The sequence below is a fragment of the Lacrimispora sp. YZC11 genome, from assembly GCF_057543815.1.
This window is the reverse complement of record NZ_BAAJYQ010000005.1, coordinates 57,672-288,357: the sequence shown is the minus strand read 5'-3', so window position 1 is coordinate 288,357 and position 230,686 is coordinate 57,672. Positions and strand designations below refer to the sequence as shown.

Genomic DNA, 230,686 nt, shown 5'->3' with positions numbered 1-230,686 from the left:
GAAGGTACTAATTGATTTCTGCTTGGAGGGATGGGAAAATATGAGTAAAAAACTTAGTGAACGGTGTTGCCGGAATTACGTTACCGGCTTCAGAGTCAAAACAGCTCTTTTCGTATCAGTTCTTATCGTATATATCATAGCCAGATGGCTTTGATTTAAGAACGTCAAATAACCCGGAATTTCCTAATGCAGGAGGGGAGCTTCTTCATTAAGATATTTTTTTGCCAATGGAATGAGGCTTCCCCCTGCCAAATTTCCCGCAGAAATAACCAGGATATACAGGAATGCTTTTGCATTCCAGGCATTTCCCATGGTAAAATAAAACATATCTGCTATGCTGTGTTCGTATCCGGAAAGGATGAATACCATGACCGGTAAGACCAAGGATAAATATCTTCCAATACCGTCTTTTATGGTTTGATATCCTATAACGGCGATGCACATCATAATACCGCACATAACAGCCATGATAAAAGTGCTGAACAGGGTATCTGACAGCTTCATATTCACAAGTTCACTTGTATGATCCACTAGCCTGACCAGTTTGGTATGTTTAAATACAATTCCGGCTCCAACCGTTCCTGCAAAATTCCCTATGTATACAATAAGTATTGTTAATAAATAAGAAGGTTTTTCATTAACAATATAACATACCTTTCCTGTATACAGATTAAAACCGAAAGTATATATGGTAAATAATCCGATTGAAAATAAAAAAGAACCGGCTATATGATTTTCAAGAGTTAAATAAATTACTCCGCCTATACTGATGGCAATCCCGGCTATGATTGCGTTTGCAAATGTTTTCATCGATGAATGCTCCCTTTTCTTTTTTTCTAAAGCGTTTGTCTTGGCTGCAAAAAGGCTTTCTGCATGGCCACGTCATATTATAGCATAAGAAAGTGGGTTTACAAGAACAATCTCATTATTGACATAAATTATCAGTCATGATGACCGGGGGATCAGCGGGTAAGAAGAAAAGACATAAAAGAAGGCCAGCGCCTTCTGGCGCTGACCAATATATTCCGGCCTTCAATAAGTGACCGCGATTAAATACTTTCTATACATTAAAGCGGAACAGGACAACATCCCCATCCTTCACCACGTATTCCTTGCCTTCCAGGCGAACCAGGCCTTTTTCCTTGGCCGCGCTGTAGGTTTTACAATCCAGAAGATCCTGGTAATTCACAACCTCTGCGCGGATAAAGCCCCGCTCAAAATCAGTGTGGATCTTACCGGCAGCCTGGGGCGCTTTGGTTCCTTCCTTGATGGTCCAAGCCCTTGTCTCGGTCGGGCCGGCAGTTAAGTAGCTGATGAGCCCCAGTAAATGATAGCTGGCTGCGATCAGTTTTTCCAGACCGGATTCTGTAAGTCCCAGATCCTCTAAGAACATCTTTTTCTCGTCTTCTTCCAGTTCTGCGATTTCCTGTTCGATCTGCGCGCAGATCACAAATACTTCACTGTTGTTTTCTTCTGCGAATTTGCGGACCTTTCCCACATAATCATTGGAAGCACCGTCATCAGCTAAGTCGTCCTCACAGACATTGGCAGCGAAGATCACTGGTTTATAGGTGAGAAGATTGAGGCCGGTAATAAATTCTCTTTCATCTTCATCCTCAATTTCTATGCTCCTTGCCAGATTTCCATCCTCTAAGTGAGCTTTGATCCTTTTTAAAACCCCCAGCTCCTTTGCAAGAGACTTATCATTCATAGCGCCCTTGGTTGATTTGGAGATGCGGCGGTCCAGGATTTCCAAATCGGAAAAGATCAGTTCCAAATCTATGGTTTCAATATCACGCAGTGGATCTACACTTCCATCCACATGGATTACATTGGTATCCTCAAAGCAGCGGACAACGTGTACGATGGCATCAACTTCACGGATGTTGGAAAGAAACTGGTTGCCCAGGCCTTCCCCTTTGGAAGCTCCTTTTACAAGTCCTGCAATATCGACAAATTCGATCACGGCAGGGGTGATTTTTGCGGAATTATAAAGAGCGGCCAGTTGGCCTAAGCGCGCATCCGGAACGGGAACAACTCCGACATTGGGATCAATGGTACAAAATGGATAGTTCGCAGATTCCGCACCGGCCTTTGTAAGAGAATTGAACAGGGTGCTTTTACCTACGTTTGGTAATCCGACAATACCTAATTTCATAGCAATTACCTTCCTAATATTGTTTATATTCATGGTTGATTTTTATCTGCAACTAATATAGAATATCATATTATCCGCAAAATTAAAAGAGAAAAACGCAAGAATCAAAGCTTTGTCGAATTATAGTTGAATATGTCGGGCGAATATGTTTGATTTTTGTGTTTTCACGGGGTAAAATAAAGAAAACATCGAAAGGAGAAGACGAATGGCAAATACGGCAGATATTAGTTTTGTTCATTTGGGTATAACAATCGACCATTTACAAAACAGTATCTCAATATTTGGATTCCGCATTGCATTTTACGGGATTATCATAGGGGTTGGAATATTAGCAGGTCTCTGGGTTGCGACAAGGGATGCAAAACGCAGGGGGCAGGACCCGGATATTTATCTGGATTTTGTTCTGTATGCAATCATAATATCTATTATGGGAGCCCGAATCTATTATGTTTTATTTGATTGGGACAATTATAAAGATGATCTGCTTCAAATTTTAAATCTCAGGGCAGGAGGACTGGCCATCTATGGAGGTGTCATAGGGGCTGTCATAACTCTAACTGTTTACGCCAGGGTGAAGAAACTTTCCTTCTTTTCCTTGGCTGACACTGGATGCCTAGGATTGATAACCGGGCAGATTATAGGAAGATGGGGAAACTTCTTTAATTGCGAGGCGTTTGGCGGATATACCGACAGCCTGTTTGCTATGAGAATCAGAAGAGCGCTGGTTAATGAGAATATGATATCAAGAGAGCTTTTGAACCATTTGATCGTAAGAGACGGAGTGGAGTATATACAGGTGCATCCTACCTTCTTATATGAGTCAGTCTGGAATCTCTGCGTACTGGCATTTATGCTTTGGTACAGAAAACGCAAGAGATTTGATGGGGAGATGCTTTTTATTTACCTGCTTGGCTATGGTTTGGGACGAGTGTGGATTGAAGGACTGCGCACGGACCAGCTAATATTCTTTAGTACTGGCATTCCGGTGTCTCAGGCACTTTCATTAATTCTGGTAGTGATATCTACTCTTGTGCTCTTCTGCAAACACAGACAGATACGAAAAAAGAGCAAAGGAGAAGTAATGATATGATGATGTCAAAAGAAGAGTTAATACAAGATATTGAAGAAGCAAGGGAAAGATTAAATAAAAGTATTGAGCATGATGATGAAGATATTATTTATCACAGAAGTGTAGAACTGGATAAATTAATTGAACAATATATCGCCGCAGGCTACTGATACCGTAAGCCTGTGATGCGTTTTATGCAAGTTTAAGATAAACACGGAAGGAGAAGGAGCTCTTTCCGTGTTTTTTGTTGCGTGTTAACCGGCAGACTCCTTTTTTCGCCAAATTTCCCTGGATATTTTGCGGATGCGCAAGGAACAGGGCAAAAAGCATAACTCCAGGCACGATTGCAGCAAAAGCAATTTGACACAATTCACAGAGGGATGTAATATTTATCTAGGAATTGTCGAAAACTGTTACAAAGACAGTAACATGTGCCCGGAGGTGGGAAAATGAAGCATTTGTCGTTCCGAATGAAATTGACTCTGGTGTTTATTATAACGGCCATGATCGAAGGGGCTATTATAGGGAGTCTCTCCTTTTCCCATAGCAAGGACATTGTGGTGAAGAATAAAAAGCAGGAAATGTCAGACACCATTAACCGCATTGATATCAATATTAATGTTAAGGTCCGCTATATCATGGAGATCCTTGACAATGCGGTGGCCAGCCAGCTTGTGCGCGATGCCTGCACTCCCGGCTGGGATGATGGGGATAAGGGAGTTAGCCGTACTTATCTTGATGATTACTGCAGAAGCCTCATCAAATCGGTTGGGGAACAGATGGATATTTCCATCATCAATGCCTCTCAGGTGATGTATACAACAGCCAATATCAATGGGTTCGACACTGAGTATATTTCGGGAGAAATATTTAAAAGCTATGATGATGCCGTGGGCAGCAGGAACAATAAGGCTGTCTGGACGGGTATTATGCCAAAGCTTTTTTCAGATCCAAGAGAAGAGCATCAGGCGGTTACCGTGGTCAGGGCCATTCGGGACAGGGATGAAGAGAAGAATCTGGGTATCATGGTGATTGAGCTGGATCCGGACATGTTCAGCAATCTGCTTTTAGGGAATCAGGGGCTGTTTCAGTACCAGTACCTGTTTATTTTAGACCAGAAGGGACAGGTGATCTGCAGCAATCCAAAGATAAACAATGGGTGGCAGGAAGAAATTAATGACCGGTTTGAGCGGGGGATCCGGCGCTCCACGCTAGAGTGGAACGGTAAGAGGTATTATGTCTGCGGGCAATATAACGGTATCACAGGCTGGAGGTCCTATTCGGCCATACCCTTTGAAGGATTGTTTCCCCAGGCAGGGGATTTAAACAAAGCCATTTGGCTGGTGGGAGTGGTAAGCACCCTTGGCATTGCCGGGGTCATCGTTCTTCTGGTTTATACCATGGCAAGGCCGATCAAGCGTCTGTCAAAGGCAATGGGACAGGTGCAGAAGGGAGATTTTGCCGTTCGGGTTCCCAATAAGAGAAAGGATGAAATCGGGGAACTGACAGAATCCTTCAATTATATGCTGGAAGAGATCAATACCCTGATCAGGCAAGTCTATCAGGAGAAAATCGCCCAGAAGAATGCGGAGGTCCAGGCGCTTCAGGCACAGATCAATCCCCACTTTCTCTATAATACCCTGGACTCCATCAACTGGATGCTCATTGACAGGGGAGAATATGATATCAGCGACATCATCCTTTCCCTGGCAGGCCTTATGCGCTACAGCATAGAAGACGAAAATGCCTTTGTGCCCCTTGAAAAAGAAATCGGATATGTGCAGTGTTATTTAAAAATTCAAAAAAACCGTCTGGAAGAACGTCTGGAATATGACTTGGAAACAGAGGAGAACTTAGCGGATGAACAGGTTCCAAAACTTATCCTGCAGCCCATTGTGGAAAATGCCATCACCCATGGAATTGAGTCTAGAAACCGGAAAGGGATGATCCGCATCCTCATAAAAGATCTTGGAGATGAAATGCTTATTACGGTTGAAGACAATGGAATCGGCATGACTCTTAAGCAGCTTAACCACCTAAGGGATGAAGTGCCTGATATAGAGAGGGAAGGGCATACCGGAATCGGGGTCAGGAACGTAAACCGGCGTATCCGGCTCCATTATGGGGAAGCCTATGGTATTTCCATAGAAAGTACCTATGGAAAAGGAACCATTGTAAGCCTGCGCATACCCAAAGGCCATGGAACTCTGACGGAATCAGGAGGAAAGAAAGGAGAAAGCGTAAGACATGAAGCTGATCATCGTGGATGACGAACCTAAAATCAGAAAAGGGCTTTTTAAACTGCTGGATGCCCAGGAAGGCTTTCAGGTAACAGGGGTATTTGAAGACGTCCGGTCGGCTCTCAAGGCCCTGTATGAATTGGAAGCCGACGTGATCATTACGGATATAAAAATGCCGGAAGTATCAGGCCTTGAGCTGATCCGACAGATCCGGGAAAAAAATTTAAGCATCCGCATCATCATTTTAAGCGGGTACAGCAATTTTTCCTATGCCCAGAAAGCCATAGAGCTGGGAGTGACCAGATATTTGTTAAAACCCACGGATCCGAGAGAGCTTCTTGCCGTGCTAAGAGAAGTTGAACGGGAGCTTTTTCCTGTAACTACGGAAAAGGAAGAAAAACAGGGCCAGCGGTTGGAAGTGGAAAATGAGGTTGGAAATTTATTGGTTTTAAAAGCGATCCAGTATATTGAGGTCCACTATGGAGGCAGAATTACGTTAAAGGATATGGCCGGAGAGCTGCATCTGTCCCCCAATTACTTATGTGAGCTTTTTAAGCGTCATACAGGTAAAAACCTCATGGAATACGTTACAGAATACCGGATGCAAAAGGCAAAGTCATATTTAAACCATGTAGAATATAAAGTGGCGGAAGTGGCGGAGATGGTAGGTTACAAAGAGCCGAAATATTTTAGCAGTGCCTTTAAAAAAGCATATGGGATTACGCCCCTGGAGTATAGAAACAGGCGGCAGAGCCATTTGATATAGTTTAAAAAAAGACGGGAAAATGACCAAAAAGTTTCTCCTGTCTTTATTTTATTTGGTCAAAATAACAAATAACATAATATTTTGGTATAAATAGTAATCTTATAGAATTGCGATGACTGTCAGAAAATGATAATCTATTACTACAAACAACACGTAAACGTCTGTGAATCGTGTCGATAACTGCGGAAGTGTCAGATATTGATGCGGATGGACGCAAAAAAAGGAGGAACATAGTATGAAGAAAAGATTTGGCGCATTGCTCATGGCAGCAGTAACGGCAGCAGCACTCGTACTCAGTGGCTGCAGTGCTGGCGGAAAAACAGAGGGTGCAGCTGAAACAAAGGCTCAGGCAGGAGGGAAAAGTGGGATGGATTATAAAATTGTCCTCATCCTTCCCGGTCCCATCAATGACCAGAGCTGGAACGCCACAAACTATGCAGGTCTTACAGCCTGTAACGAAAAGCTGGGTACCAAAATGGAATACGTAGAGAACGTGCAGGCATCTGATTATGAGTCAACCTTCCGTGAATATGCGGAACGAGGCTATGACCTCATAATGGCGGCTGGTTCCCAGTTTGACGAAGCGGTGGCAGCAGTAGCCCCAAATTATAAGAATACTACTTTTTGCGCGGTAAACGGCTCCAAATGTGATGGGGACAATGTGGCTCCCATTTTCCCCAAAGAATATGAAGCAAGCTATATTGCTTCCATTCTTGCAGGAAATGTGACAAAGAACGGAAACTTCGCAACCATCGGAGGCTTCCCCAATGAGCCGATGGAGCATTTAATGGATGTGTATGAAAAGAATTCTGTTAAGATCGCTGAAAGCCGCGGCATTACCGGCGCAAAGGCTACAAGAGCTTATGCCAACAGCTGGAACGACGTAGCCCTTGGCAAACAGATGGCAGAGCAGATGATCGACAACGGAGCAGACACCATGTTTGTATACGCCAACGAAGTAGGTCTTGGCAGCATTGAAGCAGCCAAGGCAAAAGGCGCTAAATTTATTGGCTTTTCCAGTGACCAGACCACCATTGATCCTAATACTGTCATAGCTTCTGTAAATTTCGATTTTAAGAATTTCTATATCTGGGCTCTGGGCCTTTATATGGATGGCAAGCTTTCCGGAAATATGGTTCATGAAGCAGGTATTAATGAAGATATCTTTGTACCGGTATATACCGATAATATTTCTCAGGAAGTAAAGGATGCGGTAGACCAGGGAATTAAGGATTTTAAGGATGGCAAGGTAGATTTACAGGCCATGTTTGAGAAGTAAGATATAACCGGAGGGCTGACGCAGGAGAAAAACAGGATTGTTTGAACTGCGGAGCCCTCATCGTTTGAAGAGGAGGAGGAGCTTCGTGAATACACCATTTTTTGAATTAAAGAATGTATCAAAATACTTTGCCAGAGTCGTGGCAAACAAGGACATTTCTTTTTCTGTAAATAGGGGAGAGGTGTTGGCACTATTGGGAGAAAACGGGGCAGGAAAAAGCTCGGTTATGAAGATCCTCTATGGCCTTTACAAGGCAGATGAGGGGCAGATCCTGATGGATGGAAAGGAACAGAGGATCACCTCCCCGAAGGATGCCATGGCTTTGGGAATTTCCATGATCCAGCAGCATTTTTCTCTGGTGTCCGCCCATACGGTTACGGAAAATATTATTTTAGGCAATGTAAACGGAGTCATTGATTACGAAAAATGCAAAAAGGAAGTAGAGGAGCTTTCTGCCCAGTACGGGTTTCAAATTCCTGTGGATGCAAAGGTGGAGGAGCTTGCAGTTGGAGTGCAGCAGAAGGTGGAAATCCTTAAGGCCCTCTATTTAAAGACAAGCCTTCTGATCATGGATGAGCCTACGGCTGTGTTGACACCCCAGGAGGCGGAAACGCTGATGGAGTTTGTAAAAGAGTATACGTCCAGGGGAAATTCTGTCATTTTCATCACCCATAAGATGAAGGAAGTCATGGAGGTGGCCGACAGGATCATCGTTATGCGAAACGGAAGGCTTACGGGAGACTTATCTGCAAAGGATACCAATGAGGTGGAGCTGACAAGGCTGATGATGGGGAAAGAAATGGTGCCCCCAAAGCGGGAACAGACGGAAGAGCAAAAAGAAAAAAAGGTCTGTCTGGAGCTGTCTTCCGTCACCGTGCAGCGCAAAGGAGAAACCCCTCTTTTAAGTGATTTGTCATTTCAGATCATGGAAGGTGAGGTCTTTGGAGTGGCAGGAGTGAGCGGAAACGGGCAGGAGGAGCTGTGCGAAGTGGTTTGCGGCGCCTTACCTGTGACCTCGGGAAAGGTGCTTTTAAATGGTACGGATATTACATCAACTTCCATCAGGGAGCGCATTGATCTGGGAATCGGATACGTTCCGGTAGACCGTTACCGGGATGCCATGGTGGGAGAGATGACCCTGGCTGAAAATATGATGCTAAAAACAAGCTTTGATAAGAAATGGATTTCACACGGCTTTTTAAATAAGAAGAAACTTCAAAATGACACACAAAAAGCCATAAGTGAATTTGATATCAAGGCGCCTGGACCGGATGCCCAGATCAAGGGGTTATCCGGAGGAAACCAGCAGAAGGTTATTCTTGCCAGGGAAGTGGGGAACGCAGGAAAGGTGCTGATCATGGACCAGCCCACCAGGGGACTGGATCTGGGAGCCATCAATAACATCCATAACAACATCCTGGCGGAGCGGAAGAATGGAAAGGGGATTCTGCTGGTATCCACGGAATTGTCGGAGATTTTCCAGCTTTGCGACAGGATTGCCGTGATCTACAAGGGCTCCTTTATGGGAATCTATGACCATGGCCAGCTTAACACAGAACGGATCGGTCTATTAATGGCCGGCTACAAAGAGGAGAAGGAGGCGTAAAGCATGAATACAAAAATCAGGGACTTGATTGTGACAAATGCTGCTGCCATCATTGCCGGCCTGCTCTTAAGCGGCCTCATGCTTTTGCTGCTGCATATCAACCCGGTCGAAGTATTTGTATATTCCATCAATACCATGTTTACGGATAAATATACCATGGGGGAAGTGTTTTTAAAGGCAACGCCCCTTATATTTACGGCACTGGCCTTTGCTTTTACGTTTAAGGCAAATTTATTTAATATCGGCGCACAGGGACAGTTTTATATGGGCTCCATTGCTGCTATTACCCTGTCCCTGCAGCTTGACGGAAAGGTTCCCACAGCGGTACTTCTGATTCTTGTGTGCCTGACAGCGGCACTGGCAGGAGGTCTTATGGGCGCTTTGATTGGATTTTTAAAGGCACGCTATAAAGCCAATGAATTCCTTGTCAGCATGATGTCCACTTACGTTGCTTTGGCAGTCATGAATTATCTGCTTCGCACATTTTTAAAAGAATCCAAGGGGGAGTATCCCCAGACAGACGCCATAACAAGGTCGGCATGGCTTCCTGTTATTGTAAAGGGGACCAGGCTGCATATCGGATTTGTGCTGGCGGTTCTGGCCGCCGTGGGCATCTGGGTGCTGCTCTATAAAACGCCTCTGGGATACAGGATCCGGGCAGTGGGAAGCAACGCTTCCGCAGCCAGGATGTCAGGAATTGATTCAAACAAGATTTTTGTGACCGCATTTTTTATCAGCGGCGCCCTGGCGGGAGCTGCCGGGTTTACGGAAGTAAACGGTGTTCAGCATATGCTGATCCAGGATTTTAACAGCGGGGTCGGCTCCGCCGGTCTGGGAATCGCAATACTTGCCAATGCCAATCCCATTGGAATCATTTTCGCCTCCATTTTGTTCGGCGCCCTGGGAGTTATGGGAAATTTAATGGGGCGCATGCCGGGAGTTAATGTTCCTGCGAGCATTGTTGATCTGATGCAGGGATTTGTCATGCTGTTCGTTATCATATCCTATTTCTTCCGGCATTATCTGGAAAACAGGAGAGAGAAGCGCAGACTGCAGAAAGGAGCGTGAAACAGGTTATGATCGTAAGCTTATTAAAACGTGCACTGATGATGAGTACGCCCCTGCTGTTTGGCTCCATTGCGGAAGTCATAGCGGAGCGTTCGGGCATGATGGTTACCGCCATCGAAGGGATATTCCTTATGGGAGCCTGGGGCGGATTTGTGGGAACCTATTTGACCGGCAGTGCATTCATCGGAATTCTTGCTGCCATGCTTTCAGGACTTGTTGCGGCAGCCGTGTATGGCGTGGTATGTATTTATTTAAAGCAGCACCAGGTTGTAACAGGTACGGCAATTAATGTGCTGGCAGCCGGAATCTGTACCTATCTACAGAGGGTATTGTTCGGTGTCCCCACCGCACCCCTTAAAATCAGCCCTCTGCCAGAGATCGCCATTCCCCTTCTCAGCAAAATTCCTGTTATGGGTCCGGTGTTTTTCCAACAGAATATATTGACCTATGTGGTATATTTACTCATTCCTGCAGCCTATTTTCTGTTGTTTAAGACTTCCTTCGGCTTAACCATCCGTTCTACCGGGGAAAATCCGGAGGCAGTGGATGTGGCCGGTATCAATGTAAATGCGGTCCGGTTCTTTACGGTCCTTTTGGCCGGAGTGATGGGAGGCATTGCAGGAGCATTTTACTCTGTAGGGTACTTGGGAATGTTTACCACAAATATCATTGGAGGGCGGGGCTGGATTGCATTTGCCATATGCTTTTTGGGCAATTGGAATCCCAAAGGAGCCGTTGCAGGAACCGTGGTATTCGGACTTACGGAGGCTATCGCCATTTATATGCAGTCGGTGGGAGGAGGAAGCTACTTCCCCAATGAATTATTCATTGCCCTGCCTTATCTGCTGACCATTATATTGACTGTTTCCAGAAGAAACTTTAATGTACCAGCGAAGCTGGGAGTCGCATACAGCAAAGAAAATTAATAGTAAAAAAACAGGCATCCCCTGATCAGTGTGTTCACGCGCACTGCCTCAGAGGATGCCTTTTTTCCATTATATGGTAATCTTCAAAAAACAGCCGCCCATAGCTTAATGAAAGCCAAATCAAATTGAAAATTCTTCGAAATTGTTCTTGCTATTTCACGGTAAATGTACTAGAATTAAACCATAAGTGGAGGAAAGTGGTGTAAAGTGGTAGAAAATGGTGGGATAGTGGTCCAGACTCTACCGCTGTACAAGCAGGTGATTGGTATGTTCATGGGTGAATACAATCATACAGTCGATGCAAAGGGACGTCTCATTGTCCCGTCGAAGTTCAGAGAGCAGCTTGGAGAAGAATTCGTTGTGACGAAGGGTCTGGATGGCTGTTTATTTGTGTATGATAATGATGAGTGGACTGCCCTGGAAAATAAGTTAAAAAGCCTGCCGCTGACCAACACCAATGCCAGAAAGTTTTCCAGATTCTTTCTGGCCGGAGCCAGCTCCTGCGAAGTGGACAAGCAGGGAAGGATCCTGCTTCCGGCAGTCTTAAGGGAACATGCGGGAATTGAAAAGGACGCGGTTCTTGTAGGAGTGGGAAGCCGGATTGAAATCTGGAGCAAGGATGCATGGATAGCAGCCAATACCTATGAAGATATGGAAGAAATTGCGGAAGCTATGGAAGGACTTGGTATATGATGTTTGAACACAAGTCAGTGCTGCTTTATGAGACCATTGACAGCCTGAATGTAAAACCAGACGGAATCTATGTAGATGGAACGCTGGGAGGAGGCGGACACGCTTTGGAAGTGTGTAAGCACCTGGGAACTTACGGAAGATTAATCGGAATTGATCAGGATGAAGCTGCCATTAAGGCAGCTACAGAACGACTGAAGGCTTATGAAGATAAGGTAACGGTTGTAAGAAGCAATTACGAAAATATACAGACAGTATTAAAGGATTTAGGAATCGAAAGAGTGGACGGAATTTACTTAGACCTGGGGGTATCCTCTTACCAGCTTGACATGCCGGAAAGAGGATTTACCTACAGGGAAGATGATGCGCCTTTGGACATGCGTATGGATCAGAGGAACGAACAGACGGCAGCCGATATCATCAATACCTACAGTGAATTTGACTTATACCGGATCATAAGAGATTATGGAGAAGATAAGTTTGCGAAGAATATTGCAAAGCACATTGTAAGGGAAAGACAAATAAAGCCTATTGAGACAACAGGAGAGCTGACGGAAATCATTAAAGGAGCGATCCCGGCAAAGGTAAGAGCTGTGGGGGGCCATCCTTCCAAACGGACATTCCAGGCCATACGGATCGAATTGAATAAGGAACTGGAAGTTTTAATGAAGTCCCTTGATACCATGATCGATCTGTTAAATCCGGGAGGACGGCTGTCCATTATCACGTTTCATTCCCTGGAAGACAGGATCGTGAAAACAAGATTTAAGACCAATGAGAATCCCTGCACTTGTCCTCCGAATTTTCCGGTCTGTGTCTGCGGAAAAAAGAGCAAGGGCAAAGTGATTACAAGAAAACCTATTGTACCATCGGATGAAGAGATTGAAGAAAACAAACGTTCAAAGAGTTCAAAGCTTCGGGTTTTTGAACGAATTTAAAAAGGGAGGAAGAGAGAGTGGCTGCAAGAAAGAATATGCGTCCTTATGGGAGCCCCACTTACGTACAGGGTAATGCTGTCCGTAAAGCCATGCCGGTTGAAATGCCGGTTCGTACACCAGAAGAAAAACGTCGTCCATCAGTAAACCATCAAGTCAGAAGAAACCGTGAAAAAGCCTTGCAGATGGATTTGCCTTATGTGATCATGCTGACCATTGCTGCAGTCTGCACCCTCTGCCTGTGCGTGAATTATCTGCATTTGCAGTCCTCTATTACTGCCAATATTCATGGCGTTGAGCTTTTAGAAGCAAAACTGGAACATTTGAAAACTGAAAATAATGCATTGGAAATGAACATTAATACTTCCGTCGATTTGGATCATGTGTATAAAGTGGCTACTGAGGAACTTGGTATGGTCTATGCGAATAAGGACCAGATCCTTCACTATGATAAGACGGAAAGTGAGTATGTAAGACAGAATGAGGATATCCCGAAGCACTAACAAAAACAGGAATAAAAAGAGTAAGGTGTTTCCCCGTTATATGCAGGAAAAGCTGGCGATTACTGTTCTGGTAATTACGCTGGCTTTGTTTGCATTAGTTATGACGCTGTATAATCTGATGACAAATAAAAAGGAAGATTATAACCAGATCGTGCTGTCCCAGCAGGAATACGACAGCCGCACCATTCCTTTTAAGCGCGGGGACATCATGGACCGTAACGGAACCTATCTGGCTACCAGTGAAAAGGTGTACAACTTAATCCTGGATCCCAAACAGATCATGTCGGATCAGGATTCCTATTTAGAACCGACCGTAACAGCTCTGACGGATTGCTTTGGCTATGACCGGACGGAAATCATGAATCTGATGCAGGAAAAGAAAGATAAGCAATATGTCCGCTATGCAAAGCAGCTTACCTATGACGATAAACAGAAATATGAAAAATACAAAGCAGATCAAGCGGATGCGCTGAAAAAAAGCGGGAAGTCCATTAAGGGAATCTGGTTTGAGGATGAGTTCAAAAGAGTGTATCCCTATAATGCCATGGGCTGCAACGTCATTGGCTTTGCCAATGGAGACGGCATGGATGGGACAGGAGGGATCGAGCAGTTTTATAATACGACCCTTATGGGAACCAACGGAAGGGAATACGGCTACTTAAATGACGATTCCAATTTGGAAAGAGTCATAAAACCAGCTTCCAATGGCAACACCGTGGTTTCCACCATAGATGTTAACATACAGAAAATCGTTGAAAAATATATTAATGAGTGGGAACAGAATACAGGAAGCAAACGGGTAGGCGTAATCGTTATGGATCCCAATAACGGCGAGGTCCTGGCCATGGCAAATGACAAGGCATTTGATTTAAACAATCCAAGAACCTTAAGGCCGGAGTACACTGATGATGCGCTGCGCCAGCTTGGGATCAAGGAAGCCATGGACGATTATAAGAGAAAGAATAAGGATGCCCAGCCTTTAACAGAAACAAACGTTTCAGAGCACTATACCAGCGAAGAGATCATGTCCCTGGGAACCCAGGTGGCATGGAACCAGACCTGGCGAAATTTCTGCATCAGCGATGGATTTGAGCCGGGGTCAACAGAAAAGATTTTCACAGTATCCGCCGCCATGGAAGAAGGTGCGATTACCGGAAGGGAAACCTTTGAGTGCAACAAGTTTCTTGAGGTGGGAGGGCATAAGATCAACTGTGTCAGCAGATATGGACATGGCCTTATTACCGTAGAGGAAGGTCTGATGAAATCCTGCAACGTGGTTATGATGCGGATCGCTCAGCAGATGGGAAAAGAGAAATTCTACAAGTATCAGCAGATTTTCGGCTTCGGATCCAAGACCGGGATCGATCTGCCAGGAGAAGCCGATAACAAGACCCTTGTCTATACCCAGAACACGGCAGGACCTACGGATCTTGCGACTAACTCTTTTGGACAAAACTTCAGCACCACCATGATTCAGATGGCTGCCGCCTATAGCTCGGTGATCAACGGAGGCTCCTATTTTGAACCGCATGTAGTGAAGCAGATCCTTAACGAGCAGGGTTCTGTCATTAAAAAGGTTGAACCTGTCCTTGTCAGGGAAACGGTATCGGAATCAACCACCAAATTCATTAATGAAGCGTTGTTTAAGACCGTTAATGCAGTGGGCGGAACGGGAGGAGCAGCTAAGGTGGTGGGATATAAAGTTGCAGGTAAAACCGGCACTGCGGAGAAGATCCCCCGTGATAAGACCAATTACGTGGTATCCTTCTGCGGCTATGCTCCGGCGGACAATCCTCAGGTTTTAGTTTATGTTGTAGTTGATGAGCCCCATGTGGAGGATCAGCCTCACAGTACCTATGCCAGCCAGATTTTCCAGAAGATTATGACTGAGATTCTTCCTTATATAAATGTATTTCCGGATACAGATGCTGAGACCTCTCCGTTACCGGGAGATGGGGCGCTTCCTGAGCAGGAAGGCATAACCAGCGAAACAGAAAGCTCCTCCCAGGGAGAAGCTGGGTCAGAAGAATCAGGTGCAGAAGAAACCACAGGGCAGGCCCCTACCATGGAAGATGGAAATCCGATTCCGGATGAATATTTAAACCCTTCTGAAGAATACGTCAACAGGGAAGAAGGGGATGACGGTTCCAATCTCCCGGCCGCACTTCCGACCGAAGAGACCACAGCCCAATAAGGAACTTTTTTCAAAGAACTCATAAAAAGTCCTGAAATTCATATACTGTAGAAATAATGGTGATGGAGCAGTGCATGAGTTCAAATAAGACACATCACAGAGAAAAAATAGCCATCCTGTTTTTCCTGTTATTTATTGCCATGACAGGGCTTATGGGGCGGCTTATTTTTCTAATGATCTTTCGTTCTGAACATTACAGTGCCATGGCATTGGACCTTCATGAACGGGAAAGGACCATAAAAGCCGCCAGGGGAAATATCGTTGATGCCAATGGAACCGTCATTGCCACCAACCGGACGGTGTGCACCATATCGGTCATACATAACCAGATCAGAAAAGCAGATGAGGTTGTGGCAGTCCTTTCCAAGGAGCTGGGTCTTAAAGAGGATGAAGTTCGGAAAAAGGTAGAAAAGTACAGTTCAAGGGAAATTATTAAGACCAATGTAGACAAGGCTATGGGAGATATGATCCGGTCCTATCATTTGGAAGGCGTAAAGGTGGATGAGGATTATAAGCGTTATTATCCCTATGATACACTTGCCTCCACGGTTCTTGGTTTTACGGGAGGGGATAATCAGGGAATCATCGGCCTGGAGGTAAAATACGAACAATATTTAAAGGGACTAAACGGAAAAATACTGACCATGTCCGATGCAGCCGGAATCGAAATTGAAAATGCGGCGGAAGACAGGATTGAGCCTGTGGCAGGGCAGGATTTGTATATCAGTCTGGACGTCAATATCCAGCGGTATTGCGAGCAGGCCGCTTATCAGGTTATGGAGAAAAAAGGCGCGAAAAGAGTGTCAATTATTGTCATGAATCCTCAAAATGGGGAGATTATGGCAATGGTAAATGCGCCTGAATTTAATTTGAATGATCCGTTTACACTAAGTGTAGACGCCGGAGTTCCGGCATCTGACAAAGAAAAGCAGGATATGCTAAACAAGATGTGGAGAAATCCCTGTATTAACGACACCTATGAACCTGGCTCCACCTTTAAGATCGTTACTGCGGCCGCAGGACTGGAATCCGGAGTGGTGAAACTTGAAGATCATTTTTCATGTCCGGGCTTCCGGGTCGTAGAGGACCGTAAAATCAGGTGTCACAAAGTGGGAGGCCATGGCTCGGAAACCTTTCTCCAGGGCATGATGAATTCCTGCAACCCTGTTTTGATTGACGTAGGGCAGCGCCTTGGCGTGGATAATTACTATAAATATTTTGAGCAGTTTGGCTTAAAGGGAAAAACCGGGATCGACCTCCCAGGCGAAGCGTCCACCATCATGCATAAAAAAAATGATATGGGGCTTGTGGAGCTGGCAACAGTTTCTTTTGGCCAGTCCTTCCAGATTACCCCCATGCAGCTGATCACAACTGCTTCTGCCATAATTAATGGCGGAAACCGCGTTACACCCCATTTTGGAGTGAAGTCCGTGAGCACCGATGGAGCTTCGGTCAATACCTTTACCTATCCGGTAAAAGAAGGGATCTTATCTCCCGAAACCAGCGAAACCATGCGCTACATCCTGGAACAGGTCGTGGCAGAGGGGAGCGGAAAAAAGGGGCAAGTCGACGGCTATCGGGTGGGAGGAAAAACAGCGACCTCCGAAAAGCTTCCAAGAAGTTTAAAAAAGTACATTTCATCCTTTATAGGCTTTGCACCGGCGGATAATCCTCAGGTAATTGCCCTCATTACCATAGATGAACCTCAGGGGATTTATTACGGCGGAACCATCGCAGCACCGGTGATTGCCGACATTTTTAAGAATATTCTTCCATACCTGGGAATAGAGCCAGCCGAGGAAAAAACTGCTTCTGCGTTTCGAATCTATGGTTGATTATTCAGGCAAAAAGACGTATACTACTTACTGTGTACTTTTGAAATACAAATACATAAAATATTGAGGTGTGACATGATTAACGAAACGATTCTGGCAATCATCATAGCATTTGCAATCAGCGCCATGCTGTGTCCCATTGTAATACCATTTCTTCACAGGTTAAAATTTGGCCAGGAGGTCCGCAAGGAAGGACCTGAAAGCCATTTGAAAAAGCAGGGTACTCCCACCATGGGAGGACTTATCATATTGACCAGCATCATCATTACGTCGCTGTTCTATGTGAGGGAATATCCCAAGATCATTCCTGTGCTTTTTGTAACAGTCGGATTTGGTATCGTTGGGTTCCTTGATGATTACATTAAGATCGTGATGAAGCGGTCAGAGGGGCTTACGCCTGTTCAAAAGATGGCAGGGCAGTTAATCATTACAGGTATCTTTGCCTATTATCTGCTTCATTCAAAGGATGTGGGAACGGGTATGCTGATTCCATTTACCGGAGGCTTTGGAAAAGGGCTGTATTTAAATTTGGGAATATTCTTTGTACCGGCGGTATTTTTTCTTGTAATAGGGACCGATAATGGTGTGAATTTTACCGATGGCCTTGATGGACTTTGCACCAGCGTGACCATTTTGGTGGCGACCTTCCTGACGGTGGTTTCTATCGGAGAAAATACCGGCATCAGTCCCATTACCGGTGCGGTTGTGGGAAGCCTCTTGGGATTTCTGTTGTTTAACGTATATCCTGCCAAAGTATTCATGGGGGACACCGGTTCCCTTGGGCTTGGTGGATTCGTTGCTTCCAGCGCCTTTATGATGCAGATACCTATTTTCCTTGCCATTATCGGTTTTATTTATATGATGGAAGTATTATCCGTCATCATTCAGGTGACATACTTTAAGAGAACAGGCGGAAAGAGGATTTTTAAGATGGCCCCAATCCACCACCACTTTGAGCTTAGCGGCTGGTCGGAAACACGGGTAGTAGCTGTGTTTGCAATCGTGACTGCGGTTCTTTGCATGCTTGCATACCTTGGATTATAGGAGAGAAACCATATGAATCAGAAAATATTAGTTGCCGGCAGCGGAAAAAGCGGCATTGCTGCTTCCAGGCTGATTCTTAAAACAGGCGATGAAGTAATTCTTTATGACAGCAATGCTACCCTAAAAGAGGATGAGCTGCTTCATCAGTTTGACGAAGGAAGGATTTCAGTTTTATTGGGGGAGCTTAAAAAAGAGGATCTTGCAGGTGTAAGCTTATGTGTCATAAGCCCCGGTATTTCCTTAGATGCACCCTTTGTGGCTGTCCTTAAGGAGGCGGATATCCCGGTCTGGAGTGAGATCCAGCTGGCTTACCACCATGCCAGGGGAAAGCTGGCGGCAATCACGGGAACCAATGGTAAGACAACCACTACAGCCCTTACAGGGGAAATCATGAAGGCATTCTATGACCAGGTATTTGTGGTGGGCAACATTGGAGTACCGTATACGGAGGAAGCACAAAAGACTACAAAGGATTCGGTAACGGTAGCAGAGGTCAGCAGTTTCCAGTTGGAGACGATCACGGACTTCCGGCCGGATGTGAGCGCGATCCTGAACATAACGCCGGACCACTTAGACCGTCATAAAACCATGGAATCCTACATAGAAGTAAAAGAACGTATCACATCAAACCAGAGTCCCCAGGATTTTTGTATCTTAAATTATGACGATCCTGTTTTGCGAGAGTTTGGAAAAACCATCAGACCCAAGGCAATCTATTTTAGCAGCCGCCAGTTTTTAGAAGAGGGCTACTGTATGGATGGGGACAGGATCATCCGGAACCATGAAGGCGAGAGGACAGAGATCGCAGACATTCATGAGATACAGCTTTTAGGCCGCCATAATCATGAGAACATCATGGCTGCCGCTGCCATATCCGCTGAAATGGGAGTGCCCATGGAGATCATCAGCCAGGGGATCCGGGAATTCAAGGCAGTGGAACATCGCATTGAATTTGTTGCGGAAAAGGCGGGAGTGAAATACTACAATGATTCTAAGGGAACCAATCCCGATGCGGCGATCCAGGCGATAAAAGCCATGCCAGGGCCTACTCTGCTCATTGCAGGGGGCTACGATAAGAACTCTCAGTATGACGAGTGGATTGAATCCTTTGACGGTAAGGTGAAATACATGGTGCTTCTGGGGCAGACCAGGGAAAAGATCGCTGAGTGTGCGGCCAGACATGGTTTTACCAATGTGATGTATGCGGAGGATATGCAGGAGGCGGTTAAAGTCTGCGCTTCTTATGCCAACAGAGGAGATCATGTGCTCCTTTCTCCGGCCTGCGCCAGCTGGGGGATGTTCAAGTGCTATGAAGAGCGGGGAGAAATCTTTAAGGATTGTGTCCGGAACTTGTAGAAGCAATGAGCCATGCAGAAATATTTGCAAAATTTATGCGTGTGAGCTCGCTCACTAAGCATAAATTTCGCAAATATTTCTATAGGGCGAATGCCCGTCATGAATAATTTGGCGGTGCTTTCCCGCAAAATTATGAATGTCGTGGCGGTGCTTTCCCGCCAAATTATGAATGTCATGGCGGTGTTTTCCCGCCAAATTATGATGTCATGGCGGCTGGTATGAATGAAATAGCAGTTGGCGAGGAGGAATGATATGGCAGAAAAAAGGCCAGTGAGGAAAAAGAATAAACCGCGCCGTTTTTATGATTACAGTCTTTTATTTACTGTAATATTTCTGTCTGTTTTCGGTTTGGTCATGATTTACAGCGCCAGCTCTTACGCAGCCCAGCTTAAATTCAATGACGCCGCTTATTTCATGATGAGGCAGGCCAAGATAGCCCTGGCAGGCTTTGTTATCATGATCGTGATATCCAAACTGGATTACCATTGGTACGCCAGGTTTGCCGTATTTGCTTATGCCCTTTCTTACGTTCTTATGATTACCGTATCCCTGGTTGGACGTAAGGTAAACGGAAAGAGAAGGTGGCTGGGAGTGGGAAGCCTTTCTTTCCAGCCTACGGAATTTGTAAAAATTGCTCTTATTGTCATGTTGGCGGTTTTAATCGTCCAGATGGGAAGGAATATTAACACGAGAAATGGCGTAATTCTGGTTATTGTGACGACTCTTCCCATAGCGGGAATTGTAGCGGCAAATAACCTAAGCTCCGGAATCATCATCGTGGGAATCGCATTTGTCATGCTGTTTGTGGCATGCAAAAAGAAATGGCCGTTTTTTGCCTGTGGTTTTGCAGGTGTGGGATTGCTGGCGTTTGCCGGGCCAATGGCTGCTATTCTGGAAAAGCTTAATATCCTTCATGATTACCAGCTGGGCCGTATCCTGGTATGGCTGGAGCCGGAGGCTTATCCCTCCACCGGAGGCTATCAGGTGCTTCAGGGCCTTTATGCCATAGGCTCCGGCGGCCTGGTAGGCAGAGGCCTGGGAGAGAGTATACAGAAGATGGGATTTGTGCCGGAAGCGCAGAACGACATGATTTTTTCCATTATCTGTGAGGAACTTGGGCTTTTTGGGGCGGTTTCCGTGATTTTGATATTCCTTTTCATGATTTACCGGTTCATGCTCATTGCGGACAATGCACCGGATCTGTTTGGAGCTTTGCTGGTTGTAGGTGTCATGGGACATATTGCTATTCAGGTTATCTTAAATATTGCGGTTGTAACCAATACCATACCAAATACCGGTATTACTCTTCCTTTTATCAGTTATGGAGGTACCTCAGTTCTTTTTCTAATGATGGAGATGGGCATAGTTTTAAGTGTGTCGAACCAGATAAAGCTGGAAAAATAATGGGATGTGAAAACATTCTCTCACTTTTAACATAGGATAGTATATAAGAAGCCATGGGAGGTACCGGATTGTCAGTCATACAGGTCCAGGGGTTACGATCCTTAAAAGGTGAGATAAAAATTCAGGGTTCCAAAAATGCTGTTCTGCCCATGATGGCAGCAGCGGTTCTCCATAAAGGTACAACAGTGATTCATAATGTCCCCAGGATACAGGATGTGTTCTGTATGCTGGGGATACTTGAGCATATTGGTTGTATATGCAGCTTTGACGGCCATTCTTTGACAATTGACGCGAGGGATTTGACACAGGCGGAAATACCGGAGGAGTATATAAAAAGCATGCGTTCATCTATCATGCTCTCTGGTCCGTTGCTTGGAAGGACCGGCAATGCGGTCACCAGCTTTCCTGGTGGTTGTTCCATAGGAGAGCGCCCCATTGACTTACACTTGTCTGCCTTTCGGAAACTTGGTGCTGACATTGAGGAGAAGGGTGATAAGCTTTTGGCGTCCGCAAATCGGTTGATGGGCGCCGATATTTATTTTCCCTTTCCCAGCGTGGGAGCTACGGAAAATGCCTTAATGGCAGCTGTGTTCGCCCATGGAGTAACCGTTATCCATGGAGCGGCAAAGGAGCCGGAGATCATTACTCTATGTGAATTTTTAAACAATATGGGAGCCAAAATACATGGAACCGGTACTTCCAGGCTGGCGGTCACAGGCGTTAGGCAGCTTTGTGATTCGGAATTTACTGTGGCAGGAGACCGGATTGTTGCAGGAACTTATTTAATGGCGGTCATGGCAGCCGAGGGAAATATTGTAATACAGGGAATCCAGCCCGAACATTTAATGGCTGCTTTTTCTCTTACCGAAAAAATGGGTGCGGAGCTGAAGAGGTATAATAGCAGCGTGGAGGTATCCATGAGGGGGCGTCCCGACTGCGTGGATGTTATGACAGAACCCTATCCGGGATTTCCCACGGACCTCCAATCCCAGTTAATGGCAGTCATGTCATCGGCAAAAGGTACCGGCAGGATAAAAGAAACAATCTTTGAGGGCCGGTTTGGGACTGTAAAAGAGTTGCATAAGCTGGGAGCAGATATTATAATAGAAGGAAAGCGGGCCGACATACATGGGCTTTATCCTCTAAGGGGAAACCGGGTTACGGCTACGGACTTGCGTGGAGGCGCGGCCCTTGTGGTTGCGGGGCTTGCATGTGAAGGTGTGACTGAGATTCATGAGTGCCATCATATTGAACGGGGATATGAAGACATTTGCCGTGACTTAAGCAGCCTAGGTGCAGCGATCAGAGGGATGGAATGAAAGATTTAAAAAAAAGCAGAAGAAAAATTAAATTTGGAATCGCAGCCGCTGTGATCTTTCTGGGAACTGTCATTTTTTTGTCGCTGCAGATCAGGAATATTACGGTGTCCGGTAATAAAAAATATACATCGGAGCAGATCACTGATATTTTATTCAAGGACGGCTGGGACCGGAATGCGGTTTTTTGTCTCTATAAGGATCGATTTAAGAAGCATGAACAGATCCCCTTTGTGGAAGACTACAAAATCGTATTCCTGAGCCCGGTAAGAGTTGAAGTGATCGTCTATGAGAAATCCGTGGTAGGCTATGTTTCCTATATGGGCAGCTATATGTATTTTGACAAGGACGGAATCATTGTAGAGAGCTCAAGCGGAAAGCTTGACGGAGTTCCGTGGGTTACGGGGCTGCAGTTCGGTCATATAGCCCTGCACCAGCCCCTGCCGGTAGAAAAGGGAAAGATTTTCAATGAAATCCTGAATCTGACCCAGCTTTTATCAACGAAAGAAATTCCTGTTGACCAGATCCGGTATGATTCCCGTGGGGATGCCACTCTTGTCATGGGAGATATCCGGGTTTTCCTTGGAAGCAATGACCAGATGAATGGAAAGATCTCTGAATTGAATGACCAGCTTCCTGTTTTGAAAGGATTATCGGGAACCCTTTATCTGGATACTTATGATGAGGCGGAAACGGTCACATCCTATCGTTTTGTGAAAGATTAATGAATTTACATATTTTGCTTGTAATTTTGTTTAAAAAGTGGTTGATATTTTTGCTGAAATCAAATATTATATTAATTAGGTTTATATAGTAAGCTGTTTATGGTTAAAGGAGGATATAATCTTGTTGGAGATTAAGATAAATGAGGCGGACAATGCCGCAAGAATTCTGGTAATCGGAGTAGGCGGTGCCGGAAATAATGCGGTCAACCGCATGATTGATGAGAATATAGCTGGTGTAGAATTTCTAGGAATCAACACGGACAAGCAGGCTCTGCAGTTTTGTAAGGCTCCTACAGCCATGCAGATTGGAGAAAAGCTGACCAAGGGTCTTGGTGCAGGTGCCAAGCCTGAGGTCGGTGAAAAAGCGGCAGAGGAGAATGCTGACGATCTGGCGCAGACCATGAAGGGTGCGGATATGGTATTCGTTACCTGCGGAATGGGAGGCGGTACAGGTACCGGAGCTGCTCCTGTTGTGGCTAAGATCGCAAAAGATATGGGAATACTCACTGTAGGTGTTGTAACAAAGCCTTTCCGCTTTGAAGCAAGAACCCGTATGAGCAATGCCGTTGCAGGTATTGAGCGCTTAAAAGAAAGTGTAGATACATTAATCGTAATCCCTAATGACCGTCTTCTGGAAATTGTGGACAGACGTACTACCATGCCGGATGCCTTAAAGAAGGCAGATGAAGTCCTTCAGCAGGCCGTACAGGGCATTACTGATCTGATTAATGTACCTGGACTTATTAACCTGGACTTTGCCGATGTTCAGACAGTTATGACGGATAAGGGCATCGCCCACATCGGTATCGGCAGGGCAAAGGGTGATGAGAAAGCATTGGAGGCTGTGAAGCAGGCGGTATCCAGTCCGTTGCTTGAGACTACCATTGAGGGTGCTACTCACGTTATCATTAACATTTCCGGTGATATCAGTCTTGTTGAGGCCAATGAAGCGGCCAGCTACGTTCAGGAGATGGCAGGAGATGAAGCTAATATCATCTTTGGTGCAATGTATGATGAGAATGCACATGACGAAGCCAGTATTACCGTAATCGCTACCGGACTGGACATGCAGTCTGAGACTCCGGTATCAAAGGTTATGACAAATTTTTCCAATCCTAACTATAAACAGCCTAAATCGGCACCTCAGACCCAGACCGTGAATCAGGAGGCAGCCGCCACTTCAGCAACCCCTGGATATAACCAGAATTTTAATCCTAATTATGGGAATGCAAACTATTCCAATCCAGCTTACAATAACCAGAATTATCCAAATAATAATAGCAGCTATAATAACCAGAATTATGGAAACCAGAACTACGGAGCAGGGAACTATACGAAGCCAAATTATGCAGGGCAGAATAATGCAGGGCAAAATAATGGTCAGGGTGCTTCCCAGGGAGGCGGACAGCCTTATCGTCCGACCGTGAATAAAGAAGTTCAGATCAACATTCCTGACTTTTTAAGAAATAAAAGATAAAATTTATCAGGTTACATAATCAGGCAGGTTCCGATGAACCTGCCTATTTTGGAAACACCTGCGGGTATACCTTTATGCCCAAAGAGCGTGGGCAGGAAAGAGGAAAGGAGTGGCAGAATGTCAGAGAAAGAACTGGATTGGGAGATATCAGAGGATTATTATAACAGCAAGGATAATGAAAGAAAATTGTCTCTGGAAGATTTTATTACAGAATCAGAGAGTCAGGCAGCCGGCCTTGAACCTTCCGGTCAATCAGATGAATTGTTAAAAAAGACAATTGAAGATGTTCATCAGGTACTGGCACTTGCTCAGGAAGGAAAGAACATCACTGAAATTGCTTTCATTACCGGTCTTCAGGAGAAATATGTATATGATATACAGGTTTGTGCCCAGGGATTCAGAGAGGATGACGAGATTGCAGTAGCTCATCTGGTGCTGGGATAAAAGGAGGAATTTGGGATGTTGAAAAAGATTTGTCCGGTTTGTGATCTTCCGGTGAATGAGGCGAATTACTGTCCGAGGTGCAGGAGGGTGGTCCGCAAGCCTCTTTTGTGGAATACAGAATATTATTTGAATGAGAAACGCCCGTCTTATGAAAACAGCCGTGATATTCCCAATCCGGCTGGGCCGGGAAACCAGCAGAAAAGGAATGTACAGGGAAATCAGCAAAAAGGGAATGCGCATGGTCCGGCAAGGCAGAATAGTGTGCCTCAGAGGCCGGTAACCCCAAGGCATCAGGAAGTGAGAAAACCCGTTACGCCTGCTGCCGGCCATAATCCTTCCACGCCTTCCCAGCCGGGCCAGGCTAAAAAGGGAAGAAACCCCCTCGCACCCCTGGCAGGATTCATTACACTGATGGTAGTCTTAAATGGTGTACCAAAGGTCATTGGAACCGTAGGCCGGTTCGTGGAGGAAAACAGCAATAACAGTAATTATGAGACAGCAGTCCCATATGATGATTCCGGTTTCACTGAGCTTGAAGAAGAGGAAGTGAAGGCTTCCGGAGAGTCTTGTACCGGCTATATCCATTTTCCGGTTGACGGAAGGCAGGTTGCGGCCTCCATGGAACAGTTTTTTAACGAAACAAACTATGGCTATGTGGTAGAAGAGGGAGCTGTTTATTCTGACAACTATATGTTTGAAGAAGAGGACGGCCCCATATCCTATTATGAGACTGTGGAAAGTTTCTCTTTTGAGGATGAGGAAACCAGCCAGCTGGATCCAGGCGATGAAAGTTACGTATACCAGTATGTGGATGTCAATTATGATACTGCTACCGGAGAACTTCATGATTATATCTCTTCCCTGAAAGACCGGGAAAGTTCCCTGACTTTTTTAGAAGAGTTTTTAAGGCTTGTGGAAACTGGGGCAGGAATTCCTCAGGAGGAAAGCAGCATTCCGGTCATTATGGAGCAGGCCGCGACAGGGGAATGGCAGGAAGACGGAGCGTTCATTACGGAAGGTATTTTTGATATCAGCCTTTATCTTACCAATGATGGGGTAAGGATTTACGTTTCTTACAGCAACCCTCAGGTAATGGAAAGCCAGGAAACGTAAACAGAAAAGGTTGCTAGGCACAGTTTTCTGTGGTAAAGTGTTAAATAATTAATAAAGAGATACCCTACGGGCATCCCTTTACACCCGATAAAGCGGGGTGGGCTCTGCAAGGCGTAGGCTATAATAATGTAACGAAAGATAGGAGACAGACCGCATGAAAATAAAAGATATATTGAGCCAGGGAAAGCCAACCCTATCCTTTGAAGTGTTTCCTCCCAAAACAGAGGATAAATACGAGTCAGTGGAACAGGCTGCGGCTGAGATTGCAAAGCTGAAACCGGCTTTCATGAGCGTCACTTACGGGGCAGGCGGGGGAACCAGCCAATATACCGTTGATATCGCTTCTACCCTGCATCACCAGCATCATGTGACGGCTCTGGCCCATCTGACCTGTGTATCCTCTACCAAAGAAAAGGTGCACCAGGTTCTTGGGGAACTGAAAGCGGCTGGAATTGAAAATGTGCTGGCTCTCCGGGGAGATATGCCTACCGATGCTCCTGCTAAAAGAGAATACCATTATGCTTCTGAGCTGATCAGGGAGATAAAGGAAGCAGGGGATTTCTGCATTGGCGCAGCCTGCTATCCGGAAGGCCATGTGGAATCCGCCAGCAAGACCATTGATATGGATTACTTAAAACAAAAGGTGGAAGCAGGATGTGATTTCGTTACCACCCAGATGTTTTTTGACAATAACATTTTATACAATTACCTGTACCGCATCCGGGAAAAAGGTGTTACGGTTCCGGTCGTTGCAGGAATCATGCCCGTCACCAACGTAAGGCAGATCATCCGAAGCTGCCAACTGTCAGGCACTTATCTGCCTTCCCGTTTCAAGGCTATTGTTGACAGATTCGGAGACAATCCGGCAGCTATGAAGCAGGCGGGAATCGCCTATGCTACAGAGCAGATCATTGACCTTATTGCCAACGGAGTGAATGCCATCCATGTTTATTCCATGAATAAGCCGGATGTGGCGTTAAAAATCAAGGAGAACCTTTCTGAGATATTATGATTCCTTTTAACCAGGGTCCGGCTCCTTTTAAAAGGAACGGACCCATTTAAAATTAAAAAACGGAGGGTCAGCAATGGAAATCAGCCGAAGGGAGATCCTGCGGTATCTGGGATACGGGAAAAATGAAGGCGATGAAGCCGTGAACGCCCTGATTGAGGAATGCATCAGGGAGCTTACGGCTGCGGCATCTCCAAAAAGCATAAGCCGGGTATATCCCCTGGAGCTGCTTTCTGATGACTGGATCGATTTTACCGTATTTAAGACAAAAAGCCAGAATTTAAGCCGGAATTTACAGGATTGTGAACAGGTGATCTTATTTGCCGCCACTTTAGGCGCTGGGGTGGATGTGCTTTTGCATAAGTATACAAAACTGCAGATGAGCAAGGCGGTCACTATGCAGGCGGCAGCCACCGCCATGATTGAGGAATATTGTGATGAAGAAAACCGGAAGCTGAAGGAGGAATATGAGGATAGGAAGCTGTACTTAAGGCCCAGATTCAGCCCGGGTTACGGAGATTTTCCCTTAGAGTGCCAGAAGGATATTACAGCAGTTTTGGAAACGCCCAAAAGGATCGGTATCATGCTGACGGACAGTCTTCTCATGGCTCCTTCCAAGTCCGTTACCGCAGTGATGGGAGTCAGCGGAAAGCCTTACCGCTGTGAGATAAAGGGATGTGAATCCTGTGGAAAAACGGACTGTGCATACCGGAGGGATTAAAAGATACGAACGCAGATGGAGGAATATATGGCAGGGATTTTAGAAGAGATAAAGAAGAGGATGGTATTTTTCGACGGTGGAACAGGTAGCCTTTTGCAGGCCAGCGGCCTTGAGCCGGGAGAACTGCCGGAGACATGGAATGTGAAGCACCCGGATATCATTTCAAAGCTTCACCGTGATTATCTGGAAGCAGGTGCGGACATCATAAAGACCAATACCTTTGGAGCCAATGGGCTGAAATTCCACAAAGGTGCGGAATTTGATTTAGAAGAGGTAGTGACCGCAGCGTTAAAGAACGCCAGGAAAGCGGTGGAGACAGCCTCTTATCCGGCCGGTAAGGAAATGGGGTATATTGCCCTTGATTTAGGCCCTACAGGTAAGCTTTTAAAGCCTCTGGGAGATTTAGACTTTGAGGATGCCTATAAGATGTTTTCCCAGGTAGTTAAAATCGGGGAACGGGAGGGAGCGGACCTGGTGCTCATTGAGACCATGAGCGACAGTTATGAGGCCAAGGCGGCTGTGCTTGCTGCAAAGGAAAACTGCAGCCTTCCTGTGTTTGTAACCATGATTTTTGATGATAAAGGAAAGCTTTTGACCGGAGGGAACGTAGAATCCACGGTGGCTCTTTTAGAGGGCTTGGGGGTTGATGCCCTGGGCATCAACTGCGGCCTGGGTCCGGTGCAGATGAAGGGCATATTAACGGACATCATGAAGGTGGTTTCCATACCTGTTATCGTGAATCCTAATGCAGGACTTCCAAGAAGCGAAGGCGGGAAAACGGTATATGATATCGATGCGGGAGAATTTGCGGCTGCCATGAAGGAAATTGCAGAGGAGGGGGCCTGTGTGATCGGCGGGTGCTGCGGAACCACGCCGGAACACATTGAGAAAACAGTGGCTCTTTGCAAGGATTTTCCTGTGAGGCTGCCGGATAAGAAAAACCGGACCGTGATATCTTCCTATGCACAGGCGGTTGTGATTGACAACGACCCGGTCATCATCGGGGAGAGGATCAATCCAACGGGAAAATCCAAATTTAAACAGGCGCTCCGGGATCATAATCTGGAATATATTCTCCGGGAGGGAGTGGCCCAGCAGGACAATGGAGCACACGTCCTGGATGTGAATGTGGGACTTCCGGAAATTGATGAGCCTTCCATGATGGTGGAGGTGATAGTGGAGCTTCAGAGCATCATCGACCTGCCCCTTCAGATCGACACCTCCAATATAGAGGCAATGGAACGGGCAATGAGGGTTTATAACGGGAAGCCTCTGATTAATTCCGTAAATGGGAAAATGGAAGTGATGGAGGCCATCTTTCCTCTGGTAAAACGGTACGGAGGAGTTGTAGTCGCCCTGGCCCTTGATGAAGACGGCATTCCGGAAACCGCAGAAGGCAGGATCACTGTTGCAAAGAAAATCTATGAAAAGGCCGCAGAATATGGAATTGAGAAAAAAGACATCATTATAGATGCTCTCTGCATGACTGTCAGCTCTGACAGCCAGGGAGCGCTGACCACCCTTGAAACCTTAAGGAGGGTCCGGGATGAGCTGGGAGGCAGAACCATACTGGGCGTTTCCAACATTTCCTTCGGGCTTCCCCAGAGGGAAATCATCAATGCTGCTTTTTTTACAATGGCCCTTCAAAATGGCTTAAGCGCAGCCATCATAAATCCCAATTCAGAAGCCATGATGCGTTCCTTTTACAGCTATCGGACCCTTGCGGATCTGGACCCTCAGTGCAGCGGTTATATCTCGGTTTACAGCGGCCAGGTAGCCACTCTCGGTGAGACGGTGAGGCAGGGAAGCTCTTCTTTGGCAGGCGGTATTTCCGGAGGGGAGATGACCCTGGCGGAAAGCATTGCAAAAGGTCTTAAGGACCGGGCATATGGGGCAGTGACAGAGCTCTTAAGGGAGCAGGAGCCATTGGCTATTATAAACGGAGAGATGATCCCGGCCCTGGACCGGGTGGGAAAGGGCTTTGAAAATGGAACGGTGTTCCTTCCCCAGCTTCTTATGAGTGCGGAGGCAGCTAAGGCAGCCTTTGAGGTTATAAAGGAGAAAATGGCCGAAAGCGGCGTGGCACAGGAGAAAAAAGGAAAGATCATCCTGGCTACGGTCAAGGGAGATATTCATGATATCGGAAAGAATATTGTTAAGGTCCTCCTGGAAAACTACAGCTATGATGTCATTGACTTAGGAAAGGATGTTCCTCCGGAACGAATCGTGGAAACTGCGGTAAGGGATGACGTGAAGCTGGTAGGCTTAAGCGCTCTAATGACCACCACGGTACCAAGCATGGAGGAGACCATCAGGCAGCTTAGGGATATTGATCCTTCTATAAAGGTAATGGTAGGGGGCGCGGTACTTACGGAAGGATATGCAAAGACCATTGGCGCAGACCAGTACTGCCGGGATGCCATGGCTTCCGTAAACTATGCGGAGGGAATTTTTCAGACAAAATAAACCGCCCGATTGACAAATACAGAATGAATGGTATAATATCCACGAAAGCAATGAGTAGTGCGAAACAGGACAACGGAAAATTTTCGTCGTGCTCGCACGTAAGAAAATTCTCCGTTGTCCTGTTTCATAGGGCGAATGCCCGTGAGCGAGCGAATCCGTAGTGCAGCGCCCGCTGCACTACGGATTCGCTCGCTGCACTACGGATTCGCCCGCTGCACTGGGGATTCGCCCGCTGCACAACGGATTCGCCCGCTGCACAACGGATTCGCCCGCTGCACAACGGATTCGCCCACTGCACTGGGGATTCGCCCGCTGCACTGGGGATCCGCCCGCTGCACAACGGATTCGCCCACTGCACTACTGATTTACGATACAAAACATCTGGAGGTACAAACATGGGAAAGATTATTTTAACAGGGGACCGGCCCACCGGAAAGCTCCATATCGGCCATTACGTTGGTTCATTAAAGCGCAGGGTGGAGCTGCAGAATTCCGGTGAATTTGACGAGATTTTTATTATGATTGCGGATGCCCAGGCACTTACGGACAATGCCGACAATCCAGAAAAGGTTCGTCAGAACATTATTGAGGTTGCGCTGGATTACCTTTCCTGCGGGCTGGACCCGAAGAAATGTACCCTTTTCATACAGTCACAGATTCCGGAGCTTACGGAGCTGTCCTTTTACTATATGAATCTGGTAACCGTATCCAGGCTGCAGCGGAATCCTACGGTGAAATCAGAGATTGCCATGAGGAACTTTGAAACCAGCATTCCGGTAGGCTTCTTTACCTATCCGATCAGCCAGGCGGCTGACATTACGGCGTTCCAGGCCACCACAGTGCCCGTAGGAGAAGACCAGGAGCCAATGATTGAGCAGACAAGGGAAATTGTGCGTAAGTTTAATTCCGTGTACGGAGAGGCTTTGGTAGAGCCGGAAATCCTGCTTCCTGTTAATAAGGCCTGCTTACGGCTTCCTGGAACCGACGGAAAGGCCAAGATGAGCAAGTCCCTTGGAAACTGCATTTATTTATGCGATCCGGAAGAGGAAGTAAAGAAAAAGGTCATGAGCATGTATACAGATCCTAACCACATCCAGGTTTCCGACCCGGGAGAAGTGGAAGGAAATACAGTATTCACATACTTAGATGCCTTCTGCAAGGCCGAAGATTTTGAAAAGTATCTGCCTGATTATAAGAATCTTGACGAGCTTAAGGACCATTACAAGCGGGGCGGTTTAGGCGATGTGAAGGTGAAACGGTTCTTAAACAGCATCCTTCAGGCAGAGTTAGAGCCTATCCGCAGAAGAAGAAAAGAATACGAGGCCAACATTCCTTACGTATACCAGATATTAAAAGAGGGGAGCGATAAGGCTGAAGCAGCGGCGGCTCGTACTTTAAAGGGCGTGAAGGAAGCCATGAAGATCAATTATTTTGATGATCTGGAGTTCATTGAAGAGCAGGCAAGGAAGTATAAGGGTCAGGAATAGAGGCGTATATGAAGATTGTTTCCATTACCGAGATTTTGGAATGCAATGAATTTATAAAGGGCAAAGGCCTGGAATTTAAAATTCATTTAAGGGATGCTTGCGGGAAGCAGTCCTGCTGGATCGAATCATTCCATGATAAAAACAGCAGCGGACAATGGGAGGAGCTTTATAAGGCTCTGGAGGAGTTTTTTGACAGGCTCCGGTTCCGGCTGGAATACGGAGAGGATAAAACAGACTTCTGGCTGCTGTAATATGGTCGGCAGAAATGCCGGAGAAGTGCAAAGAAATCTTTTTTGCATTTCTCCGGTATTTTTTTGCGTTCCGGCCAACCTCTGTTAAATAAGTGAGATTAATGAAACATTTCATATATATTAATCACTCTAATATATAGAATTAATATAAATAATAAATAAAACATTAAAATTCTATTAATTTTTCTTGAAGAAATGATAAAAAAAGATTATAATAAAATGGTAATTAAGAAGCGCAGGCCTCTTAAAATAAAATGAAAAAGGAGTTTTACCATGGAGCAGTTCTTTAAACTCAAGGAAAACGGAACGAATGTCACAACTGAGGTAATAGCCGGAATCACCACATTTTTTGCCATGGCGTACATAATTATAGTAAATCCTAATACGTTAAGCCAGGCAGGCATGGAGTGGGGAGCAGTATTTTTAGCAACCATCATTTCTGCGATTATAGGTACCTTAGTTATGGGCCTTGTGGCCAATGTACCATATGCTCAGGCACCTGGTATGGGATTAAACGCATTTTTTGTTTACACGGTTTGTTTTGGACTGAAATTTACATGGCAGCAGGCTTTGTCAATGGTTTTTATCTGTGGACTCCTTAATATTTTAATCACTGTAACCAAGATACGTAAGTATATTATTAAAGCTATCCCTGTAAGTCTGCAAAATGCGATCGGCGGGGGTATTGGTATCTTTATTGCATACATAGGTCTTTTGAATGCAGGTGCAATCAATTTTGCGGCTGGCGTTCCCGCAATGTCTGTTATCACAACAAAAGCTCTTGTCTTATTTATTATAGGTCTTGTATTAATCGTTGTATTGACCGTGATGAACGTAAAGGGCGGTATTTTAATTGGCATTGTCTTAACAACTTTGATCGGCATTCCATTAGGCATTACAAAAACAGGTGATACCGTTAATTTCGCAGAGGCATTGTCAGTGCTTCCAACAACCTTTTGCGTAATTTTTACGGCAGACGGACTTCCCGCCTTATTTAACGATATGACGAAGCTCCCTCTTGTACTGATTACCATTTTCTCTTTCAGCTTATCCGATACATTTGATACAATCGGAACTTTCATTGGAACAGGCCGCAGAAGCGGAATCTTTAGTGCGGAAGACGAAGCCTCCTTAGAGTCAGGCAAAGGGTTCTCTTCCAAGATGGATAAGGCGTTATTTGCAGATGCGACAGCGACTTCCATTGGAGCAATTTTTGGTACCTCAAACACTACTACCTATGTGGAAAGTGCAGCAGGTATCGGAGCCGGCGGGCGCACCGGTCTTACTTCCGTAGTTGTAGCTGTTTGCTTTGCCTTAAGTGCATTCTTAGCCTCTTTTATCAGTGCAATTCCATCTGTGGCAACAGCTCCGGCCCTTGTTATTGTTGGGTGTATGATGATTTCTTCGTTCAAGGAGATTGATTGGACTCAGTTGGAAGAATCAATTCCTGCTTTCTTTGCAGGTGTGTTTATGGCACTTTGCTACAGCATTTCTTATGGTATTGCAACGGCGTTTATTTTCTACTGCATCGTAAAGATCTGCAAAAAGAAAGCAAATGAGCTGAATCCTATTATTATAGTGGCAACAATTCTGTTTATTATAAACTTTATGTTACAGGCGTTTCTGTAATTAATATAAAAACTGTGGTAAGAGAATTGAGAATAGTTGGATGATACCGCAGATATTTCAGGCTTTTGTCCCTCCGTAAGGCAGGGGCAGAAGCTTTTTTTCTTTTGATGGAAAAGTCAGTAATAATTATCAATGTCTGTATTGAAATTTCTGGTAAAATGTGCTATGATCATTCTATGAATTAGGAGTAACTAACTCATAATAATTATGGAAATAAGCCATATTAATGAAGTATGGCTGCCAAAGCGATCCATTCCTGGGATTTGGAATGAGGATCCAGCTTACAGAACGGCATCAGAAAAGTTTTTATATGATGATCAACGATGAGAACATGGAAATTGGAAAGAGCTTCCTTAAGGGCTCCTTTCCAGTGTGAAAACCATTTAAAGGAAAAGGAGAAAAACCATGAATTATCTTGAGATTGAAAAAGTAATAGGAAGAGAAATTATTGATTCCAGAGGAAATCCTACCGTAGAGGCTGAGGTACATCTGGCAGACGGAACCATAGCCAGGGGAGCGGCACCCAGCGGTGCGTCTACCGGCGAATTTGAGGCTCTGGAGCTTCGGGATGGGGACAAGGCCCGCTATGGCGGAAAAGGTGTCTTAAATGCGGTTCATAACATCAACACAGTGATCCATTACGCCATCACGGGAATGGATGCTTCCGACATTTACGCCATTGACCAGGCAATGATTTCCGCAGACGGGACAACAGATAAGTCCAGATTGGGAGCCAATGCTATATTGGCAGTGTCCATCGCCTGCGCCAGAGCAGCGGCTATGAGTATGGGAATCCCCCTTTACCGCTTCTTAGGCGGAATTACAGGCAACCGTCTCCCGGTTCCAATGATGAATATTTTAAACGGCGGAGCTCACGCTGCCAATACAGTAGATGTACAGGAATTTATGATCATGCCGGCAGGAGCCTCCAGTTTTAAAGAGGGACTCCGGTGGTGTACAGAAGTATTTCATTGCCTGGCGTCCATATTAAAGGCAAAGGGCCTGGCTACCGCTGTGGGAGATGAGGGCGGCTTTGCTCCGGATGTGGACAGCGACGAAGCTGCCATTGAACTGATTCTTGAGGCAATCAGAAAAGCAGGCTATGAACCAGGGCGTGATTTTGTTCTGGCCATGGACGCAGCTTCCAGTGAGTGGAAGGGAGCGAACAAGGGAGAGTATATCCTTCCTAAGTGCGGCAAGCATTTTACTTCTGAGGAACTCATTGAGCACTGGAAAAAGCTTTGTGAAAAATATCCCATTTATTCCATTGAGGATGCCCTTGATGAGGAAGACTGGGAAGGCTGGGAAAAGCTTACGAAAGAGCTGGGCAGCAAGATCCAGTTGGTTGGAGATGACCTGTTTGTTACCAATACGGAGCGCTTAAAGAGAGGAATCGTAAACGGATGCGCCAATTCCATCCTGATTAAGCTCAACCAGATCGGTTCCGTATCAGAAACTCTTGAGGCGATTAAGATGGCTCACAGCGCAGGTTACACGGCAATTGCTTCCCACCGTTCCGGTGAAACGGAAGATACCACCATCGCAGACCTGGCAGTCGCTCTTAATACGTGTCAGATTAAGACAGGAGCACCAAGCAGAAGCGAACGTGTGGCAAAATATAACCAGCTGCTTCGGATTGAAGAAGAACTGGGAGGAAGTGCGGTTTATCCGGGAATGGATGCATTCCATATCCGGCGGTCATAAGGAATGGGGAAAGCCCTGCATGTCTGTCATTAAGACCTGCAGGGCCTTTTTTATCTGTTGAAGCAGTCATACGCCGGCGGAGAGTCTGCCTTACAGACTCTTTGTTACATATTGGAAAAGGAATTGATGAAAGAGACAAAAGATGATATGCTATAAGCCATAAGAAATCTGGTATCCGCGAAGCCGGAAAACGGAGTAATTGATTGTATATACAGAAAAAGATAGAAGAAAAATCGGGAATATACAAGGCCTTCTTTCAATACAATGAACAATAGCGTAATGGCGCCGAAGGCATTTTCCGGCGGAGAAATAAACGTATTTGAAAGAGAGATGAAAAAAGTTGGCAGAAGTAAAGCGGATCAGGTGCGGGAGTGTGAACAGTTATCTGATTGAGGAACATGGAAGAGCCATTCTTGTGGATACAGGAAGGAACGGATCTGAAGAAAAAATACTGGCCCAGTGCCGGAAAACAAAAGTGGAACTGATCCTGCTCACCCATGGTCATGCGGATCATGTGCAAAATACGGCCTATTTAAAAAAGGAATTGGGAGTACCGGTAGCCCTTCATAAGGAGGATTTAAACCTTATAAAGGACAAATTTAAGGAATCTCTCCGTTTTCAGGGGATGCTGGGAATGGCGGTTGCGGAGGTTTCGGCGAAAAGCTTTGAAACGGACCGGATACCAGAGTTTACCCCGGAAATTTTTGTAAATGAAGGAGACTGGCTGAAGGATTATGGAATCAACGCCAGGATCATGGGGCTGCCGGGTCATACCAGGGGATCCATAGGAATTGATCTTGATGAAAAGGCTGTCATAGTAGGAGATGCGCTGATGAACATGTTTTATCCCGGGCTGTCCCTGGTGTATTGGGACAGGGCGGAGATGTTAAAAAGTGCGGATAAGATTAGCGCTCTTGGCGCAAGAAAGGTATATTTCGGTCATGGATGTCCGGTGGAAAACCGGGCGTGGAACAGGACAGGGATTTAGACAAAGGTTTAAGACGGTATGGTACGGATTTATCTGGAAAGGTATGAAGCAACCCAAGGAAAGAAAAAACGGGAGCAGGAGCACGGGCTTGGAAAAGAGCTTCTTCGTATTGGATTGAAGGATTTATATGGAATCGGTTCTGAATTACAGGATCAGCCGGTCATTTTAAAAGGGGAGCATGGCAAACCATATTTAAAGGACTTTCCTCACATCCACTATAACATCAGCCATACGGATGGCATGGTGGCCTGCGCAATTGGAGACAGGCAGCTGGGAATCGATGTGGAGAGGATACGGCCCTTCCGGCAAAATATCATTAAAAAGGTTTTTTCTGATGCCGAAAGACACCGCATGGAGGAAATACCGGAGTCAGAGCGTTCCCAGTATTTCTTTCGCATATGGACATTAAAGGAAAGCTACTTAAAAGCGACAGGCTTAGGTATCACAGTCCCCCTGACTACCATTTCTTTTGAATGGAAGGAGGAGGCTTCTTTTGCATGTTCTGTCCCAGGTGCATCGTACCATCAGACCATGCTGGAGGGGGGGTATGTTCTTTCCATATGCACTCTGGGAGATGAGGAAATTAATTTTGGGCAGAACCTTGTTTTTTCTGCCAGAGCCGAAAGCCTTTTGAACGGGTTTTGCTTTCAGAAACCATAAGACCGGCCAGGGTCAGCGCGATTCCACAGGCAGACTGGAAACTTATGCGTTCGTTTAACAGGAGCATGGATGAGATCACAGTGATTACCGGGACTGCATAGATGTATACGCTGGTCTTTACAGAGCCCAGCTCCTTTACGGCAAAATTCCAGGTGGCAAAGCATAGGGCGGAAGCGCCCAGACCCAAAAACAGAATATTTAATAAGTTCTTTGTGTCAGCAAGGCGGTAAAAGCCTAGACGGAAGGGGAGAATTGCCAGTGCAGGAACCATGAACAAAAGGCCATAGAAGAAAATGCGCCTTGTTGTTTCAACGGTCCCATGGCCGTATTCTCCTATTTTTTTTGTGATTACAGAATAAGCGGCCCAGGTAACAGCGGCAGCAAGTGCAAGAAAATCTCCCTTGGGGTTTATACTCATACCAGCCGAGCTCTGAAAGCTGATCAGGCTGATTCCTATGATGGCAGTCAAAAATCCGGCCAGAAAACGAGGACCGGGTTTTTCCCCTTTTAGAAACAGCCAGTCAAACAGGGCTGTAAAAAATGGGGCTACGGCTATGATCACGCTGACGTTGGCAGCAAGGGTTATGGTAAGTGCAAAATTCTCCATAAGAAAATATAAGGTAACACCGCATATTCCAGCGGCTGCGAAAAGGCATTCCTGTTTTTTGCTTTTCGTACGCAAAAGGCGGGGACAAGCCAGCCATAAGGCGGCATAGCCGATGAGAAAGCGGAAAAACAAGATTTCAAGAGGAGTAAAAGCCTCAAGAAGAACTTTGGTGGAGATAAAAGTGGTTCCCCATACGAATATGGAGAATCCGGCGGCCAGGTGTCCGTATAAATTGTTCTGCTTATTCATGATTGTCTTCTCCTGTAAGTAATTTTATTAGATTTTAACACAGATCATAAAAAATGTCTTGCAGAATACCCCTGATATTGAAAAAATGGAACTTTGCTGAAAAGAAGGCTTATGAAATCATAAAAAACGGGCAAAAATCTCATAAGGAATAAAAAAGCAGATTGGAGGAAAAGCCATGAAAACCATGACAGACAACTTTTTAATTACCTTTCTTCAGAGATTTGACGAGCACCCGTTTGATGTAAAGCTCCGCGGAGAGACCTATCATATCGGGGAGGGGAATCCGGCGTTTATCGTGAACTTAAAAAAGGATATTGAGGGTAAGGATTTGCTGACCAGCACTTCGCTGGCACTGGGAGAAGCCTATATGAAAGGAACCCTGGATGTGGAAGGGGATCTGTATCATGCATTGAATCATTTCCTGGGTCAGATGGGGAAATTTTCAATGGATCAGGGAAAGCTTAGAAAACTGATTTTTTCATCCCAGTCCAAAAAGAATCAGGAGAAGGAGGTCACTTCCCATTATGATATCGGCAATGATTTCTACCGCCTTTGGCTTGACGATACCTTAAGCTATTCCTGCGGATATTTTAAGACGGAAAGTGATACCTTACACGATGCCCAGTGCAATAAGGTAGAGAGGATTTTAAAGAAGCTGTACTTAAAAAAGGATATGACCCTTTTGGATATCGGCTGCGGCTGGGGATTTTTACTGATTGAGGCTGCCAAGGAATATGGGGTACAGGGAGTTGGAATTACGTTAAGCAAAGAGCAGAAAAAGAAATTTGAAGAACGGATCAAGGAGGAAGGCTTAACGGGCAGGGTGTCGGTGGAATTAATGGATTACCGGGATTTAGAAAGCTGCGGAAAAACCTTTGACCGGGTGGTCAGCGTTGGCATGCTGGAACACGTGGGAAGGGATAATTACGAGCTGTTTGTAAAAAATGCGGAGGCGGTGCTAAATCCCGGCGGATTGCTGCTTCTTCACTACATCAGTGCTCTGAAGGAATATCCCGGTGATCCATGGATGAAGAAATATATTTTTCCGGGAGGCACCATACCAAGCCTTCGGGAAATGATCAATATTTTAAGCGAACACCGGTTTTACACCCTGGACGTGGAAAGTCTTCGCCGTCATTATTGCAGGACATTGCTCTTATGGGGGCAGAATTTTAATGACCACCGTCAGGAGATCGAGGAGAAAATGGGAACAGAGTTTGCCAGAATGTGGGACTTATATTTAAGCTCCTGTGCCGCCACGTTCAATAACGGGGTCATTGATCTCCATCAGATTCTTGTATCCAAGGGGATAAACAATCACTTACCCATGACAAGGTGGTATGAATAACTTAGAAAAGCCGTGGCTGTCCATGTGTGCCAGCCGCGGCTTTTCTGTCGTTTTCCGCCCAGCGGATCACCTGCATTTCCTGCCTTTTGCTGAGGATAAATGGTTGCCGGATTTGGGAAAGCATGTTATGATTCCATAGGATAAAACTGACAGGAAGTGGAAAGGGATCTTTGTGGAATAACATGAACAGAAGAAAAAAGAACTGGCTCCTGGTCCTGATTTATACAATCATGATTCTCCTTTGCTTTGGCATTGTCATGGTTGTGGATCATCTGGATACCACCGACCGTGACGGGAAGGAAACGTCCGGCAGTCCTTATGAGGAAAGCTCAGACGGCCCGGAGCAGGAGCAAAGCACAGATGATAAAGAACATATAACCCCTGAGACAGAAACAGGCGGCCGGATGACGGAACCGGAACGTAAGAAAGAGATCAGGAAAAGACAGCCGGATAAGCCTGCTGCGGGAGATGAAACAGAGGAAGAGACCGAGGAGTATAAGCCTCCGGTGATCGTAGTCGCTTCTGATGTCCATTATTATTCTCCGGAGCTTACGGATTACGGGGAAGCCTTTGAGAAGATGGAAAAGCGTGACGATGGAAAGCTGGTCCATTATATTCCGCAGCTCATGGACGCATTTACGGCTGAAATGGAAGAACTTAAGCCCTCTGCCGTGATCTTAAGCGGGGATCTGACTCTTAATGGGGAAAAGGCAGGCCATGAAGCATTGGCGCAAAAACTTGAAATACTGGAAGAAAAGGGAGTAAAGGTGCTTGTCATACCCGGCAACCATGATATTAACAATTATTTTTCAGCCTCCTATTTCGGCAAGGAGAAAAAAGGGGCAGATATCGTGGACCCTAATGGGTTTTATGATATATACCGCCGGTTTGGGTACGACCAGGCGAGGAGCCGGGATGAAGATTCTTTAAGCTATGTATATGAGCTGGATGAGAAAAACTGGCTTCTGATGCTTGATTCTGCCCAGTATGAACCCCTTAACAAGGTTGGGGGAAGGATCAAAGAAGAAACCCTTGCGTGGATGAAAGAGCAGCTTGAAGAGGCAAGGGAGCTGGGGATAACCGTGATTCCGGTGGCTCACCATAACCTGCTTAAGGAAAGCATTCTCTATCCAACCGACTGCACTCTGGAAAACAGCCAGAATGTTATCTCGCTTTTGGAATCTTACCGGATACCTCTTTACATAAGCGGCCATCTGCACTTACAGAGGACGAAAAAGCATAAGCCGGAGCCGGGAGAGAGTGGGGAGGCGTACCATATCAGTGAAGTGGTTGCTGACTCCTTTGCCATTTCCCCCTGCAGGTACGGCATACTTAAATGGACCGAGGATGAAAGGCTGGTTTATACCACCAAAGAAACGGATGTGGAACGCTGGGCAAAAGGAGCGGGGATTTCCGATAAAAATCTTCTTCAATTCAAGGAATACGGGACAAAATTTCTTATAGAGGTGGTCAGCAGCCAGGTTTCGGAAAGAATTAAGAACCTGCCGGATGAGCAGGTGGAAAAGATGGCGGAGTTGTATGGAGATATTAACAGGGCATACTGTGAAGGGATCCCCGTTGATGCAAAGGAGATACGGTCAGAGGAAGCATTCCGTCTATGGGAGAGGAATCTGCCTGACAGCAGGATGTTTGATGAAATCGGCATAATCCTTAAGGATACGGGAAACGACCACAATACCTGGGAGTGTGAGCTTCAGAAAAAGGAGTAAAACAGAAGGGAAAAGCAGGGAGCGCCTCTTTACAATATATTTCATGTCGTGATATAATTATGAAATAAAATTACACAAAATTCGAGGTAGATTGTTTATGCAGGAAAATATTAGCGTATCCGGTGTTCTCTGCTCATCCTATGATTCGTTTTTTGAAGCGGAAAAAAAGATTGCGGATTATATCCTGGCAAATAAAAGTGAAATAATCGATATGACGGTAGCGGAGCTGGCCCTTGCCAGCGGAACAAGTGATGCCACCGTGTCCAGATTCTGCAGGAGGTGCGGATTTAACGGCTTTCATCACTTAAAGATCAATCTGGCAAAGGAGGTGGCAGAGGAAAGGGGTAATTCCATTGAAGTTTCCAATGACATCAGCAGGGACAGCATTGCCCAGTCCCTGCAGAATATATTGGCAAATAAGGTGGTGGAACTGACCCAGACCATATCCATGATGGATCCAAAAGAGCTGGAACGGATCCTGTCTGTGATCGAACATGCCAGAACCGTGCAGCTGGTGGCCGTGGGAAATACCATACCCGTCGCTTTGGATGGCTCCTTTAAGTTCAACCAGCTGGGGATTCCTGCCGTATCCGGCACCATCTGGGAAACGCAGATGGCTTTTACCTGTAACCTTAAGGAAGAGGATGCTATTATCATCATATCCAATTCCGGCTTTTCCAAGCGGCTGATGACTCTGGTGGCGGTTGCAAAGGAAAACCATACGCAGACCATTGCCATTACAAATAATCCGTCATCCCCCCTTGGCCAGGCCTGTGATTACCATATTACCACGGCTACCAGGGAAAAGCTCCTTCTGGGAGAGTTCTGCTTTTCCAGAGTATCGGCAACCACAGTAATTGAAATATTATATCTGTTTTTATCAGTCAGCAAAGAAGGCTCCCATGACCGCATCAGGCGTCATGAAATCGCTATTTCCGATGATAAAAAATAAATCAGTACCGCCGGTTTTGAAGTGCACCTCCAAACATTAAATTTTATACAATGTTTGGAGGTGCACTTCAAAACCGGCGGTTTGTTTTACCTTCAGGGCCTTCTTCCACGCAATCTTCTCGTAATCCCCTTATAGCCATAAAGTGTGTTTCAATTGTAAAATTCAAGAAAAGATGAAACTGAAAACTTATTAATGAATTCATCCAAGCCGATATAATTCAGTAAAGCCGATGGATCGGGCAATTTAATAATTGCCCGGGAATAACTGTTAAAAGGGGAGATTAAGATGAACGAAGAAAAAATACTATGGAAAAACAGACTTTCAGTAAAGATTCCAATTACCATGGCAAGTATAATTTTGATTGTCATTGTCGCAATGTGTTCCTGTTTAAGTCTGTTAACGGGTGCCACCGTAACTAAAATGACGGAAAAAGAGTTAAATTATATTTCAGATGATAATGCAAAAGAAGTGCAGTCGTATTTGAATAGCATGCTCGTATTTTCCCAGGCACTATCTTTGGAAGTGCAGAGATATCAAACACTTAAAGCGGATGAAGCTAACAAAATGCTGGTAAAATCTTTGCAGGGGGTATTAAGCAATAATAAGATATTTTCGGCATATTACGCATTTGAACCAAACAAATTTATGCCGGATACACCCAAAGGACTTTCTTATTATGCCTTCCGTGATGGCTCCGGAACTGGGCTCGATGTTCTAAATGATTTTGATACATATGGAAATGCAGATTATTATTTACCTGCAAAAACAAATTTATCTACTCATGTAACAGAACCATATGAGTATCAGCTTTCCACTGGAGAAAAAATTTGGCTGATTACATTGAGCAGCCCTATTGTAAATGAAAATGGCGAATTTTTAGGAGTCGCAAATTGCGATATAGATATGTCCAGTATTGCAGGATTAGATTACGCAGACGGAGGATATAAGACTTCCTATAGCTATATTGTTACAGGCAATGGTACTTGTTTGGCTCATACAGTAGACAAAGGAATCGTTGGCAGCGTGCCGCAGTCTGTTTCAGGTTATGACTCGATTCAGAAGGCGGTAGCAAGTGGAACGTCGGTAACTGATACAATTAAGAATTCTTACTCTAATGGAAAATCTGCACTGGTCATTCATAAAGCATTAAAATTAGATGGGACCGATGTTAACTGGTCAAGTGCCTTTGTGGTGAATGAAAGCGAGGCTATGAGTTCAGTAACAAAGATAACATTCGCATTAGCGGGCATTGGTATGATTGGTTTAATTGTACTGATATTGGTCAGTATTATGGCACTAAAGAAAGGCCTTGCTCCAGTGGACTCAGTCATGAAGCTGGCAGACAAGATGAGAAACGGTGATCTTTCTCACAGCAATGGGGATACAATTTATAAAAGTGATGAATTAGGATTGCTGGCTAAAATTTTTTCGGAAACCTCAGAAGTATTGGGCGGCTATATCAATGAAATTTCAAAGGTGCTTGAAAATGTTGCATCAGGCAATCTGGATATTTCAATTGAAAAAGACTTTATAGGAGATTTTAATAAAATAAAAATTGATTTAAGCCGTATCTTAGATTCCTTAAATGATACCTTCAGCGAAATGAGAGTGGCGGCTGAACAGGTGGCAACCGGTGCCGGACAGTTTTCAGACGGATCCCAGTCATTGAGTCAGGGGTCAATTGAACAGGCAAGTTCGGTAGAAGAACTTTCTGCAAAAATTATGGAAATCACCAATCAGGTTAAGGAAAGTGCAATGTATGCGAAAAATGCGAATGATAAGGCTGTGACTGTTGGAACAGAATTGGAAAACAGTAATAAACAGATGAATGAACTTCTTAAGGCCATGGATGACATTACTGTGACTTCAAGCCAGATTGGAAATATTATTAAGACGATTGAAGATATTGCATTCCAGACTAATATACTGGCTCTTAATGCGGCGGTCGAAGCAGCCAGAGCCGGAGAAGCAGGAAAAGGATTTGCAGTTGTTGCTGATGAAGTTAGAAATCTTGCGTCAAAGAGTGCGGAAGCAGCTAAGAATACTACCGGTTTAATTGAAAGTTCTCTTCGTTCCGTACAGGAAGGTGCTAAATATGCAGAGATCTCAGCGGCTTCACTTGGAAATGTTGTGGCAGGCGCCAAAGAAATCATATCTGATATAGCTGAAATTTCAGAAAAAACAAAAGTGCAGTCTTCCTCTTTAGAAGAAGTTACAACCGGTCTTGATCAGATTTCAAATGTTGTCCAGACCAATGCTGCAATCGCAGAGGAAAGCGCTGCGACAAGCCAGGAATTATCGGCACAGGCACAGCTGCTTAAAGAACAGATTGCAAGATTTACATTAAAGAAAAAGTATTTTTAATAAAAATATCCCATAGAGAGTATATGGACAGCAGGTTTGCACAAGATTAGGATGATTGTGTAAATCTGCTTTTTATATAGGGAATTGGGTGTGAGTACTTTGAACTCTTTCGGGGAATACTAAAAGGTCAATTAGCATAAAAAGCTGGTTCATTTTTTCGGGATATTATAGATAAATTGTGCATATTCCTGAAAAATTCCGAGAAATAATATTTCTCGAAGAAACGTGTTGACGAAATAAATAAATCGTATTATATTATAGGAGAGGGAAGAAATAAAATTTTATATATAAAAGGAGAGGTGACATATGATTTACACCGTAACATTTAATCCGGCATTGGATTATGTCATAAGGGTAGATCACTTCACACTGGGAGCAGTCAATAGAACGGAGCAGGAAAGCATCTATTACGGGGGAAAAGGACTGAATGTATCTGCGGTTTTATCGGCTTTGGGGTATGAAAATACCGCTCTGGGCTTTGTGGCAGGATTTACTGGAGAGGAAATTGAACAGGGAGTCAAAGACCTGGGGTTTCAGGCGGATTTTATCCACGTTGAAAAGGGTCTGTCCAGAATCAATGTGAAGCTTAAATCCCAGGAAGAAACAGAGATCAACGGCATGGGTCCGGAGATTACCGCAGAAGACGTTAAGCAGCTTCTTGAAAAGCTGGACCGTTTAACGGCCGGGGATGTACTGGTCTTATCCGGCAGCATTCCAAAATCCATTGACGATGACATCTATGAGCGGATCATGGAGTCTTTAGACGGAAGGGGAGTCCGCATCGTGGTGGATGCAACAAAGGATCTGCTTATTAATGTACTTCCTTATCATCCGTTCCTCATTAAGCCCAATAATCACGAGCTGGGAGAGATGTTTGGCGTAACGCTTCACAGCCCGGAGGAGATTACTTACTATGGAAAGCGCCTTCAGGAAAAAGGCGCCGGTAATGTGCTGATTTCCATGGCAGGAGACGGAGCGATCCTGATTACGGAAGAAGGAGAAGTGTTCCGCATGGGAGTGCCAAAGGGAATAGTGAAGAATTCTGTGGGAGCAGGAGATTCCATGGTTGCAGGATTTATTGCAGGCTACCTGGAAAATGGAAGCTATAAGCATGCCCTGCGCCTGGGAAGCGCAGCGGGAAGCGCCAGTGCCTTCTCAGATGGGCTTGCAGGCAAGGAAGATATCATGAGACTGTATGAAGAATTATCAAAGGAGGGGTTTTGATGAGAATTACAGAACTGCTGAAAAAGGAAAGCATTGAACTGGGAGTAAAGGTTTCCGGCAAGGAAGAGGCCATTGACAGGCTGATCGGCTTAATGGATGCCGGAGGAAGGCTTAAGGATAAGGCCGGATACAAGGAAGGGATTCTGGCAAGGGAAGCCCTGGGCAGCACGGCAGTGGGGGAAGGAATCGCCATTCCACATGCAAAGGTGGCAGCAGTAAAGGAGCCGGGTCTTTCCGCCATGGTAGTGCCGGAGGGCGTGGATTATGAAGCGTTTGACGGTTCACTTGCCCATTTGTTCTTTATGATCGCAGCGCCGGAAGGAGAAGCGGATGTTCACTTGGAGGCATTATCCAGGCTTTCCACTCTTCTCATGGATCCGGATTTTAAGAGTGATTTAATAAAGTCCCAATCAAAGGAAGAATTTTTACGGCTCATCGACGATAAGGAATCAGAACGGTATCAGAAGAAAGAAGAAAAAACCGGACCTGCGGCAAAGGCCCGCAGCGGATATCAGGTTTTGGCAGTGACTGCATGTCCCACCGGAATAGCCCACACCTTTATGGCAGCAGAGAACTTAGAGCAGCAAGGGAAGAAGCTTGGGATTTCGCTTAAGGCGGAAACCAACGGAGCAGAAGGCGTCGGCAATGCCCTGACTAAGGATGAGATCACTGCAGCGGACGGAATCATCATAGCAGCGGATAAGAATGTGGATATGGCCCGTTTTGACGGAAAGCGGGTGGTCATGGCCACTGTAACGGAAGGCATCCAAAAGGGAGAAGAGCTGATCAAAAAAGCGGTTAGCCCGGAGACTCCTGTTTACCATCATTCAGAGTCTGCTTCTTCATCAGAGGACAGGGACCAGGAAAATGTCGGCCGTTCCACCTATAAGCATTTGATGAATGGTGTTTCCCACATGCTTCCTTTCGTTATCGGCGGAGGAATTTTGATCGCACTGGCGTTCCTGTTTGACGATTATTCCATTGATCCTTCTAACTTTGGTAAGAACACCCCTCTGGCCGCTTACTTAAAAACCATCGGGGAACAGGCCTTTGGCATGATGCTTCCGGTTTTGGCTGGATACATTGCCATGAGCATTGCAGACCGTCCTGGTCTGGCAGTGGGATTTGTCGGCGGGCTCATTGCTAAAATGGGCGCCACTTTTGCAAACCCGGCGGGAGGAAGTGTGAACTCAGGCTTCCTTGGGGCTTTGTTAGCCGGTTTTATCGGCGGTTACATTGTGCTCATGCTTAAAAGGGCATTCGGCAAGCTTCCAAAGTCCCTGGAAGGAATCAAGCCTGTTCTTTTGTATCCTTTGATCGGTATTTTCCTTGTAGCCGTGGCAACTACCTTTATCAATCCTTTTGTAGGTGCTATTAACGACGGAATCACGGGCATGTTAAACAGTATGGGCGGTACCAGCAAGATCATCCTGGGTGCTGTCGTTGGCGGCATGATGTCCGTGGATATGGGTGGTCCTGTGAACAAGGCTGCTTACGTGTTTGGTACGGCTCAGCTGGCGGAAGGTAATTTTGATATTATGGCGGCGGTTATGGCAGGCGGTATGGTACCACCCATAGCAGTTGCGCTCTGCACCACATTTTTCAAAAAGAAATTTACGGATAAAGAGCGTCAGTCAGGCCTGGTCAACTATATTATGGGATTGTCCTTTATTTCTGAGGGAGCTATCCCCTTTGCAGCCGCTGACCCAATCCGTGTAATTCCTTCCTGTATCTTAGGTTCTGCAGTAGCAGGCGGTCTTTCCATGGCTCTTGGCTGTACCCTTCGGGCGCCCCATGGAGGTATCTTTGTCCTTCCTACCATTGGAAATCCTTTCGGATACCTGATAGCCGTTATCATTGGTTCTGCGGCAGGCTGCCTTATATTAGCGGCGTTAAAGAAGAATCTGGAAACAGAATAAGGTGTTTATGGCGCCCCGGCAATCCGGCTGGGGCGCTTTGCTGCATCCGGGAAATAGGGAAATGGGTGGATTTTTTAAAGGTTATGTTCTATAATCGAAAGAAGCAGGACTGAATCGTCAAAGTCCCTTTTATTGCTTATGACGGGAGAAAAGGATTTTAGCAGTGAAAAAGCAGGAAGGAGAAAACTATGTATAAATGCTGTATATTTGATCTGGACGGGACCATTATCAATACCATTCATTCCCTGGCTTACAGCATCAGCCTGACCATGGAGCATTTTGGATATGGGCCGGTCGATGAAGCGCATACGAAGAAGTTTGTAGGCGATGGATTTAAAAAGCTGGTTGAACGTGCTCTTATTTATTCGGGAGATGATAAGCTGACCCATTATGAGGAAGCCCTTGCATTTTATGAGGATACGTTTGAGAAAAACTGCCTGTACAAGGTGGAACCATACAAAGGGATGCCAGAGCTTTTAAATTTCCTTAAAGATAAGGGAATCAAGATCGGGGTACTTACAAACAAAGGCCATGAACGGGCCGTTGAATGCGTGGATGCCGTTTATGGCAAAGGATTCTTTGATTTGGTTACCGGGGAAGGCAATGGGGTCAAATGTAAGCCCGATCCATCAGGAGCCTTTATGACTGCAGAGTACTTTCAGGCAAAGCCTTCGGAATGTCTTTATTTTGGAGATACCAATACTGATATGAGTACAGGCATCAATGCCGGAATGGATACGGCAGCCGTAACCTGGGGATTTCGTGACCGGGCGGAGCTGGAAGCATTTCATCCCATGTACATCATCGATCAACCCGATGAGATCAAACATATTTTTGTATAAAATTTTAAAAAAAAGGGAAATTAAGGAGAGATACGTAAAAGTGTCTCTTCTTTTTATTTGGCAATGTGGGAGGAACTATGACTAATCACTTAAAATGGGGATTGATTATGATCGCGGCTGTCTGGGCCGCGTTAATAGGGACTATGCTGGGATATGCCTGGAACATCATGCATATGCCCCAGGGGGCTCCAAGGGTACAGATACCTCAGATGAATAATACGAATATAAGCATTGAGACCCAGGAAAAGATGGAGGGCTACTGGACGGTAGCTGTGTTTGGCGTGGATTCCAGGGAAGGGACTCTGGGAAAGGGGACCAGGTCGGATATGCAGATGATCCTTAATGTAAATCTTGGAACAGGCGAAATCCGTCTTGTTTCTGTTTACCGGGATACCTATTTAAGGATCGATGATAAGGAGCGTTATGATAAGATCAATGAGGCATATTTTAAAGGAGGCCATAAACAGGCCATTGAAGCCTTAAGGGAGAATCTGGATTTGAGCATTGACGATTATGCATCATTTAGCTGGAAGGCTGTTGCTGATGCTATCAATCTTCTGGGAGGGATCGATGTGGATATCAGCCATGAAGAATTCCGGGTGATTAACGGCTTTATCACGGAAACGGTGGAATCGACAGGCGTAGGCTCCCATCATTTAAAACAGGAAGGCCCCAACCATTTAGATGGGGTCCAGGCCGTTGCCTATGCAAGGCTCAGGAAAATGGATACGGATTTTAAGCGGACCGAGCGGCAGAGAGAGGTGGTTGACCTAGCGCTTATAAAGGCCAGGGAAGCGGATGCGGCAACTTTGAGCAAGGTGGTTGCCGCCGTGCTTCCCCAGATATCCACCAGCATCGGTATGAAGGATATGATTCCCCTGATGAAAAATATAAAAAGGTTTCACCTGACTGACACGGAAGGATTCCCGTCAAAGCTTAAGGATGTCATGATCGGAAAAAGAGACTGTGTTGTCCCTGTGACCCTGGAGTCAAACGTAAAAAGGCTTCACCAGTTTCTATTTGATGAAGAAAACTATGAGCCTTCCGATACGGTAAAAGAGATCAGCAGACAGATCGAGCTCCGGATAAAAAATAAGGGTTGAAAATGTGCTGGGCCTGTAAAGGGCAGGAGGAAGTTTCTCTTCTTATGTCTTTTACAGGCCTTTTCCTGTTCAAATGAAAAACTGACCTTTTCCTTCTGTTTAAAATGTGCTATACTATGCAAATGGAATCAGATAGGAGATAAAAAATGAATAAAAATAGATTAAAAAAACTCCTGTTTTTATGCCTGACCATTCCTTTTGCGGCCGTGGCCTTATGGGGCTGCAGCAGAAATGACAGGCCCTCATATACGGAAGGATCTAAGCTCAAGGTTGTGACGACCCTGTTTCCATATTATGACTTTACAAGACAGGTGGCCGGTGACAAGGTAGAACTGACCATGGTGGTTCCGGCAGGAATGGACAGCCACTCCTTTGAGCCAACTCCCGCAGATGTGCAGGTCATCCGGGAGGCAGACGTTTTAATATGCAATGGCGGAGCCTTAGAACACTGGCTTTCCCAGGTTCTCAATGCGGTTGATTCCGGTTCTATGACTGTTGTTACGGGAATGGACTATGTGAATGCGGTACAGGAAGAACTGGTGGAAGGGATGGAAGAGGAAGAGCACCAGCACCTAGAAGACGGTGATGACCATGTCGGGGATATAGAATACGATGAGCATATCTGGACTTCCCCTGTGAATGCCATGACTCTGGTAGAGGCGATCCGGGATACCCTTACGGAAAAGGACCCGGAAAACCGGAGCTATTATGAAGAGAGGGCTAAGGCATACTTAGATAAGCTTAAAAAACTAGACGGGGAGTTCCGCAAGGCAGCAGAGAATAAAAAGCGGGATATGATCGTTGTGGGAGATAAATTTCCTTTCCGTTATCTGGCGGACGAATATGGCCTGTCTTACAGGGCAGCGTTTTCCGGCTGCAGCACGGATACAGAACCAAGCGCCAGAACCATTGCTTATCTCATAGACAAGATGCGCCTGGAACAGATTCCGGTAATCTATTACCTGGAGCTTTCCAGCCACCGGGTGTCTGAGATCATAGCAGAGGAGACAGGGGCGCAACCCCTTTTGCTTCATTCCTGCCACAATGTTTCAAGGCGGGAGTTTGACAGCGGTGTTACTTATCTTGATCTTATGGAACAGAATGTGATTAATTTAACAAGAGGATTGGATGAATGAGCCCATTAATACAATGCAGTCATGTGGATTTTGGATATGAGAACCAGGATGCTGTGGTAGATGTGACGATGGCTGTTAATCCAGGGGAGTATGTCTGTATCGTGGGAGAGAACGGTTCTGGAAAGAGTACTTTGATGAAGGGACTTTTAGGGCTGTTAAAGCCCACAGGCGGCGTCATATCCATGTCTGATGAATTGAAAAAGAGCGGGATCGGCTATCTGCCCCAGCAGACTGCGGCTCAAAAGGATTTTCCGGCAACGGTCCGTGAGGTGGTCTTATCCGGCTGTTTAAGCCGCAGAGGAAACTGGCCCTTTTATTCCGGAAAGGAAAAAAGGCTTGCAGTTAAAAATATGGAGCGGTTAGGAATTATGGGCATTGCCGGAAGATGCTACCGTGAATTATCAGGAGGCCAGCAGCAGAGAACCCTGATTGCAAGAGCTCTTTGCGCCACGGATAAGCTTCTGATTATGGATGAGCCCATAACAGGTCTGGATCCCTCGGCCATTGCGGAATTCTATGAGATCATCCGCAGATTGAACCGTGAGGAAGGGGTTGCCATTCTGATGGTATCTCATGATGTCGCCAATGTTGTAAAAGAGGCGGATAAGATCCTTCATTTGAAACGGGAGGTCCTGTTCTACGGGACGACAAAGGAGTATTTAAAAAGTAATGCAGGATTTATTTATACAGGAGGTGCGTAAAAATGGGAATGATAAGTGAAATGCTGTCCTATCCGTTTCTGGTCAGGGCCTTGGCAGGAGGAATCCTGGTTTCTTTATGTGCTTCTCTTTTAGGCGTCAGCCTGGTGTTAAAACGGTATTCCATGATTGGTGATGGACTGTCTCATGTCTCTTTTGGAGCCTTGTCCTTTGCAGTGGCTTTTGGCTGGTCTCCGCTAAAGATATCTGTTCCGGTGGTGGTGATTGCTGCATTTTTCCTGCTGCGCATCAGGTCGAACGGAAAGATGAAAAGTGATGCAGCCATTGCCATGATATCTGCCGTTGCACTGGCAGCTGGCATTATCGTTACCTCTATGACTACCGGAATGACTACGGATGTAAGCAGCTATATGTTTGGAAGCATACTGGCTATGAGTAAAGAGGATGTCCGTTTAAGCGTAATCCTGTCCTTTTTTGTACTGGGGCTGTTTTTGATTTGCTATAACAAAATTTTTGCGGTGACCTTTGACGAGAGCTTTGCAAGGGCAACGGGAGTAAAGGTGTCCTGGTACAATGTTTTGATTGCGGTCCTGACCGCCGTCACCATCGTTCTGGGTATGAGGATGATGGGAGCCATGCTGATCTCCAGCCTCATAATCTTCCCATCCCTTACCTCGATGCGGGTGTTTAAAAGCTTCCGGGGAGTTGTGATATCTTCCGGGATTTTATCAGTCGTGTGTTTTGTGATCGGCATGATGGCATCATACCGTTATTCTACCCCGGCAGGAGCCAGCGTGGTAATGGTGAATCTGGCGGCATTTCTGGTTTTCTCAGCTGCAGACTGTGGAGCTAGAATGATCCGGGCCGATAAAAAAGCGGGACATAGGACCGCAGGAAAAGAGGAATTACAGTGAGATGAACGTGGAAGAAAAAAGATTAAAGCGTGCCAGACGGCACGTGAGCCAGACACAGTTTATTGCTTATGGATTTTTTTGTCTGATCTTAACAGGAGCCTTGCTTTTGATGCTTCCGATTTCCAGCAGGGATGGACAGTCTGAAGATTTTTTAAGCTGCCTGTTTACTGCTACCAGCGCTTCCTGTGTGACGGGCCTGATTGTCAGGGATACCTGGACCCAGTGGTCTTTGTTTGGACAGATGGTGATTATAACAATGATACAGATCGGGGGCCTTGGGTTTGTTACCGTTGGCGTATTTATCTCTATCGTGCTCAGGCGGAAGATCGGCTTAAAAGAGAGAGGGCTTTTGCAGGAAAGCGTTAATACGTTACAGATCGGCGGAGTTGTAAGGCTGGCGAAAGGGATTATAAAAGGAACCTTTCTCATTGAAGGAACAGGAGCCATTCTTCTGGCCATACGTTTTATTCCTAAATACGGGTTCTGGAGGGGATCGTTTTACGGCATTTTCCACGCCATATCAGCCTTCTGCAATGCAGGATTTGACTTAATGGGAAATCAGAAGCCTTTTAATTCCTTAGTCTCCTATTACGATGACTGGCTGGTGAATCTTGTCATTATGTCTCTGATCATTATAGGCGGCATCGGTTTTATCGTGTGGGAAGATATATATAGGAATAAGCTTCACTTTAAAAAATATATGCTGCATACCAAAATGGTTTTGGTGAGTACCACAGTTCTGGTTTTTGGAGGGGGATTCCTTTTCTATCTGCTGGAACGGAACAATCTTTTGGTGGGGATGAATGCAAGCGGACAGATTTTAACCTCCATGTTCAGTTCTGTAACTGCCAGAACAGCCGGTTTTAATACCACTGATACGGCATCATTGACCGACGGGAGTAAGCTCCTTACCATAATCCTCATGTTCATCGGAGGAAGCCCCGGATCAACAGCGGGAGGAATTAAGACGACAACAATCTTTGTCCTTCTTATGTGCGTACATTCCAATATTAAACAGACCTACGGGGTCAATATTTTTGGAAGGCGTCTGGAAGAGACTGTCATCAAGCGCGCAGGCGCTATTTTGACCATCAACTTGTTTTTGGCTCTTTCTGCTTCCCTGGCTATTATGGCAATTCAGCCGCTGGGATTTTCGGACATACTGTTTGAAACGGCATCAGCCATCGGAACGGTAGGAATGACCACAGGTATCACAAGGGATCTTTATTCTGTATCAAAGGTGATCATTATTATCCTCATGTACAGCGGAAGGATCGGAAGCTTGTCCTTTGCCCTGGCATTTGCTCAAAGTCAGCGCAAGGCTCATGTGGAACAAGTAGCAGAGACCATCAATGTGGGTTAAAGGAAAGGGATAAAATCATGAAATCAGTATTAATTATTGGACTTGGCCGGTTTGGCCATCATCTGTGTCTTAATATGGCGAGGCTTGGAAATGATGTTATGATCGTGGACCAGAAGGAAGAGTGTCTGGAAGACTTACTTTCATATGTTACCAGTGCAAAGATTGGTGACTGCACCAATGAAACGGTATTAAAAAGCTTGGGAATCGCTAATTTCGATCTGTGTTTTGTGTGTATCGGAACGAATTTCCAGAGTAGTCTTGAGATCACCAGTCTGGTCAAGGAGCTGGGAGGCAGAAGAGTGATCAGTAAGGCAAACCGTGATATACATGCCAAATTCCTGCTGAGAAACGGAGCGGATGAAGTCATTTATCCGGATCGGGATATTGCAGAAAAACTGGCTGTCCGCTACAGCACGGATCATGTGTTTGACTATATTGAGCTGACCCCGGAATATTCTATCTATGAGATCCCACCTCTTCCGGAATGGGTGCATAAATCCATAAGGGAAGCGGATATCAGAAACCGGTATCATATCAGCGTCCTGGGAATTAAGCGGGAAGGCAGGGCTCAGCTCATGCCGCCGGCAGATTATGTGATTCAGGCTCAGGAGCATTTGATGGTGATTGGCAAAAGAGAGCATATTGAGCATATACTAAAGGAACTAAAGTAGGGAAGCAATAGGAGGTTTGGTATGCCTGTATGGTTAGCTTCTAATGGTTCGACGGTTTTAGTAGCCCTTGTAATTTTGATGCTGGTGTGTATTTCAGTCAGACAGTTTATAAAAAACAAGGGAAAAGGCGGCTGCGGACATTGCGGCGGGTGCTGCAGCCATTGCAGCGGAGGCTGCGGCCAATGTGTCTTTAGAGATGCTGATGAGGAAAAGAAGGAATTATAAAGAGGAAAAGGCGGAAGGAGGATGCCCATTTGTTTTATGGCATCCTACTCCCGCCTTTTCTATTATTTTAAATCCAGCTTTAAGTCTCCGAATTTGATCCAGCCGATTTTTCTAAGTATTTCACCGAACAGCAGTGTGAGAAGGGCAGGCAGGAGGAAGCAGACCATCAGGATTCCAAGCCACATGAAGGATCCGCCTTTCATTGCAGTGTAGACACCGATGGGGCCTACCAGCCCGCAGGTGCCCATGCCGGAGCCTGCAGGTATGTTTTTCAGCTGGAATACCATGGTTGCGATTGGGCCCGTTATCATGGAAGCCAAGGTAGGGGCGATCCAGATCTTTGGATTTTTCACAATGTTTCCCATTTGCAGCATACTGGTGCCAAGGCCCTGGGCCATAAGTCCGCCTATTCCATTTTCCCGGAAGGAAAGGACGGCAAAGCCGATCATCTGCGCGCAGCAGCCGGCTGTGGCAGCACCTCCTGCCAGGCCGTCTAAGGATAAGGCGATACAGATGGCAGCGCTGCTGATGGGCAGGGTGAGGGCGATGCCGATTAAGGCAGATACCAGGATTCCCATAAACAATGGCTGCAATTCGGTAGCTGTTTTCACAAGGACGCCAAACCAGTCCATGAAGCCTGCTACGCCCGGTCCTATGGACTGTGCAATGAGGACTCCGGAAATGATGGTCACTCCAGGAGTGACCAGAATGTCCAGCCGTGTTTCCTTTGAAACGATCTTTCCAAGTTCTGTGGCAACCACCGTTGCAGCGAGAGCTCCCACGGGTCCTCCAAGAGCATTGCCGGCGATGCCCACGGTTGCTGCGGAAAAAAGGACCAGGGCAGGGGCGTGAAGGGCATAGGCAATGGCAACGCCCAGGGCTGCTCCGGTGGCACTTTTTGCGTAGTCCGCGATCACATTGAAAATAGTGAGACTGAATTGCTGGCCCAGAGTACCGAATATGGTTCCGATCAAAAGAGACGCAAAAAGGCCAAATGCCATAGCACCCAATGCATCAATGAGATAGGTCTGGACAGTAATTGTGACGTTTTTCCTCTTCAGGAACTCTTTTACGCCGCATTTTTCCATATTAAAAATCTCCTTTAAATAGTTTGGTGCACACATTTGACCTTTGTCAAAGCAGTTGACATGTATTCTACCATAAAATTACCGGATTGCAAGTTTTTATGCAGAAAATTGTAAAAATTGATAATTTTTAAACAATATCCGCAGGAAAAACCCATGGGCCGCAGCTTGACTTTGCTTAAGGTTTGTGACACAATAAATAAATGTAATTTCATGTAAAACTCTGGAAAGAAAAGAGGTACCTATTGATATGACGAAAATTGATATTATTTCCGGTTTCCTTGGAGCCGGAAAAACAACTTTTATTAAGAAACTGCTGCAGGAAGCCATTGCCGGAGAGCAGGTTGTCCTGATTGAAAATGAGTTTGGTGAGATCGGTATTGACGGAGGTTTTTTAAAGGATGCGGGAATTGAGATCCGGGAAATGAATTCCGGCTGTATCTGCTGCTCCCTGGTAGGTGATTTCGGTAAATCCCTTGAAGAAGTTCTGACAAAATACCATCCGGACCGTGTGATTATTGAACCGTCAGGCGTGGGTAAATTGTCCGATGTCATGAAAGCGGTTGTTGATGTGGCTTCTGAGATGGAGGTGACCTTAAACAGTGCGGTTACCATCGTGGATGCGCAAAAGTGCAGGATGTACAGAAAGAATTTTGGAGAGTTTTTCAATAACCAGATCGAGAATGCGGGAACAGTTGTATTAAGCCGTACCGATATCGCTCCTTCCGACAAGGTGGATCAGGCAGTCCAGATTATCCGGGAACTGAATCCAAAGGCGTCTGTTGTGACGACTCCATGTGAAGAATTGAGCGGAAAACAGCTTCTGGAGATTATAGAAAAACCGGATACCATGGCAGAGGATTTGATGAAAGAAGTGAGAGAACGACGCCATCATGAGGAGGGCGGCGGCCATGACCACCATCACGATCATGAGGAAGCATGCGGCTGCGGCGGCCACCATCATGACCATGGGGAAGGGGAGTGCGGCTGCGGCGGCCACCATCATCATGACCATGAGGAAGAGGAATGCGGCTGCGGCGGCCACCATCATGACCATGAGGAAGAGGAATGCGGCTGCGGCGGCCACCATCATGACCATGAGAAAGAGGAGTGCGGCTGCGGCGGCCATCACCATGACCATGGAGAAGAGGAGTGTGGCGGCGGCCATGACCACCATCATGATCATCACCATGATCACGGCGAGGAATGCGGTTGCGGACACGACCATAGCCATCATGCGGATGAAGTATTCAGCAGCTGGGGACTTGAGAATGTAGCCCCTATGAGCAAAGAGGAGCTGGACAAGATCCTTGAAGAGCTGGCTTATGGAGATAGTTTTGGAGATGTACTTCGTGCCAAAGGCATGATTCCAGGTGAGGAAAAGGGCACATGGCTTTACTTTGATCTGGTTCCTGAGCAATACGAGATCAGGAACGGAGCGCCGGAATATACCGGCAAGGTTTGTGTGATCGGAGCGAATTTAAAGGAAGAGGAACTTAAGAAATCCTTTGGAAGATAAGCAGAATGGAGGGAGCCCCTTTCAGGGATACCTATACCCTGAGAAAAAGGGCAGGAAAGAGGAAATCATGAGCAACACGGATACAATGGAAGACGACTTTATGCCGGTATTCCTTATAAATGGATTTTTGGAGGCTGGAAAGACCCAGTTCCTTCAATTCACCATGGAGCAGGATTATTTTCAGTCTGACGAAAAAACGCTGCTGATTGTTTGTGAAGACGGTGAAACCGAATATGACCAGTCGCTGTTAAAGCGAACCAGGACAGCAGGAGTATTTATAGAAAGCATAGAGGAGCTGAATCCGGACAGGCTTCTGGAGCTGGAACTGCTTTATAATCCGGAACGGGTTTTGATCGAGTGGAATGGAATGTGGAACCAGGACGACTTAAAGCTTCCCGCCGATTGGAGAATCTATCAGCAGATCACTCTGGTCGATATGTCCACCTTTGATTTGTATGCTGCCAATATGAAGCCTTTGCTGTATTCCATGGTCCGTAATTCAGAAATGGTCATTTGCAACCGCTGCGACGGAATAGAAGACTTATCCGGTTACCGGCGGACCCTTAAGGCTATGTGCACCAAGGGAGAGATCGTATTTGAAGATTCCGATGGAGAGGTCAATGAGATCCCGGAGGAAGATTTACCCTATGATATGAGTGCCGACGTGGTGAGCATTTCACCGGAAGCCTATGGGATCTGGTATATTGATTGTATGGAAAGACGGGACCGTTATGAAGGAAAGACCGTGGAGTTTACGGCTATGGTTTTGAAAACTCCTGATTTTCCGAAAAATTATTTTGTACCAGGACGCATGGCAATGACCTGCTGCGAGGATGATATGACCTTTTTGGGCTTTGTCACCAAGGCCAGAGAAGCCAAGGAGCTGGAAACAAAGCAGTGGGTCCGTGTCAGAGCCAAGATCGTATACGAGTTCTGGAAGGATTATGAAGGAGAAGGCCCTGTCTTGTATGCGGAGTCTGTGGTTCCGGCTCAGCCAATTAAGGGATATGTGCAGTTTTAGAGAAAAAAAGATTGTTTTCAAAGATATGATTTTGGGCTGACAGAAAGCCGCCCTGCTGACAGAAAATCAGCAGGGCGGCTTTATTGAGCTATGAAGATTATTTTGCTCATTTTGTTCGTATGGCACAAGGAGGCCTCTATACAAACAAACACCACCTGATTCCATATTTATCAATTAAATCTGTCATCAGAGAACTAAATTCGCATGGTGCAAGCGGCATAAGAATTTTAGCATCTGCTTTCAATATTTCATAGGCTCTCCTCACTGCATCCTCATTTCCTTCTCCGTAATGCAGACAAAACTGCATGACATTTCCTGTAATTGTCTCCCCGCTTCTGATGGCATATTCTGAATTTCGTTCTGCAACCGCTAAGATTTCCCCTTGAATATCGAGCTCAGCATGATAAAATGTTCCGTCATTGTTAGGATAACTGCTTATAAGCGTAGCGTCGAAAGCTTTTTGATAAAGTGCTACGGCTTTATCACTTCTTGTAACGTATGCTTGCATCATCGACCTTTTCATAATAAACCTCCTGAATATTATTCGTGTTGTGCACCTTCTCAGGCTATTGTCAACTGCAACAAATTTATCCATCTCCCGCAAAGCTCAACCATACAAGAGACCACTTTCTTTTCCCAGTATAACAAAATCCGGCTGCTTTTACTATTCCTTTCGTTTTTTTTTTGGACAACTAATTTTAGGCAAGAGAAAAGCCGCAGGCTTTAAAAGTCTGCGGCTTTTCTAAAAGATCCCAGTCCTCCTGATTGACGGAGGTGCTGTCTGTATATTTTTTGTTTTTAACAGATTACATGGGAGGTACCGGTGTCGGTCTTGCCGGATCAAAAACATCAGGAACATTAAATAGATCCGTTAAGCTGTTGGGATAATAAAACATCCGGTATCCGTCAAGGTTTCTGCGGGCCTGGCGGAAGTAGTCGGCGCCCATCTGCATCCAGGTCGGCTTGCTGGCATCTACGTTACAGAAATAACGGAAGCCAAGAGATTTTAAATATGTAAAACGTTCATTATCATCGGTATAAGGAGTCCAGCTTCCGATATCACTTCCAAAGGGGAAGAGAATAATATCTGTGGGTCCGATCAGGGATTCAACATTGCGTTCCCATTTGTCACTGTCCGCCTTAAAATGGCCCATGGATATCGTTCCCATATTCCGATGACCCCAGCTGTGGGAGGACAGCTCCCAGCCATGATCCTTTAGGGCCTGGGCTACCTTTGCAGCCTGTTCCCGGTCTGCTTCATAATTGGGATTGGTGCTCTTATAGGATTCATCTGTCCGGTATCCCAGGATCCCGTTATAACCGGTAAAGGCCAGGATTCCCCGGGCTCCTTTGTAGGAAAAGCCGGGATGGGTTTTTATGAAGTTTTCAAGAATCGGCACCAGATCATAGTCGCCAACAGAAACGCTGCCGTCAGCCATTGTCATCTCGCAGGTAGGATATCCATCCTCTCCGATGACCATACGGGTAGCAAAGCCGTCGCCCTGCATATATTCGTAATAGCACACATCATCCTGTGACAGGACAAAGGCTTTCTTTCCTGGAGGAAGCATGATATCACCGTAAACAAATTTTGGATTGCCGTTCTCATCCTTCGTCTCATAAGCCAGGTCATGGATCTTCACAAGAACATATCCCTTGTCATACATGGACTGCATGATTTTAAGAAATTCTGATTTGGTGGTCATCATCTGGTTGTAACCCGCCTGCTTGGAATCCCCGTCAAAGGCTTTTGAAGTGTCTATGATAAGGGAATGGAAAAAAACATGGGTGGCATCCTGGGGATTGAACCGAACAAGGGCCTCCTTGGCGGTATTATAACCTGCAATGGCAGAGGTCACTTCTTCCCTTGTGCTGAGATCGGGATCAGACTGGAGAAGGCTGATCGCCCCGTCGTAATCGTATTCCAAAGAAAGGGCTTCTGCCTGGGAAAGAAAGGACTTTAATTTCTCCTCAAGGGCTTGTTCGCTTGTTGTGGTCTCTTCGGGAGAAGGAGTCAGTGTTCCATCTCCGGAAGGCTGTTCTGCGACTGAAGTATCTGCGGGCAATGCCTTGTATTTTAACCTTTTGTTAATCGTAATTCCGCATAGTGTTAATACGGCAACGATTAAAATTCCAAGAAGAACGATTAGGATAACCTGCAATGTGTTGTTCCGGCCTCCGCCAGAATTTCGTCCACGAAAATCATGTCTGTTCATAGCTCAACCTCTTAATTCTGTAGTATTGGGGCAGTATTTATTGATAGATTTTAAACATACCCGGTACAAGTATAGCATACTTTGTCAGAAGATGAAACGAAAAGATGGTAATTATTTTTGGAAAAAATGGCATATGTATGGGAAGAAGTCCCATACAATGATACAAAGGAATTTTAGGGGATCGTGTATCATATGAAGAGAGTTACGGCATTTATTTTAAGCTGTCTTCTGCTGTTTTTCTGTTTATGCTTTCCGGCGGCAGGGCAAGAGCCGGATGTGGCGGTAGCCTCGGACATGATTATCCAGGCAGAAGAGGCGAAAAAGGTGAATGCGGAGGGCGGACCGGCTTTGCAGTCCCCCAGCGCCGTTCTGATGGAAGCGTCAACCGGACAGATTATCTATGAAAAGAACGCGGATGAAAAAAGAAGCCCGGCGAGTATTACGAAAATTATGACTTTGATACTTATTTTTGATGCGCTGGATTCTGGCAAAATCAAGCTGACGGATGAGGTTGTGACCAGTGCTCACGCAAAGTCTATGGGAGGTTCACAGGTTTTCCTGGAAGAAGGAGAAGTGCAGACGGTGGAAACCCTGATCAAGTGTATCGTTATCGCTTCAGGGAATGATGCCTCCGTAGCCATGGCGGAATACATAGCAGGAACAGAAGACGAATTTGTTAAGATGATGAATGAGCGGGCGGCAGGACTTGGGATGACAAACACTCATTTTGAAGATTGCTGCGGACTTACCGAGTCCGTCACCCATGTGACTACGGCCAGGGATATTGCGATTATGTCAAGAGAATTGATTACCAAATATCCTCAGATTCATAACTATTCCACCATATGGATGGAGAATATCACCCATGTGACAAAACAGGGAACAAAAGAATTCGGCCTTTCCAATACCAATAAGCTTTTAAAGATGGCCACGAATTTTACCGTGACCGGTTTAAAGACCGGCTCCACATCAGTGGCTAAATATTGTCTTTCCGCAACAGCGGAAAAGGAGGGGGTCCGCCTCATTGCCTCAATTATGGCAGCCCCGGATTACAAGGTCAGGTTTGCCGATGCCCAGACTCTTTTGAACTATGGATATGCCAACTGCAAGCTGTATGAGGATAAGGAAATGCTTCCTCTGCCCGATATGGTAGTGGATAATGGAGTAACGGATCAGGTTCCGTTGCAATATGGGGGATCCTTTTCTTATTTAAGCCTTAAGGGAGAAGATTTCTCCACCATTGAAAAGAAGCTGGAGCTGGAACCTTCCATCTCTGCACCGGTAGAAGAGGGACAGAAGGCTGGAAACCTTATTTACACCCTTGGAGGGCAAAAGATAGGAGAAGTTCCCATATTAACTGCCGAGGCAGTCAGGGAAGCCAAATTTACCGATTATTTTAAGCGCCTTTGGAGGGCCTTTAACCTGTAATATGTTCATGGGATAGACACTTCCCTGTAAGAGGTACACAAAAATGAATCTGTGTATCTCTTACAGGGTATCTTTTCGTTTGCTCTAAGAAAAAGAGACGATATACCTTGACGTTTTTCCTTCTTTCTGCAAAGATATTGACGGAAGGTCAATGAAAGGATAAGATAAGTTAGTGCATGGGAAAAAACGAATCAGGGGAGGAAAACAGGTGGGAGATCGATTGCTTGCCCTTTGGTATCAGATGTCTTTGAAGCGGAAGCTGTACGTGATCATCGGAAGTGTGGGGATCATTATGGCGGCTTCCATCTTCATCAATCTGAAAGTGGCATATATTTTTATAAACGATGTGAGCATTATCATGGATGACAACCTGGCCTGTTACAAGTTCCAGGAGTCCATGGAGAATGAGAGCGGATTGTTTGCCCAGCTGCTGGCAAACAATACTTCGGAAAACAAGGCGGCATACCGGCAGGCCTGCCAGGAGACCAGAGAATATTTAAACAGCCTGCCCTATGATTATGCTAAAATCGGGGAAGAACGTTATGGGATCACCTGGAACATCAAAAACAGCTATGATACCTATGAAAAGCAGCGGGAAAAAGTAGTGGAAATGAATCAGAATGACCCCAGCTATATCAGGGAGCTGTACAAAACATATAATATGCAGAAATATCTGGACCTCTATGGAGCGCGTCTGACCAAGGTGGTTTTAATGGGAGGGAATGATTATTACGAGATCCAGATCCCTGTGCTTAAGCGTATGCCTTACATTCTGGTCGCCATCAGCATCCTCGCTTTTTTTGTGCTTATGATCCTTTTGCGTTTTATTACGGGCAGCATTGTAAAAACAGTGGTGCAGCTGGCTACGGTCTCAGGTAAGATTGAGAAGAACGATTTTTCATCCCCAGACGTCCATTGGGATGGAAGGGATGAGATCGGACAGCTGGTAAGCGCATTCAACAAGATGAAGCATGCCACCCGGGACTACATCACTGCGACGGAGGAGAAACGGCTGATGGAAGAAAAGCTGTACCGGCAGGAACTGGAGAGGGCAGAGCTTGAGAAGCGGTTTTCCATGGCCCAGCTTCAGCTGATCAAAAGTCAGTTAAATCCCCATTTTCTCTTTAATACACTGAATATGATCACCAGGATGGCACAGATGGAGGAAGCACCGGTGACGGAGGAAATGCTTGTGGCAATCAGCAGCCTTCTTCGTTACAGCCTCCGAACGTCCAATGCCTTTGAGCCTCTTGAGCAGGAGCTTAAGGTAGTAAAGGATTATATATACATCCAGAAGATGCGTTTTGGAGAACGGATTCAATGGGAAATCATCTGCAGCAAGGACTTATACAAGGAAGAGGTGCCTGTCTTCATGCTGCAGCCATTGGTGGAAAATGCGGTAATTCACGGGATACAGGAAAAGGAAAATGGAGGAAGCATCAACATACGGATCGAGAAAAAAGGTGAGCTTTTATGGATATCCGTAGCGGATACGGGAAAGGGCATGGACCCGGAAACCCTGACAGCTATCAGGAAAGCCATTGAAACAAAGGGGACAGGCCTTGGAATCGGGCTGGGAAATATATATAGAAGGATTTCTTATTACTACGAATATGGGAAGGTAACCATTGACAGCGGAGAAAACAGCGGCACAGTGGTACAGATAGAATTTGGTCGGAGAAGGGAAATAATGGATCATGTATCGGTTAATGATAGTGGAAGATGAAATGATAGAGCGAATTGTGCTCAAAAAGATGCTTCTGAAGAAATTTGGAGAGGAATGTCAGATCTTTGAGGCTCAGAACGGAAAAGAGGCAGTGGAGATTTTTAAAAGGGAAGATATCCAGGTGGTGATCCTGGATATTGGTATGCCGGGAATGAACGGAATCCAGGCTGCGGAAATCATGAGGAAGGAAAATAAGGATTGCTGCCTTATTTTCCTGACGGCCTACGACCGCTTTGACTATGCGAAAAAGGCGATTTCCATCAGAGCTATGGAATATCTGCTGAAGCCTTATTCCCAGAAAGAGGTCTTGAACGTGGTTGAGGAGGCTCTGCGGATTGCCGGTGAACAGGAGGATCAGCAGGGGGAAATCAAACCGCATAAGGAAAGAGAAGAGGCAGATGCCCATCCGGTTTTGGATGAGGAGTCTGATTTTAGCGGCAGCCGTTTGTCTGTGATGACATCCATGGTGGAGGAATATATCCGGTCCAATTATATGAATGATATTTCCATGAGCGAAACAGCCAGGGCCGTGGGATATTCAGAGCCTTATTTTTGCAGGATGTTCAAGCTGCAGTTCGGGCAAAGCTTTACCTCTTATCTGGCGGAATACAGAGTGGAGGAAGCGAAAAAGCTGCTGGCACAGCCTAATGTGAACGTAAAGGAGGTAGGAGTCAGAGTGGGCTACATGGATTCCAATTATTTTACAAAGGTTTTCAAACGGCAGGAAGGGGTAAATCCTTCGGAGTACAGAATGTCCAGTCTGAAAGACCTCCAAAGTTAATCTGATTGTTAAAATGCCTGTCATGATGAGATGACAGGTATTTTTTTATGTACATTTGGCTGAAAAGATAAAATTCTACTACGGATGATAAAAAGTTACGATAGAATCTGTCGAGGCGTGTCGGTATAATGAATTCAAACACAGAGAGTGTATATAAAGCAGAGAGGAGGAAGGGGCATGAAACAGGAATTGTTTCGAATGGAAGGGATAAGTAAAAGCTTCCCCGGAGTCAAGGCTCTCGATAAAGTAAGTCTGTCAGTGAATAAGGGGGAGGTCCTGGGGCTTGTCGGTGAAAACGGAGCCGGTAAATCCACCCTGATGAAGATTTTATCCGGTGTTCACCGGGCAGATGAAGGTGAAATATTCATTGAAGGAAATAAGGTGGACATTGATTCCGTTGCAAAGGCCCATGAGCTTGGTGTGTGTATCATCATGCAGGAGTTAAATATGTGCGGTCATCTCAGTGTGGCAGACAATATATTCATCGGCAGGGCTCATAAAAAAGGAATTTTCATCGATGACGGCAAGATGCATGAGGAAGCGCAGAAGATCCTTGATGATCTGGGTATTGAACTAAATACCTATGCCCATGTGGGAAGCTTAAGCATTGCTCAGCAGCAGATGGTAGAAATTGCAAAAGCGATCAGCTTTAATTCGAAAATACTGGTTCTTGATGAGCCGACAGCAACCCTTACTGAAAAGGAGATCGAGCAGCTGTTTGGGATCATCCGCCGCTTAAAAGAAAAGGGAGTGGGTATGGTTTATATTTCCCACCGAATGGCGGAACTTAATCAGATCTGTGAACGGGTTACGATTATCAGGGATGGCCAGTACATAGGCACCAGGAATTTAAATGAGATCACCATGGATGAACTGGTAAATATGATCGTAGGACGTTCTTTGGAGGATAAATATCCTAAATACAAGCGTAACATCGGAGAAATAGTTCTTGAGGCCAGAAATGTCCGCAGAGGCACGAAAGTAAATGCGGATTATTTTTGTGTGAGAAAAGGAGAAATCCTTGGAATATCAGGACTGGTAGGAGCTGGAAGAACAGAGCTTATGCGCTGCATCTTCGGTGCGGATCAGGCGGATTCCATGGAGCTTACGCTGGAAGGCAAACCAATCAAGGTCAACTCTGTGATCCAGGCCATTAAGCATGGGATCGGATATGCTACGGAGGACCGGAAGCGTGATGGTCTGGCTCTTGGCCTTGATATTAAATATAATACGAACATGGCCCATCTTCCAAACATTACCCATTATGGATTTATCAATGATAAGGAAGGGCTTAAGAATGCGGAAAAATATGTAGAGCTTCTGCGTACGAAAACCCCAAGCGTGCATCAGCTTTGCGGAAATCTTTCCGGAGGCAATCAGCAAAAGGTAGTTTTAGCCAAATGGCTGTGTAATGATGTAAAGGTGCTGATCGTTGACGAACCAACCAGGGGAATCGATGTAGGAGCCAAGTACGAGGTGTATGAGCTGTTTAACAAGTTAAGCGCCCAGGGAGTGTCCATTATCATGATTTCTTCTGAACTGCCGGAGATCCTTGGCATGAGCGACCGGATTCTGGTCATTCACCAGGGTGAAATCAACGGAGAATTAGATGCAAAGACCGCTACTCAGGAAGATATCCTGTATCTTGCGGCAGGTTATAACAAACTAGAAGGAAAACCGGCGCCCGTGTTATCAGGCAGCGGTAATAGAAAGGGAGAGTAAGGATGGGAAACTTAAAAGCAATGGTGCAGGAAAAGAAAGGCGGTTCGTTCAACAAGCTAAATGCAGCCACACGGCGGGCAATCTACTCACTGTGCATCCTGGTCGGACTGTTTGTGCTGTTTTCGATTCTTCAGCCTGCTAAATTTTTAGCCCCGGCCAATTTACAGAATCTTCTGCAGCAGATCGTTACCTATACCATCATCGGCTGCGGCCTGACCTTCTGTCTGGTCTGCGGAGGAAACGATTTATCTGCCGGCGCTTCCATGGCACTGTCAGGCATTATTATGGTATCACTTCTGATGCAGGGACTGCCTCTTGTGGTATGTATCGCACTTTGCCTGGTCATGGGTATCATGACAGGTATTATGAATGGATTTTTTATTGAAATTCTGGGCGTTGTGCCATTTGTTGCAACTCTGGCAACCCAGTGGGTATACCGAGGCATGGCAAACGTGCTTGTAAACGGTGCACCTCTGTATACAACGAACATTCCTTCTAAGGAGATTCAGAAACAGTTTTACGTTCTGGGCGGCGGAAGGATCGGAGGGGATGGACTTCCCTACAGCGTTATCATTACTTTGGTTTATGCTATAGTTTTAGGAATTGTTCTTGCAAAAATGCGGATCGGACGCCAGATTTATGCCTGTGGTTCCAACTTAGAGGCTGCAAAGCTTTCCGGAATTAATGCAGTAAAGACACGTATGTTTGCATATTGTATTTCCGGTTTATCCGCAGCAATCTGCGGAATCCTGGTTGCTTCCCGTCTTTCCAGTGCCCAGCCTACGGCAGGAAACGGTTATGAGATGGAAGCGATTGCAGCGTCTGTATTGGGAGGCATCTCCATCCTGGGTGGAGAAGGAACGATTCTTAATACGGTAATCGGAGCCTTGATGATGGGAGTAATCCGGAACGGACTGAACTTAAACGGTGTCAATTCGTTCTGGCAGCAGATGATCGTAGGTATTATCCTGTTGATCGCAGTGGCATCTCAGACAGCGAAGAAGAGCGGAGACTTAGGGGCAATCAAGCGGTTTTTTGGCTTGAAAAAATAAAACAATCAATTCAGGAGGAAAGAAGAATGAGAAAAGTAACGGCAGTTTTGTTGGCAGCGGCTATGGCAGTTGCCGGTCTGACCGGCTGTGGAAGCCAGTCAAGCAATGCTACTACCGCAGCAGAATCCAGCCAGGGGGCGGCTACTGAAAAGGCGGAAGAATCAAAAGATTCCGCTAAGGGTGAAACAACAAAGGGAGAGAAAACCATTTACGTAATTGTAAAGGTTCTTGGAAACCAGTATTGGAGCGTGCTTCAGGCCGGTGCAGAACAGGCCGGTAAGGAACTGGGCTGCAACGTAGTAGTAGTAGGAACTGCTCTGGAATCAGATATAGAAGGCCAGCTCACTCTGCTGCAGAATGCAGTATCCGCACAGGCAGATGGAATCGTTATCGCTCCTTTAGACAGCGTATCCCTTGACGCGCCTATTACAGAAGCGTATAATTCAGGTATCCCGGTAGTTCTGGTAGATACAGTGATCAAGAGCGAAAACTACAGCGCAGCTCTTCTGACCAACAATGTGGAAGCAGGAAAGGTTGCTGCTGAGGAACTGATCCGCAGAATGAAAGATCAGGGAGTTTCTGAAACAGAAGATGCCCAGATCGCCATTCAGGTTGGTTCCACCGGTTCTCAGACAATCAATGACCGTGTTAAAGGCTTTGACGAGTACTGGAAGGATAATGCTCCTGAGAAATGGCAGGTATTAAACAACGATATTAAGGTAAACGATGGAGATATCAGCAAGGCAGTAGGCTTCTGCCAGGACTTTATCACCACATATCCTAACTTAAAAGCAGTGTTTGGTCCTAACAACGGTTCTACCGTAGGCTTTGTAACCGGCCTTACAGAATCCGGACGTACTGACATCACCATGGTTGGATTTGATTTCTCTGCTGAAATTGAAACCATGATCCGCAGCGGCGAATACGATGTTTCTTCTGTAGTACAGCGCCAGTATTATATGGGATATGACGGCGTAAAAACAGCTCTTGAGATGTCCGATGGAAACCAGGTAAGAGAAAAAACTGTGGATACAGGCGTAATCCTGGTAAATACTGATAATGTGGATGACCCTGAGGTTCAGAGCATTATTAATCCATAACCAGTAGGCAAAAACCCGCAGCAAGCTAAAGGGTATTTGACTCTTGCATCTGGCCCACTGCTTACAGAAATCATATAAAATATTAAACGCTTCCTCTGTGCCCAGGGGAGGCGTTTTGGGGGTAAAAGGAATGGACAAACGGATTGCAAGAAGGGCGGCTTTGGTCTTTTTCGTGGCAGCTGCAGCTTACTTTTTTTTCATTCTCCTGAAATTGGGGAATCCTTTGGGTACTCTTTTTTTTAGGGGACGGAAAGAAGCGCCGGAATATGTGTTTTCCTACGCGGATAACCAGCCGGAAGATTATCCCACGGTACAGGGAGCAAGAAAATTTGCAGAGCTGGTGCAGGAAAAGACATCCGGAAGGATCCGGATCAATGTGTTTGCTGGCGGTGAAATGGGAAGTGAAAATGAAGTGGTGGAACAGCTTCAATACGGCGGGATCGATTTTGCCCGGTCTTCGGTTATGATGCTTACCGAAATAAAACCCAAGTTTAATGTACTGCAGCTCCCTTATCTGTACCGGGATGAAAAGCATATGTGGAAGGTGTTGGACGGAGTGATCGGAGAAGAATTTAAGGAGGAGCTGGAAGGAAGCGGTCTTGTGGCCCTTTCCTGGTATGATGCAGGCGCCAGGCATTTTTACAATTCCACCGGTCCCATCAAATGTGTGGAGGATATGAAAAAAATGCGCATCCGCGTTGCCAACTCCGACATGATGTCGGCTATGGTGGAGGCTCTGGGAGCCAGGGCGGTGCCAATGGCTTATTCCGAAGTATATGCGGCTCTGGAGACCAGCACCATCGATGGAGCGGAAAACAACTGGCCTTCCTATGAAACCATGAGGCATTATGAGGTGGCGAAATACATCACACTGGATGCCCACAGCAGGATTCCTGAGATGCAGCTTGCCTCCCAGGCCACATGGGAAAAATTGAGCGAGGCGGACAGGGAGGTCATCACTGCCTGCGCAGAAGAGTCCGCCAGGTATGAAAGACGGCTGTGGGAGATTCGTGAGCAGAATGACAGGGAGCGGCTGACAAAGGCCGGCTGTGTTATCACGGAACTAAGTTCGTCGGAACAGGTGCGCTTCCGGGCGGCCGTCATGTCGGTATACCAGATGTACTGCAGCGAATATATTGATGTGGTGAACCGGATTGCCCAGATACGGTGACGGATTGTTTTATTTACAGGATAGAGTGATCATAACGGATGGTTTCAAGCTGAGTTGCTTGATAGCATCCGTTTTTTTGTTTTTTCAGGGGGAGGTTAAAATTTTTTTGATAGGTGTTGACAAGTAATATTATATGGCATATAATATTATTATACGACGTATAATATAGAGAATAAAACAATATTATATATCAGTTCAATAGAAGAAAGGAAGGTGGGCAATCGTGGAACCAAAACGTTTGTACCGGTCTGTAAAGAACAGAGTCCTCTGCGGTGTATGCGGCGGCATTGGAGAATATTTTCAGGTGGATCCTGTTATGATAAGGCTGATATGGGTTCTTCTGATGTTTCTACAGTCGTGGCGCCATTTGTTCCGTTCGTTCATGGGATTTTCCCTGGTGGGAGGAAGCCTGGTTCTCTACATCATCGCTGCGGTCATCATACCCCAGGCGCCAAAGGATGAAACAAGATAGCGTTTCTTAAAGTATCAAGAATACACCCTTCGGGTATACCAGTAAGCCCGGAGAACATAGGCAATAATAAGAATAGGAGTGGGCACATGGTATTTAACACAGGAGCGGCATTATTGGACGCCATTGTCCTTGCGATAGTGTCAAAGGATCAGGAGGGTACCTATGGTTATAAGATCACTCAGGACGTGAGAAATGTCATTGAGATTTCTGAATCGACCCTTTATCCGGTACTCCGAAGATTGCAGAAGGAAGAGTGTCTGGAGGTTTATGATTTGGCATTTGACGGAAGAAACCGAAGATATTATAAGATTACGGAAAAAGGAAGGGTTCAATTGAATCTCTATAAAGGTGAGTGGGAAGGCTACTCCCAGAAGATATCCCGGATTTTTGAGGAGGCACATATATGAGCAGGGATGAGTTTATGAGAGAGCTGGAGTATCTGCTTTCGGATATTCCAGATAATGAAAAGGCGGATGCCATCGAATATTACAGGGACTATATGGAAGAAGCGGGGCCGGAAAATGAAGAAAAGGTAATAAGAGAGTTTGAAAGCCCTGAGCGGATAGCAGCCATTATCCGTTCCGACATATCCGGGAATTTGAAGGATGGAGGAGAATTCACGGAGACCGGCTATCGGGATGAACGGTTTAAAGATCCAAATTACCAGATGGCGCATCGGTATGATCTTCCGGAGGTATCCGATGACGGCCGATACGGTCACGAAGGACAGGAGAAAAAGCATAACAGGCGAAGAAGAGGCATGGATGGTAACCGTACCGTAAAAACTGTTTTATGGATCATATTAATCATTGCAGCTTCGCCTATCCTTATGGGAATCGGAGGAGGTCTTGTTGGCTTGTTAGGAGGAATTTTAGGCTGCCTTTTGGCAGCAGTTGTTGGAGTCGGGGCGCTGACCTTTGCTCTTTTAGCGGCCGGGGTTGGTTTGATTTTGGGCAGTGTCGTCTCCATGGTGATTCATCCCTTAAGCGGAGCCCTGCTTTTAGGGCTGGGAGTCCTGTTCCTTGGCTTAGGAATGATCGCTCTGGCCCTCTGCGGTTCTTTTTATGGGAGCTTTCTTCCATTTCTTTTCAGAAGCTGTGTGAATGCCCTTAGCAGGTTATTACATGGAAGGAGAGGCCGTTTATGAAAAGGTTTATAAAGATTTGTTTGATTGCCGGAAGTGTCTGCGTCCTGATCGGCGGGGGGATTTCAGCCGTAGCCGCTGTGTTGGGAGGAAATTTATGGGATATCGTACCTCAAAGAGCCCTTGAGTGGAGAAGGGAAATTTCAGGCGTCACCCTGGATGGTTTCTGGGATGAGGTAGATTTTGTAAATTTAGATCTTAGCATTCCAGAGGTTTTTAATAAAGGAGAAAAAGGGCAGGAAATATTTTCTTCTGCGAAAGTTAAAAAAATGGATATAGTAATACGTACAGGAAACGTGGTTTTTGAGGAAGATCCCCAGGGAAGTGAGGTTAAAATTTTCTGCAACAGGGACCAATCCTGTTATACTCTGTACGCAGAAGATGATGATTTAGAGCTTCAGGAATATGATGGCTGGAAAAGAAAGGATGGCCCGGAGCTGCTTTTTACGGTCCAGGTGCCAAAGAATTACCGATTTTCCGAAGTTGACTTACAATCAGTACATTCAAACCTTTTTTCAGGAAGTGAGGATTTCGGACCGGCTATGACATCCCAGGCTCTTTCTGCGGATGAACTGACAATTGAAACAAAGGCCGGCGTCATAAAGATCAATGGCGGCAGCGTAGGAAATCTTCAGGTGAAAAGCAGTGCAGGCGCTGTGGAATTTTTAGGAAGAACTACCGGAGACATTGAGGCAATATGCCAGGCCGGCACCATAAGGCTTGAACTTGCCGGGAAAAAGGAAGATTACAATTACGATATCCAGTGCAAGATGGGAGCTGTCAAGGTTGGAGACGAAGGCACTGCGGCCCTACAGGGAAAGAAGCAGACGGATAACGGGGCTGGAAAAGATATGGATCTGGATTGTAGGACAGGAGCGATCCAGGTAGATTTTATGAATGAATTATAATGTAACTCCGTCTAACCGATTATCGGAAAGACTTTTGTTTCCGATAATATAATTATAGTATTTACAGGTCAAATAGCAGAAAGGAGATAAACAAATGGAAGACAATCAGAAAAAACTATACCGTTCCGATACAGACAAAATGCTTTGCGGGGTATGCGGCGGAATTGCGGAGTACTTTAACGTGGATTCTACCCTCATCCGGCTTTTGTGGGCAGTGCTGGCCTGCACAGGCACGGGGATTGTGGCCTATTTTATTGCGGCCATTATCATCCCCAGAAGATAAAAGGGTTTTTAAAAGCAGGAAACAAAAAAGCAGGCTGCTGCGGACCAGAGTTCAGCAGCAGCCTGCTTTTTTTAATACTGGAAGAAATTTACGTTTAATTCTCCTGGTAGGGGGCATACTCTCTTTAGATTTAAGAAAAGGAGATTTGAAAATATGTCAAAGGGAAAGAAAAACGAACCATTTGATCCTCGTAATATGAAGCCGGAGGAAATACTTAAATTTGAAATTGCAACAGAGCTTGGCCTTGGTGATAAGGTAATAGAGAGCGGCTGGCGCAGTCTGAGTGCAAAGGAAAGCGGACGTATCGGAGGCCTGATTACAAAAAGAAAAAGAGAAATGAAAAATGAAGCTCTGTTAAAGGGTGAAGAAGTATAGAAAATACCCTGCGGGTATCCCTTGATGTCCGTAAAGCATGGGCAGAAGAAGAAAACTTAGGAATTTTCTTGCACCGTAAGGGAATATATTTTATAATGGACCTCAAAGAGGAAATATCCTGCGGGTATCCCTTTACGTCCGGTAAAGCGGGACAGGCTCTGCACAGAAAGCATTGGCGGGAAAGAGGAGATACGTTTCGGATATTCCGTGATGCCTGGAAAGAATGGGCAGGAAAGATGCAGGACGATGGAAAAACAGGAATTAAGAAGCGGATTCACAACAGGAACCTGTGCCGCTGTTGCTGCCAAGGCAGCAGCGGTCATGCTGTTAACCGGGTGTGAATTACAACATATGACACTTATGACGCCAAAAGGAAGGTCGGCTGATCTTCCTCTTTTTCATGTTATCCTGAGACAGGAAAAGGCGGTATGTGCAGTTAAAAAGGATGCAGGAGATGACCCTGATGTAACACATCAGGCCATGGTGTTTGCCAGTGTTCAATATTCTGATGAAAAGAAAGAAAGGCAGGCCGCAGGAATCTACCGCAGAGACGGAGAGGAGGGGAAAGACCCTCTTTTTCTCACTGCTGGAGAAGGGATCGGCTGGGTGACAAAACCTGGATTATCCTGTCCTGTGGGCATGCCGGCCATTAATCCAGTTCCCCGTGACATGATCTTTTGCGGAGTGGAGGAAGCCAGAAAGGAAGCGGGCTTTGATGGTTCCTTAACAATTACCATCTGGATGCCGGAAGGAAAAAAACTGGCGGAGAAAACTTTTAATTCCAGGCTGGGAATTGAAGGCGGGCTTTCTATACTGGGAACAACAGGAATCGTTAAACCCATGAGTGAAGAGGCGCTGATTGCCACCATACGTCTGGAATTACATATGAAGGCGGTGTCAGGAAAGAAACAGGTGATTCTTGTTCCGGGAAATTATGGTGAAGCTTTTATACAGGAAACACTTGGCCTTGACTTAAAGGATGGCGTGATCTGCAGCAATTTTATCGGAGAAGCTTTACAATCGGCGGGTGAGGAGGGGTTTCACCAGATCCTGTTTGCAGGGCATATCGGGAAGCTGATTAAGACTGCAGGAGGTGTACCCAATACCCATTCCAAATATGGGGACCGCCGCATGGAAATATTGTGGGACTGCACTGCTCCTTTCTCAGAGGACGGGGACGGATTAAAAGATAAGATTCTGACAGCCAATACCATGGAGGAGGCCGCGGGAATCCTTAAAAGCTTAGGGATTTTAGAGCCTGTTATGGAAGAGGTGGTGGACAGGATCCAGGGATATATGACTCTCTGGTCAGGAGGGAGAAAGGTGGAAGTGGTGACATTTTCCACGATGTACGGTATACTGGGAATGAGCCGGGGAGCAATGGAGCTTATCGGCTTGTTTTCCGGTACAGAGTCCGGACGGAAAGAACAGGAGGAATAAACAATGGCTGGAATCATGTACGGGATCGGTGTAGGGCCGGGAGATCCGGAGCTTATGACATTAAAAGCGGTAAAAAGGATCAGGGAATTAAATGTCATTGCCATTCCCCATAAAAATAAAGAACAGTGTACGGCATATCAGATAGCAAGACAGGCAGTGCCGGAAATAGAAGAAAAAGAATGCCTTCATCTGCATATGCCCATGACAAAAGATGAAAATGTGCTTAAGGAAAGCCATGATCAGGCGGCCAGAACGGTAATGGAGTATTTAAACAGGGGAGAGGATGTGGGATTTATCACCCTGGGGGATGTGAGCATTTATTCCACCTTCACCTATCTTATGGAACGGCTTTGGAAGGAAGGCTATGAAACCCGCTTAGAAAGCGGAATTCCATCCTTTTGCGCCGTGGCGGCAAAGCTTGGAGTCCCTCTTGCATCAGGAGCAGAGGAGCTTCATATCATACCGGCCTCTTACCAGGTAAGAGATGCCTTAAAGCTGCCTGGAGTAAAAGTGCTTATGAAGGCTGGCAGGCAGATGGAAGCGGTGAAAAGAGAACTGAAAAACTGTGGAGCCAGCGCCGTAATGGTGGAAAACTGTGGGATGCCGGATGAACGGATCTATCGTTCCCTGGAAGAGATTCCAGAAGATGCCGGCTATTATTCTTTGGTGATTGTGAGGTAAGTATGGTACATATTGTAGGAGCAGGTCCGGGAGCGCCGGACTTAATTACAGTGAGAGGCAAGGAACTGCTTGAAAGGGCGGATGTGATCATTTACGCTGGCTCTTTGGTAAACCCAGCCCTTTTGGAATACAGAAAAGCCCAGTGTCAGGTTTATGACAGTGCTAAAATGACCCTTGAGGAAGTAATTGCGGTTATGGCGGAGGCAGAACGGGAAGGAAAGATGACGGTAAGGCTCCATACCGGCGATCCCTGTATTTATGGCGCAATCAGAGAGCAGATGGATGAACTGGAGGAAAGAGGGATCCCTTATGATGTATGTCCGGGAGTCAGCTCTTTTTGTGGTGCAGCCTCCTCCCTTAAGATGGAATATACCCTTCCTAAAGTGACCCAAAGCGTGATCATTACCCGCATGGCAGGCAGGACACCGGTGCCGGAGCGGGAATCCATCGCTTCCTTTGCGGCACATGGAGCTACTATGGTAATCTTTTTAAGCACCGGTATGCTGGATCAGCTGTCAGAGGAACTGATAAAGGGCGGTTATCTTCCGGATACACCTGCCGCTATCGTCTATAAGGCCACCTGGGAGGACGAGAAGACCATAAGCTGTACGGTGGAAAGCTTAAATGCAAGTGCCAGACGGGAGAATATAAAGAAGACAGCCCTGATTCTTGTGGGCAATGCGGTAGCCCAGAACGGCTACGAACGTTCCAAGCTTTATGACCCGGTTTTTACTACGGAATACAGGAAGGGAACGGGGGACGATTGATGAAGCTTTCGATCATCTGCTTTACGGAAGCAGGAGCCAGGCTCAGCGTAAAGTTAGTTAAAGAATTAATAAAAGCAGGACAGCCTTGTGAAGCCTATGGTCGGTCAGGGCTTCTTAAGTCCTGCCCTGACGGGGATCTCATGATCCCTGTTTCTGCATGCCTTTCAGAATGGACCAGGGAGCAGTTTTTACAGAAAGATGGAATCGTGTTTATTGGAGCGGCTGGCATTGCAGTCCGGGCAATTGCACCCTTTTTAAAGAGTAAGGCAGAAGACCCGGCCGTGGTGGTCATGGATGATATGGGCAGATTTTCCATTTCCCTTTTATCCGGTCACTTGGGAGGAGCCAATGAACTGGCAGAACGGCTGGCAGGAATGGCGGGTGGTCAGGCAGTTATTACCACTGCCACGGACATTCATGGAAGATTTGCAGTAGACTTATTTGCCAAGGAGCAGGGACTGGTCATTACAGAATTAAAAAAGGTAAAAATGATTTCCTCCGCCATACTTAAGGGTGAAAATGTAGGATTTCACTGCGATTTTCCGGTTTCAGGAAAGCTTCCTTCCGGACTTATCCCAGGGGAGGCCTGTGGTGTAAATCTTTGGATCACCATAAAGGAAAGCGGGAAAGAAGAACCCCTTAAGGAATCCTTAAAGCTGGTTCCTAGGCTTCTGGTTTTGGGAATCGGATGCAGAAAAGGGGTTCCTGCCAAAACCATAGAAAAGGTTCTTGACCGGTTTTTCAAGGAATGGAACTTATCTCAGGAAGCACTGACTGCGTGTGCCAGCATTGATTTAAAGAAGGAAGAAGAGGGCATCTGCCGGTTCGCTGCTTCTAAAGGAGTCCCGTTTTACACTTATCCGGCGGTCGTGCTTGAAGAAACAGAAGGGGAATTTACTTCCTCCTCCTTTGTCAAGCAGGTCACCGGAGTTGATAATGTATGCGAACGGGCGGCCCTTGCCTGCGTAAAGCAATTAGGCGGCGGTAAACTGCTGGTAAAAAAACAGGCGGCAGACGGGGTGACGGCAGCTGTGGCTGTCCTGGATTGGAAGGTGCAATTAGATCCGTTTAATTCTTTAGGAGGTAACTTATGACAAAGTCAGGAAAACTTTACGTGGTAGGAATTGGGCCAGGTTCCTATGAGGATATGACCATAAGAGCCATTAAGGCCCTGGAAGCGAGTGAGGTCATAGTAGGGTATACTGTATACATAGATTTGATCAAGGAGCATTTTCCGGATAAGGAGATGCTTGCCACGCCGATGCGCAGGGAACAGGAGCGTTGCTTGCTTGCCATTGAGGAAGCAAAAAAGGGAAAAACCGCAGCCATGGTATGCAGCGGAGATTCAGGTGTTTATGGCATGAGCGGGTTGATCCTTGAGATTGCCCGGTCAGAAGAAGACCTTGAGATTGAGATCATACCCGGAGTGACTGCGGCCTTAAGCGGAGGTGCGGTTTTAGGCGCTCCTCTGGGCCATGATTTTGCGGTTATCAGCTTAAGCGATCTGCTAACTCCCATGGAATTAATTGAAGACAGGCTTAGGGCTTCCGCCCAGGCAGACATGGTCATCTGTCTTTATAATCCTTCCAGTAAAAAGAGGGCCGGTTATTTGAAGCGAGCCTGTGAGATCGTAATGGAATACAAAAAACCGGAAACAATCTGCGGCCTTGTAAAAAATATTGGCAGGAAAGAGGAAGAAATGGCGGTCATGACTCTGGAAGTACTAAGAGATACCCAGACAGATATGTTTACCACCGTTTATATAGGAAATTCCATGACAAAATTGATCAACGGCAGGATGGTAACACCACGAGGATATAAAAATGTGTAGAGTTCTAATATTTGGAGGCACCACGGAGGGCCGGATCCTGGCGGAATACTGCCATGAAAAGAAAATAAACGCATGGGTCAGTGTGGCTACCGGATATGGAAGGTCAGTACTTTTGGAAAGTCAGTATCTCCACATTCATGAGAAACCCATGGCTGCCCATGAGATGGAAGGTTTTATCGAACAAAACGGCATCACTCTTGTACTTGATGCCACTCACCCCTATGCCACGCTGGCAAGTGAGAACATACGCTCCGCCTGCAAACGGACAGGAACTTCCTGCAAAAGGATTGTAAGAGAGTCTTCCGAAAATTTAAAGCTGGGAGATCAGGGGGAAGGAAAGGTACTGTGGGTCAGTGACTTAGAAGAAGCGGTCCTTGCCTTAGATAAAATACCTGGAAATATTCTTGTCACAACAGGAAGCAAGGAGCTTTCTGCCTTTACCAAACTTGACTCCTGGGAAGAACGGGTTTTTGCCAGGGTCCTTCCTGGCCTGTCTGTAATCTCTGCCTGTGAGCAGCTGGGGCTTAAGGGGAAACATTTGATTGCCATGCAAGGCCCTTTTACCGCCGAGATGAACCGGGCCATGATAAGACAGTATGACATTAGCTGTCTGGTGACAAAAGAAGCAGGACATGCGGGAGGCTTTCCGGAAAAGATGGAGGCAGCAGCGGAATGCGGGATAACGGCAGTTGTCATCGGGCGTCCTGGCAAGGAAGAAGGAATGACTGTCAGGGAGGCCAAGAAGCTATTATCCGATTATAAAGAGGAGAAGGCCCAGTTTCAGGCAATGCCGGAGCTTCAGATCCGGACTGGGAAGAGAAAGGTATCCCTGATAGGAACCGGCATGGGCGGAGAGGATCAGATGACCGTTAAGGCATGGAAGGAATTGCAGCAATGCGATGTGATCTTCGGTGCAGAGCGGATGCTCTCCGGCATTTCTCCTGCAATTTCCCGAGCCGTTAAAATGCCCTTTTATACAAGTAAGGACATTCTGCCCTATCTTCAGGAGCATGAGGAGTATACCAGGATCGGAATCCTGTATTCCGGTGACACAGGCTTTTACAGCGGGACCAAAAAGATGGCGGAGGCATTGGCCCAGGAACCATATTGCCAAAGATATGACACGGTGGTTCTGCCGGGAATCTCATCGGTTTCTTATTTGTGCTCCCGGCTGAAAACGGACTGGGAGGATGTACGGCTTGTGAGCCTTCATGGCCGGACCTGCGACATGATAAAAGAATTAACCCTTTATCCCAGGGTATTTGTCTTGTTGGACGGAATCAATACGGTGAAAAGTCTGTGCCGGCTTCTTAAGGAACAGGGATTTCACGAAGTCAGGCTGTCCGTAGGAGAACGGCTTTCCTATCCGGATGAACGGATAACCGTTGGAACGCCGGAGGAGCTTAAAGAGCAGGATTTTGATATGCTGTCGGCTGTATTAATAGAGAGATAAGGTATAAAAGAATAACTGGATATGCAGGCATATCCGCATGATTCATTAGGAGGCAAATTATGAGAGATGAACTGTTTATCCGGGGAGATGTGCCCATGACAAAAAGTGAGGTCAGGGCTGTTTCCATATCAAAGCTGGAACTGGAACCGGATTCCGTCCTGTATGATATAGGGGCTGGAACCGGCTCCGTATCCATAGAAGCGTCCAGGTATCTCACAGAAGGCCGGGTTTATGCAATTGAAAAGAAGGCGGAAGCCATAGATCTTATAAAGGCCAATAAGGAAAGATTTGGAGCAGGCGGCCTGGAAATCATTGAAGGAACCGCACCTGAGGCATTAGAAGCTCTTGAAGCCCCTACTCATGTATTCATCGGAGGAACTTCCGGCACCATGGATCACGTACTATCCCTGGTTTTAAAGAAGAATCCAGGGACCAGGATTGTAATCAATGCAATTGCTTTAGAGTCCCTTTCAGAAATCCTTTCCTGGCTGAAAAGGCATTCTGTCACAGCTGAAATCGTGCAGGTTTTAATATCCAAAGGAAGGGAAGCAGGGGACTATCATCTGATGATGGGACAGAATCCGGTTTATGTGGTTTCCTTTGGTGGGGAAGGGAGGAACGACATTGGATAATTCTTATCCCAGACTGATGCTTGCGGCCCCTAAAAGCGGCAGCGGAAAGACCATGATGACCTGTGGGCTGTTAAATGCGTTTCTTTTAAGGAAGCTGTCCTGCCGGTCTTTTAAATGCGGTCCGGATTACATTGATCCCATGTTTCATAAATATGTGCTTGGCATTGACGGTGGAAATCTGGATACATATTTCCTTGATAAAGAGCAGGTCAGGGTACAGTTCTTGGATCAGGCAAGGGGAGCAGGGATTTCCGTCATTGAAGGCGTTATGGGGTATTACGACGGGGTGGGAGGAGACACCACCCAGGCCAGCTCCTATGATGTGGCCTGCGCCCTTGATGTGCCGGTGGTCCTGGTTTTAGATTGCAAAGGAGCCAGTCTGTCCCTGGCCGCGGTGGTGAAAGGCTTCCTGGAATATAAGGAAAACAGCCACATAAAGGGCGTGATTTTAAACCGGACATCATCTGTCATGGCAGAACGGCTGAAACCGGCTATGGAAGAGCTGGGAGTGCATGTTTACGGATATTTACCGGAATGTGAGGAAGGGGCTTTGGACAGCCGCCACTTAGGGCTGGTTCTGCCTGGAGAACAAGAAGGTCTGAAAGATCAGCTGAATCAGCTGGCTATGAAGCTGGAAACCACGATAGACATCAATGGACTGATAAAGCTGGCCCAGGATGCAAAGCCTCTGCCGTCTCTTCAAGGTGGATTAAAAAACCAGGTTTCCAAGGCAACGCAAGGAGAAGAAGTGCTGATAGGACTTGCCTTAGATGAGGCTTTCTGCTTTTATTATCAGGAGAACTTAAGGCTTCTTAAGGAGATGGGGGCAAAGCTCATACCCTTTAGCCCGATCCACGATAAAAGGCTGCCTTTAAGGATTTGCGGCCTTTTGCTTGGCGGCGGATATCCGGAGCTTTATTGTCGGGAACTTTCGGAGAATGAATCTATGCTCCGGGAAATAAGGCAGGCATCAGAACGCGGCCTTCCCATACTGGCTGAGTGCGGGGGATTCCTGTATCTCCATGAACAGCTGGAAACAAAGGACCAAATAACATATCCCATGGCCGGTATTATCAAAGGAAAGGCATTCCCTACAGAACGGTTGTTAAGGTTTGGTTATATGGAAGCCTTTCCCAATGCGGATACACTATTTTTGAAAAAGGGTGAGTCCATCCGGGGGCATGAATTCCATTATTGGGACAGCACAAATAACGGATCCTGTATGGAAGCTAAGAAACCAGGCGGGAAAAAAAGCTGGGACTGTGTTCATGGGGAAGGAAATCTCCTGGCTGGCTTTCCCCATTTTTATTATCCTTCCAACCCTGCACTGCCAAAGCGTTTTGTTGAGGCCTGCAAAGGATTAAGGGAAGGGGAAAAATAAGCGATGGAAAAATCTTTGACTAGGAAAGGTTTCAAACAATGAATGATGAATTAAGTACATATCTTTCACAGATCCGGCCTCCCAGCGCTTCCTCCATGGAAATGGCACGTAAACGGTGGTCGCAGGTGGCAAAGCCGCTTAACAGTTTAGGCGTTCTGGAAGATGACATTATAAAGATTGCAGGGATAAGAGAAACGTCAAAGGTGGATATGGAGAAACGGGCCCTGGTCATCCTTTGCGCAGACAATGGGATCGTGGAGGAAGGAGTTACCCAGACCGGCAAGGAAGTGACCGCCCTTGTGGCTGAGAACATGACAAATGGAAACAGCAGTGTCTGCATCATGGCAGACCGGGCAGGAGTGGATGTATTTCCTGTAGATATAGGAGTTGCCAGGGATTTGATTCCCGGCTCCCGTCACCCTCTCCTTAGCAGGAAAATCGCTTACGGAACAAAGAATTTCCGGAATGAGCCTGCCATGACACGGGAAGAGACAATCCGGTCCATAGAAACCGGCATCAAACTGGTGGGGGAACTGGCGGAAAAAGGCTATCAGCTCATCGCAACCGGAGAAATGGGCATCGGAAATACCACTACCAGCAGTGCGGTCGCTTCCATGCTTCTTAAAAAAGCACCGGAAGTGCTGACCGGAAGAGGGGCAGGATTAAATGACGAGGGCTTAAAAAGGAAGCTTGAAGTGATAAAAGAGGCTGTGGAACAATATAGCCCGGCATGTCAGGATGTGGCGGATGTTCTCGCCTGCGTGGGAGGATTTGATCTGGCAGGGCTTACCGGCGTGTTTTTAGGCGGTGCTGTTTACCGGATCCCGGTACTGGTGGATGGATTTATTTCCGCTGTTGCTGCCCTTTCGGCTGACCATATTTATCCTGGCTGCCGGAACTTTATGCTGGCTTCCCATGTTTCAGCGGAGCCTGCAGGCAGGCTGCTTCTTGATGCGTTGGGGCTTAAACCCCTTATACAGGCAGGTATGTGCCTGGGAGAGGGGACCGGAGCAGTGGCAGCAATCCCCCTTCTTCTAATGGCGGCAGACGTTTATGGGTCAATGAGTTCCTTTGAAGACATTCAGATCGAGGCCTACAAGCCCATGGGAGGCGTATAATGGTCACTTTGGTGATAGGCGGAAGCGGAAGCGGAAAGTCAGAATATGCGGAAAGTCTGGTCATGAGCCTGGGACAGGGGAGGCGGATTTACATTGCCACCATGAAACCATGGGATGAGGAATGCAGACGCAGAATTGAACGTCACAGGCAGATGAGGGCTAAAAAACAGTTTGAAACCATAGAATGTTACCGCGATTTAAAGGAACTTATGCTGGATATAGGCGGACAGCCGCCGGTGATTCTATTAGAATGCATGTCAAATCTGGTATCCAATGAGCTTTTTGGCCTGGGAGAAGAGGGAGAAGCCCCATGCTTAGAGGGAGCCTTGGCGGAAGCGGAGATTTTGGAAGGAATCGGGAAGCTAAAGGCGGAAGCCGAACATATTGTCATCGTGACAAATGAGGTTTTCTCCGATGGAGACAGCTACAGCATGGAGACTATTGCTTACCGCAAGGTTCTTGGGGAGATCAACCAGAAAATAGCAGAAATTTCCGATGAGGTGATTGAGGTAGTTGCCGGAATTCCCATTGTGATGAAAAAGAAAAGGAATCTTCAAGAAGCAAGGTAAGAAGTAAGGTAAAAAGAGACGGAAATGAAAGGACCTGGATCGTGTGGCAGAATAATTTTAAAGTTGAATTTTAAATTGTTGGAGGATGCGTATGAACATAAGGCAGGCTGAAATGAAAGATTTAGAAATAGTTAAAAGTATAACGATCCGCACAATTCAAACGATATATCCTCGTTATTATCCTTTGGGAGCGGTCGGCTTTTTTCTGTCTCATCATAACGAGAATCATATAATGGCTGACATTGAATCCCGGAGAGTATATGTGCTTGAGAACGAAGAAGATGTGTTTGGAACTGTAACGATAAAGGATTTTGAAATATGCCGGTTGTTCGTACTGCCTTTTTATCACGGTAAAGGATATGGCAGGCTGTTGATGGAATTTTCCGAACAATTAATAGCTGGCCAATTTAATAAAATCCAGCTGGATTCCTCTCTTCCGGCAAAAGAGATATACCTTAAGCGTGGTTACAAAGAGATCGCATCACACCATATAATTACTGAAAATGGAGATTATCTTTGCTATGATGTAATGGAGAAAAAGATACTTAAATTATCTCCGAAAGAGGCCATTTGACTGGCATATCAGAATTGGGAAGTCCCTCAACTGGCTATTCTATGGAACAAAATCGTTATGCGATGGCTTACCGAAGCTGCAGCATAGCGGTTTTTTTAACGATAAAGACCGGCGAAAAGGCTGATCCGGCAGGTAAACGGAAAAGAAGCTTGAGAAAATAATGCAGTTTGTTATATAATATGGCGGGATGGAGGTATGAGATGTATAAACTGCTGGTGGTGGAAGATGAAAAGTCGATTGCATATGGTATTGCAAACAGCATTGAATGGGAAAAATGGGGATTTGTTATCAGCGGCGTCTGTGGCAATGGAATAGAAGCGCTGGAACAAATAGAAAAGGACAAGCCCCATGTGGTGCTTTCCGATATCCGGATGCCGGAAATGGATGGGGTGGAGCTGATGCAGCATTTAAACCAGCATTACCCGGAAATCAAGATCATTATCTTAAGCGGATATAATGATTTTGAATATTTGCAGATGTCCATTAAAAACCGGGTCATGGAGTACTTACTGAAGCCCACGGACCTTGATGAATTTGAAGTGACCTTCCGAAAAATAAAAGAACGTCTTGACGAGGAAGGAAAAAAGGAATTAGAAGAAAAAGAATTAAAGTCAACCTATGAAGAGAGCAGGAGTTTAAAGCTGAGAAGGAAATACAACGCTTTGATCAAAGGATATGGCTATCATGAAGAAGAGATGGAGGAAGAATTCTTCCGCCAGGGGGAAAACTGGTACGGTGTGATACTGATCCATCTCGATGTGCAAAATACAGAAGATAAGAACGCCTTTTATCGGGATCAGATGAAGGTGGAGAAGATATTAAACGAATGGGTTTCAAAAGAAGGGATTGCCGGAACCTATATCTGGAACTTCGAGGAGAAGATAACCGGGATCTTAAGCGCCGGAGAAGAGCCCAGGGAAGAAGAACTGCATTCCTATGTCAGGGAAATGGCAGAAGTGGTCTTACCGGAGAGCGGCATTCCCATATATGCCGGTATCAGTAACTTCTATACGGATTTCCAGATGCTCCCCCAGTGCTATGAACAGGCAAAATGCTGCGCCAGCCAGAAGATCTACAGCGATGGAAAGAACCTGGTCATGTCCTATAAGGAGATACAGGAAGCAGATTTTGATTACTATGCGGTTTCCTTTGATACAGGCCAGATTTTAAAGGAAATCATGGAGCAGGAGGAAAATAAGGCAGAGGACATTTTGAATGGGATTTTTTCTGAATTTAAGGGAAAAGTGATTCTGGATTATGATTACATTAACCGCTTAAGCCTTGAGCTGCTGTTTAATCTGTCCCGGGCACTATTGCGCTATGGCGTCCGGCTGGAAAAAGTGATGAAAAAGCTGGACTGTACCTATACCGGTATTTATCCCTTAAAAAGCCTCCAGGAGAAAAAAGAATTTTTGTCCCGGATCCTTCGGGAAGTTTCCAGGGAAATGGCGGGCATGAAGGGAGAATGGAAGAGCCAGAGCAGCCTTGCCCAGAAGATCAGGGATATTGTGGATGAAGAGTATGATTCCAACCAGATCTCTCTGGAATACGTGGGAGCAAAGGTGCATAAGAATTCTGCCTATATCTCAAAAATATTTAAAAATGAATTTGGATGTAATTTCAGCGATTACATTATTACAAAGAGACTGGAAAAGAGCAAGACGCTTCTTGCGGATCCTGCAAGGAAGATTTACGAAATTTCCGAGGAAATGGGCTGGGCCGACGTATCCAATTACATTAAGCTGTTTAAAAAAAAGTATGGGATAAGTCCGAAAGAGTACCGGAATATTATCCAGCCGGAGGGAGGAAATCCAGGAAAAAACAATGAAAACGAATAAGGGAAAGGGGAAGGCAAAGAAAAAAAATATCGGATTAAAGCGCAGGATGCTGTATGGCATTCTCCAGGTTCTGATTCCGGTTATTGTGATCATAACCATACTGTTCTGGCATACGCGGAAGGTTATGAGACAGGAGTACATGCGCACGACCCAAAGCCGGATCACGGATATTGCCAATAAGATTGATGCAAAGCTTCAGGATATTTACAGCGTTTCCGACAATTTTGCGGCCAATGACAAGCTGAATAAATACATTGAAAAAGAATATTCCCCTCAGGAACAGATGTATAAAAAGCTTGATATTGTAAGGATTTACAGCAACATTTTCGGAGCCTATGATATGTTAAACCAGCGGGTGAGGATCAGTGCCATGTATACCTACAAAGGAGAATTATTTAATTTTTTAGATCCCAATAATGATACAGAAAAGGTGATTGAGAAACTGTTGGCCATGAACATTGAGGATCCTGACCTCCTGATGAAATTCCGCTGGTATCCTCTTCAGGACAACTTCCTTCTCAGTGACCTGCCAGGGGAGGTTCGGGCCAGAAAGGCCGTGATGGGCATCCGCAGGATCTATTCCTGGGAAAAGGGAAGATATGAATATGTACAGCTGTTTGCCTTAAAAGAGCGGGATATCTATGATCAATATGCAGAGCTGGCAGAATCCATTCCAGGTGATATCTATGTGATCACAGAAGATGGCAAACTGATTTCCTCCAGCAATGAAAAGGCTGTTGAGTCAGGAGAGATTTCAGAAAAGCTGAAAGGTGAGATTCTGGAACAGACGGGAGATTTAAAAGAAGGATGGGAAGCTTTCGGAAATCAAATGATCCAGGTAAAGGCTTCCGACGTAAATGACTGGAAGATCGTTATGGTAGTTCCCATAAAATTGGTCACAAGGGAAGTGGATGTGCTTTACTACAGGATATTCCTGGTCATGGTGGCATGCGTGGGCTTTTGTGCCATGATGATATTATACTTATACAAAAGCTTCATGGATCCCATTGGAAAGCTTAACGCCTCCATGAAAGAGGTATACGGAGGAAATCTAAACGCCTATGCTGAGGTGAAGCAGAAAAATGAAGTGGGAGATATGATCCGCTATTACAATTCCATGCTGGAACGGATCAATACCCATATCATCGATGAACTGCAGTCTGACCGGAAGAAAAAGGAGCTGGAGCTGGAAGTGCTCATGAGCCAGATCAATCCTCATTTTCTTTATAATACCCTGGAGAATATCGTATGGATGTCCAATGAGGCCGGGAGGCCGGACATTGGGCGGACCGCTGCTTCTCTTGGACGGATGTACCGCTTGTCCATCAGCGGCGGGCAGGTGATCGTCCCAATGGAGCATGAGATTGAGCATCTTATGGCTTATGTAAAGATTCAGAAAAACCGTTATAAAGATGAGTTCGAATTTGACCTCCGGACGGACATGCGGCAGATCCATGAACTGTTTTCCTTAAAAATAATTTTGCAGCCGGTGGTGGAAAACTCCTTCTTATACGGTATGGCAGGTTTAAAGCATCCCATGATGATCCGCCTTACGGTCAAGGAAAAAGGCCAATGGGTCGTGATAAAAGTTATGGATAATGGCCGCGGCATGGACAAGGAAAAATTAAGGGAAATAAGGGATCAGATCCTATTTGGAAAAGCAGGAAAGGATGAGGAAGAGCAGAACCGGCGCAGCAGCGGCATCGGCCTTCACAGCGTAGAATCCAGGATCAAGCTGTACTTTGGAGTGGACCGTGCGGTTTCCATCTACAGCAAAAAGGATGCAGGAACCTTAACCGTCATACGGATCCCCAGGATTACCGCGGAGGATATTGATGAGCATGACAATTTAAAGGAAAAGATAAATAAAACAGAATAAAAATCGAAAATAACCAACAAATACAAAAATCGGCCTATGTTTATTGGGAAAAAATCCGTTAGAATATAAGTAAGAGAAAGGTTATATTCCCATAAGCCTTTCTCCCTAAAATAAAAAGCGGGAGGCAGGCCCATGAGCAAGGAAGAAACACCAGTATCCAAAACAAAAGAAAAGACATCCATAGCACAAAAAAAAGAAAACAGGTATGGGTGGCTGTTCATTTCGCCCTACCTGATTTTTTTCACTGTTTTCACCGGCATTCCTTTTGTCATTGCAATTGTGATGTCGTTTTTAAACATGAAATATATTACAAGGTTAGACAATCTTAAATTTGTAGGGTTTCAAAACTTTATAAAAGTATTCACCAACAAGGAGATCATGAATTCCCTGTTAAGAACCTTTCAATATTCCCTGGTATATGTGCCTCTGATCATGATCATTGGATTTGTGCTGGCATTTATGCTGAATAACGGGGTCTTTATGAAAAAAACGATCCGTTCCCTTGTATTTATGCCTTATGTATCCAACATGGTGGCAGTGGCCGTAATTTTTAAGGTGCTGCTTGGAAATAACAGTCCTGTGATTATTGCTTTACGAAATATGGGATTTGATCCGCCGCTGCTTTTACTGAACTTAAAGCTGGCTCTTCCTACAGTGGCTATGATTTCGGTATGGAAGGGCGTTGGCCTTAACATGGTGGTTTATCTTGGAGCGCTGCAGGAGGTGCCATCTGAGCTGCTGGAAGCAGCGCAGATTGACGGGGCAACAAAATGGCAGCGGATCCGCAATATCATCATACCTATGATTTCTCCCACCACCTTTTTCCTCGTAATCAGCTCCATTATCGGTTCCTTTCAGAACTTTACCTGTATACAGGCTCTTACTGAGGGCGGACCGGGACAGGCGACTACCGTTATGTCCGTAAATATTGTCCGTACTGCTTTTACAAAATATGAAACAAGTCTTGCAAGTGCAATGGCTTTCGTCATGTTTGCGCTGGTCATGATCGTAACGCTTATCCAGTGGCGCGGACAGAAAAAATGGGTTAATTATTAAGGGAGGAATCATCAATGACAAGCAAAAAGAAAAGTTTAAAGATAGCACTTACAATTTTCATCCTGTTGATTGGGTTGGCTTCTAATTTTCCATTCCTGTTCATGATCTCCTCTTCCTTTAAGGTCAGCGGAGAGGTCATGAAATTTCCATGGCATTTGATTCCGGAAAACCCCACCCTGATGAACTTTCAGGCATTATTAACAAACGGCATATATAACTTTCAGAAATGGTATTTTAATACGGTGGTCATGACGGCCCTTACCATAGTAATTAAAATATTTTTTGTAAGCTTTACGGCATATGGATTTGCAAGGATTAAATTTAAGGGAAAAGACGCAATATTTCTCATACTACTGTCGGCCATGATGATACCCAGCGATATTATGATCTTACCGAGATACATGATCTTTAAAAATTTACACATCCTGGATACCATGTGGTCATTAATCCTGCCAAGCTGCGTTGACGTGTATTTTGTATTCCTGCTGCGCCAGTCCTTTGTTTCAATTCCGGACTCCCTAAGTGAAGCGGCCAAAATTGATGGATGCGGTCATTTGCGCATTTATTGGCAAATCATTTTCCCATTGGCAAAACCGGCCATTGCGACCATGGCACTATTTTCCTTTACATGGTCCTGGAACGACTATATGGGACCGTATCTGTACATATCAACGATGGATAAGCAGATGCTGTCCGTTGGAGTGAAGCTTTTTTCCTCCGGACTGATCCAGGATTATGGAAGTCAGATGGCTGCGGCAACGGCTGTGCTGCTGCCCATTCTGGTGGCTTTCTTATTCTGCCAGAAGTTTTTCATCGAAGGCGTTGCTTCCTCCGGTGTGAAGGGATAACAAATGAAATTTAAGGCAGGTTAAAAAGCCTTTGGAATTAATAAAGATGAGATAGAAAGGGGATTTAAGATGGAAAAAAAACTTACCGGAAGAGTCACTGTTCCCACGGATGTGGATATGATACAGGAGACCAAGGAGATTGCAGGGCGATGGGGAGCCGATGCGCTTCGGGATTGTGACGGGACGAATATGCCGGCTGAGCTTAAGAAAATGCCTGTCAAGATCTACTCTACTTATTATACCACCAGAAAGGACAATGAATGGGCAAATGCAAACCCTGACGAGGTCCAGCAGGTATATTTGATGACGGAGTTTTACACGGCAATGGAAGGGGGAGAGCTTCGCATTCCATTGATGAAACATCTGTATAAGGATCAGCTAAAGCCCAATACCCTTCACGGCATCAAACGCTGGTGGGAGGTAGTGGACCGCACAACAGGAGACCCCTTAGCTGTTAATGCCTGGGAATATGATGAGAACACCCAGGAGGTCATCATTTTAAGGCCCGAGAGGTATCACGACTATACGGTAAGTTTCCTGGCTTTCATCATCTGGGATCCGGTTCATATGTATAATTTTATTACCAATGACTGGCAGGATGTGGAGCATCAGATCACCTTTGACGTGCGTCAGCCAAAGACCCAGAGCCATGTGATCGATAAATTAAACCGCTGGATGGAGGAAAATCCGGATAGCAATGTGGTGCGTTTTACAACGTTTTTCCATCAGTTCACCCTTGTATTCAATGAATATGCAAAAGAAAAATTTGTTGACTGGTTTGGGTACAGCGCCAGTGTCAGCCCTTATATTTTAGAGCAGTTTGAAAAAGAGGCAGGTTACCCCTTCCGTCCGGAATATATCATTGACCAGGGGTATCATAACAACACCAACCGGGTGCCTTCCAAGGAGTTCCGTGATTTCCAGGAGTTCCAGCAGAGAGAAGTAGCGGAGCTCATGAAGGTTCTTGTGGATATCTGCCACGGTCACGGCAAGGAAGCCATGATGTTTTTAGGGGATCACTGGATCGGAACAGAACCATTTGGAGCGTATTTTAAAAATGTAGGACTGGATGCGGTAGTGGGAAGTGTAGGTAACGGCACCACCCTTCGCCTGATTTCCGATATTCCGGGAGTTAAATATACAGAAGGCCGCTTTTTGCCTTATTTCTTCCCGGATGTATTCTGTGAAGGCGGCGATCCGATCAAGGAAGCAAAGGTAAACTGGGTAACTGCAAGACGGGCCATCTTAAGAAAGCCGGTGGACCGGATTGGCTATGGCGGATACTTAAAGCTGGCATTGGAATTCCCGGATTTTATCCAATACATTGAGGAGGTTTGTGATGAATTCCGTCTTCTTTACGAAAATGTGGGAGGCCAAAGCCCGTACAGCCACTTTAAAGTGGGAGTGCTGAACTCCTGGGGAAAGATCCGTTCCTGGGGAACCCATATGGTAGCCCATGCCATTGATTATAAACAGACCTATTCCTATGCCGGAGTGCTGGAGGCCTTAAGCGGAATGCCTTTTGACGTGGAATTCATCAGCTTTGAGGATGTGATCGCAGATCCGGATGTATTAAAGAAATACAAGGTGGTCATTAATGTTGGCGATGCTTATACAGCTCCCAGCGGCGGGGCCTACTGGACCAATCCCAAGGTCAGCAGTGCCGTAAAGGCCTTTGTAGCCCAGGGAGGTGGTTTGATTGGAGTGGGAGAGCCATCTGCCTGTGAATACCAGGGCAGGTATTTTAGTCTGGCAAACGTACTTGGCGTAAACAAAGAAGTAGGCTTTTCTATGTCAACAGATAAATACAACTGGGAAGAGCACAGCCATTTTATTATAGAGGAATCCTCCGGGACCATTGATTTCGGGGAAGGGATGAAGAACATCTATGCTCTTTCCGAAGCGGAGATCTTAAAAAAGGACGGGGAAAATGTCCAGATGGCGGTCAACCGGTTCGGAGACGGAAGAAGCGTATATATCAGCGGAATCCCCTATTCCTTTGAAAATTCCAGAATGCTTTACCGGGCAATTTTCTGGGCCGCAGGCATGGAGCAGGAAATGAAGAAATGGTATAGCAGCAACTATCATGTGGAAGTCAATTATTATCCGGCTACCGGCAAATATTGTATTGTAAACAACACTTATGAGCCCCAGGAAACCGTGATTTATGACGGAAAAGGCAAAGAATATTCTATGCAGTTAAAGGCAAATGATATTTTGTGGTTTTCATTTTTGTAAACGAATGAATAAATCAGAAAGGGCCCGTTATCATTATGCAGACAAAGGAAACACTTAAAACCTATGAGGCAATCACGAGAGAGGAAGCACGTAATGCGCTAAATCATACGGTTGCCCGGATTAGAAATAATATTTCAAAATTTTATGATAGTTTCCCGGCGGCAAGCAGCGTCAACCAGATATATTCTGCTGCAGAAAACAATGATTGGACCAATGGATTCTGGACCGGACAGCTGTGGCTGGCATATGAACAGACAAGGGAGGCGGCTTTTAAAGAAGCCGCCCTTTGTCAAGTGCCAAGCTTCCGGGAACGTCTGATCAAAAGAATTGTAGTAGATCATCATGATATGGGATTCTTATATACGCCCTCTTGTGTGGCAGCTTATAAACTTACCGGTGACAAGCTGGCAAGAGAAACCGCATTGATGGCAGCAGATAACCTGATGGGGCGGTTTCAGGATAAGGGAGAATTTTTTCAGGCATGGGGAAAGCTGGGGGATCCGAAAGAATACCGGTTAATTATTGATTGTCTTTTAAATATGCCGTTGTTGTTCTGGGCGTCAGAGGAAACGAAGGATTCAAAATACCGTGAATCCGCACTTCGCCATATTCGAACCAGCATGAAATATGTGGTCCGTGAAGATTCTTCTACATACCATACCTATTATTTTGATCCGGAAACAGGAAATCCGTTACGCGGAGTAACGGCACAAGGATACCGGGATGGTTCCATATGGGCGAGAGGCCAGGCGTGGGGAATATATGGTTCGGCAATCGCTTATAAATATTGTCCCGACCCAATGTATATGGAAAGCTTTCGGAAGATTACCGCATGTTTTCTGGAGCATTTACCTGATGACCTGGTACCTTATTGGGATTTTGACTTTACAGATGGCAGTACGGAACCAAGAGATTCTTCTTCCGGGGCAATCGCAGCCTGCGGGATGCTTGAAATGGCAAAATATTTAGAACCGGATGAAGCAAAAGATATGCAGCAGCTTGCAAAACGTTTAATAAAGGCATTGACACAGCATTGCTTATACCGTTCCGGAGAAGACACCAATGGTATATTACTTCATTCCACTTATGCAAAAAGTTCTCCTTACAATACGGTAAAGGATAGCGGTGTTAATGAATTTACGTTATGGGGGGATTATTTTTATATAGAAGCACTTGTACGGCTGACAGAACAGTGGGAAGTCTACTGGTAGGAAAGAGAGTAAAAATGAAACAATTAGATGAAAGACTTATAAAAATTGTTCCGTCAGACAGACAAATCATGCTGCAGAAAACAGAGTTTTATGCATTCTTTCATTTTACGGTGAATACTTTTACCGGAACGGAATGGGGATATGGCACAGAACCGGAAGCGGTTTTTAATCCTGGCCAAATGGATGCAAATCAATGGGTACAAGCTGTTAAGGCAGCAGGGATGAAAGGAGCAATCCTTACCTGTAAGCACCATGACGGATTTTGCTTATGGCCCAGTAAATACACCAATCATTCTGTGAAGTATAGTCCTTATCTGAATGGAAAAGGAGATATTGTAAAAGAAGTAGCGGAAGCCTGTAAAAAAGCCGGTCTTAAATTTGGTATTTATCTTTCTCCATGGGACCGGAATCAGGAAACCTATGGACAAGGAAAATCATATGATGATTATTTCGTGGCACAGCTTACGGAACTTCTTACCGGATATGGAGATATTTTCAGTGTATGGTTTGACGGTGCATGCGGAGAAGGTCCCAATGGTAATAAACAGGTCTATGACTGGCAGCGTTATTATGATACCGTAAGAAAACATATGCCGGACGCCTGCATTTCCGTAAGCGGACCGGATGTCCGCTGGTGCGGCAATGAGGCAGGTGATACCCGGCACAGTGAATGGAGTGTTGTGCCGGCAGATTTATCGGTAGCAGAGCGGGTGGCAGCTTTAAGCCAGCATGGGGATGATCCGTCTTTCCGGCAAAGGGTAATAAGCAGTATGGAAGAGGATTTAGGAAGCAGGGAACGTTTAATACACGAACAACACTTAATCTGGTATCCGGCAGAAGTGGATGTATCCATAAGGCCGGGCTGGTTTTATCATCCGGAAGAGGATGATAAAGTCCGGTCTCTGGAAAACCTAATGGATATTTACGAAAAATCCGTAGGGGGAAATACAACACTGCTGTTAAATATTCCTCCTATGCCAAACGGACTGCTTCATGAGGAAGATGTAAAAAGGCTGCAGGAGCTGGGCAGGGAGATACAAAAAAGATACGGGAATAACCTGGCAGAAGGAACCGAAATTCAGGTCAAAGAAGAAAATGAATGGAATGCAGTAAATAATGTACAAACGGATGACTATGAAACTTACTATCAGGGAAAAGGTCCTAAGGTAGAATTTAAAATTTCCTGGAATACTCCCCAAAAGATTTCAGCAGTTATATTAAAAGAAAATATATTAAATAGCCAGAGAATTGAGGCTTTTGAAATTCTGTCTATGAAGAATGGAAACCTTATAAGCTTATATAAGGGAACTACCGTAGGTTATAAAAAAATTGCCCGCTTTCCGCAGATAGAATCGGATATACTGATTATACAAATATTAGATTCAAGGATCGGGCCTACTCTTTCGTTCATTGGTATATATGGATAAAAAAATCAGTTTTATTTCAAAAAAACCGATAGAATGATAAAAATAACATATAAAGCTAAAATACAACCTATGTAAATCAGATAATATGTTAGTTATAATGGGATTATAAAAAAAGGAGGGTAACAGATATGAAATTAAAAAGTGCATTAAGACGAGGCGCTGCCTTAAGCTTAGCTGCAACGATGGTTTTAAGTACTGCCGGATGCGGAAAATCCGATAATACAAAAGGCAGTACGGATGGTAAAGCAACAGCAGAAACTACTCAAAAGCCGGACAGTGATAAGCCCTTTGACGGTGTAACAGTAAAATGGGCACTGACAGATAATGCTGCAACCAATACGGAAACAAAAGAAATGATCGCATTAATCAAAGAAAAAACAGGGATTAATGTAGAATTTTTCATTACTCCTACATCAAAAGCAGGAGAAATGGACAAGGTACTTGTGAGCTTGATGGCAGGAGAAGAAATGGATATTATAGGCAGAACTCCGCTTCAATTGGAAGAATTCTACAAGGCTGCTGTTTTAGAGCCAATTGATGAGCTTGCTAAAGCAGATAATTATGATATTGACACTTTGTATGGTGGCCAGACTGTAAAATTTGAAGATCAGACATATGCAATTCCAGCAGAAAAAGATATTTGGCTGACCTATTATAACAAAAAGATTTTTGATGAAGCAAACGTTCCATATCCTACCGCAGAAGGCTGGACCTGGGAAAAATATGTAGAGACTGCCCAAAAGTTAAACAATCCTGATAAAAATGTCTGGGGTTCCTTTATGAGCGATGACGTTGCATGTAACTATATGCAGGCAACACAGAAAGGGGTATCCCCTTACAAGGCAGACGGAACCGCTAATTTTGACGATCCGGCATATGCTGATGCCATGAAGTGGTTCTTTAGCCTGGGTAATGAGTTAAAGATCCAGCCTAACTGTCTGGATCTGGCTTCCGGTACATATCCATATAACTCCTTTATGGTAAATGGAAACATCGGTATGTACGTATACGGCGGCTGGGTAGCAAGTGCCTTATCTGATAAGGTAAAATACCCAAGAGATTGGGATCTGGGAATCCTTCCAATGCCTTATCCGGAAGGCTCCGAGCCATCTTCTTTAACGATTACAAGCTGCTATGCGATCCCCAAAACATCCAAGAACAAAGAAGCGGCTTTTGAAGCGATCAAAACCATTTGTGAAAACAAGTATACCTTAGGTTACGGACGTGTTCCTGCCAAGATCTTAACAGAAGACGAAGCAAAAGCATATATCGAAAGCAGCCTGCTTCCTAAATTTAAGGATGACAACTTAACAGCAGAAGACTTTATGGCAGGCTGGTTTGACAACAGCAGAGCATACTTAAGTGAAAAGATCATGGGTATTGCTGATACGACCATCGGACAGATTTATACTGAGGAAGGCCAGTTATACGGCCAGGGACAAAAACCACTGGAAGATACCATGAAGTCGATTCAGGACAGAGCAAATGAAGCGATAAAAGAAGCACAGAAATAATAAGAAGGCGCTGCCATGGCATTTGGCAGCGCTTTCTTACCAATGTTGAAAGAACCGGCAGGAAAGGGAAGAGTAATGGATGAACGGATTTATCTCCTCCCCAGGGAGGGGAATTTTTATAAAGCGAATATGCACTGCCATACAACGGTTTCCGATGGAAAGCTGACGCCTGAACAGGTGAAAGAGGAGTATGAAAAAAGAGGTTATCAGATCGTAGCCTATACGGATCACGGGAAATATTGCCCTCATCCGGAATTGACCACAAAGAACTTTCTGGCTCTGGCAGGCTTTGGGGCGGAGCTAAGGAGAAATCCCATGGACAGGGAGCAGTCCGGAGGAGCGTTTCACTTTAATTTCTATGACAGCAACCCGGATGAGATGCGGGAAGAGAAGGCAGGAGCCAGTGGGAAGGAAATCAGGAATTATGACCGTTCCGGAATCAATGCTTACATAAAGAAGATGAAGCAGCTTGGCTTTCTGGCATGTGACTGCCACCCATACCGGTCTATGCAGAATTATGAGGAGTATACAGGGCTTGAAGGACTTTTTGCCATGGAAGTCTATCATTACCACAGCGATCTGGAAGGGCTTAATGGATACAATCCCCAGGCCTATGATGAGATGCTGCGCTGCCGGAAGGAAATCCATTGCCTGGCGTCAGACGGCAACCAGAATGAATCTCCCATGGGGCATCCGTTCTGTGATTCTTTTGGAGGTTTTATAAGGATCAAAGCAAAGGAGCTTACCTATCCGGCGGTGATGAAGGCATTAAAAAAGGGTGATTTCTACAGCTCCATGGGTCCTGAGATACATGCGCTCTATATTGAAGGCAAGGACCTGGTTGTAAAGACCAGTCCGGTAGAGAAGATTTACATGAAAATGGAAGGCAAGAACTGCCGCATGAAAGTAGCACCTAAAGGAGAATCCTTGGAGGAGGCAAGATTTCCTTTAACGGGAAGAGAAGGCTACATCCGTGTGGCCTGCCGCAGTGAAAACGGGCTGTATGCAAATTCCAACGCATATTTTATGAAGGATCTGCCTTTAAAATTTATTACAGATCAGGAGACATAAGGTTGATTCTTTAGGAGGCAAAATTTGGACAGAACGATACAACAAAAAAAGATAGGATCAGAAAAAATGCAGTCCATGCTGTTCTGGTTATGCTGGGCAGCCTATTTTTCTACATATCTTGGGAGGCTGAATTATTCCGCCTGCTTAACGGAAATTATCAGGGTGGAAGGATATGAGAAGGGAGCGGCAGGTTTTATAGGAACCGCATTCTTTTTTTCCTATGGCCTTGGGCAGCTTTTCAGCGGAATACTGGGTGATAAGAAAAAACCTTATAAGATGATCTTTGTAGGAGTACTTGGTTCGGGAATCTGCAATGGGGTAATGGGACTATCGGGATCCGTATGGCAGATGGCGGTGGTATGGTGCGTCAATGGCCTGTTTCAGTCCTTGATCTGGTCGCCGATCATTAAATTATTTTCCAACTGGATTCCCACATGCAGCCAGAAAAAATTCTGCGTCAACATCAACAGCAGTGTTCCCATCGGCACTTTTGCAGCCTATGGACTGACTGCGCTCATTGTATGGAAATTCCATTGGAGAACGGTCTTTTTCTTTTCTTCCCTGTGCCTGGCAGTCATCAGCCTGGTCTGGTTCCTGGGCAGCCGTAAAATAAGAAAAGATGTGGAAGAAAACGGAATTTTAGAAGACCAGGTCCTTGTTTCACGGGATAAAAAACAGGCAGACGCTTCTATGTTTGAATTAGTTCTGGTTTCCGGAATGATTTTCTTTTGCTTTGGACTGATGTTTCAGGGAGTTTTAAAGGATGGGGTGACCACCTGGATTCCCACCTATATCCGCGAAGAATTTCATATGGAATCCGTAATTTCCATTATCAGCACCACTGTCATACCGGTGTTAAACTTAAGTGGAGTTTATCTGGCTTCCATTGCAAACAGGAAGATTTTCAAAAGTGAGACTGCCACATCTGCTTCATTTTTTGTTTTATGCGCGGCAGCGCTTATTTTGTTGCGGCTTTATAATGGAGGATCCGTAATAACTGTGCTGATCTTATTTGGCCTGGCAACCACGGCGATGATGGCTGTGAATACCATGCTGGTCAGCATGGTGCCCATATATTTTGCTCCTTACGGAAAATCCTCCACCGCTTCCGGGATTTTGAATTCCTCCGCTTATGCGGGAGGAGCGGTCTCTGCCTATGGAATCGGGGTGTTGTCTGAAAGAGCAGGCTGGGATGCCACCATTTTGATCTGGATTGTCATTGCCCTTATGGGAGCAGTGGTATGTACGGCCGGAAAAGCCCGGTGGAAGCGGTTTCTGCAAAACGGTATTTAAGGGATGGGAGGAAAGCAGGTTGAAAGACAGAATTTATTTATTGCCGGAGGCCGGAAGGTTTTATAAAGCGAACCTTCACAGCCATACGGTCGTATCAGATGGAAGAATGACGCCGGAAGAAGCCAAGGAAAATTATAAAAAGCATGGGTATCAGATTATGGCGTTTACGGATCACAGGATCTATCGGAACCATGAAGAATTAAACGATGAGCAATTCCTGGCGCTTGCTGCCGTAGAGGTGGATATCAATGAGGTAAGCCCGGACAGACTGCGCCCGGAAGACAAGACGTACCATATTAATTTGTACGATACTGCTCCTGGATATGAGCGGGCCAGAAAGGAACAGGGAATCTGTCCGGAATGTAAGTATGGGGATTTTGATTCTATTAACGGATATCTGGAAGAGATGAGGAAGCTGGGATTTCTTTCCTGCTATAACCATCCTTACTGGTCCCTGCAGAACTATGACGATTACAAAGGCCTAAACGGGCTTTTTGCCATGGAAATCTATAATCACGGCTGCGAGCATGACGGACTGTACGGTTATAATCCCCAGGCTTATGATGAAATGCTTCGATTAGGCAAACAGCTGTGGTGCCTGGCAACGGATGATAATCACAACAGTTATCCTTTTGATAATCCCCTATGCGATTCTTTCGGGGGCTTTACCATGATAAAAGCAGAAAGCCTAATCTATGACGCAGTTATAAATGGTCTGGTAAAAGGCCATTTCTACAGCTCCATGGGACCTGAGATAAAGGAGCTTTATATGGAGGGCAGAGAGCTGGTAGTAAAGACCGGGCCGGTTCAGGCCATCTGCGGGATCACGGACAGCACCAGATCCTGCCGCAGAGCAGCTGTACAGGGCGAACCCATTACGGAAGCAAGATTTCTCCTTGAAGGGAACGAGACCTATATCCGGGTGGAATGCAAGGATGAGAAGGGGCTTTTTGCTAACAGCAATGCCTATTTTCTTTCCCGGCTGGAGTGAATCCGGGTACCACATAGACAGCCAGGAGATCATGCGCCCATTGCAATAATAAAAAGTTCTTTTCTGATACTTATCGGAAAGGAACTTTTTTTATCTGAGTTACAGACTATATGTTGAAAAATTTATCAGTCTTTATGTATATGTACTATTAAACAGTTTAGATCGTGAACAGGCTTCATGGCGGTTGTAATAACCGTTCATGGAGCCTTCTTTGTACGCTCAGTGTGCACACGTTTTAACAGTAGAAGATCCCCTTCCGTCCGACCGTGAGAGAGATACAATAGAAGCCAAGGATAACAATCATGAAGTGGAATTTGATGAAGAGAACAAGCAAAACTCTGACTTAATACAGCAAAGATATGCATAGATGTCAAAAAGATTAAAATATATGCTTAGCTAACTATTGATTTTTTCGTTAGTCCGTGTTATATTATTAACAAATGAAAGTTATATCCAATACTCATTAAAAAAGGAGATGGTATTATGTTGACTACTTTTAAAGCAACAGCTAAAGCACTGCCTGAAGGGTTACAGGTTGAAACAAATTCAAGAGGTTTTAAAATCCTTTTTGACGAACCCGAAGAACTGGGCGGCACAGATACTGCTATGAACCCTGTGGAGGCCCTATTATGTGCACTGGGCGCATGCCAGTCCATCGTAGTGAAAGCATTTGCAGCAGCTCACGATATTACTTTTGAGGAATTCCATGTTGAGTTGGAAGGGGATCTTGATCCAGACGGATTTATGGGACTGGCAGATGTAAGAAATGGTTTTCAGGAGATTCGTTTTGTCATGCATTTTAAAACAAACGAACCAAAAGAAAAAATAGAAGAGTTTGCAAAGTTTATCGAGAATACCTGCCCTGTAGGTGATTGTTTATCTAACGGTGTAAAATTAGTTTTATCCGGTGTGGCAATTGATTAAATAGTATTAAAAGCAAAAAGAGCCTATATTATAAAATTGGCTCTTTTTCTATAGAAAAGGAGAAAATTTATGCTTATTAAAATGTCAATAATTCCTGGTGGAAAAACGGGCAAGGTAGGTAAAATAAATGTAAAAACAGGCGATAAGGTCGCTGCCGGCGATATCCTTGTGCAAATAGAAACGGCGAAAGGTAACCGCCAGATTAAAGCCATATCAGAAGGAACAATTAGTAAAATACTATGTGAAGAGGGCATGGACATTGCATCGAATGCTGATATGTTTGAAATCGCCGAGGATGCTGAAGTCAAAGAGGCCGCAATAACAAATTGTGATAGTGCTTCACAGGGAACCGCTAAGGAAACCACTGCCGATTTACTTATAATAGGTGCTGGTCCCGGCGGATATGTAGCCGCTATTTATGCAGCTAAAAGTGGCTTAAAAGTAACTCTGGTTGAGCAATCAGCATTAGGAGGCACCTGTCTTAATGTCGGATGCATTCCTACAAAAGCACTTGTTAAATCTGCAGAAGTTTGCCACACGGTAATGAATGCGTCAGTCTTTGGGATTGAATCAGACAGCCCGGTTACAGTAAATATGAAGCAAGTAATTGACCGTAAGGATAAGATCAAAGACAGACTCGTTTCCGGAATTGATTTTCTTATGAAAAAAAATGAAATCAATGTAATCTCCGGTCAAGCATCATTTATGGATAAAAATACAGTAACAATAAAAGGCGAAGAAAATTATATCATAAAGGCAAAAAATATTATCGTTGCAACAGGCTCGAAAATTTCTAATATTGCCATTCCGGGCATGGAACTTCCATTTGTGCTGAACAGTACAAAAGCGTTGTCTGATCACAAGCTTCCAAAATCCATAACCATTATTGGCGGTGGTGTAATCGGAATGGAATTTGCATTTATCTATAGAAATTTCGGCGTTGATGTCCATGTAATTGAATTTATGGATCGATTACTGACCATGGTAGACAGTGATATCTCAAAAGAGATACAGGATATGGCAGAAGAAAATAACATTCACATTCACATCGGTTCAAAGGTTAAGAAAATTCAAAGCTCCGTAGATGGTATGGCAGTTATTACCTATGAAAACAATACAGGGGAGCACTTAGTGGTAAGTGAAAAGGTATTGGTGGCTATTGGCAGGGAGCCGAATCTGGATGGATTATCCATTGAAAAAAGCGGTGTCTTGTTAAACAGCAACGGGAAAGGAATTCAAGCAGATCATTCCATGCGTACAAATGTTGACAATATTTATGCAATAGGAGATGTAACAAATATCATTCAACTGGCCCATGTAGCTTCCCATCAGGGGATTGTTGCCATAGAAAATATATTAGGAATGCATAAAGAAATGGATTATTCAGCAGTCCCTAATGTAATATTTACTTCACCGGAAATCGCAAGTGTCGGTATCGGTGAAGACGAAGCGAAAAGCAAAGACATTGATATTGATGTTAGTAAATTTTCCTTTGCCGGAAACGGAAAAGCTTTGACGATGAATGAGGCGAGAGGCTTTATAAAACTGATTAAAGACAAAAATACAGGAAAAATAATAGGCGGGTCAATAATAGGTGCCGATGCATCTTCTTTAATCAGCTCATTAACCTTAGCAATTGCCAATGGATTTACGGAAAAAGAAATCTCTGAAACCATATTCCCGCACCCTACTACCAGTGAAACGATTCATGAAGCCGCACTGGATTTTGGAATTGGAGCCTTACATCAATAATGAAAAAAATAGTAATATCCGAAGAATTTGATCCCTGTTTTAATATAGCTGCTGAACATCAGCTGTTTTTAACTTCCCAGGAAGATCTGCATCTGTTTCTATGGCAGAACGATTCATCTGTCATTATAGGAAGAAACCAGAACCTATACGCAGAATGCGATTTAGAGTACCTAAAGGAACATAACATGAAAGCAGTCCGCAGGTTTTCCGGGGGCGGGGCAGTGTATCATGACAAAGGTAATGTTAATTTTACCTTTATTACAAAAGAGGCATCAGCCAGTCATGACCACTTTATCAAGCTCATACAATCTGCAATGCAGCAGCTTGGGATCGACTGTGAATTTAGCGGTAGAAATGATTTATTATTTAATAACAGAAAATTTTCCGGTCACGCTTATTATACGGACGGTGATAATTACATGTATCATGGTACGGTACTGGTCAATGTAAATTTTGAACAGTTGGAAAATGCCCTTACCCCGTCAAAAATAAAATTAAAGTCCAAAGGGGTCGAATCTGTTAGGAGCAGAGTCATAAATCTATCAGAAATAAACAGTGAAATCACTGCTCAGTCAGTTATTCAAGCTTTTATTGAAACCTTTGAATGCAAAAATATTGAATACATTAATAAAATTAATTTTCAGCCGCCATTAGAGAAACTCCTCTCATCTGACAATTGGATGTTTGCCCAATCACCTAAATTTGATGTCGAATTGGAACGTAAATACTCATTTGGAAATATGTCTGTGTATATCTCTATAGCTGATGACCTGATTCAAAATGTAAAAATAAACACGGATAGTTTGAAGCTTTATGATTTTAAAGCCTGTGAAAAGGAACTGTATAAAACCCGCTTTAACGAACAGGCGGTATGGGATTATATCGAGCGGTACCTCTCGAATCATCTGGAATTTTCATAATATCAGGAAAAGACCTTGAAAAATATTGTACACCAGATGGTTTTATGTTAATATATGAAATAAAAAAATCAGATGGTGAGTACTATGTTTAATTTAGATGATTGCATCGCCTTTATCACTTGTAAAGGGGCAAAGGATTTAGCAGATTCCTTGGAAAAGAGACTGAATAATTTTAATATAACAAGAAGCCAATGGATTGCATTGTATTATATCAAAAATAATAATATGATTACACAAAAGAAGTTGGCCGATAAAATGTCTTTAAAAGAACCTAGTGTTGTCAGGCTGATAGATAAAATGGAAATGTATGGCTGGGTTAATCGCATCAGCAGCAACGATGACAAAAGAATGAAGTTTTTAATATTAACCAATAGCGGCAAAGAAATTGAAACAGCTATGCTGGATGTTGCAGAAAAATTTAAATCTGATGTGCTTAACGGCATATCTCTTGAAGACCTCGATGTATTTAAATCTACGCTTAACAAAATGCTTATAAATATTGAGGATGACAGCAAATAGCAAATCTTCAGGTGCTTCCTGGCGCCATCAGGAAAAAATTATAGGGGTAGAGCAGGCTGCCGGCAAAGTTGGTGGTCTTGACTTTACCTCATAATAATACGTACAATTTAGTTTCAAAGTCTTTCCACCATCAATGGTGGACTCTGCCATTCCTGGAATACTATTTAAATGAATGGTTTCCCGAATGGACTTATAGATTTCTCTCTGAACTTTTGTGACATTCCCATGAAAAGCAATAGGCAAAATAAAATATACATTAAAACGAAATTGAAAAAAATTCTCACTTATGTTATGATACAAACATAGCAGCATCCTGACACTAAAAACACAGTTTGAAGTAGAAGGTTCGGCATATGAGAAGTCTTTATTTTGCCGCGCCTTAATGGTGCGGCTTTTTTGCTTTTATAAAGCATTTATTGCCTGAATAAAAGAACGGAGGAAGAAGCATGGAAACGAGAATCGCCGTAATCGGCATCGTTGTGGAAGAGGAAGAATCTGTGGAACTGCTGAATGAGATCCTTCATGAATACAGGAAGTATATCATCGGCCGCATGGGCATCCCCTATCCGAAAAAGCAGTTAAGCATCATAAGCATTGCTGTGGATGCGCCTCAGAGCATCATTTCCGCACTGACCGGAAAGATCGGAAAATTAAAGGGAGTCAGCTCCAAGACGGCCTATCAGGGTGTGAAAGTTTAAGAAAGAAAAGATAAGAAAAGAAACAGTTTTTTCCAGGGCAATACCTGTGAAATTAATAAACCACTGACGGAAAAGCAAATGCTGACCCTAAAGAAAGGAAGAATTACTATGTATGATCCAAAATCGCTGAAAGCAGAAGAATTCATTTCCAACGAAGAAATTCTTGAAACTCTTGATTATGCGGAGAAAAACAAAGCCAATGTAGAACTGGTCGACCAGATCATTGCAAAGGCAAGGCTGGCAAAAGGCCTGACCCACCGGGAGGCATCTGTTCTCCTTGCCTGTGACATTCCGGAAAAGATACTGGAAATCTATGATCTGGCGGAACAGATCAAAAAGGATTTCTACGGAAGCCGCATCGTCATGTTTGCCCCTCTTTATCTTTCTAATTACTGCGTAAATGGCTGCACCTACTGTCCATACCACTTAAAAAACAAGCACATTGCCAGGAAAAAGCTGACCATGGAGGAAGTGGAAAAGGAAGTCATCGCCCTTCAGGATATGGGACATAAACGGCTTGCCATTGAAGCAGGTGAGGATCCTGTGAACAATCCCATCGAATACATCCTGGATTGCGTCAAAACCATCTATTCCATCAAACACAAAAACGGCGCTATCCGCCGGGTCAATATAAACATTGCGGCAACTACGGTAGAGAATTACCGGAAGCTGAAAGAGGCAGAGATCGGAACCTATATTCTCTTTCAGGAAACCTACCACAAGGAAAGCTATGAAAAACTTCATCCAACAGGCCCCAAGCACGACTATTCCTACCATACTGAGGCCATGGACCGGGCCATGGAGGGCGGGATTGATGACGTAGGACTGGGTGTTCTTTTTGGTCTGGAGCTGTACCAGTATGAATTCGCAGGCCTTCTGATGCATGCGGAGCATCTGGAGGCAGTCCATGGTGTAGGACCTCATACCATCAGTGTTCCCCGTATCAAGAAAGCCGATGACATTGATCCCGATGCCTTTGACAATGGGATTGATGACGAAATATTTGCAAAGCTTTGTGCATTGATCCGGATTTCGGTTCCTTATACCGGAATGATCGTTTCCACCAGGGAAAGCCAGAAGGTAAGAGAACAGGTGATCCGTCTGGGAGTATCCCAGATCAGCGGCGGTTCCAGAACAAGCGTGGGCGGCTACCAGGAGGAAATCCGTCCCACGGATACGGAACAGTTTGACGTATCGGACCAGCGTTCCTTAGATGAGGTGGTCCATTGGCTCATGGATATGGGCTATATTCCTTCCTTCTGCACGGCATGCTACCGGGAAGGGCGTACAGGAGACCGTTTTATGAGTCTTTGCAAAAGCGGTCAGATCCAGAACTGCTGTCAGCCCAATGCCCTGATGACATTAAAAGAATATTTGATGGATTACGCTTCCGAAGATACGAAAAAAGTTGGTGAGGCCCTGATCGCAGCGGAGTTAAACCATATTCCAAAGGAAAAGGTGCGTCTGATTTGTGAAGACCATTTGCAGAAAATAGAAAAAGGAATCAGGGACTTCCGTTTCTGATCCCGCGGGCAGCCGCCAAGGTTAAGCTTGCTTGACTTTGGCTCACTGCCAACGCGGAAATTAACGGTAGGGAGAGGAGACAGGCATGGGACTTAATGAAACACCATCCTCTGAGCGGGTGCACATTGGCTTTTTTGGCCGCCGCAATGCAGGAAAATCAAGCGTTGTCAATGCAGTGACAGGGCAGGAACTGTCCGTTGTATCGGAAATAAAAGGAACTACCACGGATCCTGTTTACAAATCCATGGAGCTTCTCCCCATGGGACCGGTGGTCATCATTGATACGCCGGGCTTTGACGATGAGGGCGCTCTGGGAGAGATGCGGGTAAGGAAGACAAAGCAGATCTTAAACCGGGCTGATTGTGCGGTCTTAGTTGTGGATGGGGCCGTTGGAAAGACAAAAACCGATGAAGAATTGATCCTTCTGTTTAAGGAAAAGAAGATCCCCTATGTGGTTGCTTATAATAAATGTGATTTAACCGGAGCCCAGACCCATGACGACGGACTTTCAGTGAGCGCGTCGGAAGGTCTGTTCATTCACGAATTAAAGGAACGGATCGGCAGTCTTGTAAACACCGGGGATACAAAAATGAGGATCGTGGGAGATTTACTGAATCCATATGACCTGGTGGTTCTGGTGATCCCTATTGATAAGGCGGCGCCAAAAGGCCGCCTCATCCTGCCCCAGCAGCAGGTGATCCGGGATATTCTGGAGGCCGGTGCCATATCTGTGGCAGTGCGTGAAACGGAATTAAAAGAAACCCTGGCAAGGCTGGGAACCAGACCTGCCCTGGTCATTACGGACAGTCAGGTCTTTGAACAGGTAAGTAAGGATACGCCGGAAGAGATCCTTCTCACCTCTTTTTCCATCTTGCTGGCCAGGTATAAGGGCTTTTTAGAGGATGCCGTGAAGGGGGTGGCAGCCATCGGGGATTTAAGAGATGGAGATAAGATCCTGATCTCTGAGGGTTGTACCCATCACAGGCAGTGCGACGACATTGGGACCGTAAAGCTTCCCCGCTGGCTTCGGCAGTATACTGGGAAAGAGCTCTTGATAGAGACTTCCTCCGGACGGGAATTTCCGGAAGACTTGTCATCCTATCAGCTGATCATTCACTGCGGCGGCTGTATGCTGAATGAAAGGGAGATGGAATACCGCGGAAGGTGTGCGTCGGATGCAGGGGTGCCTTTTACCAATTATGGAATTGCGATTGCTTATATGAAGGGGATTTTAAAAAGGAGCATAAAACCGCTTCCGCATTTGGAAGAACTGCTGCCTTAAAAGTGCCTGGACTTATTGACTTATGGAAATATTTATGATATGGTAAAGGCAATCAGATATGGGGGAGTAGTCAGCATGCGCGGGCTAATGCTTATCAGCATGCAGTTAAATCAACATCCTGAACAGTAATGTTCTGGTTTAATTTGAAAAGACAAGACCTGTGTCCTAATTTAGGGCCAGAGCTTGTCTTTTCGTTGAATATGACGGCTTCTCGATACAAAAGCGTACTAGTACGAAGGGAGATAAAATATGAACTTTTTATTGTCAGGCCTTACCTCTGTCACCGTTTCCCAGTTAATCATGTATCTCGTCGGTTTTTTGTTGATTTATCTTGCTGTCAAAAAGGGGTACGAGCCGTCGCTCCTTCTTCCCATGGGATTTGGGGCCATACTGGTCAACTTACCCATGTCCGGCGTGATCGATCAGACGCTTCCCGGTATCGGAAATACCCATGGTATTATCCAGTGGCTGTTTGAATCAGGGATCGAAGCCTCGGAAGCGCTGCCTCTTCTCCTGTTTATCGGGATCGGAGCCATGATTGATTTTGGGCCTCTGTTATCCAATCCCATTATGATGCTGTTTGGTGCAGCAGCCCAGTTTGGTATTTTCTTAACGATTACCGTGGCTATTTTGCTTGGGTTTAACCTTTCTGACGCGGCCTCCATTGGTATTATCGGTGCTGCTGACGGCCCGACCTCTATCCTGGTATCCCAGATACTCAAATCAAATTACATTGGGCCAATTGCAGTAGCGGCTTATTCCTACATGGCCCTGGTTCCTCTGGTCCAGCCATTTGCCATTAAGCTGGTTACCACCAAAAAGGAGCGCCTGATCCGGATGCCTTATAATCCGATGACGGTATCCAGGAGGATGCGGATCCTGTTTCCAATTGTAGTGTCCATGATTGCCGGATTTGTGGCTCCTCAGTCTGTTTCTTTGGTGGGTTTTCTGATGTTTGGAAATCTGCTCAGAGAATGCGGCGTGCTGGGCAGCTTGTCAGATGCAGCACAGAATATACTCGCTAATTTGATCACCCTGCTTTTGGGAATTACCGTCTCATTCAGCATGAGGGCGGAAGCGTTCGTTACCTGGCAGACCCTGATTATTCTGGGACTTGGCTTGGTTGCTTTTGTGTTTGATACCATAGGAGGAGTGCTGTTTGCCAAGTTCATCAACTTATTTAGAAAGAATAAGATCAATCCTATGATCGGCGCAGCCGGTATTTCCGCTTTCCCCATGTCAGCCCGAGTAGTACAGAAGATGTCCATCAAGGAAGACCCCACCAATCATCTGTTGATGCATGCCATTGGGGCCAATGTTTCCGGGCAGATTGCCTCTGTTTTGGCAGGCGGAATTATCTTAAACCTTTTAACCACATTGTTATGACCAGCAGCCATAAAAGGAATCTCTGCTGCCTGAAAGAAAGGAGCCAGCTATGCTTGAAAAATTTCTCCTGTCACTGGATATTATGTGGAAGGGAATGTTTAGTATATTTGTAGTTATCATCATTATCACATTGCTCATCATGGGATTTCGGTGGTTTGAAAAAACCATTTTGGATAAAAAGGAAGAGTAAAGTTATTTATGAAATGCCATAAAAGGGTTAAAATCACAGAGTATTGACAAACAGCCAAAACTGTATTATGATAACTCTGGTTTTATAAATTACCTTTTCTTTGCCACCGGGTAAAGAATTTAAAGGTGTTCTGAAATATTCCGTTAGGTCGTGGAAGGAATATTTTAAGAACACCTTTTTTATGTTTAAAGGAGGATAAGGGATGGAACAATCTGTATTAAAAAACTACGCCAGATATGTGAGCCTTAATATTCTGGGAATGATAGGGCTCTCCTGCTATATACTGGCAGATACCTTTTTTGTATCAAGGGCACTGGGCGCTGCAGGCCTGGCGGCACTGAATTTTTCAATTGGGATTTACAGCCTGATTCATGGTACCGGATTGATGATCGGTATAGGAGGTGCTACCCGCTACGGCATTTTAAAATCCCAGAATGAGGGAAAGCGGATAAATGCCGTTTTTACCGTCAGTCTAAAGCTGGGTATTTTGGCAGGAGTGCTGTTTGCAATCACAGGGGTCCTGGGCACCGGGCCTCTGGCTGTATTATTGGGAGCGGATGCAGCTACATTGCCTCTGACTGAGGCATATTTAAGCACCATACTTTACTTTGCGCCTTTTTTTATCCTGAACAATATCATGCTGGCATTTGTGAGAAATGATAATAATCCTAAGCTGTCGATGATTGCAATGCTGACAGGAAGTCTATCCAATATAATTTTGGACTATATATTTATGTTTCCGCTGGGAATGGGGATGTTTGGTGCAGCCTTTGCCACCGGTCTGGCACCCGTCATCAGTCTTGTAGTTTTATCTGCCCACTTTATACGGGGGGAAAGCGGTCTCCGGTGGTTACGAAGCAGAATTCAGTGGAAGGCTACCCATGATATCCTTGGCCTTGGCCTGGCCGCATTTATTACGGAGGTGTCGTCGGCTATCGTTTTGATCACCTTTAATCTGGTCATCCTGCAACTGGAGGGAAATTTGGGTGTCGCATCTTACGGGATTGTAGCCAATATAGCACTGGTAGGAATCTCGGTTTTCACTGGAATTGCACAGGGAATACAGCCGCTGGTCAGCAAGGCTTATGGCTCAGGGAATGGTATTATTATAAAAAAACTGCTTCAATATGCGGTCATCACCTCCCTGGCAATAGCGTCAGCAATTTATTCCCTGGTATTTTTCTGTTCGGATCAAATGATCAATGCATTCAACAGTGAGCAGAATGCCGCAATTGCACTTCTTGCCAGGGAAGGGCTTAGGATCTATTTTGCCGGTTTTTTCTTTGCGGGAATCAATATTATTGTATGCATGTATTTAAGTGCAGCCGAGCGTGGGCTGAATGCCTTTATTGTTTCGGTGGCGCGGGGCTGTGTTGTTCTTGTTCCCATGGTGCTCATGCTGAGCCGGATCTGGGGAATGACGGGGGTATGGCTGGCATTTGTTATGACAGAAGGATTGGTGAGTATTCTTGGAATGATATTATTATTTTGGAAAAAAGGCACAGATGTTTATAAGGATACTTTATAATCACCGGGACTCTTGCCGGTTACTTCCTTGAAGGCACGGATAAAATGTGCGGAATCATTATAACCCACCGCCTGGGCTATCTCGTAGATTTTCATATTGCTGTCCGCAATGAGGCGAATGGATTTTTCTATGCGGTAATTGCGCAGATAATCACGGTAAGTGAGGCCGGCCTTGCTTTTAAAAAAGGAAGAAAAATAGCTTTTATTCATATAAACATGAGCTGCCACGTCTTCTAAGCTGATGCATTCATTGTAGTTTCTTTCGATGTAGGATTTTGCCTTTTCAATGATGCAGTCCTCCTTATTCTGCAGGGAATGCAATACAATTTCAACCAGATGATTCAGGGAACAGTATAATTCTTTCTCGAGAATCGAGAGAGAAGGAGCATTCTCGATTTGGCTGAACAGATCGTGTTCACTGAATTTAAGCCCGCTGACCGGCTCAATATATTTGGGATTCTGCCGGATCAATGCATAGATTGAGTTATTCAGTGTTTTTTTTGTCTCTTTTACCGGCGGCTTCCGATGATTAGTGACAGCAAAGAAAAGACGGAGATAATGCAGGGTATTCTTCATGTCATAAACCGCCAGGGAATTCATTGCCTGATGGATAAATTCGGAGATATCCTCAGCAGTACAGCCTTCATAAGCAGGGGTATAGGGGAGGTCGTAATAGCCGAATTCAAACCAGGTGAGGCAATCCTTAAACCCATCGGAGCACTGGTGGAAGGTGACGTATTGTTTACTGAACTTAAACTTATAACCCTGGACAGCCATATATTCCCCAAAGGAATGGAGGCTGTCCAGGCAGCGGGGGATATCCGTATCAGGAAACAGCATAAATACAAAGCAGGAGGCCATTTCCCCTGTTACGATCTTGCGGTATTGGATATGGGACCGGTTCAGGCAGTGATAAAGGTCCTCACGCAGACCTTCCTGAAGCTGAAAAAGCTTTCCGGAATAAACCGCATCCAGCTTAATGCAGCCGACGATACAGGAAGAGCCGGGGGTCAGGGAATACTTTTCTTCAAATGCAAGCATATGCTCGGTCTTTTGCATGGGATTTTGCAAATAGGACTCCAGTAATTGCTGCATGTTAAGGGGATAGTTTCGTCCTGCAGAACTGCTCTGCTCTGACATGACCTGGGCAAGCAAGCGGTATAAGAGCTGATACAGCACCGGAAAATCAACAGGCTTTAAAAGATAATCGGCTGCACCCAGACGAAGAACATCCCTTACCAGATTAAAGTCGTCATAGCTGCTTAAGACAACACTCTTGCAGGTGATATGATGCTGTTTGATAAAATCCAGCAATTCAATCCCGTTCATAACCGGCATCTTAATATCGGTAATCAGGATATCGATGGTATTGCATCTTAAGATATCAGCCGCGATGGCCCCATTCCTGCAGCTAAGTACGTTTAACTTGTTTTCAAATTCCTTTTCTACCGCATGGGCAAGCCCCTCCAGAATATCAGGATCATCATCTACGATTAAAATATAATTGCTTGTCATATGCGCCTCCTATCACTTTCTGCTCAAACGATTTACTCTTCTGTGACCGGAATTTTAATGGTTACAGTTGTTCCCTGGTGAAGCCAGCTGTCAATGAATAAATCATACTCTCTTCCGTAATAGAGTTGAATTCTTTTCTTGATATTCTTTAAGCCGATACTGTGAAAATCGGTATTCTTATCCTCTAAGTAATCACGCAGCAGGGCCAAATGTTCTTCATCCATTCCGTTTCCATTGTCTGAAACGGTGAAAATCAAATTTCCGTCTTTTTTATATCCCCATATTTGAATAGAACCATTGGCGGCATCATCAATAATACCGTGATTAATACTGTTTTCTACCAAAGGCTGCAGCAGAAGCTTAAGCATCCGGTAGGAAAGAATTTCAGGATCCAGACTGGTGCTGATGGACACATTGGTGTAGCTTAGCTTGATTAAACGGATGTATTCTTCCAGATGAGCATATTCTTCTTCTACAGTTACCAGTTTATTGGCCTCGGAGACACCAAATCGGAGAATCTTTGCCAGCAGTTCGCACATGGTTGCCAAATGGGGGTAATTGGCATTGAGAGAGGCCATCCGCATCCGGTCCAGGGTATTGTATAAAAAATGGGGATTGATCTGAGAACGCAGCATCTGCAGATTCAAATCCTTTTCAGCCAGGCTTTTTTGATATACCTGCTTTGTCATTTCTCTGTAGGATTTTATGACTCTCTTGGTAATCATCCAGGACAGCAGAAGATTAGACAGGAAAATAACCAGGATGATCATCAGAAAAACAGGACGCAGGAAAGAGGAGGACTGGGTGATATCTTTTTTATCCGTAGCGATGACGCTGTATAAGGTATGATTGTCATTGGCAGTCAGGTAATACGCATATGGATCTCCGGCTTTTGGAGAGTGTATTTCCTCCCAGGTGATATCCCTGAACCCGTCGGAGGAAAATAATAACTTTTTATTTGCATCAAAGCAGGCAAACTGCTGGGAATCAAATAATTTGTTGCATTTAAAATCATACTGGAGATCAGTGATGTTAATACCGGCTAAGATGATGGCTACTGGTTTGGACGCACTGATATTATTCAAAACCCGCCCTGCAAACAATAGCCTGTTGTTCACCTGGTATCCCAGATCCTCCGCTTCTTTTTGGGTGATAAAGGAAAGGGCTCCCCGGTTGTCTTTTAAGGTGGTGACCCAGTCATTTTCGGGCAATTCCATCAGAAGGTGGTATTTCTGGTCGTTGTATTTGTAGCTCATTAAATCCCCTTCCGGACGATATAGGAAGAGGCAGTTCAGCTGAGGAAATAAGATGGTAAGCTGATAATATTTTTCAATAAATAATCCATCCACCCTCCCAGGATTTTCTTTTTGTCTGGCACGGGATTTTAAATAGCTCCAAAGAGATGGGGACACCTCGTAGGCTTCACTGCTGATCAGGGATTTGGTAAGTGTATCCAGGGCATTGGCGGTATGCTCAATATTGGTCATCAGGGTGCCGTTCAGCTGCCTTACCGCTTCCTCGGTCTTATGCCGCTCCAGATTCTGGTACGTGCCCGTGATAATGATGTATGCACCCAAAAGTACGATGGTTTCCAGTATCAGCATCAGCTTCAGCTGTATGTTCATCTTGGGTGAAGAAAGCTGGATTTCTGGCTTCTTCGTCATGGGGGTGTCCTTTCTTTGGTGATTTATGGCGTAGGGGGATATTCCGCGGATCTGTATTCGGCGTTCGTGCCGATGGGCTATACCATAAGTCCGCAGTGCAGCTGGCAAAACCGTAGGTTTTGCCAGCTCACGGGCATTCGCCCTATGAAGCATGCCAGAAGAAGATTTTCTTATGTGCGGGCACAACGAAAATCTTCTTCTGGCATGCTTCGCACTGCTCATTGCTTTCGTGGACATTATATCATAGAAAAGCCGGGATTAAGAGCATACTTTTACAGTTCAGAAGAAATGGCAATAAGTTCAGAAGATATGGCAAGCATATTAAGATGGAATCCTTTATAATGAGCATGCGAGTTAAAACAACAGCAATTTAAAGGAGGTTTCTTATGAAAAAGTATGTATTGGGTGTTGGGCTGGGGATCACGCTGATGGCACTGAGCCTGGTTGGCTGCGGTCTGGCGTCCCAGACGGCGGAGCAAAGTGGTAAGGAGGCAAAAGGAGCTGCCGGTTCTAATGGGGGAAATGGGAAGGAGGCTTCTGCCGATGGGAAAGTGGAGCTGGAATTTTTTAATTGCAAGGTAGAGGGAGAAGCGGTATTTAACAAAGTAATTGAAAAATTTGAAGAGGAACACTCCAATGTGGTAATAAAACAGACAGCACCTGCAGATGCGGAGACGGTATTGTTCACCAGGGTTTCAACCGGAGATGTTCCTGATATCATGTCGGTCTATCCGGCAGAAACGGCATACCACACCATGATGGATGATGGGGTGTATACAGAACTGACTGGCGAGGAATGGCTGCACCGGGCATCGGACAGTGCTCTGCAATTCTCTACCTGGAACGGTAAAATATATGCAATGCCTTTTGCTTTGAATTCGTTTGGAATTTATTGTAACAGGACCATGTTTAAAGAAGCAGGTTTGGAGTTACCAGCTACCTGGAGTGAATTGATGGACGTATGTGAAGCCTTCCAGGCAAAAGGTATTACACCCTTTACCTTTGTAGATAAAGATCCGGGCTATCTGGCACAGGAAGGAGAAAGAATCGTTGGTATTATTAAAAATGATGTTTACATAGATACAGAGACCGTAGGCACCACTGACGCTTCCTTTAACGACGCAGATAAGCCTTATTTTAAGGAACTTGCACAGGCATTGCTTAAAACCAGGGAATATGCAGGAGACACCCTGTCCTATGGTATTGAACAGTGCGTTGCTGATTTTGCTAACGGGAAGATCCCTATGTTTGTTGCAATAACAGCCAAATACACGGTAATACAGCAAAACAACCCTGATTTGGACTTCACCTTAATTCCCTATCCGAGTCCGGTAAGTGATGACTATAAGATTCCCATCAACGTGGATATCGCTTATGGCGTATCCAGCAAGACCCCTCATCAGGAGGAAGCAAAAGCGTTCATTGAATTCTTATCAAGACCGGAGATCTATCAAATGGTAGCGGATGAAGAAGGAACCCCTCCGGTAATCGAAGGAGTAAATTATACGATTGAACCCTTAAAAGGCATCAAAGAAGTCATTGACAGCGGAAACACCTTCCTGACCATGGTCAATTTCTGGCCGTCGGGATGGCGTTCTGAATGGTCTGTATATGTGCAGCAGCTTATTTCAGACAAAAATACAGACAATTTCCTCAAGGAGACGGATCGAATCTGCAAGGAAAAATATGCAGCCCAATAACAGCAGATAGAAGCGGACTGTGTCGGCAGCCGGGCGGCTTGCCATAAATAAAATGGCTATTGTAACGGAGTACTTACAGTAGCCATTTTTTAGAAAGGTAGAAAAATATATGAAGAAAAGGAAAAGGATAAAAGAAAGAAATATTACGATGTTTGCTTTTTCTGTTCCGGCAACGGTATTATACATTCTCTTTTTTATCTATCCGGTAGGTGCGGGAATCTATTACAGTCTGACTGACTGGAATGGATTGACCAGTCAATATCAGTTTGTCGGAATAAAGAATTATATCAGAGTGCTGTTCAGCAGTCGCTTTCAGAATGCAATTTTGTTTAACTTCAAATATACGGTTCTGTTAGTTGTAAGTATCGTTGGGCTCAGCCTGACCATGGCTCTTATCTTAGACAGTAAAATCAAGGCAAAGGATTTCTTTCGGGGAGCATACTTTTTTCCGGCGGTTGTCAGTATGCTGACGGTAGGCCTTATATTTAATGAGGTATTTTTCCAGGTCCTCCCCCAGATCGGACAGCTGCTTCATATAGAATGGCTGAGCAGGAGTATGCTGTCCAGTTCTAAAACAGCAATTTATGCGGTTCTGATCACCAATGTATGGCAGGGAATTGCGATCCCCACGGTGTTATTAATGGCAGGCCTGCAGAATGTTCCCCAGGAGCTTGTGGAATCGGCCTCCCTTGACGGCGCCAGAAGATGGGAAGTATTCAAATTTATTACCTTTCCTTTCCTGCTTCCAGTGCTTACCGTGGTTATGGTATTAGTGATTAAGGATGGTTTGACGATATATGATTATATTGTTGCATTAACAGGCGGAGGGCCCGGCGGAGCAACAGAAAGTACAGCGCTGCTGATCTATAACCATGGTTTCAAGGAGGTCAATTTCTCCCTGGGTATTGCAGAAGCCGTGGTTGTGACCGTTATTATATGCTCCATTTCATTTATACAGATAGCCTTTAGCAATAAGAAGAGTATATACCAGGAGGAAGAGGGATGAGCAATAAATTGAAAAGTACAGCATTGTATCTCTTCCTGATCATCGGTGTTATTATGATTGCATATCCGGTCTATTTAACTGTAATAACCTCGATGAAGACTCCCCAGGAATTGAGCCAGAGCTTTTTTGCATTGCCAAAGCGACTTAATTTAGATAATTTTCTTGCAATTGTAGCAGATTCCGGTTATCCAAGGACCGTCCTAAACACCCTGGCGATTACGGTGTTCGCTTCCCTTGGAACAATAGCAGTTATTCCCATGGTCTCCTATGCAATTGCCAGGAGCATGAGGGAAAAAAGATATTATAAATATCTCTATTTCTTTTTACTGGCAGGTATCTTCGTACCGTTTACGGTAAAAATGCTTCCCTTAGTTAAGGTTATGTCGGTGATGGGTATGCTGAATATCCCCGGACTAATTATTGTATACATATCAAGCGCGGTCTGTGAAGGCGTATTCCTCTACGTGGCCTTCATACAGGGCATCCCCATGGAATTGGAAGAAGCAGCATATATTGACGGAGCGTCGACCTGGAACATCTACGTCCATATCGTCTTTCCCCTACTAAGCCCCATGACGGCGACGGTATTGATCAAAAACGGGCTTTGGTTCTGGAATGACTTCCTTCTCCCTCTGCTGACCTTAAATAAGTCACCGGATTACTGGACCCTTACTCTGTTCCAATATAACTTCAAGATGACACACGCCATTAACTATCCAATGATTTTTGCAGCTTTCCTACTGTCCATGCTGCCGATTATGGTTTTTTATGTGTTTATGCAGAAAAAGATCATCGGCGGCTTGACCAACGGCGCGGTGAAGGGCTAGAGGCCGTCAGGAATAAAGGAGTGGATATGGATAGAAAAGAGGTATTATGTAAAATCGGGGATAGAAAGTATGTCAGAAGATTATTCCTGTTATGCTGGATGGTATATTGTGTGTCATATATCGGAAGGCTGAATTATTCCTCTGCAATGGCTCAGATTATCTCAGAGCATATCCTGACAGCGTCTCAGGCAGGATTTATCAGTATGGCTTATTTCTTTGCCTACGGAGCGGGACAGATGATCAATGGGCTTCTGGGCGACCGGGTTAATCCCAAGAGGATGATATTTGTGGGGCTGTTTTGTTCCGGACTTGCCAATATTGCCATGGGTATCAGCCATAGTGCTCCATGGATGGCATTGTCCTGGGGTGCAAACGGATATTTTCAGGCGATGATATGGGCGCCTATTATCCGCATATTCGCGGAAATGCTTCACGGCGAGGATCGGGTGAACTGCAGTGTAAATATTGTATCGTCCCAGATCATAGGAACTTTGATCTCCTATCTGCTGTCAGCGGGAGTGCTGGCGGTTGCGGCCTGGCCCGGAGTATTTATTACAGCAGCAATCTTACTGGCGGCAGCCTCCATCTTATGGAATATCGGTTTCTGGGATGTTTGCCGCCACGCCGAAACCGCTGTAGAAGAGAGAGGGACAAAAGAAACGTGCAAGCAGAAGGAGCAGACTCAGACCTCCTTTGGAAAGCTGATGGCAACTTCCGGGATCCTGACACTTTTGATACCCATTATGGTGCATGGTATGTTAAAGGACGGTGTGACTTCCTGGGTTCCCACCTATATCAGTGAATCTTTCGGAATAGCAGCTTCCTTTTCCGTCTTGCTTACCTCCATATTGCCGGTCATCAATTTATCGGGGGCATATCTGGCCAGGTTTGTCTACCATAAGACCGGGGAGAGGATAGGATTATCCGTATTTTTCTTTTTTACATGGGCAGCAGCAGGACTGCTTCTGTTGTGTACGGCAGGAAGCATCTCCCCGGTCATAACGGCATGCTTCCTGGCGATGATTACGGCATCCATGATGGCAGTGAATACGCTGGTGGTCAATATTTACCCACTGCGGTTCTTAAAGCACGGACGCGTGTCCGGAGTATCCGGTTTCCTGAATGCGATGGCATATTTGGGAACGGCAATTTCAACGTTTACCATTGGACTTATGGTAGAGCATCGAGGCTGGCAGGCCACCATATATGGCTGGCTGGCGGTGACGATTTTGGCAGGCCTCCCCTGTTTATTATTTGTAAATACAGAAAGAAAAGGATGTGCCGTATCAGGCGATGGAAAGGAGAGAATATGAGTACTTTACAGTTGGCAATTGCAACAGATTTTGCGGGAGAATTTCCTCAGATTGAAAAAATCAATGAAGTATTATATAAGATATCACAGGCGGGGTTTACCCATATCCACTGGTGCTTTGAATGGGATGGGGATTATATTTATTCCTCTTATGAGATGGAGCAGATCAAAGAATGGATGGATCAATACGGGCTGAAGGCAAAAGCCCTGCACGCCTCCAAGGGTTCAAAGCGGAATGTAAACCTGATTGATGGACATTACCGTAAGGATTATACTTCTGACGTGGAGTATAACAGAAAAGCAGGAGTTGAGTTAATTAAAAACCGTGTTGATTTGGCTGCGTACATGGGCGCAAAAGAGATCGTTCTTCATTTGTATGTCCCTCATTTTACTTTGCAGGAGAAGCCGGAGACAGAAGAGCATTTTTATCAGCAGGTATACCGATCCTTTGATGAGCTTCAGCCTTATTGTATCCATAAGGGAGTACGCATCTGTATTGAAAACCTGTTCGATATGCCGGAGCGGTATGAGCTGGATCAGCTGGACAGGCTCTTTGCCAGGTATCCGTCGCAGTTCATAGGTTTCTGCCTGGATACAGGGCATGCAAATATGGTATGGGGCAGGAAGATGACCGATATGATTCATCGGTACAAAGACCACCTGTATGCGATCCATATTCATGACAACAGCGGTTCCGCAGATTTCCATCAAATTCCAGGGAACGGTAATATCAATTGGCAGGAGGTTATGGCAGCAGTCGCCCGGACGGAGTATGAGCTGCCCCTGACTCTGGAATTAATGTGCTATGATGAAAATATTGATGGGTTCCTTAAGAAAGCATATGAAGCCGGGGAGAAGCTTACCGGTATGTATTGGGAAGCAAAGGGAAAGCATCATACCGGTATATAGCAGGGAGAAATAACAAAAGATGCTGCAGGGATTTAAAGCCGGAAAGCTTGGTTAAGTTATCATTAATATGCATACATATATAAATAAAGAGAAACGCTGTTTTATTGTGCAGCGTTTTTCTTTATGTTTCAGGTGCCGGTCAAAGCGGATCACACACCGATATAAATCCGGTCAATGGAATCTCCTGTGAGCTGTACAGTCAAACCCGGTGCTCTGCATCATTGTTTAGAAAACAAAGGCAGGAATTTTGAATGGAAATGACATTTTTCTTATTCTGTGATATGATAATTTTATGTGCCGGGCGTGCCCCTGGCTTAAGTATTATGAGGAGGAGGAATATGAATCTTTTTGGCAGCTTAGTTATTGCGTTTTCCATGTACTCCCGTGTCCCAATGCCCCAACTGGAATGGACAAGAGAGCGGATGAAGTATGTCATGTGCTTTTTCCCTCTCATCGGAGCAGTCATCGGCCTGCTGGAATTTGCAGTCTTTCTTGGCTGCAATGCTCTTGGTTTCCGTCATCTCGGGCAAATACTCCCGGTAGTAATTCCCATACTGGTTACAGGAGGCATACATATGGACGGATTTCTGGATGTGGTCGATGCAAGATCGTCCAACGGAGACAGAAAGAAAAAGCTTGAGATATTAAAGGACCCCCATACAGGCGCTTTTGCTATCATCGGCTGCGGTGTTTACCTGGTTCTTTATCTGGCCGTTTTTTTGGAAATGCGTCCGGACATGATACCTGTCTTTTGCCTTTCATTTGTGGTTACCAGGGCCTTAAGCGGCCTGTCTGTCGTCACATTTCCCATGGCAAAGGAAAGCGGGCTGGCAGCCTCCTTTTCCGGGGCTGCTCAGAAGCGGGCAGTGGCCGTTGTTATGGTCTTGTATCTGGCAGCGGCGGGAGGAGGAATCTGGTATCTGGGAGGAGCGGCGTCTGCGGCCGTGACTCTTATCATCTCCCTTTTTATTTATTGGTATTATTATACCATGGCAAAGCGGGAATTCGGAGGCATTACCGGGGATCTTGCAGGATATTTTCTGCAAATATGCGAGCTGGCCCTTGTGGCTGGACTTGCCGTGGTTTCCCATGTGGTATTGCTATAAAAGGACGGAGAGGAAACACCCTGCGGTATAACTTTTTGTCCAGAAAGAATGGGCAGGAAAGAGGAAACACCCTACGGGTATACCTTTATGCCCAAAAAGCATGGGCAGGAAAGAGGAAATATGGTATTGATTGTAGGTGGAGCATGGCAGGGAAAGCTGGCTTTTGCCATGGAACTGGCAAAGAATGCCGGTGGTATGACAACAGCTGAAAGAAAAACACCTTTCAACCCCCTGTTTGTGAATCAATTGGATATGCAGGAATATCCGCCTGATTCATCAAAAAGTAAAAATGAGAAAGAGGAAGAATATGAGACCGCAGAAGGCAGCAGGGACAGCTTTGAAGCTGCCATGAAGTGCCGGATCATCCATGGTCTTCATGAGTATATAAGGCGGCTTTTAAAAGAAGGAAAAAGCGTTGATGCCTTTCTTGAGGCCCTCCAGCAGCAAAATCCCGATGCTATTATTACCATCAATGAACTGGGCTGCGGCATTGTACCCCTTGATCCGGAAGACAGGGAATGGAGAGAAGTGTCGGGAAGGGCATCCGTTAAATTAGCCCGAAAGTCCAGGGAAGTTTACCGCATGGTTTGCGGAATTGCGGCTCAAATTAAATAGGTAGAAGGTCAGGGAATAGAACGATGATAAGACTACATTTAGCAGCAGTGCTGACAGGATGCTTTCTGGATCTGTGTTTTGGAGATCCCCGCTGGCTTTGGCATCCGGTCTGCGGGATAGGATCGCTGATAAGCTGGCTGGAGAAAAAGCTCAGGAATATGTTTCCTAAGGGAGAAATGGGGGAAAGGAGAGCCGGCTTATGGCTGGTGATCCTTGTGCTCTTAATCACGGGCGCAGTATCCGGGGCAATACTCTGGACGGCCTATTTCCTTTCCCCCTATGCGGGGTTTCTTATAGAAAGTATAATGTGCGGCCAGATGATGGCATGGCGTTCCCTGCGGGAAGAAAGTATGAAGGTCTATAAAGCGTTCCTCAATGGGGATGTGGAAGGGGCCAGAACAGCCGTATCCATGATCGTAGGCCGCGATACGAAAGAATTGCCGGAAGAGGGGATCACGAAGGCTGCGGTGGAAACCGTGGCGGAAAACACTTCGGATGGAATTATCGCTCCCCTGCTCTTCATGGCCCTTTTTGGAGGAGTGGGAGTGTTTTTATACAAGGCAGTAAACACCATGGATTCCATGGTGGGCTATAAAAATGAACGGTATCTCTGGTTCGGACGGGCAGCAGCCAGGTTTGATGATATCTGCAATTTCATACCGGCCCGTTTGTCAGCGGCTCTTATGATTGAAGCAGGATATGTGTGCCAGTTTTTTTATGGAATGAGGAGAGTGGGGAATCCATACAGCGGCAGGAACGGCCTCAAGATATTTAAGAGGGACCGCTTCAATCACAAAAGTCCCAATTCAGCCCAGACGGAAGCGGTCTGTGCAGGGGCTTTGCAGATTCAACTGGCGGGAAATGCCTATTATTTTGGTAAGCTATATGAAAAGCCTACCATTGGAGATGTGATAAGGCCGGTGGAATACGAGGATATACCCAGGGCCAATTGCCTCATGACAGTTACCTATGTGTTAGGGGTAATCCCTGTATTCCTTCTGTTCCTTATCGTTTTTTAAACACTATTATATGTTTGACCGGGAGAAATCAATATGGAATACCAGCATGGCGGAGATATATATGCCAACAACGTGACAATAGACTATTCAGCCAACATAAATCCACTGGGGCTTCCTCATGGAGTAAAAGAGGCTCTTTATAAAGCAGCAGACAGTTGTTCCTGTTACCCTGACAGCAGGTCCATGAGACTTCGTAAGGAACTGGCAAGGTTTCATGGCGTTTCAACAGAGAATATCATTTGCGGAAACGGGGCAGCGGATCTGATCTTTCAGATCGTTCAGGTGTTAAAACCGAAAAATGCCCTGCTGATTGCCCCTTCATTTCTGGAATATGAACAGGCTCTTAAAGCATCTTCCTGCAACATCTTTTATTATAGCTTAAAAGAGGAAAACGGGTTTCAGTTATATGAAAAGGACTTTACAGAATGGTTGGAAAAAAGCGGGATTGATATTCAGATGATGTTTTTATGCAATCCCAATAATCCCACCGGTTTTGCAGCGGAAAAGGAAGCTATGGCGGCAATTCTTAAATATTCCAGGGACCGCGGGATCTTTTGTGTGGTAGATGAATGCTTTAATGAATTCCTGCCGGAGCCGGACCGGTATTCGGTCCTTGATCTCATAGGCTGCGGCGGTTATGAAAACGTCTTCCTTTTAAAGGCGTTTACAAAACTGTACGCCATGGCCGGGCTGCGATTAGGCTATGGGATTTGCACAGGAAAAGAGGTCCTGGACCAGATGGATCTCATACGGCAGCCCTGGAGCGTTTCAAGCCTTGCCCAGGCAGCAGGAGAGGCGGCCCTTATGGAGACGGAATACGTAGAGAAAACAAGACAGGTGATTGCCTGTGAAAGGGAGTATTTAAAATCAACTCTTTCTTCTCTTGGCTTTCAGGTTTTTGATTCCATGGCCAATTATATTTTTTTCAGGGATTTGAGGCCGGAGGCCCTTAGTCGGGAAAAGATGCTTTATAATCAGCTTCTGGACCGGAAAGTTCTGATACGTTCCTGTTCCAATTACAGAGGGCTTGATGATACCTATTACCGAATCTGCGTAAAGCAGCGGAAGGAAAATGAAGAGTTTCTTTCTATATTGAAATCTATAGTGACAGAAGGGAAATAACCGAATGGCAAAGACGATCATGATACAGGGAACCATGTCCAATGCAGGGAAAAGCCTGATTGCAGCCGGCTTATGCCGGATCTTCAAACAGGATGGCTACCGGGTGGCCCCTTTCAAATCCCAGAACATGGCATTAAATTCCTATATTACGGAGGAAGGGCTGGAAATGGGACGGGCCCAGGCGGTCCAGGCGGAAGCTGCAGGAGTAAAGCCAGAGGCAGCCATGAATCCTATCCTGTTAAAGCCGACCAATGATGTTGGGTCCCAGGTAATTGTAAATGGCATATCCATTGGAAATATGCCCGCCAGGGAGTATTTTGCATACAAAAAAAAGCTGATACCGGAGGTTGAACGGGCATTTCATAAGCTTTCAGAGGAATACGATATTATTGTCATAGAAGGAGCCGGAAGTCCGGCGGAGATTAATTTAAAGCAGGATGATATCGTAAATATGGGAATGGCAAAAATAGCGGAGGCCCCGGTGCTTCTGGTGGGAGATATTGACCGGGGAGGTGTGTTTGCACAGCTTTACGGAACCGTAATGCTTTTGGAACCAGATGAGAGAGCCTTGATCAAGGGCCTGATCGTCAATAAATTCCGGGGGGACAAAAGCCTGTTGGAATCTGGGTTGGACATGATCGAAGAACAGCTTTCCATTCCGGTTGCCGGTGTGGTTCCATATATGGATGTGGAGCTGGAAGAGGAGGACAGCCTGGGAAACCATCTGTCAGGAACGGTTAGAACGGACCGGACAGCCGTGGAAATCGTTGTGATCCGGATGCCACGAATATCTAATTTCACTGATTTTCAGGTGTTCTCTACGATACCCTGGGTATGCCTTCGCTATGTGGACCGCGTTTCCGATCTTGGAAATCCGGACCTGGTCATACTGCCTGGCAGTAAAAATACAGCCCAAGATCTGCTTTGGATGCGGGAAAACGGCCTGGAAGCGGCAATCCTTAAGCTTCAGGCAAGGGAGGTTCCTGTATTTGGAATTTGCGGCGGCTTTCAGATGCTTGGAGAAAGCTTGTCCGATCCCTTCCTTGTGGAATCGGAAGCGGCTGCCGTGCCGGTACGGGGCATGGGACTTTTGCCGGTCCAGACTGTGTTTGGAAAGGAAAAGACCAGGACAAGAGTGGCTGGCTCCTGTACCAGCGTAGGAGGGATATTTGAGGAGCTGTCAGGCATGGAGGTGGAAGGCTATGAAATCCACATGGGAGAAACCACCAGATCCGTGCCACCCCTTTCCTATGTCATAGAATCCCAGTCAGGTTCCCATTTGGCAAAGATGGACGGCTGCCAGAGGGGAAATGTGTACGGCACCTATATTCATGGCTTCTTTGATAAGGAAGGGATTGCAATGACCATTGTAAAATCTCTTGCAAAAAAGAAGGGCCTTACCATGGAACCGGATGGCGGTTTTAACTACCAGGAATACAAGGAAGAGCAATATGAACGGCTGGCTGCCCATTTAAGGGACAGCCTTGACATGGAACGGATCTATGGGATAATGGGATTAGAAACCAGCTCCCATGTTTCCGGCAGATTTTAAAAGAACGGGTGGAGGAATCGATGGAATTTAAGGAGCTGGAACGGGTGCAGCCCGAGGAAATAGAAAAAAGAAGTTTTGAACTGATCACCATGGAGCTTGGGAAAAAAGTCCTTGATCCGGAATATGAGCCGGTGATCAAACGGGTGATTCATACCACCGCTGACTTTGAATATGCGGATAATCTGGTATTTACCCCTCATGCCGTTTTGGAAGGGATCAAGGCTTTAAAGGAAGGTGTCCGGATCATTACGGATACCAACATGGGAATGGCCGGCATTAATAAGAGTGCCTTAAAACGTAACGGCTGCAGCGTCAGCTGCTATATGGCGGATGAGGATGTGGCGGAGTATGCAAAGCTTCACCATACCACCCGGGCCTGTGCCAGCATGGATAAGGCGGCAGGGCTTTTAGAGGATTGTATTTTTGCAGTGGGTAATGCGCCCACGGCCCTGGTGCGCCTTTATGAATTAATAAAGGAAGGAAAAATCCATCCCAGGCTGATCATCGGCGTACCGGTGGGCTTTGTTAATGTGGTCCAGTCAAAGGAAATGATCATGTCCCTTTCTGATATCCCCTTTATTGTGGCCAGGGGAAGAAAGGGAGGAAGCAATGTGGCAGCGGCAATCGTAAATGCCCTGCTCTATCAGATACAGTAGCAGTAACCTGGTTTATTATCCATCGTTTTGGGCATAAAGACATACCCGGCAGGATATTTAGAGGGGAAGAACAGCATGGAATTATACAGCATAATTTTAGTAGATGACGAAGAAGAAGTACGTAAAAGCATTATAAAAAAGATTGAATGGCAGGCAGCCGGATTCCGGGTGGTGGGAGACGCGGAAAACGGGGAGGATGCCATGGAAAAGATCGAGGTCTTGGAACCGGATGTAGTTTTAACGGATATCCGGATGCCATATATGGATGGCCTGGTCCTTGCGGAAAAGGTACGGCAGCGGTATCCTTCCATGAAGGTGGTGATCTTTTCCGGCTATGATGATTTTGAATATGCCCAGAGAGCGATCAAGCTGAATGTGACGGAGTACATTTTAAAGCCGGTCAATGTGGAAGAACTGACCTCCATATTAAAAAGGATCAAGGGGAATTTGGATCAGGAAATAGAAGAAAAAAGAAATTTAAGCCGTCTTAGGGAAAATTACCGGAAAAGTCTCCCCATCATCAGGGAACAGTTTTTCAATGACCTGGTGCATAAAAACCTTCCGGAGGAGCTGGTGGAACAGAAGCTTAAGGAATATGGTGTGCCAGTCATGGGGGCAAGGAAATGGATCATTGTTGCCATTGATGTGGAAAAGGGAGAAGTCAGGGAGACTCTTTCCCTTCACAATGAGGAGGAGCTGATCCCCATTTCCGTTATGCAGATCGTAAGGGAAAAATTAGAGGGCTACTGCAGGTTTTCTCTTTTCCAGTCTGTTTCAGAGGCAGAGATGGTGGTGATCGTGGCTCTTGACGATGACAACTCTACCACAGGTCTGATCGATGTGCTGGGAGATATCTGCAGAGAAACAAAGCGAATCCTGGAGGTTCCGGTCACCATGGGCATCGGCAAAAGCTTCCGGGAGCTGTCCGGTTTCCGGGAAGCCTACCAGTCCTCTATTGATGCCCTGGGTTATAAAGCCATAGCCGGCAGGGGAACTACCATTTACATCAATGATATGGAGCCGGTAGGAGTAGGGAAGCTGGAATTTGACAGTGTGACAGAAGCGGACTTAATCTCAGCCATAAAATTCGGCCCCAGCGAAAAGATCGAAGCAGCGGTTTCCAGGATCATTGAAAAAATGGAATCCGCAAAAGTGCATTACCGCCAGCAGCAGGTTTATATGTTCGGCGTTTTAAACAGTGTCCTCCAGATGATGCAGCAGTATGATCTGGCCCTTGAGGATATTATGGGCGGGGAGCTTAAGGACATGGAGATCTTTGATAAGATTAAGAAGAAAGAGGAATTCGGTCAGTGGCTTTTTAAAACTGCAGGGAAAATGAACCAGTTCATTAACCAGGAGCGTGATTTTACCACACGCCAGGTGATCCTGGAAGCAAAGCAATATATTATGGACCACTACCAGAATCCGGATTTGTCAGTGGAAATGATATGCCGCCGCCTTCATTTGAGCCCGGCATATTTCTCCACCATGTTTAAAAAAGAAACCGGACAGGCCTACATCGCCTATTTGACGGATGTCCGTCTTAATAAGGCGGTAGAACTGCTTAATAAAACGGATGATAAGACCTATGTGGTGGCAGCGAAGGTGGGATATCAGGAGCAGAACTATTTCAGTTACGTATTCAAGAAAAAATTTGGAGTATCACCGACTAAATTCCGCGGAGCCAGGTAATGGAAACACCCTCCGGGTATCCCTTTATGTCCAAAAGGATAGACGATAATATGGAAAGAAAGAATATCAGCATTCGTTATACTATTTTTGTATATTTTACCGTGACTGCCTTGGCAGCAAGTCTTTTGATCACTTTTTCCTTATACCAGCGCCTTTCCACCCAGGTGGGGGAAATGGTTCAGGAGGAAAACCAGAGCCTCATTCACCAGGTAGCCAGATCTGTGGAGTCCTATCTGCTTACGGTCATGAAGCTGTCGGATTCCCTGTATTATGGAGCCGTTAAAAATGCCGATCTTTCGTCGGAATCCATTAATAACGAGATCACGCTCCTGTATGATAACAATAAGGATAATGTGGACAACATCGCTCTCTTTACCCAATCAGGCACCATGGTGGAAGCAGTCCCTGCCGCAAGGCTTAAAAGCGGACTTGACGTAACCAGGGAGAACTGGTTTTTAAATGCTTTGGAGAAGACAGAGAACCAACATTTCTCTTATCCCCATGTCCAGTATATTTTTGACAGCAATGAAAACCAGTACCGGTGGGTGATATCCTTATCAAGGGCCGTGGAGCTGACGGAGGGCACCTCTACCACCCAGGGCGTGCTGTTAGTGGATTTAAGCTACTCAAGCCTTGAACATCTTTTTGACGGGGTGACCACAGGAAAGGGCGGCTATGTCTATTTAATCAGCAATGACGGGCAGATCCTGTACCATCCCAAAATCCAGCTTATTGATTCCGGACGGATGCAGGAGAACAATCTGGCGGCAGCCGGCTATAAGGACGGAAACCACCGGGAGGAATTTCAGGGGGAGACCCGGAACATTACAGTAAAATCCATTGGTTATACAGGCTGGAAGATCATTGGAGTGACACCTAAAAATGTGGTTTCCTTAAATTCCATTAAAACCAGGCTTTTTATCGTGTTCCTCATAACCCTGATCCTGTTCATACTTGCCCTGATTAACTCCTATATTTCTTCCCGTATCACCAATCCCATCAAGGATCTGGAAAAATCCGTGGGAATTCTGGAAGAGGGGAATTTGGAAACACCTGTTTCCATCGGTGGCTCCTACGAAATCCAGCATCTGGGGAATTCCATTAAAAATATGGCAAAGCAGATCCGGGTTCTGATGGACGACATCGTGGAAGAGCATGAGGCTAAAAGAAAACAGGAGTTTGATACCTTACAGTCTCAGATCAATCCTCATTTCCTTTATAATACCCTGGACATCATCGTGTGGATGATTGAAAACGAGCAAAAGGCAGAGGCGGTCAAAGCAGTGACGGCCCTGGCACGGTTTTTCCGGATCAGCTTAAGCAAGGGAAAGAGCATTATCACGGTCAGGGATGAATTGGAGCACGTGCGGAATTATTTGATGATCCAGCATATGCGTTTTAAGAATAAGTTCTCCTACGAGATCGATGCAGCAGAGGAATGCACGGAGCTTGCAAGCTTAAAGCTTGTATTGCAGCCCCTTGTGGAAAATGCCATCTATCATGGAATGGAGTTCATGGATGGGGACGGAGAAATTATATTAAAGGTCTGGAAAGAAGGAGATGACCTTTGCTATATGGTAAAGGACAATGGTCTTGGAATGAGGCCAGACCAGGTGGCAAGTTTGTTTTCCGACCAGGTCCATGTCACTTCAAAAAAGGGTTCGGGGATCGGCGTAAAAAATGTCAACGAGAGGATCAAGCTGTATTTTGGGGAAAGGTACGGCCTGACCATTGAGTCAGAGCCTGATGAAGGAACGGTGATCACCATCCGCCTTCCTGCGGTTCCCTATAGTTCTGCCTCTATGCCCAAAGAGCATGGGCAATGAAAAGGAAAGTAGATCATGATAAAACAGGAAAAAATATTATGGACTCTGCTGGCGGGAGTGCTTGTGTTCCTATTTCTTTTATCCTCCACGGATTTGATCATCAAGGAGAAGAAAATTGAAATATATCCGGTTTCCGTCATCATCGGCGATACTTCCGATGACTATTACGTAAATTTCAGAAAGGGCGCTGATAAGGCGGCAGAGGAGTACAACGTAGATGTCAGCTTTATCACACTCTATGAGAAAGGGGATGCCGACCAGCAGATAGAACTGGTTCAGAGGGAAATAAGCGACGGCGCATCCGCTGTGGTCCTGATTCCTGTAAAGCCGGTGGAATGTGTAAAAAGGATGGATGATATGGTTTTAAACAGCCCTGCCGTAATATTGGGAAGTTTACCTCCCAATGACCAGGTAAAAAGCGGCATATCTCCGGATTATGAAGAGGAAGGAAGAATGCTTGGACAGGCAATCGCAGCGGAAAATCCTCCGGATATCCCTGTATGGATTTTTACGGAGGGGCTTGAGTATGGGTATAACAGGGAGGCATATGACGGACTGGTATCCGCTCTTTCAAAATCTGGATTTTCCATGAAGCTTTTTGGGAAAAAGGCGGAGGGTACCTTCCGGGAGGCCATCGAGGGCATGGTTTATCCCGGAAGCGGAAAAGCGGTCATTGCAGCAATTGATGTCAGGAGCCTTGATGAGGCCGCTGATATTATTTCAGGGAGTCCGGTATACGGCAATGCCATTGAAGGGCTTTACGGAGTCGGAAGCACGACCAAACTTTTAAAGGAACTGGACAATGGAATTATTAAGGGGCTGGTTGTAAGTGACCAGTTTGATGCAGGCTATATGAGCATCGAAAAGGCTGTGGAAGCGGTTCATGGGGGGCTTCAAAGAACACAAATTGTTTTGGATTCTTACTATATTCAGAAGGCCAATCTGCGGGAAAGCAAATTTGAAAGGATTTTGTATCCAATTGATTGAGATGGGGGATGGAATATGAAGAAACGATATGGTATCCTGGCGGTAGTGGTTATCCTGCTGCTGGCACTTTGGGGAGTGTTTTATCAGAGCAGGAAGGACAGTGGAAAGGAAGAAAAAAAGTCCATACGTATTGGTGTGACCTTATACCGTGGAGATGATTCCTTTATCAATACGCTCAGGGGAAATATTGAGGAACAGGCCAAGGAATATGAAAAGGAAACAGGTATTAAGGTGGTTATGGACATTGTGGATGCCAAGGGGAACCAGAATACCCAGAACAGTCAGGTAGACCGTTTCATTTCCCTCGGATATGATGCCATCTGCGTGAATCTTGTGGACCGTTCCGTGGCCTCCAACATCATCAACAAAGCCATGGATGCCAGCCTGCCGGTGGTATTCTTTAACCGGGAACCGGTAGAAGAGGATATGCGGCGCTGGGAAAAGCTTTACTATGTGGGAGAAAATGCAAAAGAATCTGCAACCCTTCAGGGTAACATTCTGGTGGATGCCTATAAAAAAGATCCTTCTTCCCTTGACTTAAATGGGGATGGAAAGGTCAGCTATGTACTATTGGAAGGAGAAAACAGCCACCAGGACTCCTTGATCCGTACAGAATGGTCCATTCAGACCTTAAAGGATGGCGGAGTGCCGTTAGAAAAAATCACCGGGGGAATTGCCAATTGGGACAGAAGCCAGGCATCCGCCTGGATGGAGCAATGGCTTTTGGAGTACCCGGATGAAGTGGAAGTGGTGATCTGCAACAATGATGACATGGCTCTGGGAGCGGCCGATGCTCTGGAACGGAAAGGAAACTTGAGGCCGGTTAAAATTGTAGGGATTGACGGCACGCCTCAAGGGCTTGAAGGGCTGCGTACGGGAAAGTTGTTTGGAACGGTCCAATGTGACAGCCAGGAATATGCAAATGTTATTTTTGAAATCGCTGCTGCGGAATCTCTTGGTCAAAATGTACAGGAAATTGTAAAATTGGACCGGGATAAGTATTATGAATGCAGTCAAAAGGCACTGACCGCCCAGTAATGGGCGGTCAGTTGTGCATAGTGAGTAAAAATATCGAATTTTTTTGATAGAAAGAGGAGAAATCTAAAAAAATCGATACATATCCCAATAAATTTATATGGAAAACTGCACAAAAGAAAGCTATAATGTGCATGTCGGTAAGGTAAAAACGCCAATCGATAACAATATAATGATAAGGGAGGATTTATCATGAGATTACTCAAAAAAGCATTAGCAGTAGGCCTTGCGTCAGCAATGGTATTTTCCATGGCAGGCTGTGGAGCAGGTTCTAAGGGAACAACGGCTGCCCCAGAGGCTACTACGGCAGCAGAGACCAAGAAGGAGGACACAAGCGCAGAGACCACCGCAGAAGCAGTAAAAGATGCTGTTGGCGGAGATGTAGCGGATAAGAAAGTCGGTATCTCAATTTACAAATTTGACGATAACTTTATGACACTTTACCGTACAGAGCTTCAGCGCTATCTGACAGAGGACTTAGGCTTTAAGAAGGAAAATGTTGTAATCCAGGATGGTAAGGGTGATCAGGCTGAACAGACCAACCAGATCCAGAACTTCATTACCCAGAAATATGATGTATTGATTTTAAACCTTGTTCAGGCTTCTTCTGCTCCGGAAATCACAGATATGTGTAAGGCTGCAGGAATCCCGGTTGTTTTCATTAACCGTGAGCCAGATACCCAGGAAGAGCAGAGATGGAAAGATGACAAGATTAATGCTACTTATGTAGGCTGTGACGCAAGACAGTCCGGTACCTATCAGGGAGAAGAAATTTTTGAAACTTCCAACAAGGGCGATATTAACGGCGATGGCGTTGTTTCTTATATCATGATCCAGGGTGACCCGGAGAACGTTGATGCTCAGTACAGAACAGAATTCTCTGTTAAGGCTCTTACTGATTCCGGTATGCAGGTAAAAGAACTGTTAAAGCAGCGTGGTGACTGGGATCAGGCAAAAGCTCAGCAGATCGCTCAGGATGCTTTAACACAGTATGGTGATCAGATTGAAGTAATCTTCTGCAACAACGATGCTATGGCACTTGGTGCTCTTCAGGCAATCGAAGCAGCAGGACGTACCGTAAACAAAGACATCTATTTAGTAGGTGTTGATGCTCTGACAGAGGCTGTTCAGAACGTTATCGACGGCAAGCAGACAGGTACCGTATTCAATGACCACTTCTCACAGGCTCGTACAGCAGGCGATATGGCTGTTAAGTTTATCAAGGGTGAATCAGTTGATAATGTAAATATGGTAGATTATATCAAAGTTACTAAGGATAATGCTCAGGAAATTCTTGACAAATTAAAATAATTTCCAGCAGCCGGTATAAAACGGGTGTGTCGGTAAGGCACACCCGATTTTTAAAGGTATCTGAAGAACACATGGGCAATTAATAGGAGAGGAGAAACGGGATGGCAGAGGAATATAGACTGGAAATGATAGGGGTCAGCAAATCCTTCCCTGGCGTTAAAGCGCTTGATAAAATCAACTTAAAAGTACGTCCCGGTACCGTTCATGCCTTAATGGGTGAGAACGGAGCAGGTAAATCGACCCTTATGAAATGCCTTTTCGGCATTTATAAAATGGATGAAGGAAAGGTTCTTATTGACGGGAAGGATGTGAGCATCGCAAATCCCGATGATGCCCTTCACAAAGGGCTTGCCATGGTGCATCAGGAGCTGCAGCCGGTTCCGGCGCGTTCCATTGCGGAAAATATGTACCTTGGAAGATATCCCTTAATGAAAATAGGTCCTATAAAGATGGTTGACCATAAGACCATGTACCAGGAAGCGGAAAAGTGGTTAAAGGATGTAAAAATGAGTTTTAATCCCAAGGCAAAACTTGGGACACTATCAATCGGACAAATGCAGTCAGTGGAAATTGCAAAGGCAGTGAGCCAAAATGCAAAACTGGTAATTTTGGATGAACCGACCTCATCGCTGACTGATAATGAAGTGGAAGCGCTGTTCCGCATTATCAGGGAATTGAAATCCCGCGGTGTTTCTATGATATATATCAGCCATAAGATGGCAGAGATCCGGCAGATTGCCGATGACATTACAATTATGCGTGACGGGACGTACGTAGGCTCCTGGGAGGTAAAGGATATTTCGGATGACGAAATCGTAAAGCAGATGGTCGGCCGGGAATTAAGCAACGTCTATCCGCCCAAGGAAGATTACAGGAAAGAGGAGACTGTCTTAAAAGTAAGCAATTTAAGCAGCATCCACGCACGCTCTTTCCAGGACTGTTCTTTTGAATTAAAGAGAGGAGAGATTCTGGGATTTGGAGGCCTGGTGGGCGCCCAAAGAACAGAAATGATGGAAGCAATCTTTGGAATGCGTCACATTGCCAGGGGAGAGATTGAAATTCTTGGTAAAAAGGTGACGGTCAAACGTCCTCAGGATGCCATCAACGATTCCGTAGGAATGATCACAGAGGACAGACGGGGGACCGGTATTATAGGATGCTTAAGCATTGCGGATAATACGGCCATTGCTTCTTACCGGAATTACACCAAAGCAGGGACCATTAACAGCAAAAAGGTGGGGCAGGTAGTAAAGGAGAGCATCGCAAAACTGAGCATCAAAACGCCCAATGACAGGACCCTGATACAATCTCTGTCAGGTGGAAACCAGCAAAAGGTGATTATCGCCAGATGGCTGGCTAATAACCCGGATATTCTGATCATGGATGAACCCACCAGAGGAATTGATGTTGGTGCAAAATATGAGATTTACCAGATCATGATAGAGCTGGTAAAGCAGGGAAAATCGATTATCATGATTTCTTCCGAAATGCCGGAACTGATCGGCATGTCAAACCGGATTATTGTTATGTGCAACGGCCATATTACCGGAGAGCTGGAAGATGATGAGGCAACTCAGGAGAAAATTATGGCATTTGCCACTAAATTTGATTTAAACGATAGAGTAACAGAAAATTTCACACAGGAGGTTAAATCATGACATCGAAGAAGGCTAACGCTAAAGATTTACCTATGCAGACAAAAACAGTTAATATAAAGGATTTTCTTATTAATAATGGAATCATCGTCGTTCTCATCATGCTGGCGATCTTCACTGCAATTAAGCAGCCGTCCTTTGGTTCCTTTGATAACTTAAAAAACATTGCTTTAAACGTAGCACCCCGTTTTATCATTGCCTGCGGCGTGTCCGGGTGTCTGATTACCAGAGGTACGGACCTTTCTGCCGGACGTATGGTAGGTCTATCCGCCTGCCTTGCAGGTACCTTGCTTCAAAAGCCCGGGTACAGCGGAAAGTTTTTCCCCAATCTTCCTGATTTCGGAATCTGGTGGGTATTCGTCGTGCTGTTAATCTGTATCGCAGTCTGCGCGATTTTCGGTCTGATCAATGGTATGGTCGTTTCTTTTCTTCAGGTTCCGGCCTTTATCGGAACACTGGGTATGCAGCTGATTATTTACGGTGTCTGCCTTGTTTATACCAATGCAACTCCTATCGGCGGTTACCGCGCTGCTTATACAGAGGTGGCAAAGGGCAGGCTTTTAGGATTCATTCCCTACCTGTTCTTAATTGCCCTTGCAATCGGGCTTGTGATCTGGTTTGTTTATAACAAAACGCCTCACGGCAAGTATATGTACGCCATCGGCGGAAATGAGCAGGCAGCGGAAGTTTCCGGCGTTAATACGAAGAAAACAAAAATCATTATTTATGTAACAGCAGCAGCGCTTTATGCATTGGGAGGTTTCCTTGTTGGCGCAAAGTCCGGCGGTTCCTCTGTTAATATGGGAATGGGCTGGGAGCTGGAAGCCATTGCGGCATGTACCATCGGAGGCGTATCCGTTAACGGCGGTATTGGTAAGGTATCCGGTGTACTGATCGGAGTACTGGTATTTGAAATTTTGAAGACCTGCCTGCAGTATCTGGGTGTTGACACCAACTACCAGTACATTGCACAGGGAATCGTTATTGTAGTTGCGATAGCTCTGGATATCAGAAAGTATATTGCAAAGAAATAATGACAAGGCGAGCCGTAAGAGTCTGTAAAAAGGAGTATCCTTTTGGACTCCTGCGGCTCGCCTTGTCCATAAGATACTATGGAAGCTGGCTCAGCCTGCTGTTTTGATATTCTCCAGAAAATGTTACATCTTCTCCAAACCAGGAAGGAGGGGTGAAGCTTTCCGCTTCTTCTCTTTCGGGAAATTCCACTTCAGCCAATATAAGTCCTTTAAAACGTCCTTCAAAGACATCCAGTTCTATGGTCAGATGATCGGAACCTTCCAGGGGAATCAGATAACGCCTTTTCGTAAGGATATGGCCGTCTGCTTTTTTGATCAGGTGCTCATAGGACTCTGGTGTTAATGGGAGATTGTATTCCTCCCGTTCCAAAAGCCCCTTTGATTTGTAGGTAAGGTAAAAGGTTTCATCCTCCCTGCGGATGCGGACAACAGGTTCTGTTGATAAATATCCCTGCTCTATAAAGTGATAAGGGTATGCGGTGTAATCGGCCGGCAGCTGGGATATGAGATATTTGCGTTCTATTTCCATGAAAAACTCCTCCTTCAATAATTTGTATATAATACCTGGACAAGTTTTCATATTATACCACATGGAACCAAAAAGTAGAAGGTGGTGGTAAGGCGGAAATAAATATTTTTCAACTGCCCTGTTTGCGGATCAAGCGGATATGATGACATATCCGCTTGATTCCTTGGTATACAAAAAAGAGAAAACGTGGTAATATGGGGAAAACAGTAAAAATCAGGAGATTAAGGACATGAAACGGTTAAGTAAACGGATTTTTGTGTTTTTTCTGATCGTTTGGGCTGCTTTCCTGCTTTATGGCTGCGCTCCTCGGGAGCAGGAAAAGAATATAAGAGAAAGTTCAGCGTCAGAAGCAGGCACGGAAGAAGTCCGTGAGGAGACAGGCCCTAAAATCGGGATAAGCATATACCGCTATGACGATACATTCATGAAGCTGTATCGTTCGGAACTAAAGCAATATCTGGAAGAAACCTACCATGCGGAGGTGATCATGCGCAATGCCGGAGGTGATCAGGAAGAGCAGAACCGGCAGATCGGCCAGTTTATTTCGGACGGGTGTGACGGGATCATTGTAAATCCAGTCGAGGTGTCTGCTGCAACCGGGCTTGTTAATGCCTGCAGCCAGGCAGGGGTTCCTTTGGTATTCATTAACCGGGAACCAAAAGAGGAGGAGCAGAAGCGGTGGCATGAGAACCACATGGCAGTATCGTGCGTTGGAACGGATTCCAGGCAGGCAGGGACCTATCAGGGAGAGATTATACTGGAACTGCCTGATAAGGGGGATATAAACGGCGATGGGGTAGTGTCTTACGCTATGCTCATGGGAGAAGAAGGCAATGAGGACAGCCGTTACCGGACGGAATATTCCATAAAAGCCCTGGAAGAAGGGGGAATGAAGACGGATAAACTTTTTTCCGGCAATGGAGACTGGAATAAGGACAAAGGGAAAAAGCTTGCCCAGGAGGTACTGGCTTCCTATGGCAGCAGAATTGAGGTGATCTTCTGCAACAATGATTCCATGGCAAACGGTGCTTTGGAAGCTGTGGAAGAAGCGGGCCGTGTGCCAGGAAAGGATATTTATCTTGTAGGGGTAGACGCCCTTCAGGATACGGTAAAATATATTAAAGAGGGAAAAATAGCCGGGACTGTTTTAAATGATCATCAGGGACAATCCCAAACAGCTGCCGATACTTTGACAAAATTGATTGACGGGGAAGATGTGGACACAAGGTATCTGGTGGATTATATCAAGGTCACTGCAATCAGTACCTTTCATACGTTAAAAGGAGAGGATTAAAATGGGAAAAGTATTTGCGTTTTTAGCTGACGGATCAGAAGAAGTGGAGTTATTGGCTGTTGTGGATATTTTAAAAAGGGGTGGCCAGGAGGTGACCCTTGTTTCCGTTACTGGAAAAAAAGATGTGGTAAGTGCCCATCAGATAAAAATCCAGGCAGATTTTGAATTTTCAGAGGTTGACTGTAAAAATGCAGATGTTCTTTTTCTCCCCGGAGGAATGCCAGGGACCAGGAATTTAGGAGCACATACGGGGCTGTTAAATTCTTTAAAGGAAGCCCATGGTGAGAATAGGAGAATAGCGGCAATCTGTGCGGCACCAAGCATTTTAGGAAGGCTCGGCATCCTGGAAGGGAGAAAAGCAACCTGCTTTCCAGGATTTGAACCGGAGCTTAAGGGAGCCTTGTATACAAAACAGGGAGTTGTTACGGATGGAAATATAACGACAGCCAGAGGTCTTGGCTATGCCCTGGATATGGGAATTGAACTTCTGGGTCTTCTGACGGATGAGAATCATGCCCGCCAGGTAAAAGAGGCCATCCAATACGATCATATTTCCGTGTAATGGGGAAGGTGAGCGTATGAAAAAGAGATGGGTATTACCGGTTCTGGCGGTTGTTTTCATTAGCCTTCTTACCGGATGTGAAAAGAAGGATCCATACGGATTGTCGGAAAAGGATCCGGTCACCATTACCATCTGGCATTATTACAATGGCGTTCAGAAGGAGGAATTTGACCGCCTGGTGCAGGAGTTCAATGAAAACGAAGGAAGAGGGAAAGGGATCATCGTCAAGGCGTTTAATAAGGGAAGCATTGATGAATTAAGCACCCTGGTCAATGAAAGCATAGAAAAAAAGATTGGCTCAGAACCTCTGCCCGACGTATTTTCCGCTTACGTGGATAAGGTTTACGAAGTGGATCAGATGGGATTGGCGGCAGATTTAAGCGGCTATTTGACTTCGGACGAAATATCGGAATATGTGGATGCCTATATGGAAGAAGGCAAGTTTGACAGCACCGGGGCGATCAAGGTATTTCCAATCGCCAAGTCTACTGAGATTCTTACGGTGAACAAGACGGACTGGGACAAGTTTGCGGAGGCAACGGGAGAGACAGAGGAGGCTCTTTCCACCTGGGAAGGGATTACCCGGGTGGCGGAATCCTATTATAAATGGACGGACAGCTTAACGGAAGCACCGGATGATGGAAAAGCTTTTTTTGGAAGGGATGCCTTTGCTAATTATATGATCATCGGCAGCCTTCAGCTTGGTCATGAAATTTTTAAGGTAGAGGATGGAAAAACTGTTCTGGATTTTGATAAGCAGGCTATGATGAAGCTGTGGGACAATTATTACATCCCCTATGTAAACGGGTATTTTGGCTCCTACGGGAAATTCAGGAGCGATGATGTAAAGACAGGACAACTGGCTGCCTTTGTGGGGGCTACCAGCGGAATCGCTTACTTTCCGACTTCAGTGACACTTGAGGATGGGACCAATTATTCCATAGAAAGCAAGCTTTACCCTCTTCCTAATTTCCAGGGAAACGTTCCGTGCGCCGTTCAGCAGGGAGCCGGCATGATGGTGTTTAAATCTGAGGAAAAAAGGGAGTATGCGGCTGCGCTTTTCCTAAAATGGTTTACAAGCGTGGAGCAAAACATGGAATTTGCCATTGGCTCCGGTTATCTTCCTGTAAAGAAGGCTGCCGGAAATCAGGAAATGTTAAAGCCCTTCCTGGCGGAAGCCGGAGAGAACAGCGGGGTATCGCAGAACCTTTTGATTGGCCTTGACACTGCGAATCAATACAGGCTCTACACTTCTAAGCCATTTAAAGGCGGCGACCGTGCCAGGAGCGTGCTGAATTCCACAATGATTTTAAAAGCAAAGGAAGATTACGAAGAGATATGTGCCCTTATGGCGCAGGGAGAGAAACGGGAAAATGCAGTTGCAAATTTTGTAACAGAGGAAAATTTTGATAACTGGTACAAGGATACAATGGAGCAGTTGGAAGCGATTGTTGGAGAGTGATTTATGATGAACAAGAGAAATGAATCCATTCGCACCCAGCTGTTGGGACCATTGCTCATCCTATTGGTGCTGCAGGCTGTGGTCATTGCTGGGCTGGTACTGTTTGGCGGAGTTTCCATTAAATTAAAAAATAATGAGATCCATATATTAAGTGAGAATACGGAAAGCACAAAGCTGGGCCTGGAAAAGGAAACCATTCACCACTGGATCGTTATGTTCAATAATTCCGACTTCATAACTGACGGAATCCAGCAAGTGCTGGACAGTGAGAAACGCCGTCCAAAGGATATCTCTGCGGATTATGCCCTAAACAGGAAAATCGTTGAAAAGGTTATGGAAAAGTCCATAGAAATGCTCCATTTAAGCCAAGCAACAGGGGTCTTTATGGTCTTAAACGGCCCTGCGGCCAAAAACAGTCCGGTTGAAATGAAGGCGGGCTTTTATGTGCGCAATTCCAATTCAGGAGGATATTTAAAGGATAATTCGTCCCTTCTTATGGAAAGAGGATTGCCTTCCATAGCGGAAAAATATGACATCCCACTGGATTCCTTCTGGGAGCTTGGCTTTCAGGAAGATGAGGATAACAAAGGCTTTTCTTTTTATAAAAAGCCATATCTTATGGCAGTTCAGAATCAGGCGGCCCATGACGATGCCATGAAATTTGCTTATTTAAGTCCTCCCTTTCGCTTAAGCCCCAGAGATATGCAGGTGGTAACCTACTCCATCCCAATCATCCTTGATGATGGGACCGTTGTGGGAGTATGCGGGCTGGAAATAAATTTAAACCAGCTTGAGCAGATTCTGGGAGAGGACCAGACAAACGGCAGCTTTGAAGAGTGCTGGCTTTTGGGCATCCGGAACAAGGGGACAAAGACTATTGTTCCTGTAGCGTATTCAGGATATCTGTATAACCAGTATTTTAACGATAGCCAGCGAATCAGTTATGAAGATAATGAGGAAGAAAACATCAGTGAACTGACGTCCTCGGAAGGAACCAGGTGGTATGCCAGCATAAGAAGCCTTGATGTCTATGGAAACAACGGACCCTTTGAGGCGGAAGAGTGGGTATTGGCCGGTATCGCGCGCCAGAAGGATCTGCTGTCCTTTTATAATGCAATCCGGCGTATGCTTCTCGGTTCCATGGCAGTTCCTCTTGTATTCAGCCTGTTAGGGGCGTTTGTCATAGGAAAGATCATGACGGAGCCTATCCGCAGGCTGGTCATGGAGCTAAGAGAGAAATCAGGAAGCAGGGGGCTTTCCCTTAATAGAGTACATATCAGAGAAATCGATGAGCTGACAGAAACCATTGAACAATTAAACCGGGATGTGGAAAGAGCGTCGTCAAAAATTTCAAGCATCCTGGAACATGCCAATGTTCTTATCGGCGTATTTGAATACGAAGAGGAGGCTGACCGTGTGTTCTGCAGCCGGTCTTTGTTTGAGATGCTGGGCTGGGGGCACATGGAAGAACCCTACTGCTACATAAAGACGGTAAAATTTAAGAAATACATGGAGAAGACCTTTACCGGGATTAAGATAAAGGGGGAACGTATCCTGCAGTGTCTGGAAGGCCCTCAGGGAACACGCTGGGTGGAGTTTATTCTGGACGGATCAAAAAAGGGGACGATACTTGGTGTGTGTTCGGATGTGACTGCTGATGTAGAGGAAAAGGAAAAGCTGGAGCGGGAGAGAAATTATGACCTGCTGACGGATATTTACAACCGGAGGGCATTCCGGGAGCAGGTTGTGGCTGCCATGAAGAGGCAGAAAGGGAAGGTCTCCGCACTGGTCATGTGGGATCTGGATAATTTGAAATATATTAACGACACCTACGGGCATGACGAGGGAGACCGGTATATTGTCCTTTTTGCCGGCTGTTTAAAGATGTTTTCAGAAAGGGGAGGAATAGTAGCAAGATATTCAGGAGATGAATTTGTTACCTTTCTGGAAGCAGATGAAAAAGATGAGATCAGAAAGAGAATCCAGGAATTCATGAAGCATATTCAAAAATTCTCACTGAATACGGTAGGGGGATACCAGTTTCCCATCCGTGTATCAGGAGGGCTTTCCTGGTTTCCGGATGATGCGGAAGACTTTGATACCCTGTTTAATCATGCGGATTTTGCCATGTATATGGTGAAGCACAGTGTAAAAGGGATTGTTAAGGAGTTTGACTTTAACGAATATACCCATAATTCCTATATGCTTGCCGGCAGCGAGGAATTTAACCGGATGCTGGACAAAAAAGAGGTTCGTTTTGCGTTTCAGCCTATTGCAACAAGGCAGGGAAAGATCTACGGCTATGAGCTGCTGATGCGTCCGGACTTTGCGAATATGAAGGGGATCAGTGAGGTCTTAAATCTGGCAAGAGCTCAGGCAAAACTTCCCCAGATGGAGGCTCTCACCTGGTTTTCAGGCCTTAAGGCTGTTATGACGCAGGCTATGGCCGGTCAGCTGGGTTCTGATGAAAAGCTGTTCATCAATTCCATTGCCAGCGTATGCTTAACAGAAGCAGAGCTGGAAGAACTGGAAGAAAACTATGGAGAGCTGCTCCACAGGATTGTCATTGAATTGACAGAAGGAGAACCGGCAAGCCATGATTTCATGCACCGCAAGATCGATATGGCGAGACAGTGGAAGGGCCAGGTCGCTGTTGATGATTTCGGAACAGGATATAACAGCGAAGCGATACTCCTGCGCATGAGGCCGGATATCATTAAGGTGGACACTAATCTGGTAAAACGGATCCACGAAGACCCAAACCGTCAGATCATTTTAAAGAGCCTTCTGGATTTTGCAAATCAAAACAATATAACTGTCCTGGCAGAGGGAGTAGAAATTCCGGAAGAGCTGGAATTTCTCATGAATTGCGGGGTTTCCCTGTTCCAGGGATATTATATTGCAAGACCTCAGATGGAGATCAGACCCCTTGACCCCTACATCGTGAAGAGAATGCAGGAGTTTTCAGGAAAAACCTGATTTAATCGTAAATAATACTGGAATTTACGGGACGAGTATGGTATAATGCTAAATTGAAGTGTAACGCCCTGTTGATTTGGCGGTTCACATATATTTCAAGGAGGAACCCTTTAATGAGTTTACAAGTAGAAAAATTAGAAAAGAACATGGCAAAATTAACGGTAGAAGTGTCGGCGGAGGAGTTTGACAAAGCTCTTACCGCAGCTTACAATAAGAATAAGGGCAGATTCAACATCCCTGGTTTCAGAAAAGGGAAAGCTCCTCAGGCCATGGTTGAAAAGATGTATGGAGCAGGCATTTTATATGAAGATGCAGTAAATGAGGCTCTTGACGCAACCTATGGCGATGCAGCGGAAGAAAGCGGACTGGACATTGTTTCCAGACCTGAAATTGACATTGTACAGGTAGAAAAAGGAAAGACCTTAATCTATACTGCAACTGTTGCAGTTAAGCCGGAAGTGACTCTTGGCGAGTATAAGGGAATTGAAGTGACCAAGTCAATTGCTGAAGTGACCGAGGAAGATATTGATGCTGAATTAAAGAAAGTTCAGGAACAGAATTCCAGACTGATCACCGTAGAGGACAGAGCCGTAGAGAATGGCGACCAGACGGTTATCGATTTTGAAGGCTTTGTAGACGGAAAGACATTTGAAGGCGGAAAGGGTGAGGATTATCCTCTTACCATTGGTTCCCACTCCTTCATTGATACCTTTGAAGAGCAGCTGGTCGGCAAGAACATTGGCGAAGAGTGTGATGTCAACGTAGCTTTCCCAAATGAGTATCATGCAACCGAACTGGCAGGAAAGCCTGCTTTATTTAAGGTGACCGTAAAGGAAATCAAGACAAAAGAACTTCCTGAGTTAAACGACGAGTTTGCAAGTGAAGTTTCTGAGTTTGAAACATTGGAAGAGTACAAGAACAACATCAGGGAAAATGTTGCTTCAAGGAAAGAGAAAGAAGCGGCAACAGAGAACGAAGACCGTGTGGTAGAGAAAGTTGTTGAAAATGCCACCATGGAGATTCCTGAGCCGATGATCGACAGCCAGGTGAACAACATGGTCAATGACTATGCAAGAAGAATGCAGAGCCAGGGACTGTCTCTTGACCAGTATATGAAATTTACAGGCATGACCCTTCAGTCCTTAAAAGAGCAGATGAAGCCGCAGGCTCTTAAGAGAATCCAGACAAGACTGGTACTTGAAGCAGTTGTGAAAGCAGAGAACATTACTGCTTCTGACGAAACGGTTGAGAAAGAAATTGCAAGCATGGCAGAAGCTTACAAGATGGAGGTCTCTCTGGTGAAAGAATCTCTTGGAGAGAACGGCATCCAGCAGATGAAGGAAGATCTGGCAGTTCAGGAAGCAGTAGATTTTCTTGTTGCAGAAGCAAAATTAGTTTAAGAAGAATTCTCTGAATAGATTCCTGGCATTTTTGTCCGGAGTCTATTCGGCTTTGATAAGAGATGCCCTGCGGGTATCCCTTTACGCCCTGTAAATTGGGCGGACCCTGCCCGGATAGTATGGGCAAATGAAAGAATGAACAGACAGGAGGAAGACAGATGAGTTTAGTACCTTATGTCATTGAATCAACCAGTAAGGGCGAACGTTCTTACGATATTTATTCCAGACTTCTCAAGGAGAGGATCATTTTCCTTGGGGAAGAGGTATCCGATGTATCAGCAAGCCTTGTTGTGGCCCAGCTGTTATTTTTAGAGGCAGAAGATCCCAATAAGGACATCAACCTCTATATAAACAGCCCCGGCGGTTCTGTTACCGCAGGCATGGCGATTTATGATACCATGAACTATATTAAATGTGATGTTTCTACTGTTTGTATGGGCATGGCAGCCAGCATGGGAGCATTTTTGCTGGCCGGCGGAGCAAAGGGAAAACGGTTCGCTCTTCCAAATGCAGAGGTTATGATTCATCAGCCATCCGGCGGAGCAAAAGGCCAGGCAACTGAGATCCGGATCGTAGCTGAGAATATACTGAAGATAAAGAAGCGTTTAAATGATATCCTGTCCGCAAACACTGGCCAGCCTTATGAGGTGATTGAACGTGATACGGAGCGTGACAATTACATGAATGCAGAAGAGGCGAAAGCATATGGCCTGATTGATGATATCATCTACAGCCATGACCGATAAGCCTTTGGGCCCAGGCAGCCAGGACGATTTATAGGTAACACCCTGCGGGTATCCCTTAATGCCCGGAAAGCAGGGCAATGTATTAGGAAAGAATGAGGTGTGTATATGCCGGTCAGAACAGACGACAAGATCCGATGCTCTTTTTGCGGGAAAACCCAGGACCAGGTAAAGAAACTCATTGCCGGTTCCAATAATGTCTACATCTGTGACGAATGCATTGATTTGTGCGCAGAGATATTAGAGGAAGAATTTGACAGCCATGAGGAGGAAGGACCTGATTTTGGCGATATCAACCTGATGAAGCCAAAGGAAATAAAGGCATTTTTAGACGATTATGTCATTGGTCAGGACAACGCAAAAAAGGTATTGTCTGTAGCAGTCTATAACCACTACAAAAGAATCACTTCCAGAAAAAAAATGGATGTGGATGTGCAAAAGAGCAATATTCTGATGTTAGGTCCTACCGGTTCCGGTAAAACCTATCTTGCGCAGACGTTGGCAAAGGTCTTAAATGTTCCGTTTGCAATTGCAGATGCCACCGCCCTGACAGAAGCCGGTTATGTGGGCGAGGATGTTGAGAACATCCTTTTAAAGCTCATCCAGGCGGCTGACTATGACATCAGCAAGGCAGAATATGGTATCATATATATTGACGAGATTGATAAAATAACAAAAAAGTCGGAAAATGTGTCCATTACCAGGGATGTTTCCGGTGAAGGCGTACAGCAGGCTCTTTTAAAGATCCTGGAAGGTTCGGTTGCAAGCGTTCCCCCTCAGGGAGGAAGAAAGCATCCCCACCAGGAGCTTTTGCAGATCAACACGACCAACATTCTGTTCATCTGCGGCGGCGCCTTTGATGGATTGGAAAAAATCATTGAACGCCGGTTAAGTGCTGGTTCCATCGGCTTTAATGCGGAAATCGTTGATAAGAACAAGACGGATATTGATGATCTTCTGAAAAAGACCCTTCCTCAGGATCTGGTAAAATTCGGTTTAATACCGGAGTTTATCGGCCGGGTGCCGATTACCGTATCCCTGGAGCTTTTGGATCGGGAAGCGCTTGTGAAGATTTTGACAGAACCGAAGAATGCCCTGGTCAAACAGTATCAAAAGCTGTTTGAACTGGATGATGTTAAGCTTGAGCTGACCAGAGAAGCGGTTGAGCGGATCGCGGAGCTGGCAGTGGAGAGAAAAACAGGCGCCAGAGGATTGCGTTCCATTATGGAAAGCGTAATGACGGATATGATGTACGAGATACCATCCGACAGCAGCATTGGAATCTGCACGATTACCAGGGATGTTGTAGATAAAAAGGGTGAGCCGGAGTTGATTTATCGGGACACGGCAGTCCCCAGAAAATCACTGGCTCAGAAGCTAAGAAAAGATAAGACAGGCGAGATCGCATAGGTCCCTGCATGAGTCGGGAAGGTGTTACAGCGAGAAAATCTGCTGGAACACCTTTTTGAATGCAAAGGAGAGAACACAATGGTGGATAAGACAATCACAATGCCAGTTATCGCCCTGCGAGGCATGACTGTTCTTCCCAAAATGATGCTGCATTTTGATATCAGCCGGACAAAATCCATTGCAGCTGTGGAGAAGGCGATGGTAGGGGACCAGAGGGTATGTCTGGTCACCCAGAAGAATTCTGAGGAAGCTGAACCTGGAATCGATGATTTGTATCAGGTCGGCACAGTGGCTCTCATCAAGCAGTTGGTAAAGCTGCCTAATAACGTGATCCGTGTTATGGTGGAAGGCGTGGAACGGGTGGAACTTTTAACTCTTGACACTGAAGAGCCCATGCTCATAGGTGAAGTTGAAAAGACCCTGGAAGCAGATGATTCCATTGATTATATTACCAGACAGGCTATGATTCAGATCATTCAGGAAAAGCTGGAGGAATACGGCAAGGAGAATCCCAGGATTGCAAAGGAAGTACTTCCCAATCTTATGGTGCTTACAGACCTTGGCGAGCTTTTGGACCAGATTGCCGTACAGCTTTCCTGGGATTACAGGGTGCGTCAGCAGGTGCTTGAAAGCGCTCTTTTGGAAGATCGGTATGCGCTTGTCTTGAAGCAGCTGATCACGGAGATAGAGGTCACAAAGGTAAAGCGGGAATTACAGTCCCATGTAAAGGAACGGATCGACAAGAACCAGAAGGATTATATCTTAAGGGAGCAGCTTAAGGTGATCCGGGAGGAATTGGGAGAGGACAACCCTCTGTCCGATGCGGATGATTACTTGAAGAAGCTTAAGGCTTTAAAAGCAGATAAAGAAACAAAGGATAAGATCCAGAAGGAGATTGACCGCTTTAAGGCCATGCCCGGAGGAAGCCAGGAAGCCAATGTCGTCCGCATGTACCTTGAGACAGTCCTGGAACTTCCATGGAAGAAGCTTTCTAAGGATGACAACAGCATCGCCCATGCAGAGGAAATCTTAAATGAGGATCATTACGGCCTTGAAAAGGTAAAGGAACGGATTCTGGAGTATCTGGCAGTCCGTGTGCTTACAAAAAAAGGATCCAGCCCTATCATCTGCCTGGTAGGACCTCCCGGAACAGGAAAAACTTCCATTGCCAGATCAGTGGCAAAGGCCTTAAACAAGGAGTATGTAAGGATCAGCCTGGGAGGGATCCGGGATGAAGCGGAGATCCGCGGACACCGGAAAACCTATGTGGGTGCCATGCCCGGCAGGATTGTGGAAGCCTTAAGGCAAGCCGGAGTCAGTAATCCCCTAATGCTTCTTGATGAAATCGACAAGGTCAGCAGGGATTATAAGGGTGATACTTCTTCCGCCCTTCTGGAGGTGCTTGACAGCGAACAGAATGTGAAGTTCCGGGACCATTATGTAGAGATTCCCATTGATTTGTCCAATGTGCTGTTTCTTGCAACGGCCAATACCACTACAACCATACCTGGGCCGCTTCTGGACCGTATGGAAGTAATTGAAGTAAACAGCTATACAGAGAATGAAAAATTCCATATTGCAAAGAATTACTTAGTAAGAAAGCAGCGGGAAAAGAATGGGCTTACTGAAAAGCAGGTGTCCATATCGGACAAGGCTCTTGAAAAGATCATTCACCACTACACCAGAGAGGCCGGAGTCAGAAATTTAGAAAGGCGGATCGGGGCTGTTTTCAGAAAAGCTGCAAGAGAATTTCTGGAAGATGAAAAAAGTATTATAGAGATCTCGGAAAACGACTTAGAGAAATATTTAGGCAAGGAAAAAGTGCAATTTGAAGATGTAAATGAGGAAGACCAGGTAGGAATTGTTAGAGGCCTTGCTTGGACCAGTGTCGGCGGAAATACCCTTCAAATCGAAGTCAATGTCATGCCAGGGAAGGGAACCCTTCAGATGACGGGACAGATGGGCGATGTCATGAAAGAATCCGCCCAGACGGCTTTAAGCTATATCAGGTCGGTTTGCCCGGAATATAAGGTAAAGGATGATTATTTTGAAAAACACGATATCCACCTTCACATTCCGGAAGGGGCTGTACCAAAGGATGGCCCGTCGGCAGGAATCACCATGGCAACGGCTATACTGTCCGCAGTTACAAACCGAAAGGTAAACGCCAGGGTGGCAATGACCGGAGAGATTACTCTTCGCGGCCGTGTTCTGCCTATCGGCGGCCTTAAGGAAAAAATCCTTGCTGCCCGTATGGCCCATGTGGAGAAGGTTCTGGTTCCCGACAGGAACCGCCCGGATATTGCAGAGCTGTCAGAGGAGATCATCGGAGGCCTTGAAATCATATATGTGAAAGACATGTCTGAGGTTTTAAAAGAAGCTTTCATCCAGAAATAGAAAATGCCTTGCCCAAAAAGCGTGGGCAGGAAAGAGGAAACACCCTTCGGGTATACCTTTATGCCCAAAAAGCGTGGGCAGGAAAGAGGAAACCATATGATCATTAAAACAGTAGAGCTGGAGACGGTGTGCGGAATAACCAGCACGCTTCCGGAGAATATAAATCCGGAGTTTGCCTTTGCGGGTAAGTCCAATGTGGGAAAATCTTCTCTCATAAACGCCCTGATGAACCGCAAGTCCTTTGCCAGAATCTCGTCCCAGCCGGGGAAGACCCAAACCATTAATTTTTATAACATTAACGATGCTTTTTACTATGTGGATCTTCCGGGCTACGGCTATGCCAAGGTGGCTCTGGAAGTAAAGGCAAAATGGGGGAAAATGATAGAGAACTATCTTCATAAATCCCCTATGCTCCGGTGTGTGTTTTTACTGATTGATATCCGCCACGAGCCTTCTGTGAATGATAAGACCATGTACGACTGGGTCGTATACAACGGCTACCATCCTATAATCATTGCCACCAAGCTGGATAAGATCAAGAGGAGCCAGGTGCAGAAAGCGGTAAAAACTCTTCGCACAGGGCTTGGAATCGGAAGTGATGTTATAGTCATTCCCTTTTCCGCTGAAACCAAGCAAGGCAGGGAAGAGATATGGGACATAATCTCAGAATCCGTAAATGGTCTTGACAAGGAGTAAAAATCTTTTTATAATGAACCTATTTATTACATAGAGTTCATTTTGGTTGGAAGAGGAGAAAACAGTTATGAAAAAGACAATGAAAAAAATCGTATCAACTCTTATGGCAGCAACCCTGGCAGCGTCCTTTCTGACTGCCTGCGGAAGCGGAAATTCCGGCACAGGCACGTCTGGGGCAGCCGGCAAGGAAACAGGAGATAAAAAGGTGTTAAAGGTAGCCATGGAGTGCAGCTATGCACCATACAACTGGACACAGCCAACTGATGAAGGCGGAGCCGTTCCCATATCCGGAAGCTCTGATTACGCTTATGGCTATGACGTCATGATGGCTAAGAAGATTGCGGATGAGCTGGGCTATGGACTGGAGATTGTGAAGCTGGACTGGGATTCCCTTGTTCCCGCAGTTCAGTCCGGAAAAGTTGATTGTGTCATTGCCGGTCAGTCCGTTACAGCAGAACGTATGCAGTCCGTTGATTTCACAGATCCTTACTATTATGCAACCATTGTGACCCTGGTGAAAGCCGGAGGCAAGTATGAGAATGCAAAGAGTGTTGCCGATCTTTCCGGGGCAATCTGTACTTCCCAGTTAAATACCATCTGGTATGACAACTGCCTGCCTCAGATTCCTAATGCAGACATTCAGCCTGCCCAGGAATCCGCACCGGCCATGCTGGTATCTTTAAGCTCCGGCAGATGCGATTTAGTGGTAACAGACAAGCCTACCGGACAGGCAGCGCTGGTTGCTTATCCTGACTTCAAGCTCCTTGATTTCACAGGAACAGAGGGCGAGTTTAAGGTTTCTGATGAAGATGTCAACATCGGCATCTCATTGAAGAAGGGAAATACGGAATTAAAGGATGCCGTGAACGGAGTACTTGCCAAAATGAGCAAGGATGACTTTAACAAGATGATGGAAGAGGCAATTTCTGTTCAGCCATTATCAAAGTAATTCAGGTAGAATACCTGCGGGCAGCCGACAAAGTCAAGCAAGCTTGACTTTGACTCGTTGCCTTCACGGGAATAAAGAATAGAATCAGGGCTTGCAGGCACGGGACAAGAGTGTTCTTATTTCGTGCCGTTTGTTCTGTTTCCTCGAAGTACGAGAAGGAGAAGGTAGTATATATGTCTTTGCCATCAGATTTTTTTGGAAGAATTGTATTTATACTGCAGCATTATGGCCCTTCCTTTTTAAACGGGGCGGGAAAGACAATGGCAATCGCCATTGCCGGTACATTCATCGGCTGCATCATTGGTTTTGCCGTAGGAATTATACAGACGATTCCGGTATTAAAAAGTGACAATCCGGTTAAAAGGTTTTCATTAAAATTAGTAAAATTGATTTTAAATATTTATGTAGAGGTATTTCGCGGAACTCCTATGATGGTTCAGGCCATGTTTATATTCTACGGTTCTTCCGTGCTGTTTGGCATTAACATGTCCATTGTTTTTGCTGCCTATTTCATTGTATCCATTAACACAGGAGCCTATATGGCTGAGACCGTGAGAGGTGGAATCCTTTCCATTGATCCGGGACAGACCGAGGGTGCCAAGGCCATCGGCATGACCCACTTTCAGATCATGGTCAATGTTATCATGCCTCAGGCACTGCGCAATATCATGCCTCAGATCGGCAATAACTTAATCATCAATATTAAGGATACCTGCGTGCTTTCCGTCATCGGCGTAGTGGAACTATTCTATGCCACAAAGGGCGTTGCAGGCGCGTATTATACCTATTTTGAAGCATTTGGCATTACCATGGTCATTTATTTCATCCTGACCTTTACCTGTTCCAGAATCCTCCGTTACTGGGAGAAGAAGATGGATGGTCCTGACAGCTATGATCTTGCGACCACCGATACCCTGGCTTATACCAGCGGCATGGTAAAATTCCCAGATCCCAAAGAGAAGGAGGATAAATAAATGGCAGGCGGAAAAGTTTTAGAGATTCATCATTTAAGCAAGACCTTTGGGACCAACGTGGTACTGCGGGACATTGATTTTTCTGTCAATGCCGGGGATGTGACATGCATCATCGGAGCCTCAGGTTCCGGAAAGTCAACGCTGCTGCGCTGCATCAATCTTCTGGAGACTCCTACCACAGGCGACATCCTGTACCACGATGTAGACATTACGGACCGGAAAATGAACGTTCCTTCCTACCGGACCAAAGTGGGCATGGTATTCCAGAGCTTTAATCTGTTTAATAATATGACTGTTTTGGAAAATTGTCTGGTAGGCCAGGTCAAGGTACTGAAAAAAGGTAAGGAAGAAGCCAGAAAGAAAGCGATGATGTATCTGGAAAAGGTAGGCATGGCTCCTTACATCAATGCAAAGCCAAGGCAGCTTTCCGGCGGGCAGAAACAGAGGGTGGCCATTGCAAGAGCCTTGGCAATGGAACCGGAGATCCTGCTCTTTGATGAGCCGACCTCCGCGCTGGATCCCCAGATGGTAGGGGAAGTGCTTGCGGTTATGAGGACTCTGGCAAAGGAAGGTCTTACTATGATCATCGTGACTCATGAAATGGCATTTGCCAGGGATGTCTCCAGCCGTGTAGTCTATATGGCAGGCGGTGTCATTGAAGAGGAAGGTGCTCCGGCCGATATTTTCGGGAATCCAAAGAAAAATTCAACAAAAGAATTTTTAAACCGGTTTATGCAGGGATAAGAAAAAGCTGATTCAGAATTATAATACTGAATCAGCTTTTTTAATACATGAATATATAATTCTGCAATTCTAAGTTGCCGTACGTTCCACGGGAAGACTTGCAAACCCGTATAAAAGCTATTTCATCTAACCTTTCTCCTATCAATTAAAATGAGAATCCTCTGACAAAATCCTTTCATCAATACGGCGCACAACGCCATGGGTATAAGCCGCAAAATATTTTGACCAGAAACCATATGCTGCTGGATTGATGCTCTCAAAGTCTACACCGAGGTGGGTGTAACCCTCTGCTTTCAAAATTTTTATCACATAATTCAACAGACTTTGATATATGCCTTTGCCTCGATGCTCTTCCAAACAGAAAGCACCAGTAATATGGCGGTAATTTGGATTTTCAGTGATAAAGGTTTCACCAGATTCCGATATTTTTAAGTAAGCGCATGTTTTGCCCCGGTATTGAGACACAAAACATCGTTCATGATCTCTTACACACGTCTCACAAAAGGTTTCACATGTTTCTTGTATGCGGTTCATAAAAAATGGACTATTGTTATAATGTTTGTTTAACATTAATTCAAATGAATAGGCCAAAGTGTACTCACTTGATGGGAGTTCTGAAAACTCATATTCTTCACAAGTGCTACAATCAAATGGCTCCATAGGGCGGATTGAATCGACACAGCGCAGACCAAAACCGTATTTGAAAAATTGCTTTTGAGCAATTTCATCATGTGCATATAAGCAAATACCATGACTGACTGCGCCTGCTCGTACCCACTTGCGGGCAGCATCTTGATACATGGCAGCATAAATATCTGCTCTGTTCTTAAGCGTTGCTGCATTGGCCCACATGGGTGAAAATACACCCCTCACGTCTGTAGAGTGAAACGCATTGTCAAAAGGCACGATGCTGCACAGAAATCCAACCATTTCACCATCTTCAAATGCTGCAACCCCCAGACCGTTATCGGCAAAGCTGGTCAAGTCAGGGAATGTATCAACATTTGGCAGAGCTGGAACTTTTCTAAGTTCTTCTTTGTAGCTGGCAAGCGCCAGTAAGTTTGCCTTGCTAATATGTTCCGTGGTAAAATCAACGATAATCATCCTTTCATTACTCCTCTTTTCGTTATGGGTAATGGGCATTCGAATAAATTTTTACTTAGGCGCATCAGAATCCCGTTGTGGCTGAAGCGTTTCCTTTTCAACCGGCGCCCCCTGAATGGGAACTGGCACTCCCGGCTTCTCGGATACACTGTCATGAACCGGTTTAGTAAAAAGATTCCGTACTTTGATCCTGATAAAGGTTTTTGCTGCTTTGATGAAAACCACAAAAATAAAAATGGGAAGGATGACGGTTAAAATCAACCTTACCTTGAAACGGAACTTTTTTTTCTTTAATTGTTTCAAATGAAGCTGATACTGGTCGTTTATCTTCGGAAACAATGTTTTCTTTGTCTGAATTTTATTCAAGATGAATCCCCCTTAAGTTTCTGTTGGATAAAATATTAAGAACCACTCATCAGTGCTTTCATGGCAAATGCATAAATTTCCTGACTTTTTGATTTCCAGTGATCACACATGATTTCCGCCTGATCTTTGTCAGGAACAGACAGTTCCAGATTTATCAGGCAGTTTTTTCCCTCCCGGACCTGGCAGTGAACAATGTAATCATGGCTGGTGGATTTATAGAAGTCAGCAGTTACGCCTACCTCGTTGCGGAGCCGGAACTTGTTCTCCTTTAAATATTCATCCATATCATTGATGATGGCCGGTGAAATTTTACTGCCGAAAAAGGAAAGGGTTTCTTCCCCTTCCTTGGTAATCTCGTACCGGCTGCTGTTATGGTTAGTTTCCACATGAAGCAGTCTGGCCTCCAGCAGTTCATTCAATGCCTGATTGAGCGTAAAATACGTGGTATATTCGTGCTCCAGAAAAAAGTTTGACAGTTGTGCGCTTGTCAGGGGGAAATTAACCTGTTTAAGCATGTATAAAATCATCAGTTTGTACAGGGTCATAGGTTCTGACAGCATAGTTACCTCCAGTGATGCGCTTGCTGCGCCGTAAATTCAAGGATAGTGAAAGCAGCTTTCAACCGGATCCTTATGTTTTCTACTGCCGGATATTGTTTTTGACAGCCTGGCTCACGGCAGATGCAACACGAGGGTCAAAGGCTTCAGGCAGGATATTGTTTTCGTTCAGTTCTGATGGCGCTACAAGGCCGGCAATAGCGGTTGCGGCAGCAAGCTTCATATCTTCCGTAATAGCAGTTGCTCTTCCTTCCAATGCACCTTTAAAGATGCCAGGGAACACGACTACATTATTGACCTGGTTTGGGAAGTCGGACCTTCCGGTCCCCACCACTTTTGCACCGGCCGCTTTGGCAAGATCAGGCATGATTTCAGGAACCGGGTTTGCCATGGCAAATAAAATGGCGTCAGGATTCATGGAAGCGACCATTTCTTCCGTAACGATTCCAGGGGCGGACACTCCTACAAAAATATCACTGCCTTTCATGGCATCTGCCAAAGAACCATGGGTTCCTTCCAGATTCGTCACATCCATCATTTTTTCCTGCATCCAGTTCAAGCCTTCCATGCCCTTTACCAGGATTCCTGCACGGTCGCACATGGTGATATGGAGAAAGCCATAGGAGAGAAGAAGTTTTGTAATGGCGATTCCGGCGGAGCCTGCACCGTTTACAACAATCCTGCATTCCTCTTTTGTTTTTCCTGTCACCTTTAAGGCGTTTATAATGCCTGCTAGAACCACGATCGCCGTTCCATGCTGGTCGTCATGGAATACGGGGATGTCAAGCAGCTCTTTTAAACGTTCTTCAATTTCAAAACAGCGGGGAGCGGAGATGTCCTCCAGATTGATCCCGCCGAAAGCAGGTGCGATATTTACCACGGTCTTGATGATCTCCTCAGTATCCTGGGTATCCAGACAGATCGGGATGGCATTGATTCCCCCGAACTCCTTAAACAGCACCGCTTTTCCTTCCATGACCGGCATGGCGGCCAGGGGTCCGATGTTTCCAAGACCAAGAACAGCGCTTCCATCTGAAACGACGGCTATGGTATTGGATTTGATGGTATATAGATAGGCGGCCTCAGGGTTTCCGGCAATGACCTTGCAGGGTTCCGCTACGCCAGGGGTATAGGCAAGAGCCAGATCCTCCCTGCTTTTTACCTTTGCTTTGGAATTAATTTCCAGCTTCCCCTTCCATTCTTCGTGGAGTAATAAAGCTTTTTCGTTGGTTGTCATGATCGTTCGTCCTTTTTTTCACAGTTTTTATTTTATCATACCAATTTTAGGGTTTTAAATCAATAGATAATATGTTAGAATATAGAGTAATTAAAATCAAACAAGCTAAATAAGATAAGGAAATTAAAGATACAGGTGGTACTATGAGAGAACGGATCAACAGGCTGGCAAAGGGCATCATTGATTCAGAGATTCCAAAGATTAAGGTGACACCGTGGGAAATTGATGATGTGGTCCGTTCAGGCGGAGCCACCAGGCGGGAACTTGTCGTTACCAGTGAGAATAATTTACATATAAAAGGACTTGCATATTCGTCCAATTTCCGTGTCAGACTCATAAGCGGAGCGTTTGGCGGAACATATAACCATCTGGTCTATGAGATAAACAGCAGTTACCTGGAAGATGGAGATGTGATTAAGGGCTCTTTTTATCTGGTTACCAATGGCGGCGAGAGAGAAGTCCCTTATTCTTTTTGCGTGGAACTGAGCACGTCAGGGAAAGCGCTGAGTGATTTAAAGACAGCAGAGGATTTTGCAGATACGGCTAAAAAAGATATGGATACGGCTCTTCGTTTGTTTGAGTACCGGGATTTTGCCACGGCTCCCTTTATGAAGGACCTTCATGTAAGGGCAATCTACGACGGATTAAAAGGAAGGCCTGACAGAAGGAAGGAACTGGAAGAGTTTCTGACCGCTTTAAAGGTGAAAAAACCGGTCCAGTTATGGGCGGAAACCGAGGAGCGGAGATTTGGAGAACTAGAGGAAGTTGTAACGGACTGGGTGCTCATAAAGCGCAGCGGCTGGGGCTATGTGAACCTGGATGTTACAACGGATTGTGATTTTATAGAGCTGCCAAAGAAAAACATCGGGGAACAGGATTTTGACGAAGAGGAATGCAGGGTAATGTTTCTGGTTCACCCGGAACGAATGCATCAGGGAGAGAATTCCGGAAGGATTCTAATAACCGGAATCGAAGAACGTTTTATCATCCCAGTTATGGCGGTCAATAACCCCGGAGGAGGAGTATCCGCAGAAGATGCTTTTGCAAAAGAAGCCTTTAGCCGGTATTTGCGGCTTCGCCTGGAAGAAGAATACGGGCAGAAGGATATAAGTATTCTATATGATGAGATGGGAAAGGCCCTCGACGAAATTGAACTGATGAAGGGCGAAAGCGGCCTTCTTAAGCTGCTCCGGACTGAGATATTCCTTGGACAGGGAAATCCCTCCAAGGCGGCGCTGCTCCTTGACGAGTGCAGGGATGAAATCCTAAAAGAACGCCAGGAAAAAAGGGAGCTTTACTGTTATTACCAGTTCCTGCGTTTAAAGGTGCAGCCTGACGAGTACCAGAAGGAATCCTTAATCCGCCTCATGAAAAAATATCTGGAAGAAGATAGAAGGCTCTTCTGGCTTTTTTTGCTGCTTATAAAACTAGATGACAAGCTGTTTGAGAATCTGCCCGCATTGCTGGCCATGATGAAAAAGCAGTTTCATATGGGCGTCAGAAGCCCGTTTTTCTATGTCTGGGGCTGCAGGGTGCTAAACCGTTCACCGGAGATTATAAGGGCTATGGGGCCCATGGAGATTCAGATCCTTTCCCATTGCGCCGGAAAGGGGATTGTGGATCAAAAGCTGGCTGTGGCCATATCCAGACTTACCCTGGCGGCAAAGTATTTTAACCGGCTTCAATACCGGATGCTGGTTAAGCTTTATGAGGAGCATCCCATAAAAGAGGTGCTTGAGGCGATCTGCGCCCTGTTAATCAAAGGGGAATGCCGCATGGCGGAAGCTTTTGCCTGGTACGAGAAAGGGGTAAAGGCCGGGATCAGCCTGACCCGGCTGTATGAATATTATTTGTATGCTCTGCCGGGAAATTACTGTTATCTCCTCCCGAAAGAAGTGCTCCTTTATTTTTCCTATGGAGGAAATGAGCTGGATCTTCACAGCAGGGCGGTCCTTTATAAGAATGTCCTGGTTTATTTAGAGCCGACCGACCCTCTATATCAGGCCTATGAGCGGACGATCGAGAAGTTTGCTACGGAGCAGCTGTTTGAATCAAGGATTGACAAGCAGCTGGCCGGGATTTATGAGCGGATGATACTAAAGGATGTGATCGATCTTCCCATGGCAAAGGTGCTGCCCTCCATACTCCGGTCCTACCGGGTAGAATGCAGCAATAAGAATATGAAGTATGTCATTGTGTGCTATGAGGAAATGGCAGAGGAGGATGCATTCCTTCTTGATAATGGCGTCGCCTATGTACCTTTGTTTTCAGAACACAGCATATTGCTTTTCCAGGATGCTTTTGGCAACCGGTATGCCACCATTCCCTATAAAAAGGAGCCGGTCATGGACCGCCCGGAACTGGAAGAACGGTGCTTTGAGGTGTATCCGGAGCATTCCATGCTCCGGCTTCGGGCATGCGAAAGGATTCTGGCGGACGGGGCTTCGGATATAGAAGAGGTGAAGATCTTAGAAGGTACGCTGGAGGATAAAAAGCTGCGGCCTATTTATCAGAAGCTTCTTCTTTCCAAAGTCATCGAGTTTTACAGCAGGCAGGCGTCTGACGGTCAAGAGGGAGAAGAAGGAGCCGGATATCTGGTTAAGCTGGATAAAAAGGTCCTATCCAAGGAGGAGCGGATAAACGTCTGTGATACGCTCATCCATAACAACCACATGGAAGAGGCGTTCTTAATGATACGGGAATTCGGCAGCGAAGGAACCCGGACGGAGCGGCTTTATGAACTGTGTACGAAAATGATACTTAAGAACTTATTTGATGAGGATCCTTTGCTTTTACATCTGGCTTACGATGTTTTCAAGGAAGGAAAAAGTGATGGCGTGATCCTTGACTACTTGTGCGAGCATTTTAACGGTTTGACGGATCAGATGTATCAGGTGCTTATGAAGGGAGTTTCCGAGCATGTGGAAACATACGATCTGGAAGAACGCCTGACGGCACAGATGATGTTTTCCGGATGCAGCTCAAAACTTGACAAGGTGTTTGGCCTTTACCGGAGCCGCAAGGAAACCGGTGACATGATTGTGAAGGCTTATTTTACCATAAAATGTACAGAATATTTTATGGAGGATAAGGAGCCGGAGGAAAAGGTTTTCGCTTATCTGGAAGGAACGGTCCAGGCAGCTTCTGTAAAAGGCCGTCTTCCCACCATTTATTTGCTGGCCATAACAAAGTATTATTCTAAACTTCCTGCGCTTGACGAAGAGCAGCAGAAGCTGTGCCGGAATACGGTTTCCTTCCTGCTGGAAGAAGGTCTTGTATTCCCGTATTTAAAGGATCTGTCAAAATGTATTCCCATGCCGGAGGATATTATGGATAAAGCCATGATCCAGTACTGTGGGGACCGGGATTCCAAGGTGGAATTGTTAGTCAGAATTCTTCCCGATGAAGAAGAGTTTCACAGTGAGGATATTTCCCGGATGTACCAGGGAGTTTTCGTCAAGCAGAAGATATTGTTTGAAGGCGAGATCATGGAATACCGGGTGAGAGAGCTGATTGAGGAAGCGTGGGTTCTTAAAAAAGAAGGCAGTGTAAGCTGTGATACCGGAATCTCACGGGAGGCTTCGGACAGCAAGTTTGCCTGCTTAAATGAAATGAGTCTGTCCTTAAACTTAAAGGATGAAAACGGGCTCAAAAATCGGATGCAGGAGTATTTACAAAAGAATGCTGCTGCGGAAGAATTATTTCCACTGATGTAAGATAAGGGGGCTGTCAATGGACGGACTGATAATAGGGCTTGACCTTTGCGATGCCTATACCCGCATATGCTGCCATGACAGGGAAAAATCATGGTGCTTTCCTACAGTGATCTGCAGGAAAAAGGATGAAGATGCCTGGTTTGTAGGAGAAGAGGCTTACGCCTATACTCTTGTAGGCGAGGGCATCATAATAGACAAGCTGATAAAAATGGTTAGGAAAGAGGGAACCGCGACCCTGGGCGGAACCAAATACGAAGGTCTTGACCTTTTAAAGATGTTTTTAAAGAAGATATTAAAGCTTCCCATGGAAGAGTTTTTCTGCGATGAGGTGAAACAGCTGGTGATCACCATGCAGAAGGTGGATGTAAAGCTGATGGATGCTCTTATGTATTGTGCGGATTACTTAGAGATTCCAAGGGATCGTGTGCACATCATAAGCCATACGGAAAGCTTTGTATACTACGTTCTCAGCCAGAAGAAAGAAGTTTGGAGCAACCAGGTAGGCGTGTTTGACTTATCGGAAGACTCTTTTCACTATCATGAGCTTAAGGTACAGAGAGGCCTTCGGAAGATGGTGGTGATCGCAGAGGATGAGGCTTTAGAGGAAAGTTTTAATCTGGATATTTTAGATACGCCTTCCGGAGGAAAGCTGGCGGATAAAATCTTAAGCTCCTGCGCGGACAGGCTTCTCCAGAAGAAATTATTTTCATCGGTATTCCTGACGGGAAAGGGCTTTGAGCGTCATGACTGGGCGGGAGATTCCATGAAGATACTCTGCTCCCGCCGGAAGGTCTTTATGGAACCGGAGCTGTTTGCCAGGGGCGCAGCTTTTAAGGGAATGGATTATCTTCAGGAAAAGACCTCTTATCCCTTTACCTGCATCTGTGAGGGGCGGCTTCATTCCACCATTTCCATGAAGGTGCTTCATAAGGAACGGGAAAGCCAGCTGGTAGTAGCTGCAGCCGGGGACAACTGGTATGAAGCAAAGAGCAGCGTGGATTTAATCGTGGATCATCAGGATTACGTGGAATTCATGGTAACGCCCATGGATCCAAAGCAGAAACGGCTGGTGAAGATCCCACTGGAAGGATTTCCGAACCGGGTGGACAAAAACCTCCGGATAGGGATCAGCTTTGGGTTTTTGGATGAGAAAACCATGGCAGTGGTACTAAAAGACAAGGGTTTTGGTGAAATATTTCCGGCCACAGAGGCCGTGATAAGGCAAGAGGTTATGCTATGAGTATGATTCTTTGCCGGCAGGAGCCGGTTAAACATCCCTTTTATTTTGAAGGCCTGGGAGTACGCTTGTTTTCATCCCAGGAGCTTTGCTATGTGATTTATAATAATCCTCTTTTGGTCATGGATCAATTTGTGGATAATAACCTGATCCAGTTTATCAGAGAAGATCTGGATATGGCTTTTCTGGCTGCCAAGCTGGAAAAATGGCAGCAAAGCGGTGAGGAACCGGATGAGCTTCTTGCCACGATCCTTCACGAATGTGATTACTATACTGCTTCTGAGGTCGGCCGGTTCCGGCAGAATCTGACCACTTACCGTCGGATGCCTGTCCAGGAGTTCTTAAAGGCAAAGGCGGATTACCTGTTTTCCAGAAAGCAATATGGAAAGGCTGAGTCAGAATACCGGAAGATCCTGGATCTTCCAAAGGGTGACCGGGGGGATGACGCCTTCCGGGCTAAAATATATAATAATCTGGGAGCAGCTTATGCCAGGCTGTTTATGACGGACAAAGCCTGCCAGGCCTACCAGAAATCCTTTGACTTAGTGAAAAATGTTGAGATTCTAAAAAGAATATGCCATCTGGCCCAGTGGAATCCGGGTCTGGTGTTAAATGAACGGTTTCAGGCTCTCATTACAGATGAAATGAGGCAGGAATGCGAAATAGAAAAAGAAAAGGCGGAGGCGCTGGCAGCCGGGGCGGTCAGCCTTAAAGAGCTTGAACAGCTGTTTCAAAAGGACCCGATCAAGCGTTTGCAGGGAGCCGGCGAGCTTATCCAGAGATGGAAACAGGAATACCGGAATATTATGTCTTGACAAAACCATAAAAAAACACTATCATTACAAGGTATAAGGAAAAGGTAGAGAAGAAGAGGAGTACGCTTATAACCCTGAAAGAGAGAACCGTTCACCGGCTGAAAGACGGTTAAGGCAGTGTATGCGGAAGGTAGCTTCAGAACCGGAAGGCTGAAATTTAATCATTCAGTAAGCTTTCACGTGTGGCCGCGTTACAGGCTATGTGAGATATGGCAGGATCTGCCATATGAATAAAGGTGGTACCGCGTTGATTCGCCCTTTGCATCCCAACGATGCAGAGGGCTTTTTTTGTATACTGAAAAATCTCTTTGGAATTTTCTGATATACAAAAGCGCTCCGATTTGGATGCGCAATTCCGCCCAAGGGCATACCTATAAGCCCGGGATACATGGCGGTCAGCAGGAAGGAGAACATGATGAAAGAATTGGAGAAGACCTATAATCCGGCAGAGATTGAAGGCAAACTTTATGAGAAATGGCTGGATAAGAAGTATTTCCATGCAGAACCAAACAAGGATAAAAAGCCCTTTACCATTGTAATGCCGCCTCCTAATATTACGGGGCAGCTACACATGGGGCATGCTTTAGACAACACCATGCAGGACATTCTGATCCGCTATAAGAGGATGCAGGGCTATGAGGCCCTATGGCAGCCGGGCACGGACCATGCGGCCATTGCTACAGAAGTAAAGGTCATTGAAAGCTTAAAGAAGCAGGGAATTGACAAGGAGGAACTGGGCAGGGAAGGCTTCCTGGAAAAATGCTGGGACTGGAGAAAAGAATATGGCGAGCGGATCATCAACCAGCTTCATAAGATGGGATCCTCTGCCGACTGGGACAGAGAGTGTTTTACCATGGATGAAGGTTGTTCAGCGGCCGTACAGGAAGTTTTTATCCGGCTCTATGAAAAAGGCTATATTTATAAAGGTTCCCGTATCGTAAACTGGTGTCCGGTTTGCCAGACTTCCATTTCTGATGCGGAAGTGGAGCATGAGGACCAGAACGGCTTCTTCTGGCATATCAATTATCCCATTGCAGGAGAAGAAGGCAGGTTTGTGGAGATTGCAACCACCAGACCTGAAACCCTTCTTGGAGATACTGCGGTGGCAGTTAATCCGGAAGATGAGCGCTATCAGGATCTTATCGGAAAGATGTTAGAGCTTCCGCTTACAGGCCGCAATATACCGGTGGTAGCAGATTCCTATGTAGATAAAGAATTCGGTACCGGCTGTGTGAAGATTACCCCGGCCCACGACCCCAATGACTTTGAGGTAGGAAAGAGACACAGCCTGCCTGAAATCAACGTCATGAATGACGATGCCACCATCAACCTTCCCGGCAGCAAATATCATGGCATGGAGCGTTATGAGGCCAGAAAGGCCATTGTGAAGGATCTTGAGGAGCTGGGTCTTTTGGTGAAGGTGGTTCCCCATACCCATGCGGTAGGAACCCATGACCGTTGTAAGACCACCGTAGAGCCTATGGTAAAGCAGCAGTGGTTCGTCAAGATGGAAGAGATGGCAAAGCCGGCAATTGAGGCTTTAAAAACAGGAGAACTGAAATTCGTACCGGAAAGATTTGATAAAACTTATCTTCACTGGCTTGAAAATATCCGTGACTGGTGCATTTCCAGACAGCTTTGGTGGGGACACCGTATCCCGGCATATTATTGTGACCAGTGCGGGGAGATCAGCGTGTCAAAAGAAGATCCCACAGTATGTCCCAAATGCGGAGGAACCCATTTGACCCAGGATGAGGATACCCTTGACACCTGGTTTTCGTCCGCTCTCTGGCCTTTCTCCACCTTAGGCTGGCCCGAGGAAACAGAGGATTTAAAATATTTCTACCCAACCGATGTGCTGGTTACCGGCTACGACATTATTTTCTTCTGGGTAATCCGCATGGTATTTTCGGGAATCGAGCAGACCGGAAAGCTCCCCTTCCATACGGTGCTGATGCACGGCCTGGTAAGGGATTCCGAAGGCCGTAAGATGAGCAAATCCTTAGGAAACGGAATCGATCCTCTGGAGGTCATCGAAAAGTACGGAGCCGATGCCCTCCGCATGACCTTAATCACCGGAAATGCGCCTGGTAATGATATGCGTTTCTACTGGGAGCGCGTGGAAGCCAGCAGAAATTTTGCCAATAAAGTATGGAACGCTACCCGTTTCATTATGATGAATATTGAGAAGGTGCCGGAGGCAAAGGCAGAGCTTTCAGAACTTACCATTGCGGATAAATGGATCCTGTCCAAGGTGAACTCCCTGGCAAAGGAAGTGACGGAAAACCTGGATAAATATGAACTGGGAATTGCCCTTCAAAAGGTTTATGACTTTATCTGGGAGGAATTCTGCGACTGGTATATTGAGATGGTGAAGCCAAGGCTGTGGGAAGATCAGGACAGGACAAAGGCAGCGGCCATCTGGACCCTGAAAACCGTGCTTATTAACTCCTTAAAGCTTCTTCATCCTTACATGCCGTTCCTCACCGAGGAAATTTTCTGCAACCTTCAGGATGAAGAGGAGTCCATCATGATTTCCAACTGGCCAGAGTACCGGAAAGACTGGAACTTTGAAACTGAGGAGCATGCGGTCACGACCATCAAGGAGGCGGTAAGAGGAATCCGTAACGTACGAACTTCCATGAACGTTCCGCCAAGCAGGAAAGCAAAGGTTTATGTTGTTTCTGAGAATCAGGAGATTCTTGATATCTTTGAACGCAGCAAGGTGTTTTTTGCCACTCTGGGTTATGCTGGTGAAGTGTATTTACAGAAGGATAAGAAAGGCATAGCAGACGATGCCGTATCTGCGGTCATTCATCAGGCCGTTATCTACATGCCTTTTGCTGAACTGGTGGATATTGAAAAAGAAATAGAACGGTTAAAGAAGGAAGAAGAGCGCTTAAGCAAGGAGCTGGCCCGTGTTGAGGGTATGCTTAATAACGAAAAGTTCGTAAGCAAGGCTCCGGCAGCCAAGATTGAAGAGGAAAAGGCAAAGCTTGAGAAATATGCTCAGATGATGGATCAGGTGAAGGAGAGGCTTTCTCAGCTCTCTTAAATCTCCATCATGAAAAATCGACAATCTTGAATAGAATGTGAAAAACAGTCGAACATGGCAGAAAATGCTGTGTCCGGCTGTTTTTTGTTGCACAGCACCGAGGAAAGCGTCCTTTTCTATTTTAGCCCTTTTGTCAGGAAGAGAGAAGGAATGGACAAAAGGGGAACGTGTGGTCTGTAAGAATCTGTCGGCAAATGCCGTGACGGGATGGAAAAAGGCGATAAAAAATAGGAATCATCCCCATGGTTTTGACAAATTCTGAATGGCTTACTGGCTATAATGTTCGTACAGGGCAGGAGGTGAAAGCGGCGACGGAAATAAACCTGTATATTGATGTGTTGTTCTTAACTAATTTTGCCATGGATTTCCTGGTATTATCCATTGTAAGACGGGGGATGAAGTATCGTCTCATATGGTGGAGAATGATTCTTGGGGCTATTTTGGGGGCAGCTTGGGCTGTGTTTGCTGCCGCCTTTCCATATTTACCTCTGTGGCTTGAGTTGATAATTACCTATCTGGCAGTGAGTACCCTTATGGTGATGACGGCTTTCGACATAAAAAGACCAAAGGAAATAGGGAAAGCAGTAGGCGCTCTTTATCTGGCTGCAGTTACAACGGCAGGCATTATGGATGCCCTATATCAACATACGAAGGCCGGCTATTATATAGAACAGATTCTTAGAGGAAATGGTCAGGAAGCTATACCATTTTACCGGTTGATTTTTTTGGCAGCGGGCACTTACTTTGGAATTCGCTGCTTTCTTCGGCAGATTTCCGCCATGCTAAAGGGAAAGAACAATTTTTATGAAGTTACCATGCATTACAGAGGAAAGAAAAAGGTAGTAACAGCCCTGCTTGATACAGGAAACAGGCTGTATGAACCGGTAAGCCGCCGGATCGTCCATGTTGTAACCTACGAGGCTGTCCGGGAGCTTTGCGAGAGTGTGTCGGAGGTCGTCTACATTCCCTATGGAAGTGTTGGGAAAAGTGACGGTATGCTGCCCGGAATCTTTCTAGACGAGATGGAGGTACGTCAAGGGGATGAAGTGAAGGTGATTGAACGGCCTTTGGTGGCCGTATGCAAAAAGGCATTATCCAGAAATGGAGAATATCAGATGCTGCTGCATGAAGAGTGAGTGAATGATGTAAAGGAGAGATTATCGCATGATTATAAAAGTATCCGTACCAAACCGTTTTCAGTTTAAGGCAATTCCAACATTTAAAGCGTTGATGATGCCTTCTCAGGGGGAGATCCATTACATAGGTGGAGCAGATATCCTTCCTCCGCCCCTGGACAATGAAAAAGAGGCGCAGATTATTGCACTCCTTGGCAGTGATGAAGATCAGAGGGCGAAATCAGAATTGATTGAACATAATCTCCGCCTTGTGGTATACATAGCGAAGAAGTTTGATAACACCAGTGTTGGTGTGGAGGATTTGATTTCCATAGGTACCATAGGACTCATTAAGGCCATTAATACCTTTAATCCAAATAAAAACATCAAGCTGGCCACCTATGCCTCCCGCTGCATTGAAAATGAAATACTCATGTACCTGCGCCGGAACAACAAGACCAAGATGGAGGTTTCCATTGATGAGCCTTTAAATGTGGATTGGGATGGCAACGAACTCCTTTTATCAGATATTCTCGGAACGGAGGAGGATGTCATATATAAGGACTTAGAAACCGAGGTGGAACGGAACCTGCTTAATACCGCCATCAGCCGTTTGAGCCCAAGGGAGAGAAAGATCGTGGAGCTGCGGTTTGGATTAACGGATGAGGAAGGAGAGGAAATGACCCAGAAGGAAGTGGCAGATTTATTGGGCATCTCCCAGTCCTATATATCCAGGCTGGAAAAGAAGATTATGAAGAGGTTGAAAAAAGAAATTGTGCGGTTTGAATAGTAATTATGACTGAAAAAAGGGAAGGCTCCGGGGAGTCTTTCCTTTTTTTGTAAATAATGAAACTTTTTTGAGTTATAATACGTCTAATAGATAGAACCCCAGAGAGGAGGAGAAGATGAAACAAAAGATTGAAGAAGAGGCAGAACGGATCCTTTTGAAAAATTATGAATCCTATTACCGGCTTGCGTACAGCTATGTAAAAAATGAACAGGATGCTTTGGATATCGTTCAGGAGAGTGCATACCGGGTAATAAAGGAATGCAGGAAACTGAGAGAAGAAACTTTTCTGTCGACCTGGATTCACCGGATCGTCATAAATGCATCCATTGACTTTTTGAGGAAGCAGAAAAAGGAAAGCGTGAGCTTTGATGAGGTGGAGATTCCGCATGAAGACAGCTATAAGGAGGATGATCCCTTGGAGCTTTTAAGTTCATTAGAGGAAAAGGACCGTACAATCGTGATTTTAAAATATATGGAGGAATGGAAACTGGAAGAGATTGCTGAAATTCTGGAAATGAACGTGAGTACAGTCAAGGCCAGGCTTTACCGGGCGCTGAAAAAACTGAAGATCGTACTGGAACCGGAGGCTACTTAGGATAGAAAGGAGCAGTTATTATGGAAAACGGTGACAAGGAAAAATTGATAAGGATGAAAGATAGGTACCATAATATTCCTGTGCCGGAAGCTGCCCGTGCAGGCATCGCGGCAGGAATTGAAAGAGCAAAAAAAGAAAAGAGGAGAACGCAGATGATGAAAATGACAAAACGAACAGGAATAACAGCGGCGGCTGCAATGGCGGCTATTGTAATTATGGCAAATGCCAGCCCGGTTACCGCCAATGCAATGGAAGATATCCCGGTCTTAGGCGCAATCGCAAAGGTTGTTACATTCCGTACTTTTGAGGATGCTAATAAGAATTATGAGGCTAAAATAGATATCCCAAAGGTTTCTATCAATGAAAAGGATAACGACAAGGTTAACCGTTCTATTGAAGATTATGCCAATCAGCTGATTGCAGAATATGAAAAACAGGTGGCAGGAGATCAGGCAGGTGACGGCCACTATTCCGTAACATCCAGCTATGATGTTGTGACAGACAACGATAATTACCTTTCCCTTCGGATCAATACAACGGTTGTGATGGCCAGCGGAGCGGAGTATGTAAAGATTTTTACCATTGATAAGGGAACAGGAAATGTGGTGTCCTTAAAGGATCTGATGAAGGATAAGACCGACTACATTACTGCGATTAGCGATAACATCAAAAAACAGATGGAAGAACAAATGGCTGCGGATGATTCCAAGATGTATTTTTATAATACGGGAGAGGATTACATGGATGAATTCAAGCAGATCACCGGGGATGAAAGCTATTACTTTAATGAGAATGGGGAAATCGTGATCGTATTTGACGAATATGAAGTGGCGCCGGGATACATGGGCGCAGTGGAGTTCACTATACCAAAAGCCGTGACCGGATTTTAACCGGAAGGTCTGGGAACTGAGTCACCGATGACTCACCAGAAAATAGAAAGAAATACTGAAAACTCAAGGAATAGCATTCATAGGAAGGGGCATCCTTTTCTTTTTCAAAACTATGATATATTTATAAAAATGGCATTGGTGATTTAACTCTCCAATGCCATTTTTGTAATATTATGGGCAATTGACAGCAAGCTCCATTCAATTTTTACTTTATCTTTTCCACGAAGTGGAAAACGTCGGAACGACCAACAACCTTTGGAAGAATCATACTTATGTATTCAATTGGTCTTTTAATGTTCCCAACAGTGTTTGACAGAATATTTATTTGATTGATAAAATTATAATATAACAGCAATTGGTAAAAAAAGGAAAAAAAGTTATAAAATGGGAGATACACAGTAAGTGGAAATATGAAATATTTTGGAGGAATGTTTGGAGTATACCCAGAATATTTATTTTGGCAAAAGCAAAAATAAAACAAATTAACCATGAGAGGTGTTGCATTTCATGAAAAAACGAATGATTTCGCTTGCTGTGATGCTGGTATTTGGTTTTTTGATATTTTATGCAGGACTGCAGTTCGGAAAAAATAGAAAGGCAGAGCCTGTTATGGTAAAAGAAACGGTCCGGGCGATTGCTGTGGTCAATTTAGACCAGGGAATTTTAGTGAAAGGCGAAGCGGTCAATTATGGAACTCAGCTTGTCAGCTTTACCAGTGATTATTTTTCTAATACCAGCTTTGAAGAGGCCAGAAACGGGGTCGAGAATGGAAAATATGCAGCTTATGTGCTGATCCCGTCTTCCTTTTCTGAGAATGTCTTTAGCATCAACACCAGTCCGGAAAAAGCTGTTTTGGAGTATGCCATTAATCCAAACTTACGGGAGGATCTTGTATCCGAAGTCATTTATGACTTAAAGGGATTTGAAATAAAGCTGAATACCGATGTCAGTTATTTATATCTGCATTCGATTCTAGAAGAATTCCATAAAGGCCAGGAATCTGCAGAAACAGTCATGAAGCATGATCAAGAAGATGCAAAAAATTTATTTACAATTGCCGCAGAAGCGCTTATGGAACCGCTTGCCTTTGCAGAACTGAAGCCTGCCAGGGAATACCCAGGGGAAATCCAGCTTGGAAATGAAAGGGAGCTGATTGCCAGTGCTGCGGATGAAATGGAGGCCCGTTATGATTCCTATGCATCTATTGCAAAGGAAGATCTTGATAAGCTTATGGAAGAACAGAAACTGGTCATTGAAGCAGAAGATAATTTTTTAGCGATGGTATCAGAAATTACGTTTTTAGAGGATGAAAGGGGAGATCCGGTCCTAGCGGAAGGAAAGAATCAGTTGTTATCAGGACTGGAAGAGTACTATGCCGGAATCGTGGAAGAGAGGAACAGTATCAAGGAAGCATTTCAGTGGATTGCCCGCCACGATTCTGTTGATGACTCGGCAGAAGGAAATAATTTAAATACCTGGCTATCTGAAATCAGGAAAGAGCAGGAGCGGCAAAGGGAGGCATACCAGGAGGAATTAATGGAATGGAAGAGTTCCCTTGATTATTCCAAACTGGCAACCCCATCGGTAGCAACTCCGTCTGAGTGTACTCCATCAGAAGCAAGCCCATCGGAGGCAAGCCCGTCGGAAGCTACACCGTCAGAAGCAAGCCCATCGGAGGCAAGCCCGTCGGAAGCTACACCATCAGAAGCAAGCCCATCGGAAGCAACTCCATCGGGCCCAGAGTCTGAGATGGGAGAATGGCTGCTGGACCGTGATTTCTCCATGGTAAAATCATTTGTTGGTGGTATTTATGAACGGATTGAAGAAGAGCTGGAGAGTTTGGATTTAGGAGACTGCTTGTCAGACGTTTTGTGGATAGTCTGGCAGAACTGTATGGATGAGGAAGCAGTTAAGGAAGAAGTTGTATTGGCAAGTAGAGCAAACCCTGTGATGGGCAGTCCTGAAGCTGAGGCTTACATTCATGGTTATTTTGAAATGATGCCGATATATCAGGGGTCTTTGATGGATATAGAAGAAGAAATTAGTAGACAAATGGAAGAATACACTCAGGACAGAATCTCAGAAATCGATAATTTCAGGGATTCTCCGGAGGAGTGGTTCTTAATGATCTTTGAAGAAGACATCGAGCAAAAGCTGGTTACGCAGGAAGACTACTTACAGGAAAAGTTCTCCCAGGAGCTCGTTTTGCTTACCCGGGCTTTTACTGAGTATCAGAAAAAGCAGGAAGAATTCCGGCCTTTTGAAAGAATGGGGCAGGAAGAGAACGGTCAGCTTTCTAAAGTTGTGAATCATGAACTGTCAAAGGTGGAAAAAGAAGTCAATCAGAAAGCTCAAGGGGATACAGTATTAATACAAAAGCTGTTAGAGGACAGGGAAGCGGATATTGATACCTTGCAGGAAGGTCTGGAAAAAGCTTATGAAGGCACGGAAATTAATTTAGCTTCTGTGCTGGAGTCAGCGAGAGAAAAACGAGGGCAGTTAAATAAAGAAAATGAATCTCTTCTTTCTGGATTTACTCAAAAGCTACCTTATACCCGAAATGGGAGTGTAGCAAATACCGCTGCGTATGAGCTGATCACCAATCCGGTGGAAACAAAAGAGAAAAAGCTGATTGGAAGAAACTCCCTATTTATGACACAGGGGCTTTCGTCAGGGAGCAGCGTGATGATAGGAATTCTCTTTGTAGCAGTTCTTATTCTGGGAATCCAGAATGAACGTTTCCGCAGAAGAGAACAGAAGCGAAAGAAGGAACAGGAAGATGGATGATAGCACCAACAGGTGTTGTTATAAATAATTTTCATAGGAGGAATCAAGATGAACATAGGAATTAGAAGTGATGATGTCAGATCCAAGGCAGAAGCTTTTCGCAGCAATGGAAAGGACAAGTTCCATGATATGAAAAGCTATTTGGATGCAGTCATTAACAGCGAACTGCCGGAATTATGGCAGGGCTCTGGTTCTGATGCATATATTGCCCGGTATCAGCAGCTGGCTCCCAGCTTTCAGGCAATTGAGACACTGATTGAAGATGTGGCGAACGGATTAATTGCAAATGCCAATTTCTACGATGAAGCAGATGCAGCAGCGGCCAGTGCCAACTCCAAACAGTAAATTGGTAACAAAAAGAAATGAGGGATGTGAAGAGAAATTCACATCCCTTATTTATAAGGAAAAGTACATGGAAAGAAAACGACTGGAATATATAGCGGAAAAAGTATCAGAAGAAAGACCAGATAAGGAGAATGGTCTTTTGAAAGAACCGGAAGATGTAAAAGAAACCGAAGGAACTGAAGTCGCCAAAAAAAAGGAAGAAACTATGGACCGCCCTATGGATGAAGATGCTTATTTAACCCTTGATTTATCGGTATTAGCAGAGCGGAATAGTTCAGAAAATAAAATCGCTTTATCGGACCGGTATGGAATCCGGATCTTTGCGCCGGAGACAGAGGAACGGATCCGGGAGTATCAGGCAGAAGAGAAACAAAAGGAGAACTATTACCTGGAGAACGTATTTTTATCATCGGGAAATATGGGGGAGCAGGAGCTTGAAACAATCCGGAGCAGTGTGTTTTCTGTTACAGTTCTTCCTGGAAAAGAAGCGGCCCCTGCCCGCAAATCTGGTCTGTCCTGGCAGAATGTGGCAGCTGTTTTTGCAGCCTGTTTTCTGGTCCTGGTGGTGGGGACTTTTTATGGAAGGTATAAAAAGAAGGGGAGGGAGAAAAAGCTTGCTGACATTGACAATCGTTATGATGAATAGCGGAACGGTTCTGGATATCATGGTGAAGCCGGAGCAGAGGATCCGGGATGTATTGGAGGTTCTTGCAGAAAATGGACAGATCCGTTACCAGAGCGGAAAGGAAACGATTTCAGCCCGGTCCTGGAGACTGGGGAGCTTTGTCAATTCCTTTTTGACATTCAAACAGGCAAAGATCCAGACGGAAGATATTATTTATATTGAGGTGATGGGGATATGACAGAAGAAAAAGCAGTGGAATTGCATCAGAAGAAAAGTGATATGAATGCAGGGAATCCATATCAGTATCATAAGCTGGAGACGGCCCGGTTCTATTTTATACCCTGTACGGTGGAAGAAACCTATGACGAATTGAAATTTACTTTTGATATGGAAGGAATGCGTCCGATTTCTGATGCCAGGACCATGAAAAGTTCAGTCCGGTATGGCTTTCTGTTACAGGTATTGGAAGCGATTGCAGAGAGTCCGGATTATTCTTTTTCCTTGAATCCAGATAACTTATTTTTAGACAGTCAGGACAGAGTCCGTATTTTGAAACGGGATATTAATGGTGGCAAGATAGAAACGGAAGAAATTTTCCAGGAGATCAAAGCGCTGGCTGGATTTCTGCTTCAAAAGAGGTATTCCTATGAACATATAAGGAATGGCGGATTGAAGCTATTAAAAAAACAGAAAAAAACCAGATTTTTATTAGAACTGAATGATATAGAGGAGGCAGAAACCCGGCTCTGGGAAATTTATCTGGCGGAACGGGATTGGGAGAAAAGAGAGTATCTCTCTGTGGGAAAAAGAAAACATCACAGTCAGACTGTGGTCATGTGGGTTGCTGTCGTTGCAAGTGTTTTTTTGTCTGGCTTTTTGATCTATTTGAATTACTGGCAGATGAAGCCGAAAGATGCTGCCTTACGTGCAGAGAGGGCTTATCTGGAAAATGACTTAACAGGAGTAATTGATGCTCTGGAAAAGATTCCGGTAGAACAATTAGACCGTCATGAAAAATACTTACTGGCGGTCGTAGCAATTCGCGGACAGTCTGTGGACAGCTTTCCGACAGAAACCAAGGACCGCTTAATCTCCCGGCTTTCTTATAAAGGGGATGAAAACCTGCTGGACTACTGGATTCATCTTGGAAGGCTGGAAGCCGATCAGGCTATTGATGCGGCCATGCGGATGTCGGATAACCAGCTGCTTCTTTATGCTTATTTGCAGAAGTTGGAGTCTGTTTCTTCAGATACTACGATTTCCGGGGAAATCAAGTCTGACCAGATGAATTCATTAAAAGAAAAGATTAAAAACCTGGCGGATGAGCTTGGCATTGAATATCAGAGTTCGGGTACTGGAAGCGAGTAGAGGAGGGATGATGAATGGGTGTGAAGATTTATCCCAGACGTGTAATCGACCGGGCCAATGTGACAGACCGGGAGCTGGACCGTCTGGCAGAGCATGTGAGAGAAATCAGGACATCGCTTGGAATGCTTGGAAATGTTGGGAGACTGTCGTTAAAAGGACAAGCCTGGGACAGTGCCAGAAGCTATGTGGCGGAAGTAGAGCTGCCTTACCTAAATACAAAGCTTCAATGGATCGAAGCTATGAAGAATGGAAATGCCAGATTCCGAAGTGAGGCCCAGCGTCTTCCTGGGGTGAACTGTCTGGATAAGGATCTGCTTGAGGAGGAATTCGATTATTGGGAGGATCGTCTGGACCGGGAATATGACAGAGAGCATCCCCGAAGTTCAGTAATTAGCCGGTGCCGGAGAATGATGCGGGATATCAACAGTAAACTGGTGGCTATTGATGTCTTTGTGCAGGCTACCGGAGGAATTTATGATCGTGCAGCAGGGATGCAGAATATTCTGGACCGGGCGGACACGGAGATCAAAAAGGTAAGCTACAATCCGCAGACGAATGAGATCCAATTTACTTCCATCAGTGCCATATGCTTGAAGGGATTAGAACAGGTAGATGCGATGGAAGCGGTAAAGGTCACTGGCCTGTCAGAAGAGCAGATCAGGGAAGCTATGAAATACGGCTTTACAGTACAGGAAGTATGCTCTGCGTGGACAGCCGTACAGAACTCCAAGAAAAAGAAGTGGAGGCATGATGTAGTTGAACTGCTTTATGTGGCGGGGAAAGCGGAAAAGCTAGAACCGGTTAATTGGAAAGAGGTCGTACATAGCAGCAGAGAAGATATGGAGGAAATCTATGAATGGGTCAAACATGGAAGAGAAGATGAACTGATCCATCAGTGGCTAAGTCCCGGATATAAGTTGAGCAGTGCGGAGGTTTCTCTTGCTAAAACAATGATGAAGGAGTTCTGGGGAAAAGGAAGCGGCAGGGAAGGACTTTTTTCAAACAATCCCAATTACGAAGAGATAGCAAAAATAAATCTGATGGAGGAAGGCAAAGAAGTTTGGAACCGGTATTCTGATTTATTGAAACTGAGGAATAAGACAGATGCAGTTCAGGGAATCGGGCTTCATGCCTTAGCGGCAATTCCTCTGTTTGAAAGAATTTCAAACTGGGGAGAGGTAAAACTCGCCGGGATGTACGGGATGGGAGAAGATACAGCAGGAAATGTCTCAGAATATTTATCGTATTCCAAAGACCAGTTTAGGAACTGGACGTTCGCAGGAACTGCGGCAGGATCAGTGATATCATATTCCGCACTGAGCAGTGCCGTATTAAATATCCCGGTTGTCGGCCAGGGAATTGCAAAGGGAGGGGAGATCTTATCGAAGGTACCGGTATTGTCAAAGATCCCAGTGGTGAATTTGAAGAATATCCTGGCTGGCTGGATTGGTGGAGTCTCTTTTCAAACGGTTCCCGGGACAATAAGTGACATAGCGGACGGGAAAAGTACGAAAGAGGTCGCAAAGAACACTGTCCTGAGCATTGGGGAAGAAGGGGCATGGAGTATTGCAGGTGAGGGAATCCTGTTTGGTTTAAACGCAGTTGTTGAAAAAGTAAAAGTAATTATTGCTCCGTATGCAGACGATTATATAAAAGGGATAGGAGCATATGAGGGTGGTTCGAGAGAGATAGTAAAAGAGATAGATGAGGTGGTTGGGAATGTAGATGATATAATTGAGGGGACAGGGAAGACTAAATATGATAATGTAAAGTTTGATTCCTTATCCGGTGATGATTTAACAAAAATAACAACAGATATTCGAAATAATGGTGGTTCGCCAATTAATATACCTGAAAATACTAAAGTAATTGCACAATCTAAAAATGGCTACCAACAAATAAAATATAAATGGAATGATGGAAGTTATAGCTATGAAGCAAGATGGCATACTGAGACACCTGGAGCTGTACAATATGATAGAGGAACTACGTGGGTAGTTACAAAAACAACACCAGGTAATGCAAATGGTGTGCAAAAAGTAGTAGAGGTAAAAGTTGGAGATTCATGGGTTAATGAGCCATCATGGAATCAAGCAGTCAAGGCTAATCAAGCAGGAACTGCTACTGAAGCACAAAAGCAGATGTTACAAAATGGTCATTACCAAGCAAAATAAGGAGGAACAATGGGACATATAAATAATAAATACTACTTAGGATTTGAGGGAGAACCAGAGATAATTTTTACTGTTGTTCAAAAAAATAATGAAAAGTCAGAAATAAGTATCTGGTCTGGCTATTTTAATAATATAATGCAGCAAATTACTCCTGTAGAAGGTAAATGGACTGCATTAGCATATTATTATAATCTTAATATAGGGTGGTACGATGAAAGTCCTTGGTTAGTAGATAATATTGAAGATGCTTACAAACAATTTAAAAGTATAGATAAGTATAAGCTTGATGACTTGGAAGAGGAAATACTTGAAGAAATACTTGAGTTATTTAAAAAATCTATTGAAGAAAATAATAATGTATATATATCATATGAATAATGTGAAGAGACGGGGAGGCGGGCATAATGATGGAGATACCTTTCAGAAGGATTTGAAAGAAGGCAAGAATTTGATGACTTTTGGTCGTGGTTTATTAGCGCTATAAAAGAACTCATTGGAATAGGGTAAGGAAGTGAAATCATGAATTATTCTGAATTAAGTAAAGAAGTATCTTATGCTTTACGTCATGCACCATGGGAGTATGAACTGGAGATGGATGAAAACGGTGATGTACCACTAGAGCAATTATTATCTTCTTTACACCTAACATCAAAATGGGAACATCTTACTGAGAAAGATTTAATGGAAATGATTGAAATATCAGAAAAGAAGCGACATGAAATTTATGATGGTAAAATCAAAGCATTTTATAGACATTCTATACCTATGAAAATTATTAAAGAAGATAAGATGCCCCCAGAATTTTTATTTCATGGCAATATTTATAAATAAGCCATTGTTTTGCTTGAATACGCTGCTTTAGCAGCGGTTTTCAAGCTGGGAAAGTTGAGTCAATAAGGTTTGGAGAATAATATCAGACACGTATAGCTGGAAGAATAAAATGAATTGATTTGTGATTAAATCAAAAAGAGAAAAGAGTATTGTGTGAAAAGAGTCATATTTAAAATAATAGAATTTTGTATTTTTTTAATTGCCATATATATGTCTAGATTGACGCTGAAATCAGGACGTGCAGCTTTTACAACCCTGGGATTATCTGAATCAAATTTTAGTCTTTTATGGTTTGGGATAATTATATTGCTGGTTATCTGGTTTAGCAAAAAATGAATGATCCTTTAAAGTTTTAGCAACATTTATGCCACAAACCAAAGAATGGGGTAATGATTTTATGAAAATATCAGGATTAAAAAAGCGGGCCAGGGAAAGTCTAAAAGGGTATTTGAAAGTGCTTATATTCGCATATTTTATAATTGTATTGGTTGACATGATTTATAGAAGAATAGGAAAAAATGTTGTAGATACAATTTTTCTAAAAGTCAGATCCAGCAGGAATGAATTTTTTTGGAGCGGATTTTTTTCTGTGCTGTTGATACATATTATTATACTGTTTTTGATCAGCATTTTTAAAATCGGATTTAAAAAAATGTGTTTAAATTTAGGCGTAAGAAAATCGATTCAGGTAGCAGATATTTTTTATCCTTTTGTAAATTCACCTCGCAAATTTGCAGGTATTTATTTTGTTAAAATGGCATTGAGTTATTTAGGGGCATACTTATTAAATTTATCAGTCTATGTTCCAATTGTCAGTGATGAGCTTACTTTTAGTATTATTCTTGGAATACCAACACTGCTTCTAAATTTGAATCTATTTCCGGCAGAATTTATACTGATGGAATCTCTGGATAAATCAATTTTTATGGTAATTAAGGAAAGCACTCATTTGATGCGGGGACATAAAATTAAGCTGGTAAGGATTTATTTGAGTTTTGCTATATGGTTCCTTTTGGAATTAACTCTGCTTTCCTGTATATTCGTATTTGAGATACCGGACGCTTTTTTCTTTTTATGTGTTTTCCTTTTTGGGGTGTCGTTTTTATACTTTTTTCCTTATTTAAATTGCGTCTTGGCTGAATTTTATTTGTCTTTAAAAAAGGAGAGTGAAATGCTCGATACCAGTTCTATAGATGAAAAAGAGAGTATCTCTCTGTAGGAAAAAGAAAACATCACAGTCAGGCTGTGGTCATGTGGGTTGCTGTTGTTTCAAGTGTCTTGTTGTCTGGCTTTTGCTCTATTTGAACTACTGGCAGATGAAGCCGAAAGATGCTGGCTTACGTGCAGAGGGCTTATCTGGAAAATGACTTAACAGGAGTAATCGATGCCCTGGAAAAGATTCTGGCAGAACAATTAGACCGTCATGAAAAATATATACTGGCGGTCGTAGCGATTCGCGGACAGTCTGTGGACAGCTTTCCGGCAGAAACCAAAGACCGCTTAATTTCCCGGCTTTCTTATAAAGGGGATGAAAACCTGCTGGATTACTGGATTTATCTTGGAAGGCTGGAAGCGGATCAGGCTATTGATGCGGCCATGCGGATGAGCTTGGGATTGAATATCAGAGTTCGGATACAGGAAGCGAGTAGAGGAGGGATGCTGAATGGGTGTGAAGATTTACCCAAGGCGTGTAATCGACCGGGCCAATGTGACAGACCGGGAGCTGGACCGTCTGGCAGAGCATGTGAGAGGAATCAGGACATCGCTTGGAATGCTTGGAACTGTTGGGAGATTATCATTAAAAGGACAAGCCTGGGACAGTGCCAGAAGCTATGCGGCGGAAGTAGAGATGCCTTACTTAAATACAAAGCTTCAATGGATCGAAGCGATGAAATATGGAAATGCCAGATTCCGAAGTGAGGCCCAGCGCTTTCCCGGTGTCAATTGTCTGGATAAAGATCTGCTGGAAGAGGAATTTGATTATTGGGAAGACCGCCTGGATCGTGAATATGACAGAGAGCATCCCAGAAATTCCGTCATCAGCCGGTGCCGGAGAATGATGCGGGATATCAACAGCAAACTGGTGGCTATTGATGTTTTTGTACAGGCCACAGGAGGGATTTATGACCGGGCGGCGGGGATACAGAATGTCCTGGATCGGGCGGATACGGAGATCAAAAAGGTAAGCTATAATCCGCAGACGAATGAGATCCAATTTACTTCTGTCAGTGCCATTTGCTTGAAAGGATTAGAACAGGTAGATGTGATGGAGGCAGTAAAGGTCACTGGCTTGTCGGAAGAGCAGATCAGGGAAGCTATGAAATACGGCTTTACAGTACAGGAAGTATGCTCTGCGTGGACAACCGTACAGAACTCCAAGAAAAAGAAATGGAGGCATGATGTAGTCGAACTGCTTTATGTGGCGGGAAAGGCGGAACGATTTGAATCGGTTGATTGGAAGGAAGTTGTACATAGCAATAAGGAAAATTTGCAGGAAATCTATGAATGGATCAGGCAAGGGAAAGAGAAAAATATCATATCAGAAATTGGATTGCTATGGAAGAGCAGTAGAGATAAAGTATGGGACGATGTGATGGAGAAAATCCCTGGTATGAATCAATATCATATTTCAGAAGATGAAAGTGCTTCAAATTATAAGTATAATAAAGATTTATCCATTCCAGAAGAGGCACTTTATCAGGGAATGATTATTGATCAAGATGAGATGTACAAGTACAAATATGGAAATAACACCAGTGAAAATAATGGGTGTGGCTGGATTGCAACATATAATGCGCTCCAGGTTTTGGGAAATCCTCAAAAAGCAGAAGATATTATCAGGAGTTATGAGAAAAACGGAGTTTTGATGGGAGGAACGTTGGGGACGAATCCGTATGGGATTGGAAAGCTGTTTGAAGATTTCGGATATCAAGTGGACTATACTGTCACCTCGTTTACACCTGAAAAAGTATCAGGGCTGCTTGGTGGAGTAAAATCTTCGTTTAATGATGATTTTACGGGAGATGTGAACATCGTAGTTTATATAAGAAACGAGCCGAGTGCCCATTATGTTACATTTGTGGAGGCGGGGGACGGGAAATATGAATTTTATAATGATGATTATGGGGTTAAGAATGATATTAAAACATATGAAGAGTTTGTTAAGGGGAATGAGAAAATGTTCGCATCTATGGTTATTTCTATTCGCAAGTAGTTTGCTTATAAGCTTAACTGGATGTTCCGTGGATGTATATGCGAAGAAAGGGATTTTTAAATTTGAAAATGATTATCCTCAAGATATGTTGTTATATGAAGATATTGGTTGGGATGAAAGAGATGAACCTATAGAAGTTCAGAAAGGTTTGTTTATAAAAAATAATAAAGAGGATAAACTGATTTGCTTTCTGGACGAACAGCAGAATATAATCGCGTCATTTCCTGATCGTGCTGAGTACGATATTAAAAACTTACGGATATTGAAGGATGAATCTACCTCTTATTGTATCATTACCATATGGGAAAAGGCAGCCCATACTCTTAGAGATAAAGCGGTGATTACAAGTGATATTATCACTTTTTCTGAAACAGGGATTCCGAGGAAAATAGAGTTAGGAGAGCAAGAATATGCGTTGCTAATACATGGAGGTGACCTGTACTATTATTTCAAAAAGAAGGTTTATAAAAAACCACTGGCTGGTGGTGAACCAACGCTGTTAACAACGTTGCAGATACCAACGCTTGAAGACGAAGATAACTATTTCCGACGTATACAGTTTGTCTATGATTCGGATCAAGTTAAAATTTATGTAAGTACAGACAGTTTGGGAAGTCAGGAGAATGCAACCACAGTATTGCTGGATACAGTGATTTTTGAGTAAGTATTCTACCGAGAAGCGCATAGGAAGGTTTTATTATATATTGGAGAATATGAACTTGGTATCAAACGGAACTTAACCGTCTGGAAGAGGAGAGGGAAATCTATGAAAGGGAAGCTCATCGGTTTGAGGAGGAGAGAACACGGACACGAGAAGAGAGTGGAAAGGACCGGGGGCATGTGGAACGGCTTCTTGTTCCTGGGGAGAATGCCAGGATTCCGGAAGTATGAGGAGTGAGTTTGAGGAATCCGTGGAGGAAGAGTATAGGGAGCTGCGCCGTCAGGAAGAAGCACTTGCTGAAAAGCACCTGTATATTCGGAAGGAAACTGCTTGCTGTGAGGAACGGTATGAAGAAGAACTGCGGAAATTTGTAGAGGAGGAATGCTGAATGGGTGTGAATATTTATCCCAGACGTGTCATCGACCGGGCCAATGTGACAGATCGGGAACTGGACCGTCTGGCAGAGAATGTGAGAGGAATCAGGACATCGCTTGGAATGCTTGGAACTGTTGGGAGATTATCATTAAAAGGACAAGCCTGGGACAGTGCCAGAAGCTATGCGGTGGAAGTAGAGATGCCTTATCTCAATACAAAGCTTCAATGGATCGAAGCGATGAAGAATGGAAATGCCAGATTCCGAAGCGAGGCCCAGCGTCTTCCCAGTGTCAATTGTCTGGATAAAGATCTGCTGGAAGAGGAATTTGATTATTGGGAAGACCGCCTGGATCGTAAATATGACAGAGAGCATCCCAGAAGTTCCGTCATCAGCCGGTGCCGGAGAATGATGCGGGATATCAACAGCAAACTGGTGGCTATTGATGTTTTTGTACAGGCCACAGGAGGGATTTATGACCGGGCAACGGGGATACAGAATGTCCTGGATCGGGCGGATACGGAGATCAAAAAGGTAAGCTATAATCCAAGTACCAATACTATTAATTTCGCTTCATTGGATTATACATGGGTTCATGAATTTGAAGTGATGACAATGGACCGCTTGAAAGAAGATGGGCTTACGGAGGAACAGATTAAGCTGGCAACGGAGTATGGAATTTCTATTGGAGAAGTTTATACGGCTTGGGAAGAAATGAAAGAGCGAAACATCCGCCGGGCTGAAATAGAACAGGATAATCTTAAGATTGGACAGATTCTTTACATATGGAGTCAATTAAATAGTGAAGAAGATAAGGCATTGTTTCAGGGATTGATTAAAAAAGAGTTACAATGGGCATTGGAGGAGGAAACGAATCCAATCAATACAGAAATAATATTAAATGAAGTAGTAGAGAACATTTTGGGCTATTTAAAAGAAAGCACGGATCAAGTAGGTGATTTGATTGATTATGCTTCTAATTCGACAGATTTGATGAGTAGTTTTTTAAAATATTCGATTATCAATACCTTTGGCATTAGTGCGAAAACTTTGGAAAAGATACAGTTTGTGGAAAAGGGAAAATATACAATAATTAAGGGAGTGATGAATACAGGGAATGGTACGCGATTTTTGACAACAAATCTGGGAAATGGAAAATATCCTAAAGCTAACAATCTGAAAAAAATGTTAAAGTTGAAAGCGGGTTTAGAAAAGGTTGGATCTGTTCTTTTTGTAGCTGGAGGGGCTATAGTTGTTGGAAAAGAATTATTTTATGAAAATCAGGATCAATCAGTTGCAAGGCGTGTTGGAAATGCAGGAGTTGAAGTAGGCATTTATGCAGTTTCTGCAATGGCAGGAGCCAAAGTGGGGGCAACAGTTGGAGGTATCGTTGGTTCTATTGTTCCAGGAGCAGGCACTGTGGTGGGAGCAGGGGCAGGAGCTGTAGTTGGCGCTGTGGTAGGTGTTGCCAGTTCAGTTATAGTGGATAAAGCTTTTGATTGGATAAAAGTAAATGAGAATCAAACTCTACGCGAATGGACGAAAGAAAAGGTTGGGGATGCAACGGAAGGAATTGCGCGTAGCGCAGTAGATTTATATGATAATATAAATCAGGGGATAGGGAATGCAATGAATGAAATATCTAATTTTTTCAAACAGCCAAGTGTTGTTTGGGGAGGGTAATAACGTATGGAATTTAAGATTACAGAAAAAGAACTATGGGTGCTGAACCAATTTTTAAAATCTATAACAATTAAGAATAGCCTCTTTAATTATAATACGCAGGTCGACGAGAAAGAAAACGCAGAAACAATAAGATCGTTGTGCAGTAAATCGCTTTTATATCAAGATAGTAATGGTGATTTTAACCTTGCAAAAGAGATTAAGCCTTATCAAAAAGTTTTTGATTTTTCAGATAGTCGTATCCTGCATGTGATAGACGTGGAAGAAAATGGGGAATCAGCAGTTGAGATGATTGATATATTTTCTGTCAAGAAAGGACATATCGGTATATTTTCAGGGAAAGGAGAGAATATTTGTTTAAATTTTTTTGATATATCTGATTTAAACTCTTCTTTGATAGATTTTATGGGGATTGAAGGATTTTTAGATGATTTACTCCCTCCGTTTCTCATTACGGTACCATTGAAACAATATTATGCTTTTTATGATTTGTATGATGAAAAGCCAGAAGAAGCAATTGCTCAATATGCGAAAGTATTTGGAGTTTCTAAAAAGCAATTAGAGATGATTGTTTCCATCCTTTGGGAAGATCCGACAAAATTTATCGTGGAAGTAAAAGGACAAACAAAGGGTTTGTATCATGTATTCAAGAAGGACGGAATCTGTCTTGTAGCCCACATGGATGTTCATTTTCTGAAAGAAGTGATGGTTATATCACACCGGCCCATAAATGAGTTTATAAAATGGCTTGGTATAAGGCGAAAGCTTTCATTTTAAAATGCAAAGGAGTATTCAGTATGACAAATTTATTACCGTTAGGAAGTATCGTGCTACTGCAGAATGGCGAAAAGAAAATCATGATTTATGGAAGAAAGCAGATCGAAGCAAAGACCCAGAAAGTCTATGATTATGTGGCCTGTTTGTATCCAGAAGGTAATATTAATGAGGAATATTGTTATTTGTTTAACCATGAGGACATCAAGGAAATCATTTTTAGAGGATATAGTGATGTAGATGAAGAAACTTATTTATCTTATTTAGAAACCTTGACGGAACAGGCAGGTAATACTGAAAATTAACTTTTAACTCTTTTTGGATGTTATTCCCTGAATGGAAAGTCTCAGAAACGTGGCAGCTTTGAGAAGGGGAATTGGAGAAGAGACGGTATGTGGAAAGAAAAGATAACAAGAGATAGGCAAAAATAGATAAGGAGTGGGCGGAGATATGAAGATTACGCTTTGCTTTGGGGAAGACGGGTACGAAGAATATCCTGAGGGACAGACAGAAGGAATGAAAACCTGGGAAGCAGCGAGAATTTTGTCTATAACAGATACATTTTGTGCGTATGAGCGGCCGGAGGTTTTGTTTCTCGGAAAAGATGGAGATGTAAGACTGCCGGATACTGGACTGATTATCGAAATTCGTTCGGGAACTCTGTTAATTACTGGGGAAATTGAGGAAGAAAAGGTCTACTTAAACCGGAGGAGGCTCTTAAAAAATTCCGCACGCATTTTAAAAGGAGACTGTTTATTCCTCGCAGGAGTAAAGCTTGTGCATTATCCGGACCATATCCGAATCTATGGGGAAAAGGACCGTTATGAAACCTCTCTTCCCCCGATGGAAAAGGATGAGCTTCCTTATAAAGGTTTTCCGGATTACAAACGCTCTCCCCGAATCATCAAACGGGTCCCCTCAGATCCAGTGGAGATTAAGGGCCCGCCGGAACAAATCGCACCGAAAAAGGGAGGACTTCTTATGATGCTGCTCCCGCCGCTTGCAACGACAGCCGTCACGGTCGGTGTCGGCATGATGATGGGACGGGGGAAATATCTTTTAATGAGTGTTGCTGCAACGGGAATCACGTTAGTGGTATCGGTAATCCGCTTTTTTAGTGATAGACAGGAACGACTGGAAACCAACCGCCAGAATGAAGAAAGATATGAAGCATATCTGCTAAAGAAACGGGAAGAGCTTTACCATGCTTACGAACGGGAAAAAGAGGCTTACCGGTATAATTATCCGGAACTGGCAGAGTTAAACCGCATGGTCCACCGTTATGACAGCAGGATTTATGAGCACCTTTCCACTGACCGGGACTTTTTGACTTTTTCCATGGGGAAGAGCTATGGCCCGGTTTCCTTTGAAGTAAAGCTTCCACAGGCGGATTCAAAGGATCAGGAAAACGGGCTGTATAAAGAAGCAGAAGCCTTAAAAGAGGAGTATGGTCTGATCTGGAAAGACGTAGCAGTGGATTTAAAACGGGCTCATTTGGGACTTGCCGGAGATAAAAAGATCATACACCAGCAGCTAAAACGGTACATCAGCCAGTTGGCTGCCCTGCAAAGCTATCGGGACTTGCAGATCCTTGTTCTGTACGATGAGAAGCATGAATCCGACTTTGCCTGGATGAAATGGCTGCCCCATTGTCAGTCATCCGTGCTTCATGTGCGGGGGCTCATTCATTCTGAAAAGGCCAGGGACCAGATCTTAAATAGTATGAACCAGATCTTAAAAGAGAGAAAGCAGAAATTAGAAGAAAACAAGAAGGAAGCAAGGTTTTCCCCTCATTACCTATTTGTGATTGATGAACCAAAGTTCATCATGGATCATTCGATCATGGAATATTTAAACGGAGCGGGAGATCAGCTTGGATTTTCCATCATCTATACCAGCTATTTAAGAGCCAACCTTCCGGAATATATGGGAACCGTGCTTTTGTTGGAACATGCCAGGGAAGGGACTTTGCTTTTAAAGGAAAAGGAATACTGCAATGAAAAAATCACTCTGCCGGAAGAGACGAAGGTAAATTTAGAACTGTTTGCCAGGGACTTGGGAGTGTTGAATCATCTGCTTGGAGTAACCAGCCGGATTCCAGAGAGTATTACATTTTTTGATCTTTACCATGTATCCGAACCGGAAGAACTGGAAATAAAGAAACGGTGGAAGGAACACTTTGCAGAAAAATCACTGGCAGTTCCTTTAGGAGTTCGGGCGGAAGATGATATTGTAGAATTAAACCTCCATGAAAAGGCGCATGGTCCTCACGGTCTGGTGGCGGGAACCACCGGGTCCGGAAAATCCGAAATCATCCAGTCCTATATCCTGTCTCTTGCCGTCAATTTTCATCCTCATGAAGTGGGATTTCTGCTGATCGATTATAAAGGCGGGGGAATGGCTGGCTTATTTAAGAACCTCCCTCACCTGTTGGGAACGATCACCAACTTAGACGGAAGCGAAAGTATGCGTGCCCTTGCTTCCATTAAAAGTGAACTGGCAAGAAGACAGAAATTATTTGGTGAAAATAATGTCAACCACATCAATGGGTATATGAGCCTGTTCCGGGAAGGAAAGGTAAGGGAGCCTCTTCCCCATCTGTTCTTAATCAGTGATGAATTTGCGGAGCTTAAAAAGGAACAGCCGGAGTTCATGAAGGAACTGGTCTCTACGGCCCGAATCGGAAGAAGCTTAGGCGTTCATTTGATTCTGGCTACCCAGAAGCCTACGGGAGTGGTAGATGACCAGATCTGGACCAATTCCAAGTTTAAGCTGGCCTTAAAAGTGCAGGATGAGGGAGACAGTAAAGAAATCTTAAAAACTCCGGATGCTGCCAGCATTACCCAGGCCGGGAGGGCGTATTTACAGGTGGGAAACAATGAAATTTATGAGCTGTTCCAGTCAGCCTGGAGCGGAGCAATTTATGCAAAAGAACAGGACAAAGAAGTTACGCTTGATAATCGTGTTTATCTGGTAAATGATCTGGGGCAGAGAATGCTGGTCAATCATGATTTAGGAGGCTCTAAGGCAGAAAAGGCTGCCAGGGAAACCCAGCTAGACGCGACCATTTCCCATATCCATGAGGTGTATGAAAAGGAGGAGGCTGTTGCAGTCAGAAAGCCATGGCTTCCCGGATTAAAACCGATCATGGTAAGCCCTCATATGGTAGGAAAAGAACGGGAGATGGGGGATTTTTCCATCTCGGTTCCAATCGGAATGGTGGACATCCCGGAAGAGCAGAAACAGGAGGAATACTCCTTATCCTTTACAGAGAACGGAAACCTTATGTACATCGCTTCCAGCGGATATGGAAAGAGTGTGCTTTTGACTACCATAGCCCTCGGTTTGGCTGGACGATACCATGTGAACGAAGTGAATCTGTTTGTTCTGGATTTTGGAAATAATGCCTTGATTTCTCTTCGGAGGCTTCCTCATACTGCCGAATATATCACGTTAGACGATACGGAACGGTATGAAAAATTCAAACGTCTGTTAAGCCAGGAAATTAAAACAAGGAAAAAGAAGATGGCAGAGACCTATGCCCAGAACATTTCCGTTTATAATCAGACAGCGGAGGAACCGCTTTGTGTCTGGGTGATTTTAGTGGACAACTTTGATGCGGTAAAAGAAATGGGCTTTGATGAAGAAGAATATTTCACCCGTGTTACGAGGGACGGGGTGAGCCTTGGTATTTACTTTGTCATTACAGCAACAAGAAACAATGCCATCCGGGGTGCAACCTTTAATAACTTCAAAAATAAAGTGGCCGGCTTTAACTTTGAAAAGAATGAGATCATGTCCCTGGTCGGAAGGAGCCCTTATACCCTTCCGGAAGTCAAGGGAAGGGCTATGGTCAAATATGGGGAACGGGTCAGCTGTATGCAGATCTACAGCATGGTTCCGTTTGAAAATGATTTGGAATACCGGGAAGGAATTAATGGTTTATTGGACGACATCCGGGAGAACTATCCGGGTGAGGAAGCCCCTCATATGCCGGTCATGCCGGAGGAGGTAAATCTTGTTTCTATTGGAGCATTCCGAAATCCCCATCTTGATCTGTACATAGGACTGGAAACAGAACATGTCACATTGGAAGGCATTCGTCTAACAGATTCTCCATTTACAATTCTTGGGAATGCCGGAAGCGGAAAGACGAATTTATTGAAGGTATTTCTTCATCAGATGGAAGGAAAGGCAGAGATTGTGGTCTTTGATTCCCCAGCCAGGGATTTAAAAGAATATGAGGCAAAGGAAGGAGTCCGGTTTATCAAAAACTTAGATCAGTTCGTGGCATTTATGGACGATCTGGAACGGGAAGTGATAGAGCGGGAAAAGGAAATCGGAAGCCAGCCGCCGGAAAAGGAAGAAGAGGTGATCCTGGGAAGAAAGCCCTATATCCTTCTCATTGACGATTTGACTGTCTTTTACAGTCGTCAGACCACGGCGGAAAAGGAAATCGCGGATATGTTAAATCGTGCGGCGATGGTGGGGATTTTTCTTATAGCCACCAATCCATTAAATAAGTTTTATGGGAGCGATCCGGTTACAGAAGTGTTCAAACGGTCACCCAATGGAATCTTAATCAGCCCGCAGGGGCATTTGAATGCAGCTCCAGTGGAGTTGACGCCGGGAACCAATGAAGGTATTTTATACCGGAAGGGGAAAGTCGCAGCAGTTCGGATTCCAAAAGCGTAGAACCAGTGTGCGTATTAAAATAGAGAGAGGAAAAGCATATGGGAGAAATCAAAAATAATCCGCAGATGGCGGAGGAGATTGCAAGAAAGACGGAGACTGAAACAGGAGAATGTTGTTTGACTCTGGCATCTACAAATGCCTGTGAAGATGTGTGGGCGGAGGAGTGTTTCACAGAGAGCTGGCAGAAGGGAATCAGGGATACGGAACAGATGAAGATCCATGTTTCCAATGCATATGGCTATATCCGGCAGATCAGTGCAACATTAGAAGAGGCGGACCAGACGGCGGCAAGCCGTGTGTTAAAAGGGATCTCTTTTGGCTCTCAGATAAAGGGAGGCACTGGTACCGCATCTTCCCTTTTTGAAAACCTTCCGGGAAAGGAGAAGTGGAGATGATGGAGAAGGAGGAACTATACGTTTGGTATCAAACAGAACTTAACCGTCTGGAAGAGGAGAGAGAAATCTATGAAAGGGAAGCCGGGCGGTTTGAGGAGGAGAAGGAACTAACGCGGGCAGAGAGCGGAAGAGACCGGGGATATGTGGAACGGTTGATTGCTTCCTGGGGAGAATGCCAGGAATCCGGAAGCATGAGGAGTGAGTTTGAGGAATCCGTGGAGGAAGAGTACCGGGAGCTGCGCCGCCAGGAGGAAGCACTTGCTGAAAAGCACCTGCATATTCGGAAGGAAACAGCTTGCTGTGAGGAACAGTATGAAGAAGAACTGCGGAAATTTGCAGAGGAGGAATGCTGAATGGGTGTGAAGGTTTATCCCAGACGTGTAATCGACCGGGCCAATGTGACAGACCGGGAGCTGGGCCGTCTGGCCGGGCATGTGAGAGGAATCAGGACCTCACTTGGAATGCTTGGAAATGTTGGGAGATTATCATTAAAAGGACAAGCTTGGGACAGTGCCAGAAGCTATGTGGAAGAAGTAGAGATGCCTTACTTAAATACAAAGCTTCAATGGATCGAAGCTATGAAGAATGGAAATGCCAGATTTCGAAGTGAGGCCCAGCGTCTTCCTGGGGTCAACTGTCTGGATAAGGATCTGCTGGAGGAGGAATTTGATTATTGGGAGGATCGTCTGGACCGCGAATATGACAGAGAGCATCCCAGAAGTTCGGTAATTAGCCGGTGCCGGAGAATGATCCGGGACATCAACAGCAAACTGGTGGCAATCGATGTTTTCGTACAAGCCACAGGTGGAATCTATGACCGGGCAGGAGTGATTCAGGATATCTTGGACCGTGCAGATACGGAGATCAAGGAAGTGAGCTATAATCCACAGACGAATGAGATCCAGTTTACTTCGGTCAGCGTCATCTGTAAAAAGGGATTAGAACAGGTAGACATGATGGAGGTAGTAAAGGTCACTGGTCTGTCGGAAGAACAGATCCGGGAAGCCATGGAATATGGTTTTACAGTCCAGGAGGTCTGTTCAGCCTGGACGGCAGTACAAAACTCCAAGAAAAAGAAGTGGAGACATGATGTAGTCGAACTGCTTTATGTGGCGGGGAAAGCGGAAAAGCTGGAACCGGTTGACTGGAAAGAGGTCGTACATAGCTACAAGGAAAATTTACAGGAAATCTATGAATGGATCAGGCAAGAGAAAGAGAAAAATATCATATCAGAAATTGGATTGCTATGGAACAGCAGTAAGGATAAAGTATGGGACGATGTGATGGAGAAAATCCCTGGTATGAATCAATATTATATTTCAGAAGATGAAAGTGCTTCAAATTATGAACATAATAAAGATTTATCCATTCCAGACGAGGCAGTTTATCAGGGAATGATTATTGATCAAGGCAAGATGAATGAGTACAAATACGGAAACGATACCAGTGAAAATAATGGATGTGGCTGGATTGCAACATACAATGTGCTTCAGGTTTTGGGAAATCCCCAAGAAGCAGAGGATATTATCAGGAGTTATGAGAAAAATGGTGTTTTACTAGGGGGTACTTTGGGTACGAATCCATATGGGATTGGAAAACTGTTTGTAGATTTCGGGTACCAAGTGGATTATACTATCACCTCATTTACACCTGAAAAAGTATCAGGGCTGCTTGGTGGAGTGAAATCTTCGTTTAATGATGACTTTTCAGGAGATGTGAATATCGTAGTTTATGCAAGAAATAACTGGAGTGCCCATTATGTCACGTTTGTGGATGCAGGGGACGGGAAATATCAATTTTATAACGATAGATATGGAGGAAAGGAGGATATTAGAACCTATGAAGAATTTGTCAAAGAGAATAATGAGATGGTCACGTCCATGGTTATTTCTATTAGTAAGTAGTTTGCTTATAAGCTTAACTGGTTGTTCCGTGGATATCTATGCTAAGAAAGGGATTTTTCGCTTTGAAAATGCATATCCTCAAGATATGTTGCTACATGAAGAACTCTTTTGGGATAAAAGGACTGAACCCATAGAGGTTCAGAAAGGCTTATTTATAAAAAACAGTAGCGATGACAAACTGATTTGCTTTCTGGACGATAAGCAGAATATGATAGCTTCACTTCCTGATCGTGCTGAGAACGAAATTAAAAACTTACGGATATTAAAAGATGAATCTACTTACTATTGTATCATTACCATATGGAAGCAAGCTGCCCATACTCTTAGAGATAAAGCAGTGATTGCAAGCGATATTATCATTTTTTCGGGAACAGGGGTTCCAAGCAAAATAGAATTAGGTGATCAGGAATATGCCCTGCTGATACGTGGGAGTGATTTGTATTATTATTGCAAAAAGAAGGTTTATAAAAAACCATTGGATGGTGGAGAAGCAGTACTGCTAAAAGAGCTGGAGTTTCCTATTGAAGAAGATGAAGAGAACTACTTCCGGTATATACAGTTTGTTTACACTCCGGATCAGGTTGAGATTTATTTGAGTACAGACTGGTTGGGTAGAAAAGGCCGTGCGGATATGGTTACTGTACTATTGGATACGATGTTTTTTGATTAGGCATTTTATTGAGAAGAGTGCGGGACGATTTTATTGTATGTCAGAAGAGGTGAACCTGGTATCAAACAGAACTTAACCGTCTGGAAGAGGAGAGAGAAATCTATGAAAGGGAAGCCGGGCGGTTTGAGGAGGAGAAGGAACTAACGCGGGCAGAGAGCGGAAGAGACCGGGGATATGTGGAACGGTTGATTGCTTCCTGGGGAGAATGCCAGGAATCCGGAAGCATGAGGAGTGAGTTTGAGGAATCCGTGGAGGAAGAGTACCGGGAGCTGCGCCACCAGGAGGAAGCACTTGCTGAAAAGCACCTGCATATTCGGAAGGAAACGGCTTGCTGTGAGGAACAGTATGAAGAAGAACTGCGGAAATTTGTAGAGGAGGAATGCTGAATGGGTGTGAAGGTTTATCCCAGACGTGTAATCGACCGGGCCAATGTGACAGACTGGGAGCTGGACCGTCTGGCCGGGCATGTGAGAGGAATCAGGACCTCACTTGGAATGCTTGAAACCGCATTTATGGATGAAGGTCGGGTTGCTGTTACGACATCAGGAGTGAATGTTGTTGTGAGCCAAACGCCAAGTTTATTAAAACAATTCGTTAGACTGGGTGCTACAAAGGGACTCCCCATCATAGGAGGTGTTTTTGATTATGCCATAATGAGTGCTCAAGGAGAAGAATTAGGAGATGCGGTGGTAAAAGCAACGGCTCATGCAGTTATTTCCGCTGGTGCTGGAGCAGCAGGTGCTAAAATAGATGTAGCAGTAGGGGGAGCTATAGGAAGTATTATACCTGGAGCGGGTACTGCTGCTGGAGCGGCAATAGGCGGAGTAATTGGATTTGTTGGCGGTATATTCGGCTCAAAGGCTTTTGACGATGTTTGGGACAACAGAAAAGAACGTGGAGAAAAGGTATCAGAAGTAGCGGATACAATAAAAAACAATCTTGTGGAAGCGAGTGGAAATATTATTGAGTCAGTGAAAGGCTTTGTAAGCGGATTTAACTGCTTAGGGTCAGTTTTTGGATAAGGAAAAAGCAATTATTATTAAGGTTGAAGAGCAAAAATTATATTTTTTCAAAGAACAGAGTGTTTACTATTATTATTGTGACAATTTTGATCCTGTTAGTAGGAAGTCGTTGGTTTTTAACATTACAACCATAAGTATGGTTAGCGCTATAGTTGGTTCACTTTGTAACACGATTTTTGGCAATCAAATACTACAATTGATCATTTTTTCAAATAATCTTATGGCAAGATTTGCACTACTTATAGGTCTCGTAATATTGTTTTATTTTTTAGGGAATCGCTATATTCAAAAAAATACACGACTGCCAGAAGTTAATAATGCAGATATATACTGGAAATCCGAGAATTATCTTGAGGTATTACGGTCAACATATAAAGGAAATAGCATCATTGATATTACGATGATACTTACTGGTATTTTTTGCATTATTTTCAGTACGGTATTCTTATTTTCTGGAAATCTTGTTGCCTTGGCCTTGAATTTAGTAGTATCATTTACTTTTATTCTGCTAGTTAAGGCGATAAGAATTAAGTATGAAGTTTCTGGAACAGACTTAGTTTTTAATTATCGTATAACAAGAAAATTACTTAAAAAGTTGAAAAAAGAAGAGATGTTTTAAATATAGAAAAACAATATATTCTTCCAATTGGGACGGTTGTCCAAACTAAAAATGGAAATGTGAAATTGATGATTGTAGGACGTGCGCAACTTTTTAATAATAATGGTACGATTGGTTACTTTGATTATTCAGCCCTTATCTATCCAGAGGGAGTCGCAAAGGAACAGGAGTTTACCTTTTTTAACCATGAGGATATCAAGGAATATATTTTGAAGGCTATCGTGATGATTTAGAGATAAAATTTGCTGAAAAAAATGATTAGAATATTCAAAAATCACCGTATCCCAAATTAAGGTTAGAATATAACATTTCTTCAAAAGAAGAAAAGCACGAAATAAATAAGAAAGAATAAGTGGTTGCTGAAAAAATCTTGCGTATTTGTAATATACGAAATATTGTGAGGAATGTATGGGGGAGATTGTGCAGGAGGAGTAAATCATGGGTGTGAAGATTTATCCCAGACGTGTAACGATCGGGCGAATGTGACAGACCGGGAGCTGGATCGTCTGGCGGAGCATGTGAGAGGAATCAGGACCTCACTTGGAATGCTTGGAAATATTGGGAGATTATCATTAAAAGGACAAGCCTGGGACAGTGCCAGAAGCTATGTGGAAGAAGTGGAGCTGCCTTACCTAAATACAAAGTTACAATGGATCGAAGCAATGAATATGGAAATGCCAGATTCCGAAGTGAGGCCCAGCGTCTTCCTGGGGTCAACTGTCTGGATAAGGAATTTGATTATTGGGAGGATCGTCTGGACCGCGAATATGACAGAGAGCATCCCAGAAGTTCGGTAATTAGCCGGTGCCGGAGAATGATCCGAGACATCAACAGCAAACTTGTAGCTATCGATGTATAGTAGGTATTGCTACATCATTTGTGGTAGACAATGCTTTTAATTGGATAAAAGTAAATGAAGGTCAAACTTTGCTTGAATGGACGAAAGAAAAAGTTGGAGATGTAACAGAGGGAATAGCACAAGGAGCAGCAGATTTAAGTGATAGTGTGAAACAAGGCATAGGAAATGCAATTATCGGACTATCTGGTTTTTTCAAACAACCAAGTGTTGTTTGGGGAGGATGATAATGTATGGAATTTAAGATCAGCAAGAAAGAATTGTGTGTACTTAATAGTTTTTTGAAATCTATAACTATTAAGGATAGTTTATATCAAGATAATATAAAAGTAGGAGATGATGAAAATGCAGAAATAATAGAAGCATTATATAAAAAGGCTCTTTTACATAAAGACACAAATGGAAATTTTAAGCTTGCAAAAAATGTATTGCCATATCAGAAAGTATTTGATTTTGCTGATTGTAGAGTTTTAAATGTAATTGAAATAACCGTTGAAAAGGGAACAGAATATGAAGTTGTGGACATTTTTTCTATAAAGAAAGGACATATTGGCGTTTGTGTTGATGGTGGAGAGAATATTTACTTAAAATATTTTGACTTAGATTCTTTAAATTTAGCTTTGAGTGAATATTTGAATGTGGATGAAATAACATCAGATGATCCATTGCCTCCATTTATTCTCACTTTATCAATGAAAAATTTAGAAGCTTTTTTGACTTTATATGAGAAAAATCAGACAGAAGCAATTAATCAATATTCTAAAATATTTGGCGTCACCAGCCAGGAATTATCAATGATTGCTTCTATTATTGTTAAAAATGAAAGTCCCACATATTTTATTGTACAATCTGAGAAAGATACATGTTTATATAAAATATGCAAGAATAATGGGGTTAGTATTGTGATTTGTAGAAAAAAACAATTCATGCAAGAAAAAGTTTTAATATCTCATCAATATGTAAACGATTTTGTTAAATGGCTGGGGATAAAAAGGGGGTTTTTATTTAAGAATTGATTTCAACTCTATTTTCCTTTTGGCAGACCTAAGGCGAATCCGGACATCACTTGGAATGCTTGGAAATGTTGGGAGATTATCGCTAAAAGGACAAGCCTGGGACAGTGCCAGAAGCTACGTGGCGGAAGTGGACAGGCATCGGGAAACGGAACTGACATCACTCTTTAAACGCCTCTATGAGGATAATGTGTTGGGGCGGGTGACTAATGAACAGTTTTGTATGCTGTCCGCTGATTACAACGATGATCAGAAGGTACTGAGGGATGCAATTCCTGCCAAGGAGGCCAGACTGCAGAAGCTGACAGACTCTGCCTCCAATGTGGATTCTTTCATCGACAAGGCCAAGCGGTACACCGAAATTCAGGTAAAAGTTTTTCTTGAAGCAATGGAAACACTGAAAAGGCCGCCGGAAAACCCAGGCGGCGTGTCATACTCCGACACCACGCCGCCTGGGAGCCTGCTGTTTAAGCATTAGAAGTCTCTACAGCTGTTTCAAGAGTGTGCCACGGCATAGCCGCACACTTTACCCGCGCGGGCAGATTAGAAATACTTTTCAATGCGGCGGCTTCTTCAAGCGGCTCCAAGTCTTGGTCATTTGTTATTTTACGCTGTATCATCGCGGTAAACAACTCCGCGAGACTTTTTGCCTCAGAGAGAGACTTTCCTTTTATCAAGTCAATCATCATTGAAGCTGATGCCTGGGAAATCGCGCAGCCTGTTCCTGTAAAGGAAGCGTCCATGATCCGGCCATGGTCGATCAGCAGCTCAAGTTCTATCTCATCCCCGCAGCTTGGATTTTTCCCCGCCAGACTAACGCTGGCCTGTTCCAGATGGCGGCGGTTTCTTGTGGATGTGCTGTGTTCGGTGATTATTTCCGTATAAATATCATTTAGCTCCAAGTTTCAACACCTCCCTAACCTTGCATATGGATTCTGCCAAAACGTCTATATCTTCTTTGGTATTGTAAAAGCACAGGCTGGCCCGGCAAGTGGCGTTTACGCCCATATGCCGCATTAGCGGATGAGCGCAGTGGTGTCCTGAACGTATTGCCACGCCGTCCGCGCTCAGTATTGTTGATACATCATGGGGATGCGCTCCGTCAATATTAAAGGAAATGACGCCCGTGCGGTTATGGCCGCTTTCCCGGCCGTAAACTGTAACGTATGGCATGGAATTAAGCCGAGCAAGTGCATATTGGGTCAGCTCATTTTCAACCTCTCCAATCCGCTCATAACCGATATTTTCCAGATAATCAATTGCCGAGTGCAGGCCAACTGCACCCTCCACGTTTTGTGTACCGCCCTCAAATTTCGCGGGGCCGTCCGTGAAGGTGGCGGTCTGCTCGCTCACATCGTCCACCATCCCGCCGCCGAACAGCAGCGGCCGCATTTTGCTCAAATGCTCTTTTTTTGCGTACAGTACGCCGATCCCCATCGGAGCATACAGCTTATGGCCCGAAAATGCCAGAAAATCCACGTCCAGTGCTTGCACGTCGACCTGCATATGGGGAATGCCCTGCGCCGCGTCCAGCACGACAACCGCGCCGGCCTCATGTGCCTTTTTGATGATTTCCCCAATCGGATTAACGATTCCCAATACGTTAGAAACCTGCGCGACAGCGACGATCCTGGTCTGGGAGGTTATGTTTGCGGCAATTTCTTCCTGCGTCAGCTTCCCGTTTTCATCGGTGTAAAGATACCGGAGCCGTGCGCCTTTTGCTTTTGCCACAGCCTGCCACGGGATTAAATTGCTGTGATGTTCCGCGATGGAGATCAAAATCTCATCGCCTTCCTGGAGGATATCCATGCCATAAATGCCGGCTACAAGATTGAGGGATTCGGTGGTTCCTTTTGTAAACACGATTTCCTCTGGACTTCCCGCACCTATAAAGCCTGCGACCCTTTCCCGTGCGGTTTCGTAAAGCTCCGTTGCCTTCTCACTCAAGGGATATGCCCCGCGGTGGGGGTTGGCGTTGTAGTGCTCGTAATATTTTCGCACGGCTTCAATCACCTGCGCGGGCTTTTGGGTGGTTGCAGCGTTGTCAAGATAAACCAATCTTTTTCCGTTTTCCCAGCTGTTTTTAAGCAGAGGAAAATCATCTGAGTAGTTAGTCCGCATCGTCCAGCACCTCCTGAATAAATAAGGAAATTTCTTCCCGCAAGCTGTCTGGCTCTATTTTTTCCAAAACAGAATTGAATGACGCCAGCGCAACCAGTTTACGCGCCTCGCTTTTTCCTATACCGCGGCTCATCAGGTAAAAGAGCTTGTTTTCGTCAATCTTGCCGGTGGTGGTGGCGTGTTGCCCTTCCACGTCATCTTCACCGCACAAGAGCAGCGGTGCAGAAAGATTGATCGCATCAGAGCCGAGTACCAACACGCTTTCTTCTTCCCGGCCTTTAGCTCCTGCCGCACCGGGAAGAAAATCCAGCGTACTTTTTGCCGCTTTGCGTGCCTTGTCCAGCAGCGCGCCACGGACGTTTATATTACCCTGCGTGTTTATTGCCTTGTATTCAATACGGTAATTGAAATCCAGCGCCCTTTCGCGGTTTACGGCGTAAGCGCCGTCCAAATCAGCGGACGCGCCATTTCCTGTTAGCTGGACACTGCAGCCGGAAACGGATTTTTGTGCCCCTGCTTCAATCAGAACCACATGCGCGGCTGCCCCTGTATCCACGTTTACCTCTGTTGCGTCAACACCTGTATGATTCTCCGCCAATCTTTGCGCCTTTATCAGCCTGATATTTGCGTTAGCTTTTACATTAAGCGTTGTGTATCCACAGTGGAAACAGTTTGCGCCGCCGTCCGATGCATATCTCAGAACCACGGTTGCGCTGCTTCCGGCTTCCGCGCTGATGAACAACTCATCCGCGAGCAGAGCGTTGCTGCCGTCGAGATGAAAGTCCAGCACAATCGGTTCCTTTGCCACGAACCCTGCCGGGATCGTGATATGCAGGCGGTAATTGCAAAACGCCGCTGCGTATCCCCTGGTATCCCGAAGGCTGGCCGGAGGATTTTCCGTTACTTCCAATGCAGGTTCACGGCTAATCCGGATCCCGGAATATTTCTTTTGCAGTGGATTCCCGGCATAGGCGGGCATTCCGTCAAGATCGATCACTACGGACGTATCATTTATTTTAAGCGTGTTCCATGTTGGATTTTGCAGCTTGTTAAGCCTTTCTAAAGTATGATTCATGCCAACCTCCTCTTAACCGATGCCGCCCTCAAATTCAAGGGCAATCAGCCTGTTCATTTCCACGGCGTATTCCAAAGGAAGCTCCTTTGTAATAGGTTCCACGAAACCGCGGACAATCAGCGCCTTCGCTTCATTTTCGCCAATCCCCCTCGTCATTAAGTAAAAAACCGTTTCCTCACTGATGCGCCCGATTTTTGCTTCATGTCCGATATCCACTTCGTCATTTCGTATATCCATCACAGGGATAGTGTCGGAGCGGCTCTCGCTATCCAGCATGAGGGATTCGCAGCTTACGCTGGACTTGCTGTTTTTCGCTTGGGGCAAAACAGTAACAGCGCTGCGGTAGATGGCTTTCCCACCGTTTTTGGAGATGGATTTTGACGATACCGTGGATGAAGTGTTCGGTGCGGCGTGAATTACCTTAGTTCCGGTATCCAGCTCTTGCCCCGCGCCGGCAAAGGTGATACCCGTAAACTCGCTTCTGGCACCATCTCCCCGCAAAATACTGCTGGGATACAGCATGGTGATATGGGAGCCAAATGTGCCGGAAACCCACTCAATTGCGCCGTTTTTTTCCACTGCCGCGCACTTTGAATTGAGGTTCATCATATTCCTCGACCAGTTTTCGATGGTAGAATACCGCAGCGTCGCGTCTTCTCCCACATAAAGTTCCACACAGCCGGCGTGCAGATTCAGCGCGTTATACCGCGGAGCGGAACAACCCTCAATGAAATGAAGCCGTGCACCTTCCTCCAGAATAATCATTGTATGCTCGAACTGCCCGGCTCCCGGCGCGTTGAGCCGGAAATAGGATTGCAGTGGCATATGAACCTCGATACTCTTTGGCACATAGACAAAGGACCCGCCCGACCAGACCGCTCCGTGCAGCGCCGCGAATTTATGTAACGTGGCGGGAAGCAGTTTCATAAAGTGTTTTTTTACGATATCCTCGTACTCATGGAGTGCGGTATCCATATCGGTGTAAATCACACCCTGCTGGCGCATTTCTTCTTTAATGCTGTGATAAACAACCTCAGAATCATACTGTGCTCCCACGCCGGAGAGAGCCAGTTTTTCCGCTTCGGGGATGCCCAGCCGGTCGAATGTCTGCTTGATTTCATCGGGAACCTCGTTCCAATTATCCGTCATCTTCATATTTGGGCGGACATAGGTGACAATATTATTTATATCCAATTCGTGAAGGTTTGGCCCCCAATTTGGCAATGGCAGCCGTTCATAGACGGCAAGGGATTGTAATCGGTGTTCCAACATCCAGCGAGGTTCGTTTTTTCCTTTTGAGATATCGGTAACGATTTCCGCAGTCAGCCCCTTATCTACCTTATATGAAGCGTTTTCCGGGTTCGCAATATCATAGGCGTCACGGTTGATTTCGGCGACCTGCGTCTTTTTACGTTCCATCATGACACCCCCTTGGCCGCTTCGGCGGGTGAGAGAGAAGTGAATCCGCTGCGATTCACCTCATCAATCAGCGAGGCGTCTCCGGTTTTGATAATCTTCCCGTCAATCAAAATATGTACCATATCAACACTGATATTTTCTAAAATTTTCGTACTGTGAGTGATAATCAGCAAAGCGTTTTCTTCGTTTTTATAGCCTCGCACACCCTCTGATACCGTTTTGACAGCGTCGACATCCAGGCCCGAATCTGTTTCATCCAAAATAGCCAGCTTTGGGTGAAGGGCCAGCATCTGCAATATCTCATGTTTCTTCTTTTCGCCGCCCGAAAACCCGACGTTTAAATACCGTGCAGCGTAACTCTCGTCAAAATCCAGACGCGCCATAAGCTCTTTTAATTCCTTGTGGAAGTCCCAAGCCCTCTCGTTGTTACCGGTAACCGCAAACCGTGCCGTGCGCAGAAAGCTTTCCACGGTGATCCCGTCTACTTCCTCGGGGTTTTGAAATGTCATGAAGATGCCATTTCTCGCTCTTTCATCTGTTTTGGTATAGGTGATGTCTTCGCCTTCAAATATGATGCGGCCTTCCGTCACCGTATAGCCCGGATGACCCATGATGACGCTCGCCAGCGTGGATTTTCCCGCGCCGTTCGGTCCCATAATTACATGGGTTTCTCCTGGGTTTATTGTCAGATCAACTCCCTTGAGGATTTCGTTGTCACCTACATAAGCCCTTAATTTCGAAATAGTAAGCATGTCTTATTCCTCCTTCCTTTCTATATTGTTTCTGCAGCCAAAGCCTGATTGACAGGCAAACTCACTGATAGGCATACATTCCTTCACTTTTTCAAAAAAATCCAGAATAACTCTTGCGTTGGCATCGCTGAGAGAGCAGAAATATTGACACAGCTTTTGGTTGGCTTCGCTATGGTATTCCTGATGCCCCAGCCTTGCCTGTTCTCCCTCCGATGTAAGCCTGTAATATTTCTCTTTTTTATTTCCGGGCATTTTATATCGTTCGATCAGCTTCTTTTCTGAAAGCTTTGCCGTCATCTGTGTAATCGCACCCTGCGTGACGCCCATAATTTCCGACAACATGCGGGCATTTGCATCGGGATGCTCATAAATCGCATCAATCAGGCTCATTTCTGCGTGATACAGCAAATGGGATTCGCTATACTTCTGAGGGCTTCTCTGCTCATCCGTGATCATAGCTATAACATCAAATAAGTTTCCAACTAATTTGCACTCCATGTTCTTTTCCCTCTCAATCCATTGTTTCACCCCAAAGCCGCTGCCATGCCCACAATGTTCCAACATTGGGATGTCCTCCCGCATGAGCTTCGGAGAACAGCTCCTCTACAACAACATACATCATGGCACCTGCCTCAAGCGCTAAAAGCAAACAGTTATTTTATGGTCGATTTCAGCTTTACTTGCGGATTTAGTATAGCACCTAAAGAATCTGCTGTCAATATACTTTAGCTGCTAAAGTATATTGGCCATCAGGATATTTCTAAGAATATTTTATATTTCATTTTGAAGACTTTTTGTAAGCAACCGGTAATCTTTTAATGATTGAATCCGTCTATTTATATGAAGTTTTTTTCATTAGTTTTGAACCAGATTCTTACAATGCTTTGTATGCGGTTTCAATTATACAATCATAATATAAAATGGAGGAGTCATACAAGATAGACTACTTGATGATTTATTAACAGACAATATTGTGAGAAATGCATTTTAAAAAATAATAAATTACATTATAGTAAAAAATATGCACAAATAAATAGATTTGAAATATATAAATTAAACAAAAAAACAAAAACGAACATATAATACATAAACGGTCGTATAACGCTCTTGAAAAACTTGTATTGTAATGATATTATCTACATGTAAAGATAAGTACGAACATAATCGATCATAAAACGATCGTAAAAAGTAAAGGAGGATGTTTGGATGAGCAAAGTCGAAGAAATCACAAGGGAAAGCTGGATCATGAGCACGTTTCCTGAATGGGGAACCTGGCTGAATGAAGAAATTGAAAATGAGACAGTGGAACCTGGAACAGTGGCTATGTGGTGGCTGGGCTGTACAGGCATGTGGTTTAAGACGCCGGGCGGATGTAATATTACTGTGGATTTGTGGTGTGGAAACGGAAAGCGTTCTCATGGTAACGGAAAAATGGCTGAGGGACATCAGATGGCAAATATGTGCGGCGCAAGAAAGATGCAGCCTAATTTAAGGGCGGTTCCTTTTGTCCTTGATCCATTTGCTGTTAAGCATGTAGATGCGGTACTGGCAACTCATTACCACCAGGATCATATGAGCCCGGAATATGCTGCCCATGTGATCCAAAGCAACATGTCAACAGTGGATGAGAATGGAAAAGAAATTCCGGTTCCTTTTATCGGCCCTAAGAAATCCGTTGAGCTATGGCAGAAATGGGGGGTTCCGGCAGACCGCTGCATTACGGTGGTGCCCGGAGACAGCATCAGGATAAAGGATATTGAAATTGTGGCTCTGGATTCTTTTGACAGGACCTGCCTTGTAACAACGGATTCCACCGGCCCGGACAGGGAGGAGCTGACAGGAACGTGTCCCATGGATATGGATGAAAAGGCGGTAAACTATTTAATCAAAACTCCTGGAGGAAATATTTATCACAGCGGCGATTCCCATTACTCCATTTACTTTGCAAAACACGGAAAGGATCATGACATTGATGTTGCCTTTGGCTCATATGGAGAAAATCCGGTGGGAATGGCCGATAAGATGACCTCCTGCGACATCCTCCGCATGGCTGAAGCCTTAAGATGTAAGGTGGTGATCCCCATCCACTATGATGTATGGACCAATTTTATGGCAGATGTGAATGAAATCAAAGTGCTCTACGACATGAAGAAGGACCGGCTGGGTTATAAATTCCATCCATTTTTCTGGGAAGTAGGAGGAAAATACGTTTATCCCAGGGACAAGGACAAGCTGGCTTATCACCATGAAAGAGGCTTTGAGGATTGCTTTGAAGCACCTCAGAATATTCCGTTCCGTTCACTTTTGTAATCAGGAAAGAGGAGAAAACATGCTGAGAGATTTTGTGGAGAAGAAACATTATAAATTTGCCCGGGAAGCAAAGGATTGGGAGGATGCAGTCCGGATGAGCTGTGAGTGCCTGGAGGATGACGGGACGGTAGAAGGAAATTATAAGGAAGAGATCATTGCCTGTATTAAAAAATACGGCCCTTATATCATTGTTTTGCCGGACATTGCCATGCCGCATTCCCAGGAGGGAGCAGAAGGCGTACACAAAACCAGTATCGCCTTTATGAAACTGGAAAAGCCGGTCAGCTTTGATGCAGGGGATCCGGAAAAAGATGCACAGCTTTTCTTTACGCTGGCCTCCTGCAATCCGGATCAGCATCTGGATAATATGACCCGGTTATCGGAGCTGCTTAGCAATGAGGAAGTGATTGCTGAACTGAAAAAAGCCAAAGATTCAGAGGATTTGCTGCGGATTCAGGAACGATATTTGGATTAAGGAAAAGGGGAGAATACGATGGATATTTTAATGAAGGTATGGACTTTTTTTGCCACAAACGTATTACAGCAGCCGGCATTTATGATTGGTCTGATCGTTATGATTGGGTATATCTTGCTGAGAAAACCGTGGTATGATATACTTGCCGGGACTTTAAAAGCGATCGTGGGTTATTTGATCTTAATGGTTGGTTCCGGAGGACTGGTCAATAATTTCCGGCCGGTACTGGTAGGATTAAAGGACAGGTTCCAGATGAATGCCATGGTAATTGATCCTTATTTTGGTCAGAATGCTGTAACGGCAGGCGTAGGGGAAGTGTTTGGGAAAGGTTTTGGGGATGCGATGATCCTGTTGTTCATTGCATTTATCGTCAACATTCTACTTGTCCGTTTTTCAAAATACACCAAGCTGCGGGCACTGTTTACCACCGGTAACGTTCAGGTCCAGCAGGCTGCAACCGCATACTGGCTGATCATGTTTGCCTGTCCATTCCTGTTAAATAGAAGAGTTGCCATGCTTGCGGTAATGGCCCTTCTTTTAGGCGCATACTGGGCAGTGGGTTCAAACCTGACAATCAAGCCCTGCCAGGAGGTTACGGATGGAGCTGGTTTTTGTCTGGCTCATCAGCAGATGTTCGGCGTTGCAGTCAGCTACTATCTTGCAGGCAAGCTGTTTGGGAAAGAAAACAAGAAAAACAATGGGAAAGAATTTAAAAAGATTGAAGATATTGAACTGCCAGGTTTTATGTCCATTTTTAACGACAATATGGTTTGTACTTCCATTTTAATGGTTATCTTCTTTGGAGCGATCCTCTGTATCCTTGGCAGGGATTACCTGATTGAAGGACAGTTTATGAAAGAGGGAGCCAGCATGTTTTTCTATGTCCTTCAGACCTGTTTATATTTTGCAGTATATCTGGCAATTCTGCAATTAGGGGTACGTACCTTTGTGGCAGAGCTGACAGCCTCTTTCCAGGGAATTGCAGAAAGAATTCTCCCCGGCTCAGTTCCGGGAGTAGACTGTGCCGTAATCTTTGGATTTGGAGCAGCCAATGCCGTGACTTTGGGATTTTTAGCAGGCTTTGCCGGACAGATTCTGGCCATTGTGGCGCTGATTCTGTTAAAGAGCCCGGTGCTTGTTATATGCGGTTTCGTTCCCGTATTCTTTGATAATGCAACCATCGGAGTTTTTGCAAATGAAAAGGGCGGATTTAAAGCAGCTCTGCTTCTTCCCTTCTTATCCGGTTTATGCCAGGTATTTGGTTCTGCCTTAATTGCAGGCTGGGTAGGCATGGCAGCCTATGGCGGTTACTTAGGAATGTGGGACTGGGCGGTCATATGGCCGGTATTTACCGTTATCATGAAATATTTAAGCTACATTGGTATTGGAATCGTACTGGTTACACTGCTTGCTATTCCGCAGATCCAGTATTGGAAAGATAAAAAGGGTTATTTCCTTATGACAGAGGATTATGAAGCGTATAAAGAATTAAAGGCAAACAAGGAATAAATTTAAGGAGGATTTTCATCGTGGCTGGTAAAAATTTAAGCTTTTTGGTATGTTGTGCAAATGGGGCAGGCTCAAGCCTGATGGCACAGATGACTTTGGAGAAGGTGCTGAAGAAGCATAATATCAAACCGACAAAGGTGCATCATTGCGCCCTTTCAGAAGGAAAAGGGTCAGCGCCCCAGTACGATGTGGTGGTCTGTGCACAGAACTTTAAAGATATGTTTGCAGATGCCGAGAAAAAAGGCATTAAGGTCGTAGGACTTAAGAATGTGATGTCTGCTCCTGAGATTGAAACCAAGTTTAAAGAGCAGGGAATCATTCAGGAAGGTTAATTAATAAGAGTTTCGCCTGCCGGAGGTTTTCAACCGGCAGACGGTATCCAATAAACTGTGGATCCAGGCAGTGATCAAATATTGATAAAAGTGCAGGTGAGCCGATGAAAAGAGAATATGCCCTTGTGGAGGAAAGAAGAGAGCATATATTAGATATCGTAAGAAACAGTCCCAAGGTGTCTGTGGGCAGCTTGGCAGAGCAATGCGGTATTTCTGTGATAACAGTCCGAAGAGACTTGCAGTATCTAGAAGACAGAAAGCTTTTAAAACGCTGTCATGGCGGTGCCATTCCCATTGAAGAAGGCCCTGCACATGCAAATGAAATATTACTTTACAGACGGCTGATTGCCAGCTATGCTGCAACGTTGGTAGAAGATAATGATACGCTGTTTATTAACACCAGCAGCACTGCTTTGCAGATATTGGAATACATCAAGAGCAGGAATGTCACGGTCATAACCAACAACGGAAAAGCGATTAACAGTGAACATGGGGCCGGGGTGAATATCATTCTCACCGGCGGTGAGCTTCGCTATCCCAAAGAAGCCATGGTAGGGGATCTTGCGGTAAGGAATCTTCAAAACATATATGCAAAAAAAGCATTTATGGGGTGTTCCGGCATTTCCGTTATGTCAGGAATGACCACCGAGATCATGAATGAGGTATGTTTAAATGAATTAATGATCGAACACACAAGATCCGAGCTTTATATTCTGGCCGATCATACAAAGATAGGAAAGAACAGCAGCTTTTCAAGCTGCAGCATAGGTAAAGTTCAGCATTTGATCACTGATGAAAAGGCGCCTGAAGAGATTTTAAAGGAATTTAAGGAGGCTGGAGTGCAGATCCACCAGGTGAAAAAAGGAGGTTTTTAAATGAAAACCTATACGCTTGGATTGTATGAAAAATCAATGCCGGCTGAATTAAGCTGGAAAGAAAAGCTGGAAGCTGCAAAGAGCACCGGTTTTGATTTCCTGGAAATGAGTATAGATGAAACAGAGGAAAAGCTTGAACGTCTTGAAATGACTTCAAAGGAACGGCTGGAGCTGATAGAACTGACAAAGGCCGCAGGCATTCCCATAGGTACCATGTGTTTAAGCGGGCACCGGAAGTATCCTCTGGGAAGCCATGACCCGGCAGTCAAGAAAAAAAGTATGGAAATCATGGGCAAAGCCATAGAACTGGCATCTGATCTGGGAATCAGGATCATCCAACTGGCCGGATACGATGTGTACTATGAAGAATCAGATGATGAAACAAGGCGGTATTTTATGGACAACTTAAAAAAGGCTGCCGAAATGGCCGCATCCGCCGGTGTGGTACTTGGATTTGAAACCATGGAGACCGGATTCATGAATACAGTGGAAAAAGCCATGAAATACGTGAAGCAGGTGTCCTCTGTTTACTTAAATGTTTATCCTGATATAGGGAATATAACAAATGCTGCGTTCACCAATGGAACAGACGTATTGGAGGACTTAAAGCTTGGAAGCGGGCGGCTGGCTGCCATGCATTTAAAAGAGACGAAACCAGGCATATTCCGTGAAGTTCCCTATGGAGAGGGTCATGTGGACTTTAAAAAGGCCATTGAGACCGCCTGGAAGCTTGGCGTAAGGATTTATGTAGCGGAATTCTGGTATACGGGAAACCCCTCCTGGAAGGAAGATCTGGTTACGGCAAATCTTAAAATGTCCGGAATATTGAGGGAACAGGAATGAAGGGGGTTAATCATAATGAAAGTTAAAAAAAAGGTGATGGGAAATTTAACGAAGTGCTATTCCATAGCCCCGCTTCGTTACAAGGGAACTGATCACATCCTGGTTGCAGCGGAAAAGGTAGACCGCTGCCTGCTATTTGATACAGAAGGCAATTTAGAGGACACCATTTGGACAGAGCCTGGCGGCGTAATGACCATGGTTTCGGTTCCTGGTACCGACGGACAGTTTCTGGCAACACAAAAATTCTATTCTCCCAATGATTCCAAAGAAGCAAAAATTGTCATAGTGACTCCTGATGAAGAAAAGGGCTGGGAGGTAAGGACTTTGGCAGAGCTGCCTTTTGTCCACCGGTTTCAAATTGTGGAACGGAACGGCACCAACTATTTGATCGCATGTACCTTAAAATCAGGCCATGAATTTAAAGATGACTGGTCTTCCCCGGGAAAAGTGTACGGGGCGGTTCTGCCTGAAGATTTAAGCCGATTTAACGAAGAACATCAGATCCGGCTGGACGTGATTAAGGATGACATGCTGAAAAACCATGGTTATTATAAGGTGGAGGACTGTGGTCTCCAGACCAGTATTATATCCTCTGACAAAGGTGTGTACCAGTTCATCCCACCGGAAAACCCAGCCGGAGACTGGGAGATCCGCCATCTGATAAAAGAGGCAGCCAGTGATGCGGTGCTGGTGGATTTCGATGGAGATGGAGAAAAGGAATTGGCTGTCATTTCCCCATTCCACGGGGATAGAATCAGCATATGGAAAAAAACAGACGGGGAATACAGAGAGGTCTATGCTTATGATAAGCCGGCTGAGTTCAACCATGCCATTTTCGGCGGGATGCTGTGCGGCAGACCAGCCCTGGTCATCGGGCACCGGCAGGGAGAACGGAATCTTCTGGCTTTTACCTATAATCCGGAACAGGAATCCTATGAGGTACAGATCATTGACCGGGATTGCGGTCCTGCTAACGTATACAAGTATACAAAAGGCAGGGAAGAGATCATCATATCCACCAACCATGGGATTGATGAAATTGCCATGTATACACTTACACCATAGGAGGTAAAACATGTTAGAAGCCTTAAAGCAGCTTGTTTATGAAGCCAATATGGAACTTCCCAGGTATGGACTTGTCACATTTACCTGGGGCAATGTCAGCGCTGTCTGCCATGAAAGCGGCATGTTTGTCATTAAGCCCAGCGGCGTGGATTATAACGAGCTTAAGCCGGAAGATATGGTGGTTATGGATATGGAGGGCAGAAAGGTGGAAGGAAGGTATAATCCTTCCTCTGATACCTCCACCCATCTGGAACTTTATAAAGCATTCCCTAAGATCGGCGGGATCGTGCACACCCATTCTTCCTGGGCAACCAGCTGGGCTCAGGCCGGACGGGGGATTCCCTGCTATGGCACCACCCATGCGGATTACATGTATGGAGAAATTCCCTGCCTGCGTTGCCTGACAAAGGAAGAGATTGAGGAAGGGTATGAGAAAAATACAGGACTTCTGATTGCGGACTATTTTAAGAATAAAGAGTATATGGCGGTACCAGCCTGCCTTTGCAAAAACCATGGCCCTTTTACCTGGGGAAACGATCCAATAGAGGCTGTGCATAATGCAGTGGTTCTGGAAGAGGTAGCCAAGATGGCCTTCCGGTGTGAACAGATCAATCCGGATGTGACTCCTGCGCCACAGGAGCTGCAGGATAAGCATTATCTAAGAAAGCATGGAGCCAATGCTTATTATGGGCAAGGGAATTAGATGTCGGATTTGAAAAATTCCAGGCGGATTACCGCAAGGTATTTGGGGAGTAGACAAGATTAGGGGGATTATGAGCTGACGGAGCTTTTTTGATATGGTATTAATATGTAAAAGCCTGCCTTCCTGACGGAAAGGTGGGCTTGTATTTTATAAGGAAGTCCGTTTCGCCTGATGGCTTGCCGGTGTCTAAGAAAGGTAATTTTTCATGGTCTTTAATGCGTTTTTTTCCAGGCGGCTTACCTGTGCCTGGCTGATATGGATTTCTTCCGCTACCTCGGTCTGGGTCTTTCCTTCAAAAAAACGCATGTCAATGATGTGGCGTTCCCTTTCCGGAAGGCGTCTCATAGCCTCATTTAAGGAGATATCCTCCACCCAGTTTTCTTCCAGGTTTTTTTTGTCGCTGATCTGGTCCATGACAAAGAGGGGATCACCGCCGTCGGAATAGACCGGCTCATAAAGGCTGACCGGGCTTTGAATGGCATCCAGGGCATAGGTAATATCTTCTTTACTTACCCCGATCTCCTCGGCGATCTCCATAAGAGACGGTTCCTTTAAGTTTTTCTTCATTAAATTTTCTTTGGCATAAATTGCCTTATAAGCGGTATCACGCAGGGACCGGCTGACGCGTATGGAATTATTATCCCGAAGATAACGCCGTACTTCGCCCAGAATCATGGGCACCGCATAGGTGGAGAACCGGACGTTCTGCGTAATATCGAAATTATCAATGGCTTTGATTAAACCGATGCATCCAATCTGAAATAAGTCGTCTACGTTTTCATTGCTGCCGGAAAAACGTTGTATGACACTGAGAACCAGTCTTAAGTTTCCCTTGATGTAATCTTCTCTGGCCTTTTTATCCCCGTCAAGAATCCGTTTGAACAGAACTTCCTTCTCTTCGTTGTTAAGAAGAGGAAGCTTGGAAGTATTGACACCGCAAATCTCTACTTTGTATCCAGACATATCTTTCCCTCCGCATCATTCATTATTCTCATAAAGAAATGATGTACTCAATCGAGGGCTTTTATACGATAGCCGAATCAAATTTTATTTCCAGTTTTTAGGTCATTATTAATCCTGCTTATTTTTTTCATACAGAATCAGCAATCCCTTTAATAGAAGAACGTCGTCATAATGAATTTTATGATAGCACAGAGGGATGACGGAGGAAGCCAGACCTCCGGTTGCCACAAGGCTTGCAAAAGCTCCAATCTCTTCTTCCATGCGGTCAATGAGGCCGTCGATCATGGCGGCGTTGCCGTAAAGGATTCCGCTTTTCATGCAGTCAATGGTATTTTTGCCGATCACCCTGATTGGTTTGTTTAAGCCGATATAGGGAAGCTGCGCGGCCCGGCTGCTTAAGGAATCCAGAGATACTCTTAAACCCGGAAATATAACGCCGCCGGTGTAGTTTCCTTCCCGGTCAATGACGGACATGGTGGTGGCTGTTCCCATGTCAACGACGATGATGGGAGTTGGATATTCATTTAAAGCAGCTACCGCATTCACGATTAAATCACTGCCAACGGTCTTAGGGTTGTCCATCTTGATGTTCAATCCAGTCTTCATTCCGGAGCCGACCACCATGGGTGTCTTGCCTGTTATTTTTTTAACAGCACTCACAAACACATCCGTAAGAGGAGGAACAACAGAAGACAGGATTGCCCCTTCTATGGAAGAGAGGGGAAAATTGTGAATTTCCATAATATCTTTTATATTAACCGCATATTCCAGCTCGGTTTTTCCGTGATTGGTAGTAACTCGTTCTACAAAATAGATGCCGGTATTGTCGATGCCGCCTATGACAATATTACTGTTTCCCAAATCAATGGCCAAAATCATAAAGGGAACTCCTTTCCAACTTTTTTTTCTTGTGCTATACTGTAGAGTATCATATTTTAAGACGAAAAACAACGGGAGGCTCTTATGCTGAAAGGAAAAAATATCATTTTGGGAGTAACAGGAAGCATCGCGGCTTATAAGATAGCCGGGCTTGCCAGTATGCTGGTAAAAAAGGGCTGCAAGGTACATGTTTTAATGTCCCAAAATGCCACAAATTTTATTAATCCCATTACGTTTGAAACATTGACAGGCAATAAATGTCTGGTGGATACTTTTGACCGGAATTTTTCCTATAACGTGGAGCATGTATCCCTGGCAAAGCTTGCCGATGTTGTAATGATCGCTCCGGCCAGTGCCAATGTGATTGCAAAGCTGGCTCATGGGATAGCGGATGATATGCTGACAACCACTGTTCTGGCATGCAGATGCAAGAAAATCATTTCTCCTGCCATGAATACCAATATGTATGAAAATCCAATTGTTCAGGACAATCTAAGGATATGTGAGTCCTATGGCATGGAAATAATCAAGCCTGATTTCGGGTATCTGGCCTGCGGAGATATTGGGGCAGGAAAGATGCCGGATCCTCAAGTGCTTTTTGATTTCATTGAAAGAGAAGTCTGCTTTGAAAAGGACCTGGATGGAAAGAAAATTCTGGTAACGGCCGGACCCACCAGGGAAGCCATTGATCCGGTCCGGTATATCACCAACCACTCCACTGGAAAGATGGGTTATGCGGTTGCAAAGGCGGCTGCTCTCCGGGGAGCGGATGTGACGCTTGTGAGCGGCAAAACGGATACGCCAAAGCCTCGGTTTGTACACCTCATAGAAGTTGACAGCGCAATAGAAATGTTTGATGCGGTTACGGCGGAAGCAGCAGATCAGGATGCCGTCATTAAGGCTGCCGCCGTGGCGGATTACCGTCCAAAACACGTAGGAACGGAAAAAACAAAGAAAAAAGAGGGAGAAATGGTTATAGAACTGGAACGGACGGACGATATCCTTAAATGGCTGGGAGAACACCGTAAGAAGGGACAGTTTCTTTGCGGATTTTCCATGGAAACCCAGAATATGCTGGAAAATTCAAGAGTAAAACTTGATAAAAAGAAGATTGATATGATTGTTGCCAACAACTTAAAAGTAGCCGGAGCCGGCTTTGGTACAGATACCAACGTAGTCACCATCATAACCAGGGAAAAAGAGCTGCCATTGGAGACCATGACAAAGGATGAGGTAGCGCATCGCATTCTGGATGAGATATTTACCCGTCAGGATGAGGGAAAGAAGGAGTAGGGCATTATGAGAATTGAGAAAAAGCAAATCATTGTACCAGGACAGCTGACCGGCTCTGTATGCCTGACCGGTTATTTATTGGACAGCATAAGCGTAAATCCGGATATGCTCCGTCCTGCTGTCATCGTGCTTCCCGGAGGCGGATACATCCGTAAATCGGACCGGGAGAGTGAACCCATAGCCCTGCAGTTTATGTCCATGGGCTGTCATAGTTTTATTTTGGATTACAGCGTGGCCCCCAATCGTTTTCCAACTTCGCTAAGAGAACTTGGGGAGGCGGTGGCTTACATCCGGGAACACGGGGCAGAGTGGAAGATTGACACCAATAAAATCATAGCATGCGGTTTTTCTGCCGCAGGGCATTTGGCTTGCAGCCTTGGGGTTTTCTGGGAAAGAGATTTTGTCTGGGAAGCCATAAAACGTACTCCCGAGGAGATCCGTCCGGACGGACTGATTTTAAATTATCCTGTGATCACAAGCGGGGAATTTAAACATGCCGGTTCTATTTTAAGCCTTTTGGGAGAAAATGCGACGATGGAGGAGACAGAGGCGGTATCCTTAGAAAACTTCGTAACAGAAAAGACTCCAAAAACCTTTCTATGGCATACGTATACGGATAACGCCGTTCCCCTTGAGAACAGCCTGCTCCTGGCTGCTGCCATGAGAAGGCATGGCGTGAATTTTGAACTTCATGTTTATCCTGCGGGATGCCATGGCCTGTCTTTAGCCAACGAGGAAACCGCAGGCTCCAATGAGTCCCTCTTAGAACCTTCCTGCCAGAGCTGGATTTCCCTTGCAAAAACCTGGCTTTCTAATTTTTAATATGGAAGAGAGAATCTTGACTTATGATTAGAATCATACTACAATAGACGAGATCTAGACGTAAATTTTGGAGGAACTATTTTTGTGAATATAGCGGAAGAAATTAAAAAGAGAAGAACATTTGCCATTATTTCCCATCCGGATGCGGGAAAAACTACCTTAACTGAGAAATTTCTGCTTTATGGAGGTGCCATCAATCTGGCCGGAACTGTAAAAGGAAGAAAGGGCGCCAAGCATGCCGTTTCCGACTGGATGGAGATTGAAAAGGAGAGAGGTATTTCCGTCACCTCCTCTGTGTTACAGTTTAATTACGACGGATTCTGCATCAACATTCTGGACACCCCAGGCCACCAGGATTTCTCTGAGGATACCTACCGTACCCTTATGGCTGCCGATTCCGCTGTCATGGTCATTGATGGCTCCAAAGGTGTGGAGGCTCAGACCATCAAGCTGTTTAAAGTCTGCGTTATGCGTCATATCCCCATTTTTACATTTGTGAATAAGATGGACCGGGAAGCAAGAGACCCCTTTGAACTGATGGATGAGATCGAGGAGGTGCTTGGGATCAGAACCTGTCCGGTCAACTGGCCCATAGGCTGCGGAAGGGAATTTAAAGGGGTTTATGACCGCTTTAAGGAAACCATAACCACATTCCGGGCCACAGCGAACGGCCATAAGGAAGTGGAGGCTACAGAAGTCCAGTTGGGAGATGCCCAGGTGGATGCGCTGATCGGAGAAAGCTATCACCAGCAGCTCATGGAGGATATCGAGCTTCTTGACGGCGCCAGTGATGAGCTGGATATGGATCGGGTCGGCAGGGGAAACTTATCTCCTGTGTTTTTCGGTTCTGCTCTTACAAACTTTGGAGTGGAGACATTTTTGCGGCATTTTCTTCAGATGACGACTTCGCCTCTTCCAAGACTGACGACAACAGGAGTTGTGGATCCCTTTGAAGAGGAATTTTCCGCTTTTGTATTCAAGATACAGGCAAACATGAACAAGGCTCACAGAGACCGTATTGCATTTATGCGGATCGTATCCGGCAAGTTTGACGCAGGCATGGAGGTAAATCACGTGCAGGGCAGCAAAAAAATGCGTCTGTCTCAGCCGCAGCAGCTTATGGCCCAGGACAGGAAGATCGTGGAAGAGGCCTATGCAGGTGATATTATCGGAGTTTTTGATCCAGGCATTTTTTCCATTGGAGATACTCTTTGTAAGTCAGGTGAAAAATTTGAATATGAGGGAATCCCCACCTTTGCGCCGGAGCATTTCGCAAGAGTGCGTCAGATGGATACCATGAAAAGAAAGCAGTTTATCAAAGGCGTAAACCAGATCGCACAGGAAGGTGCCATTCAGATCTTCCAGGAGTTTAACACCGGAATGGAAGAGATCATTGTGGGAGTCGTGGGTGTACTGCAGTTTGAGGTATTGACCTACCGTCTGGAAAATGAGTACAATGTGGAAGTAAGGCTTGAGAAGCTTCCATATGAATATATCCGCTGGATCGAGAACAGTGATGAAATTGATGTGGCTAAGATTCAGGGTACGTCTGATATGAAACGGATCAAGGATTTAAAAGATAATCCTCTTCTTTTGTTTGTCAACAGCTGGAGCGTTGGCATGGTATTGGACCGCAATCCGGGACTAAAGCTTTCTGAATTCGGTCACAACTAAGATGCCGGTAATGATTTAATAAGAATAAAATATAAGGAGGCAGCAGACAATGAGTAAAATTGATGAAGTAAGGGCGGCCATGGTAGAAGCGATGAAGGCAAAGGATAAGCAGAGAAAAGATGCCTTATCCATGCTTCTTTCTGCTCTTAAGAATTTTGAAATCGATAAGAAGGATCATACCCCTATTACAGAAGATGAAGCCAATGCAATAGTAAAGAAGGAAATGAAGCAGTCGCAGGAAACTCACGATCTGGCTCCTGAAGACAGGACAGAAATCAGGGAAGAAGCGGCGTTCCGTATTACCGTTTATAAGGAATTTGCTCCGGAAGATATGGGAGAGGAGCAGATTAAGGAAATCATCCGGTCTGTTCTTGAGGAACTTGGAATTGAAGCTCCCACTGGAGCGGATAAGGGAAGGATCATGAAGGTCCTGATGCCCAAGGTAAAAGGAAAAGCGGACGGCAAGGCAGTAAATGATGCACTGGCTACTATGATGAAATAAGAAAAAAGGGGTGTGGATCATGTATAGGAAAGAAATAGAAGAATATATAGAGTCACATAAGCAGGAAATGATAGAAGACATCTGTACTCTGTGCCGCATTAACAGTGAAAAGATGACCTATAGGGAAGGGATGCCCTATGGTCCGGGAGCGTTTGATGCTTTGGACGAAGCTCTGGCAATCGCGGAATCCTATGGCTTTTCCATTACCAATTATGATAATTATGTTGGAACGGCAGATTTAAACGATAAGGAGCGCCAGCTTGATATCCTGGCCCATCTTGATGTTGTGCCGGCAGGAGAAGGCTGGAAGGAGACGGAACCCTTTGAGCCGGTAGTAAAGGGAGATAAATTGTTTGGAAGGGGAACCGCGGATGATAAGGGCCCGGCTGTTGCGGCTCTTTATGCCATGAGAGCGGTAAAAGATTTAAATATTCCCCTTAAGAAAAATGTGCGGCTGATCCTGGGAACGGACGAAGAGTGCGGAAGCTCGGATATCGATCACTATTATTCCATAGAAGAGGAAGCTCCCATGACTTTTTCTCCTGACGGTTCCTTTCCGGTTGTAAACACGGAAAAGGGCGGATTAAACGGCCATTTCACCGCGGAATGGACTGCTTCTGACCTTCTTCCAAAGCTGGTGTGCTTAGAGGCTGGGACCAAGGTGAATGTGGTACCTGGAAAGGCCTGTGCAGTTGTGGCTGGCATTGACGCAGAAGCACTTGAACATGCTGCGGCAGAGTGTGAAAAAAAGACGGGAATCCGTTTTGAACAGAAATTAGATGAAGATACTGCTACCATTACCGCAATCGGTGAAAGCGCTCATGCTTCTCTTCCTGAAGAGGGAAATAACGCCCTGACCGGACTTCTTTTATACTTAACAGAGCTTCCTCTGGCAAAGTGTGAACAGTTGACCATGATCCGCCGACTTCTGGAACTGATCCCTCACGGGGACACTTCAGGAGAAGCTTTGGGGATCGCAATGGAAGATGAACTTTCAGGCAGCCTGACTCTGGCGTTCAGTTTGTTAAAAGTGACAGAATCCGGTTTGGAAGGTACCTTTGACAGCCGGTGCCCGGTCTGTGCCACAGAGGAAAATGTCCTGGAGGTGGTAAGAAGAAACATGGCAAAAAAGGGTATTACCCTTCACAATGATTCCATGAAGCCTCCTCACCATGTGGATGGAGATTCGGAATTTGTAAAGACCCTGCTTCATGCTTATGAAAGCTACACAGGCCGCAAGGGAGAATGCGTATCCATGGGCGGCGGTACTTATGTTCATTCTTTAAAGAACGGCGTTGCCTTCGGCGCTTCCATGCCGGGGACAGATAACCGGATGCATGGGGCCGATGAGTACGCAGTCATTGAGGAACTGACCGTAAGCGCAAAGATATTCGCGCAGGTGATTGTGGACTTATGTTCATAAAATTTAGGTTTTTGTTTCTAATTTAAAAATAAGTATTGACAAAAACAGGAAGAGAGCGTAAAATACGCCTCATAAAGTAATTCCTAGTTTGCCTATAGGAATCAGTGGGAGGAGTAGCTGCTATGAACCAATGGAAAGCTATGCAGATGAATATGAACCAGATGAACGGCATGTGTATGATGATGTGTCGTATATCAGAGTGCATAAATAAACGATAATCGTTTCATTTGTATGGATTGTGATTGGAATTCGCTAAGAGCAGCAAAACGCGGAAAATTTAGGTCGCAAGTCTGTGCAGGGCTTGCGGCCTTTTTGTACCATATAGAAAGGAAATAGAATTATGCAGTCAGCAGAACCTATTATCCAGCTGGTGGGGCTGGGAAAAGAGTTTCGTACCGCCAACGGCCCGATTAAGGCCCTGGACGATATCAACCTTTCCATTGAGCAGGGAGAGATATTTGGAATTATCGGTTTAAGCGGAGCCGGAAAAAGTACATTGGTCCGCTGTATCAATTATCTGGAAATACCAACATCCGGAGATGTACTGTTTGAGAATAAAAGCCTGACATCCATGCGGCCGCAGGAGCAGAGGCTGGCCCGACAGTCCATGGGCATGATTTTTCAGCAGTTCAACTTACTGGCCCAAAGGAACGTTTTGCAGAATGTGTGTTTTCCCCTGGAAATTGCCAAGGCTCCTAAAAAAGATGGGATAAAAAGGGCCATGGAGCTTTTGGAAATTGTAGGTCTGAAGGACCGGGCCAAGGCTTATCCGGCTCAGCTGTCAGGAGGACAAAAGCAAAGGGTTGCCATTGCAAGAGCCCTGGCAACCAATCCTAAGGTTCTTCTTTGTGATGAGGCTACAAGCGCGTTAGATCCCAACACCACAAAATCCATACTTGGGCTTTTAAAGGATATTAACAAGTCCATGGGGGTTACCGTAGTCGTCATCACCCATGAGATGTCGGTAATAGAAGCCATTTGCGACCGGGTGGCGATCATTGACCAAAGCCACATTGCAGAGGTGGGAAGCGTTAAGGAAATATTCTCTGAGCCTAAGTCAAAGATCGGCAGACAGCTTATATTAGGGGAAGCAGCGGAACAGGTCAGCCGGTTCGGCAGCTCCAAAAGGGTCCGGATTTCCTTTGACGGACGGTCTTCCTTTGAACCGGTCCTTGCCAATATGATATTGGCCTGTAAGGTTCCGGTGAACATTATGCATGCTGAGACAAGAGATATTAATGGAACCGCTATGGGACAAATGGTCATTCAGCTTCCTGAAAATGAGGTGGACCAGAACCGGGTACTTAGCTATTTAAAAACAGCAGGGATTATACATGAGGAGGTGAAAAAACATGACCTTTGATGGGACAACGATTCACATGCTTGTTACCGGTATAGGAGAGTCTTTATTTATGACGCTGACATCTTCCGTTTTTTCCTATCTTATCGGTATTCCTCTGGGTGTTATTCTGATTGTTACTGATAAAGATGGAATCCATCCAATACCCTGGCTTCAGCAGATATTGGGACTTATTATAAATCTGTTTCGTTCCATACCCTTTATTATTTTGCTTATTATGGTAATACCCGTTACAAAAATGATTGTTGGAACGCTTCTGGGTCCCAAGGCAGTGATTCCGCCTTTAGTTATTGCAGCCGCCCCTTATGTTGCCAGAGTGGTGGAATCTTCCTTTAAGGAAGTGGACGGCGGTGTGATAGAAGCGGCGAAATCCATGGGTGCCTCCACGTTTCAAATTATATGTAAGGTTCTCCTCCCGGAGGCAAAACCTTCCCTCTTGATAGGCGCAGCTCTTTCTGTCACAACCATATTATCCTATTCTGCTATGGCCGGATTTGTAGGCGGCGGCGGTCTTGGCGATATCGCCATCCGATATGGATATTACCGCTATCAGACAGAGATGATGTTTGTAACAGTCGCGATCCTTGTTATCATTGTCCAGATTATTCAGGAAACCGGTATGAGATTATCCAAAAAGGGCGACAAACGGATTAAATAGTAACAGCCTCAGGCGTTACCATATAAAATTTTAAGGAGGAAAAATTATGAAAAAGTCACTTTATGTATTTACGGCTGCACTGATTGCAGTAAGTGCGCTGACCGCATGCTCAGGAAGCAAGGGAGCACCCGAAACAACTCCGGCAACACAGGCCGCATCATCAGAGGAAACGAAAGCAGAAGAAACAAAGGCAGCAGAAACTTCCGGCGAGCTGGAGAAGATCGTTGTCGGAGCAACTCCGGCTCCTCATGCAGAAATTTTAAATGCTGCAAAAGATATTCTGAAAGAAAAAGGTTATGAGCTGGTGGTCAAGGAATATACAGATTATGTGCAGCCAAACATGGCTCTTGAATCCGGAGACTTAGATGCCAACTATTTCCAGCACAAGCCATATCTGGATCAGTTCAATGAGCAGAAAGGAACCGACCTTGTAAGTGCGGCAGCCATTCATTATGAGCCCTTCGGCATCTACGCAGGAAAGACGGATTCTCTTGATAAGCTTCCTGATGGAGCCCAGATCGCAGTTCCTAATGACGTTTCCAACGAAGCAAGAGCTCTTCTTCTCCTGGCAGACCAGGGGCTGATCGGATTAAAAGAAGGCGTTGAGCTTGATGCAACCAAGAATGATATTGTAAAAAATGACAAGAATTTTAAGATCGTTGAAGTAGAAGCTGCTCAGCTTCCCCGCTCCGTAGGCGATGTGGATGTGGCTGTTATCAATGGAAACTACGCCATTGAGGCAGGCTTAAAGGTATCTGATGCCCTGGCTGTGGAGGATGCCAAGTCTGTAGCAGCAACCCTTTACAGTAATATTATTGCGGTTCGTGCGGGCGAGGAAAGCAGCGAGAAGACAAAAGCTCTTGTTGAGGCTTTAACAAGCGATACTGTTAAAAAGTTTATCGAAGACACCTACGATGGTGCGGTAGTTCCTTCTTTCTAAACCGGGACTTCCTTAAGCAATAAATAAAAGGCCGTTATGGAATCGCTTTAAGCAGCTTCCATAGCGGCCTTTTTATCAATAGGCTGAAGTGCAGCCACACCTGGTCAGGCAAGTTTTCCACGGCATCCGGCTGTAAGACTCCTTTGACGTTAGAAACTTCCTGGTAAAGCGAAATGCTGCCGCTTACTCTTTGTCTCTGCCTGCATACTCCTGTATAGAATCCAAAGACAGGATCAGATGGCGCTCCGCCAGAGGATATATCTTTTCAAAGTCACATGTAATGATGCACACGGTATTTCCTCTTCTGGCGATGCGCTGCAGGGATTTCTTCAGCATATGCAGGGTGTCATAATCAATATATTTTTCCGGATAGATGCAGAAGATGATTTTCTTTCGCAGAAGCTCAAGCCGGTATAAGTACATGGCCAGCTTTTCCTTCTTGGGCAGGTTCCGGCAGGAGGCGCGGGGGACAAATCCTTCTTCCTCATATTCTTTTAGGAAAGTCTGTTCCACATACTGCATTCTGGCGCGTTTTAGGATGCCCAGGGGACCGGCCAGCTTCTTATAGCTGCCGATGCATATATTATCTTTGGTGGTCAGTGTTTCAAAGATACAGTCCTCTAAATCAAATCCGGCAAATACAAAGGAAGGGCAGCTCTCTCCTTTGACGGGCTTTTCATAGACGCTGATGGAGCCGGAGATCAGATCCCGGGGATGAGTAAGGAGTGCCAGCAGCTGGGATGAGGCGTTGCGGAATAAGTCAAAGATGGCAACGATCCCGCCTTCATGAAGTTCAAAGCAGATGTGCTTTAAGGAACCATAACAGAGCCCGTCCGCTTTCATCGCCACGACTGGTGATTCATGGGAAGAAGACTCTGTGTAAGCCAGTGGGCGGCTGTACAGTCTGGAGATATCAATAGCATTCCTTTTTTCATTGTATATCCATTTTACCATACGATGATCGTCCATAAAGTAAATGCGGTCTGAGAAGAGCTGAAGCTGGTATATATCACAGGATGTTATAAGGAAGGAAACCTTTTTTTCTTTCAGATACTGATACATTCTGGAGAATTGCGGGTCCTGAAAAAAGGTCAGAGGAATGTCATCCAGTATGATCAGCCTGGCTCCCAGTATATAAGCTTTCAGTATTTCCACCAGGCATTGCTCTGACCTTGTAAGATGGTTTACCGGCACATGGGGAGGAATCGCAAGCTCCATCTCCTTCATGTAATTCTGTGCTTCATGGAGGATAAGCTTTCTATGCATGAGAAAGGCTCTCCTCTTATGGCGCCGGATGATGAACACATTTTCCGCCACTGAGAGAGAGGGGATTAAGGAGCTGTGCCTTTGCACCAGGGCAACGTGGGATGCCAGATCCTGACAGGAAACAGGAGACTCTTCATAGCAGAATCTGCCGCTGTCCGGAAGCTCCTGACCGGACAGGATAAGGGAAAGCAGGGTCTTTCCGGAGTCATGAAGTCCCATGAGTCCAATAATTTCACCCTTATATTGATACATCGTCAGATGGTCTATGAGCATGGTGTTGTCTTTGTGCAAACATAAATCCTGTATCCGGTACAGTTCATCAGGCATAGGTATTTCCTCCGGTTTGGGAAAAGTCATCGGAATTCACGGAGATATAGGGGATGTAAATCTCCACATCGGTTCCCAGGGCAGGTGTGCTGGATACATGGAGCCCGTAGCTGTCTCCGAAGACCAGTTTCAGCCGCCGGTTTACGTTCCACAGGGCAATGCCGGTGCTCCTTTTGCCGTGATTGGGTGAGACATAGTACTCCTGCTCCAGGGAATGGTTCAGCATCTTAAGGGTATCGGAATCCATCCCTTTTCCGTTATCAGATATGCGGATATTAATATGCTTTTTGGCAGGGATAATTTCTATGGTGATAACCCCGTTGTCTGCGGATTCCGTAAAGGCATGTACGATGCTGTTTTCCACAATGGGCTGCAAGGTGAGCTTGGGAATCACCGCATCCATGATACTGCTCCAGGTGTCCGGCAGATCCACGTTCAGACTGAACCTGTCGCGGAAGCGGTATTGCTGGATCTTCATATAATTGTTGATTACATTTACTTCATCGTTCAAAGTGGCAAAGTCGTTTTTCGTGCTGATGCTGTAGCGGAAGAAGTTAGACAGGGCGTAGGTGATATCCGCTATCTCCCGCATGTCGCTTAGTACGGCCTGGGCACGGATGCATTCCAGGGCATTATACAGAAAATGCGGGTTTATCTGATTTTGCAGGGTAAGGAGTTCGGTCTGCTTCTTTAAGATTTCATTTTCATAATAACGTGCTTTATCACGGACGGCCTTCTGGCTGTGTTCCTCTAAGAGCTTTTGTAATTTCTTTTCTGTTAAGAGCTTCATAGTCTTTCTTTCCCCTTGCATGTCAACTGTATATTTTTCGGTAATCTTTCGGCGTGATGCCTACGTATTTTTTAAAAAGCCTGCTGAAATAACGGGCATCCTGAAAGCCTGTGGAATATGCAATCTCATTGATAGACAGATTGGAGTCCTTTAAAAGCTCCCTGGCCTGGCTGATCCGGTATGAATTTAAATAGTCCACGAAATTCTCACCAGTCTCCTTTTTAAAGATATTGGAAAGGTAGGCCGGATTTAAGGTCACTAAAAGCGCTGCATCCTCCAGCCGGATTGGATCCGTGTAATGTTCCTCAATGTATTTGAGAACCATGCGGATGGGGCGGGTGTTCTGAGCCTGGACGGCCTTGTGAATATTTTCAAATATGTAGGACACTGGTTCCGATACGGCAGCCTTTAAGGCATCGAAAGACAATGCGTTTTCTATGGCATAGTGGATCTGGCCGGATAAGTAGTCAAGGGGCAGCTCTTCCTGGTCCAAAGATAAGTCCATGCGTACAAGCATCCGGCATATTTCTCCCAGCATGTCTATGATGTCAAACAATGGGAACAAGCTCTTTGGCCTAAAAAACAACTGATTTAATGTAGCCATGAAATCCGTGATATTTACGGAATCAATGGCCTTTTTGAACTGTTGTAAATATAAGTTTTTTTCCACCTCTGTAAGATACGGGACCGGAGGCAGCTTCTTCCAGTACAGGATCTGGCCGCAGCCCGACAGTATGCGGTAATAGGCAGCATCCATGGCGTCCTTATTGGACTGTCCGAAGGAAGAGATCTTATCATAGGAATCCCCGACGCCCACGGTTATCTTAAGTCCGGCAAACAGGTCCAGAAGGTTACAGGCCTTCTGGTAAAACTCCTGGAGATGGCTAAAAAAAGATCCGGCCGCCTGCCGGGGATAATTGATGCCGAGATAGATAGCGCTGCCCTCCATGCAGGAAAGAACCTGGAAGCAGAAGTCTTCAAATTCCTCGTGGAACATGGAGATCAGCTTTTTGTTTAAGGAGCCGATATTATCCAGATTATCGGCACTCTGGTTGACGAAGTCCAGCTTGAGGCAGAGGATACAGAACAGTCCGGGTTTAAAGTCTATGCCATATTCACCGATTATCTGCTCCAGCGGGACAGCAGGGTCCTGGATTTCCCATATAATACGCTTTAAGAAAAAGGATCTGCCGGGATGTTCTGTGTGGATGGCTGGCATAGCCTCACCTGCAGCCTGGGACTGGTGGCTGTTCAATTCTTCCAGGATTTTCTTAAGGGCCTGGTTCAGTTCGTTTTCATTGATGGGTTTTAAAATATAGTCATCTACCGAATATTTCAAGGCATTGTGGGCGTATTCAAACTGTTTATAGCCGCTTACGATGATGAAGCGGCAGGGAATATTTAAATATCGTGTCTGGCGGATTAAGTCAATGCCGTCCATAACAGGCATACTGATGTCCGTGATCACGATGGCAGGGCGTATTTCCTGAATCTGTTCAAACAGCTCCTGCCCGTTGTGGGCGCAGCCGGCAAATTCCAACTGCAGTTCCTCCCATAAGATCATCTTTTTAATCAGCTCGCAGATCAGGAATTCATCGTCGGCTATGAGAACCTTCATTCTTTCACTTATCACAGGACCCCTTCTTTCTCTTATCAATTTGTCATTAATATAGCATACCAAAATGGTAGTGTAAATGGAGGAATTAGTAAAAATGCATAAAAAATATGCAGTAAATATATAAAAATAGAAATATTACACATATTCTAAAAAACGGTGCATTGAAAAATGCCCAAAAGAATCTTATGATAAGTTCCATCAAACACCTGTGAACAGGTTGATGGAGAAAGGAGAAGGAGTATGAACAAACAGATTCTTGCATGTGTATTGGCAGCAGCTATGGCAGCAGGAGCCCTTGCAGGCTGCAGCGGGACTTCCCAAAGTGGCGCCGCAGCAGATGGTACGGCGGCTTCAAAGGTATCCGCTGGGGGAGCGGAGAGCCAGGGAGGTGAGGCAAAGACCGGAGAGGATATCACCCTTACGCTGTGGCATATTGAAAATGACGCCAAACGGCAGGAGGTAGTGAAACGTTGTATTGAGAGATTTGAGGTCAGCCATCCCAATGTGAAAGTGGAACAGGTGCCCATGGAGAACGACCCTTATAAGACCAAGCTTACCACCGCAATGGCAGCCGGACAGGAGCCGGATATATTCATCTCATGGGGCGGCGGATGGCTCCAGTCCTTTGTGGAAGAGGGAAAGGTGCTTGATATTGACGAGGACGTGAGAAGTATCTCTGACATCTACCACGAGTCGGCACTGTCTCTTTTCGAGCTTGAGGGGAAATACTGGGCAGTGCCTTTTAGGGCAGGCGCGGCCCCTGTGTACTATAATACCGAGATTTATAAGGAACTGGGACTTAAGGTCCCGGAGACGGTTGAAGAGCTTGAGGTCAATTGTGAAGTTATTAAGGAACATGGAATCATTCCCTTTGCCGAGGGCAATTCCAGCCAGTGGCCGGGTGCGCTTACCTTTATATGGCTGTCCCTTAGAGAGGGAGGATCCCAGACATTCCTTGACGCCTATAACCGTACCGGCAATGCTACGTTTGAGGATGAGAGCTTTATTAAAGCCGGACAGAGGATCCAGGATTGGGTGAAGAAAGGATATTACCCCGAAGGCCTCAATGGTATCAACTATGATACCGGCGGATCCAGAATGCTGTTTTACAGCGGTCAGGCAGCTCACATTGTACAGACCAACAGTTTCGTATCCAACTGTAAGTCTGAAAAACCGGATTTCTACGAGAATAATCTTGGGTTGTTCAACTACCCTGTAATAGAAGGCGGCAAAGGGAAGGCAGACGAGATTTTAGGAGGCGGCAACGGATATTCCATCTCTGCTTCCTGCAAAAATCCCAAAGAAGCGATGGAACTGGTAAAAGTCTTAACCGATCAGGAGTATGCGCAGGATATGTCTGATACCGCCGGCATCCTTACCGGAATAAAGGGTGTGGAAATCAAGGACAGCAAGCTGCAGCAGATGGAGGAGCTTCTGGTTCATGCATCCTATATGCAGAACTTCTACGATCAGTTCCTGCCAACAGAGCTTGGAAACTTACATAAGCAGACCACTTACGACCTCTTCGGACTCACCACCACGCCAGAGCAGGCGGCCGCTGACATGGAAGCACTGGCACAGAAGGATCTGGTTAAGAAATAATACATGACATGGATGGAGAGGGTGTTGCATGGCAGAATGCATGTTGCAACGCCCTCATTCCGGATTGTCCTCTGTGAAAAGGAGTGATTATATGAGCAAACGAAATAAACATATTGGGATCATAACGCTGTTCGTGCTCCCGGCCCTGCTGTTTTACGGAACATTTAACGTAGTAGGAATCGTCAGGACATTCATCTACAGCTTTATGGACTGGAAGGGGATCAGCGCCAACAGGACCTTTGCAGGATTTGGGAATTACATCGAGCTGTTTGGGGATTCCCTGTTCTGGAATGCCATGAAGAATAACGTAATCCTGGTCATTGTCTCCGTGGCTATCCAGCTCCCCGGAGCCCTGCTCTTAGCACTGCTGATCAATCAGGAGCTTAAGGGAACAAGGTTTTTCCGTACGGTGTTTTTTATGCCGATGCTGCTGTCCACGGTTGCTACCGGTATCATGTGGATTCTGTTTTATGATCCCTATTTTGGCCTGATCGCCAGTCTTATGCAGAAGCTGGGGTTAAAAAGCATTGCTTTTCTGGAAGGGAGATCATCCATGCCTTCCATTCTGTTCGTCATATGCTGGCAGTTTATTCCCTTTTATATGATAATATTAAAGGCGGGACTGACCAATATCCCGACGGACATATATGAGGCGGCCAGGATCGACGGGTCAAATGGAACGCAGTGTTTCTGGAAAATCACCCTTCCGCTGCTTGTACCGACCCTGCGCTCGGCGGCGGTCCTGCAGCTGGTGGGATCTTTAAAATACTTTGACTTATTCTATGTCATGATGGGCGGCGCGCCCAACAGGGCGACCGAGCTGATGGCCACCTACATGTACAAGAAAGGGTTTACGGAATTCCGTATGGGATATGCCAGCGCCATTGCTGCCAGCATGTTCATTCTGTGTTTTGCCATAGCATGCATGTTCCTTTACATTACGAGAGATAAGGAGGCGGCATAATATGGGCGTGTTGTTAAAAAGAAAATTAAAGAATACCATACTCTACGGGATCAGCATCGTTATTGCACTGATTACAGGATTCCCCTTTGTGTTTTTGGTCATCAATAGTTTTAAAGGCATGGGGGAGTACTTAACCAATATCTGGAGACTGCCCAAAGAGCCGTTTTTTGGAAATTACCAGTTGGTCTTAAAACCGGATTTTCTCCGGTACTTCTTAAACAGCGTTGTGGTGTCAGGAGTCAGTGTTTTCATCATTGTGGTCGTATCGTCCATGATCTCCTTTACCTTTGCAAGGCTTAAATACAGAGGGAGAAATCTGCTTTACTTTGCCATTATCGCAGGAATGATGATCCCGGTACATACGACTCTGATCCCCACATTCACGCTTTTAAGCAGCATTGGCCTGACGGATACCTTAACCGGCCTGGTGGGGCCTTATGTCAGTTATAATATTCCTATTGCCGTATTCATTTTGACCCAGTTCTTCCGGGAGATACCAAAGGAGCTGGAGGAAGCGGCCATCATTGACGGCTGCAGCATCGTGGGAACCTTTAAGAATATCATACTTCCGTTGTCTGGTCCGGCTATTTCCACAATCGTGGTGTATACATTTTTGAACATCTGGAATGAATTCATTAATGCCAATGTGCTGATCAACAGCACGGGAAAGAAGACCCTGCCTTTAGGGATCCGGGAATTCTACGGCATGCAGTCTGTAAATATACCGGCAGTGCTTACTGCTATCCTGATCGGATCGCTTCCGGTCATCCTCTTGTACTTCTTTGCACAGGAAAAGGTAGTTAACGGACTGACCCAGGGAGCGGTAAAAGGCTGAGTGAGCCTGGAAGAGACAGATAGAAGAGAGGAGAGGATCTAATATGGATTTTGAAGTGAGGGCCAGGGAGTTAGTCGGTCAGATGACCCTGGAAGAGAAGGCCTCCCAGCTAAGATTTGATGCCCCGGCAGTCAAAAGGCTGGGGATCCCCAGATACCACTGGTGGAATGAATCGCTTCATGGCGTGGCCAGGGCGGGGACGGCAACCATGTTTCCCCAGGCCATCGGTATGGCGGCCATGTTTGACGTGGAGATGATGAAGGAGATCGGCACTGCGGCGGGCATGGAAGCAAGAGCAAAGTACAATGCCTATTCGGCCCTGGAGGACCGGGATATCTATAAAGGACTGACCCTTTGGTCTCCCAATGTGAATATCTTCCGTGATCCCAGATGGGGAAGAGGCCATGAGACGTATGGAGAAGATCCATATCTTTCCGGCAGACTGGGCGTGGGATTCATACAGGGGATCCAGGGAGAGGGCCAATACTTACTGGCGGCAGCCTGTGCCAAACACTTTGCGGTACACAGCGGACCGGAGGAACAGCGCCATACCTTTGATGCCAGAGTCAGCAATAAAGATCTGTGGGAGACCTATCTTCCTGCCTTTGAAGCCTGCGTCACCGAGGGTAAGGTGGAAGGGGTCATGGGAGCGTATAACCGGACCAACGGAGAGCCGTGCTGTGGCAGCAAAACTCTGATACAGGATATTCTGAAAGAGAAGTGGAAGTTTGACGGGTATTTTGTGTCGGATTGCTGGGCCATCAAGGATTTCCATGAAAATCATCATGTGACGGATACTGCCGCCCAGTCCGCAGCCATGGCCCTGAGAAATGGCTGCGACATCAACTGCGGAAATACTTACCTGCATATTTTAAGTTCCTATGAACAGGGCCTGGTGACAGAGGAGGAGATTACAGAGGCAGCGGTGCATGCAATGCGTACCAGGATGCGTCTGGGGCTGTTTGATGAGGACTGCCCCTACAACCAGATTCCTTACGAGACGGTGGGATGCAAAAAACACAGAGAACTGGCTATCCGCGCGGCGGAAAAATCCATGGTCCTCTTAAAGAATGACGGGCTTCTTCCTCTTGACAGGAAGCTTAAGAAGGTGGCTGTCATCGGGCCAAATGCGGACAGCCGCTGGCCGCTCATCGCCAATTACCACGGCACAGCGCCACGGTATGTGACGGTACTGGACGGGATAGAGAATCTTCTTGATGAGAATGCCAGAATCTTTTACTCGGAAGGCTGCCATACCATGAAGGACCGTGTAGAACGGCTGGCACTGCCGGGAGACCGCATAAGCGAGGCGGTGACTGCAGCCCTTAAGGCTGGGCTGGCCATTGTATGCGTGGGACTGGATGAGCGGTATGAGGGGGAACAGCAGGATCTGGGTAACCGTTTTGATGAGGCGGTCAGTATGGCGGATAAGCCCACTCTGGCCCTTCCTGAATCCCAGCGCCGCCTGCTGACGGCACTCATAGAGACTGGCATACCGCTGGTGGTGATAAATATGTCTGGAAGCGCCATGGACTTAGCGTGGCTGGATCAGGCGGAAAGCGTAAAAGCAATTCTGCAGGCATGGTATCCCGGTGCTGAGGGCGGAACGGCAGTAGCCAGAGTCCTCTTTGGGGAGATCATCCCCTCAGGCAGGCTTCCAGTCACCTTCTACCGGTCTGAGGAGGAGCTTCCTCCCTATGAGGACTACAGCATGAAAAACCGGACCTACCGGTATATGAAACAAGAAGCCCTTTATCCCTTTGGATTCGGCCTTTCCTATACCAGCTTCCGGTACAGGGATTTAGAGTGCGCCCCTGCAGGTGACGGCAGCGTGTCCGTATCTGTGAAGGTCAGGAACGAAGGACCGGCAGATGGTGAGGAAGTGGTTCAGGTGTATGTAAAGAACTTAGATTCTCCTCTCGCAGTGAGGAATCATTCCCTGTGCGCCTTTGCCAGGGTGAGTCTTGCAAAGGGGCAGGAGAGGGAGGTAAGCTTCTGTCTTCCGGGTCTGGCCTTCTGTGTGGTGGACCAGGATGGGGACCGCCGCTTGGCTGGGCATCGGTACGATATTTATGCGGGCGGCAGCCAGCCTGACAGAAGGAGCTGTCTGCTTACAGGCTCCGAACCCTTAAACGTCCGGGTGGTGCTGTAAGGGGGACTGTGTGAAAGAAAGCTGAAGAAGGAGAGATAAAATGGATTTATTACAGGTAAGAAATGGTAAAATCGTGGATGAATCAGGAAATCCTGTGTACCTTCGCGGAACCTGCGTGGGTGGCTGGATGAACATGGAAGATTTTATCAACGGATATCCGGGTACTGAGAGTGGGATGAAGAGGGAGATGGCCATGGCCATTGGTGCAGGCAAGGCAGAATTGTTCTTTGAGACCATCCTTGACAACTTCCTGGCTGAGGAGGATATCCGGCTGATCCGGGAAACCGGAGCCAACTGCATCCGCATTCCTTTGAGTTACCGGCATTTTGAGGATGACCAAAATCCTTTTATATATAAGGAAGAGGGATTTAAGCGGCTGGATGCCCTACTGGATGCCTGTGAACGCCAGGGGGTCTACGTAATCCTGGATATGCATGCCTTGTCCGGATGGCAGAACTGCCACTGGCACAGTGATAACGAGCGGGGGGCAGCTCTTCTCTGGAGCTTCCGCCATTTTCAGGAACGGATCATAGCACTTTGGGAGGCGATTGCACAAAGGTACAGGGACAGAAATGCGGTGGCAGGCTACGACCTGATGAATGAGCCATCCACAGGAACGCCCACCGGCGAACATGCCTATGACTTTTATGAGTTCTATCAGTCCGACTGGAAAGCAATCAACAAACTGTACCGGGAGATCGCAGATGCGGTTCGAAGAATTGATAAAAAGCACATCCTGTTTCTGGAGGGGGATAATTATTCCAGGAATTTTGAAGGGCTTGAGATACCTTTTGAGGATAATCTGGTGTACAGCAGCCACAACTATATACCACCGGGATATGGGCCGGGGACGTACCCGGGATATTATAACGGGGTGTACTGGGATAAGAATAAGCAGAGGACTGAATTTCTTAACCACCAGGGGACACAGTTTGCCTTGAAGCACCAGGTACCTCTGTGGGTAGGGGAGTTCGGTTCCCAGTATCATGGTTTTCCGGAGGAGCTTCCATACCGACTGGCATCTATGGAGGACCAACTGGATATTTACAACGCGTATGGAGTCCACTGGACCACCTGGACTTATAAGGACCCCGGGATTATGGGGTGGGTATTCTTAGATCCGGAGAGCGAATATATGAAGATCATCCAGCCGGTCCAGGAACAAAAACGCATCCTGGGAGCTGAGAATTTTGTCGCAGATTATGCAGGGGTGGCGGAGGGCAGAAAGAAATCCCGGGCGCTTGCCGATTATATCCTGGATGTGATGGGAGAAACCAGGATCGACAAGGCTTCCAATGCTTTTGTGATGAATTACGGGGTGCTAAACGGCTATGCGGGCGCTATGCTGCAGCCGGCTTACGCCAGGCGTTTTGCCGGATACAGTGAGGATGACTTAGAGCGCATCGCCGGAGGCTTCAAGCTTGAAAACTGTGTGAAGAACCAGCCTTATCTGAATCTTCTGAAACATATGCTGCATTGATAAATATCCATTGTTCTGTTAAAATTGGATGTGAAAATTTGTAAATAAGCAGCCGGGAATAACGGAAAGAGGAGAGAACTTGGGATGAGGAAAAAGATAGTCTGGAAAGAAAAAATGGCAGAATACTGGATGATTGGGCTTTTACTCTTCCTGGTTGCTGTGTTCTCTTATATGTTACCGGTATTTGCCACCAGAGGGAACCTTGCCAGCTTCCTGCGTTCCATGCCTATTTTGGGAATTGCCACACTGGGAGTGGCAATGCTCATGATCTCTGGCGGGATTGACCTGTCATGCGGGGCTATAATGGCCTGCGCGGGGACGGCGGCTGCGTATCTGGCTGTGCGGGGAATGCATCCGGTAGCGTGCGTTGCCCTGGGAATTTTCTGCGGCGGCACCTGGGGACTTCTCAACGGATTTCTGATTACACGGTTTGAGCTTAAGCCGTTCATTGTGACCGTGGGAAGCAATTACATGATCCGGGGATTGACTCAAATGTTCACCGGGGGCATTTTAATCAGCGGTCTGCCAGGCTGGTTCTATCGAATTTCCAATACTAATCTGCTGGGCAATATCCTCTATTCCAGTTTTCTCATCTTCCTGGTCCTGGCGGCGGCAGTTGTCCTTGTTATGAGATGTACCATATTCGGCCGGTACTGCTATGCCGTAGGCTCCAGTAAGAAAGCCAGCAGTCTGGCCGGCATCCAGGTAAAACGGCATCTTCTCAAGGTTTATTTTATTGAAGGGGCCTTTGCGGGGATTGCGGGAATCATCCTCATGTCCTACTTGAACGTGGGCGCATCCAGTGAAGCTATGGGGTTGGAAGCATATGCCATCGCTGCTGTGATTATTGGTGGGATCCGGTTTGAAGGAGGGGCAGGAGGCATCGTGCGTGCGGTTCTGGGGCTGCTTATTATAGAAGTGTTTAAAAACGGTATGAATGCGGCCGGAATAAATACTTACGGGCAGCAGGCAGTTACAGGGCTTATGATTCTGGCGGCTATCGTGATGGACTATTTTCGGAAGAAGAGGGAAGAAACGGCATGAGAATGTTTAAAATTTGGGTAATCGGAATGGCAATATGCTTTTTTACGGCCGGATGCGGGAAGCGGCCCAGCGCCGCTTTCGTAAGGCAGGAAGAGAAGACCCTGTACCTGATTACATTAAATAAAGAAGGGCCTTATTGGAAGCCGCTGATTCAAAGCGCGCAGGAGCAGGCAAGAGAACGGGGATTCTGTCTGATCATAAAAGCGGGGCTGCCCGGAGATTCCTCACGTCCCCAGAAGCTGATTGAGATGGTCCAGGAGGCTATCGACCAGAACGCAGACGGCATTGCCATGGCAGCCTTGGAACCGGAGATGTTTGATATAAAAGCAGCGGAGGCAATGGCGGCCGGAATCAAAGTAGTCACCTATGATACGGATATCAGGACCTACGGCAACCGGCTGGCATATATCGGGACCAATAATTATGAAGCCGGAATGGAGCTGGGAAGACGCGGCGCAGAAGACTTAATAGAGAGAGGGATTACCAAAGGGAGGCTGACGGCCGTTACCTACAGTGGTTCTGCTCAGAACATGACCGAGCGTTACAGGGGGCTTAAGGACGGTTTTAACCAGGCGATGGGGAAGGATGCCGCCCTGTTTACCTGGTGCGACTGGATTATCAACGACTTAAGCGTATCCAGGGCAAAGGAGCAGTTGGAGACACAAATCATATTATACCCTGACTTAAAGGCAGTGTTCACCCTGGGAACAGAGTCTGTCATCACCGGAACCATGGAGGCCATCAAATCCCAGAACCTTCAGGGAATTCTGTACCATTATGGATTCGACTATTCCCCCACTCTTGCAGCCGGTGTGGATGAAGGCCTGATTACGGGTATTGTGGACCAAAACTGCCAGGTGATTGGCAGGACGCTGGTGGACAAACTGGCGGACGCAGTGGAAGGGAGAGAGATTGGGAAGGAGTACTTAATTGACGTGACATGGATAGAAGCTAATGAAATAAAAGTGTATGGGGAAAAATCGGAGAGGTAATATAAAGAATACAAAGCAGAAAAGCGCGCCCGGCAGGAGTTGTAGGTACAGTATGACGCTTTGCAGATGGGAAGCGTACACTTTTCCTGACTCATGGAACAGGTAAATTACGGCGTGTTAAAATAAGTAGTGCAAGGGAAATGAACATTTTTTATCGGGCCTCCGCTGAAGAATGTTCTTTTTATTGAAAAAGAATATTTAATTCCAGGTAATATTTCATCGTTTTTGATGAAAAGGAAATATAGCGGGCAGCCACTTTTCCTTTTGTTATTTTTTTGCCAGATAAAATATTAGTTTTACAGTCAATGGAAAATATTGTATAATTGCCGTATTATAACAGAAAAGGAGATGATAGAAATGGATCAGGATAATCAAGATGGTTCCTGGCAGGAAAACCAGGATTTGGATCGCGATGCCGTATACAGGCAGCCAGAGAGGCCAGCCCAGAGTAACTTGGCCCTTGCTTCTCTGGTCATGGGGATTCTTGGGATTATAACCTCCTGCTGCTGTTACGGAGGCTTGATCTTCGGAAGCCTTGGGATCCTGTTTGCCCTGCTTTCCAGGACGGAAGACAGGTTTGAAGGCTATGCAAAGGCAGGCATCATCACTTCATCCATTGCCTTCGTGCTGGTTTTATTAGTTGTTATCATATTTATTGGAACTGCGGCGATGAGTAGCTTGGGGTTAGGAGGTGTGCTTTCGTGAAAACTTCATCATCAGAACTTAAAAGGCATGCAAAACGGACCTTGAAAGGCAGATACGGCTTGTGTATCGGTATCCAGTTTATAGAATTTGCCATTCTTCTGGCAATATCTCTGGTGTATATTTTAACGTCCTTTTCTATGGGATTGGTAAGAGATCCTTTTTTAAACGGCGCACGCAATGTGTCAGCAGGATATGTGGTTTTAAAGGCAGGGGTTTATATATCATTCCTGATTATTCTCTCTGTATACGGCCTTTTAAAACCGGGAGTCCTTAAGATTTATATGAATATGTGCAATGGCCAAACTGCCAAACTGTCTGATCTGCTCTTTGCTTTTCAGAACAAGCCACATAGGTTTTTGGGACTTTATTTTATAAATCTTCTCATTGGATTTGCCTGGGGGATACCGTACTTTGTAGTACTCATTGTAGCAGTCATCACTGATTTTATACCTGTCATGATAGTACTGCTGGTACTTACGTACCTGCTTCTGCTCATTGGAAATATCTTTACCATGCTGTATTTATCCCAGTCCATGTTTCTTCTCGTCGAGTCTCCGGATCAGAGGGTAATTGGGAGTCTCAAGGATAGTGCAGCCATGATGAAGGGCAATAAGGGAGGCTATTTTTACCTTTTAATAAGCTTCATTGGGATGGTAGTCCTGGGATACTGCTCCATGGGAATTGGCTTTCTCTGGATCATCCCTTATATGCAGGCTACCATGACAGAGTATTATCTGGATCTTAAGGAGAGGATTTCCCATAATTCCCCTGGAAGAGGCGGAGAAACCTCCTCCCAGTCCATGTGGAACCAGGAAAATCAGTGGTAGAACCGTGTCATACAGGGGGGGTACGCATAGAATATACTAAGGAGGTGTATCTATGCGAATTTGTGAACTCAAACAAAAAGAAGTAATTAATATCTGTGACTGCAGACGCCTCGGCTTTGTTGGTGATGTGGATTTTGACATGGAAACAGGCTGCCTTTTAGCCATTATTGTACCAGGACCAGGGTGTTTTTGCGGTTTTTTAGTCAGGGAGAGGGAGTATGTGATTCCCTTCTGCGACATAAGGCAGGTGGGGCCGGACATCATTCTTGTAAACGTGGATTTGGAAAAAGCAACGGAAAGATGCGGGATATAGGAGGATGGGCTTGCAGATCTTTGGATTGTAAGTTATGATATATATAAGGAAGTTCGATTCGCCTTTGGCCCATCGAACGGCTAATTTACTAAGTTCAACCCCAACGGCCTTTGCATTTATTAAGTAAATTATGCCAATAATATTACAGTCCGTAAGACAGGAGGACCAGATACGTGAAATGCCCATTTTGCAATGAAGCAGATACAAAGGTCATTGATTCCAGACCGGCAGACGACAACAGCTCAATCAGACGACGCAGACAGTGTGAGAAATGCGGAAAGCGTTTTACCACTTATGAGAAGCTGGAGACCATGCCTCTCATGGTAATTAAAAAGGATAATTCCAGAGAAGTTTACGATCGTTCAAAAATAGAATCAGGAATTCTTCATTCCTGCCATAAGCGGCCAGTATCATCCCAGCAGATAGATTCCATGGTAGATGAGATAGAGACCCAGGTTTTCAACCGTGAGGAAAAGGAAGTAGAGAGCACGGTGATCGGAGAGCTTGTTATGAAAAAGCTACAGGATGTGGATGAGGTTGCTTATGTGCGCTTTGCTTCCGTATACAGAGAATTTAAAGATGTGAGTACGTTTATGGAAGAAATAGGAAAACTGTTAAAAAAGTAGGAGAGTTATGTTTAAGGTATTTTATCCAGATGAAGATGTGGCTTCTGCATATGCCATATCCTTTGAAAAATTATATAA

General features: G+C 45.2%; 211 protein-coding genes, 1 pseudogene and 1 other annotated feature (1 of these 213 running past the window's edge). Of the genes and pseudogenes, 187 read left to right on the top strand and 25 right to left on the bottom strand.

Annotated features, from left to right (window positions below):
• Positions 1-183: 183 nt before the first annotated feature.
• Together AC27IJ_RS04440 and ychF are read right to left on the bottom strand one after the other, a co-directional pair.
• Positions 184-837 (bottom strand): annotated as a pseudogene (locus AC27IJ_RS04440) (formate/nitrite transporter family protein); the annotation flags it as partial.
• Positions 838-1,060: 223 nt separating this feature from the next.
• Positions 1,061-2,158 (bottom strand): redox-regulated ATPase YchF, encoded by a 1,098-nt coding sequence (gene ychF, locus AC27IJ_RS04435; RefSeq protein WP_312441866.1) that lies wholly within the window; start codon positions 2,156-2,158, stop codon positions 1,061-1,063.
• A 205-nt stretch (positions 2,159-2,363) separates the two neighbouring features.
• Between ychF and lgt the strand changes: the two genes are divergently transcribed.
• The 31 genes from lgt (at position 2,364) to AC27IJ_RS04280 (ending at position 37,063) form a co-directional block, all read left to right on the top strand.
• Entirely contained in the window at positions 2,364-3,248 is an 885-nt protein-coding gene (gene lgt / locus AC27IJ_RS04430; protein WP_312441868.1) for a prolipoprotein diacylglyceryl transferase, read from the top strand.
• Positions 3,245-3,397 carry an aspartyl-phosphate phosphatase Spo0E family protein gene (locus AC27IJ_RS04425; RefSeq protein ID WP_312441870.1) on the top strand — a complete coding sequence of 51 codons (153 nt, stop codon included), beginning with the start codon at positions 3,245-3,247 and terminating at the stop codon, positions 3,395-3,397. Before lgt ends, AC27IJ_RS04425 begins: the two co-directional genes overlap by 4 nt.
• 279 nt (positions 3,398-3,676) lie before the next feature.
• Positions 3,677-5,497 carry a sensor histidine kinase gene (locus AC27IJ_RS04420; protein WP_487147661.1) on the top strand — a complete coding sequence of 607 codons (1,821 nt, stop codon included), beginning with the start codon at positions 3,677-3,679 and terminating at the stop codon, positions 5,495-5,497.
• Positions 5,475-6,233, top strand: a complete 759-nt coding sequence (locus AC27IJ_RS04415; RefSeq protein WP_313257625.1) for a response regulator transcription factor — start codon at positions 5,475-5,477, stop codon at positions 6,231-6,233. The genes AC27IJ_RS04420 and AC27IJ_RS04415 overlap by 23 nt, the downstream gene beginning before the upstream one ends.
• A 235-nt stretch (positions 6,234-6,468) precedes the next feature.
• On the top strand, positions 6,469-7,512 hold the full coding sequence (locus AC27IJ_RS04410) for a BMP family protein (RefSeq protein WP_312441874.1): 1,044 nt from the start codon (positions 6,469-6,471) through the stop codon (positions 7,510-7,512).
• An 85-nt stretch (positions 7,513-7,597) separates the two neighbouring features.
• Positions 7,598-9,118, top strand: a complete 1,521-nt coding sequence (locus tag AC27IJ_RS04405; protein WP_487147658.1) for an ABC transporter ATP-binding protein — start codon at positions 7,598-7,600, stop codon at positions 9,116-9,118.
• A 3-nt stretch (positions 9,119-9,121) separates the two neighbouring features.
• Positions 9,122-10,186, top strand: coding sequence for an ABC transporter permease (locus AC27IJ_RS04400; protein WP_312441876.1), 1,065 nt, complete (start codon positions 9,122-9,124; stop codon positions 10,184-10,186).
• Between the two features lie 8 nt (positions 10,187-10,194).
• Positions 10,195-11,112, top strand: a complete 918-nt coding sequence (locus tag AC27IJ_RS04395) for an ABC transporter permease (protein WP_312441878.1) — start codon at positions 10,195-10,197, stop codon at positions 11,110-11,112.
• A 267-nt stretch (positions 11,113-11,379) separates the two neighbouring features.
• Entirely contained in the window at positions 11,380-11,805 is a 426-nt protein-coding gene (mraZ, locus tag AC27IJ_RS04390) for a division/cell wall cluster transcriptional repressor MraZ (RefSeq protein ID WP_312441926.1), read from the top strand.
• Positions 11,802-12,740 carry a 16S rRNA (cytosine(1402)-N(4))-methyltransferase RsmH gene (gene rsmH, locus AC27IJ_RS04385; RefSeq protein ID WP_312441880.1) on the top strand — a complete coding sequence of 313 codons (939 nt, stop codon included), beginning with the start codon at positions 11,802-11,804 and terminating at the stop codon, positions 12,738-12,740. The genes mraZ and rsmH overlap by 4 nt, the downstream gene beginning before the upstream one ends.
• A gap of 17 nt (positions 12,741-12,757) precedes the next feature.
• The gene (locus AC27IJ_RS04380) at positions 12,758-13,240 is read left to right on the top strand and encodes a cell division protein FtsL (protein WP_312441882.1); all 483 of its coding nucleotides are present in this window, start codon (positions 12,758-12,760) and stop codon (positions 13,238-13,240) included.
• Between the two features lie 40 nt (positions 13,241-13,280).
• The gene (locus AC27IJ_RS04375) at positions 13,281-15,434 is read left to right on the top strand and encodes a peptidoglycan D,D-transpeptidase FtsI family protein (RefSeq protein ID WP_331655639.1); all 2,154 of its coding nucleotides are present in this window, start codon (positions 13,281-13,283) and stop codon (positions 15,432-15,434) included.
• A gap of 74 nt (positions 15,435-15,508) precedes the next feature.
• Positions 15,509-17,269, top strand: coding sequence for a peptidoglycan D,D-transpeptidase FtsI family protein (locus AC27IJ_RS04370; protein ID WP_312441885.1), 1,761 nt, complete (start codon positions 15,509-15,511; stop codon positions 17,267-17,269).
• A gap of 75 nt (positions 17,270-17,344) precedes the next feature.
• Positions 17,345-18,313, top strand: a complete 969-nt coding sequence (gene mraY, locus AC27IJ_RS04365) for a phospho-N-acetylmuramoyl-pentapeptide-transferase (protein ID WP_312441887.1) — start codon at positions 17,345-17,347, stop codon at positions 18,311-18,313.
• 12 nt (positions 18,314-18,325) lie between these two features.
• Positions 18,326-19,669 (top strand): UDP-N-acetylmuramoyl-L-alanine--D-glutamate ligase, encoded by a 1,344-nt coding sequence (murD, locus tag AC27IJ_RS04360; RefSeq protein WP_312441889.1) that lies wholly within the window; start codon positions 18,326-18,328, stop codon positions 19,667-19,669.
• 99 nt (positions 19,670-19,768) lie between these two features.
• Positions 19,769-19,891 (top strand): hypothetical protein, encoded by a 123-nt coding sequence (locus AC27IJ_RS04355; protein WP_312502132.1) that lies wholly within the window; start codon positions 19,769-19,771, stop codon positions 19,889-19,891.
• A gap of 30 nt (positions 19,892-19,921) precedes the next feature.
• Positions 19,922-21,073 carry an FtsW/RodA/SpoVE family cell cycle protein gene (locus AC27IJ_RS04350; protein WP_312502135.1) on the top strand — a complete coding sequence of 384 codons (1,152 nt, stop codon included), beginning with the start codon at positions 19,922-19,924 and terminating at the stop codon, positions 21,071-21,073.
• A gap of 68 nt (positions 21,074-21,141) precedes the next feature.
• On the top strand, positions 21,142-22,392 hold the full coding sequence (gene murA / locus AC27IJ_RS04345) for a UDP-N-acetylglucosamine 1-carboxyvinyltransferase (RefSeq protein WP_312441896.1): 1,251 nt from the start codon (positions 21,142-21,144) through the stop codon (positions 22,390-22,392).
• Positions 22,389-23,114, top strand: a complete 726-nt coding sequence (locus tag AC27IJ_RS04340) for a cell division protein FtsQ/DivIB (protein WP_487147650.1) — start codon at positions 22,389-22,391, stop codon at positions 23,112-23,114. The genes murA and AC27IJ_RS04340 overlap by 4 nt, the downstream gene beginning before the upstream one ends.
• 121 nt (positions 23,115-23,235) lie before the next feature.
• Entirely contained in the window at positions 23,236-24,591 is a 1,356-nt protein-coding gene (ftsZ, locus tag AC27IJ_RS04335) for a cell division protein FtsZ (RefSeq protein WP_313153247.1), read from the top strand.
• Between the two features lie 117 nt (positions 24,592-24,708).
• Positions 24,709-25,035, top strand: a complete 327-nt coding sequence (locus tag AC27IJ_RS04330) for a hypothetical protein (RefSeq protein WP_487147647.1) — start codon at positions 24,709-24,711, stop codon at positions 25,033-25,035.
• A 15-nt stretch (positions 25,036-25,050) separates the two neighbouring features.
• Positions 25,051-26,148 carry a hypothetical protein gene (locus tag AC27IJ_RS04325; RefSeq protein ID WP_487147645.1) on the top strand — a complete coding sequence of 366 codons (1,098 nt, stop codon included), beginning with the start codon at positions 25,051-25,053 and terminating at the stop codon, positions 26,146-26,148.
• Between the two features lie 154 nt (positions 26,149-26,302).
• Positions 26,303-27,160, top strand: a complete 858-nt coding sequence (gene metF, locus AC27IJ_RS04320) for a methylenetetrahydrofolate reductase [NAD(P)H] (RefSeq protein WP_312441907.1) — start codon at positions 26,303-26,305, stop codon at positions 27,158-27,160.
• Positions 27,161-27,233: 73 nt separating this feature from the next.
• Positions 27,234-27,878, top strand: a complete 645-nt coding sequence (locus tag AC27IJ_RS04315) for a vitamin B12 dependent-methionine synthase activation domain-containing protein (RefSeq protein WP_487147643.1) — start codon at positions 27,234-27,236, stop codon at positions 27,876-27,878.
• 27 nt (positions 27,879-27,905) lie between these two features.
• A complete protein-coding gene (locus AC27IJ_RS04310) occupies positions 27,906-30,344 on the top strand; it encodes a homocysteine S-methyltransferase family protein (protein WP_487147641.1) in 2,439 nt (812 codons plus the stop codon).
• Between the two features lie 395 nt (positions 30,345-30,739).
• Positions 30,740-31,831, top strand: a complete 1,092-nt coding sequence (trpS, locus tag AC27IJ_RS04305) for a tryptophan--tRNA ligase (protein ID WP_487147639.1) — start codon at positions 30,740-30,742, stop codon at positions 31,829-31,831.
• 8 nt (positions 31,832-31,839) lie between these two features.
• Positions 31,840-32,082 carry an RDAC family protein gene (locus tag AC27IJ_RS04300; RefSeq protein WP_312447403.1) on the top strand — a complete coding sequence of 81 codons (243 nt, stop codon included), beginning with the start codon at positions 31,840-31,842 and terminating at the stop codon, positions 32,080-32,082.
• Positions 32,083-32,355: 273 nt separating this feature from the next.
• Positions 32,356-33,711, top strand: coding sequence for an NCS2 family permease (locus tag AC27IJ_RS04295; RefSeq protein ID WP_312447401.1), 1,356 nt, complete (start codon positions 32,356-32,358; stop codon positions 33,709-33,711).
• Positions 33,712-34,116: 405 nt separating this feature from the next.
• On the top strand, positions 34,117-35,415 hold the full coding sequence (gene eno, locus AC27IJ_RS04290; protein ID WP_312503441.1) for a phosphopyruvate hydratase: 1,299 nt from the start codon (positions 34,117-34,119) through the stop codon (positions 35,413-35,415).
• A 340-nt stretch (positions 35,416-35,755) separates the two neighbouring features.
• Positions 35,756-36,403 carry an MBL fold metallo-hydrolase gene (locus AC27IJ_RS04285; protein ID WP_312447399.1) on the top strand — a complete coding sequence of 216 codons (648 nt, stop codon included), beginning with the start codon at positions 35,756-35,758 and terminating at the stop codon, positions 36,401-36,403.
• An 18-nt stretch (positions 36,404-36,421) separates the two neighbouring features.
• Positions 36,422-37,063 (top strand): 4'-phosphopantetheinyl transferase family protein, encoded by a 642-nt coding sequence (locus AC27IJ_RS04280; RefSeq protein ID WP_312447396.1) that lies wholly within the window; start codon positions 36,422-36,424, stop codon positions 37,061-37,063.
• Here the strand turns inward: AC27IJ_RS04280 and AC27IJ_RS04275 are convergent.
• Positions 36,987-37,919, bottom strand: coding sequence for a DMT family transporter (locus tag AC27IJ_RS04275; RefSeq protein ID WP_313155881.1), 933 nt, complete (start codon positions 37,917-37,919; stop codon positions 36,987-36,989). The two genes, AC27IJ_RS04280 and AC27IJ_RS04275, sit on opposite strands and share 77 nt — an antisense overlap.
• Before the next feature lie 175 nt (positions 37,920-38,094).
• Here AC27IJ_RS04275 and AC27IJ_RS04270 point away from each other — a divergent pair, with 175 nt between their 5' ends.
• From AC27IJ_RS04270 to AC27IJ_RS04205, 14 genes are all read left to right on the top strand, one after another.
• The gene (locus tag AC27IJ_RS04270; protein WP_487147634.1) at positions 38,095-39,267 is read left to right on the top strand and encodes a class I SAM-dependent methyltransferase; all 1,173 of its coding nucleotides are present in this window, start codon (positions 38,095-38,097) and stop codon (positions 39,265-39,267) included.
• Positions 39,268-39,449: 182 nt separating this feature from the next.
• Positions 39,450-40,997, top strand: coding sequence for a metallophosphoesterase (locus AC27IJ_RS04265; protein ID WP_312447390.1), 1,548 nt, complete (start codon positions 39,450-39,452; stop codon positions 40,995-40,997).
• Positions 40,998-41,094: 97 nt separating this feature from the next.
• Positions 41,095-41,949 carry a MurR/RpiR family transcriptional regulator gene (locus AC27IJ_RS04260; RefSeq protein ID WP_487147631.1) on the top strand — a complete coding sequence of 285 codons (855 nt, stop codon included), beginning with the start codon at positions 41,095-41,097 and terminating at the stop codon, positions 41,947-41,949.
• 285 nt (positions 41,950-42,234) lie between these two features.
• Positions 42,235-44,313 (top strand): methyl-accepting chemotaxis protein, encoded by a 2,079-nt coding sequence (locus AC27IJ_RS04255; protein WP_312503436.1) that lies wholly within the window; start codon positions 42,235-42,237, stop codon positions 44,311-44,313.
• Between the two features lie 306 nt (positions 44,314-44,619).
• Entirely contained in the window at positions 44,620-45,537 is a 918-nt protein-coding gene (gene pfkB, locus AC27IJ_RS04250) for a 1-phosphofructokinase (RefSeq protein ID WP_487147628.1), read from the top strand.
• Positions 45,537-47,456 carry a PTS fructose transporter subunit IIABC gene (locus AC27IJ_RS04245; protein WP_487147626.1) on the top strand — a complete coding sequence of 640 codons (1,920 nt, stop codon included), beginning with the start codon at positions 45,537-45,539 and terminating at the stop codon, positions 47,454-47,456. The genes pfkB and AC27IJ_RS04245 overlap by 1 nt, the downstream gene beginning before the upstream one ends.
• A 188-nt stretch (positions 47,457-47,644) precedes the next feature.
• Positions 47,645-48,298 (top strand): HAD family hydrolase, encoded by a 654-nt coding sequence (locus AC27IJ_RS04240; protein WP_313257746.1) that lies wholly within the window; start codon positions 47,645-47,647, stop codon positions 48,296-48,298.
• 77 nt (positions 48,299-48,375) lie between these two features.
• Complete coding sequence (locus AC27IJ_RS04235; protein WP_312447376.1) at positions 48,376-49,401, top strand: LCP family protein; 1,026 nt, start codon at positions 48,376-48,378, stop codon at positions 49,399-49,401.
• A 146-nt stretch (positions 49,402-49,547) separates the two neighbouring features.
• A complete protein-coding gene (locus AC27IJ_RS04230; protein ID WP_312447374.1) occupies positions 49,548-50,537 on the top strand; it encodes a metal ABC transporter substrate-binding protein in 990 nt (329 codons plus the stop codon).
• Complete coding sequence (locus AC27IJ_RS04225) at positions 50,534-51,238, top strand: metal ABC transporter ATP-binding protein (protein ID WP_312447372.1); 705 nt, start codon at positions 50,534-50,536, stop codon at positions 51,236-51,238. The genes AC27IJ_RS04230 and AC27IJ_RS04225 overlap by 4 nt, the downstream gene beginning before the upstream one ends.
• 2 nt (positions 51,239-51,240) lie before the next feature.
• Positions 51,241-52,110, top strand: coding sequence for a metal ABC transporter permease (locus AC27IJ_RS04220; protein WP_312447370.1), 870 nt, complete (start codon positions 51,241-51,243; stop codon positions 52,108-52,110).
• Position 52,111: 1 nt separating this feature from the next.
• The gene (locus tag AC27IJ_RS04215) at positions 52,112-53,473 is read left to right on the top strand and encodes a TrkH family potassium uptake protein (protein ID WP_312447368.1); all 1,362 of its coding nucleotides are present in this window, start codon (positions 52,112-52,114) and stop codon (positions 53,471-53,473) included.
• Positions 53,474-53,490: 17 nt separating this feature from the next.
• Positions 53,491-54,144, top strand: a complete 654-nt coding sequence (locus AC27IJ_RS04210; protein WP_312447367.1) for a potassium channel family protein — start codon at positions 53,491-53,493, stop codon at positions 54,142-54,144.
• Between the two features lie 21 nt (positions 54,145-54,165).
• Positions 54,166-54,369, top strand: coding sequence for a FeoB-associated Cys-rich membrane protein (locus AC27IJ_RS04205; RefSeq protein ID WP_487147620.1), 204 nt, complete (start codon positions 54,166-54,168; stop codon positions 54,367-54,369).
• Between the two features lie 62 nt (positions 54,370-54,431).
• On the opposite strand, the gene AC27IJ_RS04200 is transcribed toward AC27IJ_RS04205, so the two are convergent.
• Positions 54,432-55,457 carry a PTS sugar transporter subunit IIC gene (locus AC27IJ_RS04200; RefSeq protein WP_312447365.1) on the bottom strand — a complete coding sequence of 342 codons (1,026 nt, stop codon included), beginning with the start codon at positions 55,455-55,457 and terminating at the stop codon, positions 54,432-54,434.
• Positions 55,458-55,704: 247 nt separating this feature from the next.
• Here AC27IJ_RS04200 and AC27IJ_RS04195 point away from each other — a divergent pair, with 247 nt between their 5' ends.
• Both AC27IJ_RS04195 and AC27IJ_RS04190 read left to right on the top strand, forming a co-directional pair.
• The gene (locus AC27IJ_RS04195; protein WP_487147617.1) at positions 55,705-56,973 is read left to right on the top strand and encodes a CobW family GTP-binding protein; all 1,269 of its coding nucleotides are present in this window, start codon (positions 55,705-55,707) and stop codon (positions 56,971-56,973) included.
• 67 nt (positions 56,974-57,040) lie between these two features.
• Positions 57,041-57,994, top strand: coding sequence for a TIGR03943 family putative permease subunit (locus AC27IJ_RS04190; RefSeq protein ID WP_312447363.1), 954 nt, complete (start codon positions 57,041-57,043; stop codon positions 57,992-57,994).
• Between the two features lie 136 nt (positions 57,995-58,130).
• On the opposite strand, the gene AC27IJ_RS04185 is transcribed toward AC27IJ_RS04190, so the two are convergent.
• Together AC27IJ_RS04185 and AC27IJ_RS04180 are read right to left on the bottom strand one after the other, a co-directional pair.
• Positions 58,131-58,517 (bottom strand): VOC family protein, encoded by a 387-nt coding sequence (locus AC27IJ_RS04185; protein ID WP_312447362.1) that lies wholly within the window; start codon positions 58,515-58,517, stop codon positions 58,131-58,133.
• A 283-nt stretch (positions 58,518-58,800) separates the two neighbouring features.
• Positions 58,801-60,210: a polysaccharide deacetylase family protein gene (locus tag AC27IJ_RS04180; RefSeq protein ID WP_312447361.1), complete on the bottom strand. Its 1,410-nt coding sequence runs from the start codon at positions 60,208-60,210 to the stop codon at positions 58,801-58,803.
• A 192-nt stretch (positions 60,211-60,402) separates the two neighbouring features.
• Between AC27IJ_RS04180 and AC27IJ_RS04175 the strand changes: the two genes are divergently transcribed.
• The 45 genes from AC27IJ_RS04175 to AC27IJ_RS03955 all read left to right on the top strand — a co-directional run bounded on the left by AC27IJ_RS04175 (position 60,403) and on the right by AC27IJ_RS03955 (position 108,907).
• Positions 60,403-61,638 carry a D-alanyl-D-alanine carboxypeptidase family protein gene (locus AC27IJ_RS04175; protein ID WP_312447359.1) on the top strand — a complete coding sequence of 412 codons (1,236 nt, stop codon included), beginning with the start codon at positions 60,403-60,405 and terminating at the stop codon, positions 61,636-61,638.
• 208 nt (positions 61,639-61,846) lie between these two features.
• The gene (locus AC27IJ_RS04170) at positions 61,847-63,364 is read left to right on the top strand and encodes a sensor histidine kinase (protein ID WP_487147613.1); all 1,518 of its coding nucleotides are present in this window, start codon (positions 61,847-61,849) and stop codon (positions 63,362-63,364) included.
• Positions 63,336-64,145: a response regulator transcription factor gene (locus tag AC27IJ_RS04165; protein ID WP_312503431.1), complete on the top strand. Its 810-nt coding sequence runs from the start codon at positions 63,336-63,338 to the stop codon at positions 64,143-64,145. Before AC27IJ_RS04170 ends, AC27IJ_RS04165 begins: the two co-directional genes overlap by 29 nt.
• Before the next feature lie 177 nt (positions 64,146-64,322).
• The gene (locus AC27IJ_RS04160) at positions 64,323-65,867 is read left to right on the top strand and encodes a sugar ABC transporter ATP-binding protein (protein WP_312447355.1); all 1,545 of its coding nucleotides are present in this window, start codon (positions 64,323-64,325) and stop codon (positions 65,865-65,867) included.
• A 2-nt stretch (positions 65,868-65,869) separates the two neighbouring features.
• Positions 65,870-66,919, top strand: coding sequence for an ABC transporter permease (locus AC27IJ_RS04155; protein ID WP_312447354.1), 1,050 nt, complete (start codon positions 65,870-65,872; stop codon positions 66,917-66,919).
• Positions 66,920-66,945: 26 nt separating this feature from the next.
• Complete coding sequence (locus AC27IJ_RS04150) at positions 66,946-68,019, top strand: ABC transporter substrate-binding protein (RefSeq protein ID WP_312447353.1); 1,074 nt, start codon at positions 66,946-66,948, stop codon at positions 68,017-68,019.
• A 130-nt stretch (positions 68,020-68,149) separates the two neighbouring features.
• Positions 68,150-69,190, top strand: a complete 1,041-nt coding sequence (locus AC27IJ_RS04145) for a TRAP transporter substrate-binding protein (protein WP_312447351.1) — start codon at positions 68,150-68,152, stop codon at positions 69,188-69,190.
• A 223-nt stretch (positions 69,191-69,413) separates the two neighbouring features.
• Complete coding sequence (locus AC27IJ_RS04140) at positions 69,414-69,662, top strand: PspC domain-containing protein (protein ID WP_038280661.1); 249 nt, start codon at positions 69,414-69,416, stop codon at positions 69,660-69,662.
• Between the two features lie 86 nt (positions 69,663-69,748).
• On the top strand, positions 69,749-70,069 hold the full coding sequence (locus tag AC27IJ_RS04135; RefSeq protein WP_312447350.1) for a PadR family transcriptional regulator: 321 nt from the start codon (positions 69,749-69,751) through the stop codon (positions 70,067-70,069).
• Entirely contained in the window at positions 70,066-70,809 is a 744-nt protein-coding gene (locus AC27IJ_RS04130; protein WP_487147607.1) for a DUF1700 domain-containing protein, read from the top strand. Before AC27IJ_RS04135 ends, AC27IJ_RS04130 begins: the two co-directional genes overlap by 4 nt.
• Positions 70,806-71,714: a DUF4097 family beta strand repeat-containing protein gene (locus tag AC27IJ_RS04125; protein ID WP_312447348.1), complete on the top strand. Its 909-nt coding sequence runs from the start codon at positions 70,806-70,808 to the stop codon at positions 71,712-71,714. The genes AC27IJ_RS04130 and AC27IJ_RS04125 overlap by 4 nt, the downstream gene beginning before the upstream one ends.
• A 94-nt stretch (positions 71,715-71,808) precedes the next feature.
• A complete protein-coding gene (locus AC27IJ_RS04120; protein WP_025233585.1) occupies positions 71,809-71,997 on the top strand; it encodes a PspC domain-containing protein in 189 nt (62 codons plus the stop codon).
• Positions 71,998-72,150: 153 nt separating this feature from the next.
• Positions 72,151-72,372: an alpha/beta-type small acid-soluble spore protein gene (locus AC27IJ_RS04115; RefSeq protein WP_025233584.1), complete on the top strand. Its 222-nt coding sequence runs from the start codon at positions 72,151-72,153 to the stop codon at positions 72,370-72,372.
• A gap of 246 nt (positions 72,373-72,618) precedes the next feature.
• Positions 72,619-73,812, top strand: a complete 1,194-nt coding sequence (gene cbiD, locus AC27IJ_RS04110) for a cobalt-precorrin-5B (C(1))-methyltransferase CbiD (RefSeq protein WP_312447347.1) — start codon at positions 72,619-72,621, stop codon at positions 73,810-73,812.
• A gap of 3 nt (positions 73,813-73,815) precedes the next feature.
• Complete coding sequence (gene cobI / locus AC27IJ_RS04105) at positions 73,816-74,493, top strand: precorrin-2 C(20)-methyltransferase (RefSeq protein ID WP_487147603.1); 678 nt, start codon at positions 73,816-73,818, stop codon at positions 74,491-74,493.
• A 2-nt stretch (positions 74,494-74,495) separates the two neighbouring features.
• Positions 74,496-75,260, top strand: a complete 765-nt coding sequence (cobM, locus tag AC27IJ_RS04100; protein WP_312503425.1) for a precorrin-4 C(11)-methyltransferase — start codon at positions 74,496-74,498, stop codon at positions 75,258-75,260.
• Positions 75,260-76,354 carry a cobalt-precorrin 5A hydrolase gene (locus tag AC27IJ_RS04095; RefSeq protein WP_487147600.1) on the top strand — a complete coding sequence of 365 codons (1,095 nt, stop codon included), beginning with the start codon at positions 75,260-75,262 and terminating at the stop codon, positions 76,352-76,354. Before cobM ends, AC27IJ_RS04095 begins: the two co-directional genes overlap by 1 nt.
• The gene (cobJ, locus tag AC27IJ_RS04090) at positions 76,351-77,091 is read left to right on the top strand and encodes a precorrin-3B C(17)-methyltransferase (RefSeq protein ID WP_312447341.1); all 741 of its coding nucleotides are present in this window, start codon (positions 76,351-76,353) and stop codon (positions 77,089-77,091) included. The genes AC27IJ_RS04095 and cobJ overlap by 4 nt, the downstream gene beginning before the upstream one ends.
• On the top strand, positions 77,084-78,544 hold the full coding sequence (gene cobK / locus AC27IJ_RS04085; RefSeq protein WP_313258847.1) for a precorrin-6A reductase: 1,461 nt from the start codon (positions 77,084-77,086) through the stop codon (positions 78,542-78,544). The genes cobJ and cobK overlap by 8 nt, the downstream gene beginning before the upstream one ends.
• A 59-nt stretch (positions 78,545-78,603) precedes the next feature.
• Positions 78,604-79,176, top strand: coding sequence for a precorrin-6Y C5,15-methyltransferase (decarboxylating) subunit CbiT (gene cbiT, locus AC27IJ_RS04080; RefSeq protein WP_312447338.1), 573 nt, complete (start codon positions 78,604-78,606; stop codon positions 79,174-79,176).
• A complete protein-coding gene (locus AC27IJ_RS04075) occupies positions 79,169-80,557 on the top strand; it encodes a cobyrinic acid a,c-diamide synthase CobB (protein ID WP_487147597.1) in 1,389 nt (462 codons plus the stop codon). Before cbiT ends, AC27IJ_RS04075 begins: the two co-directional genes overlap by 8 nt.
• Before the next feature lie 38 nt (positions 80,558-80,595).
• Positions 80,596-81,675 (top strand): nicotinate-nucleotide--dimethylbenzimidazole phosphoribosyltransferase, encoded by a 1,080-nt coding sequence (gene cobT / locus AC27IJ_RS04070; RefSeq protein WP_487147595.1) that lies wholly within the window; start codon positions 80,596-80,598, stop codon positions 81,673-81,675.
• Positions 81,675-82,244, top strand: coding sequence for a bifunctional adenosylcobinamide kinase/adenosylcobinamide-phosphate guanylyltransferase (locus AC27IJ_RS04065; RefSeq protein WP_312447334.1), 570 nt, complete (start codon positions 81,675-81,677; stop codon positions 82,242-82,244). Before cobT ends, AC27IJ_RS04065 begins: the two co-directional genes overlap by 1 nt.
• Positions 82,245-82,335: 91 nt before the next feature.
• Positions 82,336-82,818: a GNAT family N-acetyltransferase gene (locus AC27IJ_RS04060; RefSeq protein ID WP_312503417.1), complete on the top strand. Its 483-nt coding sequence runs from the start codon at positions 82,336-82,338 to the stop codon at positions 82,816-82,818.
• Between the two features lie 200 nt (positions 82,819-83,018).
• Entirely contained in the window at positions 83,019-84,656 is a 1,638-nt protein-coding gene (locus AC27IJ_RS04055; protein ID WP_312447330.1) for a response regulator, read from the top strand.
• Positions 84,643-86,535, top strand: a complete 1,893-nt coding sequence (locus AC27IJ_RS04050; protein WP_312503416.1) for a sensor histidine kinase — start codon at positions 84,643-84,645, stop codon at positions 86,533-86,535. Before AC27IJ_RS04055 ends, AC27IJ_RS04050 begins: the two co-directional genes overlap by 14 nt.
• A 132-nt stretch (positions 86,536-86,667) precedes the next feature.
• Positions 86,668-87,591: a carbohydrate ABC transporter permease gene (locus AC27IJ_RS04045; protein WP_312447327.1), complete on the top strand. Its 924-nt coding sequence runs from the start codon at positions 86,668-86,670 to the stop codon at positions 87,589-87,591.
• A 14-nt stretch (positions 87,592-87,605) separates the two neighbouring features.
• Positions 87,606-88,439 (top strand): carbohydrate ABC transporter permease, encoded by an 834-nt coding sequence (locus AC27IJ_RS04040; protein ID WP_312447326.1) that lies wholly within the window; start codon positions 87,606-87,608, stop codon positions 88,437-88,439.
• 69 nt (positions 88,440-88,508) lie between these two features.
• Complete coding sequence (gnpA, locus tag AC27IJ_RS04035) at positions 88,509-90,677, top strand: 1,3-beta-galactosyl-N-acetylhexosamine phosphorylase (RefSeq protein ID WP_312447324.1); 2,169 nt, start codon at positions 88,509-88,511, stop codon at positions 90,675-90,677.
• A gap of 35 nt (positions 90,678-90,712) precedes the next feature.
• Positions 90,713-91,888: a glycoside hydrolase family 88 protein gene (locus AC27IJ_RS04030; RefSeq protein ID WP_312447322.1), complete on the top strand. Its 1,176-nt coding sequence runs from the start codon at positions 90,713-90,715 to the stop codon at positions 91,886-91,888.
• 14 nt (positions 91,889-91,902) lie between these two features.
• The gene (locus AC27IJ_RS04025; RefSeq protein ID WP_487147589.1) at positions 91,903-93,315 is read left to right on the top strand and encodes an alpha-L-fucosidase; all 1,413 of its coding nucleotides are present in this window, start codon (positions 91,903-91,905) and stop codon (positions 93,313-93,315) included.
• A 128-nt stretch (positions 93,316-93,443) separates the two neighbouring features.
• Positions 93,444-94,829, top strand: coding sequence for an ABC transporter substrate-binding protein (locus AC27IJ_RS04020; protein ID WP_313258862.1), 1,386 nt, complete (start codon positions 93,444-93,446; stop codon positions 94,827-94,829).
• 15 nt (positions 94,830-94,844) lie between these two features.
• Positions 94,845-95,900 (top strand): PHP domain-containing protein, encoded by a 1,056-nt coding sequence (locus tag AC27IJ_RS04015; RefSeq protein WP_312447317.1) that lies wholly within the window; start codon positions 94,845-94,847, stop codon positions 95,898-95,900.
• A 24-nt stretch (positions 95,901-95,924) separates the two neighbouring features.
• Positions 95,925-97,193 carry an MFS transporter gene (locus tag AC27IJ_RS04010; RefSeq protein ID WP_487147586.1) on the top strand — a complete coding sequence of 423 codons (1,269 nt, stop codon included), beginning with the start codon at positions 95,925-95,927 and terminating at the stop codon, positions 97,191-97,193.
• Positions 97,194-97,212: 19 nt separating this feature from the next.
• Positions 97,213-98,184: a PHP domain-containing protein gene (locus AC27IJ_RS04005; RefSeq protein WP_487147584.1), complete on the top strand. Its 972-nt coding sequence runs from the start codon at positions 97,213-97,215 to the stop codon at positions 98,182-98,184.
• A 483-nt stretch (positions 98,185-98,667) separates the two neighbouring features.
• Complete coding sequence (locus tag AC27IJ_RS04000) at positions 98,668-99,108, top strand: OsmC family protein (RefSeq protein WP_312447313.1); 441 nt, start codon at positions 98,668-98,670, stop codon at positions 99,106-99,108.
• Between the two features lie 69 nt (positions 99,109-99,177).
• Entirely contained in the window at positions 99,178-100,860 is a 1,683-nt protein-coding gene (gene lpdA / locus AC27IJ_RS03995) for a dihydrolipoyl dehydrogenase (protein WP_487147581.1), read from the top strand.
• Positions 100,860-101,780, top strand: a complete 921-nt coding sequence (gene lplA, locus AC27IJ_RS03990) for a lipoate--protein ligase (protein WP_487147579.1) — start codon at positions 100,860-100,862, stop codon at positions 101,778-101,780. The genes lpdA and lplA overlap by 1 nt, the downstream gene beginning before the upstream one ends.
• An 84-nt stretch (positions 101,781-101,864) precedes the next feature.
• Positions 101,865-102,299, top strand: a complete 435-nt coding sequence (locus AC27IJ_RS03985) for a MarR family winged helix-turn-helix transcriptional regulator (protein WP_312447309.1) — start codon at positions 101,865-101,867, stop codon at positions 102,297-102,299.
• Between the two features lie 446 nt (positions 102,300-102,745).
• Positions 102,746-102,997 (top strand): TM1266 family iron-only hydrogenase system putative regulator, encoded by a 252-nt coding sequence (locus AC27IJ_RS03980; protein ID WP_312447307.1) that lies wholly within the window; start codon positions 102,746-102,748, stop codon positions 102,995-102,997.
• 108 nt (positions 102,998-103,105) lie between these two features.
• Positions 103,106-104,521, top strand: coding sequence for a [FeFe] hydrogenase H-cluster radical SAM maturase HydG (hydG, locus tag AC27IJ_RS03975; protein ID WP_313259985.1), 1,416 nt, complete (start codon positions 103,106-103,108; stop codon positions 104,519-104,521).
• Between the two features lie 85 nt (positions 104,522-104,606).
• Positions 104,607-105,803: a [FeFe] hydrogenase H-cluster maturation GTPase HydF gene (gene hydF / locus AC27IJ_RS03970; RefSeq protein ID WP_312447304.1), complete on the top strand. Its 1,197-nt coding sequence runs from the start codon at positions 104,607-104,609 to the stop codon at positions 105,801-105,803.
• 249 nt (positions 105,804-106,052) lie between these two features.
• Positions 106,053-107,189, top strand: a complete 1,137-nt coding sequence (locus AC27IJ_RS03965) for a sodium ion-translocating decarboxylase subunit beta (protein ID WP_312447302.1) — start codon at positions 106,053-106,055, stop codon at positions 107,187-107,189.
• A gap of 49 nt (positions 107,190-107,238) precedes the next feature.
• Positions 107,239-107,379 carry a hypothetical protein gene (locus tag AC27IJ_RS03960; RefSeq protein ID WP_312447299.1) on the top strand — a complete coding sequence of 47 codons (141 nt, stop codon included), beginning with the start codon at positions 107,239-107,241 and terminating at the stop codon, positions 107,377-107,379.
• A 202-nt stretch (positions 107,380-107,581) separates the two neighbouring features.
• Positions 107,582-108,907, top strand: a complete 1,326-nt coding sequence (locus tag AC27IJ_RS03955) for an MATE family efflux transporter (RefSeq protein WP_487147574.1) — start codon at positions 107,582-107,584, stop codon at positions 108,905-108,907.
• On the opposite strand, the gene AC27IJ_RS03950 is transcribed toward AC27IJ_RS03955, so the two are convergent.
• Together AC27IJ_RS03950 and AC27IJ_RS03945 are read right to left on the bottom strand one after the other, a co-directional pair.
• Positions 108,889-110,421, bottom strand: coding sequence for a response regulator transcription factor (locus AC27IJ_RS03950; protein ID WP_312447296.1), 1,533 nt, complete (start codon positions 110,419-110,421; stop codon positions 108,889-108,891). The two genes, AC27IJ_RS03955 and AC27IJ_RS03950, sit on opposite strands and share 19 nt — an antisense overlap.
• 32 nt (positions 110,422-110,453) lie before the next feature.
• A complete protein-coding gene (locus AC27IJ_RS03945; protein WP_312447294.1) occupies positions 110,454-112,085 on the bottom strand; it encodes a sensor histidine kinase in 1,632 nt (543 codons plus the stop codon).
• A gap of 386 nt (positions 112,086-112,471) precedes the next feature.
• On the opposite strand from AC27IJ_RS03945, the gene AC27IJ_RS03940 reads away from it, so the two are divergent.
• The 18 genes from AC27IJ_RS03940 (at position 112,472) to AC27IJ_RS03855 (ending at position 133,449) form a co-directional block, all read left to right on the top strand.
• Positions 112,472-113,785 carry an ABC transporter substrate-binding protein gene (locus AC27IJ_RS03940; RefSeq protein ID WP_312447293.1) on the top strand — a complete coding sequence of 438 codons (1,314 nt, stop codon included), beginning with the start codon at positions 112,472-112,474 and terminating at the stop codon, positions 113,783-113,785.
• Positions 113,786-113,894: 109 nt separating this feature from the next.
• A complete protein-coding gene (locus tag AC27IJ_RS03935; protein ID WP_312447292.1) occupies positions 113,895-114,791 on the top strand; it encodes a carbohydrate ABC transporter permease in 897 nt (298 codons plus the stop codon).
• A complete protein-coding gene (locus AC27IJ_RS03930) occupies positions 114,788-115,618 on the top strand; it encodes a carbohydrate ABC transporter permease (protein WP_312447290.1) in 831 nt (276 codons plus the stop codon). The genes AC27IJ_RS03935 and AC27IJ_RS03930 overlap by 4 nt, the downstream gene beginning before the upstream one ends.
• A gap of 26 nt (positions 115,619-115,644) precedes the next feature.
• Positions 115,645-116,931 (top strand): MFS transporter, encoded by a 1,287-nt coding sequence (locus tag AC27IJ_RS03925; protein ID WP_487147569.1) that lies wholly within the window; start codon positions 115,645-115,647, stop codon positions 116,929-116,931.
• Positions 116,928-117,839: a sugar phosphate isomerase/epimerase family protein gene (locus tag AC27IJ_RS03920; protein WP_312447286.1), complete on the top strand. Its 912-nt coding sequence runs from the start codon at positions 116,928-116,930 to the stop codon at positions 117,837-117,839. The genes AC27IJ_RS03925 and AC27IJ_RS03920 overlap by 4 nt, the downstream gene beginning before the upstream one ends.
• A 338-nt stretch (positions 117,840-118,177) precedes the next feature.
• The gene (locus tag AC27IJ_RS03915) at positions 118,178-118,945 is read left to right on the top strand and encodes an adenosylcobinamide-GDP ribazoletransferase (protein ID WP_487147566.1); all 768 of its coding nucleotides are present in this window, start codon (positions 118,178-118,180) and stop codon (positions 118,943-118,945) included.
• Positions 118,946-119,065: 120 nt separating this feature from the next.
• Positions 119,066-119,560 (top strand): bifunctional adenosylcobinamide kinase/adenosylcobinamide-phosphate guanylyltransferase, encoded by a 495-nt coding sequence (locus tag AC27IJ_RS03910; protein ID WP_312503401.1) that lies wholly within the window; start codon positions 119,066-119,068, stop codon positions 119,558-119,560.
• A gap of 23 nt (positions 119,561-119,583) precedes the next feature.
• On the top strand, positions 119,584-120,579 hold the full coding sequence (gene cbiB / locus AC27IJ_RS03905; RefSeq protein ID WP_487147563.1) for an adenosylcobinamide-phosphate synthase CbiB: 996 nt from the start codon (positions 119,584-119,586) through the stop codon (positions 120,577-120,579).
• A 33-nt stretch (positions 120,580-120,612) separates the two neighbouring features.
• Positions 120,613-121,701 (top strand): pyridoxal phosphate-dependent aminotransferase, encoded by a 1,089-nt coding sequence (locus tag AC27IJ_RS03900; RefSeq protein ID WP_487147561.1) that lies wholly within the window; start codon positions 120,613-120,615, stop codon positions 121,699-121,701.
• A gap of 4 nt (positions 121,702-121,705) precedes the next feature.
• Positions 121,706-123,253 (top strand): cobyric acid synthase, encoded by a 1,548-nt coding sequence (locus AC27IJ_RS03895; RefSeq protein WP_312448131.1) that lies wholly within the window; start codon positions 121,706-121,708, stop codon positions 123,251-123,253.
• A 20-nt stretch (positions 123,254-123,273) separates the two neighbouring features.
• Positions 123,274-123,909 (top strand): precorrin-8X methylmutase, encoded by a 636-nt coding sequence (locus tag AC27IJ_RS03890; protein ID WP_313258285.1) that lies wholly within the window; start codon positions 123,274-123,276, stop codon positions 123,907-123,909.
• A gap of 75 nt (positions 123,910-123,984) precedes the next feature.
• Positions 123,985-125,601, top strand: a complete 1,617-nt coding sequence (locus AC27IJ_RS03885; protein WP_487147558.1) for a response regulator transcription factor — start codon at positions 123,985-123,987, stop codon at positions 125,599-125,601.
• 50 nt (positions 125,602-125,651) lie between these two features.
• A complete protein-coding gene (locus AC27IJ_RS03880; protein WP_487147556.1) occupies positions 125,652-127,427 on the top strand; it encodes a sensor histidine kinase in 1,776 nt (591 codons plus the stop codon).
• 15 nt (positions 127,428-127,442) lie between these two features.
• Positions 127,443-128,414 (top strand): substrate-binding domain-containing protein, encoded by a 972-nt coding sequence (locus AC27IJ_RS03875; protein WP_312503396.1) that lies wholly within the window; start codon positions 127,443-127,445, stop codon positions 128,412-128,414.
• Between the two features lie 15 nt (positions 128,415-128,429).
• Positions 128,430-129,452, top strand: coding sequence for a galactose ABC transporter substrate-binding protein (locus AC27IJ_RS03870; protein ID WP_312448121.1), 1,023 nt, complete (start codon positions 128,430-128,432; stop codon positions 129,450-129,452).
• A 189-nt stretch (positions 129,453-129,641) separates the two neighbouring features.
• The gene (locus AC27IJ_RS03865) at positions 129,642-130,760 is read left to right on the top strand and encodes a galactose ABC transporter substrate-binding protein (protein ID WP_312503395.1); all 1,119 of its coding nucleotides are present in this window, start codon (positions 129,642-129,644) and stop codon (positions 130,758-130,760) included.
• 101 nt (positions 130,761-130,861) lie between these two features.
• On the top strand, positions 130,862-132,418 hold the full coding sequence (locus AC27IJ_RS03860; RefSeq protein ID WP_312448118.1) for a sugar ABC transporter ATP-binding protein: 1,557 nt from the start codon (positions 130,862-130,864) through the stop codon (positions 132,416-132,418).
• A gap of 32 nt (positions 132,419-132,450) precedes the next feature.
• Positions 132,451-133,449 carry a galactose/methyl galactoside ABC transporter permease MglC gene (locus AC27IJ_RS03855; RefSeq protein WP_312448141.1) on the top strand — a complete coding sequence of 333 codons (999 nt, stop codon included), beginning with the start codon at positions 132,451-132,453 and terminating at the stop codon, positions 133,447-133,449.
• Between the two features lie 76 nt (positions 133,450-133,525).
• On the opposite strand, the gene AC27IJ_RS03850 is transcribed toward AC27IJ_RS03855, so the two are convergent.
• The gene (locus AC27IJ_RS03850) at positions 133,526-133,978 is read right to left on the bottom strand and encodes a CYTH domain-containing protein (RefSeq protein WP_312448117.1); all 453 of its coding nucleotides are present in this window, start codon (positions 133,976-133,978) and stop codon (positions 133,526-133,528) included.
• Between the two features lie 229 nt (positions 133,979-134,207).
• Here AC27IJ_RS03850 and AC27IJ_RS03845 point away from each other — a divergent pair, with 229 nt between their 5' ends.
• From AC27IJ_RS03845 to AC27IJ_RS03790, 12 genes are all read left to right on the top strand, one after another.
• Positions 134,208-135,272: a galactose ABC transporter substrate-binding protein gene (locus AC27IJ_RS03845; protein WP_312448115.1), complete on the top strand. Its 1,065-nt coding sequence runs from the start codon at positions 134,208-134,210 to the stop codon at positions 135,270-135,272.
• A gap of 1 nt (position 135,273) precedes the next feature.
• Complete coding sequence (locus AC27IJ_RS03840) at positions 135,274-135,834, top strand: DJ-1 family glyoxalase III (protein ID WP_312448113.1); 561 nt, start codon at positions 135,274-135,276, stop codon at positions 135,832-135,834.
• Positions 135,835-135,850: 16 nt separating this feature from the next.
• Positions 135,851-137,296: an extracellular solute-binding protein gene (locus AC27IJ_RS03835; RefSeq protein WP_312503391.1), complete on the top strand. Its 1,446-nt coding sequence runs from the start codon at positions 135,851-135,853 to the stop codon at positions 137,294-137,296.
• 3 nt (positions 137,297-137,299) lie between these two features.
• Positions 137,300-140,275, top strand: a complete 2,976-nt coding sequence (locus tag AC27IJ_RS03830; protein ID WP_312503390.1) for a bifunctional diguanylate cyclase/phosphodiesterase — start codon at positions 137,300-137,302, stop codon at positions 140,273-140,275.
• 113 nt (positions 140,276-140,388) lie between these two features.
• Positions 140,389-141,675: a trigger factor gene (gene tig / locus AC27IJ_RS03825; RefSeq protein ID WP_487147550.1), complete on the top strand. Its 1,287-nt coding sequence runs from the start codon at positions 140,389-140,391 to the stop codon at positions 141,673-141,675.
• 158 nt (positions 141,676-141,833) lie between these two features.
• On the top strand, positions 141,834-142,421 hold the full coding sequence (gene clpP / locus AC27IJ_RS03820; protein ID WP_312448105.1) for an ATP-dependent Clp endopeptidase proteolytic subunit ClpP: 588 nt from the start codon (positions 141,834-141,836) through the stop codon (positions 142,419-142,421).
• 105 nt (positions 142,422-142,526) lie between these two features.
• Positions 142,527-143,828, top strand: a complete 1,302-nt coding sequence (clpX, locus tag AC27IJ_RS03815; RefSeq protein WP_312448102.1) for an ATP-dependent Clp protease ATP-binding subunit ClpX — start codon at positions 142,527-142,529, stop codon at positions 143,826-143,828.
• 78 nt (positions 143,829-143,906) lie between these two features.
• Positions 143,907-146,225 (top strand): endopeptidase La, encoded by a 2,319-nt coding sequence (lon, locus tag AC27IJ_RS03810; RefSeq protein WP_487147547.1) that lies wholly within the window; start codon positions 143,907-143,909, stop codon positions 146,223-146,225.
• Between the two features lie 96 nt (positions 146,226-146,321).
• Complete coding sequence (yihA, locus tag AC27IJ_RS03805) at positions 146,322-146,921, top strand: ribosome biogenesis GTP-binding protein YihA/YsxC (protein WP_312448097.1); 600 nt, start codon at positions 146,322-146,324, stop codon at positions 146,919-146,921.
• Positions 146,922-146,988: 67 nt separating this feature from the next.
• A complete protein-coding gene (locus tag AC27IJ_RS03800) occupies positions 146,989-147,870 on the top strand; it encodes a transporter substrate-binding domain-containing protein (protein WP_313155483.1) in 882 nt (293 codons plus the stop codon).
• A gap of 179 nt (positions 147,871-148,049) precedes the next feature.
• On the top strand, positions 148,050-148,844 hold the full coding sequence (locus AC27IJ_RS03795; protein WP_312448140.1) for an amino acid ABC transporter permease: 795 nt from the start codon (positions 148,050-148,052) through the stop codon (positions 148,842-148,844).
• Positions 148,845-149,588: an amino acid ABC transporter ATP-binding protein gene (locus AC27IJ_RS03790; protein WP_312448094.1), complete on the top strand. Its 744-nt coding sequence runs from the start codon at positions 148,845-148,847 to the stop codon at positions 149,586-149,588.
• 141 nt (positions 149,589-149,729) lie between these two features.
• Here the strand turns inward: AC27IJ_RS03790 and AC27IJ_RS03785 are convergent, their stop codons facing one another.
• From AC27IJ_RS03785 to AC27IJ_RS03770, 4 genes are all read right to left on the bottom strand, one after another.
• On the bottom strand, positions 149,730-150,692 hold the full coding sequence (locus AC27IJ_RS03785; RefSeq protein WP_487147543.1) for a GNAT family N-acetyltransferase: 963 nt from the start codon (positions 150,690-150,692) through the stop codon (positions 149,730-149,732).
• Positions 150,693-150,743: 51 nt separating this feature from the next.
• Positions 150,744-151,058, bottom strand: a complete 315-nt coding sequence (locus AC27IJ_RS03780) for a glycoside hydrolase family 23 (RefSeq protein ID WP_312448090.1) — start codon at positions 151,056-151,058, stop codon at positions 150,744-150,746.
• 35 nt (positions 151,059-151,093) lie between these two features.
• Positions 151,094-151,618 carry a DUF4364 family protein gene (locus AC27IJ_RS03775; RefSeq protein ID WP_312448089.1) on the bottom strand — a complete coding sequence of 175 codons (525 nt, stop codon included), beginning with the start codon at positions 151,616-151,618 and terminating at the stop codon, positions 151,094-151,096.
• Positions 151,619-151,697: 79 nt separating this feature from the next.
• Positions 151,698-152,852 (bottom strand): NAD(P)-dependent malic enzyme, encoded by a 1,155-nt coding sequence (locus AC27IJ_RS03770; RefSeq protein WP_312448088.1) that lies wholly within the window; start codon positions 152,850-152,852, stop codon positions 151,698-151,700.
• 143 nt (positions 152,853-152,995) lie between these two features.
• Between AC27IJ_RS03770 and AC27IJ_RS03765 the strand changes: the two genes are divergently transcribed.
• The 8 genes from AC27IJ_RS03765 (at position 152,996) to rsiV (ending at position 165,065) form a co-directional block, all read left to right on the top strand.
• The gene (locus tag AC27IJ_RS03765; protein WP_487147540.1) at positions 152,996-156,568 is read left to right on the top strand and encodes a DUF5717 family protein; all 3,573 of its coding nucleotides are present in this window, start codon (positions 152,996-152,998) and stop codon (positions 156,566-156,568) included.
• A gap of 16 nt (positions 156,569-156,584) precedes the next feature.
• Positions 156,585-157,808 carry a DUF5716 family protein gene (locus tag AC27IJ_RS03760; RefSeq protein WP_312448086.1) on the top strand — a complete coding sequence of 408 codons (1,224 nt, stop codon included), beginning with the start codon at positions 156,585-156,587 and terminating at the stop codon, positions 157,806-157,808.
• The gene (locus tag AC27IJ_RS03755) at positions 157,805-158,620 is read left to right on the top strand and encodes a hypothetical protein (RefSeq protein WP_312448084.1); all 816 of its coding nucleotides are present in this window, start codon (positions 157,805-157,807) and stop codon (positions 158,618-158,620) included. The genes AC27IJ_RS03760 and AC27IJ_RS03755 overlap by 4 nt, the downstream gene beginning before the upstream one ends.
• Positions 158,621-158,658: 38 nt before the next feature.
• Positions 158,659-158,883 (top strand) — a binding site (T-box leader).
• A gap of 152 nt (positions 158,884-159,035) precedes the next feature.
• The gene (locus AC27IJ_RS03750; protein ID WP_312503444.1) at positions 159,036-161,675 is read left to right on the top strand and encodes a valine--tRNA ligase; all 2,640 of its coding nucleotides are present in this window, start codon (positions 159,036-159,038) and stop codon (positions 161,673-161,675) included.
• Positions 161,676-161,917: 242 nt separating this feature from the next.
• Positions 161,918-162,811: a sigma-E processing peptidase SpoIIGA gene (locus AC27IJ_RS03745; protein WP_312448083.1), complete on the top strand. Its 894-nt coding sequence runs from the start codon at positions 161,918-161,920 to the stop codon at positions 162,809-162,811.
• A gap of 28 nt (positions 162,812-162,839) precedes the next feature.
• A complete protein-coding gene (gene sigE, locus AC27IJ_RS03740; protein WP_312448081.1) occupies positions 162,840-163,580 on the top strand; it encodes an RNA polymerase sporulation sigma factor SigE in 741 nt (246 codons plus the stop codon).
• Between the two features lie 115 nt (positions 163,581-163,695).
• Complete coding sequence (locus AC27IJ_RS03735) at positions 163,696-164,175, top strand: sigma-70 family RNA polymerase sigma factor (protein ID WP_312503386.1); 480 nt, start codon at positions 163,696-163,698, stop codon at positions 164,173-164,175.
• Between the two features lie 20 nt (positions 164,176-164,195).
• Positions 164,196-165,065 (top strand): anti-sigma-V factor RsiV, encoded by an 870-nt coding sequence (gene rsiV / locus AC27IJ_RS03730; RefSeq protein ID WP_312503385.1) that lies wholly within the window; start codon positions 164,196-164,198, stop codon positions 165,063-165,065.
• Positions 165,066-165,208: 143 nt separating this feature from the next.
• Here the strand turns inward: rsiV and AC27IJ_RS03725 are convergent, their stop codons facing one another.
• Positions 165,209-165,343 carry a transposase gene (locus AC27IJ_RS03725; RefSeq protein ID WP_312448139.1) on the bottom strand — a complete coding sequence of 45 codons (135 nt, stop codon included), beginning with the start codon at positions 165,341-165,343 and terminating at the stop codon, positions 165,209-165,211.
• A gap of 229 nt (positions 165,344-165,572) precedes the next feature.
• On the opposite strand from AC27IJ_RS03725, the gene AC27IJ_RS03720 reads away from it, so the two are divergent.
• The 29 genes from AC27IJ_RS03720 (at position 165,573) to AC27IJ_RS03580 (ending at position 191,552) form a co-directional block, all read left to right on the top strand.
• Positions 165,573-167,852: a YhgE/Pip domain-containing protein gene (locus AC27IJ_RS03720; protein ID WP_487147535.1), complete on the top strand. Its 2,280-nt coding sequence runs from the start codon at positions 165,573-165,575 to the stop codon at positions 167,850-167,852.
• Between the two features lie 48 nt (positions 167,853-167,900).
• Entirely contained in the window at positions 167,901-168,197 is a 297-nt protein-coding gene (locus AC27IJ_RS03715; RefSeq protein ID WP_312448074.1) for a WXG100 family type VII secretion target, read from the top strand.
• A 67-nt stretch (positions 168,198-168,264) separates the two neighbouring features.
• The gene (locus tag AC27IJ_RS03710) at positions 168,265-168,843 is read left to right on the top strand and encodes a hypothetical protein (RefSeq protein ID WP_487147533.1); all 579 of its coding nucleotides are present in this window, start codon (positions 168,265-168,267) and stop codon (positions 168,841-168,843) included.
• Entirely contained in the window at positions 168,812-169,060 is a 249-nt protein-coding gene (locus AC27IJ_RS03705; RefSeq protein ID WP_312448069.1) for a hypothetical protein, read from the top strand. Before AC27IJ_RS03710 ends, AC27IJ_RS03705 begins: the two co-directional genes overlap by 32 nt.
• A complete protein-coding gene (locus AC27IJ_RS03700; protein ID WP_312448067.1) occupies positions 169,057-170,190 on the top strand; it encodes a type VII secretion protein EssB/YukC in 1,134 nt (377 codons plus the stop codon). The genes AC27IJ_RS03705 and AC27IJ_RS03700 overlap by 4 nt, the downstream gene beginning before the upstream one ends.
• A gap of 14 nt (positions 170,191-170,204) precedes the next feature.
• Entirely contained in the window at positions 170,205-172,364 is a 2,160-nt protein-coding gene (locus tag AC27IJ_RS03695) for a hypothetical protein (RefSeq protein ID WP_487147530.1), read from the top strand.
• Positions 172,365-172,373: 9 nt separating this feature from the next.
• Entirely contained in the window at positions 172,374-172,742 is a 369-nt protein-coding gene (locus AC27IJ_RS03690; RefSeq protein WP_312448614.1) for a hypothetical protein, read from the top strand.
• Positions 172,743-172,883: 141 nt separating this feature from the next.
• Positions 172,884-173,195, top strand: coding sequence for an RNA 2'-phosphotransferase (locus tag AC27IJ_RS03685; RefSeq protein WP_331655787.1), 312 nt, complete (start codon positions 172,884-172,886; stop codon positions 173,193-173,195).
• 397 nt (positions 173,196-173,592) lie between these two features.
• Positions 173,593-174,414 (top strand): DUF975 family protein, encoded by an 822-nt coding sequence (locus AC27IJ_RS03680; protein ID WP_312448613.1) that lies wholly within the window; start codon positions 173,593-173,595, stop codon positions 174,412-174,414.
• Between the two features lie 110 nt (positions 174,415-174,524).
• On the top strand, positions 174,525-175,115 hold the full coding sequence (locus tag AC27IJ_RS03675; protein WP_487147526.1) for a type VII secretion protein EssB/YukC: 591 nt from the start codon (positions 174,525-174,527) through the stop codon (positions 175,113-175,115).
• Positions 175,116-176,437: 1,322 nt separating this feature from the next.
• Complete coding sequence (locus AC27IJ_RS03670; RefSeq protein WP_487147524.1) at positions 176,438-177,073, top strand: hypothetical protein; 636 nt, start codon at positions 176,438-176,440, stop codon at positions 177,071-177,073.
• 102 nt (positions 177,074-177,175) lie between these two features.
• A complete protein-coding gene (locus AC27IJ_RS03665) occupies positions 177,176-177,307 on the top strand; it encodes a hypothetical protein (protein ID WP_487147522.1) in 132 nt (43 codons plus the stop codon).
• On the top strand, positions 177,297-177,458 hold the full coding sequence (locus tag AC27IJ_RS03660; RefSeq protein WP_487147520.1) for a hypothetical protein: 162 nt from the start codon (positions 177,297-177,299) through the stop codon (positions 177,456-177,458). The genes AC27IJ_RS03665 and AC27IJ_RS03660 overlap by 11 nt, the downstream gene beginning before the upstream one ends.
• On the top strand, positions 177,459-179,126 hold the full coding sequence (locus AC27IJ_RS03655) for a hypothetical protein (protein ID WP_487147518.1): 1,668 nt from the start codon (positions 177,459-177,461) through the stop codon (positions 179,124-179,126).
• A 6-nt stretch (positions 179,127-179,132) separates the two neighbouring features.
• Complete coding sequence (locus AC27IJ_RS03650; protein WP_312448607.1) at positions 179,133-179,903, top strand: hypothetical protein; 771 nt, start codon at positions 179,133-179,135, stop codon at positions 179,901-179,903.
• A gap of 20 nt (positions 179,904-179,923) precedes the next feature.
• Positions 179,924-180,205, top strand: coding sequence for a DUF4176 domain-containing protein (locus tag AC27IJ_RS03645; protein WP_312448606.1), 282 nt, complete (start codon positions 179,924-179,926; stop codon positions 180,203-180,205).
• A gap of 145 nt (positions 180,206-180,350) precedes the next feature.
• Positions 180,351-184,595, top strand: a complete 4,245-nt coding sequence (gene essC / locus AC27IJ_RS03640) for a type VII secretion protein EssC (protein WP_487147515.1) — start codon at positions 180,351-180,353, stop codon at positions 184,593-184,595.
• Between the two features lie 38 nt (positions 184,596-184,633).
• Entirely contained in the window at positions 184,634-184,990 is a 357-nt protein-coding gene (locus AC27IJ_RS03635; protein ID WP_312448604.1) for a hypothetical protein, read from the top strand.
• Positions 184,987-185,343, top strand: a complete 357-nt coding sequence (locus AC27IJ_RS03630) for a hypothetical protein (protein WP_487147513.1) — start codon at positions 184,987-184,989, stop codon at positions 185,341-185,343. The genes AC27IJ_RS03635 and AC27IJ_RS03630 overlap by 4 nt, the downstream gene beginning before the upstream one ends.
• A complete protein-coding gene (locus tag AC27IJ_RS03625; protein ID WP_487147511.1) occupies positions 185,344-186,894 on the top strand; it encodes a hypothetical protein in 1,551 nt (516 codons plus the stop codon).
• Positions 186,830-187,564: a hypothetical protein gene (locus AC27IJ_RS03620; RefSeq protein ID WP_312503358.1), complete on the top strand. Its 735-nt coding sequence runs from the start codon at positions 186,830-186,832 to the stop codon at positions 187,562-187,564. The genes AC27IJ_RS03625 and AC27IJ_RS03620 overlap by 65 nt, the downstream gene beginning before the upstream one ends.
• A gap of 176 nt (positions 187,565-187,740) precedes the next feature.
• Complete coding sequence (locus AC27IJ_RS03615; RefSeq protein ID WP_312448620.1) at positions 187,741-187,950, top strand: hypothetical protein; 210 nt, start codon at positions 187,741-187,743, stop codon at positions 187,948-187,950.
• A complete protein-coding gene (locus tag AC27IJ_RS03610) occupies positions 187,951-188,586 on the top strand; it encodes a hypothetical protein (RefSeq protein ID WP_487147509.1) in 636 nt (211 codons plus the stop codon). It abuts the gene before it with no gap.
• Positions 188,579-189,205, top strand: coding sequence for a hypothetical protein (locus tag AC27IJ_RS03605; protein WP_487147507.1), 627 nt, complete (start codon positions 188,579-188,581; stop codon positions 189,203-189,205). Before AC27IJ_RS03610 ends, AC27IJ_RS03605 begins: the two co-directional genes overlap by 8 nt.
• Positions 189,206-189,207: 2 nt before the next feature.
• Entirely contained in the window at positions 189,208-189,438 is a 231-nt protein-coding gene (locus AC27IJ_RS03600; protein ID WP_487148036.1) for a DUF4176 domain-containing protein, read from the top strand.
• Positions 189,439-189,609: 171 nt separating this feature from the next.
• A complete protein-coding gene (locus AC27IJ_RS03595; protein WP_487147505.1) occupies positions 189,610-190,002 on the top strand; it encodes a hypothetical protein in 393 nt (130 codons plus the stop codon).
• Positions 190,003-190,009: 7 nt separating this feature from the next.
• Entirely contained in the window at positions 190,010-190,288 is a 279-nt protein-coding gene (locus tag AC27IJ_RS03590; protein ID WP_487147503.1) for a hypothetical protein, read from the top strand.
• Positions 190,289-190,294: 6 nt separating this feature from the next.
• Complete coding sequence (locus AC27IJ_RS03585) at positions 190,295-191,077, top strand: hypothetical protein (protein WP_487147501.1); 783 nt, start codon at positions 190,295-190,297, stop codon at positions 191,075-191,077.
• 55 nt (positions 191,078-191,132) lie between these two features.
• Positions 191,133-191,552, top strand: coding sequence for a hypothetical protein (locus AC27IJ_RS03580; RefSeq protein ID WP_313152694.1), 420 nt, complete (start codon positions 191,133-191,135; stop codon positions 191,550-191,552).
• Here the strand turns inward: AC27IJ_RS03580 and sufU are convergent.
• Genes sufU through AC27IJ_RS03550 form a run of 6 tightly spaced genes read right to left on the bottom strand, consistent with a single transcriptional unit; the run spans position 191,542 to position 197,005 of the window.
• On the bottom strand, positions 191,542-191,976 hold the full coding sequence (sufU, locus tag AC27IJ_RS03575) for a Fe-S cluster assembly sulfur transfer protein SufU (protein WP_487147498.1): 435 nt from the start codon (positions 191,974-191,976) through the stop codon (positions 191,542-191,544). The genes AC27IJ_RS03580 and sufU overlap by 11 nt on opposite strands.
• Entirely contained in the window at positions 191,963-193,195 is a 1,233-nt protein-coding gene (locus AC27IJ_RS03570; protein WP_487147496.1) for a cysteine desulfurase, read from the bottom strand. The genes sufU and AC27IJ_RS03570 overlap by 14 nt, the downstream gene beginning before the upstream one ends.
• On the bottom strand, positions 193,185-194,270 hold the full coding sequence (locus AC27IJ_RS03565; protein WP_312446735.1) for a SufD family Fe-S cluster assembly protein: 1,086 nt from the start codon (positions 194,268-194,270) through the stop codon (positions 193,185-193,187). The genes AC27IJ_RS03570 and AC27IJ_RS03565 overlap by 11 nt, the downstream gene beginning before the upstream one ends.
• A 12-nt stretch (positions 194,271-194,282) precedes the next feature.
• Positions 194,283-195,689, bottom strand: coding sequence for a Fe-S cluster assembly protein SufB (gene sufB, locus AC27IJ_RS03560; protein ID WP_487148034.1), 1,407 nt, complete (start codon positions 195,687-195,689; stop codon positions 194,283-194,285).
• Entirely contained in the window at positions 195,689-196,441 is a 753-nt protein-coding gene (gene sufC, locus AC27IJ_RS03555; RefSeq protein WP_312503347.1) for a Fe-S cluster assembly ATPase SufC, read from the bottom strand. The genes sufB and sufC overlap by 1 nt, the downstream gene beginning before the upstream one ends.
• A gap of 3 nt (positions 196,442-196,444) precedes the next feature.
• Complete coding sequence (locus AC27IJ_RS03550; RefSeq protein WP_312503346.1) at positions 196,445-197,005, bottom strand: MarR family winged helix-turn-helix transcriptional regulator; 561 nt, start codon at positions 197,003-197,005, stop codon at positions 196,445-196,447.
• A 642-nt stretch (positions 197,006-197,647) separates the two neighbouring features.
• On the opposite strand from AC27IJ_RS03550, the gene ulaG reads away from it, so the two are divergent.
• From ulaG to AC27IJ_RS03510, 8 genes are all read left to right on the top strand, one after another.
• Positions 197,648-198,751 carry an L-ascorbate 6-phosphate lactonase gene (gene ulaG, locus AC27IJ_RS03545; protein ID WP_487147492.1) on the top strand — a complete coding sequence of 368 codons (1,104 nt, stop codon included), beginning with the start codon at positions 197,648-197,650 and terminating at the stop codon, positions 198,749-198,751.
• Between the two features lie 19 nt (positions 198,752-198,770).
• Positions 198,771-199,226 (top strand): PTS sugar transporter subunit IIA, encoded by a 456-nt coding sequence (locus tag AC27IJ_RS03540; protein WP_487147490.1) that lies wholly within the window; start codon positions 198,771-198,773, stop codon positions 199,224-199,226.
• An 18-nt stretch (positions 199,227-199,244) separates the two neighbouring features.
• Positions 199,245-200,735 carry a PTS ascorbate transporter subunit IIC gene (ulaA, locus tag AC27IJ_RS03535; protein WP_487147488.1) on the top strand — a complete coding sequence of 497 codons (1,491 nt, stop codon included), beginning with the start codon at positions 199,245-199,247 and terminating at the stop codon, positions 200,733-200,735.
• Positions 200,736-200,755: 20 nt separating this feature from the next.
• Positions 200,756-201,067 carry a PTS sugar transporter subunit IIB gene (locus tag AC27IJ_RS03530; RefSeq protein ID WP_312446723.1) on the top strand — a complete coding sequence of 104 codons (312 nt, stop codon included), beginning with the start codon at positions 200,756-200,758 and terminating at the stop codon, positions 201,065-201,067.
• Between the two features lie 104 nt (positions 201,068-201,171).
• The gene (locus tag AC27IJ_RS03525; RefSeq protein ID WP_312446721.1) at positions 201,172-201,942 is read left to right on the top strand and encodes a DeoR/GlpR family DNA-binding transcription regulator; all 771 of its coding nucleotides are present in this window, start codon (positions 201,172-201,174) and stop codon (positions 201,940-201,942) included.
• Positions 201,943-202,785 carry an L-ribulose-5-phosphate 3-epimerase gene (locus AC27IJ_RS03520; protein ID WP_312446719.1) on the top strand — a complete coding sequence of 281 codons (843 nt, stop codon included), beginning with the start codon at positions 201,943-201,945 and terminating at the stop codon, positions 202,783-202,785. It begins immediately after the preceding gene.
• A 15-nt stretch (positions 202,786-202,800) separates the two neighbouring features.
• Complete coding sequence (locus AC27IJ_RS03515) at positions 202,801-203,850, top strand: hypothetical protein (RefSeq protein ID WP_487147485.1); 1,050 nt, start codon at positions 202,801-202,803, stop codon at positions 203,848-203,850.
• A 10-nt stretch (positions 203,851-203,860) separates the two neighbouring features.
• Positions 203,861-204,553, top strand: a complete 693-nt coding sequence (locus AC27IJ_RS03510) for an L-ribulose-5-phosphate 4-epimerase (protein WP_487147483.1) — start codon at positions 203,861-203,863, stop codon at positions 204,551-204,553.
• Positions 204,554-204,739: 186 nt separating this feature from the next.
• On the opposite strand, the gene sigG is transcribed toward AC27IJ_RS03510, so the two are convergent.
• Positions 204,740-205,516: an RNA polymerase sporulation sigma factor SigG gene (gene sigG, locus AC27IJ_RS03505; protein WP_312446712.1), complete on the bottom strand. Its 777-nt coding sequence runs from the start codon at positions 205,514-205,516 to the stop codon at positions 204,740-204,742.
• Between the two features lie 108 nt (positions 205,517-205,624).
• Entirely contained in the window at positions 205,625-206,395 is a 771-nt protein-coding gene (locus AC27IJ_RS03500; RefSeq protein WP_312446710.1) for a type III pantothenate kinase, read from the bottom strand.
• Between the two features lie 84 nt (positions 206,396-206,479).
• Between AC27IJ_RS03500 and coaBC the strand changes: the two genes are divergently transcribed.
• From coaBC to AC27IJ_RS03460, 8 genes are all read left to right on the top strand, one after another.
• A complete protein-coding gene (gene coaBC, locus AC27IJ_RS03495; protein ID WP_312446708.1) occupies positions 206,480-207,688 on the top strand; it encodes a bifunctional phosphopantothenoylcysteine decarboxylase/phosphopantothenate--cysteine ligase CoaBC in 1,209 nt (402 codons plus the stop codon).
• A 6-nt stretch (positions 207,689-207,694) separates the two neighbouring features.
• A complete protein-coding gene (locus AC27IJ_RS03490) occupies positions 207,695-208,510 on the top strand; it encodes an alpha/beta hydrolase (RefSeq protein WP_312446707.1) in 816 nt (271 codons plus the stop codon).
• A gap of 84 nt (positions 208,511-208,594) precedes the next feature.
• A complete protein-coding gene (locus AC27IJ_RS03485; protein ID WP_312446705.1) occupies positions 208,595-210,184 on the top strand; it encodes a peptide chain release factor 3 in 1,590 nt (529 codons plus the stop codon).
• Between the two features lie 49 nt (positions 210,185-210,233).
• Positions 210,234-210,686, top strand: a complete 453-nt coding sequence (locus AC27IJ_RS03480) for a GatB/YqeY domain-containing protein (protein ID WP_312446704.1) — start codon at positions 210,234-210,236, stop codon at positions 210,684-210,686.
• Positions 210,687-210,705: 19 nt separating this feature from the next.
• The gene (gene pepV / locus AC27IJ_RS03475; RefSeq protein ID WP_487147478.1) at positions 210,706-212,109 is read left to right on the top strand and encodes a dipeptidase PepV; all 1,404 of its coding nucleotides are present in this window, start codon (positions 210,706-210,708) and stop codon (positions 212,107-212,109) included.
• A 340-nt stretch (positions 212,110-212,449) separates the two neighbouring features.
• A complete protein-coding gene (locus AC27IJ_RS03470; RefSeq protein ID WP_313260580.1) occupies positions 212,450-213,472 on the top strand; it encodes a methionine ABC transporter ATP-binding protein in 1,023 nt (340 codons plus the stop codon).
• Positions 213,462-214,127: a methionine ABC transporter permease gene (locus tag AC27IJ_RS03465; protein ID WP_312503338.1), complete on the top strand. Its 666-nt coding sequence runs from the start codon at positions 213,462-213,464 to the stop codon at positions 214,125-214,127. Before AC27IJ_RS03470 ends, AC27IJ_RS03465 begins: the two co-directional genes overlap by 11 nt.
• A 46-nt stretch (positions 214,128-214,173) precedes the next feature.
• Positions 214,174-215,067 carry a MetQ/NlpA family ABC transporter substrate-binding protein gene (locus AC27IJ_RS03460; protein WP_487147475.1) on the top strand — a complete coding sequence of 298 codons (894 nt, stop codon included), beginning with the start codon at positions 214,174-214,176 and terminating at the stop codon, positions 215,065-215,067.
• Positions 215,068-215,250: 183 nt separating this feature from the next.
• Here AC27IJ_RS03460 and AC27IJ_RS03455 read toward each other — a convergent pair whose 3' ends face one another.
• The 3 genes from AC27IJ_RS03455 to AC27IJ_RS03445 are packed head-to-tail and all read right to left on the bottom strand — an operon-like array spanning position 215,251 to position 219,083.
• The gene (locus tag AC27IJ_RS03455) at positions 215,251-216,660 is read right to left on the bottom strand and encodes an ATP-binding cassette domain-containing protein (protein WP_487147473.1); all 1,410 of its coding nucleotides are present in this window, start codon (positions 216,658-216,660) and stop codon (positions 215,251-215,253) included.
• Entirely contained in the window at positions 216,653-217,450 is a 798-nt protein-coding gene (locus AC27IJ_RS03450; protein ID WP_487147471.1) for a sensor histidine kinase, read from the bottom strand. The genes AC27IJ_RS03455 and AC27IJ_RS03450 overlap by 8 nt, the downstream gene beginning before the upstream one ends.
• Before the next feature lie 22 nt (positions 217,451-217,472).
• Positions 217,473-219,083 carry a helix-turn-helix domain-containing protein gene (locus tag AC27IJ_RS03445; RefSeq protein ID WP_487147469.1) on the bottom strand — a complete coding sequence of 537 codons (1,611 nt, stop codon included), beginning with the start codon at positions 219,081-219,083 and terminating at the stop codon, positions 217,473-217,475.
• Positions 219,084-219,308: 225 nt separating this feature from the next.
• Here AC27IJ_RS03445 and AC27IJ_RS03440 point away from each other — a divergent pair, with 225 nt between their 5' ends.
• The 12 genes from AC27IJ_RS03440 to AC27IJ_RS03385 all read left to right on the top strand — a co-directional run.
• Complete coding sequence (locus tag AC27IJ_RS03440; RefSeq protein ID WP_487147467.1) at positions 219,309-220,670, top strand: extracellular solute-binding protein; 1,362 nt, start codon at positions 219,309-219,311, stop codon at positions 220,668-220,670.
• 91 nt (positions 220,671-220,761) lie between these two features.
• Positions 220,762-221,634 (top strand): carbohydrate ABC transporter permease, encoded by an 873-nt coding sequence (locus tag AC27IJ_RS03435; RefSeq protein ID WP_312446685.1) that lies wholly within the window; start codon positions 220,762-220,764, stop codon positions 221,632-221,634.
• A 1-nt stretch (position 221,635) separates the two neighbouring features.
• Positions 221,636-222,469 carry a carbohydrate ABC transporter permease gene (locus AC27IJ_RS03430; protein ID WP_312446683.1) on the top strand — a complete coding sequence of 278 codons (834 nt, stop codon included), beginning with the start codon at positions 221,636-221,638 and terminating at the stop codon, positions 222,467-222,469.
• Between the two features lie 43 nt (positions 222,470-222,512).
• Entirely contained in the window at positions 222,513-224,621 is a 2,109-nt protein-coding gene (locus AC27IJ_RS03425; RefSeq protein ID WP_487147464.1) for a glycoside hydrolase family 3 C-terminal domain-containing protein, read from the top strand.
• A 40-nt stretch (positions 224,622-224,661) separates the two neighbouring features.
• A complete protein-coding gene (locus AC27IJ_RS03420) occupies positions 224,662-226,101 on the top strand; it encodes a glycoside hydrolase family 5 protein (protein ID WP_487147462.1) in 1,440 nt (479 codons plus the stop codon).
• Between the two features lie 84 nt (positions 226,102-226,185).
• Complete coding sequence (locus AC27IJ_RS03415; RefSeq protein WP_312446676.1) at positions 226,186-227,145, top strand: ABC transporter permease; 960 nt, start codon at positions 226,186-226,188, stop codon at positions 227,143-227,145.
• The gene (locus AC27IJ_RS03410; protein WP_487147459.1) at positions 227,142-228,137 is read left to right on the top strand and encodes a sugar ABC transporter substrate-binding protein; all 996 of its coding nucleotides are present in this window, start codon (positions 227,142-227,144) and stop codon (positions 228,135-228,137) included. The genes AC27IJ_RS03415 and AC27IJ_RS03410 overlap by 4 nt, the downstream gene beginning before the upstream one ends.
• A 357-nt stretch (positions 228,138-228,494) precedes the next feature.
• Entirely contained in the window at positions 228,495-228,842 is a 348-nt protein-coding gene (locus tag AC27IJ_RS03405) for a DUF4190 domain-containing protein (protein WP_312446673.1), read from the top strand.
• Entirely contained in the window at positions 228,839-229,669 is an 831-nt protein-coding gene (locus AC27IJ_RS03400; RefSeq protein ID WP_487147457.1) for a DUF975 family protein, read from the top strand. The genes AC27IJ_RS03405 and AC27IJ_RS03400 overlap by 4 nt, the downstream gene beginning before the upstream one ends.
• A gap of 52 nt (positions 229,670-229,721) precedes the next feature.
• The gene (locus AC27IJ_RS03395; RefSeq protein WP_312446670.1) at positions 229,722-229,982 is read left to right on the top strand and encodes a PRC-barrel domain-containing protein; all 261 of its coding nucleotides are present in this window, start codon (positions 229,722-229,724) and stop codon (positions 229,980-229,982) included.
• A gap of 173 nt (positions 229,983-230,155) precedes the next feature.
• Complete coding sequence (nrdR, locus tag AC27IJ_RS03390; RefSeq protein ID WP_312446669.1) at positions 230,156-230,608, top strand: transcriptional regulator NrdR; 453 nt, start codon at positions 230,156-230,158, stop codon at positions 230,606-230,608.
• A 7-nt stretch (positions 230,609-230,615) separates the two neighbouring features.
• Positions 230,616-230,686, top strand: the 5' end (the start) of a protein-coding gene (locus tag AC27IJ_RS03385) for a YqeG family HAD IIIA-type phosphatase (RefSeq protein ID WP_487147454.1). It continues 439 nt past the right edge of the window; only the first 71 of its 510 coding nucleotides appear in the window; its start codon is at positions 230,616-230,618; its stop codon lies off the right edge, out of view.

Coding starts and splice junctions, on each gene's coding strand:
- AC27IJ_RS04185 (WP_312447362.1), bottom strand. CDS start 58,517: ATGAAAAGGTCGATGATGCAAGCATACGTTACAAGAAGTGATAAAGCC.
- AC27IJ_RS03760 (WP_312448086.1), top strand. CDS start 156,585: ATGGACGGACTGATAATAGGGCTTGACCTTTGCGATGCCTATACCCGC.
- sigE (WP_312448081.1), top strand. CDS start 162,840: ATGATTATAAAAGTATCCGTACCAAACCGTTTTCAGTTTAAGGCAATT.
- AC27IJ_RS04145 (WP_312447351.1), top strand. CDS start 68,150: ATGGACAAACGGATTGCAAGAAGGGCGGCTTTGGTCTTTTTCGTGGCA.
- cobJ (WP_312447341.1), top strand. CDS start 76,351: ATGACAAAGTCAGGAAAACTTTACGTGGTAGGAATTGGGCCAGGTTCC.
- AC27IJ_RS03880 (WP_487147556.1), top strand. CDS start 125,652: ATGGAAAGAAAGAATATCAGCATTCGTTATACTATTTTTGTATATTTT.
- AC27IJ_RS03785 (WP_487147543.1), bottom strand. CDS start 150,692: ATGATTATCGTTGATTTTACCACGGAACATATTAGCAAGGCAAACTTA.
- hydF (WP_312447304.1), top strand. CDS start 104,607: ATGGGACTTAATGAAACACCATCCTCTGAGCGGGTGCACATTGGCTTT.
- AC27IJ_RS03645 (WP_312448606.1), top strand. CDS start 179,924: ATGACAAATTTATTACCGTTAGGAAGTATCGTGCTACTGCAGAATGGC.
- sigG (WP_312446712.1), bottom strand. CDS start 205,516: ATGTCTGGATACAAAGTAGAGATTTGCGGTGTCAATACTTCCAAGCTT.
- AC27IJ_RS03580 (WP_313152694.1), top strand. CDS start 191,133: ATGCTTGGAAATGTTGGGAGATTATCGCTAAAAGGACAAGCCTGGGAC.
- AC27IJ_RS03840 (WP_312448113.1), top strand. CDS start 135,274: ATGGGAAAAGTATTTGCGTTTTTAGCTGACGGATCAGAAGAAGTGGAG.
- AC27IJ_RS04180 (WP_312447361.1), bottom strand. CDS start 60,210: ATGAACAGACATGATTTTCGTGGACGAAATTCTGGCGGAGGCCGGAAC.
- AC27IJ_RS04395 (WP_312441878.1), top strand. CDS start 10,195: ATGATCGTAAGCTTATTAAAACGTGCACTGATGATGAGTACGCCCCTG.
- AC27IJ_RS04260 (WP_487147631.1), top strand. CDS start 41,095: ATGCAGGAAAATATTAGCGTATCCGGTGTTCTCTGCTCATCCTATGAT.
- AC27IJ_RS03940 (WP_312447293.1), top strand. CDS start 112,472: ATGAAAAAGTATGTATTGGGTGTTGGGCTGGGGATCACGCTGATGGCA.
- AC27IJ_RS03955 (WP_487147574.1), top strand. CDS start 107,582: ATGGAACAATCTGTATTAAAAAACTACGCCAGATATGTGAGCCTTAAT.
- AC27IJ_RS03920 (WP_312447286.1), top strand. CDS start 116,928: ATGAGTACTTTACAGTTGGCAATTGCAACAGATTTTGCGGGAGAATTT.
- AC27IJ_RS03440 (WP_487147467.1), top strand. CDS start 219,309: ATGAACAAACAGATTCTTGCATGTGTATTGGCAGCAGCTATGGCAGCA.
- AC27IJ_RS03930 (WP_312447290.1), top strand. CDS start 114,788: ATGAGCAATAAATTGAAAAGTACAGCATTGTATCTCTTCCTGATCATC.
- AC27IJ_RS03845 (WP_312448115.1), top strand. CDS start 134,208: ATGAAACGGTTAAGTAAACGGATTTTTGTGTTTTTTCTGATCGTTTGG.
- AC27IJ_RS04350 (WP_312502135.1), top strand. CDS start 19,922: ATGGCAGAAAAAAGGCCAGTGAGGAAAAAGAATAAACCGCGCCGTTTT.
- AC27IJ_RS03945 (WP_312447294.1), bottom strand. CDS start 112,085: ATGACGAAGAAGCCAGAAATCCAGCTTTCTTCACCCAAGATGAACATA.
- AC27IJ_RS04155 (WP_312447354.1), top strand. CDS start 65,870: ATGGGAAACTTAAAAGCAATGGTGCAGGAAAAGAAAGGCGGTTCGTTC.
- sufB (WP_487148034.1), bottom strand. CDS start 195,689: ATGGAACGTAAAAAGACGCAGGTCGCCGAAATCAACCGTGACGCCTAT.
- AC27IJ_RS04015 (WP_312447317.1), top strand. CDS start 94,845: ATGGCATTTGGCAGCGCTTTCTTACCAATGTTGAAAGAACCGGCAGGA.
- cobT (WP_487147595.1), top strand. CDS start 80,596: ATGAATGATGAATTAAGTACATATCTTTCACAGATCCGGCCTCCCAGC.
- AC27IJ_RS04275 (WP_313155881.1), bottom strand. CDS start 37,919: ATGAATAAGCAGAACAATTTATACGGACACCTGGCCGCCGGATTCTCC.
- AC27IJ_RS04120 (WP_025233585.1), top strand. CDS start 71,809: ATGGAAGACAATCAGAAAAAACTATACCGTTCCGATACAGACAAAATG.
- AC27IJ_RS03655 (WP_487147518.1), top strand. CDS start 177,459: ATGGGTGTGAATATTTATCCCAGACGTGTCATCGACCGGGCCAATGTG.
- AC27IJ_RS03850 (WP_312448117.1), bottom strand. CDS start 133,978: ATGGAAATAGAACGCAAATATCTCATATCCCAGCTGCCGGCCGATTAC.
- AC27IJ_RS04240 (WP_313257746.1), top strand. CDS start 47,645: ATGTATAAATGCTGTATATTTGATCTGGACGGGACCATTATCAATACC.
- AC27IJ_RS04415 (WP_313257625.1), top strand. CDS start 5,475: ATGAAGCTGATCATCGTGGATGACGAACCTAAAATCAGAAAAGGGCTT.
- AC27IJ_RS04050 (WP_312503416.1), top strand. CDS start 84,643: ATGAAAACGAATAAGGGAAAGGGGAAGGCAAAGAAAAAAAATATCGGA.
- essC (WP_487147515.1), top strand. CDS start 180,351: ATGAAGATTACGCTTTGCTTTGGGGAAGACGGGTACGAAGAATATCCT.
- AC27IJ_RS03720 (WP_487147535.1), top strand. CDS start 165,573: ATGAAAAAACGAATGATTTCGCTTGCTGTGATGCTGGTATTTGGTTTT.
- rsiV (WP_312503385.1), top strand. CDS start 164,196: ATGGAAAACGGTGACAAGGAAAAATTGATAAGGATGAAAGATAGGTAC.
- clpP (WP_312448105.1), top strand. CDS start 141,834: ATGAGTTTAGTACCTTATGTCATTGAATCAACCAGTAAGGGCGAACGT.
- rsmH (WP_312441880.1), top strand. CDS start 11,802: ATGATGTTTGAACACAAGTCAGTGCTGCTTTATGAGACCATTGACAGC.
- AC27IJ_RS03910 (WP_312503401.1), top strand. CDS start 119,066: ATGGTATTGATTGTAGGTGGAGCATGGCAGGGAAAGCTGGCTTTTGCC.
- AC27IJ_RS03900 (WP_487147561.1), top strand. CDS start 120,613: ATGGAATACCAGCATGGCGGAGATATATATGCCAACAACGTGACAATA.
- AC27IJ_RS03700 (WP_312448067.1), top strand. CDS start 169,057: ATGACAGAAGAAAAAGCAGTGGAATTGCATCAGAAGAAAAGTGATATG.
- AC27IJ_RS04045 (WP_312447327.1), top strand. CDS start 86,668: ATGAGCAAGGAAGAAACACCAGTATCCAAAACAAAAGAAAAGACATCC.
- AC27IJ_RS03855 (WP_312448141.1), top strand. CDS start 132,451: ATGCAGACAAAAACAGTTAATATAAAGGATTTTCTTATTAATAATGGA.
- AC27IJ_RS03595 (WP_487147505.1), top strand. CDS start 189,610: ATGTATGGGGGAGATTGTGCAGGAGGAGTAAATCATGGGTGTGAAGAT.
- AC27IJ_RS03775 (WP_312448089.1), bottom strand. CDS start 151,618: ATGCTGTCAGAACCTATGACCCTGTACAAACTGATGATTTTATACATG.
- AC27IJ_RS04245 (WP_487147626.1), top strand. CDS start 45,537: ATGAGAATTACAGAACTGCTGAAAAAGGAAAGCATTGAACTGGGAGTA.
- pfkB (WP_487147628.1), top strand. CDS start 44,620: ATGATTTACACCGTAACATTTAATCCGGCATTGGATTATGTCATAAGG.
- AC27IJ_RS03510 (WP_487147483.1), top strand. CDS start 203,861: ATGTTAGAAGCCTTAAAGCAGCTTGTTTATGAAGCCAATATGGAACTT.
- yihA (WP_312448097.1), top strand. CDS start 146,322: ATGATCATTAAAACAGTAGAGCTGGAGACGGTGTGCGGAATAACCAGC.
- AC27IJ_RS03710 (WP_487147533.1), top strand. CDS start 168,265: ATGGAAAGAAAACGACTGGAATATATAGCGGAAAAAGTATCAGAAGAA.
- AC27IJ_RS03420 (WP_487147462.1), top strand. CDS start 224,662: ATGGATTTATTACAGGTAAGAAATGGTAAAATCGTGGATGAATCAGGA.
- AC27IJ_RS03745 (WP_312448083.1), top strand. CDS start 161,918: ATGGTTTTGACAAATTCTGAATGGCTTACTGGCTATAATGTTCGTACA.
- AC27IJ_RS03585 (WP_487147501.1), top strand. CDS start 190,295: ATGGAATTTAAGATCAGCAAGAAAGAATTGTGTGTACTTAATAGTTTT.
- AC27IJ_RS04165 (WP_312503431.1), top strand. CDS start 63,336: ATGTATCGGTTAATGATAGTGGAAGATGAAATGATAGAGCGAATTGTG.
- AC27IJ_RS03435 (WP_312446685.1), top strand. CDS start 220,762: ATGAGCAAACGAAATAAACATATTGGGATCATAACGCTGTTCGTGCTC.
- AC27IJ_RS03625 (WP_487147511.1), top strand. CDS start 185,344: ATGGGTGTGAAGGTTTATCCCAGACGTGTAATCGACCGGGCCAATGTG.
- AC27IJ_RS03755 (WP_312448084.1), top strand. CDS start 157,805: ATGAGTATGATTCTTTGCCGGCAGGAGCCGGTTAAACATCCCTTTTAT.
- AC27IJ_RS04150 (WP_312447353.1), top strand. CDS start 66,946: ATGAGAAAAGTAACGGCAGTTTTGTTGGCAGCGGCTATGGCAGTTGCC.
- AC27IJ_RS04325 (WP_487147645.1), top strand. CDS start 25,051: ATGTTGAAAAAGATTTGTCCGGTTTGTGATCTTCCGGTGAATGAGGCG.
- AC27IJ_RS04135 (WP_312447350.1), top strand. CDS start 69,749: ATGGTATTTAACACAGGAGCGGCATTATTGGACGCCATTGTCCTTGCG.
- AC27IJ_RS04340 (WP_487147650.1), top strand. CDS start 22,389: ATGAAAGATTTAAAAAAAAGCAGAAGAAAAATTAAATTTGGAATCGCA.
- AC27IJ_RS04025 (WP_487147589.1), top strand. CDS start 91,903: ATGAAACAATTAGATGAAAGACTTATAAAAATTGTTCCGTCAGACAGA.
- AC27IJ_RS04310 (WP_487147641.1), top strand. CDS start 27,906: ATGGCAGGGATTTTAGAAGAGATAAAGAAGAGGATGGTATTTTTCGAC.
- AC27IJ_RS04235 (WP_312447376.1), top strand. CDS start 48,376: ATGACTAATCACTTAAAATGGGGATTGATTATGATCGCGGCTGTCTGG.
- gnpA (WP_312447324.1), top strand. CDS start 88,509: ATGGAAAAAAAACTTACCGGAAGAGTCACTGTTCCCACGGATGTGGAT.
- AC27IJ_RS03870 (WP_312448121.1), top strand. CDS start 128,430: ATGAAGAAACGATATGGTATCCTGGCGGTAGTGGTTATCCTGCTGCTG.
- cobM (WP_312503425.1), top strand. CDS start 74,496: ATGGTACATATTGTAGGAGCAGGTCCGGGAGCGCCGGACTTAATTACA.
- AC27IJ_RS04205 (WP_487147620.1), top strand. CDS start 54,166: ATGCCTGTATGGTTAGCTTCTAATGGTTCGACGGTTTTAGTAGCCCTT.
- AC27IJ_RS03480 (WP_312446704.1), top strand. CDS start 210,234: ATGAGTAAAATTGATGAAGTAAGGGCGGCCATGGTAGAAGCGATGAAG.
- murD (WP_312441889.1), top strand. CDS start 18,326: ATGAATCAGAAAATATTAGTTGCCGGCAGCGGAAAAAGCGGCATTGCT.
- AC27IJ_RS04270 (WP_487147634.1), top strand. CDS start 38,095: ATGAAAACCATGACAGACAACTTTTTAATTACCTTTCTTCAGAGATTT.
- AC27IJ_RS03630 (WP_487147513.1), top strand. CDS start 184,987: ATGATGGAGAAGGAGGAACTATACGTTTGGTATCAAACAGAACTTAAC.
- AC27IJ_RS03960 (WP_312447299.1), top strand. CDS start 107,239: ATGCTTGAAAAATTTCTCCTGTCACTGGATATTATGTGGAAGGGAATG.
- AC27IJ_RS03430 (WP_312446683.1), top strand. CDS start 221,636: ATGGGCGTGTTGTTAAAAAGAAAATTAAAGAATACCATACTCTACGGG.
- ulaA (WP_487147488.1), top strand. CDS start 199,245: ATGGATATTTTAATGAAGGTATGGACTTTTTTTGCCACAAACGTATTA.
- AC27IJ_RS03695 (WP_487147530.1), top strand. CDS start 170,205: ATGGGTGTGAAGATTTATCCCAGACGTGTAATCGACCGGGCCAATGTG.
- AC27IJ_RS03570 (WP_487147496.1), bottom strand. CDS start 193,195: ATGCGGACTAACTACTCAGATGATTTTCCTCTGCTTAAAAACAGCTGG.
- AC27IJ_RS03520 (WP_312446719.1), top strand. CDS start 201,943: ATGAAAACCTATACGCTTGGATTGTATGAAAAATCAATGCCGGCTGAA.
- AC27IJ_RS03665 (WP_487147522.1), top strand. CDS start 177,176: ATGAAAGGGAAGCTCATCGGTTTGAGGAGGAGAGAACACGGACACGAG.
- ychF (WP_312441866.1), bottom strand. CDS start 2,158: ATGAAATTAGGTATTGTCGGATTACCAAACGTAGGTAAAAGCACCCTG.
- trpS (WP_487147639.1), top strand. CDS start 30,740: ATGGGAAAGATTATTTTAACAGGGGACCGGCCCACCGGAAAGCTCCAT.
- AC27IJ_RS04265 (WP_312447390.1), top strand. CDS start 39,450: ATGAACAGAAGAAAAAAGAACTGGCTCCTGGTCCTGATTTATACAATC.
- cobK (WP_313258847.1), top strand. CDS start 77,084: ATGTGTAGAGTTCTAATATTTGGAGGCACCACGGAGGGCCGGATCCTG.
- cobI (WP_487147603.1), top strand. CDS start 73,816: ATGGCTGGAATCATGTACGGGATCGGTGTAGGGCCGGGAGATCCGGAG.
- AC27IJ_RS03680 (WP_312448613.1), top strand. CDS start 173,593: ATGAAAATATCAGGATTAAAAAAGCGGGCCAGGGAAAGTCTAAAAGGG.
- AC27IJ_RS04195 (WP_487147617.1), top strand. CDS start 55,705: ATGACGAAAATTGATATTATTTCCGGTTTCCTTGGAGCCGGAAAAACA.
- AC27IJ_RS04130 (WP_487147607.1), top strand. CDS start 70,066: ATGAGCAGGGATGAGTTTATGAGAGAGCTGGAGTATCTGCTTTCGGAT.
- AC27IJ_RS03465 (WP_312503338.1), top strand. CDS start 213,462: ATGACCTTTGATGGGACAACGATTCACATGCTTGTTACCGGTATAGGA.
- AC27IJ_RS03490 (WP_312446707.1), top strand. CDS start 207,695: ATGAGAATTGAGAAAAAGCAAATCATTGTACCAGGACAGCTGACCGGC.
- AC27IJ_RS04190 (WP_312447363.1), top strand. CDS start 57,041: ATGAGCAACACGGATACAATGGAAGACGACTTTATGCCGGTATTCCTT.
- AC27IJ_RS04175 (WP_312447359.1), top strand. CDS start 60,403: ATGAAGAGAGTTACGGCATTTATTTTAAGCTGTCTTCTGCTGTTTTTC.
- AC27IJ_RS04425 (WP_312441870.1), top strand. CDS start 3,245: ATGATGATGTCAAAAGAAGAGTTAATACAAGATATTGAAGAAGCAAGG.
- lpdA (WP_487147581.1), top strand. CDS start 99,178: ATGCTTATTAAAATGTCAATAATTCCTGGTGGAAAAACGGGCAAGGTA.
- AC27IJ_RS04280 (WP_312447396.1), top strand. CDS start 36,422: ATGGTACGGATTTATCTGGAAAGGTATGAAGCAACCCAAGGAAAGAAA.
- AC27IJ_RS04355 (WP_312502132.1), top strand. CDS start 19,769: ATGAATAATTTGGCGGTGCTTTCCCGCAAAATTATGAATGTCGTGGCG.
- AC27IJ_RS03450 (WP_487147471.1), bottom strand. CDS start 217,450: ATGAAGCTCTTAACAGAAAAGAAATTACAAAAGCTCTTAGAGGAACAC.
- AC27IJ_RS03410 (WP_487147459.1), top strand. CDS start 227,142: ATGAGAATGTTTAAAATTTGGGTAATCGGAATGGCAATATGCTTTTTT.
- AC27IJ_RS03895 (WP_312448131.1), top strand. CDS start 121,706: ATGGCAAAGACGATCATGATACAGGGAACCATGTCCAATGCAGGGAAA.
- AC27IJ_RS04230 (WP_312447374.1), top strand. CDS start 49,548: ATGAATAAAAATAGATTAAAAAAACTCCTGTTTTTATGCCTGACCATT.
- pepV (WP_487147478.1), top strand. CDS start 210,706: ATGTATAGGAAAGAAATAGAAGAATATATAGAGTCACATAAGCAGGAA.
- AC27IJ_RS04300 (WP_312447403.1), top strand. CDS start 31,840: ATGAAGATTGTTTCCATTACCGAGATTTTGGAATGCAATGAATTTATA.
- AC27IJ_RS03635 (WP_312448604.1), top strand. CDS start 184,634: ATGGGAGAAATCAAAAATAATCCGCAGATGGCGGAGGAGATTGCAAGA.
- AC27IJ_RS03915 (WP_487147566.1), top strand. CDS start 118,178: ATGAATCTTTTTGGCAGCTTAGTTATTGCGTTTTCCATGTACTCCCGT.
- ulaG (WP_487147492.1), top strand. CDS start 197,648: ATGAGCAAAGTCGAAGAAATCACAAGGGAAAGCTGGATCATGAGCACG.
- AC27IJ_RS04125 (WP_312447348.1), top strand. CDS start 70,806: ATGAAAAGGTTTATAAAGATTTGTTTGATTGCCGGAAGTGTCTGCGTC.
- AC27IJ_RS04160 (WP_312447355.1), top strand. CDS start 64,323: ATGAAACAGGAATTGTTTCGAATGGAAGGGATAAGTAAAAGCTTCCCC.
- coaBC (WP_312446708.1), top strand. CDS start 206,480: ATGCTGAAAGGAAAAAATATCATTTTGGGAGTAACAGGAAGCATCGCG.
- cbiD (WP_312447347.1), top strand. CDS start 72,619: ATGGAAAAACAGGAATTAAGAAGCGGATTCACAACAGGAACCTGTGCC.
- AC27IJ_RS03860 (WP_312448118.1), top strand. CDS start 130,862: ATGGCAGAGGAATATAGACTGGAAATGATAGGGGTCAGCAAATCCTTC.
- AC27IJ_RS03875 (WP_312503396.1), top strand. CDS start 127,443: ATGATAAAACAGGAAAAAATATTATGGACTCTGCTGGCGGGAGTGCTT.
- AC27IJ_RS04095 (WP_487147600.1), top strand. CDS start 75,260: ATGAAGCTTTCGATCATCTGCTTTACGGAAGCAGGAGCCAGGCTCAGC.
- AC27IJ_RS03415 (WP_312446676.1), top strand. CDS start 226,186: ATGAGGAAAAAGATAGTCTGGAAAGAAAAAATGGCAGAATACTGGATG.
- AC27IJ_RS03750 (WP_312503444.1), top strand. CDS start 159,036: ATGAAAGAATTGGAGAAGACCTATAATCCGGCAGAGATTGAAGGCAAA.
- AC27IJ_RS03965 (WP_312447302.1), top strand. CDS start 106,053: ATGAACTTTTTATTGTCAGGCCTTACCTCTGTCACCGTTTCCCAGTTA.
- AC27IJ_RS04065 (WP_312447334.1), top strand. CDS start 81,675: ATGGTCACTTTGGTGATAGGCGGAAGCGGAAGCGGAAAGTCAGAATAT.
- AC27IJ_RS04000 (WP_312447313.1), top strand. CDS start 98,668: ATGTTGACTACTTTTAAAGCAACAGCTAAAGCACTGCCTGAAGGGTTA.
- clpX (WP_312448102.1), top strand. CDS start 142,527: ATGCCGGTCAGAACAGACGACAAGATCCGATGCTCTTTTTGCGGGAAA.
- AC27IJ_RS04295 (WP_312447401.1), top strand. CDS start 32,356: ATGGAGCAGTTCTTTAAACTCAAGGAAAACGGAACGAATGTCACAACT.
- AC27IJ_RS03800 (WP_313155483.1), top strand. CDS start 146,989: ATGAAAAAGACAATGAAAAAAATCGTATCAACTCTTATGGCAGCAACC.
- AC27IJ_RS03675 (WP_487147526.1), top strand. CDS start 174,525: ATGCTGGCTTACGTGCAGAGGGCTTATCTGGAAAATGACTTAACAGGA.
- AC27IJ_RS04040 (WP_312447326.1), top strand. CDS start 87,606: ATGACAAGCAAAAAGAAAAGTTTAAAGATAGCACTTACAATTTTCATC.
- AC27IJ_RS04330 (WP_487147647.1), top strand. CDS start 24,709: ATGTCAGAGAAAGAACTGGATTGGGAGATATCAGAGGATTATTATAAC.
- AC27IJ_RS04255 (WP_312503436.1), top strand. CDS start 42,235: ATGAACGAAGAAAAAATACTATGGAAAAACAGACTTTCAGTAAAGATT.
- AC27IJ_RS03790 (WP_312448094.1), top strand. CDS start 148,845: ATGGCAGGCGGAAAAGTTTTAGAGATTCATCATTTAAGCAAGACCTTT.
- AC27IJ_RS03885 (WP_487147558.1), top strand. CDS start 123,985: ATGGAATTATACAGCATAATTTTAGTAGATGACGAAGAAGAAGTACGT.
- eno (WP_312503441.1), top strand. CDS start 34,117: ATGAATTATCTTGAGATTGAAAAAGTAATAGGAAGAGAAATTATTGAT.
- AC27IJ_RS04030 (WP_312447322.1), top strand. CDS start 90,713: ATGCAGACAAAGGAAACACTTAAAACCTATGAGGCAATCACGAGAGAG.
- AC27IJ_RS03405 (WP_312446673.1), top strand. CDS start 228,495: ATGGATCAGGATAATCAAGATGGTTCCTGGCAGGAAAACCAGGATTTG.
- AC27IJ_RS03650 (WP_312448607.1), top strand. CDS start 179,133: ATGGAATTTAAGATTACAGAAAAAGAACTATGGGTGCTGAACCAATTT.
- AC27IJ_RS03735 (WP_312503386.1), top strand. CDS start 163,696: ATGAAACAAAAGATTGAAGAAGAGGCAGAACGGATCCTTTTGAAAAAT.
- mraY (WP_312441887.1), top strand. CDS start 17,345: ATGATTAACGAAACGATTCTGGCAATCATCATAGCATTTGCAATCAGC.
- AC27IJ_RS03455 (WP_487147473.1), bottom strand. CDS start 216,660: ATGCCTGATGAACTGTACCGGATACAGGATTTATGTTTGCACAAAGAC.
- AC27IJ_RS04220 (WP_312447370.1), top strand. CDS start 51,241: ATGGGAATGATAAGTGAAATGCTGTCCTATCCGTTTCTGGTCAGGGCC.
- lon (WP_487147547.1), top strand. CDS start 143,907: ATGGTGGATAAGACAATCACAATGCCAGTTATCGCCCTGCGAGGCATG.
- lgt (WP_312441868.1), top strand. CDS start 2,364: ATGGCAAATACGGCAGATATTAGTTTTGTTCATTTGGGTATAACAATC.
- AC27IJ_RS03660 (WP_487147520.1), top strand. CDS start 177,297: ATGAGGAGTGAGTTTGAGGAATCCGTGGAGGAAGAGTATAGGGAGCTG.
- AC27IJ_RS04410 (WP_312441874.1), top strand. CDS start 6,469: ATGAAGAAAAGATTTGGCGCATTGCTCATGGCAGCAGTAACGGCAGCA.
- metF (WP_312441907.1), top strand. CDS start 26,303: ATGAAAATAAAAGATATATTGAGCCAGGGAAAGCCAACCCTATCCTTT.
- AC27IJ_RS03925 (WP_487147569.1), top strand. CDS start 115,645: ATGGATAGAAAAGAGGTATTATGTAAAATCGGGGATAGAAAGTATGTC.
- AC27IJ_RS03565 (WP_312446735.1), bottom strand. CDS start 194,270: ATGAATCATACTTTAGAAAGGCTTAACAAGCTGCAAAATCCAACATGG.
- AC27IJ_RS03935 (WP_312447292.1), top strand. CDS start 113,895: ATGAAGAAAAGGAAAAGGATAAAAGAAAGAAATATTACGATGTTTGCT.
- AC27IJ_RS04420 (WP_487147661.1), top strand. CDS start 3,677: ATGAAGCATTTGTCGTTCCGAATGAAATTGACTCTGGTGTTTATTATA.
- AC27IJ_RS04370 (WP_312441885.1), top strand. CDS start 15,509: ATGAGTTCAAATAAGACACATCACAGAGAAAAAATAGCCATCCTGTTT.
- AC27IJ_RS03620 (WP_312503358.1), top strand. CDS start 186,830: ATGAAGAATTTGTCAAAGAGAATAATGAGATGGTCACGTCCATGGTTA.
- AC27IJ_RS03765 (WP_487147540.1), top strand. CDS start 152,996: ATGAGAGAACGGATCAACAGGCTGGCAAAGGGCATCATTGATTCAGAG.
- AC27IJ_RS04315 (WP_487147643.1), top strand. CDS start 27,234: ATGGAAATCAGCCGAAGGGAGATCCTGCGGTATCTGGGATACGGGAAA.
- AC27IJ_RS04210 (WP_312447367.1), top strand. CDS start 53,491: ATGAAATCAGTATTAATTATTGGACTTGGCCGGTTTGGCCATCATCTG.
- AC27IJ_RS03550 (WP_312503346.1), bottom strand. CDS start 197,005: ATGTTGGAACATTGTGGGCATGGCAGCGGCTTTGGGGTGAAACAATGG.
- AC27IJ_RS03890 (WP_313258285.1), top strand. CDS start 123,274: ATGGAATTTAAGGAGCTGGAACGGGTGCAGCCCGAGGAAATAGAAAAA.
- AC27IJ_RS04400 (WP_312441876.1), top strand. CDS start 9,122: ATGAATACAAAAATCAGGGACTTGATTGTGACAAATGCTGCTGCCATC.
- AC27IJ_RS03425 (WP_487147464.1), top strand. CDS start 222,513: ATGGATTTTGAAGTGAGGGCCAGGGAGTTAGTCGGTCAGATGACCCTG.
- AC27IJ_RS04375 (WP_331655639.1), top strand. CDS start 13,281: ATGCAGGAAAAGCTGGCGATTACTGTTCTGGTAATTACGCTGGCTTTG.
- AC27IJ_RS03610 (WP_487147509.1), top strand. CDS start 187,951: ATGGGTGTGAAGGTTTATCCCAGACGTGTAATCGACCGGGCCAATGTG.
- AC27IJ_RS03985 (WP_312447309.1), top strand. CDS start 101,865: ATGTTTAATTTAGATGATTGCATCGCCTTTATCACTTGTAAAGGGGCA.
- tig (WP_487147550.1), top strand. CDS start 140,389: ATGAGTTTACAAGTAGAAAAATTAGAAAAGAACATGGCAAAATTAACG.
- sufC (WP_312503347.1), bottom strand. CDS start 196,441: ATGCTTACTATTTCGAAATTAAGGGCTTATGTAGGTGACAACGAAATC.
- AC27IJ_RS03500 (WP_312446710.1), bottom strand. CDS start 206,395: ATGATTTTGGCCATTGATTTGGGAAACAGTAATATTGTCATAGGCGGC.
- AC27IJ_RS03865 (WP_312503395.1), top strand. CDS start 129,642: ATGAGATTACTCAAAAAAGCATTAGCAGTAGGCCTTGCGTCAGCAATG.
- AC27IJ_RS04225 (WP_312447372.1), top strand. CDS start 50,534: ATGAGCCCATTAATACAATGCAGTCATGTGGATTTTGGATATGAGAAC.
- hydG (WP_313259985.1), top strand. CDS start 103,106: ATGTATGATCCAAAATCGCTGAAAGCAGAAGAATTCATTTCCAACGAA.
- AC27IJ_RS04200 (WP_312447365.1), bottom strand. CDS start 55,457: ATGGAAAAATGCGGCGTAAAAGAGTTCCTGAAGAGGAAAAACGTCACA.
- AC27IJ_RS04020 (WP_313258862.1), top strand. CDS start 93,444: ATGAAATTAAAAAGTGCATTAAGACGAGGCGCTGCCTTAAGCTTAGCT.
- AC27IJ_RS03470 (WP_313260580.1), top strand. CDS start 212,450: ATGCAGTCAGCAGAACCTATTATCCAGCTGGTGGGGCTGGGAAAAGAG.
- AC27IJ_RS03525 (WP_312446721.1), top strand. CDS start 201,172: ATGAAAAGAGAATATGCCCTTGTGGAGGAAAGAAGAGAGCATATATTA.
- AC27IJ_RS03830 (WP_312503390.1), top strand. CDS start 137,300: ATGATGAACAAGAGAAATGAATCCATTCGCACCCAGCTGTTGGGACCA.
- AC27IJ_RS03395 (WP_312446670.1), top strand. CDS start 229,722: ATGCGAATTTGTGAACTCAAACAAAAAGAAGTAATTAATATCTGTGAC.
- AC27IJ_RS03950 (WP_312447296.1), bottom strand. CDS start 110,421: ATGACAAGCAATTATATTTTAATCGTAGATGATGATCCTGATATTCTG.
- AC27IJ_RS03460 (WP_487147475.1), top strand. CDS start 214,174: ATGAAAAAGTCACTTTATGTATTTACGGCTGCACTGATTGCAGTAAGT.
- AC27IJ_RS03540 (WP_487147490.1), top strand. CDS start 198,771: ATGCTGAGAGATTTTGTGGAGAAGAAACATTATAAATTTGCCCGGGAA.
- mraZ (WP_312441926.1), top strand. CDS start 11,380: ATGTTCATGGGTGAATACAATCATACAGTCGATGCAAAGGGACGTCTC.
- AC27IJ_RS04215 (WP_312447368.1), top strand. CDS start 52,112: ATGAACGTGGAAGAAAAAAGATTAAAGCGTGCCAGACGGCACGTGAGC.
- AC27IJ_RS03515 (WP_487147485.1), top strand. CDS start 202,801: ATGAAAGTTAAAAAAAAGGTGATGGGAAATTTAACGAAGTGCTATTCC.
- AC27IJ_RS03715 (WP_312448074.1), top strand. CDS start 167,901: ATGAACATAGGAATTAGAAGTGATGATGTCAGATCCAAGGCAGAAGCT.
- cbiB (WP_487147563.1), top strand. CDS start 119,584: ATGATAAGACTACATTTAGCAGCAGTGCTGACAGGATGCTTTCTGGAT.
- AC27IJ_RS03835 (WP_312503391.1), top strand. CDS start 135,851: ATGAAAAAGAGATGGGTATTACCGGTTCTGGCGGTTGTTTTCATTAGC.
- lplA (WP_487147579.1), top strand. CDS start 100,860: ATGAAAAAAATAGTAATATCCGAAGAATTTGATCCCTGTTTTAATATA.
- AC27IJ_RS03770 (WP_312448088.1), bottom strand. CDS start 152,852: ATGACAACCAACGAAAAAGCTTTATTACTCCACGAAGAATGGAAGGGG.
- AC27IJ_RS03690 (WP_312448614.1), top strand. CDS start 172,374: ATGGGACATATAAATAATAAATACTACTTAGGATTTGAGGGAGAACCA.
- AC27IJ_RS04115 (WP_025233584.1), top strand. CDS start 72,151: ATGTCAAAGGGAAAGAAAAACGAACCATTTGATCCTCGTAATATGAAG.
- AC27IJ_RS03980 (WP_312447307.1), top strand. CDS start 102,746: ATGGAAACGAGAATCGCCGTAATCGGCATCGTTGTGGAAGAGGAAGAA.
- cbiT (WP_312447338.1), top strand. CDS start 78,604: ATGAGAGATGAACTGTTTATCCGGGGAGATGTGCCCATGACAAAAAGT.
- AC27IJ_RS04060 (WP_312503417.1), top strand. CDS start 82,336: ATGAACATAAGGCAGGCTGAAATGAAAGATTTAGAAATAGTTAAAAGT.
- AC27IJ_RS03685 (WP_331655787.1), top strand. CDS start 172,884: ATGAATTATTCTGAATTAAGTAAAGAAGTATCTTATGCTTTACGTCAT.
- AC27IJ_RS04055 (WP_312447330.1), top strand. CDS start 83,019: ATGTATAAACTGCTGGTGGTGGAAGATGAAAAGTCGATTGCATATGGT.